We start from the raw sequence: 189,487 nt of genomic DNA on the forward strand, positions 1-189,487 counted from the left end.
TATTTATACCGATCAATTATGGGTACATCCTGAGCATCGCGGTAAAGGTTTAGGACATAAATTGATGGCACAAGTCCATGATTATGGCCGCGAGAATGAGTGTACCATGGCAACAGTTGCCATAATGAGCTTTCAGGGAGCTAAAGCATTCTATGAAAAATTGGGATATGTTGTGGATTTTGAGAGAGCAGGCTATACGCAAAATTCCATCTGTATCTTTTTAAAGCGGAGCTTATAATGTTTAAAGCCGATTGGGAAAAAACAAGTGTCACCTGCCAACTACCAGAGGGTATGGTTGAGAAAATGGTGCGGTTTGTCTATCCTGATAAAAGACTCATTTCTCATGAATTGATTGCTGGTGGATGCGCTAACCTCAACATTAAAATGCTGCTGGAAGATGAAAAACATCCTTTAATTTTGCGTGTTTATTTGCGCGACAAAGAGTCTGCTTACCGCGAACAAAAACTGGCAGCATTATTAAAACAAACTGTTCCGGTGCCGTTGACGTATTATATCGGCGAACTGGAGGATTATCCTTTTGCTATTACAGAATTTATGCCAGGCATGTCGCTTCGAGATCTGTTACTGAGTGATGCTCCACATGATCTCAGCGCAATTATGCATGAGCTAGGCACGATTCTTTCAAAAATTGCAGCGCATGAATTTTCAAGGTCAGGCTTTTTTGATCAAGAGCTTGATGTAATCCCTTATGAATCTTCTGATGTCATAAAGTTTGCACAAGATTGCTTGGGTCATAAGACGGTATTAGCTGTATTAAGGCATGAGATGATTTCAAAAATCAGCGATGTTTTGGAGCAATATGGACACTTGTTTCCCGATGAAAATGAAAAGCACCTCGTCCATGGCGATTTTGATCCTGCTAATATTTTAATGGAAAAAGTGAATGGTACTTGGAGTGTGACCGGTATTTTAGACTGGGAGTTTGCTTTTTCTGGATCTGTCTTATGGGACGCAGCTAACATGCTTAGATACGCGCATAAAATGCCACCTGAGTTTGAGAGTTCATTCATAGAGGCGCTGAAAAAAAGCGGCATTAAATTACAGGACACCTGGCGTACGACTATACATTTATTGAACTTATCGTCTTTACTTGATTGCCTTAAGAGAGCAGACTTTCAATATCACCCCAATCAATGTGCAGATATTCTTGAATTAATTGAACATATTTTATCAGAGTTAAATTTCATGAAAAAAATAGATCGTATTGAAGTCGTGCCCTATGATCCTAATTGGCCAAATATTTTTGAAACTGAGGCAACCAAAATTAAACAAGCACTGGGTAATAACTGCATTGCTATTCACCATGTTGGTTCAACATCAGTGCCAGGATTGGCCGCAAAACCGATTATAGATATAGTTCCGGTTGTTCAGAATATTATAGCTGTAGATCAAAACACAAATGTGATGGAAGCTCTTGGTTATGAAGCAAAAGGCGAATATGGAATGCTTTTTCGCAGATATTTTCAAAAAAAGGGATTCAATGTCCACATATTTGAACAAAACAGCGCTGAGATTGATGGACACTTACTATTTCGCAATTGGATGCGGAGGCATGCAGATGACAGGGAACACTATGCAAAGCTAAAGCAAGATTTAGCCTCGCGTTATCCAAATGATATTTACCAGTATGTTTTCGGTAAAGATGCATTTGTAAAGAATATCCATTCTAAAACAGGATTTAATGGCTTGCGTGTTGTAAAAGCACTCACACCACGAGAATGGGCTGCCGCCAAGCATTTTCGCGATACTTATTTCTTTGGCCCGTATGGCATAGATGATCCATACACATGGACGTTTGATCACTGCGAACATGTCCATCTAATTTTATATCAAGGTACAGAAATTATTGGTTACGCCCATATTCAATTTTGGTCTGATAGACGAGCTGCGATACGGATTATTGCTATTGATGAAGGTAAGCGTAGCAAGAATGCTGGAAGTACATTTTTGGTCTTAATTGAAAAGTGGCTGAAAAGTTTAGGTGTTAAAAGTATTCATGCTGAATCTAGGCAAAGCAGTTTAAAGTTTTATCTCAAAAATAGTTACGCAGATATGCCATTTGATGATCCTGAGGGCCATGAATCTGATCCAAACGATGTGCCTGTAGGTAAGGTATTATGAATAATAAAATTCAAATACGGCGTTATCAAGAGGGTGATGCAAAATTTTTACATGTACACGGTGTACAGGGTCAGATCTTGCCCTTTGCCTTTATCCATAAAAGACGGCGAGTTTGGGATTAATTCTTGGTAATTATTTCCCGATGTATTAATTTTCTTTCAAAAGGAATTAAGTAAGCCCAGGATTAGCGATGGTAAGACCTTTGCGTATTGAGTTTAATGGTGGGCTTTATCACATCACCAGTCGAGGTAATAGAAAAGAAGCGATCTATTTATCAGATGAGGACAGAGAGAACTTTTTATCTATTTTGGGTGATGCTTGTTTAAAATGCCAGTAGCTATGCCATTCGTATTGTCTGATGACAAATCATTACCATTTACTCATTGAAACACCGCTTGGTAATCTATCAAAAGGTATGCGCTATCTAAACGGGGTATACACTCAGAAATTTAATAAATCTCACAAGCGGATTGGGCACGTCCTGCAAGGTCGTTATAAATCTATATTGGTTGAGAAAGACAGCTATCTATTGGAATTGTCGCGTTACATCGTATTAAATCCTGTTAGGGCAGGCATGGTTAAAAAGGCAGATGAGTGGCCTTGGAGTAGTTATTTAGCAACAAGCGGTAGAGTACTGGTTCCATCATGGCTGACAGTTGACTGGCTTTTGTCATCATTTGGTTCTATAAAATCGGCAGCACTAATAAAATATGAACAATTCGTTGATGCTGGCTTAAGTAAGAAAAGTCCGTGGATTGATCTAAAGCATCAAATATATCTTGGTTCGGATGAGTTTATTTCCAGAGTAGTGAGCTATGTTGACCCTAAAGCTGATTTAACAGATATTTCCAGGGCTCATGTGCCTGATTTGGTTAAAGGCTTTACAATTGAAGAATATGAACGAATGTCAGACAATCGAGATGAGGCAATATATAGTTCATATAAAAGTGGATTGTATTCTATGAAGGAAATTGGAAAATATTTTGGGCTTCATTACTCAAGAATTAGCAGAATTATAAAACAACATTATGTGCAAGAGGCAAAGGGCAAGATTTGACCCTCTCTTCTGGGTGCCTCTGCTATATCACAGCTTAGTAATACACTACCGCATGCGGTGTTAATAATTTCTTGGTAAAATTTTTTGCGTTCATTAGCATCAAGGAAATTTAAATGAATATAATTTAATCTATGCAGTTTAATATTAATTATTCTGTATAGAAGTTAATTTTTGTTCGAGTAATTCAATCCGATCACTAGCAAGACTACCGTATTGAGAAAAATGGCCAGGAATGGCGCCTTTAAATGATGGGGAGGTCATGATCTCTCGTAGAGATTTAATCAAGTATTCTTTCAGGGTTGAATCAGAGCTTTTAATTTCATCTACCATTTCAACGCGTCCATCCAGCACTGATACAATATCTTCAAAATCATGGCTGGCGTAAAAATCCATTTTGCCTCTTGTTTTAAAGGCTTCAAATTTGGTGGCTAAAAAGTAAGGGGCTGTAACAACCCGAATTTCAAGATTGTCATTCAATGGATAGAGGTTTGAGAACTCAATTGCTTGTTTATACCAACGATTTCCAAACCCTAAAATTGTTTCATCAGTAGGCATTACATCAAGAATGACATCATCATAAAACCAGCGACAAATGACATTTTCCGTTATGGATTTCTTGAAGCCTTGTTTGTTAAGTTTCTTTTCTAACTGGTAATATTGATTTCTGGAAATAACATCCACAATACAATCAACATCAAGTGTATAGCGCACGTCTGGCACCAGAGGATCCGATATGAATAAGCCCGTGGTACATCCTCCCAAGAAAACAACATCGTTTCGAATATCACCTAACTTTGTTGCGACAAACTCTAACATTCTTAGATTCGCCAATTTCACATTATTATCTGGCATGATTTAATTTTTCCTTCAAAAGTGCTGCTGCAAGGTTGCGTTCACGTGGGCGTCCTGAGCGCATGACATCAATTAAGACAAGTAATTCATGAAAAGCAGAATCGGGGTTTTCTCGTAAAGCTCTTGATAAATTGGGATGAATAGGTAATAACGCAACACCTCGCTCCTCTCCCATTGCATCAGGCCAAACAGGAATAGGGTCATTACCCAATGCAATTTTATCGCGAAACATGGGGGCGGCAATTGCTGCGGGAGTACCTCGAGTATATTCACCTAGTTTTACTGGAAAGAGGAATTTGATTGAGTGTATTAAAAACTCTTCTGCTGCATGAACATTAGGGAAAAGTTTTCCCTGTTTGTCTTTCCTCAATAACCCTGCTTCTTCTAGTCGCTTTATGCCTGCATTAACTTCAGCCAAGCTAATACCTAATGTTGCAGATAATTGTCGCTGAGATAGGTCACTACCGATATTTGCCAATAGTTTTATTAATACAACGCAATCCTGTGACTTTAACATGGTATTATTCTCTAAATGATATAAATAAAGTATATCATATGCGTTCGCTGTTCGCGAACAGAAGAACAGATGTTGGCGGGATTCGGTTCAGTTCCAAGGGTAACACTTGATAAGAGGGGGCTTTTTCAAAAACTACATTAAAATAATTATTTATTATCAATCAATTAGATAGTCAATATTATGGTCGCCACCAAATTAACAAAATTATAAAACAACATTATATGCAAGAGGCAAAGGGTAAGATTTGACTCTCTTTTCTCTCTTATTCTAAAATTAGACCTTAAAGAAAATAATTCAATAGTCAAAAGACTCGCCTCCTTTATTTTTTCTCTTTGTTTTCCAACTTATGACCATCTAGATGTAGTTCATTATGTTCATTGCCTTGTTTTGAAATTAGAATTATTTAAAAAATAGCCCCGCCTTCACTCTAGCTCTTAGACGAGGGCAAATTTTTATTACATGGTCACACATCCTGATGGTGAGTCTGTTACCTCTACTTCTGGTTTATTCGGAATATTGACTTTGATGTCTGCTACCGCTTCTATACTTCTTCTTTCATCTAACTCTAGTGAGGATTTTTGTAATAAATAATAGTATTCTTTGCGACCACTCGCATTTTTCTTATGGTAGGCTGCGGCTGACAGATCGCCTATCTCCTCTAACATCGAGGCCGCTACAAATTTTCCATTCACTGCAAAACCGGATTTTTCAACAAATGCAATGACATTTTGAGGTGCTAAAGAAAAACGATAAGTTTCTTTTGAGCGCTGTAATGAAGCCTCTGCAGTAAAATTTTTTGAATTTATTAAAAATGGACATTCAATATACCTTTTCAACTTATTTAATTATTTATCTATTTAAATCTCTATTTTTGATGCTAATTAAAATCGGGCGGATTACTATCGCGGGTACAAGCTGTTTTTAATATTAATGGATTAAACAGGAAAAGCAATTTTTGGCAAGCGTGGGTTAGGTTGAAACGCCCCAACCCACTAATTGGAGCACTAATTCCAAGGGCCATTTGTCCAGTGCATAGTAACATTGTTACCATGTTGATCGTAACTCTCCCTTGCTGAGCGTTCTTCCTGTTTACCAAATAAACTATTAGGGTGTTTGGCTGATGTTGTGCTCGTTAATGGGCGACGACCGTCTTCGGTGTAGCTCAATCTGGGATCTTGATCTTCAGGAGCAACATGTTCATTACTGTTTTTTATAGGTTTCATTATTTATCCTCAGGTTAAAAGTTATTTGGGTGTAAGTTAAAGTCAAAAAGCCCTTAAAATATTGCAAATGAATAAAATATGTCTTAATTGTACTTTAAAAAATCAATTTAACTGTGGTTTAAAAAGGACAATTTACGGTTATAAAGGGACAATGTGAGCTTATCCAAAGAAAAGTAGATTGGAGCAAGGTCCCTATTCGAGACGTGAAAGGCTCTTAAATGAACCTAAAGGGGAGCAAGGGAAGTCCTATTATGGTGAAATCTTTATATGTGTTCAACCATATGGAAAGACGCGTTTGGTGCTGTAGTGCCCCTATGGGCGAACCTCAAGAATAGTCGTTGTATAGGGGAAGCAATTCCAATCCCTTTTTACTCCATTGATGATGATACTGATCTCCGAAATTTGCTCTAAACCTCCTTGGATCTCTGTATTCAAGAAACACACCTTGTTAATGCCATCCATTGTAATGAATAAGTTTGTAGTACCAGGGCTAAAAGCGATATTTGGAGGCCAATAACACCATTCGGGTCAGATCTTGCCTTTTGCTTTTATCCATAAAAGAGAGAGAGTCAGGGATTAATTGTTTTGATTAACGGTATTATTTAATGAGAAAAATATTTGTTTGAACTTTATATAACCTGAACTATGCTACAAATGTAGCAATATAATACTATTGTAGGTGACGTAATGGGGATCCCAATAAGAATTGATGAAAATATTTATAATGAGGCTAAAAAAGTTGCTGCTGCCGAATTTCGCTCTATTCCAAATCAAATAGAATATTGGGCTAAGTTAGGAAAGTGTGCATTGGATAATCCTGATTTACCAATTGAGTTTATAAAAGATGTTTTGCTTTCCAAGCTTCAAGATAAGTCTTTAGCGGAGCCATTTCAATTCGAGAGTGAAGGTGAGTGATATCGAAATACGGCAAATGCCAGCCTTCAAAAAGGTCTATAAGAAATTACCTGCAGCATATAAATCCATAGTGAACGAGGCTGTACGAACAATTATTAATAATCCTAAAATTGGAGAAGAGAAAAAAGAGGATTTAATTGGTGTATATGTTTATAAATTTAAAATTAATCATCAACAATTTCTCTTAGCTTACGAATGGGATCCAGCATTAAGGATTCTATTAGCACTTGATGTACATGAAAACTTCTACCGGGATCTCCGGGATCTAAAGAGAAAGTAGTTTACTATATTTGTTATTGGGCTTATAGAAAGGGATTTAAATGAAGAATAGCTGAAGATTAAGTTAGAATATCAAAGGGTTTATTGCGGGTTTATTTGCTGACAAATCATTATCATTTACTCATTGAAACATCGTTTGGAAAGCTATCAATATGAAGGGAATTGGAAAATATTTTGGGCTTCTCTACCCAAGAATTAGCAGAATTATAAAACAACATTATATACAAGGGCAAAGGGCAGGATTTGACCCTCACTTCTGCTCTTTTCTTTAGGATTGAGTCATGTTACAGAGAGATTAATTAATTGGTGAACTATCCCTTTTACCATAAAAATGGTACAACAAATTAAATTATTCGAGACCAAAAGTTAAATAAATGGGGCATCAATTCATGTTTAATGTTTCTATTAGAAAGGCTACTCCTTTGGATGCTGAGGCGATTGCATCAGTACATGTTCATTCTTGGAAAAAAGCCTACCAACAATTTATTCCAGAAACAGTACTCAATAGTTTATCAATTCCTGAACGCAGCCAACTATGGAATGAACTACTAAATAATGGCGTAACAGTGCTTGTATTGGAAATTGACAATCAAATAATTGGGTTTGCGAGTATTTGTACATTTCGTGATAACATCGAGGATAACTCTAAAGGGGAAATTAGTGCTATTTATATACACCCCAATTTTTGGCATCAAGGATTTGGTAGGCAATTGTCTCTCGCTGCATTAAAAACCCTGAAAGAACTCGGCTATACTGAAGCCTTGCTTTGGGTTTTATCAGATAATAATCAAGCGCGTAGCTTTTATGAAGGTATAGGCTTTGAATTAAATGATAAATCAAAACTTGAGGAGTTTTACGATGGTGGAGCGTTATTAAAGGAAGTGCTGTATAAAATGAAATTATAATCTCAACCGGCCTCTTTTCGCTTTTCGATTTTAATGACTAGACTTTGATCATTTGTTGAGATGCGAGCATAACCGAATTTATTATACCATCCTTAGAGTATGATTTTGTCCGAAAATCCTAAAAGATAGGTCGTTTAGAGACAAAAGGTTTTGAGAGCAGTTTTGAAACACTATTTTTAGGGGCAAAATTAAAAATTACAATAGAGTAGGGAGTGTCCCAAAAACACATATTTTTGGTGTATTTTTTGATTATTTGCGATTATGAACCAAGCATTACATCCAGAATATTCTTACGCAAACATATAAAATAGTCATGCCTATAACTGGAATTATAACAAAGCCAAGGAACAGGTGAATCTGTGTCCTGTTTTCGGATGAGGATCTGTAAAATTTTTTGAATTTATTAAAAATTGACATTCAATATACCCTTTCAACTTATTTGATTATATATCTATTTAAATCTCTACCGGTATGGTTTTCATCATACATGATGCTTCAATTTTTCTTCCTCGCTTTTATCATATCAAATTACAGAATGGAGTCCCGAGTATAAATTCTGAATGGTTTGTAAGATATTTCCATTGTTATAATTATTTGAAAAATAAAAGATATTTATTTTTTGAATATGATATATCAAAATAATTAGTTGGTCAAATATTGTTCATTATGCTCAAATGATACTAGGTTATTGTACTTACAATATCAGGAGATCATCATGCAACAATCTACTTATAGTCAATCAACAAAGTCACCTACGGGAAAAAAAGTTATAATCTGTTTTAACAGAGAGGAAGAGAACGAAATTCAAGCATTTATCAGAAGATTTAGAGTAATTCATGAAGAAAAAGGGTTTGATCCTGATGATCTTGATATTCAGGTAATCTACCCTTGTGATATTGCTTCGGACCAATACATGACTTGGTTAGGAACAGACCCTACTGAAGAACAAAAAGAAATCCTAAGCAAGCTTAAACCACAAGATAAAATTTATATCTGGGGACATGGTGCTCCTAATTATGCTTATATTCCTGGGGTTTTTTATACTGAATTAGCTGAATATCTTGAAAAGAGTATCAATAAAGAAAATTTTGGACCAGGTAAAGGGCCACTTAATATTACCGTAGAAATATGTAATGGAGCACGAGGAGGAAACCAAGGTAAAGATAGTTTTGCAGCTAAACTACATTCACTTTTAGGAAAAAAAGGAATTGATAGCACTGTAACAGGGAGATTAAGGAATGTATTTATAGATCTTCAATTTTTACCCCTGCATGGAATTAAGACTATTGAACGTGCTAATGATGGATTAGTTAAAGCAGGTATTTATGAATCTGAGAGCATGTACCAACGAATGGCAGAGCGGAGTAAAGTTACCTATAAATGGGATGAACGAGACTCTAATGTTCAAGTAAGAGTTGATAGTTATCGGGAGTCTACATTAATTGGATTTATAAAATTAAAGCAAAGCATTTTAGAAAGAATGAATGATTCTGATTCCGGTTTATTAAATAACCGTGATTTGCATAAAATTTTATTAACTATTGAATTCAATTTAATGCAAAATGATAAAAATCTTGATATCAGCCTACTTCAAAAATCCACTGCGCAATTAGGTCAATATTGTTTGAGCTTTGGTATATCAAAAAATGAATTGAAACAATTCGGCTTTGACTATTTTCTTGATTCTCTTGGAAAAAAGGCAACTGAAAATGGCTTTTTAAAAGCAGAGACTGGGATTAGAAAAGATCAACCGCTTCTAGAAATAGAAAAAAAATCATTTTATGAATCGATTAATGCCCACCCATCTTTTATGGAACTAAATAGACTCGTGTGTATTTTAAAAGAAAAAAATATGAGTAGTGCAACAGAATTAGCTGAAATAATTGGTTCATCTTGTGATGGGTACGATTTATATTCTACTTTCTTTTTATTGACCAGGAATTATAACATGGTTAAAAACGATGGTCTTATGGTTGTTCCAGATCATATTGAAAAATCAATGAATCTTTTGAACAGAATGATTCACTTAGCCTATGAAAGTAAATTAGATAACTTGCAAAAACAAAAGGAAATTCAAGAAATTAAAAGTCAAATGGTTTTTTATAAAAACGCTCAATATGAATTTGAAAATATGTCAATTTTAAATAACCAGGATCCAGAAAAGGAAGGGGTAGTATATTTTGAAAAAATATCGAGTGGTTTATTTAGATATAAAGTAAAAATGAATGATGAAATCTTTACTGATGAGATAAATTTATCAAATTTAATTAAAAACTCAGAGGGAAAATTCATCCACATGAAAGATGATTTTTCTTTACTCAATTCACTGAAACAACAAATATTAGATATTACATCACAAAGAGGACACACCAAGAAAGAATTAACTTTCTGGGGTAAAATACAAATTATCTTTAAAGCTATAGCCACTGGCATCGAAAATGTACTTGGAGAACGTCATGAAGCAAGCAAATTAGAGTTTCTCGGTAATTTATTCCATTATCCCTATGAGACTGTTAAAGCTGAACTTTCTGGTCAGGCTGAACATGCTAATGTATTACACAAAATAATCTCAAGATGCGAACAACAAATAACAACTGCTTGCTTAATTGAAAAGCAATCAAGTATGAAGGGTCGGCTGAGGGAAATAATATTACCCAAACATGAAGAATCTCTAGAAAATAGTAATTCACAGTTCTCACACGTAACTGTGTCAATCTAAAAATTTATGCTCTACCTCATTTATTCTCGTTGAAATAGGTAGAGCTAATTTATACGCATAGCTTTGTTCTAAATGAATTTATGATAAATAAAATCAATAGGTTAATTAATTAAAAATTTGATTCACGCTCTGGGTGACCCTCAATCTGGGATCTTGATCTTAAGGAGCAACATGTTCATTACTGTTTTTTATAGGTTTCATTGTCTATCCTCCGGTTAAAAGTTGTTTGGGTGTAAGTTAAAATCAAAAAGCCCGTAAAATATGGCAATGAATAAAATACACCATAATTGTACTTTAAATGGACAATTTAACTGTAGTTTAAATAGAACAAATTACGGTTATAAAGGGACAATGTGAGCTTATCCAAAGAAGAGTAGATTGGAGCAAGGCCCCTGTTCGAGACGTGAAAGGCTCTTAAATGAACCTAAAGGGGAGCAAGGAAAGTCCTATTATGGTGAAATCTTTATATGTGTTCAACCATCTGGAAAGACGCGTTTGGTGCTGTAGTGCCCCTATGGGCGAGCCTCAAGAATAGTCGTTGTATAGGGGAAACAATTCCAATCTTTTTTTACTCCATTGATGATGATACTGATCTCGGAAATTTGCTCTAACCCTCCTTGGATTCCTGTATTCAAGAAACACACCTTGTTAACGCCATCCATTGTGATGAATAAGTTTGTAGTACCAGGGCTAAAAGCGATATTTGGAGGCCAATAATAGAGATCATTGCTGTGTTCTAAAGGAGATGGCAGGCCTCTGATCATGATAGTTGCCCCAAAAGACACAGTGCAGATCCACATTAATAGTAAAAAGAGGGTGGGTTTCATAAATACTTATCCTTTTAAATCAATAATATGTTAAATAGATTGCCTAAAGACATTCTCTTACATACTCCAATACTATATAGGATAGACTATATATAACGTGGTGTACTTGATTGGAACTCCTGAGATGGGATGAGTAAGCACATAATAGCAGGCAGACCCCTATGCGACCTTTTCAATGTAGTAAATCCCTGTTTGTTTTTAAACTCTCTGTTATGTAAAAACACTTAATGGGAATATGGCTCTTTGCATCAAATGCACAAACTGTTCATAACAGCATTGTTGGGGAAAGTCATCTTATAATAAAGGCATAGTAGACTGGTATTTTTTTCTGTCTTATCATTTTCTATGGCATATAAATACCCTAAGTGTGCACAATTTTGATAAATTTGGTTCTTCGGTTATCATATCTCATACATTTAGCAACTTGTATATTTGCAACCAATGACGCCATTATTTCCGCAAAAAGGTCATTACATAACCATAAAACAAGGTAGGAGTGGAGTTTGCTTTCTCCTGGCTTGCCTGGATTGTTTGCTCAATGGTGAAACAGAAGGGGCAGATATTATTCGCGAAAAATTCAAACAAACAAAGTCCGGCGTCATTGTCCGAATTAAACGTACTGACAATACCATGAAGGTGCATTGGGAAAAAATGACAGGAAAGTATATTTATTCTTATGATCCAAGAACTGATGAGGACGTTATTTTTATCGATAATGAAAAATTAAAAGAAATTGATAACAGTAAAAAAGGGACTAGCTCCAATTCGCTCGCAGTAAAAATTTTAGAGCGCATTAGTGCTTATTATTACCAAGTAGCGTGGGATGGGGACAGTCTTTTGGCCCATAAACTACGCCCAAAATTTCATAATAATCCTATCGCCAAGCAAAGTGATACTGCGTTTCTAGCCAAACTTTTGGGAGTTCAAGTCACTGTTTTCCATGATCCGGACAGGCTAATTAAACTTAAAACAATAAATTCCAAGATTCCTGTCTATGTAGGGATGAATTTTGGTAAGCCGGATAGATTGGGCAAATATAGGCGTCATGCGTTGCGAGTTGGTAATATTAAGCATTTGGAACATGGAGAGTTTGAGGTTACTTTAATCAATCCCTGGAATAATCAGGAACAAACCACGTATTTGCTCTCCGATCTGAGGCAAAGAAAGTGTCAGTTTGCAGTATTTGACAGTTCCCCACAAAAAAAATTGTTAACAGAAATTTTTTTGGAATATAAGACAGAAATAGGAAATTATATATTTCATAACAAAGAATTAGCTTTTTTATTATGCGAAATGAAGCAATGTGGTTTATTGGATAGCGATTTTGCAAAACATTCTCTAAGTTCTTGTTTAGTTTTGTATAAAAAGCTCCCGAACCTGGTTGCACATTACAAGTGTCTTCCCTATAGCGAACGATATAACATGCTAATGTGTGTTGTTAATTCCAATGGCAATGTGAGTTTATTTAAAAAATTAATGCAAGAATCGTCTGCAGTTGACACCCTCTCTTTGGATAGACTGCCACAACGTCCATATCTCAGTATAAAATCATTTTTTACGGACATACTCTCATCCTTGGAAGCGTCCCTTGAGCGATTGCACTACAGTGACATGCTAAAAACACTAAAAGACAACTACGGTCAATTCCGTTGTGTTAATACTGCGTTAGATCAAGTTGAAAAAAGAAAAGGGATCTATGCTAAAATGGATTTAAAAAATATTAATCAGCGTCTCGAACGGCTGGGTTTCTTTATGAAGTGTCATACGGACCCAAGAGGTCATCGTAACCATAATTTTGGGCAACAGCCAACATTTTAGGAACAAGCTGCTGAAAGGGTGAATGCTAAAAATCATCAAGATAAAAGCGTTTCACTTTGCTATCCGGTAACTTGGAAATGTTTATAAAGAGTTGAAGCAATGCGCTGGGGATGATGCTGCCAGCTCCAATTTTGGGACGCCACATAATACATAAGGAATTGATGTATATCATTATTTATCATTGGGTTTTTCGATAAATCCTCATTATGGTACGGGTAATGGACGATTCCATCCCGATTATTTGCCTCTTGATCACATCTCTGCCGAAGCCCCATCGCTAAGTCACAGGACATCGAAGCTTAGTGCAGTAGAGGGTTTTCAGGGATGTGCTGAAGATTTGGCTCAATTACAGGGGATCATTAAAAAATAAAAGGCAGAATTTTCCTTTATGACTCGCCTTAATTCCCTAATCATTTCCCCTAACCTAGCCACTCCATTTTTTATTCAAAATGAAAATAAATATTGTATTTTGCATTTACAAAAAACAAATAAATTTGTATTGTTTGAGATCACCTTGGTTAATAAAAGAAATTGTATTTATGAAGCGATACATCTGGTTTCACCCATCCTATGTTTCAGAGTCTGCTGAAGCAATCTTGCTTGGGCAACAAACCAATGCCAAGGATCATAGTTATATTTTATTAAAAGACAAAGAATTAGGATCCGTCACAAGGGCAGATCATCTGACAATTATAGGACATTCCTCATTAGCAGCAACACCATCAGAGGATACCGGATTGTATATGCAGGGGGATACAGCAATTGATCTAGTTGATCGATTAACTACTAATGGATTAAAGGAAGCGCCAAAAATGTTGAGCCTTGAGTCTTGCCAAGCAGGAATCCCTGGTGGCCTTGCCCAGCAACTTTCACGATCTCCTTTTTTTAAATACACATTGATTGAAGCGAACCTAAGCGGTGTCGGAAGAAAACCAAGGGAAACGCTGTGGAATTTTCCAACTGATTCTTTAGGCCGCGCCGTATTAAAATTGGATAACAGTCCCTGGATGTTCTATCTGGGGGGCTTTCTGGTTGGGAGACTCATTCATGATACCTATAGAACCAAGGATTTATTTCATATTTTATCCCCTCCAGCTTTCCATGAGCATTTCTTTGTCTATTATAAGCCAGGCCTTTTCGGAGGTAGAGCCGGACGCTATTGTTTTTTTAACAAGAGCACAATAACGTTGGAAAAGGCATCGAACCTGGCCCATGAAAGCCCAGATTCAGCCAGTGCCAAAGCCCTTGAGGTGGTCTTGGAAAAGCTTTATTCCCAACCCGTTTAATTTCAATATACAAGTCCTGATCAATAGACTTTTACACAGACTCACCCTCAATAATAATTAAGGAGCAATATGAATTGATATGGGATCATGTAAAATGACTTTTGAGCGAAACCCAGTTAAAATAGGTTACTTATGGTATGGTTGAGAGTGCCAATTAGCGCTCCGCCATTTTATTAACCAGCTTTCTGGGATGAATTAACAAGGAACGTTCAACGATCACAACAAGAGTACATCAAAACGGTGCCGCTTTTCTCTTTTGAGAATGATATGGCGGGATAATGCGTTGCAGTACTGAAGCGTATTGTAAATATATGGAGAATAACAATCTGAATCTTAATCTTAATAAAGGATTTTATAATGTCACAGATTCCAGCATTTGTTATTCGAAATTTGACTAAAACCTATTTAATGGGTGAAGTAGTTATTCATGCTTTACGACGCATAAATCTTGATCTATACCAGGGCGAGCTGGTCGTATTTTTAGGGCCATCAGGAAGTGGCAAATCAACATTATTGAACATTATAGGGGGATTAGATGTCCCTTCATCGGGTGAAGTAATTTACAAGGATCACCTCATTACCTCGGCCAGTCAATATGATTTAACTCGTTATCGTCGTGAGCATATAGGATTTGTATTTCAATTTTATAACCTGATTTCGAATCTTACGGCTTTGGAAAATGTTTCTATTGTTACTGAAATTGCAGACAACTCCATGCGCCCGGAAGATGCAATTAAATTACTTGGTTTAGAGCAACGCATGAATCATTTCCCCGCCCAACTATCCGGAGGAGAACAGCAGCGGGTCGCGATAGCTCGGGCAATAGCCAAGAACCCGGATGTCCTCTTATGCGATGAGCCTACAGGCGCGCTCGATTGTGAGACGGGTAAAATCGTTTTAGCGACACTTGCTTTGGCGAATCAAAAATTAAAAACAACTGTTGTCATTATTACCCATAATATGGTCATCAGCGAGATGGCTGATCGCGTGATCCATATTGCCGATGGTGTCATAAGCAAAATATCCAAAAATAAATTCAAGCGCAAACCAGAAGAATTAGAATGGTAACAGCATTAAACAAAAAATTGTGGCGTGATGTTCTCAAATTAAGAAGTCAAATCATCACAATCGCATTAGTTGTTTGCAGTGGAGTCAGCGTTTTAATTGCATCAGTCAATACCTATGTTTCTTTAAGGAATGCACAACAAGAGTTTTATTCAGAATATCATTTTGCAGATGTCTTTGCTTCATTGAAAAGAGCGCCTGACTATTTAGAAAAGCGTATAACAGAAATTTCAGGAGTATCTCGGGTAGAGACTCGAATTGTAAAAGATGTTGTGCTTGATTTGCCTTGGATGCTAGAGCCAGCTGTTGGTCGCTTTATATCTATATCGAATAAAAATAAATCGGGTTTGAATCAATTGTTTTTACGCCAAGGAAGATGGCTTAACAGCAATCGATATGATGAGATACTGGTGAATGAAAGTTTTGCAAACAACCATAATCTAAAACCAGGTGATCGCATCATTGCTTTATTAAACGGGCACAGAGAACAGTTAAAAATTGTTGGGGTTGTATTATCACCTGAGTATGTGTATGCCATTCGCGGGGAAGATTTGCTTCCAGACAACAGGCATTTCGGTATTTTTTGGATAGATAGAAAGGCATTAAGCACTGCTTTTGGAATGCAGGGTGCTTTTAATGACATCAGTATTAAACTTGCGCCCAATGCGTCAGAGCAATTGGTGATGGCTCAATTGGAAAGAATGTTTCATTCTTATGGTTTGACCATCGCGTATTCACGAAAAGATCAGGTGTCTGATCGATTCGTAACCAACGAAATAAAACAGCAAAAAATTATTGCCACTTATATTCCGCCTGTTTTCCTCTTGGTGGCAGCATTTTTATTAAATTTGGTGACAGGACGTTTGGTAAGTAAAGAGCGTGAGCAAATAGCTACTTTAAAGGCATTGGGTTATGGTGACTTGGCAATTGCCTACCACTATATCAAAATAATTTTAATTATTATTGTTATTGGGTCGCTTGCCGGGGTGTCACTAGGTGCCTGGTTTGGTAATTTGATGACAGAACTCTATACCGAGTATTTCAGGTTTCCCAAGTTCTCTTATCTGTTTTCCAATTGGGCCGCCGTCATTGGGATCCTGGTTTGCCTTTTGGCGGCTCTTTTGGGAACATTGCGTGCGATTTACCAGGTCATAAATCTCATGCCCGCAGTAGCGATGAAACCGCCTGCCCCTATCGTGTATCGAGCCACTTCGATTGAAAAAATTAAATTTTTTTCAAGACTTCCCAGTAGTGTCAAAATGGTTTATCGATATATTTTCCGTCATTTTTTACGCACGATGTTGACCTGCGTAGGTATTGCCTTGGCAATGGCTATCGTAATACTGGGATTGTTTTGGCAAGATGCAATACGCTATCTCATCAATACCCAATTTATAATGGCACAACGTGAACATGCCATGGTGAGCTTTAATAATCCCGTTAACAAAGTAGCGGTAACGGAGTTGAATAAAATTATCGGGGTTACGAGCAGTGAAGGTTATCGTATTGTTCCTGCTCGATTAACTTACCAACATCGAAGTGAGTTATCCTCGCTGTTTGGTATCGCTGAAAATGCAAAATTAAAAATTTTATTAGACAAGCATCTTAATCGAATGGCTATCCCTGAACAGGGTTTATTGATCAGTGAGGGATTGGCAGAACGATTGCGTTTGGTTGTTGGTGATAGTCTTGATATCGAACTTCTGGAAGGGAATAAAGCAAAAGCCCAATTGACAGTGCAAGGGATTATAAATGACTATATAGGAATGTTTGCCTACATAGAAATTAAAACGCTTAATCGTTTATTAAATGAGGATCGGTTAATCAATGCAGCGGCTATTACAGTAGACACCAAACATGTCAAACATTTATATAAAAAGGTAAAGGAAATACCTAAGATAGGTACTATTACTTTTAAAACATCCATTATTAGAACATTTGAGGAAACTTTCGCGAGGCACATCCTTGTGTTTACTACCATCCTTGCAAGTTTTGCCATCATTATAGCTGTGAGTGTTGTTTATAATAATGCGAACATTACCCTAGCAGAAAGAGCGAGAGAATTAACGACATTACAAGTTTTAGGATTTACTGAGGGAGAAGTATCCACATTACTGTTTTTAAATCACATGTTTGAGATAATGATCTCCACCCCTTTAGGATTAATTGCCGGGTATTTCCTGTCCTGGTCTATACTGCAATTAATGCAAACCGATTGGTTTAAGATTCCTTTTGTTATAGAAGCTAAAACCTATGTTATTTCGATTATGGTTATATTTTTTTCTAGTTTAATTAGTTTTTCTATTATTCAGCGTAAAGCAAGTCATCTGAATTTGACAGCTGTATTAAAGGTAGCAGACTGATGAAGATAATGAACCTGAATTTGAAAAAACTAGTAGCGTACTTTGTGGCAATAGTCGTAATTTTTAGTGTTGTTCTTTGGATCCTTTCTCACCAGGGCATTCCAGTTGAAAGGGCAAAAGTAAAATATGATCATTTCATTCAGTATATTGAAGACGATGCGAAAACACGTGCTATAAAAATATATAGTATTGTGTCTCCCGTGTCAGGAGAATTGTTACGCATTAATTTGACAGAAGGTGATAAAGTAAAAAAAGATGATGTAATTGCCACTATTAAGTCCAAAATCCCGGCTTTGCTAGACATTAGAGCAAAGCAAGAGTTAGAGCAGGAATTGGGTACGGCTGAGGCGTTGTATGAACAGGCGAAGGCGGAGTCAATTCATGCTGAAGCAGCACTTGAGACGGCCCAGTCGGATTTAAAAAGAAAGGAACCGCTCGCAAAAAAAGGGTTCGTTTCGGAAACAGAATTGGAACATGCCCAGTTGGAATATCAATTAAGACAGAAAGAGCATAATGCCGCCTTGCGTAAGTTACATGCTGCAGAGCATTACATTTTAAAAGTTAAAGCATCGCTTTCAGCAACACAGGGCAGTGAAACGAATCAGCAAGACCAGATTGAGGTTCGTTCACCTGTCACTGGTTCGATTTTGAGAGTGATTGAAAAAAGCTCAACTACTGTAGAGCCTGGCACAAAAATTATGGATATTGCCGATGTGGTTGGTCTTGAAGTCGTGGCTGACATATTAAGTGATGATGCAGCAAAAATTCCTCCACATGCGAGAGTTATCATTAAACGATGGGGCGGATCTTATCCTTTGGAGGGGCGTGTGCGAATTGTTGAGCCAAGCGGTTATACTAAAATATCAGCGCTTGGAGTTGAGGAACAACGCGTCAATGTCATCATTGATATCATTACCCCATATGAACTATGGAAAAATCTTGGCGATGGGTATCGGGTGGATGTGGAAATCATTCTTTTTGAATCGAATCATGCTCTTGTAGTGCCCATGAGTTCTCTATTTCGCGATGGAGAAGATTGGGCCGTTTTTGTTGTGAAAGGGCGCAGAGCATATAAGAAAAAATTAACTATAAAATACCATAATCCGGATTACGCGGTAATAGAGGGTGGTTTAGAGCATGGCGATGAGGTCATCCTTTATCCCAGCTCTTTGATTCATGATGGAGCCTTAATTAAATAACAAGGTTATTTTTAAAACTGAAAATAATTGTTTTTCATGGCATAAAGAAACGGTTTAAAGGTGATTATTCCGCGATAAAAAATACCTCTTTTTTATTGGCTTTGACGTAATAAGGTGCTTCATCTGCTCTTAATGTGAGTATCTCATGTCCATTATCAGTCACTAAAATGGTATGCTCCCATTGAGCGGATAAAGAGACATTCTTGGGTAACTTCTACTAACTTTTTAGCAAATGGCTTTACGTTGCCAACGAGAGACATTTTGCTGGTATCCCCAATATAACCGTCTTTTTGTACAGTGACATCAATATTAATAATGTCGCTATTTTTAAGTTTTTTCTCGGAGGGGATACCATGGCAGACCACGTGATTTATCGATGTGCAAATGCATGCGGGAAACCCATAGTGGTTTAACGTCGAAGGAATGGCTTTCAAATCCTCGACAATATACTGACGACAAATTTGTTCAAGCTCATTGGTGTTTGCACCTGCAATGGCATAAGGTTCTATCATTTCAAGTACTGATGCGGCCAAATGACCCGCAACCCGCATTTTTTCTATTTCTTCAGGCGTCTTCACTAACATCGTATATTTCACCTGGTGAAGCTTGATGGACTAAAATTTTAAGAATGTCAGTATAGGTAATCGATGGATTTTCTTCCGCCAATTTTCCTATTCTCATCCAATATTCTGCCTGTGAATTAATTGAGCGACTCATGGCTTTTGCCATCAGTTTGGTCGCTTCATGCAGCTCGTCCGAAATTTTTACTATGCCCATATTTTTTGTGGAAAACAAATAAACCAAGCAATAGATTAGGGTCAATTTTTTCCTCTTTCCTTATCAAGCTGACTGGCAAGGAAAAAAGAAAGACGTCCCGCACCTTGCTTTGCTCCTTTCTGCTGTATTACAGGGCACTCAAATATAGTGATTGTTCTACAATCTAAACAATCAATTAGTTTTTTATGTGATTATTTTGTATTATAATAATCCAAATATGACTGGGATTTTCCAATGAATTTAAAAAAAGAAGTATTCTTAAACCAAAATTGTGCAGAAATGATGATAAAGAAAGCTGCTCAGTTGATTTTAGGCAGTGATCTTGATTTTGAATACACTCAAGGTGTGCAAGATGTCCAGGTTGATTTGGGCCCGGCTTTTATGTTTAGCCCAGACGAAGAAAAAATACTATGGGTAAGTGGGAAAAATCAGGAATCGTTGGAAAAGGATCTGGCTACTCTTAATAAAAGCAGAGTTTACTTTTTCCGTACCGGTACTCAAGGTGGGGCTGGCCATTGGCAAATCCTCTATTATGAGACTGTGAAATCAGGTTGGGTTAGTTATTCCTCTCAATCAAATCACTTTCAAGTGACCGATAGCAATGGAAAGTTAACAGTCAGTGGTAAGGGACTACTTGCCCCCCATACCAATTGGGGAAAGGGAAATGGAAATTATGCATTTTTACTTGTTAATGCAAGTGTACAAAACATCATTCATGCAGCGAATTTCGTATATACTTATAGAACTCAAAATGAGGATGCTGCAATACAATATTGTGCGCTCAATCAGGCGCTTCATCCAGAAATAAAGAGCACAACCAGAGTCAGGGCTGAACCAGAAACTAGAACAATGGGAGAGATTGATAATCCCCCTAAAGATCTATCTTGCAAGATACTTAAAACTATTTACAGTAAGCATCTAGCCTTGTTACATGTCATCAATCGCCTGGAGGCAGGAAGTAAAAGCTACAATCCTTACTGGATGGGTAGTCAAGAGAAGCTCAATAAAATTTTTGAGGCACTTGGGCATTGTTATCAAAAAGGCCTTGATGTCGATAATGAATTAAACAATAGCAACAGCAAATTATCCAAAGCAATCAATATGCGCCGCCTCCCATCGCTTTTTAGTTTTTGGGGTGGAAAGAATGAATCCCCAGTAGAATCAAGAAAGATAATTGATGCAAACAGGATTGGCAGGCTAAATAATTTGTGAAAGCTGCAAATAGTTCATGACATGGCCACTAATGTTGTTGATAGTGCAAAAGGACAGACCAGTTTACGGTCATTTAATCATAAAGGTGAACGGATGAATAACTCAGATGGACAATCAATGACAAGAATTGATGAAATGGTACCTGACATCTATCGAATCAGCACTTCAATATCGCAAGAGGTAATTCCTGGTGGATTTTCATTTAATCAATATTTAATCGTTGATAAGATGCCTTTGCTATTTCATACAGGCCCTTTACAGCTTTTTCCTGCCATCAGCCAGGCTGTAGCGAAGGTAATTCCAGTAAAGTCTTTATCTTTTATAGCTTTTTCACATTTTGAGGCAGATGAATGTGGTTCGCTAAATGAATGGTTGAAAGTAGCTTCTGATGCTGTTCCTCTGTGTGGACAAATCGCTGCGATGCTTTCAATTAATGATATAGCGATGCGTAGCCCTAAAATCATGAGCGATCTGGAACAAGTTTCTTTGGGCAAACATAACGTACAGTGGTTGGATGCACCGCATTTACCGCATGGATGGGATTGTGGATTTTTGTTTGAAACCACTAGCAAAACACTATTTTGCGGCGATTTATTTACCCAGCCTGGGGCAGATCATAAGCCTGTAACAGAAGAGGATATCCTGGAAAGCAGTGAAATAATGCGGCAAACAATGGATTACTACGCCCACGGAAACAACCAGCGTCAGTTATTTGAAAAATTAGCAAACACACACCCCAAGGTATTAGCCTGTATGCATGGGAGCGCCTGGAAAGGAAATGGGTTTCAGTTGATTAATGCCCTGGCTGATAGAGTCTGTGGTGATGTGTAATGGTTCCGCACTCTCCAGTAAAGCAGATCAGAGTCAGGTTTTCCCCTTTCCCTGGCGAAAATAAGGGGCATGCACTATAAAGTCCTGATCTTTTATGCTTCAATGACTCATGATGCATTCAAGTCATGGTTTATTGGCCGATAATTTTTACCAGGACTCTTTTATCACGGCAGCCGTCAAACTCACCATAGAATATTTGCTCCCATGGACCAAAATCCAGTCTTCCTTCTGTAATAGCGACAACCACTTCTCGCCCCATGATTTGGCGTTTGATATGAGCATCAGCATTATCCTCACCAGTGTCATTATGGCGGTATTGCCTGATGGGTTCGTGGGGTGCTATTTGTTCAAGCCATTTTTTATAATCTTGATGCAAGCCGCTTTCATCATCATTGATGAATACGGAAGCGGTGATATGCATGGCATTAACTAATACTAAACCCTCTTGAATACTACTTTCCTTTAAGCATTCAATGACTTTATCTGTGATATTGATAAATCCCATACGCTCCGGGATATTAAACCATAGTTCTTTTCGGTATGTTTTCATGTTTTGGCGATAAATCAATATCTGGCAAACATATAGCATTCCTGGCTCTATTTCAAATGGATGACAATTTAAATTTAATCTTTATTTAGAGAAACTACCCGGGAAGTCATGGGGATATGGAGAGAACATCCTATTAAGGTATTTTGAGCTTATGGTAAAAATGTAAATGCTTATAAAATTAACGTATTCAGTCAATTATAGATATTGGTGATTTGCAAAACCCAGATAGCACCAGATTGGGTAGAGTTCTCACACAGACAGCGGATGACTTATAAATCAGGGATAGATCTTTCCGCTCTGAATCAAAACTTTGATTGTTCTTTGACAGCTTTTCAAATATATTCAATTTAAGAATCGCTTGGCAAATTCAAGTGTATTTATCGAAACGAGTCATCTCTGCGATTCAGGTATCCAGTGGACTAGTTTTGTATCATTCCAGCATGGATTCCCATCAGCAAGGGAATGGCATAACTTTGTAAAAAATCGCGCAAATTGATTTTGTTGTTTCAAGAAAGGGAAGAAGAATGACTGGTAAAATAAAAATTGCTGTTTTAGGTTTGGGAATAAGCCTGGGGTGCTTCGCAGGGGAGATGGGTACTATTCAAAAAAGTGGTTTTTACCTGCAAGCGATGCTGGACTACAATTGGTTTCATTATAACAATGTGTATACTGCTTCCTTTTTTGGGCCACAAAATATTACGGCACTTGAAGCGTCTATCGATGATCAATGGGGTTATGGCCTTGGTTTGGGATATCGGTTTAATGATTATTTGCGGACAGCCATAACAGTGCAGGCACGGCCGGATGTTAACTTTGCTGTAACTGATGATGCTCCTGAAACAGCAACAGGACATTTTGATAACTACACTTATATGCTCAATGCCTATTTATCTAACCCTGATTTTTCCATTATGAATTTCAACCCTTATATTATGGCTGGTGCCGGGGTTGCTTATAACAAAACAACGAACATTTACTGGCCAGCGGCTGCTCAGACGGAGTTTGCTGACAAAGCAACAAAATTTGCCTGGCAGCTTGGTATTGGAAGTCTTTACGCCCTCAGTGACTCTTTGTTAATAGATATCAATTATAATTTTATTTCAATTGGAGAAGTGAGGAATTCAGGTCAGTATAATGCTATTGCAGCCAATAATACGCCAGCCTCAGGTGCGCCAACAAAATTCACCAACGTATACAGCAATCAAGCTGAAATTGGTATTCATTATCAATTTAATACTTAGCATCAATTCAAGATAAGTTTAGGTAAAAAGGTGATATCAATGGAGCCGCTTTTTAACCTGTCCATTGGTATCTACTCGACTAAAATGACAAGCACTTTCGTGGTCAGGTTTTTTTCCGGTTTTTATCTGCCTTGTACATTCATTAATAGTTTCCCTGCCAAATTTTCCTGTAATTTTATAGATTTTACCTATTGATGGAAAAATAGCCTGGTCAATTTCCCATGATTTTAATCGTGCTGTGTTTAAGTGGATTGTAATGTATATAAACCGTTGCCCTTGATCACGTTTCGCGACATCATAGCTATAAGGTTAATAAATATTCGAAATAAATTGGGAAGTTGGGTTAAATATGGCTATATTTGTTAGTATGTGAACACTGCCAGAATATCCAAACTCTGGATAAGTAGTTAATCAAATTAATTTCAGGGCAAGGAAAAGGATTTATAAACAGATTTGAATGTTTTGGTTAGCATCTCAATCAAGATAAACAAGGAAAGCATAATGTCTAAGACCATCTATTTTTTCAGTAACAATTTGAAATTGGAAGGAAAACTGGAAGAACCAACAGGTCAATGCCTTGGTTATGTTTTATTTGCCCATTGTTTTACCTGCGGTAAAGATATAGCAGCTGCGAGCAGAATTGCCAGTGCTTTGGTCTCTAATGGATTTGCGGTATTACGGTTTGATTTTACAGGCCTAGGCCGTAGCGAAGGTTCTTTTTCGGAAACGAATTTTTCTTCAAATGTTGAAGATTTGGTTGCCGCGGCTGACTATTTAAGAACTCATTATCAGGCTCCTGTTCTGCTGATAGGGCATAGTCTTGGTGGTGCGGCTGTACTTCTTGCCGCCAAGAAAATTACTGAAGTAAAGGCAATAGCCACTATTGGTGCGCCTGCCAGCGCTCATCATGTGAAACACCATTTTTCTGCTGATTTAAGTAAAATAGAATCTGATGGCGAAGCTCATGTTACCCTGGGCCCACGCTCATTCACTATTAAAAAACAATTTCTACAAGATATTGACAGATACCAGGAAACGATTAAAAGCGACGCTGGTAAAGCTTTACTCATTATGCACTCTCCTATAGATAAAGTGGTATCCATTAAAGAGGCGGAAAAAATCTATAAAGCCGCTCAACATCCCAAAAGCTTTATCAGTCTTGATAAGGCTGATCATTTGTTAAGTAACAAAAGGGACTCACAATATGCTGCAGAAGTTATTGCTGCTTGGGCCAGCCGTTATTTAGCTCCTCCATCAGAGGATAAAATGGCTGAGTAGGCTCAGAGTTCTCCCTTTTTCTTAAGGGAGAATAATTGGGTATACTAAGGAAAAAGAAAGATTTGCCCCTTGATATGGAATTAATGATTTGTTTTGGCTTCCCCGGTATTGGGATCAATATACAATTTCCTTTTTTCATGGTTGGCTGTTTCACCTTTTATTTTATAAATACCCTCATCAAACTCAATTTCAATGATTTTGAATTTACCCTCATTTTCAATTTTTTTGGTAATGTCTATGATGGAATATTTCGGCTGTGGGTGTTCTTGTTTTTTTAAAATCTTGCCAGTAGCTGGATCAAGATGAATTTCAAACTTAACACCTTGCTCATTGTTGCCTTCGACAGTCAATATGCCATCGTCAATTTCAGCGTCATGGATGTTTTTATATCCTTGGTCAGACAACTGCTGAAGAATAGTACTTAATTTTACAGTAGAAGTTTCTTCAGATTTTGTTGCTTCAGCCATGGCAATAGGGGCGACCAATAATCCTGAAAATAAAATCATGGCTTTAAGGTAATGTTTAATATTTGGCATCCTGCTTATCTCCTATTGATAGTGTGTTATTATAAGGTCAAATAAATCGCTAAAAACGAAATTTTTTGAAGAGATTTCATGTTAAAAAATCATTGTTTAACTATAGTCATTTGAGCAATGGAATGCAAAGTTACTTTAATTTTACAAGGAATTTCACTGCCTATAGCACTTGTTGTGTATTAATTATTTAAAATATTGCTTTAATTTTTTTGCATGCAAAATATGCAGCAGCCGAAATGGCACCTGCAATAATCCCTATAAAGAAATCAACTCCTATAGACATAATTGACGACAGGTTTTCTGTGTAATGATGAATGGCGGGTATTTGATGAGTAATAATACCCCCTCCTACTAAAAACATGGCAATTGTTCCTGCCACGCTTAACATTTTCATAAGTACTGGCGCTGCGCCAATCAAAAGAATCCCAATTTGTTTAAGTAGGTGCTTTTTTTTACGTAAAATGAAGCCCAGATCATCTAATTTCACAATGCATGCAACCAAACCATAAACACCAATGGTCATAATTAATGAAATTAAAGTTAATATCGCTATTTGGTTAACCAAGGATGTAGCAGCAACCGTACCTAGTGTAATGACAATAATTTCAGCTGATAATACAAAATCTGTCCGTACCGCCCCACGAATTTTTTCTTTTTCAAATTGACGCATATCGATGGTTTGTATATCTATTTTCTTTTTTGCAGCCTCATTTTTTTTATGGAAAATTTTTCTTATAATTTTTTCAAAACCTTCAAAACACAAATACAATCCACCCAAAATCAATAGGATACTTACCAGTACGGAAGCGAAAAAATTTATTAAAATCGCTAATGGGATTAATATCAATTTATTAACAGCAGAGCCTTTAGCCACTGCACCTATGACAGGTAATTCTCTGCTCGCATGTAAGCCTATGATTTGCTCAGCATTGAGTGCCAAGTCATCACCCAACACACCGGCTGTTTTTTTAGTTGCCACTTTAGTCATGGCAGCTATGTCATCCAGTGCTGTTGCAATATCATCAATCAGTGTTAATAAATTTGCACCTGCCATATTGAAGCCGACCTTAATTTCATGATTCCTTTAAATACTAAAGCAAATTCAAAGCATTGCAAAAAGATTGTTTGTCTCTCTTTTGAAGATTCGAACCTGATAATATAAAAAATAAGATCATTTCAATGATCGTATCCTGATTTCCAGAATTCTAATTTTGGATACATTGCTCACAAGTTAATGTTTTATCTCTTATCCCAAATGGGGTAGAAGCCTGAAAAAATGCTAACTGTTTTAAAATCATCGATTATCTGCTCAAAGGAGCTAGTATTTTGATTGAATTAAAATGGTAAGTGGTTAATGCGCTTATGATTCAATATCAAGGGATTGGGGGCTTTTTCTTAATGTCTTAAGTTGACTCTGCCTGGATTTTTCATCCAACATTTTTTGTTTGGATCTTCTCGAACGTCGCCTCTTTTGGCGTTTTATCTTTTCGATTCTTTGCTGTGTTTTTGTTTTTTCATCGCTTAATACGACTTGTAATTTCTCACAAAGCCGTTGTCTTGCAAAATAGCGGTTATCTTCACGACTCCTGGATTCCTGGCATTTTATTTCCATGCCGGTAGGCACATGTTTCAAATAGACTGTCGAAGCCGTTTTATGCAGTTTTTGTCCACCTTTACCACTGCCTAGTATAAATTTTTCAGTAAGATCTGTTTCATAGATATGAAGACTGCTCATTTTTTCTGTCAATATTTCCCATTTCTCTTTGCTAATCATGAAGTTTCTTTGGTCCAATAAAAAATGCCTTTAAACCATTATAATAGCTGAATTCAAGCCAAATAAGTTGCAAAGAAAGAATGAGGGAGTTTGAATGGCAGAAAATTTATAATCAACATATCAAGCACAAACAGTGGATTCAGGCAGGTAACAACTGAGCTCACCTCAAATTTGAAGACACTATGAGTATATTACTTAGTCGTGTTTTTTATAAAAAACCGCGCAATTTCTTCAGTTAAATGAGTAAGGTTCGTATTCATACTCTGCACAAGCGCCTCAATACTGATTAAGGGGACTTTAATATGGTAATAAGCATTTCCTTTGTGGATTAACTCTTCTTTTCGATAAATAAGGTATTCGGCTCTTAAAATACTGTTACCATGAATATCAATTTCAAATTGTGAAATCATGACTTGAAGATGATAATCCGGGTGGAATTTATTGTCCCAAGGTGAGGCCTGAACGACTACTCCTGGCATTAGAGTTGAAAGATTAGTAGTTAATACAAGAGTAATATTCTTATCCAAGGCTCCAGCCCATTGGTTAAACTCTTCAAGAGTTAGGTGATGGGGAGTCTGGTGAATCATTAATTGAGGTTTTTTCATATAATCAGGGGTACTCACTTCATCAACACCAATCTGTAAATGATTATAGAAATTACGGCTGTTTTTTTGAGGGGGGATAGGTGTTAATAAATAAAATTGAGTTTCCTTGCTTCGACCGCAATCGCAGAGGGTTAAGGCAATGAGCAATATTAAGACAAACTTCACAGGTTTCTTTCGAAGTTCAACATAGCTAGCAAAAGGCGAAGATGTGATGCTCTCAAAGGAGGAATATATAAAAGAGTCTCGAACATTACCTGGCCAACTTAGATCTCTGATGCAATAGAATTTTAAAAAGCGTTTATTATTTTTCATCGCTTGCCTCGGAGTAAAGACTCAGGATATCGAGACAAATAATCCGTCAAATTTTGAGTGGAGTAAGCTGCACTGGTAATTTGTTTTAAGCTTTGATTTAAATACGCAACAACACTGGGCACATCTTGGTTTAAGCTAGAGGCTAGTTGCCCTAAATTTTCAGAAACTTTTTGTATGGCTTCTAAAGTATCTTGGATTTCTTTGGAACGAACTAATTCACTGACGTCTTCAAAAGCCTTTCTCGCGGCCTCAAACGCTTCTTCCATAGATGTAAATTTTTCAACCGCATTGTGAGTCGGGAAAATAGGATAAGAATGGTAGTATGTTTGTGTAAATATTACAGTGGGTGTTGGCTTAATCAATTCAATTTCAGCAATGCCCGTTAACAAGTTAGGTTTGGTGATATTTGCTACATACCCATTATTAATAAGCAGGTGAATAGGGTCGTGGCTAAAACCATAGGTTCTCTCGACAAAAAACTGGACGTACACCGGAATAAGCACTTTATTGTGCCCTTTATTTTCAGTGATTTCTATGGTTTTGACTTCACCAATCTTCACGCCTCGATAGGTTACTGGAGCAGTGGTTACTAGCCCTTTTAAAGAGCCTTTGAAAAACATGACAAAAGTTTGTTTTTGTGCGCGTTTGTATTCTATATAAAAAAAAGTACCACCTAGAATCATTAAACATAGGGCGCCTGCTATAAAAATACCCACTAATGTATAGAATCGTTCGTTATGCACGTCGTCCCTAAAGCGTAAGAGTAATATACATACTAGCAATGATCAGCCAGAATGAGCCACGCGTTAAAATTCGAGAAACTGCTTTTCTCAAATAAATATGTCTAATAGATGCTTCATAATAATAATAACCAGAAGCCAACCCGACTATTATACATAAAATGAATGTCTTAAAGACCGAGTATATCAGATCAAATAAGGTTGTCGAGTTGATGACATAGGATAAAAATTCATTGTTTGTAAACCCTAACATAAAATGAAAAGTAAGATAAAAACTAAAAAAAATAGAGGATACAAGATAAACATATAGCAGTAAGGAAGTAATGATCATACCTATAATGATTGGTAATACTTGAGCAAGGATGATTGCTTCTGGGTTCTCTTGGTAATGCTCCAAACGGGTGTTAATCAAATGCAAGGCGGCTTGGATACATAAAATGAAACCAATAAGTACAGGTAATATTTCATGGGTTAAAATATTTTGCACAATGGGAAGGACTCTTTGATGCAGGTGAAAGGGATTTAAGAGAACATAAACCGTTTGTGAAACAGTAATGCCTAATAATATACCAATAAAACTCAATAGAATAAAAAGACGTGCTCCACAATAGTAAATAATTTCTAGTGTGTTAGGCCAGACTATAGACAGTTTGCCAAAAATAACCTTGATAGTACTATGAACCAAATGACCTAAAAATCGAAAAGCAAGCTCAAGCGAATGGATAAAAGTAATAATATGCTTCGAAAAACGGCGAAAAACATACATGGCTAAATCCATTAGTCCTCTTTCAAAATGCCGCTAAAAGAATAATAGCTTCTTTAGCAAGATGCTTGTATCAGGCAAAAAAGTTTAATAGCAGTGAGATTTATTGCTCTTTTACTATAGCGGAGAATAACACGCTGTTTGGTTAGTTGCTAGTGATCTTCGGGTGAGTGGAGGATTAAAATAAGATTGTAAATATAATAAACACCGAAGAATAATACAGAGTCATTCGACAAATGTCGGGCCAAAGCCCAAACTATGATTGCTCAAATAGGGCAGGTCATTGAATCAGTCCTTAAATTATCTTCCTCTTCCTCCGATGTTTTTTGCGCAGTGCTTTGACTGGGTTGGGCAAAGAATTGAAAAGCATGGCGATGTGTATATTGTTTCTCGGCTTTTGTATCACTTTCAATAAAATAATCCACCAGATCATGGGCGAGGGAGGTTAGTGCAGCAAACATAAGGATTACAGCTAAAATTTCAATAAGTGCTGCATATCTTTTGGTTGTGAAGATTAAAAATACATACGCCGTAGGTATACTGATAGATAGTAATTCTTCAAATAGCTTAGCTAGAGAACTTGCTGCAATTCTTGCCGACATAACCTGGACTATCTCTTGACGATGTTTTTTTTTATCAAGACGAAATAATGTACTCGTTATTTCTTTGGTATATTCTGGCAGATCTAGAATTAAATCACGCCAACCATAATTGGTTTGTGAAAGAGCAAGTTTTGATTTGGCATCAAGAAACTCAAGAATCATTACCTTAATTTCGGGAGGTAACTTTTGGAGTCCAGGCACAGTGGAGTCGTATTTTGCTTTCATGGTTTATAGCCTAAATAATTTATTTCTGAAAAAATTAAAATTTATTTTAGGTCGTTTTGGGTTTTGTCAAAAATTATTTATTTGTATATGAGCTATATAAAATATTGATATGCAGGTGTCATTAAGTCAGGAATGAGAAGACATTAAAATGATCAAATTTTTCAATATTATTCATGTTATTAGCTTCAACAGTAATTTAATTTGGCATTTCTATTTTAGCAATTTTATCTATCAGAGATTGATTTATCTCATTGATAAATTCAGTATTTTTGCCATATGACGCAATAACAAAGCAATATAATTTATCTTTGTTAATTGTAGTAAAAATTTCTATAATTCCATTTCTTATACTATAAGTGTAATTTTTGAATTTCTTATTGTTTAGGTGTACTTCCCTTGTTTTATTAAAAACCATGAATTTGTCCATTGTTTCAGAGTTATGCCTTCTCTGCAGACCATTGACCATTCCCGCGATAAATTGTCGCTGAGCTTTCTCTCGATTATTAGCCGGGATGGGTACAACCTGAATTGTTAGGCTAGTTTCAATATTTTTATAAATAGAACCATAAGTATAAGAAACCAAGGGTATATTCTCTCGTCCACCATTGTAGTTTTGAAGCAGTTGCATCGAGCGGTCTAGTTCTATTTTATAATAGGGTGTTGAAACAACACGCGTAGCAGCAAAAGCTGATAAGTTTAATAAGAAGAATAGAACAATAAGCAATAAACTATACGACTTTTTATTATACACTTTCTTCAACCTGCAATTGGGAGTTTTTAGAACCACTGATTAGCCATTTAATACCAAATATAATCATGATCACTCCAATTAATACAGCAACTAGATTGCCTGCCATATAGGGAGTGAATCCATAAAATTTTATTTGAGTAAAAATCGTTGGATGAATGAAGAAACTCTTAATTAAAAGGCCGCCACCCCAAAATAATAATAAGGTAGCCATTAGTTTTTTAATCATTTCTTTGTCTCTCAAAATTTTTATATCTGTGCTTATAAAGGCTTATGATTTATTTTAGTTAATTTTGCTTTTTGTCAAAAATTATTTATTTGTATATGAACTATATCAAATAGTTATATGCGGGCGTCATTAATGCGCTGTTTAGCAAATTTTAGAGAGATTCCTATCTATTGTAATAACATCCTTTTCTGAACCCAATACAAGATAAATGCACTGCCAAGTGCTGGAATTATTGCCAGGAATGCAAAACCAAAAAACAAGTAGGAGAGCAATAGCTCAACGAATGGTGATATAAAAATAAGAAAAAATTCAGGAAATTTCCATATAATAAGTTGGCGAATAAAGGCATCTAAAATAAATAGTACTAATAAAGAAAGGTTACCAACATAAAACCCGAAAATAAAATAAGGATAGAGTCGCTCAGCAAAAGCTTTGCGTTTGAAAACGAATAATAAAGCAGTGGCAATAAAGGTAGACAAAAATATTAAAGTTCCGCTGAGCGTGGATTTTGGGGAGGCAAATAATGTCGATATGGAATCATCATAACCAAAAATAATGGACCAAAAAATGCTACCCAATAACCAACAAGATAACAGATAAATAATTGCAATTGTTTCATGATGTTTTCGTTCATACAAAACTCAATCAAGCCCTATTATACTTGAGTCTTTCCATATGTAATATTTCAATACAATTCTTATGAGTAAAGGTGTTCATGTGGGTTCATTAAATCCAATTGGTAAAAACGTTTTTATTTTGAACAAAAAGAGATAAAATGCCTGCTTTACAATAAATTGGGTTATCTAATGACAACGCTTTACATAAAAAATTTAAGACATAATGAAGTAGCAGTCTGTCGTGCCTTATTTGAAGCTGCCGAAAAGACTGAGGAAGGAGTAAAAACCAAGAGATATGGCATTCAAATGACGGCTAATATGCCTGGTTTATGGTCTCCTCTTTCTAATTATGACATTGAGAATGATCTCAGAATGGCAAGAATTCATCGCAATGGAATAATGAGGGAAATTGGATATTTGACCGTTAATCTTGTATTTCAATTTGATAGTCTGGATGTTACAGAGTATGAAGCAAAATATGGTATTTCAGCAAAAGACGTTTTAGAAAAAGCCGGATTTACATGCAGTAAAGATGCGGCAGGTTATTCTGAACCTGTTTCAACTTCAACAGGGTTATTAGGCCGGGAAACCAAACCAGAAAAGCCAACCCAAAGAAGTATTGTTAATACCTCATTTTTTTCTCTAAAGAGCGTGGATACAGATAAAAGATTTACCAAGTCGACAAAACCAGGAATATTATACGAAGCAAGATCCTACGGTAAAATAGAAGATGATACTTTGAAAAGCTATGGTTTTACTGAAGGACAATGGGAAAGGCAGAAAGAGGGTATCGAGAATATCGTTATTATTAAAAAACTCACCGAGAGTATTTCTCCAAGTCCAGCCGTTTTGGATGAAGCTGTTGACAATATTCCAACCCTATCCTAAGGGGCATCAATTTTAAAATACCGAAATTGAAAAATAATGGCTCACTATCAATCAATTTCGGTATTTTATATTTTCGTAATAAATTCTGTTAATTTAAAAAATAAGCAAAAATCATTGTAATAGCTGAATTAATCAAAATAATTTTCCTTGTCATTATCGTTGCTTATGGATGATCTGATAATTTGAATGATTTTTTTACTGACGGGATTGTTGTGTTTTTCAGGCCGGTAGACAAGACAAATCTCATCTTTAAACACAGGTGCATTGCTTAATTTTTTAAGATGTTTGTAGGGATAGGTGACCCTGGTAGGTAGAATGCCATACCCAAGACCTAAGGCCGTTAGTTTGGCTACCACTTCAAGACTGGTAGAATTAATCACGCCATTGAAAGTGACCTTTTTGCACATTTTTTTAAGGATATATTGCGATTGGGCAAGTTTTCTATCATAAATCAGTTTATTTTGTGCGTCATTGGCATAAAAGACGGTCACTTCATCCGTAGATAGCTTTATTATAACGAGATCAGGGTGTTGTATAGGGTTAACAACAATACCAAAATCTGCTTCCCAACTGATCACTTTTTCAGTCATCTCTCTTGAGTGGCCATGAATAAAATTAACGCCAAGCCCAGGATAGTTCACTTGCAGTTTTGGCATAAAGTACTGGAGAGTGTAAAGCGCGACGGAAGGGTGAAGAGCGATGGTATAGTTTCCCTGAACAAAACCTGATTCAGGATTCGCTATGTTTTGCACTTGCTCCCATTCATATAATAGGCGATGAGAGCGCCGCTTAAACTCCTCTCCAAGTTTCGTTAGCTGGATTCCATTTTTAAGCCTGATAAATAGGAGGCCGCCAAGTTTGTTTTCCAATCTTTTTATGGAATAACTTAGCGCGGGTTGAGATATCCCAATAATTTCAGAAGCTCTTGTCATATTGAGCGTATCACTGGCCGCTATGAAGTACTTTATATCATCTAACAATAAAGACATAACTTATTAACTCAATTTTATGTATAAATAAAATTTATCACAATAATTAAAATAAATCATTTTAATTATCTGTTGAAGATCTGTACTCTCTTTTTCAGGAGGGAAGGACAATGAAAAATACAGCGTTTTTAATTACAGAGAATCATTACCCTAAAGATTATGTACTTAAAGAGTCATCCGATAGTGACTCTGCTATGGGAATAGCCAAAAGAATATTAGCGGAAGTAATGATTTTTCGCCGTGTCCCGGAAGCCATTAGCTTATGCGGCGCCGGATGTCAAAACTGCGCTTCACCTCATTTGCCAAAAATTATCTCGGCGGTTAAAAAGAATGAACCGGTTACTTTTATATTGCCGGCCTTTCCGGGCAAGTCCCCCAACCCTGAAAAAGTTCTGGGTCCCCTGCCAGATCATGCGGAGCGCCTCTCTCTTAATTTTTTAGGAACACTTTGTCGGCGAATAAAAACATTTTATACCCCAGGAATTAAAATAATTCTGTGTTCCGATGGACGGGTTTTTAGTGATGTGGTTGGAATGAATGAAAGTGATGTCACAGCTTACCAGGTTGAGCTGGATAGGCTTATAAAAGAAATGTCCCTTGCAGACCTGTCCATTTTTAATCTTGATTATTTTTATAAAGATCTTCATTTTGTCCAAATGCGTGACGAACTCATGAAAAGCTATGGACAGTCCCTGGATTTTCTTAAACACAAGATTCGTAATGGTGCGAAACCATCTGCAAGCCTCGATGAACAAGAAACCAATCGTATGTATAGCGGAATCACGCGTTTTTTATTTGAAGATGCCATGCATGCCGGTCAAACCAAAAGTCGTACTGCTATTCAAAAGGAATCTCGTTCTAAAGCCTATGAGGTTATCAGAAGAAGTAATGCCTGGAGCGCGCTCATTTCTGAACGTTTTCCCAATGCGGTTCGACTGTCTATTCATCCACAAACCTGTGGCTCAAAAAAATTAGGAATCCGTTTAATAGGTAATGAAAGCTGGATGACCCCTTGGCATGGTGTTGCCGTTGAAAGCAAGAAGGGTTATGCCTTACTGAAACGCTCGGAAGCTGAAGCTTTAGGTGCAAAATTAATTTGCTCCTCTGATGGTCGGTACAGTCATTATCAATTGATGGCAGAGGTATGATATGAATTATAAAGTGACTCCTATAAAACCATTTGGTGTACTCCTGAAGCCTATGAACGAACAGATGAAAGTGACTGATGTCGATATAGAGAACTTACGTCATTTATTTGCCAAGAATCAACTTGTTGTATTAAGGGGTTTTGACGCATTTCAGAATGCCGAGGATTTTTCTAACTATTGCGAGTTATGGGGGGAAGTTAGCCTTTGGCCATTTGGCAAGGTGCTTGAGTTAATCGAGCAAGAAGACCCGGAAGACCACATTTTTGATCATAGTTACATGCCCCTGCATTGGGATGGTATGTATCGACCCCACGTGCCTGAATATCAGATTTTTCATTGTGTCAAAGCGCCTTTGTCTGGACAAGGAGGAAGGACCACTTTTTCAAACACCATTTTAGCGTTAGAGTTTGCCTCCTCTGAAGTCAAAGAATTTTGGAATAAGGTGACCGGTACCTATCAAAGAAAAATGGAATTTTATAACAGCAAGACGGTATCCCCAATTATCACTAAGCATCCTCAAAAGGATTTTTCAGTTATTCGTTACAATGAACCACCCTCAGTAGATAAAGGTCATTTTGTAAATCCACCCGATATTGAATTTACCGGGATTGGCCAGGATGAGTTGGATTTCTTCCACCGAAGCTTAGAAAAAGCTCTTTATTCACAAGATAATTTCTATGCCCATGAGTGGCAAACCGGGGATATCGTCATCGCAGATAATTTCTCGCTATTACATGGTAGAGAAGGATTCGTATCCAAGTCGCCTCGTCATATCCAACGCGTTCATGTTTTGAGTAATCCGCCTTTTGATAACCCTGGTCTGGAGTCTTATGAATGAGAGGGCAAGTTGCAGACGTTGTGATTGCTGGCGCGGGTCCAGTAGGCCTTATGTGTGCCTATCTGGGACAACTTTGTGGTATCCATACTGTTATTGTCGATAAGTCTGATGGTCCTTTAGAGGTCGGTAGAGCGGATGCCCTTAACGCGCGCACTTTACAACTTCTTGAATTAGTCGATCTATTTGATGAACTTTATCCTTTAGGAAAAACCTGCAATACCAGTTCTGTATGGGCAAACGGACAATTCATTTCCCGACAATCGTCATGGTGGGAGGAATTAGAAGGTTGTTTGCATAAACATTTCCTTATGCTTGGTCAATCCTATGTAGAAAAATTGTTGGATGAGAAACTGAAAGAGACTGCAACAGCAGTAAAACGCTCAACAGCGATTGTCAACATCGAGACTAATGAAGAGGGATGTCTCACCACCCTTGTCAATGGAGAGCGAATTCAGTCACGCTACGTCATCGGAGCAGATGGCTCCCGTTCCTTTGTTCGCGATCATTTTGCAATACCTTTTGAGATCATACGGCCACCAATTATATGGGCGGTCATCGATGGTATTATTGACAGCGATTTTCCAAAAGTCCAGGAAATCATTGTATTTCAGGCAGAAACGTCAGATGTGGCCTGGATTCCAAGAGAAGGGAAAATCGACAGGTTTTACGTAAGAATGGATACTAAAAACTTTACCTTGCAGGAAGCAATGGACAAAATTAACCATGCCATGCGGCCTCATTCCTTAAATTTTAAGGACATTGTCTGGTTTTCACAGTTTTCGGTTAAAGAATCTGTAGCAGAGCATTTTTTCATTCAAGATCGCATTTTTCTTGCTGGTGACGCATGCCATATTCATTCAGTAAACGGTGGGCAGGGCCTCAACACAGGTCTTGGAGATGCTTTTAATCTCATGTGGAAGTTGCACATGGTCATGCATTTTGGTGCCCCCAAAGAGCTTTTGCACAGTTATGAAAACGAGCGTAAACCAGTAGCTCACGATGTGATAGAGACTTCAGGGGAGCTTGTGCGTTCGACCAAATATTCCCTTAATGGAACCCACGCCCAAGACTACGTAAGGATTGTGCAAAAACGCGCAGGGTATATCACCGGGATGGGGATTCGTTATGGAGAATCAGGTTTGCGTGGCTCTCGGCTTTTTGATTTTGAAATTTTTAACGGCATCGCCAAAACACGACTTTACTCTCTTCTGGATTATATGAAATTCACCTTGCTTATCTTTGGTGATCGTGAAGTCGGGCTGCAGCCTCCAGAGTTTATAAAAGTCATTCAAATATATCCACATCAATGCCAGCAAAGTTTTTGGACCAATAACACCCACTATGCAAACGAGGCCATTTTAGTAAGACCTGACTCCTACATTCAAGACGCGGTGCCACTAGATAAAATGGAGTCCATATTTGAGATGGCGTGGTTATGCTGAAAAAGCTGATTTTCTTGGCAATAGGAATGTTTACAGTAGGCTGCAACACATTTCTGATTGCTGGCCTTCTTCCTCAAATAGGCCAAACGATTGAGCAACCTGTTGCAGTAGTTGGGCAAGGCGTGAGTTTATTCAGTTTGACTTATCTGCTTTCAGCACCACTTTTTTCAATTCTCTTTGCTGATAAGCCGGTAAAACGCATTATTCAGCTTGCACTGGCTCTGTTCCTATTTGGCAATTTAATAACACTATTTTCTGGAAATATCGTGCTGTTTTTAATTGGAAGGTCTGTTGCAGGAGCAGGTACCGGGATCTTTACTCCCTTATGTATCAGCATTGCAGTTTATTTTGTCAGCCCATCTGCCAAGGGGCGTGTTTTAAGTTGTGTCTGGGGTGCTAACAGTGCAGGTGTAGTATTTGGTGTCCCTGCTGGACTCTACCTGTCTTCAATGTTTAATTGGCAACTATCGATTACCTGTCTTGTTGCTTTAAGCTTGGTTGCATTAATTGGTTTTTCATTGCAAAACACTGATATAAGATTACCCAAGTCTCCGTCATTTGGACTCAGACTGCGCCTTATACTCGATCCAAAAACGCTCTCGGTGATTGGAGTCACTTGTTTTACCGCTGTAGGCAGTTTGGGACTATATTCGTATGTCACCTTGATTCAATCAGGATCCCCTAATTCACTCAGCATGACCTTATTGAGTTGGGGAGTGGGAGGATTCTTGGGAAGCTCACTGATTGGGGTTATTATCGATAGAACAGGTAAACCACGGGTTATTATGGCCTTAATTTTAGCAGGTCTTATGCTTGCTCTAATTGCAATACCATTCACCAAGAGCTTGCCTTACCTGGGATTAATCCCTTTTTTTATGTGGGGTGCTTTCGGCTGGGCTATAGCGACTCCCCAGCAACACATTTTATATGAATTACATGAAAATCAGGGAACCATCCTGGCTGCTATCAATTCATCGGCCTTGGGGTTGGGATCGGCTTTGGGCACGCTGCTTGGTGGCCTAATCATTTCTTACGGATTCAGGGACATCTACCTCCCTTTTCCTGCCGCAATGTTACTACTCTGCGTATTGATAGGTCAGCTAATAATTAACAATTCAAATAAGGTAAATAATACATGAACAGACCCGTTGTCCTCGTTGACCCATTATCATCAGGAATAGAATTGGCCCCTGCCTTTAAGGCTCGGGGGATACCTGCTATTGCAATCACGCTTAAACATCCGGATTGGATTGGGTTTGGAGCAACAATGCAAACCTCCGACTTTGTCGAGATTATTCCAGACCAACCAAATCTTGTGGAGGTGCTTCGAAAATACGACCCTCTTGCTATTATTCCCGGCACCGAGGAAGGCGTTCCTCTCGCAGAAGCTTTGGCCATCGCTCTAACGCCACAGTTTGCCAATGATCCTGAAAAATCACAGAATAGATTACACAAGGCTCTGATGCAGGAAGCGTTGCAGAAAGCAGGAGTTCCTGCTCTCAAGACGCTCAATACGGCATCCGAAAATGAAGTTGAATCCTGGATTAGAGCAAACGGATTAATTGATTCTCCACTTATAATCAAACCCCCGGTATCAGCCGGCAGTGATAAGGTTTTTCACATTCCGGCCAAAGGGGAGTGGAAAAAAGCGTTCAACCAGGTTTTATCCGAGCCATCTAAAATTACCGGGAAAAATAATGAAACCGTTGTTGTACAAGAGCAAGCAATAGGAACAGAATTTGCTGTAGGTACGGTGAGTGCCAATGGAAAACACTATTTAGCGCATTTAATCCAATACAATAAAACGTTCTTTAATAATCGCAAAACGGTTTACGACTATGTTGAATTCGTACCTTATCGTGAAGAAATGTATGGTGAATTATTTAAGTATACGCAAAAAGCATTAGATGCCTTGGGAATTCGCTGGGGAGCCGCTCACAATGAAATCATGCTCACTAAGGACGGGCCTCGCCTCATAGAAACAGGCGCCAGAATGTGCGGTGGTCCAGTGGTTGGCTTTGCTCGAGAAGCGACCGGTAGTAGTCAAGCCGATAAATTAGTGGAGATTTATGTTGATGGGGATGTTTTAACCAAAGAATACGTATTTAAAAAAACGGTTGTGCCAGTTTTTTTGAAATCACCCGCAAAAGGCAAAATATCAAATGCGGAAGCCTTCGCCGACATTTCTAAATTACCGACATTTCTTAACAAGCACCTTTGGTTTAAAAATGGTGACCCTGTTCCACAAACAGTGGATTATCTAACGAGTATTGGAATTATTGGGTTGGCTGGGGACCGCACGTCCATTTTATTGGATTACGAAAAAATTCGAAGCATGGAGTCGAAATTAGTTATCCAGACACTTTAGAGTTTCTATTGCTGGACTACTACCATTGAAATATTTTTTCAATGGTTTGAATTATTATAGTCACTTGAATTTTAAATGACTGACCTATTGCCTAATAAACAAGGAGTCCATTGATTACAAATTTGCCTATACTTATATTATTTATTTTAAAAATAAAAAATGGATAACAACTCCAAAAGCTTTGGTGAAGTGAATGAGCGAATAGGTCATGCAATACACCATGTCTGTTTAAATGCATCCGATGCAAAACTCATTAAATCCAATATTCAAGAAAGCTACCAGAGCTGGGGGAATAGGCTTTATGACAGAGTTTTTTTGAACTGGGGATTATGTGATAAAAAAATATATCAGGAATTATCGGCATTAAATTTTGATTTTTCTAAAGTAGGTTTTTTTCCACATGTTTATGGACAATCACTACTTTTTTATTTGATAAGGCCATTAATAAAAATTCATTTCTTTAATAAACGCTTGCTTGATGTGGGTTGTGGTAATGGCGTAGGTTTGAAAATAAGTTCTGAATTATTAAAAACGAGCTATGCATTAGGCATCGATTTGGTCAACAAGCTGGTAACTAATTCCAATAATAGCTTCTACACAGAAGATAAAATTAATTATATGCAGGCCGATGCAGAAAATATGGCTATAGCAAACGAAAGTTTTGATATTGTAACCAACCTTGAAAGTTCACATCTTTACCCACAAATCGAGCATTTTTTTGCTGAAGTAGAGAGGGTTTTAGCACCTAACGGATTTTTTTGTTATGCGGATGTTCATTTTGATGTGAAGCAGCAAGCGCAACGATTAGAAGCTTTTGTGAAGAAAAGGAAAAATTTACGCATTATTGAAAAGCATAATATTACTAAAATGGTTCAAGCCTCAATTTATCAGCGTTTAATTGTCAATGAAAAAGGATTTTACCAATTGGCTCAATACCTTTTGGGACCTGATAAAATCGACTTTACTTCAGAGCTTGCTAATGTGGCGAGTTCAATGGGACTTATGTTTCTTCCCTGGTGGAAGATTCGTTTTAAAAATCCGGCATTGCAAGGGCTTGGGAAATTTGCTCGCCGGTGCAAGCACTGGAATAAAAAAAATTATTTTTATTATTTAATTCAAAAGATAGATTCATGAAAATCAGTCTATTATTCCAGGATATTATTTTATTTTGAGTCTGATAAATCCTAAAATAACCGCTTTATTGAGATAAAGCTGGGTATAACGAGGATAACGTACTATGTTTGTCAAATCTCCACGTATAGATCTAAACAGGCACTCAAAAATATGGATTAATCCTGAGGGAGAAATACCCAAGAAAATTATAGCGCGATTAAAGTGGCAAAAAGAAACTCGGCCCGGGGATACGATCACCTTATTTGTAAATAGGGCTTGTGAAGATAAATCAAGTTCTGCAGTGGGGTCATTAAGAGCGTCCGGAATTAGAATAAAAATAATTGAATTATGTTTAGAGAAAAATGAAAAACAGGATGATCCATTTATAATTTCCTGTTTTAATAAAGCCTTCGATATAGCCAAAAGAGAGAAAAATCTCGCGGATCGAGTCAGGGCATCTGTTCGGGCAACAAACGTTCTAAGGATTATGAAGTTAGTGCAATATGAAGGATTGTACTCAGATAATGATATTTTATTTTTAAAATTTGAGACTATCAGCTTACCCACTCCGTATCTTTTTGGTCAATATGATGGAGAGGTAAATGATGTTCATCTCTTTGGAGTGGCTATAAATGACCCTCTCACTACGGATTACTTTTATACCCGGTTAGTTGAAAAAATGAAAAGGCCTTGGGAGGAAGAAATTACCCCTGATGAGTTTGAACCACCATGTGGTCTTTATCTTATTCCAGATGAAATAATATCAAAAATCCAGTTTGGACACCTAAAATTTGCAGAGATAAGAGATTGTATTATTACAGGAAGTGATCAATCCCACCATGATATTACGCGTGCAAAAAAATTATTAAATTCCGAAGAGGATAGCTTGCTGGATGAAGCTAAAAGCGCAGTAGCCTCGCAAGAAAAGCAATATCGCGTGTGATGATACGGATGCCCATTATCTCGGAGAAAAGTAAAGATCCTGTCAATTAATACATGGCTCTTAGTCTTGCTACCCGCTCTGCTGTCGATGGATGGGTTGAAAATAAGTTAGCCAGTTTTTCTCCATTTAAGGGGTTAATGATAAACAGATGCGCAGTGGAAGGGTGCGTTTCTGCTTTATCAAAGTATTGCTCATGGTTGGCTTGATCAAGTTTTAACAAGGCACTGGCAAGCCAGTGTGGATTCCCGCAAATACGCGATCCACCGGCATCTGCTTCAAACTCTCTGGAGCGTGATATAGCCATTTGAATCAATCCTGCCGCCAGAGGGGCCACTATCATCATGATCATGCCAACGACAGGATGGACACCCTCTTCATTATTTGAATTGTGGCCAAACATGGAAAGCCACATGAACATATTGGCAATCCCGCTAATCGCCCCTGCTATTGTTGCACTTACAACATTAATTAAAGTGTCGCGGTGGATTACATGAGCCAGTTCATGAGCTAAAACCCCTGTGATTTCTTCTTTATTAAGCCTATCCAGTAATCCTGTTGTAACAGCGATACTGGCATTCTCCGGATTTCTCCCCGTTGCAAACGCATTTGGAGTTGAGTTATTAATTAAATAAACTTTGGGTACTGGGGTTCCTGCCCTATACGCAAGTTCTGAAATAATGCTGTTAACAAAGTGATTATTGGGCAGAGGTTCAGCATTATACATTTTCAAAACAAGAACATCTGAGTACCAGTAAGCTGAAAAATTCATAACTCCCGCAAATAGTAATGCAATCAGCATTCCTGTAGAGCCTCCAAGCAATCCTCCAATAACAACTAGCAATGCTGTTAGAGAGGCTAGCAAGATAAAAGTTTTCAGGTTATTGATCATTTTTCATTACCTCATTTACTCTTCCTATGTCTTATATGTCATAAATAAGGTCAGATGCTAAAAATTCAACTTGGAATGTTGTCTCTGTTTATTTATGTCCATGCTTTGGAGCTGGAAATCAAGAAAAACCCATTGAGAGTAATACGGCGTTGTTTTTATTTTGAGATCAATGTGATATATTGTTGATCAATTTCGTATGTCATTAAACATTTTATGTATAGTAAATATCCAGCATTTTTCCCAAATAAGAATATAAAATCTTCCTCAGGTGTGCAGTTTTCAAATGTTGTAAAAATTCCCTCTGCAATTGAATCATTATATCGAGGTGATAATAATCTTACAGGTATCATTTTTCTTTTGCCTACTCTAATTACAGGAGTTTTTTGTCAAAATTTTCCTGAAGTTGTGGATATGGAGCAAATAAGATTGCACAAACTAACCAACCTATCGAATGATTTTCATATGGTGAGTATGTCAGAGGATCCTCAAATTGCCTTAGATTGGGGGAAAGGATGTTTTATTACAATTGCCCCTGTTTTATTTTCCGATTATATAGTAGATGCTCATGCCACCTTTCGTAAAAATCAGCTCAATTTTCCTGATCGAATGGAGCGAGAAAGAGAGCATATCGCTTTAGCTGTACCTTTTTGCAGCATAAAAAAAATAACAATTCACAATAAAGAATTAGCTAACCCTTTTTATCTCAGCATCACTCAAGATAATCATGAAGCAAGAATGGAGTTTAATACGCTCTATGGCGAATTAATTTCGCTTTTAAGAAAAAAATACACTCAGGAAGTCGATGAGAAAGAAGAGCAAACCGCATTACGTGCTTACGCCATACGTTATTTAGATTTTTATGCTAAATTCGGTGGTTGCGATAATCCTTTTGATAAAACCATTGCACAACTGTCTGAACTCTATCCGGAGTTTATGAGCAATCTTTTGCAATCAAGTCATCTTTCATCAAAAACAGGTTTGATGAAAGATATTGTCCTGAACTCATCGGATAATTTATTTAAAGAACATCCTTATACTCAAACGATTGATGCTTCTTATATCTCTAGGGTTAAAGAGAGCACTACTTGTTATGAAGATGACTGGGCAAAGCCAGTTTATGATTAGTAATAAGAAAGATGCTGGTTTTCCTTGAATTCGTTGAAGATGACCACTAACGAGGTGAGGGCATTTGATCTACGTTACCTTCTGCATTATCCATAGTATCTGAAAACACGGAATCTGTTTCATCTGTATCACCCAAAAAATCAAAATCTACGGGCGTACCGATGCGTTCTGGTTCCAGTTGTTTAATGATGTTAGCTAAATAAATTGTGGTTTTGTGATTAACGAACGATGATACAGCAATGACTTCTTTATTAAGTAACAGGTGATAATATTCATGAACCCCATCGTTACCTTTTTGAATAGCAATAGATGGATCAGCGGACGTGATAAAATAAGTATTGCCGGCTTTTTTAGATGTAATGCGTGAACCCAGTTTTGCACATAAACAATCCATGCCTTCTTCAGGAAAAAGAGGAAACTCTTCTTTGGTATCTGAAGTGGTAAAAAAGGAATAATCAAAAAAAGATGATTTTTTCATATAGGAGCTACCATTAAGCATAAATATGCCCAAAATTATATCATGATAAACAATTTAAAGGGATTTGAATTGCTAACTACCGACGTTACCATAACAAGTGGAAGAGTATACTTGAGTGGTAAATAGGATAATAACGTTGAGGCAAATTTTGTAGTAATTTACGATGAGCATGCGTTATAAAGTTATTTGAAATGAGGCGGTAGTCGTAAATGGAATACAAACAAGTACCTGAACATTATTTTTAATAATCTCCCTTTATCTTTTCCCGATTAATCACAGAAAGCGTATTTACTTTTTTGTTCTAACCATTTAGTTTACGAGCCTGGTATTTGGAAATGGACTTTTAAAATGACTAAAAAAGTAACGAATATTGCGATAATTGGTGGTGGAACAGGATTAGCTTCTGCCTGGGCTTTGGAAAATCAACAAAAATTTCATGTTACTGTATTTGAGGAAAATGATCGCTTAGGCGGGCATATTCACAGCATCAAGGTTAATAATGTAATCCTGGAAGGGGGGGCCGAATTCATAGGACCACCCACATTGTATCCCAATGTGCATCGATTGTTTCAATATCTGGGAGTGGCTTTAGATCAGTTTGAATTAAATATGGATTTTGACGATCTGAAACAAAAGGATCATATTGTTTTACCCCCTTTGTATCATACATCAAGTGGCAAATCTGAGGACACTTCATCAATTCTATATACATTATCCTGCGGTTTATTTGGCAAGAGAAGGAAACAAAATGAAATTCGCGTTTCAGCGGATACCCTCCTCACTGAAATGTACAATTTGCTTGAAATGAATCACTTAATTATGGATGCCAGGAACAAATTACTGCATCCAGACAATTTAATTACATTAGAGCAATTTATAAAAGAGTTTAAAGAGAAATGTGTACACGCACTTTCACCTATAGACAAGTTTGCTGAGGAGTTCTTGTATCCTTTGATTGCATCAGGATGGGGAGTATCAATTGAAACAATCAAAACATTTGGTGCCCATTATGCCATGAACTATCTGGCTGCAGGAATGAATTGGTTTGATGCGCCAGAAGGTTTGAGCAGCTATATTGATAGAATGGTGGCGCAATGCACCAACACTCAATTTAACGCTAATACGGCTATAAAAAAATTAATACCAATAACAGTTGATGGACAAATAAAATATCAATTATTGAAAAGGGATGACACATTCGTTTGTGATGCCACTGGAAGTCCAATTGTTTATGATGATGTGGTCATCTCCACACCGGCTTATGTAACGAGTGAACTGCTGTCTGGTATTGAAAGTAACACGATAAAAGTTTTGCGTGAAAAACTTGCCAATGTCACTTATTATGACACGACAGTAGTATTTCATCAGGATCCCGAATACCTGTCTCCTTATAGGACTGTTGTTCACAGCCGATTTGATGGAACTCAATCAGCAAATACTATGTGCAAATCCTGGAAATTTAATAAAGAAGAAACCCCTATAATGAAAACCTGGGTTTTGCCAGGACAAGCAATGCCCAAAAACGTACTGAGAGAAGTTCATTACAAACACCCGGTAATGGATAAAAATTACTATGAAGCACAGCAGGCCTTACATGCCGCTCAAGGTGAGGCTGGGTTATGGCATGGTGGTATTCTTGCTGGATTTAATGATTCGCATGAGAGTGGTATTACGGCAGCACTCCAAGTTGCTGCGCAGTTGAATCACCGCGAACATTGTTTAAATAAAAATGAACGTCTCGCACTATTCCCCAACCTGGTTGATTCGGTTCTGTCTCCTAAATTGTCTACGGGTAGAGTCGCGGAGGTTGAAGGAGTGGCTTCTTCTTCCATGTCATATACTTAAAGAGCTTTCACCATATCTATTAAATTAATATCGCTCTCAAAGATAAATTGAGGGCGATATTGGTGCCAAATGAGTTTGCACTCTTAAACTAATCGCTCATATGTGATTCCAATATAGAATGGTTTGTACTTAATTTTTCTTGCGATTTTGATTGCAAGTGATTTCCTGGAAGCGTTCGAAATTACCCATGACACTATCAAAATGCAACAAGTCATTGGCTGGAATATAAAACATATACTGCAATTTACATTGCAGTATTGATATTTACTGGATTCAATTGATATCGGTTCATCAATACCAGTTGGGTGATACTTAAATAACCCATCAGAAATGGTTGTTGATCCATTACATAATTCACCAGTTTTTTATGAATTAAAGAAACAGTATTGGGTGTTTTATCAAAGGAATAGACTTGAGGTTGATAATTAAAATCATACCTGTCGGGGTGTAATAACATTTGTCCAAGTGGATCTAGTGCTTGTGAGGTTAGGCAAAAAATAATATTCGTTTCTGGATGTATCTTAAAGTAAGATTTGACTCTGGATTGTACTTGATTCGGATCAGTACCTACATCAAGTTCCTCAAAAAAGATTCCTTTATCTTGAAGAATGGTCTTAATTCCATAGGCACGCTTTTCGAGCCCTATATGGCCGGGTTGTGGGTTAAGAACTAGCGCTCTTTTAGCGCTTGGAGTTAATTCCAGAGCTTTTTCACCAAGTTTCTTGCCTGCGAGTAGGTTATCAGAACCTAAAAAGACCAGGTAAGGATTTTTTGTTTTGTCTTTTGGTTTGGTATCAACGGCAATAACAGGAATATTAAGTTTATTTGCCCTTTGCAGGCTTTTGCTAAAAGCTGTGTCTGAAGGAATGGTAGTAGCAATTCCAGAAGGATGAGTAGCCAGTGCGCTCTCTATGAATTGAACCTGTTTGGGTACATCATTGGCTCCTGGAGGAGCTAAAATTTGTAAATCGACTTTCAGTTCTTCAGCAGCTTTTTTTGCTCCTTGGAATAAAGATGTCCAATAAGGATCTTGTGAACCATGGGTTATCAAATAATATTTATCTCTCGCAAAGACAGAGGCGCTTATCAGTAGCGAGAAACACAAGAGAGTTGATGCCAATTTTTTCATAGTTTAACCCTTAATGAGTGTGTTAGTTAATTCCATTATTTCTATTGTTCCGCAACTGAGCTTGATCACTTTGTGTGCGGTATTTTGTACATGAGCTGGATTATGAGTTATAAAAACAATTGCAATTCCGGCTTGAGCTATATTTTTTATGATCTGAAGGACTTTAACTGCTTGCGCAGGTGAGAGGGCACTGGTTGGTTCGTCAAGAATAAGTAGCTTTGCATTAAAATATTTTGCGCGACAAACGACTAGCATTTGGCGTTCACCACCAGATAGTTTTTTGACCGGCAGATCAATATTTGGAGGGCGTACAAGCCCAAAGCTTTGCAGGGACTGACTTGCTATATGTTGCATAAGTCCGATGTTTAAGAATTTGAAAGGACCTATTTTTTTATTTATTTCATTACCTAAAAAGAAATTACGCCATATAGATAATTCATCAATAAGCGCTAATTGTTGATGGACAACCTGTATACCCATGCGTCTCATTTCAAATGGAGCATTATATTTGTTGCTATAACATAAGGGCTGCTCCTGCCAATAAATGTTTCCTTTATCTGCTTGAATATAACCTGAAATTATTTGTACCAGGGTTGACTTACCTGCTCCATTATCACCGATTAAAGCAGTAATTTCCCCGGGATATAAACAAAAGGATACTTTATTGAGAATACGATGGGAGCCGTAACTTTTTTCAATATTTTCTAACCTGAGTAAAGGTTGAGTTTGATGGCTATTTATCATGAGTCAGATTTCCTCAGATAAACATTAATAGTCATCGCAAAGATTAAAATAAGTCCAATAAAAGATCGATACCAATAAGTTGAAACACCAATTTGTACTATGCCGGTATCTACAGTGCTTAATAATAAAGTAGCCAATAGCGTACTTATTATGGATCCTTGACCTCCTTTTAGTGAGGTACCACCGATTACGGTAGCTGCTATGGCATATAATTCATATTGTTCACCCGCAATGGGGGATAAACTATTAAGGTGGCTAAATTGAGTTACTCCGGAAAATGCGGCTATTATTCCACAACACACAAAACAAAAGAATTTAACTCGAATTGTATTTATGCCAGATAGATAAGCGGAATCACAATTGTTACCAGTGGCAATTATATGATTCCCCAGTTTTGTCCAATTAAGAAGATAGATTAGATAAAAACCAATAGCAAACCACCAAATAAAAGAAGACAATAAATTTTGTGATAATTCACCTGCTAATACTTGCATAACACCATTTGTGTCTTCAACAGATACAGGCAAACCTTGGGTGCATAAAAGGATAAGACTACGTAAAATTAACATGCTTCCCAAAGTTACAATAAATGAGGGGATTTTAAAAAAGACGGTGCATGCAGCATTAATTAATCCTATACAGGCTCCTATTGCCAAAGCAATTGTTAAAGCTAAAAAACTATTGATTCCTAATAACGTAAGTGAACCGAATAGCAAGCCAGATAAAGCAAAATTCGCTCCAACAGAGAGGTCAAACTCTCCTCCTATAAGCAGAAGAGTAACTCCAAGGACAATGATACCAATATCAGAGGCGGACGCCAAAATACTTGCCCAAGTAGTAAGGGTTAAAAAGTCAGAAGAGAAAATAGTGAATAGACTAACAAGGCTAATAAATGGAACGAGAACACCAAATAAAAAATAATGGTGTATTTTATACATGAGACTATCCCTGGAAATTTATTGTGGAAAGTGTACACAAAATATTATCGATCTTTAAGCACAATTTTCAGAGAACATTGAAGGCAAGTTCAACCCGGGTACCATTGATTTTTATTCAGATTACTTTATAGTGGATTTCTCTTTAAACGCGTCATTTTTTGAATGGATTTCATTTTATGATTTCGAAAAAAATAACTCAAATTTCATTTTCCCTTGCTTTGGCACTGATCGTTGGGGTGGCAGAAGCAAAGACTACTCGCCCTGCGGATGAACAACAACGAGCTCGCTCTATTTACCAACAATTTATTGAAGTGCAATCAGGGTTTACTACAGGCTCAACAACGCCGCTAGTTGAGGTGGCAGTGAAGTACTTGAAAAACGCTGGTTTTTCCAATGAGGACATTTTCGTTGGTGGCGCCAGTTTGCAAAAAGCCAATTTGGTTGTACGTTATCGTGGTACCGGGGAGAGGAAGCCCTTGTTATTACTTGCGCATACGGACGTTGTTGAAGCCAAAGCTTCCGATTGGAGCATGAATCCTTTCCAACTGACTGAAAAAGATGGGTATTTTTATGGCAGAGGCACTTTGGATGATAAAGCACAAGCGGCTATTTGGATAGCTAACTTAATCCAATATAAGCAGGAAGGATTTAAACCCAAACGCGATATCATTGTTGCTTTGACGGCTGATGAAGAAGGAAGCAGCCCATACAACGGGATTAGCTGGCTGATTAAGAATCACAAGGATTTAATTGAGGCGGATTTCGCCCTTAATGAGGGTGGATGGGGTGATTTGGCCAATGGGAAAAAAATATCACAAAATATCCAGGTGAGCGAAAAATACATTGTCAATTACAATCTTGAGGTCCGTAATAAAGGGGGGCATAGTTCGCTGCCAACCAAAGATAATGCCATTTATCGTCTTGCCGGAGCTTTAGAGAGACTGTCGAAATTTAGTTTTCCTTTAAAAACCAATGAAGTCACTGCCACCTATTTTAGACAAATGGCTGCTATTGAGACGGGACCGCTGAAAACAGAAATGATTGAAGCGAGCAAGGGCTCGAAGCAAGCTATGCAACGTTTGGCTGATAGTGCACCTCAATGGAACGCCATTTTACGAACAACCTGTACCCCTACCTTACTTGAAGGAGGGCATGCAATGAATGCTTTACCCCAATTGGCAGCGGTTACCATAAACTGTCGTGTGCTTCCAGAAGATTCTCCTGAAATGGTTGAGCAATCTTTAAAGACAGTAATCAATGACTCAGAGGTTACACTAAAGCACATTGGCAAATTGTCCAGAGGTCCGAGCTCTCCACTTAGCCCTGAGATATTAAAAACAATTACTCAGCTCACTCAAAGGTATTGGCCTGAAGTTCCTACCATTCCAATTATGGTTACCGGTGCAACGGATGGGCGCTATCTGCGATCCGTTGGAATTCCTACCTATGGAGTCATGGGGCTATTTTTAGATCGAGATGATTTCCGAGCCCATGGTCGTGATGAAAGGATCAGTGTCGAATCATTTTATGAAGCTCAAGCGTTTCTTTATGATTTAGTGAAACAACTGTCAAGCAATGTAACTTAAGAATGGTTTTTCCAGTTGGGACTTCGCTAAATCGGGTAGGATATTGATTTGAGGTCCCTTTGGTCAGTTTTGCATAATTTCCCAATGTGCAAACTCGTAAAAACAACGAATGTTTATTGAGATTTGGAAAACAGGTATATGTTAAAGGGCTTAAAGGTCATTGATCTGAGTTCGGTTCTTGCAGGCCCCTCTGTAGGTACTTTTTTTGCTGAGTTAGGCGCATCAGTTGTTAAAATCGAACATCCCGTACATAAGGATGTGACAAGAACATGGAAACTCCCTGGAGAAGATCCTGATTCTGAGATTTCAGCTTATTTTGCCAGTGTTAATTTTAGAAAAGAATATTTGTTTTTAGATCTCATGAAGCAAGAGGATTATCTTTGTTTCCTTAATCTCATCGCAGAAGCTGATATTTTAATCATGAATTTTAAGAAGGGAGATGATGTAAAGCTGCGTGTACAAGATGATCATCTACACAGTATCAATCCGCGCCTTATCATTGGAAAAATCAATGGCTACGGTGAAGAAAGCGATCGCGTTGCCTATGATCTTGTTCTTCAGGGTGAAAGCGGTTTTATGTCAATCAATGGGACACAGGACAGCGGCCCGGTAAAAATGCCCGTCGCCCTAATTGATGTCCTCGCAGCCCATCACCTGAAAGAAGCCATCCTTCTGGCTCTCTATCATCGGGAAAAAAACGGGAAAGGCAGGGTTGTCTCTGTTTCACTTTATGATGCTGCTGTTAGCAGTCTTGTCAATCAGGCATCGAATTACCTGATGACTGGGCTGGTGCCGCAGCGCATCGGATCACTGCATCCCAATATTGCCCCCTATGGCGAATTGTTCCAGACATCTGATGGGGCGCTTATCGTTCTTGCAATAGGGTCGGATCGGCATTTTGTAAAACTATGCAATATCCTTGGGCTAAAAGATTTACCAGGAAAAGATGAATTCCGGCACAATCAAAACAGGGTAAGGAATCGGGAGCAACTCGCTTCATTGATTTCTGAACAAACTGAGAAATTTCAGAGCAATGAGCTTCTCGAAATGTTGCACAGGGAAAATATTCCTGCTGGCAAAATTATGGATCTCAAGGACGTTTTCGATAATGAGCGTGCGAAATCCCTCATTCGAAAGGAAGTCATTGATGATGTTCCCACAGCGCGCGTTACATCCGTTGTTTTTAAACAGACTTTATAAGCAAAGGGGAACCATTGAATTAGGCAGATGAAGAATATTAGTCCTCATGCATATGCTGTTTCTTCATTGCTGCGCTGCAAACGTTTCTGCAGCGCGCATTAGAAAGCATACGCGCTAAACGGTTTCTGCTGATTTCATTAGTTACAAGCAATGTTTATTAGGATTTCTCTTCATGCAAAGATTGGCGAAGTAATACCGTAAATCGGATACGAAGATATCCCCTTCATTTTCCATTACGAAAATTCTTTCAGGCTGCAATTCAAGGTAATTGGATGCCATAAGGATGGAGTAATAAACTGATCCGGCATAGGAGAAAATCCATTTGTCGAAAAAGGGTAGAATCATATCAGGATCGTTAGAATAAAATCGTTGATAAATATCGCTAATTAACTCCTTTCTCACGTCAAAATTGCTTTTAAAATAAAAATTGTTCCTATCCTGACGATAAAGCGTGAATGGTGTTTTATCGGGGTTACTTTTTAAACCGGCATTAAGATTCATCGATACAATGATGCCTTTGGCATTTTCAATTTGTAATGTTGTCGTATTGAATAAATTGTATCCATTATATTCTTTCAGATAGGATTTTAAATAATCAACAGCGTTATCTGTCAATGGATCGAAATAACTTTGAATAGAGAAGTTTGTCGCGTGCTGTTCCGGATCATTTACATCATAGCCACAGCTGACGTAAGTGTTGTAAGTAAACAGATTAGGGGAGATTTTTTTTGAAAAAACTTGATCTATTTCATTTTCTACATCATCACAGCTCAGTTCCAATCCTGTAAGATTACCGCTGACTCGAACAATTTGAGTTGGAAAATCAATAGTTCTTTGAGCCATTTGACTAAGATTAGGTATTTCCTGTTCATTGCTATAGTGCCGGACTACTGTATTTTTATTCTTCGGCAATGGAGAAAAAATAAGACCATCTGCATTGCCATCCGAATTGGCAAAAGCGAGAATGGGAGATAAAAGCAAAGCGCCTAATAAATAACCTGGTTTCATAACAAACTCCTTTTTAAATTGATTCAGAACTCCTTCCCAATGATCATCAGATTAGAAAATTGTTAATTTATTGCGCTAATCCGATGTGACAGACAGTATATCTTATCTGGTTTGCAGAGCAGATCCTATAAAAATATAAATAAAACAGATGCCATGACCTCATATAAGTGACAGGAAATAACAATATTTTTTATTTTAAAAAACTATCGAGAACTATTAAGAAGTAGATAGCTTATAAGAAGAAAAACAATGGTTGGAGCAAAATTAATTTAATATTGATTTAATAATTTACTGCTAGAATTTCGAACCATGCGAAAACCTGAGGAGAAAATATGATATCCCAAAAAGAAGCGCTTGCTTTACTTAAGAAATATGAAAAACACTTAAATGAGCTGCAAAATATTATTACAACAAGTTATCAAAATCTTTTGCGTTGTGATGCGCAAATTATACCCAATGTTCTGGCTGCTTTAAAAGCTATAGCAAACAACAGTCAATTTGTACCAGTTGTAGCTACTTCAGGCATGAGCAGTATAAAAGCATTGAATTCTGATCCACAAATAGCTCTTAAGGAATTGTTAGGGAATGATTTTTTTAAAGATCATTTCCAAAAAATGTGTATTCACTATGCTAAGGATAACCCGGAATTATTAACAAACTTACAAAATTTTCATGCATGCATAAGCCAAGAAAAAATTATTATTTATAAAGCAAAAAATGGAGAACTTGCATTAAAGTTTCCTACCCAAGAATGGAGAGACAGATTTATTGAAAAAATGGGCGGCGTATCCCATTTTGCATCTTCTGATAAATTCAATGCCAATAAACCATGTCCACAAACTTATCCTGAAAATCCCACTACGCTGTATCTCAGTACCTATACAGCAAAAAATGGGGAGTTAGCGGTAGTCTTTCCTAACAAGGAAGTACGTCAAAATTTTTTAACCTTGCTGAGACACGCCTCTTCAGCAACATGGTCAATTTATGAAGGACAAGATGCGATATATTTTAATGATAAAAAGTTGCATACCCCGGGATATAACTTTGGCATTAATGCACCAGCGTGTATTTCACAATCATCTAATGCTGCCCATGCGGATGTTCGTTATGCTGCAAGGATTTTGGGCCAAGCCCTTAGAAATCCAAATAGTACTTGTTTCTTCAACAAGCTTCCTGTCGAATTAGTTAATAAAATCATAAGCTTAAGCACAGACAATGAAGTGCTCGCAGAAGAAGAGGCCATCAATAAGGTTCAACCTTACATAGGTAAGCCGCAGTTAAAATAATCAGCTATTTTTATAGCTGGAACCAATGGAGTCGGGGATTGAATTTTATGTGCAAAGACAGGGAATCATTGAAATAAAAAATTCAAGTACTGATTCTTGATTTCCTTGCTCTAACGAATGTGTGAGGAAATCAAGGTTTACACCTGGTATCAAACCAGGTAATAATCCTATCACATAATTTTTTAGCCGTTTATTTAATTAAGTTGATCATGCGGTTAAATATGTTTTTTAAAGATAACAATTAAATTTGAATCTTTCATTTTTGTGATCATGGACTTCGGATCATAACCATGGGGCAATTGGAATGATTGCATGTAATTGCTTTGAGAATAGCTGACACTTTTGTTGTTAGCTTCTTCATGAGTGATTTTCTGTGTTACATTTGCGCTAACAACTAACTGTCCATTTTTAACGGCAACATCCACTTTACTGTCAGCATCTTGTGGTAGTTTTATCTTATAAATAAGCTCATCTTTATTCTCTGTAATTTGAATGTTTTTTGCGCTGCCAAAGAGATTGTGATGAGGTTTGTTTGCAAGGTTATTTTGCATTTGTGAAAATTGACTTTTGATAAATTGATCCATAGCTTGTTGCATTTTGTGCATTTGCTGCAGAACATCATCATGTGATTGAAAAAAAGGATCGGTATCAAATGGATCCTGGATTAATTGTTCGTTACTATTTTGTATTTTATCATTTTGTTTCGCCTGAACAGTCATGGAGTTCGCAGATATCGTAGCGGCAAGAGCGATGATGATTAAATTAGGAAGTAGTTTATTTTTCATGAAAAATCTCCTCACAAGATTTGTTTATAAAAAATTCTATCTCCATTAATATGGATATTCTTACTTCAATCCACTCATTAGACCTCTTGCATAACCTGCCTCTTTCATTTTATTGCTGCGTTGCAAACGTTTCTGCGGTGCTCATTTACTGCATGTAAACTTCGCTCCTCAAAACGTTAGAGTCTTGCCCTAAAACAAAATAACCAGGTTATGCAAGAGGCCTATTTTAAAGCGGTTGTCTCCCATTGGTGACTATGAAAGTCACATGCAAGATATTGGGTTAAACCAGATTTTTTCAAGTACAAATTGATGAATATTTGGAGTGGAACAAAGCCATGTAACGTATAGTTCAAGAGAGGGCATAGATCAGTATGAAAATCATAGAAGTTTAGCTAAATTAGCCGGGTTTTGTTAAACCGGTGATTTGGGACTTGGGGTAACAAACGATGATTTAGTCACAGTTTGTCACCCTAAATCTGAAGGAATGAGGATTAACTGTTAATGTTGGTTTTTGCCGCTTTGATGTCGAAGCGATCGGCTGTGATTACCTTAACCCAGGCATTAACAAAATCTTGTATAAATTTTTCTTTTGCATCATCGGTTGCATAAGCTTCTGCGACCGCCCTTAACTCAGAATTCGCACCGAAGATGAGATCAACCGAAGTTGCTTTCCATTTCAACTTTCCAGTTTTGCGATCATAACCTTCATAAATTCCCTCTGTCTCACTTGATTTCCTCCACTCTGTTGACATGTTAAGCAGATTGATGAAAAAGTCATTATTTAAAGTTCCAGGTTTGTCAGTGAATACACCATATTGATTTTGTCCAGTGTTCGCGTTAAGTACACGCATCCCACCAACTAAAACCGTCATTTCCGGGACACTTAATTTCAACAGACTCGCCTTTTCCACCAACATTTCTGGTGGCGACATGTTGTTGCTTTTATCAAAGTAATTTCTAAACCCGTCTGCTGTGGGTTCAAGAACCTCAAAAGACTTCACATCAGTCATCTCTTGTGTCGCATCCGTACGTCCTGGTGTGAAGGGAACAATGATGTCGTAGCCAGATTGCTTAGCCGCGTGTTCAATTGCGGCATTACCACCTAAAACTATCAAATCCGCAAGAGATATTTTTTTCCCATCGGTTTGAGCATTATTGAAGTTATTCTGAATGCTCTCCAATGTTTTTAACACTTTTGCCAACTCCTGAGGATCATTTGCCGGCCAGTCTTTCTGGGGAGCCAGGCGAATTCGCGCACCATTTGCCCCTCCACGCATGTCAGTACCACGGAAGGTGGATGCAGAGGCCCAAGCAGTTTTGACCAGCTCGGGTGTGGTTAATCCCGAGTTGAGGATTTTATCCTTGAGATTGGCAATATCATTGGCATCGACTAATTTGTAGTCAACCGGCGGAACAGGATCTTGCCAAATCATGATTTCTTTAGGCACCAAAGAGCCAAGGTAACGCGAGCGTGGCCCCATGTCTCGGTGAATCAGCTTAAACCAGGCACGAGCAAATGCTTCATCAAATTCTTTAGGGTTATCAAGAAAACGCTTGGCAATTTTACTGTAAACGGGATCAAATTTTAGTGCCAGGTCTGTGGTCAGCATGACCGGTGCATGCCTTTTACTGGGGTCAAATGCGTCGGGAACCATTGACGAGGCATTCGAATTCTCAGGTACCCATTGGGTTGCTCCCCCAGGGCTCTTGGTTTTAACCCAATTGAAACTAAACAGGTTCTGCAAGTAGTTATGGCTCCATTGGGTAGGTGTTACAGTCCAGGCACCTTCTAAACCACTGGTAATTGTGTCTTTCCCTTTACCGCTGCCGTAACTGTTTTTCCAACCAAAGCCTTGTTCTTCTATGCTCGCTGCTTCTGGTGCTGGCCCCAGATATTTGGTGGGTGCGGCTCCATGCGTTTTCCCGAATGCATGCCCGCCCGCAATTAGGGCAACCGTTTCTTCGTCATTCATGGCCATACGCCCAAAAGTTTCTCGAATTTTTTCGGCCGCAGCAAGAGGATCTGGAACGCCGTTTGGTCCTTCCGGATTCACGTAGATTAAGCCCATTACCGTGGCAGCAAGCGGTTTTTCAAGTTTTCCATCTTTATCCTGGCGCTTACTTTCCAGCCATTTTCCTTCAGGACCCCAATTGATATTGATGGCCTCCCACGCGTCTTCACGCCCTCCAGCAAATCCAATGGTTTTGAAGCCCATAGATTCCATCGCAACATTTCCAGCAAGTACCAACAAATCAGCCCAAGAAATTTTGCGCCCATATTTCTGCTTGATTGGCCACAGTAAACGTCTGGCCTTGTCCAAATTGGCATTGTCAGGCCAGCTGTTTTGCGGGGCAAAACGCTGGAAGCCACCATTTGCCCCACCACGGCCATCATAGATGCGGTAAGTTCCTGCCGCATGCCATGACATGCGTATGAATAATGGACCATAGTTACCATAATCAGCAGGCCACCAGTCTTGCGAGGTAGTCATTAATTTTTTGAGATCCTCTATCACGGCATTCAAGTCTAAGCTATTGAATTCTTCAGCATAGTTGAATTTTTCACCCATAGGATTTGACGTGGCGTTAGGTTGGCGAAGTGGACTAAGATCGAGCATTTTAGGCCACCAATATTGATTGGTTTTCGGCTTGTCCTCTTGCGCATAGGCATAATTTGTAAAAACGGAGGGCGAGATGGCTAGAGTGAGTGCAGCAAACAGAGGTATTGTTTGTTTGAACATAGAAATGACTCCCTTTTCTATACAGAAAAAACAAAGTATACCCCATGAGACTTTTAAGCAGCAACAACACTTTAATCAGTTTATTTAATTAAGGTAATCTGAAAATATATTTTAATTTCAAAATATTAGGTTTACATTTTTTTTGATAGCTTGCTGATCTGTTCTGCTACCTCCGGTTCATTAATGCCACGGATAATTACCTGATCTTTTGTCTTGATTTTGGCTACTTCAAAGTGAATGTCACCTAAGGTTTTGCTTAAACTTCTCAAGAAATCTGAAGATTTTACCTGATGTGTTTTTTCAACTGTTTCAAGAGATATCAGTGCGTCCACACGATGCTGCCCATCTGTGCGCAAGTGTGCTGTCACTTCGGAGCCGAGTAAGGATTTCAAAATCGAAGTAGTCGATGTTTCAAGCGCTTTTGGATCATAATTATAGCAATTGGCGCTTATCTTATTCCAAAAATCAGTATCCAATTCTTTATCTGAGTTTTTAAAAATATTAACTCCCAGTGGGAAATAAGCAGAGAGTCCTTTTTTTGTATAAGCTTTGACTAATTCTTTGTAGCTCTGTGTTTCATTATCCGTGTTATGGACATGGTACCAGAGGTATTGATCGGCATTTTCATCCTGTTCTTTAATCATTTGCTGGAATATGCAATGGCCAAATCCCAGTACAACGACTACTCCTCCATCGTTTGCTTTCACATGCGTTAAGGTATTATCGGTAATTGTTTGTTCTCTTCTTATGGAATTGAGACTCTTCTCTTTAAGTTGTTCTGAAACGGGTAAGTCAATTCCACCAAGTTTGAATCCTTGTTCCTGCATCGCCTCAAAAAGCTCCAATTTGGCAACAACGCTTCTCAGTTTTTCAATTCCTTGCTCATATTCAGGATGTTCAAGAGGTAGCTCAGATAATTTCTTGATTTGTATCTTGATGAGTATTTTCATCATAGAAATATTTTCCTCCAGGGATGCGCCTGGTTCCATTCCATCAACGCAAATGGTTGTATACCCAGCTTTCTTCAAGTCAGATAGTTGTTTGATAAGAAAATCGCTCGTAGCTCTATCCGCATGACTGTCGTATAACACAACTGGAGGAAGAGCATATTTGGTTTTAGGCATACAGTGCTCCATGTGAAGTATATCTTTAAGTATAGTAGATTAAATTTCAATGCTCATATAATAGACAACATGTTGGGGTGTGGTTATCTGGAGAATAACTTTTCTGATTGAATTGCGATTTGGAGAATTAAGACAGTAAGAAAGTGAATTTCTTATTTGTTTTCTGAAGAAAACTTGCTGAAATTTTGATTCTGGCTATTTTACTTGCCAAGATGTGTTGTAGTTATCATTTGGGTTTATCCTGTTCACTAGATGGAAAAACCTAATCTGGTACTAGGGAAAATTTCTAAGTAAAAATAAAAAGGATAAACTATTCTTGCCAATGGTTATCTGTAATCCGGCAAATGAATTGTATTTATAAACAAAGAGGTCTTATTTAGAATGCCCTCGTAGTTTTAAGAATTTTTTTCAATAAGCTTCTATTTTCAAGATTTTAAACTAATATGAAATGATATAAGGGGCATTTAGTGAGCGGATTATGACAATGATGATTACTACAGGAAATTCGTTTGAAGGGAAAGTGATTAAACAATATTTGGGTATTGTGAGAGGTATAGTAGTGCGCTCTCCCACCATCAGCCAGGGATTGATGGGGGGCTTGAAATCGATCGTCGGAGGAAAAATTGGTGCGTACTCGCAAATGTGTGAGCATGCCAGAGAAGAAGCATTTCAACTCATGATAGAACATGCCCAGGCACTCAATGCCAATGGCATAATTGCCATGCGTTACGATACAGGTGAAATTGGGCAGGCCGGCACAGAAGTTTTATGTTACGGAACGGCCGTGATTATTTGATAGATTATTTTTATTCCGGCGAATGATTGATTACAAAATTTAAGCTCTGCCCTACCGTCCTGTAAATACCTATCTACTTCTAAGCACTAGTACTCTTTTTTGCTTTCTTGGCCAATAGATATTTTGAGAGAATTCAGAATGATGCAGAGATTTGGGCAATCCATTTTGTGCTATATTTAACCTACTAGTGTATTGTTTGCTATTTTAATCATTCTAAAACAACTGTTCAGCATGCCAGAAAAACTGACTATAAGAGGTGGTTTATGACTTTTAACGCCTATAATATTCTAAATTTAATTAGCAATATGCCTATTTCTTCTAAAGGTGGTGTAGCTTTAAAAATTGCCTTTACAGATAAAACTGCAAAAAAATGGGGTGTGGGTTTTTTGCAAAGGATTAAAACTCCCAAAGGATTAGGGACTGTAATAGGAGAAAGAGCTGATAATTTATGGATATGGCTTGATGATGATAACGGCCCTACCAATTGGGACCATGTGAAAGATAATCTATTCAGTATAAATGGTTTTGAAAGAGTCGATACTCTATCAGAAAAATCATATCCTGATGAAGTTAAAAAATTTTTTGAAAATTTATTTGAATGCCCTCTCGATAAAATTTTAATGTTTTGCAATAGTACCCCTCTGCAAATGCTTTATACCGAAGAAAATGCAATTGCAATCCAATTCATAGAAGACGATTGGAATTTTTGGATAGAGGATCTAAGCATGAATTTGGATACATGGTCGAAGCTTTTGAGCGACTATCTTCAAGAGCACTCACAGAACCCATTGGGGAAAATGCAGCAATTCGGTGAGCTTACTACTCGAGTGACGGATATTCCGCAAATAAGAATTAAAGAACTTAATCTCTCTTATGTCAAAGAGATTAAAGCAGTCGAAGAGCAGATTAGTGAGTTACAGCAACAAAAGTCGTTACTTCTTAAACAAACCACTGCCAAAGACGATCAAGAGCAGATTGAAGAGATATTCAAAAATTTAGAACAATCACTACACGACAAACTAGGACAACTTAAAAAATTAGAAGAGCAAAACCGTCAACAAAGAATCTTAACCTCTCAATTAAACAAAGTCCTGGCTAACCAACAATTTGCTGAATTTAACCAGCACGCCAAAAGGATTGAATTGACTGTAAACTCTTTATTGGCAATCAAGCCGCAATTACAAGACAAGCGCTTTATGAAAACCTATCAAGCCATGTTAACTCTGATGGCACAATACTTATACGAACAAGACCTCATTGAAAAACAGAGTGAAGCAACCGATAAGACTAGCAAAGAAGAAGTAGAATCTAATCCCTCGACTGATTTATTTACAGGCTTAGTACTTGCCATGGTAGCTGGTGATTCCACTATCAAAAAAGCCTATTATTTGCGGTTAATAAATCGTTTGGATAACAATAATAACGCAACCAAAGAAATGCCTGTAACTTTTGATTTAGAGATTTGGGCAGTCAGTAATCCTCAACAAATGATTGATTTGTACTATTTTTTATTTAATAATTCTAAATTTAATCAATTTGAGGAGGGTTTATCTTATAAGGAGCATCCCTTATTTATTTTTGAAATTGTAAAATTAAAGATGAGCTTTATGCTTGCCCTTAATGAGGTGCAGAAAGACAATAGTAAGTTCTCTATCCCTCAGGAAATTAAGTTTTATGCTCAAAAAACTATCGACTTATTGGTTGATTTAGTCCTTGATGGGAATGAAGAAATAGCAATCTGGACAGAGAAACAAATTAAAGGCAATAAAAATCCATTTATAAAAAATTACAGAGTTTATGCGGCATTGGCTGAGTTTTATGCTACCCCACCCCATGTTGATAAAGAAAAAGGATTGTTTTTTTACAATGAGGGTAAAACAAGCACGAAAGATCATGAAGAAAATAAACAAGCAAAATTAGTTTCCATTCTGTATGAAGCCATTCATGGCAGCACAGGAGAAATCCAGCGAGCAGCCGTGGAATTGTTAAACCAAATGCGTGAATACCATTACTTAAAATTAGCAGGCCATAAAAATCCTGATGCGGCATTGCTTTGTTTGGACTATTGCTTGGCAAATAATCAACTAGATGAGGCAAAACAATATATTGCTCTTGCTCGTAAGGCTGATCGCGCTAAAGCGGCTTATTTTGAAGCCTTGTTAGTAGATAAACAAAAAGGGGATTTTATGCCCCTTTTCCTGGAGGCGGTTGAGCTTGGTTTTGCTCATGCGGGTTATGCTATGAGAAAAATGTTGTCGGTCTTGCTGGAAAAAAAACAAATTGAAGAAATTAAGGAACGATACCTTGATTTATTACATAAGCCATTTGTTTTGAATAAACTTACTGTTCCAGTGATTAAGGATGTTATCATGGCTGTTTACAACAGCACTGGAGATGCTCAACAGCAGGAAGAATTTAGAGAAAAATGGATGTATCATTTACTGGTTATGGTGAAAAACAACGAAATAGGGCAGAAAGAAGACCTGGTAGTTACTCTCATAACAGAGTGCCGCGAGCTTTTGTCTGATGAGGGATTGCTAGTGGCATTAAGTATTTTATCAAAACAACGATATTTTGATGAACCAAGTGATCCATTCTTGTTAGATGCTGTTGCTCAAATTATTACAGAACAGGATGAAAAGAGTCCAAAGCATTTTTTCAACTTAGGCATATACGATTTTCTTAAAAATAACACAAAATTAGTTGTCCTTATGATGAATAACCCTTCAAGCAAAGAGAGGCTTACTCAATGTGAACGGTTTGTTAGGTTTATCGAGAAAGAACAAATCGGTATTGAAGAGACGAATAAAGTGAAAAATGAATCATCTCTATCTAACCTAGGCCTATTTGCTGGTAATAACAATTTACCGGAGGAAAATAATCCTTCGCCATCAACCGTGGGAAACAAAAAAAGTTAGGTTGCCTTTATTTCAATCCTTTCATCAAATTGATGATGGTACTATAGAGTGAGTAATCAGTTTGGAACAGCTTTAATATTGTCGTTAGGAGAGCTGTTTCCCCCCTAGACCTTAAATGACTTATCCCTTTCATTTTTTGCCGCGTTGCAAACGTTTCTTTGGTGCTCATTGAATTCATGTAATCCACCCTTCAAAAAATCTGTGTCTTGATTTAAAGCAAAATAATCAGGTGATGCAAAAAATCTATTGAGGCTATAAGCGGAGACTTTAATGGGGGATTATAATCTAATTCATTGTTAAATAAATATAATTTGTGTTAGATTAAAAAATCTATTGAACATGACTGGTGTATATAAACCTTTCTTAAATGTCATAATAGGGGGATTAATGAAAAGAATATTGGGAGGCATTGGTCTTGCAGTAGTCAGCATTTCACTATTTGCGCATGGGTCTATGGAAGTTCCTATTTCCCGAACCTATCAATGTTATAAGGAAGGCCCGGAAAGCCCTAAATCAGCAGCTTGTAAAGCCGCTGTACAGGTAGGCGGAACCCAACCTCTGTACAATTGGCACGAGGTTAACCAGGCAGCAGCTAATGACCGACACCGTGAACTGATTGCAGACGGGCAATTATGCGCTGGGGGTAGAGATTTTTTTAAAGGTTTCAATCTGGCTCGCACCGATTGGACAACCACGGTAGTGCGTCCTGATTCTAATGGCCGCTTTCAGTTTGTTTATGTTGCTACTGCTCCTCATAAAACCAAGTATTTTAAATTTTATGTCACTAAGGACGGATATGATTTCAATACCCCCTTAAAATGGTCCGATTTGGAGACTAGCCCGTTTTGTACAATCACCAGCGTCACTTTAGCGAATGGTCGTTATCAGATGGACTGCCCATTGCCAGCGAATAGGACAGGCAAACGAATTTTTTACGTTATTTGGCAACGTGAGGACAGTCCTGAGGCATTCTATTCCTGTAGTGATGTATTTATAGACGGTACAGCACAGGCTCCAACTTGGTTTGAATTACAGAATTTTTACGGATCGGGCGATATTGCTGCCAACACTAAGATCACTCTACGAGTTTTTAAGAATCAAGGAGAAGTTGAAAGCACTAGTATCACCGTCAATGAGAGCAATCGTACAGCAGGACAATGGCCTCTGGCTTTGGGCACGGCAGTCAATAGCAGCTCCTCACTGGTACGTATTGGTCAACTTGATCCGCAAAGTGGTCAGATCGTTTTGGTAGCCAATCAGGCCAATAAGATATACCTTAGCGACAACGATACCAGCAGCTACCGTGTTCTCGTTGATTTTGCAGAGCCTTCAGGTAATTCTGATCCGATTTACCCAGATGGTATTAGCACCTATAAAGCAGGAACCATAGTTCTGGGTCGTCTTGATCGCAAGTATTATCAGTGTAAGCCCTGGCCTTATTCTGGTTGGTGTTCACAAGCGCCAGCCTATTATGAACCTGGCGTAGGTTTGGCATGGCGAGAGGCTTGGATTTTACTGGGTTAATGCGTAAATCAGGGAACCCTTGAGGTTCCCTTTCTTTATTAGTCCAACGTTTGTTCAAGCAATTGTTATGCGCTTCACTTATGGCAAATTTTTATCATGCTTTAAAAATTCAAAAGTGACAATTTTTACTGCAGATTGAAAAAAAATGACCAATTAACCCTATTCGATTACATGGAAATGTTTTACAATCCTTAGAATATTCATTCAATTTTTAGATTCCATACTTTGAGCTCTTTTACCATGTTTGCAGCATGTTGGTGCCCATTTTTTCAAGGTAACATCATGGGCTTTTGTTTTAAAGCAGAGTATTTTTATACAGAGTGAAAATTGGTAAGGAATTAGTTACTGATCGTGCTATGAAATAAGCAGGAACCAAAATGACAATCATGAGAATATTTCTTTCATTTCTTTTTTTATTTTTTAATTGCCTTGGTTTCGCACAATCGCGGTTACCACAATTGTTTCTGTTTTTGGGGGGAGACAAGGCAAGCTCTTTTGAGAAGACTCTGCAAAATCCATGCATCCGCGGGGTACAAATCATTTATTCCTGGAGGCAATTGGAGCCGCAAAAAGGGGTTTACGATTTTTCGAAAATCGAGAAAGATTTGAGCTTCTTAAGTGGAATCGATAAAAAGCTGTTTATCCAAATACAAGACCGTTCATTTAGTCCGGATGTATTTCATGTGCCTGACTACATTCGCCTGGAAAAAGCATATCACGGCGGTGTGGTACAGCAGTATGATTTCCCAGGAGAAGGAAAACCCATTACCGCAGGGTGGGTAGCTCGTACCTGGGATCCTGCTGTAAGAAAACGATTTCAGTTATTATTAAAAAAACTGGCATCAAGATTTGATGGAAAAATTTATGGTATTAATCTTCCTGAAACCTCAATAGATCTTGACCCTGGCAATCTCCCTGAAGATTTTAGTTCAGACAAATATTTCTATGCAGTCCTTGATAATATTGGTTATTTAAAAAAGGTCTTTCAAAAAACCAGGGTGATTCAGTATGTTAATTTTTTCCCGGACGAATGGAATAATGACCATCACTATATGAGTAGATTATTTGCGTTTGCCAGAAATCATCACATCGGTTTAGGCGGACCTGATGTGGTGCCCTACAAAGAATCACAAATGAAAAACAGTTATCCTTTCTTTCACAAACTCAAAGGAAAGATAGAAACAGCCATCGCTATTCAAGAACCGGATTATACTTATACTAATCCCAAAACAGGTGCTTTTTATCACTTCGATGATTTCTACTCTTTTTCGAAAGGGTACTTAGGGGCTTTCATTTTATTTTGGAATACCGAAGAGCCCTTTTTCTCAGAACAGCTTTTACCTAGATTGAACAGTACTTATTTTAATTGCAAGAAAGGCAATAATGAATTACAGGCTGCTGATACGGCTTAAAAGGGTAGAAACCGTATTGTTTTTATTTGAAGCGAATTCCTATTTACCAAGATATGTATAGGCTTATATGCTAAAATAAATCTACTGAACCCATCTAGCTTGAGGTGACCAATGCTTGTAGAGTTACTATCACGGATTCAATTTGGTTTTAGCATTGGCTTTCATATCTTATTTCCCACTTTAAACCTTGGACTGGCGGTTTTCCTTGTCATCATGGAAGCCATGTGGTTAAAAACAAAAAATCCCGCTTATCTCGAAATATGCAAGTTTTGGACTAAGATTTTTGCTTTGACCTTTGGCATGGGGGTTGTCTCTGGCATTGTTTTGGCTTATCAAATTGGTACCAATTTTGGACCATTCATCACTCAATTTGGAAACGTCCTGGGAGCCTTGTTTGCTTATGAAACGTTGACTGCTTTTTTCCTGGAAGCTGGTTTTTTAGGAGTAATGCTCTTTGGTTGGAAAAGAGTTCCTCCGGCACTTCATTTTATCGCTACTCTTTTGGTTACCATAGGAACGACCATATCCGCTTTTTGGATCATGTCGGCTAATTCATGGATGCAGGCTCCCAGTGGCTATGAACTCATTGATGGGAAGTATGTTGTCGATAGCTGGTGGTCCGTTGTTTTTAATCCTACCTTCATTCCCAGATTTATTCATATGCTGCTAGCTTCTTATGTGACCACTTGTTTTGTCATCATGGCGGTATCCGGATTTTATTTATTAAGGAATAAATTTCCTGTAATTGCTAAAAAAAGTTTATCCTTTAGTTTATGGGCCTCTTTGATTTTGGTGCCTTTGCAAATAGGAGTGGGTGATGTTGTAGGAATTAATGTGCATCATTACCAACCATTAAAAACAGCTGCTATGGAAGGCATATGGCAGACTCAAAAAGGGGCTCCACTTCTTTTATTCGCTATCCCATCACAAGATCAACAAAAAAATTTCTATGAAATTGGAATACCAAAACTGGCAAGCTTGATCAATACACATGAGTGGAATGGCGAAATGATAGGTTTAAGCAGCGTTGGAAATGAAGAGCAGCCGCGTATGGCGCCTATATTTTTTTCTTTTCGCATTATGGTGGGTATAGGACTCATCATGTTGTGTACCGCAATCACTGGCGTTTGCTTGCGTTTAAAAGGCACTCTTTTTGACAGTACCTGGTTTCATCGATGGTGTATTATCATGGCGCCCCTCGGTTTTATTGCCAGTATCGCTGGATGGCTGACTGCCGAACTTGGGCGGCAACCCTGGGTGGTCAATGGCCTTTTGAAGACAAGAGATGCTGTTTCCTCAATAGGTGCTGAAGAAGTTCTCATTTCTTTTATTTTGCTGGTTGTGGCCTATGGTATTGTTTTTGGTTTTTATCTTTATTATCTATTCAAACTAATATCCCATGGACCTGGGTCACTGGAAGAAGACGAAGTCGAACATCATGCTTTCCAATACATGACCGATTTCCCCAAGGAGGAAAAATAATGTTACCGTTTATTTTCGCCACACTTCTTGGGTTTATCATTTTGATGTATGTCATTTTAGATGGTTTTGATTTGGGAATTGGTATTTTATTTCCTTTCACGTCAAATGAGAACGAACGCGATAAAATGATGAATTCTATTGCACCAGTTTGGGATGGCAATGAAACCTGGCTGGTTTTTGGAGGAGCCATGCTTTATGGTGCATTTCCGCAGGTTTACGGCTTGCTTTTGCCTATCCTGTACATGCCCATCATGCTTATGCTGATTGCTTTGATATTTCGTGGCGTGAGTTTTGAATTTCGCTTTAAGGCTAAAAAATCAAAAACTTTATGGAATTGGTCATTTTCAATTAGTTCAGTTGCGGCCACTTTTTTTCAAGGGGTTATTCTTGGCGCTTTTGTGCAGGGGTTTTCTATCAATGAATCCTCTATGACCATCAATGATCCGGATTGGCTTACCCCCTTTAGCCTTTGCACTGGTATTGCTTTGGTATGTGGCTATGCACTTTTGGGGGCTACCTGGATGATTATCAAAAGTACTGGAAGACTGCAACGTAAAATGGTTCATTATGCCAGAGGATTATTAGTATTGGTCAGCTTTTTCCTGCTTTTTGTTAGTATTTGGACACCTTTGCATAGTGAGGAAGTTTTTCATCGTTGGTATAGTTTTCCGAATGTGTTATTGCTTAGTCCCTTGCCCTTAATAGCCTTGATTGCTATTTACCTGGTATGGCAAAACTTAAATTCCGGGAGTGAATACAAACCTTTTATTTATAGTATCGTCATATTCTTATGTTCGTATATAGGAATTGCAATCAGTGTATACCCCTATTTAATTCCCCATCAAGTGACTCTATGGCAAGCTGCAGCACCAGATTCGACACTTGTATTTATCTTGATAGGTGTAGCTATTATGCTTCCAATACTTCTTGCCTATACCCTTTACGCCTATCATCTTTTTCGGGGCAAATCAGCGGAAAATTATCACTAGTTCATTTTCGGATATTGATTGATTTTAAGCCATTTGGGAAAAAACATGGGAGTCATTTTTTGATATTCAATATAAAGGTTACCTCTGGACTCAATCGAACCTTGTTCAGTCATGGGCGCTGTAATTCTTGTCATGATTAAATAGAGAACCAATGGGGAAATGATGGCTATCCATCCATAAGGAGCGGAAAGAGCAAATAAGGTAAAAGAGCACCAAACCAGCCATTCATAAAAATAATTTGGATGCCTGCAATAACGCCATAGTTTTTGATTACAGACTTTTCCTGGATTATTTTTTTTAAAATGTTGTAATTGAGAATCAGCAGCAGTTTCTAAAATTATAGCCGTCAAAAATATAATCAATGCAAGAAGATCCAGTAGACTGAGAGTTGTTTGAGCTCCAGAAGAAGAAAAATACCAGGGGATGGAAATAAGGCAAATCAATACGCCTTGTAACTGAAAATTTAAAAAAAATCCCAAAGGTTTAGCAAGTTTCCAATCATTACTCAGCGCAAGATAACGTTTATCAACTTTTTGAAGGCGTATTCGTGTCCACCATAAATATCCCCCAAGTCTAATTCCCCACGTAAGCAGTGCCAGGCAAAGAACTACAGAGCGTAATGAAAGCTCTTGGTTATTTAAATAGACAAGGCCAGCCAGTGTTAAGCCTGAAGCCCAGCCTACATCAACGACTGAAGGGTTGTTGGTGTAACGGTACCATAGCCAAATCAGGCACATGTGTAAAAAGATGATGGCGATCACAAGTAAAATTATCATCTTATTGATCTCCTATACTGGTAATTAAATAGGTATAAACTCAAAGGCAAGAATAATGACCAGGTTAACCCCAGAGTAAGGTAAAACACCATTTCACTGCCGATCAGAATTGCTGCTTCAAATTGAACGCCTAGCCAATACGCAAAGATAATGGATGGAAACATGACTAGCCCCCATAGAAAATAGTGGGTTAACCAGGAACTATATAAAAGAACGAGATTAAATCCAAAACTTAGCCACAGAGCAATCATCCAAAGCGGAGGAAAATAAGAGCCAAAGAAATTCGCTTTAAAATAGATCATACCGCTATAAAGCCAGATGGCATCAGTGATTGCACCTAATATGGCTAATCCAATCGAAAAATACAGTGCATCGCGCCAGGACAGTTGATTAAGTATCTGTACAATGATCTGCACAGTCATGATTAATACAGTAATGATTAATCCCGATAAAGGGTAGCCATAAGAGGCAAAGTAGACACAAAACACCCAGCACAGATAGTACGAGAGATAATGAACCAGGTGCAAAGGATTAATGGTCATTGCTATCACTCAGACGACCTGCAAGAGCAATACATCCTTGACCGGCATGTAAACCAATGGCAAGTGATACAGATTCAATGTACTCGGGTGGTTTATTGAATTCTCGGGTTGCCATGTCAGCGAGATGCAAAGCCTGGTTTTTCTCATCCGCATGGACAATGCAGTAATCCTCTAAAATGAGTTGAGACTCGTTTCTCTTTTGCTGCAGGAAGGTAATTAATTTATTGTATGCTCTTGAGGCTGAAAAACATTTGCCAACTACAATACCTTGGCCTTTTGCATCAATGGAGACGACAGGTTTTATATTAATCCATTGAGCAATGCGCCCGGATATTTTATTAACCCGACCAGAGCGAATCATCGATTCGAATTGATTGACCATGACAAAGATATAGGTGTTTTTTATGGCTTTTCTGAGCAAGTTGATTATGGTTTCAATGTCCTTTCCTGAGGCGATTAGCCGTCCTGCATAAAGCAAAAGTAATCCATGCGCCCCAGAATTTGTTTTGGTATCCAATACGATGATATTTGTATATTCTTTGGTTGCGGTCAGGAATGAATTGTAAATGCCACTCATTTGGCTGGATATCGATAGTACAAGAACATGATCATAGTGTGATGCGATTTTTGCCAGCTTTTCCTCTAAAAGCATCGGATTCAGACAAGAGGTTTTCGGGTGAGTTTTAAACGAGTTCAATTGCTTATAAAAATAATTGGCTTCAAAACAATATTTATCCAATAGATGATGTTCATCAACATGAATGTTTAAAGGAATTTGATAAATCTGATATTCATCAATCAAACTCTGGGGCAAATCGGCACTTGAGTCTGTGACCAATGCTATCTTATATTTTTTCCCAAACTGTAGTTCATACTGTCGTAGTATGTCATCTACTTTAGGATATTGAATAGTGTAATCCTGGTATAAACCGGTGAAGACTTCGCGAGGAGTGTTGGTATGAACATGAAATCTGGTGATGCGTTCATTCCCCGTAACTGAAGCACAATCTCCTTGTTCTTTTAAAAAATTTAATAATTTATTTTTATCAATTGATAGAGATTTGAGAACCGCTTCAGTGCAGTAGCGATATTCTGTTGTAGCACATGACAGAGGAAGGCGCTCTATGGTTGATAAAGGCAAGTCGATATTCACTGTATCTGCAGTACGTGATTGCTGTAGAAATTGTGTAAATCCTTCAATGAAATAATAAAATCCTAGTGCGCCAGCATCAACAACATTGGCTTTTTGCAAAATATTTAATAACTGTTTGGTTTGTTCAACTTCACGGGAAAGTAAAGGCAACAAATCCACCATAGTTTGAGCAAACAAGGAACTGGATTGGTTTATCTCACAAAGAGAGGCCCATTTTTGAATGAGGGTTATCATGGTTCCCGGTACTGGATTGGTTACGACCCTTACAATCTCTTGACCAACTTGAACCATGATTTTGGAAAAATCATTAAAATGCAGTTCTTCTTTGGGTGGTAAATGCTTGGCTAATAAGTTAAAAAACTGAGAAAAAATAATTCCGGAGTTTCCGCGTGCACCGATAATGCTCGCGTCAGCAATAGACTCTAGAGTGCCTCTTAAGTCAGCTTTTACTGATGAAAAATAGATGATTGCCATGCATGTGGAAGATAAATTATCCCCTGTGTCTCCATCGGCTACCGGAAAGACATTGATTTTATTAAGTGCTTGTTTATGGCGAATGAGCTTATGACAGCCTGTTATTATTGCGGTATGAATGGTTGTACCAGTTAATTTATCCCAAGGCATCATATGTCCGTATAATGAATATTGAAGTTTCCGAGCTAATCCATCATAGTAGGTATTTTTACCCTAATGCAAGAAGAATTATATGGCTCGCTACCTGGTAATTGCTGCAAACAGCGCTATTGGACAATCAGTGACAACTCTTTTAAAAAATCAAGGTGATACCGTTTTTACCACAGCACGAAGCAATCATAAAATAAGCCCTGATTTTCAATTGGACGCCACTGATTTTGATGCTGTTTTAGATGTTTTTCACCAAGTAGACTCTCTTGATGGCGTAGTGAACTGTGCAGGCTCACTCCTGCTTAAGAATGCCCACAGTACCAGTCTTGATGAATTTCAAGCTGTGATCAATGCCTCACTCACTACTTCATTTGCTACCGTTCGTGCAGCTGGCTTGGTGATGAATCAGGGAGGTTCTGTTGTATTGATATCATCATCATCAGCTTTGGTTGGTCTAGCCAATCATGAAGCCATTGCGGCAGCCAAAGCGGGGATCATTGGTTTGGCTCGGTCTGCTGCAGCCACTTATGCCACAAATAATTTACGAGTGAATGTCGTGGCTCCTGGAATGGTCGAGAGCCCTCTTACTTCATCATTATTAAGCAATCAATTCGTTTTGAATGCATCAAAGGCAATGCACGCTTTAGGGCGTATTGGTGCCCCAGAAGATATTGCCCACGCAATTTTGTTTTTACTTAATCCGGATAATAGCTGGATCACTGGGCAAGTGCTTGCTGTTGATGGGGGATTGAGCCGAGTTCGGCCCAAGATGAAAATGTAATTAAACCATAGTATCTAATTCTTATGACTAAGCTCTGTTTTATATTAGGTGATCAACTCAATGAAACAATCGCCTCACTTGCAGCAATCAATAAACAGGAGGATATTGTGTTTTTATGTGAGGTGGCGGAAGAAACGGGCTATGTCTCGCATCATCCGAAAAAAATCGCTTTCTTATTTTCAGCAATGCGCCATTTTGCGCAACAACTGAAAAACAAAGGTTATCGAGTCCGCTATACAGCATTCGATGATCCCCATAATCAAGGCAGTTTTGCCAAGGAGTTGCTTCGTGCCATTGAAGAGGAACAGGCATCAGCAATTTGTCTTACTGAACCTGGAGAGTGGCGTGTTCTGAAAATGTTCCATGATTTAAAAAACCAATTGGTTATCCCTCTCACCATACATGAAGACAATCGGTTTTTATGCAAAATCAATGAATTCAGAAATTGGGCTAAGGGAAAAAAACAATTACGTATGGAATTTTTTTACCGGATGATGCGCCAAAAATATCGCCTTCTGGTCGATAGTAATGGGAAACCGATTGGTGGCTCATGGAATTATGATACGCAAAATCGCAAAAATGCCAATCGCATTCGTTCATTCCCCAGGCGTTTAGAGCATGCAACGGATGGGATTACTGATGAGGTTTTGGGTTTGGTTTCAAGGCATTTTGCCAAGCATTTTGGTCAGTGCTATCCTTTTAATTTAGCGGTGACTCGTGAGCAAGCATTAGGTGAAGCCAATTATTTTATGGAGCATTGTCTTTATAATTTTGGTGAATATCAGGATGCCATGCTTAAAAACGAAATCAGCTTATACCATTCAAAACTGTCGTTTTATCTCAATGCCGGTCTCTTACTCCCCTTGGAGTTGTGTCACATGGCAGAGCAAGCCTATCACTCAAAGTATATCCCTCTTAATTCCGTAGAAGGATTCGTACGCCAAATTTTAGGGTGGCGAGAATACGTCAGGGGCATCTATTGGCTTTATATGCCGGATTACAGTGAGATGAACTATTTCAATGCCACCAGGCCTTTGCCTTCCTTTTTTTGGGGAAAAGAAACGGGAATGTTTTGTATCAAGGAAGTGGTACGCCATACCTCGATTGAAGCCTATTCTCACCATATTCAGCGATTAATGATAACAGGCAATTTTGCTTTGCTGGCAGGTTTGGATCCCAAACAAGTCTGTGAGTGGTATCTTGCTGTATATGCCGATGCCTACGAATGGGTGGAGTTGCCCAACACCTTGGGTATGGCTCTTTATGCAGATGGGGGGCTGATGGCCAGTAAACCGTATGCTGCCAGTGGTAAATACATCCAACGTATGAGTAACTTTTGCCAATCCTGCTATTATAATCCCAATGATCTTTTGGGTGAAAAAGCTTGTCCATTCAATGCGCTCTATTGGAATTTTCTTCAGAAAAATGAGGAAAAGCTGAGAGGGAATCCCCGTCTTCACTATGCCTATATGAATTGGCAAAAAATGGATCCTGATAAACAAAAAGAGATTATCCATAAAGCACAACAACTATTGGCCGACTTGGATTCCTCCACTCTCTGATGTGTTATTTGATATAACCTGCCACATAGATAGTCGCTATCGAACTCCAGGAACACAGTACTATACCCCATAGCCAATCAATGAATGCCATACCGATGGGAAAATCCTTAAAAATAGCAAGGCAGGTAAAATCATAAATTCCATAAATAATAGCGCCAAGAAGCGCACCATATAATGCAGCATAAGGTAAGGATGTTTTAGCCAGTGGTATAACAAAGACAACAACACTCAAGGCAAAAAGCAGATAGACTAATAGAGCGGACCACCAGATTGGCTTTAATTGCCCTTCTGAAAGACGCAGCCACTGCTGGTATTGGTCAAAATAGAGATTTCTGGCGATGAATCCAAGCCATATCATATCTGTCACAATAAAGATAAAAAAGGCAATCGCAAAAACCTTAAGCGTCCATCCATTCATTTTATTCCCTTAATTATGATTTTTATCCTTCTGGTTTTGTATTTTACATTCAATTGGATTCAGGTAATAGAGCTTCATTAATAGAGCTTCATTTCTAAAACCTATCATTTAACCAAAAGTTAATTTTATGGCTAATCGAGGTAAATGCTTCTTACTATAAAAGGGTATCGGTCATTACGATATTTGAATATGGTGTTTGATATTTATGCAACCATTCTCTTAATTAGCTCCATCTTGAGAGCAGCTATTTGGCGTCCGAGAGCATGTTTTGGGACTATTATTTCGCTTTGTGCGTTGCTCTCAATATTTACTTAATTTTCTCTTAATGATGATTTTTTATAATATCAAGTCATTTTTATTCAAGTTTGTAAATATATGAGGTTCCTTATGAAATTGCTTCGGTTTCATGAATTAAAATCATTGCAAAGCATGGACGAGAAAGCATTAGATTTGTTGATAAAGGTTTTAGGCAACAAAGGCATTAGAAAACTAATAAAATCTGCCGATGGCAAGCCTATATCACGTGAAATAATGATTCATGAGTTTGGAATAGATTGTCAAATTCTATTTATTACCACCGAGGCATCTCTTAAGCCAATCATCGTTCCCACTGAAAACAAGATTTCAGGAGGTGGTAAATCTTATTGCGAGCAATATAAAGTTTATGCTTTGGATGATGGAAAAACTTATTTCCTAAAATCCGTGAAGATCGATGCTGGAAGCTTGACAGAATTTACTAATGAGAAAGACACCTTAAAAAAACTGGGTCGCTTGGAAGGTACTTTTTTTAATGAACAAACCCAAGTCCATTATATTCTGACTACTTTTATAAAAGGAATTGATTTATCTCGATATAAAAACTCACTTCCTCTTGGTATTAATCTAAAACATTTTTGGGAAGTGCTCGGTATCATGACTTCTGTATGTCATCAAGTGAAACAATTCCATGAGTTAGGCTTAATTCACCGCGATCTTAAGCCCGGAAATATTATGCTGGATGTGGATATGCAGTGTCATTTAGTTGATTTCGGCAGTAGTTCTTCTGATGAAGAGCCTAAACCGTCATCATGGGGAACCGCATGCTATTTAGCCCCAGAACTTGAAGCAAATGAGGATTTCATTGCGTTCTCTCAGGCTAGCGATCTTTTTGCTTTGGCCTATTCCCTCAATGAACTTTTTAATCCATTTAGGCAGGTTAAATTTGCTAAAGTGGATATAGGAATTAAAAACAAGCATCTTGTGCTTTTATACTCTGAAATTGAAGCATGCATTACTGGGCTCATGTCAAATGAAATACCACTACGAGCACTTTATTTTTCCCGCATCCTGCAATTACAGAGAGTCCCAGAGAATTTCAAATCGAGACCAGAAGCATATACCTACATGATTATGCTGCTTACTCAATGGAAAAGCTGTTATGAAATACCAGAAATGCACAAGGAGTTAGATGAAATCATTGCAGAAATAAAAGTAGCTTATGAAAACCATGAACAGGATGTAGTCAAGATTACAAGATTGCTTGAGCAGTTATCTAAAGCGGACTGGGTGCTTAATTCTCATAAAGCCTTACTGTCTGTTCTGATCAAGTCTTTTGCTGAGATCAAGCAACCCGATGCAGGGTATGATGATATTTTGCCACGTCGCTTTGAATCAGATTTCGTGAGTCACCTTATTAAGACCCCAACGGCTAAAATGATGTCCGCAATTAAACAAGTTTCAGACGCCATTGTAAAAATTTTGGAACAATATGAACACTCCCCTACCGAATCTTTTGAGTATGAGGTTTTGCAAGATTTTCTCGAACAAATGGTTCAATCCGATATTCTTTTTGGTGCTCCTAAAGAGAAAATTCAGATTTCCGATGTTATAAACATTCTTAAGGCAAACAGACCGGAAGATTTCGTACAAATTCAGCATATTTCTTTTAAATTTGCCCAAGTTGCTTTACGCGATCTTGCTTTGCATGACCTGCCAAAAAACGATCTAACCAGATCTTTTTTGGAGATATTGCGAAAATATCAAGCAAAATACATGCCTGAAGAAACATCACTTTTCGATCTCTATCATCACATGGCAGCTCTTAGAGATAACAACGCATCGAAAGTAAAAAAAGGGGAGGGATACCGCTTTAGAGCATTCATTTGTGATGAGCTTTTTTATGGAGATGAAATTTTTAGTACCGGGGATAATCGTGGCCGCGAAGGCAAGCCTAACCAAAGATTACAAACTAATCAAGTTGGTTTAATGAAGTTCGAACATTCAGCCCACACCAAAGGACTACTGACGTTAAATGGTCAATCCTGGTATGCTGATTGTAAGACCCAGCTTCCAAACTACGATTCAATTCATTATCTCTCAGCCCTGAAAACGGACTGCCCTTATATTACGGGGCCTTCCGGTATGACTTCATTATTTATGAATATGATGTTTCTTCTGCTTAACCCTAAGGATCAAGAGGTGATTCTCTCTTACAGCCTTGGGGTAATGGCTTATGTAGTTGGTGCTGGCTACCATAGCATTAAGGAAATACTTATTCCAATGGTCAAGTGCGTCGGTATTATGCCTGATTATCCGCAACACAATGGAATAGAGTATCTTACTGCTCCGCCTTTATATAACCACTACTTTAAGGCAATAGAGGAATTTGATAAAGAGTTTGCTGGGCTTCATGAAAAAATTTGGCAAGAGCACCTTGCTTATTTTCGTATGACCTATATGCCTGTTTGTATGCGAAATGATTGTCTACCTCATCAATTTGTCTCAATGGAAGAGGTAAGCCTGGAAGTAAAAGAAATGATTGATATTGTATCTACGGCAGTAAAAAATTGCATAGGAGAGCATAAAGTTAAGCGTACTGGCGATATGGGTTTGTTCCTTTCAATACCAAGTGAGCAAACGAAGGCTCTTGATATTTTAAGCAAGGTTTGCCAGCAACAGGTAAGTTTAACTGCAATTTTTAGGCAGATTCAGGCGTATTTTAAAGGAACTTTTGAGACAGAAGAAGGAATAATAATAAATAGAGAAATGCAACTTAAATTTATTGCTTATTTCTTTGATGTATTGAAGGAAAGCCCAACACTGCTTTCACAATTCAATTTGACCTTAAGGATAGAAAATACGATTGGTGTGCATCAGTGCGAACTGCGAAGCTCTAAGCGAAAAGAGCTCTTCTTGGAGATTAAGAAGACGTCCATCGCAGCAAATGAAGAGCGGATGGTTGCAAATCATGAACCCAGGAAAGAAAACCGCAACGTCATCATTTTGCCATATTAACCTCAAGGAAGGCGCTCTATGTTAAGTAAAGAAAAAATTAACCTTTCTCTAAAAAATACAAAACGCCAAGGCAGCGATAACCTTGTTGCCATGGCTGATCCGACATCATTAAAAAACACGGGTGACTACCGATGTTTTAATTCAAAACCAGAAGCTTACACTTATTTTATTTTTTTATTAAATCAATGGCAGACTAATTACATGGGCGACAAAAGACAAGCGATAGCTAAAGCCATTGATTCAATAAAAATGGCTTATGAAAATCATGAGCAAGATACTTTGGTCGTTTACAAAACGTTACATGCCTTGAGTCACTTGCTTGAGCAGGAGCATGCCAATGAGCTAAATGCGTTATGCTTGGTGCCTATCAAAGACAGTCAATCTAATGCAAACAATATTCTGCCCCGGAGATTTGAATCAGATCTGGCTTGCCGCTTGATAGAATCGCCAACAAAAGGCATGATGCAAGCAATTGATCTGGTATCTCAAGCTATAATCAATTTAATCGAAGAGTATAGCAAATTAGACTCGAAATCTTCCGAACGAGCTGCGCTGAATTTTTTTCTGCAAGAGTTAGAGGGTTCTGATATAGAGTTTGGGGCTTTTAAAAAAAGGCCATCTCTGGAAGAGGTTATTGCTATTTTAAAGGAAAATAATCCGAAGAATTTTATTCAAATTCAATTCATATCCTTTATGTTTGCTCGCAGTGTAATCGGACCATTTCCATTACGAAATTTGCCACCATTTAAGCCAACTGGCCTTTTTGCCCAAGTTCTGGATAAATATTTACAGGCTCACCCCGATTTGAAAGAAGAAGAGGAAGGCTTTTCCTATCAGCTTATGGCAGCTAAAAATGAGGCAGAAGAATTTAGAACTTTCATCACTAAAAAATTATTTTACCAGGATGAACTTTATACCCAAGGAGAAAACAGAGGGCGTCAAGGGCCTCGTAAAACCTACTTAAAAACCAACCAGTTAGGATTGATGAAGCTGGATCATTCAGCGCATAGCGTGGGGTTAACCGTTATTCCTGAACAAATTTGGTGTGCGGATGCTCAAGCACAAGAAGCCAATCAGAATTCGATATATTACAAGACTGCACTTACAAATGATTGTCCTTATGTCACTGGCCCTTCTGGCATGACTTCTATCTATATGAACATGATGCTGCTGCTTTTAAATCCTCAAAATATCGAATTAATACAAGCTTACAGCCTTGGAATTATAGCATATATCGTCGGTGCCGGTTTTCACAGTGTCAACGAAATTCTTATTCCTCTGGTGAAATGCATTAATCTCCTGCCTAATTATCCAAGCTACGAGGGACTTGAATATTTAACTCATCCTCCTCTTTATCATGAATACTTTAAGCAAATTGCACAATTTGATTCTGATTTTATTCAGTTAAGAGATCAAGTATGGGCATACTATCTAAATTATTTTAAATCGTGCTATATGCCCTTATGTATGAGGGATTTCTGCGAGGCTGAACAGCTTGCAAATTGTCCTAACCCCGCTCCTGAAGTAAAAATATTATGCGGTATTGTGCTTAAATCAATTGAGGACTGCATTAATTTTCATAATCTTAATAAGCATCTGGACAGCAGGTTTTTAGGTACGTCTACGGCGGATATCGATGCTCTTAATCAATTGAAGGCGGTTTGCGCGAGTCAATCTTCAATTAGCGGTATTATGCGATTATTGCAAAAATATTTTTCAGGGGAAAATATTGCTCGGCCAACAGCGATGCATAAATTTGAAACTCGTTCTTATATCCGTTTTTTCCTTGATGTTTTAAAAGATAACCCGCAAATCATATCTCATATCAATGAGAAAATGAAATTGGATCCTCCATTAATAATCAGTACAAAGGCTGAAATTTTTTCAGATGATTTTCGAATAGAGTGCTTTAATGTGCATCGAATTCTAAAAAGAGAACACCAAGTGAGTGAAGATTGTAACAGAACTAGCCAGTTTTTAAAGTTGTAAAGGAAAAAGGGAAATAGTTTAAATATCCCTTAAATTTCATTATAATGAAAATTATATATCCAGGTAGAGTAATTTGTGATATGAAAAATGCAGCAATTATCAAAAATCGAATTTTCTTAAACCTAGATAAACCTATTAAGCGCTTTCTGGCGAGTGATAAAGCAGATACTCCCATGACAGCCGAATTTTATGCCGAAAAAGATTACGAACAGCTCTTTTTAGATTTTTTATCTCAAGCTAGTGGTAGTTATGATGAGCAAATCAGCATGCTAATTGCTGAATTGGATTCAGGAGCAGATCGTGTTGCGCAAAAATTAATGTCAGCCTTGTACTCACCATGGCAAAAGAACCTCTTTCCCAAGGCAATCAAGACTATTGCGAACAAATCTGAGGAATATCCCTTGATGAGTGATTTGCTAATTAAATTTTGCCAGCAACATGTCGGCTCTGTAGATACTGTTGATGATTTTGGCGAGACAGCCCTAGCCAAAATCTTAAAAAAAGATCAGCAAAGGAAGTCCCCTCTTTTATTTTTAGTCAAACACGGCGCAAAACATTGTCAACTCACTTCCGCGTTACAAGATTCCCTTATTCTTAATAATCCGGATATTTACAATGTCGCGGTAGATAACACTATGGATTGGATTTCCAACTGCCCTCAACCCTAATTCTTCAGAGGGCAATACACTGCTGGCCCCAGTATGATTGCTTATCTCGCAAAGTAAGATTTAGGACGATTTTGCTATAGACAAGTTTGTCTTTGGCTTAAGGGAAAACTTGGGAACAGTTAATTGAGAAGCCATATCATGCCATTGAGATAGGCTGCAAAAAGAAGCCAAACGAGATAGGGGAGTAACAATATAGCGATGCTTTTTTTCTTATTTGTTAGGCTAAAAATCAGAAGCCCAGTGAGGCTCGTCATCACAAGAATCCATAAAAAGCTAAGCCCAGTCCAATGCAGTACAAAAAAAAGTGGGGTCCATGCCCAATTCATCAGCATTTGTAATGAATATAAATAAAATACGGATCGCATCTCAGACTCATTTCGAGAGCGCCATAAAACCCAACCAGTTATTGCAAGAAGAGCATATAAAATTGACCATACTATTGAAAATACTGGTCCAGGGGGAGTTAAATTGGATTTATTGAGCCCTAAATACCAAGAGGGAATATTCGCTTGCGTCAGCATTCCTAAAAAAAATCCAATTGCTTCAAAGGTAATTATCCAAGCGATCAGTTCCATCCAACTTTTTTTGTTCAATAGGATCTCCTCAAATTTTAGTTAATCTCTTGTAAATCCATTCCCTTTTTTAATTGCTGATAATAACTCAATGCTTTCGCTCTCGCTTCCTGGTGATCAATGATGGGTTTGGGATATTTTTTTCTTAAAATAATGGAATTGGTGTCAGCATCTGCCCAGGGTTGATGAATTAACTGACTACTTAAGTGGGCAAGTTCAGGGACCCATTGACGTATGTAAACGCCATCTGGGTCAAATTTTTGGCTTTGTAATACAGGATTGAAAATACGGAAATAAGGCGCTGCATCTGCACCACATCCGGCTACCCATTGCCAGCTCGCGCTGTTATTCGCTAGATCCGCATCGACTAGGGTGTCTAAAAACCACTGTGCGCCTGAACGCCAATCAATCAGTAAATCTTTGGTAAGAAATGATGCGACAATCATGCGAACGCGGTTGTGCATGTATCCGGTGGCCCATAATTCTCTCATTCCAGCATCAATGATAGGATACCCGGTTATTCCCTTTTGCCAACGGGTTAATAATTGCGCATCATTTTGCCAGGGGAATGCATCAAATTCCTTTCTGAAATTCTCACAATCCAGCTTGGGGAAGTGATAGAGCAGATAGACCGAAAATTCTCTCCACCCCAGCTCTGATAAAAAATGCTCTACGGACGCCAGATCACAGGTATGTTCCAGTTTAGCCAACTCCAGCGCTCTTAAAATAGCCCAGGGGCTTATTTCACCAAAGTGCAAATGAGGAGACAAACGTGAGGTCGCATTTTTTGCTGGAAAATCGCGATTCCTTTTATATCCGTTAAGGTGATGAACAATAAACTCATCCAATTTTCTTTGTGCGCCCTCTTCTCCAGGAGTCCAAAATTCGGAAAATCGTGCTGCCCAATTTATGTTTGGCAATAACTTCCATTCTTGAATGTCATCGTTTGCAATTTCGACTCCCCTGGGGCGTTTAATAAGCATAACGGGTGAGGGGATATCAAGAATTTGTCGACATTGTTTCCAGTAAGGAGTAAAAACCTTAAAAAAATCCCCATTTTTATTTTTAATTGTCCATGGTTCATGAAGCAAACTCCCATTGAAACTCTGAACCTTAACTCCTTTGTCAACTAAAGCCGCCTTAATTATTTTATCGCGCGCAATGATTTGTGGGTCGTAGCAGCGATTCCAATAGACTGATTTCACACCATACTGGGTGACTAATTCTAGAATAATGTCTAGGGGATTTCCTTTGCGAAGAACAAGGCTTAAACCCTGTTGGTTTAACAATTTGCCTAAAGCAATTAGGCTATGGTGGAGCCACCAGGCTTGGGCTTGTCCTAAAACACTGCATTTCTCATCATAAACATAAAGAGGGATTACAATCTCATGATGAGAACATGCTTCGATAAAGGCGGGATTATCAGTCAACCTTAAATCTTGACGAAACCACACAAGAGCAACAGTCATACTTTTCTTCTATTAATAAAAAAACATAAAATAACATGTTTATGGATTTTTCTTAACTAAAGCAAGTTCCCTTGCATTTCCTTCCGAAAGTGCTTCTAGGCAAATTTAGACGAGTATTTTTCTTTGTTAATTATTTATATCAAAAGATAACTGACCAAAGGGAGAAGAAATATATTGAAGAGACCCACTAAGATCATAGCCAAACTGGCAATTGCGCCTTCTGTATTTCCTATTTTATGAGCCTGAGCGGTTCCTGCCGCATGGGCTCCAACCCCTAAAAGTGCGCCTCTGGCAAGAGCCGAATGAAAAGGCAGGCGTGACAGCATGAACTCGCCGAGAATAGCTCCCAATATTCCTGTAACAACAACAAAAATCGCAGTCAAATCAGGTGTCGCACCAATTCCGCGTGAGATTTCTATCGCAAACGGTGTGCTGATAGAGCGAGGGAGCAGACTTAAACGTAAATTATCATCAAGACCAAGAAGGATTGCCAATCCCCAACTGGATACTATGGCAGTGAAACTTCCTACAATCACGCCAATTAAAAGTACTGGCCAATGCTGGCGAATGAGGGCACGTTTTTCATAAATGGGAATGGCAAAGGCTACAGTTGCAGGACCAATTAACAATACTAGCCATTTTGTTCCGCGGAAATAGTCCTGGTAGTTTACATGCAGTAAAAGAATTATGCTGGCAACCAGTATTGGTGTTAAAGCAAGTGGCATTAACCACCAAAAGGGCCACCTTCTATATAGTTTCTGGGTAATAAAATACATGCCTATTGTGATGAGCGACCAGAAAAATGTCTGTATTATGGATTCAGAGAGAATGCTGTTTGGCATGATGCGTTCTCCAACGATAGCAATAATCAACAACAAGAGCAGTGACTAGCATCACCATGATTGTACTGAGCAGAATAATGAAGAGAATTTTAAGACCTAAAAGGCCGATAAATTCTTGATGTTCTAGTATTGCAAGTACACCTGGGATAAAAAAAAGTAACATATTGGCAAGGAGTAATTCAGCCCCCCGTCTTATACGATTTAATTTTAAGCAATTCGTTGCTAAAAGCAGTAAAACAATTCCCAATCCAAGGATTCCTCCGGACAAAGGAAGCTTGACCAGTTTGAGCAGTAGCTCGCTAGCCAACCAAAATAAGCCGACCAAGATTATTTGAAAAAATGAATTTTGCTGAATTTTTTTTGCCATATATGTAGTCATGATGAGTATTATTTTTTCAATTAAGTTTACACTTTTAATTAAGATGAATAAAATGAATTTATAGACTAATAACCTTTCCAATATGGAATAATTATGGAATTTAAACTGCTTCAGACTTTTATAGAGGTTGTACGGCAGGGTAGTTTTTCCAAAGCGGCTGAAAATCTCTTTGCGACCCAGTCTACCGTGAGTAAAGCCATAAAACAGCTTGAAGAGGAGTTAGGTATCACGCTGATTGAGCGGCTTAAAAAGCGTAATGTACCAACCACAGCGGGCGAAATTGTTTATCAACGAGGAACCAAACTGCTGGCTGATCGAGATGATCTTCTTAAAGAATTAGATGAAATCCGAGGTTTGAAACAAGGTCGACTACGTTTGGGTATTTCTCCCGTGGGTAGCAGTACTTTATTTGCTCCTCTTTTTGTTCTATACAGACAACGTTATCCAGGCATTGAAGTAGAGCTTGTTGAACATGGCAGCGATAAGCTGGCAGAGTGTTTGCGTGCAGGAGAGATAGATTTTGCTGGAACCTTATTACCCATTTCCGAAGAATTTGATTGCCAATTAGTACGCTCTGAACCATTGGTTGCGCTCCTGGCCTCTGAACATCCATTAGCAACCAAACATTGCATTTCTCTACCAGAACTTAAGGAAATACCTTTCATCCTTTTTGGCAGTGGCTTCGCGTTACATCGGATTATATTGGATGCGTGCCGTCACGCTGGTTTCGAACCCAAGGTAGTGGCTCAAAGTAGTCAGATTGATTTTATGTTGGAGCTTGTTGCAGCAGGTCTTGGGGTTACTTTTTTGCCACGGATGATTGCCACTCAAAGGCATACTCCACAAATACGCTCTCTTCTACTTAATGGAAGTGAGTTCCAATGGAATATTGCCATGACCTGGCGTAGAAACTCTTATCTCTCTGAGGCGGCGAAAGCTTGGTTGGCTTTGGTCCGCGAAGTGCATGTTGATAATTAGTTTTAGATTAGGAACTGCAAGAGCTCTATTTTCTTATTGATCATAAGGCAGATATATTGAAAATCATTGGTGGTGTAGCCATACTTGATATCTTAACAATATAAATTAGCAAAACCGTAATGAACAACCAGCAAAAAATTAAATGCCCCATATGTGACAAAAAAAATACCTGGCGTCCTGATAACCAGTTCAGACCTTTTTGTTCTGAACGATGCAAGCTAATCGATTTAGGCGAATGGGCTAGCGAAAGCCGAAAAATTCCTGGAAGCTCTATTGATCCTGAGTCTATGGTGACAACCGATAATAAGCAGGATAATTTGGATGAGCAGTAGGCAACAGAATACAAAGCTCAGATTTTCAAATTTCGAACAATATCCAGCAATTATCGACTGTCGTCGCTTGGTTTTTCACTCTCCGCTGCTGATGAAATTTGAAGGAGCGTGTCTTTACTTTTTGCGTAACGGTTCCAGTGAGTATCCACAAGGGTAACATGACCTACCTTGCGATCTGGTCGGGGTGTTTTTCCATAAGTGTGATAATGAACTCCCGGAATGGATAAACAGGGTTCCAATGGCAGCAGATTACCAATGCAATTTAATAAAAAACAAGAGCCTGGCACTTCAGTACTTCCCAAGGGCAAATCAAAAAGAGAGCGCAGATGATTTTCAAATTGGCTGGTATGCGCTCCCTCGATAGTCCAGTGGCCAGAATTATGAACGCGTGGTGCTATCTCATTAGCTATCAATTGATTGCCTCGATAAAAAAACTCAATGGTAAGCACACCGACATAATTCAGGGCTTCTAAAATTTTGATAGCATGACCTTGTGCTTCCTGTTGTAAAGTATCGTGATGAACAGGGGCTTCTGAGAAATGTAAAATGCCCTTTCTGTGGTGATTTTTAATCAATGGGTAGAAGCTTGTTTCACCACTCTTATTGCGAACAGCAATTAGCGAAAATTCACTTTCAAAGGAAATTAACTCTTCAAGAATGAGAGGCTGACTGCCTAACATGTTCCAGCTTTTTGATATATCTGATTGGGCTCGTAAAACATACTGTCCTTTGCCATCATAGCCAAACCTTCTTGTTTTTAACACGGCAGGCATTCCTATGTCCGTAATAGCCTGCATCAACTCACCTTCAGATTCAACTGGTAAAAATTCTGGAGTAGGAATATTCAGAGACCTGAAAAAATTTTTTTCATATAATCTGTCTTGAGTAATTTTCAAAGCTTGGGTTGATGGATAAAAAGGCTTTATTTGGGCAATGAATTCGGCACAAGAAAATGGTATATTTTCGGTTTCTATTGTGACGCAATCCACTTCTGACAAAAATTGTTTTAAAGCCAATTCATCATTAAAATCAGAGACTATCAGCTTGGTGAGTTGACCAGCACAAGCATCAGGGCTGGGATCCAGGCAGACAGCCTTAATCCCTAAAGGATATGCTGCTAATGCCAACATTCTTGCAAGTTGGCCGCCACCTAGAATACCAAGCTTCATGATTTTTCCTCTTTAGGGTTTGGATTATTGAGCACTTTTTGTGTTTGTTGTTCTCGATAGCGTTTTAAGGCAGCTCGAATATCGGGGTATTTATTAGCAAGAATTGCAGCAGCAAACAGCGCGGAGTTGATAGCCCCTGCTTTGCCTATCGATAAAGTGCCTACAGGTATACCTGCTGGCATTTGTACAATAGATAACAAGGAATCGATTCCATTCAAAGTCTGTGACATGACGGGAACACCTAAAACAGGCAATGATGTTTTGGCGGCTACCATGCCAGGGAGATGAGCCGCTCCTCCTGCACCAGCAATAATCACTTCCAAACCTCTTGCCTCAGCCTGTTCCGCATACTGGAAAAGTTTGTCGGGTGTTCTATGAGCAGAGACAATTTCCGTCTCATAACCAATTTCTAAAATATCCAGTGTTTGAGCCGCATGCATCAATGTTTGCCAATCACTTTGAGAACCCATAATAAGACCTATTAACATGGGTTTCATAGCCTGCCTCCCTTGTTGAAAGTTTATAACATACCATGGAATTGATTCTCGCAAACAGTTAAGGATTACAATAAGGACAATACCTTTGGTCAGCAAATTCTAGTCCATCGTCTCGCGCTTGATAAGTCTTAAATTCACATTTTAGACAATTTAAAACTTTTTTGTGGTAAAGTTCTGTTGGTGTTCCACAAGAAATGCAAGCTAAATGACCTTCTGCCGAGATTTTTCCAAACCCCGGAGTATGGCATTGAGGGCAATGTTGCTGAATGCGACGAACCAGTTTTACAGCAAGTTTATTAATTGTATTCATCCGAAGTGGATTCATCATGGCTCGCATATCGGTTTCAAGGCGGATAGTCGTACTGCATGTAAACGCTTTTTTAATGGCTGTTTTAAGTTGCCTAAGCTCACATATTCCTTTTTGAATATAATTTTCTTCACTATTTAAGGCCCGAACAATAATACCGTGACTTGGAAATTTTGCTTTGTTGAGAAATGCTTCATAGTCATCTTGGGTACTAATATCAATATGACTATAATTTGTTTCTGTAGATAATTCGTGCTCTGCAATAATTAAATCATTCTCCAAATCAACAAAGGCCATCAATTCAGTATCCGCAGGACAAAAATAAAGCTGGGGATGTGGTCCAAAACTCCCTTCACTGGATATAACATAACGGTACCCAAATTGTTGGGCTGCGGCTTTGGCTTTTTGAATTAATGTATCATAGGCTGAGGCTTTTCTTGGTATTTCTCCGGTGAAGGTGCCGAACTGATCAGTATCATAATCGGCAGGAACATGGATACGGCAACCTAATTTCTCCTCAAAAGGCGGCTGAATCGCTTTTTCTTTTTTATGTTTTGAGGCCAATAAAACATGCTGATTTTGATAGCGCATAAAGTGTTACCTCCAAACCTTAATACTAAGAAAAATAATCGACTCTAGCAACAGAAACATCAGAAACAAACATGACGCCAGAGTTTTTTTGGAATAGAGTTTTCATACCAAGTGCAATATTAGCAATGGCTTCCTCAGGCGCTACGGCAATAAACATGACGAATGAAGCTTTGTCGTTAAACAATATTTTACCTTCATGAAACCCATGATGTCCTTTTCCAGAGACATTTCTCAATAAAGTAAAACCTGAAATATTTGCCTTCTCCATCATGGTAGCGACCATATTTTCATTTTCGCCCGAAACGATTACTTCGATCTTTTTCATCGGATGTAAGGTGATATTCATGTCTTTTTTCTCGGACACTTGAATTATATTCATTAGGGAGCTCCTGTTATTGAATTAAAGTCCATGTATTGGTTTTCTCTAACTGGTAAAACAAGTGATTTCGTGGATCAATCGCTACCAAATGAACCCATTCATTAAAAAACAAGGTTTTTAAGATATCGTGTTTTTCAACTAATCCACTGATGATTTCGCGAGGAGCATACACTATAGTTAATAGGCGTTGTGGCTCATGAAAGGATTTGTCATCATGGCTCATGACAGATTGTAGTGGCAATCCATGCATTAAATCACTGGCATTGCCTTGCATCACTCCAATTTTTCCAGCGACATTATGAGTGATTTTACTGCCACTTCCATATGCGACGTTGTCGATTGTTGAAAACAGGTATTGAGTATTAATCCATTGGGCAACCACCATAGGCGCAGTCAAAATTGTTTCAAGCAAAGCACCGTCCTTGTCCTGGGACCAGTCATAAGAGTGTAAGAAACAACGCCCTTCCAGATTAATGTTTTTTGTCAGTTGGCGAGGTGCTACAATAAAAGCCGCATTGCGAGCAAGTCCCCATTCAGGTCTTGTTTCCGACCAATCTGTGCTTCTTCGCGCAATGTCTTTCTCTGCGTAGCCTATAGAATTTAAATAGTTAATTCGTTCTAAGTTGTTATTGTGTTTAGCTATTTTTAGGTCAGTTTTAAGCTGGTCCAGGATATCTTGGTGAATAAATTGACTGACATTTGAATGATAAATTTCAACTTCATCCGTCGTCGTGTCATGTTGTGCGCCATAAAACACAGTATCTTGAGGAATATTGATTCCATTTTCTGCTAGAGCCCTTCTCACTGTTATTTTATTGAGGATAGACGCTAGTAATTGCGCATTTTTTCCACCTTGATTGCCTCCACAAGCGCCACAATCCAGAGCTGAAGCATAAGGATTATTTTGAGTAGAGCTGCCATGACCACAGAAAATAACAAATTTAGCAAAATTTTCAGTCAGTCCCATGAGTCTCAATGCCATTTCAGCATAGGCAATTTGTTCTTGAAGTGAGATCCCTGCCTCTTTGTCTAATAAATCCAATTCAAAAACGGGCTGTGTTTGAATGGATGGACATATCATTTCGTTTAAGTCTTTGTTAATGCGCCTGGCGAAAAGTGGAATACATGATTTTAGGAGCATGGTAATCCCACACCAAATTCCTAATGATTCTACCAAGGCAAATGGGGTTGAAAAATTATACTTTAATTGCTGATAGACCCTGTTCAAAATATTTTTAAATTCTTTACCTTTCTCATGATGCTCTATGCAATGTTCATTTGCAGCAATTGCTTTTTCATAGATATTAAACCGTGGGTTTAATAGTACGGGGCAGGAGTCTTTTATTGTTTCACCGTCATAATCCCTGATGCTTACAGGTAAACCGAAGAATCCTGCAAATCCCAACGTCTCGTAGTGCCCCAGTTTTTCTATACAACGCCGAAACGGTTCTGAACGTACATCAATACAAAAAACCATCTGGGCATTAGCTCTATTTTCTTTTATATGAACTTTGTTTAACTCAGGCAAAAGCTTTTTTAAAAGCAATTGCCTGTAATCATCTTCTTTATTCTTTATATTTTGAATAAGTTGTTTAGTATCTGCACTATCTTTTTTCTTTTTTTTTTCTTCCTGGCTTGCTTCTGGCCATAATACGCAGGTGATGACTAGCCTCACCGCAAGAAAATCGACAAGGCTTACAGGGTTTTCATTCTTGCTATTTCGGTTTTTCCATTCGCTTATCCATTTAATATATCCAGCCCATCCAGGTAAGTGAGACAATGTTGTTTGGAGAAACTCCTCTTGTTTTTGGTTTAATACACCAAGTTTGTCAAGGCAAAGGCGGATAGATTGCTCAGGTTTTTCTGGCAGGTTAGATAACCAGTTCTTTGTTGATTTATTGTTTTGATGCAGTGCACTGTCAAAAGGGGCTAGCTTTAAAAAACCAAAATATAAACCTTTATCACGATGAGGCATTTCAATCGTACCTTGTCCAATGTCCAGAAAGCTTCCACACCATTTGATCATGTGCCAATTGACTCTTTCCAGGTTTTCATTAAATGGAGTATCCTTTTTCGCTGTTTGGTTTAGCAGGACGGCTTCTTCAAAGGTCATGGATTCAAAACCATGCAAGGAATTGCAGGCAATAAATTTTTCCAGAGGCCATACAGGTGTAATTTGTTTTGCAACATTATTTACCATGGCCCGGATAATCATGACATCATTATCGACTTTGTGGTTAAATTGGGCCGCTTGATTTTCATTGTTAATCTCGGTTTTTACTAGCGTGATGTGGTTCATGTTGGCTCCTTTTCTTAATAGTAATAAGTATGTCGATTTGCGGTAATGGTTTTGGGATGAGGGGTACTCGCATTAAACATTTGTATGTAAAACCAATCCCAAAGTCTGGTCTCCCTGATTTTTTTGAATAATCCTAGGCTGAATACAATCCAAAGGGAAAAGAAGACAATCAGAGTTAAGCCTTGTAAGCTAGTTAATTGGTATTGAGGTAATCCCATTAGATTAGGCAAGAGTGACTCGATAAGATGGACACTTCCCCCATAAAAAATTCCAATTGAGAAAACCAGAGCTAAGGTTAACATTACCTTTTTGAAACGCTTTTCACCTGCAATCAAGCCAAGAGTTAGTTGTGTACCAGTGATGAATGCGAAACTTAAAAGAAAGGTAGAGGCTTGCAGCGATAAAATCGGTTTTCCAGTGATGAAGGCAAAGCCATACATTCCTGCAAGCCCCCCTACAAATGAAATCAATAAGGTTGTCAACTTTTCAGGATGTGATTTATTTTGATATTTTTTCTGTTGAAGGGCTGAGCCTGAATTGAGGAAAAGATAGGATTTAAACAAGCCATGCCAGCATAGATGGGCGATAGCAGCAGGGAAAAGTCCAAGTCCGCATTGCATCATCATGAAGCCCATTTGTGCCATAGTTGAACTGGCAAGCATGCTTTTGATATTCCACTGCAATAGTTTCCAGAGGGTGCCTAACAGAGCAGTCAGTGCACCGAAGATGAATAAAATAGCTAATAGATTTGTTTGCACAACAAACAAAGGAGCAAATTTAACAATCAGAAAGCCCCCTCCGTTTACTAATCCTGCATGCATGAGGGCAGATACTGGTGTAGGAGAGTTTAATGAACTCATCAGCCAGCGATGAAAAGGCCAGATGGCAGATTGTGCCATCGCTGTTAAGATAATAAATCCTAGCGCAACGGTAATAGATGGCGATGATTTGTTGCTCACTTCGCTGGTTATTGTTTCAATCGACAGTGTATTGTTTGAGGCAAAAAGTATCCCAAATGCTGTGAGAAGAAACAGGCTTCCTGGTAGTAGCGTTTTTAAAGTCAGTATTCCTGAATTGTAGGCTGCTTTCCATTGTGATTTATGAATCATGAGGTTTATTAAGAGTAGGTTGCTTACTGACCAAGCAAGCCAGAACAATAAAAAATTGTCTGCCAAAGCCATTACCACAGTAGTTGATGTTATGGCTGAAAGATTGAAAAAATAACGTCGGTAGGATTTATCTCCATGCATGTATCGTATGGAAAAACGGTGAATAATGAAACTGATGAATAATATCAATGTGGTCAGTAAGAGGCTCAACGTGCTAACATGAAATAAAAAATAGCCCTTTTGGTTGACAGTACCTGAAGAGACGATTAATGCTAAAAGACTGAAAAGAAAGCCAATACCTATAGCAGAGGTACCGTAGTATGTTGCGAGGGTATTCCTTTTCTTTCCTAATAAAAGGTAGAGGAATATTGCCAACAAGGGTGATAGGATGAGGGAAATCGATAGCCCATTTAAAAGTTGTTCCACATTGGTTCTCCATTAGAAATTCTGTTCTTATTGTGGAAATATATTAGATATGTTAATATAAGTAAAATTAAAAATATTGATTCGAATTATTAGAAAAACTTATGTCAATTGATACAATAACCTTACAATGCTTTCTCGCAGTGGCTGAAACACAAAGTTTTACCAAGGCAGCACAGCGGGTTGGACGCACCCAGTCGGCTATCAGTCAGCAAATTGCCAAATTGGAAAATCTGATTGAGAAACCTTTGATTAATCGTGGACGGGAACTTTCTCTGACTACGGATGGTGAAATATTCTTAGGCTACGCCAAACGAATTTATGAGTTGCATCGAGAGTCTCTGGATCGTTTTAAAGCGCCTGAGTTACAAGGTGAAATCCGTTTTGGATTACCAGAGGATTTTGCCAGTATTATTTTATCAGATGTACTTGTTGAATTTTCAAGATTGCATCCCCGTGTGCTATTGAATGTGGAATGTGATTTAACTCTAAATCTCATTGAGCGTTTTAATGAAGGTAAATTTGACTTAATTCTCATTAAAACCACTCAACAACAGATAGGTACCGAGTGTATCCACGTTTGCACAGAACCTGTTGAGTGGATAGGAAAAAAGGAATTATTACCTCTTTTAGACAAACCAGGGCCAATCCCATTAGTGCTTTCACCAACACCTTGTGTTTACCGAGGTAATGTGATTGATGCTCTGGATAAAAAACATATTGATTGGCGACTGGTTTATAGTAGTGCGAGTTATGCGGGCAAAATGGCTGCTGTCCGCGCTGGTTTAGGGATTACTGCTATTCAACGTAGCATGATTCCCAACTATCTGGAACGGCTTGATTACGATATTCTCCCTGTATTGAATGATGTCCATGTGTCTTTGTTAAAAAGGAGCGAAAGCAATAAAGCGATTGAATCGCTGAAATTTTTTATCTTGCAAAAACTAAAACATTAATAATGCAAACAACGAGCAAGGGTAAAAGGGATATTTAGGGAATGAGTACAAAACCAATTAATTCAATTCTTGATGTATTAGATCGTCAAACAATCTTATCTATCATGATGATTAGTGTTTTTATTAGCTTATTGTCATTGAGCATCCCTATTGCTGCGCAAACGCTTGTGAATTTAATCGCGTTTGGCAAGTTAATGCAGCCGGTCATTACTTTAAGTTTCATGGTATTGATTTTGATGATGGCTTTAGGAGCCCTCCATATATGGCAAATTGTCATTATTGAGGTGATTCAGCAAAAACTGATGGTTAAAATCAGCCTACATCTGACACGACATTTCACTCATTTATCGCTAGACAATTTTTCAACACACCATGGACCGGAATTGGTCAATCGCTTTTTTGAAATCGTCACTATCAAAAAATCACTGGCGAGTTTATTGTTATACGGCATTAATTTGGGCTTACAACTTTTTTTTGGATTATTGCTGATTCTAATTTATCACCCTCTTTTTCTTTTGTTTGATGTTTTTATCATTCTTGGCATTCTACTGATCATTTTCATCCCTTACAAAAAAGCATTAGGCAGCGCCAAAAAAGAATGCTCTGAAAAACACGTCGTAGGTGCCTGGTTAGAGGAAATTTTGATTAACCGGTATCTGTTCCGTTTTAATTTATATCACCGCTATGTGGCCCAACAAACGGATAAAAAACTGGTTGCTTTCTTAAAAGCAAGAAATACCCATTTTAAACAGCTTATCAAACATCAAATTGGTTTTTACACGTTGTCTGCTTTGGCCAGCAGCCTTTTGTTGGGTTTGGGGGGCTATCTTGTTATTAATAATCAGCTAAGCCTGGGGCAGTTGGTTGCGGCAGAAATCGTTTTAGGCGCTCTTATTTACTCATTTAAACGCTTTGGTGTACTTTTAGAAAATTATTATGACTTGGTCGCCTCTGAAAATAAAATCGATGCAGTGCTTAATTTGTCGCTTGAACAGGTGAAAGAGGATGAGCATAGTGAGTTATTGACTCCAATTAATAGCATCCAGTTAGAGATGGATAGCAAGAATAAGGCATTGATAACTGTTGATAATCCATTATTAGTATTTTCGGAAAAATCAGATTTATGCCAATTTTTTGTTGAGCAAATATTTGGATTTCAAGATCCTGTTTCACTTCATGTACTTATTAATGGGATTCCTTGCGCGAAGAGAAACCTCATTTCTCTTCGCCGTTTCAGTTTATTGATTGCAGAGCCTCAGTGGTTTACGGGAAGCATTTATGACAATTTAGTACTCAATCATCGCAATATGTCTAACAAAGTCATTATTGAACAATTAAAAAATGTTGGGCTTGCTGATAAAGTGATACAATTACCGGAAGGCCTAAACACCATTCTTTATGAATGGCAGGATGTATTTACTTCAGTTGAAATTACCAAATTGATGTTGGTCAGGGCTATTCTATCTCAGCCAGAATTAATCGTTATTGATCGTGCTTTTGATCTCTTTAACCGTCAAGAAATCAATGAGATGATGGGGCTGTTATTGACGTTAAAAAATACACTGCTCGTGGTCGTGAGCCAGCATTCGGATTTTACTCATTTAAACAACCGTCTGGTGATTCCCTCATGAAACTGCACGCTTATACAATGATAAGTAAACTGCCTAAGCCTCAAAAAATAGGGAAAATAATTTTCATTGTTTTTGTTGCCATTATTCTTTTCTTGAGTTTTACTCCGTGGCAACAGTTTGCATTAGGTAACGGAAAAGTCATCGCATTTTCACCAACTGAGAGACAACACACAGTTAATTCACCAATTAGCGGAAGAATAAAAAAGTGGTATGTCGACGAAGGCATGCGTGTCAATCCAGGGGATCCAATCGTCGATATTACCGATAATGATCCGGAACTTTTGTCTCGTCTTGAAGTCGAGAAAAAAGCAATTTTGCTTCGTATAGAAGCAGCCAAACAAGCTATTGTTGCTGGGAAAGCCAATGTTGACAGACAAAAGAAATTGTATGAACAGGGAATTAATTCGAGAAGGCAATATGAGTTGGCACAAATTGAATATGCAAAATACCAAAATGAACTTGCGCAGGCGAATATTGACAAAGTGAATGTCGATGTTCGAATCGCTCGTCAAAAAACACAAATCATTAAAGCCCATGTCGCCGGTATTATTTTTAGGCGTTTGACTGGACAAGAAAGTGTCGTTGTGAACGCCGGTGATGTATTGGCTCAAATCCTGCCTGAAACGGAGTCCCGTGCTGTCGAGCTATGGATTGATGGGAACGATATTCCTTTCGTGCGTCTTAATCAAAAAGCTCGTTTGCAATTTGAAGGATGGCCTGCTATTCAATTTCGCGGATGGCCAGAAATTGCAGTGGGAACATTTGGGGGGACAGTATCCTTTATTGATCCTACAGATAATGGGTTTGGCTTATTTCGGGTCGTTATCGTTCCTAATGAACCCTGGCCTGGTACGCGTTTTTTAAGGCAGGGAGTGCGGGTTCATGGGTGGGTTCAGTTAGGTCAGGTGCCTTTATGGTATGAGCTTTGGCGTCAGTATAATGGTTTTCCCCCGGAAAGTGATCGCGAGAATAAAGCATCATGATTTTTTTTTCTACAGGCAAAAACAGATTGATTGTCTTATGTTTGTTCTTGATGCTGTCATTCAGCTGTTTTCCAAAACCAAGCAAACCTTTGCTGCTTGATGCTGTACTCAAAAGTGTTGATCGAAGTTACCCTCAGATAGTAATAGCGCGTCTTGAAATTAGAAAGGCTGAAGGCGATTATGTCAATGCATTAGGAAAATTTGACCCCTCTTTCGATGTGAATCCCCGCTTCCAGCCGGTCGGGGGGTACATTAATAATTATGCGGATAATGTTTTTAATGTGCCAACCCTCTATAATGGGCTTAAATTGTTTGGAGGCTATCGTATTGGCAGAGGCGATTGGCCAATTTACTACCAAAACTATTTGACCAACTCTGGTGGTGAGTATCGTGCGGGCCTTTCTTTACCGTTGCTGAGAGACAGGCGAATTGATAAAGAGCGTACTGAGCTTTTTACGAGAGAAGAAACGATTCGCATGAAACAGCAAGATGCTGCCGCCACAAAAATTAAAATTTATCAGGAAACCATTAAAGCCTATTGGCAATGGGTTGAGGCGGGTTTCCAGTTAAGAACTTTCAGGCACCTGTTAAATTTAGCTAAAGAGCGACAAAATGCGATTATTCAACAAGCTCAACAAGGTGATCTGCCTAAACTTGCCATTGCAGAAAACTTACAACTTATCGTTCAACGTGAACAACTGGTCAATCAAGGAGAAATGTTATTGGCACAAGCTGGCATCAATCTTTCACTTTACTATCGTGACGCAAATGGCAAACCGCAAAAACCGGAAGAAAGTCAATTACCGGCATCATTTCCTAAGCAATCAATTCAAGTATCCAATAGTATTTCACAGTTACAACGGCATCCTGTTTTGCGTAAATTGGAGAATTATTCAAAAATTATTAAATTAAAACAAAATTTAGCAAGAAATGAACTTCTTCCTAATCTTGATGCAACAGCCTATACCTTCAAGCAATATGGAACAGGTGGTTATCCTTTATTGATCCCACAGGCTGCTATGATCGGTGTGAATTTTAAATTTCCTATTTTTCAACGCGAAGCGAGAGGTAAGCTTATCAGCACCACGAGCGAACTACAGCAAGTAAGAACAGAAATGAAATTTACCTATGAACAGTTAAATAATGAGCTGTCTAATCTCCTCGTTGCAATAAAAATATATCAGCAGCAAGTGGTTTTGCTTAATAAAGAGTTAAACCTTGCGCGGCAAGTAGAAAGAGGTGAAACCAAAAGATTTTATGAAGGCGATAGTACGCTTTTTTTAGTGAATCAACGTGAACAAACAACAGCGCAAGTCAAGTTAAATTGGATTAACGCGGAAGTCAATTTACAAGAGGCTAAGGCTTTAGCGAGATTTTTTTCTTCCACGCAATAATAATGGATATCAATTTGAGACGTAGGTGATAAATATCTTGTTTACCCACAGACGGGGCAAAATATAATTGATAACAACTTGCACTCCCCCTTGGCATATGTTACATAATGTTTACTTAATGTTCATATTTTATAATGCTTGACTGAAACATTAAATCATTAATCCTAAAAGGGAGTATACAGATGTCATATTCAATAGATAATCCTGGTGGCGGGGATTGTGGATTTTATGCTCTTGCTGTTGGTTTAATAAACATCATACAAAATGAATACAAACTTCACGGGAAAAGTAAAACTTATGATCGATGGAAACAAGTGGAAGGTATTTATGGCATACGAATGCAAGATATCCTTAATGTCGATTTAAAAAAACTGCATGATTCACCTTACACTTATAAAAGTGAATTATTATTTCTATTGCAGATGTCTCTACGAAATATTGCCGTGATTGTGAATAAAGAAGATTTGGTCAAGAGAATAATCGAAGAAGGGCGAAGTAAAGATCAAACCAAAATCGAAGGATCAAATGCTTATTGCAAATTCATGGAATTGGTACAACTTTATTTGTATCGAAGGGGTTCTCTGGAAATGATAAGCCAATTCAATGAACTAGCCCTCTCCCCGGAAATTGTTCAAACAGCTCAGGATATCGCCAGAATGCTGAGACCAATCCTCAGGAATCAACCTTTTCATCAGGCACAGAAAATAGAAAATGCGTTTGTTAAGGAAGTCTTGCTAAACGATGTTCTATCAGGCAATGCAATCAATTCAAATTCAATTATTTTAAAGAGCCTTGAAAAAATTAAAGAGCGGGGAAGATGGGCAACACATGATGATTTGAAAGAAATTGCCGAACTACTTAAAATAAACCTCAACGTTGTTGGCCAACCGAATGGCAAGCCTATTCCTGGCCATCCTACAGTAAACCTAATTAATCATTACAATACACACTGGACAACCCAAATAGAATCTCTCCATGGACCCAGACAATACAGTGTACCCCGTAAGGGAGCTTTTGGTTATGAAACCGTATCTGGTAGAGCTGTTTCTTTAAAAGAAGAGCAAATTGTTGATAGGACTTTCAGAACCCAAACTGAATCAGATAGAGCAAAACGTTACAACCAACACTTTGAAACACTGTTTGATACTTTATCACCTTACGGTTTCTTTCCGCATGCTCAGAATAAAAGGAATGTTCATGTTTTTGGTAAAGCGCAAACTGGTTTAGAGTCTGATGAGGCTTTGGCAGTTCAATTACAGGAAGCAGAACTTAGACGGCTCGTATTCTGATAAATCGCTTTATCGTAAAAAATTTCGAAACTCAATATGAAACTAAGGGTATCTTGGCAGGAAGCAGGCAAGTTACCCTTGATTTATTTTGTCCATAAGAGATCATTACATCAGCACTTACGATAAACCCCCAATCTCTTTGTTAAAAAATGTTTTTAATTCGGTCATTTAGTTTATCAAATCTCCCTCATTAAAAACATTTTTTGCCTCGACCTTGGGGTTTATCGTAAGTCCTGTACATTTCACAACAAAATAGATAAGAGCAATGAGTAAGTGCTTTTATTTTATCGCTTTACTGCCCCAAGAGTTTTATACTGGCAATTCTGTAACATTGCCCATCATTTCATTTTCATGATGGGACATCACTAAAATTTGAGACATGTAAAGCATTAAAATGCTATAAGGCAAGAAGCAGATTAAATCGAAGGGGAATTTCAATAAACCAATGCCACCAAAAGATCCTAAATAAGAAATAATAGAAAATGATCCCATGTACATGATAAACCATGCCAGAGATGAGCCATTTCTCAAAGAAATATGGCGATGGTAAAAAAAGTAAATACCAAGTCCCAAAAGCAATGCTGCGTTTAGCTTCCAAATAATAGAAAAACCACACCAGTACAGCATGAGATTACATATATAAAAGGCGATATGTGACAAGAAAACACTATTTGCGAGCTTGAAAGGTCTATCCATATGGGGGTGCATTTTACGCATGGCCAAGAGACAAATCGGGCCAATTCCGTACGATAAAATGCTTGCTGATGAGAGGAATGCTACTAGTTTTTGCCATCCTGGAAAGGGTAAGAATGCAAAAGAACCAACCAAAAGATTTGCATAAAGCGTTACGTAAGGTATGTTGTGGCGGTTGACCTTTAAAAAAAACTTAGGCAAGTGTTGGTTTAATGCCATGCCATACAAAATACGAGATGTAGCTGCGGTATAAACTAAAGTCGTGCCAAAAGGAGAAAAAGCGGCGTCAAACAATAACAGGGTAGCAATAATGCCAAGTCCTAACAAAAGAGTTAACCCAACCAATGGACCTTCATCACCGGGATAACTCAATGCATGCCAACCTTGGGCCAAATATTTTTCTGGTACAGCCACTATAAAACTGAACTGCAACATAAAATAAAGAATAAAGCCAACCAATACTGCTCCAAGTATAGCAATAGGAATATTTCGTTGTGGATTTTTCACTTCTCCTGCCAGGATTAAACCATTTTGAAACCCTGTAAAAGCAAAAGCTACACCGCCTGCAGAAAGAGCGGTAAATATCTCTACCCAATGCTCTTTGCTTGACAGATTAATATTAACATTAGCAAGAGATGGTGATTGTTTTAACAGCGAAATAATAGCGATACTCGGTAAAACAAATTTAATAATGCTGGCATACTTGTTGCATTCAGCTAAAAACTTAATCCCATAAGAATTCAAAATAACTACAAAGAGCATAATCCCGATTGCGGCAAGGTAACCATAATTGGAAAGCTTGAGTGATTCGGTATGATTATCGATTAATATTGGAAAAAAATGGCTTGAATATTGCAAAATTGCCTGTATTTCAATAGGTGTCATAACGACATAAGATAACCAGGATGTCCATGCGAACAAAAAACCCACTTCTCGACCATGTGTGTAAGTAGGATAATTAGACATACCTCCTGAAACTGGAAACATCGTTCCCAGCTCACAAAGCGGCAAGGCAATAAACAACATAAATATTGCAGCAATAACCCAGCTTATCAGAGAATTACTACCTGCCATTTGGGCGCTGATAAATGGACTGAATAACCAACCTGAACCAATCATTCCACCAGCTGACGCAACTAATATATTCAGGGTTGAAATATCCCGTTTTAACATCTGTTATTGTTCCATTTGTTTACCAAAACAACGTTATCTGTCCGATGGACCTTAACGAGGAGCGTTTGACATAGGATTCGTCATTGGATTTAAGCAATCCATCAGTAGTTTTAAAATTAATCCAAGTGCAACCAGACTGACGCTGATAGCCGCAAGCGAGTATGTGGGGAGTTTCAGGTGATGAGTGTGCATATCACATAAGTCATCGTAGATATTGGTCATAGTTTCATAAATGTCTTTGCATTGCTCAAGAATCTCTTGGTACTCATCACCAGTTAGAACAATGCTATCGATTTGTTTCATCATATCCTGATAAAGAGCGAGGGGTGAATGCTTTCCTGATGATGAAAAGGAGATGGCGGAAGAAAAATCATATTGATCTGACGCTATTTGGTAAGTGGTCAAACGATTGCTCGGTTCAATATATTTCGAGCGAATAATATTCCCGCCATGCATAAACCCGGCAACATGTAATAAAAAATGAGCGAGAAGGATTTTTGGTGTAAATTTGCCTATTTTTTCAAGGTAATTTTCGGTTGTTTTTGTTATCTCATCCTTACTAATTTCATCAGGATTAACGCTTAGTTGCCGTAAATCACTTTCTATACCAGGGGTGCGCCATAAATGCTCAAGATAGGATAAAGCAAAAAATGCGCTGATTTCAGACTGTTCTATTTTTGATAAATTTTGTAATTTTGTTTCTATGGCTTTAATAATCAAAAAATGCTGAATCAAGCGTGAGGCGTATAAATCTTTAGGGATCTTTGCATTTTTAAACAGATATTCTGTTTTAAAGCGGTGATACTCCGCTTTTTCATGTTCTTCTGTAAGTTGGCCGGGTTTTCCATTTTTATAAGTTGCAGTGATTAGGGCTTTGCTAAACATTCGAGATAATTCCTTGATAGAGCATGAATAGAAATATTTATGTTTGTTGGGCGCATTATATATGATTGCCGGTTGGTGTGCTATTAAAAATCATTGGGCGTGGAGTTTGATGTCTAGTGTTTTTTCCTAAAAAACCCCATCAAATAATCATTTTGTGCAATCAGAAAAATAGAAAATCGATGGGCTGTTGATAATTTAAATCAATAGCTTGCTTCGGAGAATAAAAGCACCTTATTCCTGCCTTTGTTTTTGGCATGGTATAAAGCCTTATCAGCCGCTTCAATAAGTTCAGCAGGTGATTTGGCATCGTCGGGATAGATGGATATTCCGATTGAAACCGTTATCTGACCAACAGGTTGTGCTCCGTATTTAACTTGTAAATTGGAAATGGCTGAACGCAAATTTTCGGCTTTCATTTTAGCAGCCTGAGCATCAAGGTCGTAGAGTAGCAGGACAAATTCTTCTCCACCATATCGAGCTGCAATATCACCCAGGCGAATATCACTATTTAAAATTTGCCCTATCTCTTTTAATACAAGATCTCCTGCGTCATGACCAAAAGTGTCGTTGATCTTTTTAAAATGATCCAAATCCAGCATTAAAATGGCAAATGAGGCTTTTGTCCGTTCAGCTTGGTGTAATTGTTTGAATAGAAAATCTTCCAGATAACGGCGGTTGTATAATCCAGTGAGTGGATCACGGATGGATTGATATCGTAAATTCTCTCTCAGGCGAACATTTGCTAAAGCCAAGGCAGTAAGCTCAGCGAATGCTGTTATTAGTAAGCGTTGGTTTTTATCAAACTTTGGGTCAACTTCAAGGTATAACAAACCGTAAATGTCATTTTGAGCCATTAATGGTACACAAAGCAGTGACAATTCTGGTTGCTCGACAAACGTCATATGACTGCACATCAACTCGGTGCGGGATGAACCTATATAATGAATTCTACCAAGCCGGATAGCCCAACATTGCTCTGGGGTAAAGGTCAGATCGTGCGGGTGAGGATTACCCCAACTGGCTGCTTTTTCCAAATAGTTTTTGGAAGGATGCATGATAAACAGATACCCGCTTGAAAATTGCAGCAGTCGTTGGGAGTATTTAGTCATCACCTCGCTTAGTTCTTCCTGGGAACCGCAGGCCAACATAATGTCACTCATTTCAACCAGTAGGGTAATTTGTTCATTTTTCTCTTGCAGTTCTTTCATTCCATTAGCCAGTTTTTCATATGATTCCTGTAATTCGGTATGTTCTTGTACCCGTTTGGTAATATTGCGAACGCTGTGCACTACTCCTTTAATTTCATTGTCACCATTTTGAATGAGTCTGGAGGTCATTTCATAAATAGTTTTTTCGTGTTCCGTATTCAATTCGATATTTTTAGTTTCTTCATCCTTTTGCAGAGACTCTTTCCAGGATTGCACCAATTCTTTTTTATTTTCAGGGATATCAGCGAACGCTTCTTCCAGAGACATCTTGATGCTGATGGATTTATCAAAAAGACGTTTAAACTCGCGCTGATAAGCTTCATTAAAAGTGATAAATCGCTTATCTTTATCAAAAGCGGCTATCATATCACTGGCACTTTCTATAATTTTCTTTAAACGAATCTGCGTGTTCTGATTCTGCAGTTCAGTTTTTCTGCGCGTCGATAATTCTATATTTGCCAGAATAAAAGCTATCGTTAAAAATAATATACTTGCAATACCTCCAGATATTAAAATGAAGCTGCTGGTATCAGCCCAGCGAAGGGCACGAGTATTTCTTTCTGATAAAAGTACCAATTCAACAGATTTGATTTCTTGTCCGAGACTTTTAACCTGATGAGACAAGTCTTGACTTTGATTAAGTAAATCATAGCCTTCTTGTGTATTCAGTTTGTCACTCATCTTTAACTGGATGAGTTGATTTAACAAGCCTAATCGCTGTTCAACCAAATCAATAAAACGACGGGTTCGCTTGTTTTGTTCGGGGTTATTTCTGGTTAACTGCTCAAGTTTGTCTAAATTCAGTTTTAAAACAGATTTCATATTATCCACATCGACCATAAATTGAGAGTCAGACCCGCGGATCAGGTAAAACCGTTGGCGAGATTCGATATCGACTACATCATAAAGACAAGTATCTATAGTTTGGATAACTTTATGAGTATGAGAAACCCAGTTATTGGCTGAGATTAAATTTTTAACCTGGTTATAAGAAATAATATTGATGATTAAAAGCAGAGAAAGGGCAATAATAAATATGACGTTAAGTACAGTTCTGCTCAATCGCAAGTTACTTAAAATGGAGCGTTGTCCAGTGGCGGTTTGATGCCAAGCGTTATTCATGGCATTGGATCATCCTAATTTTGTTGCTTGATACTTTGCATTGTCTTGATATGAGTATAGTCCAAAAAACGGTTATTAACGAAAAGATGACCACTATAACAACTGCCTTGAATTAGAAAATCAAGGCAATTGCGGCACTACCTGATCAACAGATGCCGCATCCCAATTTTTGTTGAGTGACATCAGGCTTATAAGAAGAAGGATGTTCCTTAGGTGCAAACAAATTAATTACTTTCGAACTTACAGGTTTAGGCTCTATTGTAACAGTTAAATTTTCTTGAGGTTGGGAGCGATGCCCTAAAGCATACAAGACCTTTGATGTTGTATTTGCAGTGGTCTCCACCTCCACTACATGGTTGGCACTGGATGATGCTGCAGACACAATTTCTTGTTGCTTGAAAAGATATAAATTCGTTAAAACAATAGTGGATTCAAGCACCATCAATGCAACACCAAGAACAGGATTGAGCGCAAAACCTAATGCGACAAATAACCCCGCTGCTACCAGAGTAATTGTTGAGTTATAGCTTAGGCTCACGAACAGGTTTTGGAAAATATTTTGTTTTGTTTTTTTGGCTACATCAAATGCGGTCGCAATAGGGAATAATAACCCTTGTTGTACCACAATGCCTGCATGTTGTTCAGTGATGGAATCGCCGATACTTGATTTAACAGCAATGCCTATATCGGAATAGGCAATTGCCGTAGCGTCATTAGCGGCATCACCAACCATAGCCACTTTAAAGCCTTTTTGCTTTAATTGTTGAATATAACTGGTTTTGGATACTTCACCCTTTTTCGTGACAGCCCCTACGGTGTTCGCACAGATATTATCTTTGGGAATGCCTAATAGTGCCGCATATTTTTCTGCGGTAGCCTGATCTGCTCCTGTGCAAATATGTACGGTTTTACCAAGACGTTTCAATTGCTTCACTGTGGCAATGGCATCTTCTCGCAATGGATCAGTTAAGGCAATTTGTCCTATCACTGTTGTCCCACGCACAATATAAACGGAACCGTTTTCAGGATTATCATAGGGTTTGTCGATAGAAGTAATTCCATTGGCTGCAAGCATGTCTTTATTCCCTATCATAAAAGTCTCACCGTTAATAATACCTTTCATGCCAGAATGATGACTCTTGTCAATGGAAGTGATTTCTAATGGCTCGGTTGCGACAGTGTTTTGCTGTTCTATGTAAGATTTAATAATTTTCGCTACCGGATGATCAGATTGACTTTCCAGTAATGCAATAGGGCGCAAATATTTTTTATCGGTAATATGCAATGATTGCACCACCATTTTGCCTTGAGTTAGAGTACCATTTAGATCAAAAACAATGGTGTCAATATCGGCTGCGGCTTGTAACGCTTTACCGTTGTTAAAGTGGATGCCGTTTTCAGATGCTTTTTTCATACCGATTTTAACTGCCATGGGGGTAATTAAACTCAAAGCGCACGGGCAGGCACTTACTAGAACAGACACAACACATTGAATAGCCAGTGCCGGGTTAAACAATGAGCCGATGACAATCCCTGACAGGAGCGCTACCGCAATCAAACCAGGAATGAAGTATTTCAATACCTTGTCTGCAAACATTTCAATAGGCGCTTTCTCATCATTCGCTTTATTAATATTTTTGGCAATCAATGATAGATAAGAGTTTTGATAAGTTTTGGTAACCTGCATTTCTACTGAAGGGATATGATCAGCCAATTGCATGCCGGCTTTTACAACATCGCCTGGATTAAATTCTTTGAGTTTGGGCGAACCATCAATTCTTGTGGTATAAAGGAGCGCTTTTTTCGTTAAGACACCATCAACAGGAATAACATGTCCTTTTTTAACAATAATCATGTCGTTAGGAATTAATGTCTTGACTGAAATTTCCTTCTCCGGATTACCCTTTAACAGGACTAATGGCTGTACACAATCCCGGACATCCAATTTTTTGTTGATTTTACCGACTAGAGTATGTTCAATTCCTTCACCTAAATGCCAAAAGCCTAAAACAAAAGGTGCTGCCTCAAACATCATAGGTAGACCGGGGATAAAAACGCTCGCAATAGAAACAGCAAGAATGGTTAGAGTGCTAATTGAGTATAGAGTGGTGGTGTCCCATTTTTTTTCTTTCAATGCTTGCCAAGCGGATTGATAAACTGTATGGCCCAAATACAACGTTATCAAAGAGGTAAGTCCTGTGATGACATAGTAGGCAACCAGGGGAATATTAAAGGTCCCAATTGAAAGAACAAGTAATCCAACTCCCCAAATCAAACCTAAGACTGCTTTGATCCAATGATTTTCATGATGATGCTCATGATGGTGCCCATGCCCATGAGAATGGGCATGTTTTGTTTTTTTTGGGTGCTTTTTAATGGGATGAAGATGTGTATTCTTAGACTCATGTGTATGAGGGCGAGGCTCCATTTTTTCAATATCCTGGAGTACTTCCATTTCCATCATGTCTATTACAGAAAGGCCTTGCTCCTTTAAAATCTGAGTCACTTTGGTTTTTATGACATGATTCTCCTTAGATGCGCTCAATAGGCTGATGCTTTTATTTGAACCAGTCAAATCGACTGCTACTCGTATTAATTCCAACTCTTTGGTTTTAGCCAGAATCTGCTCAATTGTTTCTCTGGATTCTTCCGGGTTGAGAAGTTGGGTATCTTTTGCAAGGTAGAATCGATAATTACTATACAGCATGGCTTTCCTCTATCAAAAGGGTTATCTGGTTGCTATAGAGAAAGGTTAATTTTCTGCAAATGCCTATTTTGAAAATGGATCTGCAAGATAGATCCAGCTGTTTGTCCCTAATAAGATTTCTTCCTAAGCCAGGCGTTACAATCACATACTGCCTCTCTCAAAAAATGTTATATTGTAACATTTAATTGTTAGATAACAAGGAAAATTAAATAATTTTTAGACAGTAAATGATTTCTATGAAATAATGATTGATTGTTGTTTGATCATTTTTCCTTGAAACAGGGATTATGATAAAATAGTGCGCACTGACTATTAGTTTAAAAGAAGATTAATGAAACATAATTTGTTGGATAAGGCTTATAAACATTGTGTAAACCATGGCTATCGATTTACAGAGCCAAGGGAGCGTGTCCTCAAAATATTAGTCGATGAGAGAAAGCCTCTCGGTGCTTATGATATATTGCAAAGATTATCTATGGAAGTTGATAATCCCAAGCCGCCAACGGTCTACAGGGCTATTCAGTTTTGGCACCAAGAGGGATTTATTCATTGCATTGACAGCCTGAAATCCTATGTTGCCTGTCTGCATGGGCATCATGTGGGACAGGCCCAATTCCTTATATGCAATCAGTGTGATTTTGTCAAAGAATTGGAATGTCTTGTTGATTTCACTTCGGTAACAGAAGCGGCGAACTCTATTCAATTTTCAGTTATTAATTGTACTGTAGAAATCAAAGGCTTGTGTGCTGATTGTAATCTGGCTAACCTGGGAAATTAATTCCTGGTAATAATTTCCCTATGCTCTGTAAAAAATGACATTTATTTACCCCATATATAGCAAAATAATGCTGTTATAGTCATTTGAATTTTAAATGACCGATTTCCTACTTACTGTTGTTGTCAGCGGTGTCCACAAAGCGGTGCTGGATGCCTCGGACAAGCCGAGGCACGTAGATTGTTTAACAAGTCATTTAAAAATCAAATAACCATATAATTTTTAGCAATAAGATAACAAGTTTTTAAATAATAAAGGCTGATTTTATTCGTTACATTTTTAGATAATGCAAAAGACAACATCTGATTCTCGAAATGCTTTATTGATGATATAGGGTAATAAATGTAGGGCCTTGGAATGCAAAGCTATTCCTAAGAGCGGCCTCTACTTCTTCTTTTGAATTAATTGTCATCACCTGTGCTCCGAAAGAGAAGGCAATTTGTTGGACATCAATTGGTGGATGATTCAAATCCAGGCGAAAAAAATCTTCTTCTGTGAAGGATTTATTTTGAGACATATCTGTTTTTAATACTCTGTATTCTTGATTAACAAAACAAATAAAAATGACAGGGATCTTATATTTGGCAGCTGACCATATTGAATGAATCGCATACATGCTACCCCCATCACCTACAAAACAAATTGAATGGTGTTTGGTGGCTAGAGAAATACCTATTGCTAATGGCATAGCCCAGCCAAGCCCACCCCCTCTTGGGGAAAAATTTACCTTTAAAAAACCAAGGGTTGTTGCAATGTCCTGCACAACAGCATCCTCCGATGAGCCTTCTGTTATCAAATGGACAGAGCGATCTACTTGATTCAGTAGGGTAACAATCAAAGAATGCAGAGGATGTTGTTTATATTTTTTTTCCAAATTTTTAAGGTTGGCGGCAGGGTTAAGCGGTACATTTAAGCTATTAATTTTTAAATGTTTGCTAATAGCAGTCAAGGTCACCTCAAGATTGCCAAGAATTGCCAGATCGCATGGATAGTCGAAGGCCAGATGTTCCGATGTGGCGCTGATTTGTATGAAACGGATACTCTGTGGAATGGAAGATTGGCCAGTATATAAATATCCTTTCACTTTTTCGCCTAAAAGCACCACAGTTTCATATTGCAGCAGCAGGTTATGCACTTCTCCAGATTTATCAGATAATCTACCTTTGTAATTTAAACTTAAGGGATTAATGACTTCACGTACATGATAAGGGGCAGAATAAACATCAGCATTGAGTTGATCTGCTATGGCATGTAACAGGTAAATACTATTCGATGCCCCCACTTCATAATCCGCTATAAATGCCAATTTTCCTTTGGGTGTATTTGTTAAAACTTCACAAATTTGGTTGATTTCAGTATTGACGCAGGTATGTAAAAACTTTGTCTTCTTTATGGTGGTTTCTTGGGTTTCCTCTTTCCAAATATCCATAGGAATTGATAGAAAAACCGGGCCTGGCCCAGGCAAAAGGGCTTGAGCATAACCACGTTGCAAAGCAACAGCCAGATCGCTGGCGGAATTAACCTCATAGGCATATTTTACTGCGGTTTGAGCTAAAGAGCTTAGATCTCCGGACATTACCGGATTGTGAATTAAATAGGGACGCTCATGTTGGCCAGCAATGATTAGCAGTGGAATTCCTGAGGTGAACGCATTGTATATGTTACAAATGGCATTCGCTAATCCAACATAATTATGTAAATTAACAATAGCTGGTTTCTTCGTGATCATGGCATAGCCCGCGGCTATACCTACAGTACTGGATTCCTGTAGAGTGAGAAAATAAGTCGCATTATCACATTGCTGAATTGTTTCCAGAAATTTTAATTCTGTAGTGCCAGGATTGCCAAAAATATAATTAATTTCAAAGGTAGTTATAAACTCCTTTAGAACATCACTTCCTGTTTGCTTCACAGAGAAATATCCTTACAAATAGAAATGCTTTCCGTATTTACATTCCTAGCACAAAATAGATATCGGTTCAATTTTTCCAATTCATAAAAGGGTTTTCAGGAGTGAAAACTTGTGGCTGTTTTGTGATGGGGGCTTGCAATCAAAGATAAATTAGATATCAGCGAGAGCTTATAGTTATAATCTTATTTTCCGTGATCATCTAAAATATTCCACGGGCTAGTCCTAAATGGACTAGCCCGTGGAAGATAAAGAATTACAATCTCAAGAGAGTTTCTTGTTTTTCCTCAACAGTTGTTATCATTTCAGTTCGGAGCGATTGCTTACCAAACTCATTTAATAGCTCATCAATAGACTGTAATCGTTGTTCGATTTTACTCATAAAGGTTGTACTGTGGTTTAGCTGAGTTAACAGTTTATGCAATTTCTGAGCGCTCTCTTTAGAGATCCCTATTGCTTCTTCCAATTCTGATGGGTTTTTCTCGGCCAGGTTACTGATCAGTTCCTGCAAATCATACTCGTCATTGTTTAAATCTTCCTTGAATTTAGCCAATTCTTTTCCTTTATCTGCAAGAGTTACTCGCTCATCTCTAGTTAAACCCACCCAATCAGTCAACCATTGCACTTTCCATCGTCCATTGGTAATTTCTTGTGCCCTTGTTTTTCTTGTTTTAGCCAAATGGTCTTGATGAGTTTCACATAATTCACGTAAATGGATAATTAATGCTTCGCTCCTGAATTGCAATTGCACCATTGCTGGGTAGGCTTTTCGCTTCTCAACAAGCAATTGATTTAATTTTTCGAGCTCTTCCTTTTGTTTCTGTACAGTATTAGAATTCTCCAATTTATTGATCAATTCATTTAATTGCTGCAAATTGTGTTGTGCTTCTTTTTCTTGTGCGTCAAAAGTTTTTACTTCCATTTGATTCAGTGAAACCCTGATATTAGTTGCCATCGCTTTCACTAAAAATTGATTAATTTTTTGTAGTTCTTCCTTTAATTTATCAATATCAGACGTATCAATGGGATCTTTTGACTCGCCATGTTCTTTTAGCTTTTCCTGACGCAATTGCTCTAAATCAGCTAACCTGGCATAGAAATTTGAAACCATGCTTTTTACGTCAGCCAGGTTTTTCGGTTTTTCTTTAGCCAGTGCTGAAATTTGTTTGCTTAATTCAGCCAAATAAGCATCATACAATTTGGTATGAATTTTTTGTAATGGCGTCTCTAATTGTGTGATATCTGAAAAATCAACTTTTTCAGAGCCAGTATGCATGCGAATTTTTTCATTACGCAGTAATTTTAATTCTTCCTGCAGGTTATTAAAACGAGAGACAGCTTTTTTAACACTGGCAAGATCAGAGAGTTCTGCTTTTTCAAGATAGGCGATCTGTTGAGGTATGCTTGCTATCAGCTTTTCATAACGCACTTTCACTTTTTCTTGATCGCTTACCAATTTAGCAGTTATGGCGCGTTGAAGTGGTTCCAGAGTTTCAGTCAAATCTTGCTTGGTACGCTGGATTTGTCCTCTCAAACCACCACTAATTGACAGCATGGTTTGCATCTCTTTTTCAGAAGGGATGTTTCTAAGTGCTTGTAATGCACCTGCAATATTTTGTTTCTCCAAAGCATTTTGGCATTGAGCCAAGGCAGGGAGAATTTGACCTTCGAGGACTGCCTTTTTTTCAACCATTTGCTTAATGGCATCCATCTGTATTTTCATTTGCCTTGCTTCAACAGAATTAAAGGCAGACCATTGGCCGTCTGAAGGGAATGCTGATAATACTTTGCCTAGAATGGTTACATTATTGTCCAAGAGGCCATTGAGGCTTTGTTCCAATACCGGTGCCACTCTTTCATTCAGAAAGGTTTTATATCCTGATTCAGTGGAGAATTTGGCTTGTCTTGCTACTCTCGATTGTAAATTGAATACCCTTTCCAGGTCAGGCTCTTCTCTTGCTTGTTCAACTATCTTTTGAATTTCTGCTAATTTTGGCGTTTGCATTTTCAAAAGAGGTTCAACCGCATAGCCACTTTCATGCTTTGGCGTGAAATCGGGGCTTTTTACCGCGACTAAAGTAAAAATATGCCGGTCTTTGCCTTTACCTGTTTTTCCATCGGAGCTCACCTTGACTGGAACCAGGGCAACATCATCTGGCAAATAAATGGAATATTCACTTTCTGACCCTGACACATGGGTTCCAACTTGTTTGGGGTGTAATAAACCATCAGGATCAAGTATTTCAAAGATAGTATTGGAGCCAAATATTGTCCTGGGGACTTCAATGTTAGTAGATGTACTGGCACAAGTTCTCGCAGAAACCTGGCTGAAGTCATTTAATTTGATTTGTTTAAAGGCTTCTGTCGACAGATCAGTAAAGAGATGTTCTGTTGTGTTGGCAATGATAGTCTCAGCCTGGTTAATCAATTTATTTTTAAACTCTTCTGACAGATCCAAGCCACGGAATAGCGTTCTTGGGGCCGGTGAACGTGATGTATCTATCAATGATTTGTTAGTCAAAGGGGTCATTAAAGCGGTAATCAACACTTCTTTGAATGTTGAATCTTTATCCCGGTTTTGTGCAATCGCATTGACTCGAGTATGGTACCAGGCATCATTTTGCATGAGGAAAATTAAATCATGTTTTATCTGGGTAACACCACCACCCGATCTGATTGTTTTTTCCCATGTTTCTCCCAGTTTCACCGGTTTTGCTTTGGCATCGGTTGAGTGAAACTCCGTATTTCTCTCATGCTGCATTAAGGTATCGATATTTCTAATGTCCGTGTCGTTTAGCAGCGACCCTACAACAGCCATGTCACATTTCGCCAACAAATTACGGAAAAATTTTTCTTCCAGTTTTTGACCATTGAGCAGCACATGATCGTCATGGATGCAATCAGGATTGGCCATGATTTGCTGAATAATACGGGCAGCAGCAATTTCATCCATATTGGGTTGTCTTCTCACTTTATCAGAGCTGGATTGAAAGGCTCTTTTTATTGGAGTAATTTGGGTTTGATGATGTGCCGTTTGTAATTGCCCCAAACAAAAGTCGACGTCGTTTTCACACCGTGCTCTGTTTATTGAGTTCAAGCGCTGTAAATATTGATATTCTTTCAGTCCAGGCAGTCCCCCATCGAGTTTTTTACCAGCGCCGGGGAATCGCTTTTGGACCTCATCAAGTTTTAAATATTCATCAACGCGCATGTAACGTTGGTTTTCCTCGAGTTTCTTTTTTTGTGAGAAAAATTTTAATTCACCTGATTCTTCCTCGTCTTCGTCGTCAGATTCTTCTCGGATTGGATTGCCATCTTGTCCAATCACATAGCGTCCTAAACCATCAACCACCAGATGAGGTTCTTTGTTTTCGCTATCAAAGCCGGCAACTGCTTCATAGGTGGCATGGAAAAATTGTCTCTGTGTCGCAAAAACAGCTTCGGCAGCTGTTGAACCTATCCAGGGTTGAAGTTGTGAAAAATAGTATTCCAGATAAGATTCAGGAGGTTGTTTTACTCTGACCAAATCAACCATATGGCCCTGATTGACCAGAACATGCGCCGGTGAATCTGCCCATTTATGATCTTTGTCTTCAATCACATCAGCATAAAATTTGACATCTTTTTCATCTTTGAAGACATCGGGAATTAAAGTGGATTTATTCTCTTCGACATACTTCAAAAAAGCATCTCGGCTTTGTTCGTGGTATTTTTCATAATTCTTGGAGGATTCTTCATCATCTCTTCCGGTGACAAAGAAGGCCTGGGCGATCATGATTTTTCTCAATTCTTCCGGCGTGACATCAGCCAGAGTACGTCCATCATTAAATTTTTTTAATGATTCACCTCTTAATTTTGCTTTTCGCGCTTCTTCAACAATCACTTCCGCATAGGCCATGGTACGCAAAGTATGGGCAAGACCATGGTGTTGCCTGTATACCATTTGCCCACCAAAATTGACAGGTGTCGCTTCTACTGTACCGGTATAAGGTTTTCCCAAGTAATTATCATACGCGTATCTGGCTGCGTTTCTCACGGTTTCATCAGTATATAAGGAAAAACCATTCCAGGTGGGAACGGATACTTCTTGAGGAGCAGTAGGATTTATCGAAATTTCTTTAGGTGATGTTCCAGTTAAAACAGGCTGAAATTCATCAATACGTACATTCTTTTCGGTAGCGCGTCTTAAGGCTGTGGCATCAGATTGTACGTCACCAGCCGGAAACTCATTACCAACGGCACGTAACCATTGTGTAATTTTTGTGCTTCCATCTTGTGTTAGTTCATCTCGCATTTCCTGGGTAATGGTTTGACCCAGATTTCTTAAAGAAGGGGGAATAGGTTGTGTTAATGCCGCATGAGCTCTTAAACCAACTGAGGCAACCCAATAACCGCATAATCCCATATTCAATCCAGCGTTATTAGGAATAACTGAAAGCGTGGCGCCAGGCAGTTTTTTGGCTAAAATATTTTGATAGTATTTTCCTGAGCTTTCTCCTAAAGGGTCAAAGAGATAATATTGATTGCCTTGACCTTTAATTAACATAATCCAATGTCCAGAGTCTTGCCTTGGGCTGACCCCGGTCAATACTGGCATAAAGCCTTGCCTGTCAAGAGCACCTTTATCAATTGTAGGCTCTCCGTTGTAGATAGTACCGCTGGTAATATTTGGATGTCCCATGCGCTCAAAAATAGCATGCATCCCTTCTTGGGTTAATTCTATCCCTTCAACGTACTTAGGCATTACACAACTCCTGGATAAATACTTTAAAATTAATATTCGTGACTTAAAAATTAGCACAGTGGGTAAATATTATAGCTGCCAAACTTTAAGAGAATATTAAGAGATAAAAAAACATCCTGCTTAAGTCCTGTTTGAATTAGTTTTGGCAAAATGGTGTTTTGTCGGATTGAAAAAATATGAGAGCCAGATCGATCAAGTGTGCTGAATATTTTGGAAAGAGAAAGGCATAGGGTACGGTTTATCACCTGGCATGTAACGATTCAAATAATTCTCCTGAACCAAACTGTTCTTTAGGAGCATCCTTAAATTTTGGCAGGTCATCATCGAAATCAATAATACGACAGGCATACCATATGTGCCTTATCGGTTTAAATGAATCTGGGATGCTGGTATCAAAGCGAAAGTTATTTACATTAATCCCAATACCATCCTGTTGCGCGGGATCAAGTGCAATACCATAAACAAGGCTGTTACAATCTGAACAAAGAAATAATTTTGCCTTTTCTTTAATAATTTCCTTAAAATGATTCTCCCCAGATACGATTCTGAAGTCTTTCGTTAAATAAGCGGCAGTGCAGGAGTAACCTGATTTATCCTGTTCCTTTTGAGATAAAGAAGCAATTTCCCGGCATTTATTGCAATGGCAGTATTGGGTAAAGACAGGTTCGCCCGTACATATGAATTGAATTTTTCCACAAGCGCATTGCCCATAATAAGTTGCCATTATTCTATATGCCTCCTTCAATTGGCAGTAATGGAAAAGTATATTTTAAAGAAAGCCCACAAACCGAGGTTATTTTATACTTTGTAGCTATTAATTAAAACGTAAAATTCCATGATGAGTTATTAATTGGTTCTGAGGGCGGCACGTGGATATCTTTGACATTATGAATAATATCGTCTCGTTTACACCAGCGCTCTTCAGACCAATGAAGAAAATCGAAGACCTGGTACCCCATATTTTTCAGCTGAGTTATGCCGATTTTTTGCAGTTTGTTTTTTTCCTCTTCAAATAGCTCTGCTACGCGTAGCACATAAAAGGGGTTTCCTGGTACGGCTTTCATCGCCATTTTATAATGCTGGTTAATGTTTGGGGCATTGATATCAAAGAAGCATTGAACATCGGCCAGGAGATAATGTGCTTTACCCAGTTGCAAGCGCAAGGCTTTGTCTTGAGTTCCTTGCAATAGTGCGATTAACTCTTCCAATGTTTTAATTAAAATTGCGATGTCTTGCTGATGCTGTATTTTATGTTTTCTGATGGAGTTAAAATCAGAAGAGTAATAATTAAAAGCAATTTTTTCACGCAAGGTATCTACGCGACGCATAAGCCCAGTTGCCAGAGCACGCTTATGATGTTCTTGTTCTTCTTTATTGTTTGAATGACATTCCCTGAGCAGAGTTATTGCTTTTTGGATACTGGCAATATCACTGTCCTCTGCTTTGTTCAGGTCTATATCCGCATCGATTAACAGCAAGGCATATAAGCGTTTGTGAGCGTATAAATCTTCCAAGTATTCGTCAGATGGATCCAAATGATACGCTGCTTTTTTTTGCTCCAGGCTTTGCAGATAATATTGTTTTGCTTTTTCCCAATTTTTATTTCCTCGGTAAGTTTTCCCAGCGACATAGGTTGTTTCCGCTTCACTAAAAAATACCTTGGCAAGCGATTTACGTTCAGGAGTTGAAAATAGGTCAGAGGATTTGTATTTCTTAAAGATATCATAGGCCTTTTCATAATTTTGTTCCTGAATTTCAATAGCAAAAGCGGCATTAGGGTTAATTTCTTCAATATTGGAGTAAAATTGTGTTGCCAGGAGATATTGCTTTTTTTCAGTATAGTATTTCGCCATGATGGCGGCGATTGCCGTGTCTTTTTGAATTAAAGCATGACGTTCTTTTTCTGGAATCGCTAACAAAAATTTTAAAACCAGATTAGAGTCGTTCAATATGCCCAACAGATTAAACGCATTGTCATATTCTTTTTGCCCAAGATGATATTCAATGAATTTCTGAGTATCCCGTTTGGCTATTTCAGGATCGTAAGCTAATGCCAACGCAAGATAGCGAGGACGCGGATCAACCCAAAGCAACCGGAAAAAAAATGAAGGGACAATCGTATTTTTAGCTTTATCACAATAGTACTGAGCAGCAGCTTTGGTGTATTTACTATGTTGTAAAAAGAACAAATCTTTTGCTGAAATCCCATTCTTATCCAGTGTGCTAATAACCTCTGCAATTAAGCTGTCGTCTTGAGGATCTAATTGCGGAATCAGTCCCCATTCGCGTGCGTGCAACCAGCTTTCACCAAAGCGATGATTAGGGTTTAGTTTCTGGTAGGAATAGTTAATTCCAAGATAGGGCTCCACTTTGAAATAATTATTCACCAATTTATTTTGTAGTTGGGCTGTCGTTAAATCGTCTCGGCTGTTAACAACCAGAGCAGAAATTTCAGGAGACATCGAGTAATTTCTCATGGATGAAAAATCAGGCTGAAGAAATTGTTTTGTGTATCCATAATATGAGAGTTTGTTTAAAACATATGACACTTTCTCTGGTTGGCAATGGTTATCAAAGCCAAACCAGCCTTTAACCGTTTGGAAGGCATACATCAACCAGTGAGTAGGTTTTATCTCATATCCATTAGTATATAGATATTTTGCAGAAGCTAACTCATGCCATAAATGGGTATACTGTATTTGATTCAATTGAAACAGAAGCACATCGGGGTAGTATTCCATAACCCCTTTAAGATGCTGTGGGATTCTCTTTAATAATTCAATATTAGTATAACGCATTTATTTTTATCTAAACTAATAGAGCAAGATGAGATGAAGCGGAGTATAGTAAACCTTAATTAAGAAATTATGAAGCGAGCTGATTTTCTTGCAATTATCTTGCTAGTTATCAGGCAGTGTGTTTTTTATGAGAATCAACAATTATGGTACCAGAAACTTATCAACCCTGTTTGTTGACAAATAATTTAATTCATCGAAACAATAGAGAATTGAGGTGAATAGTCATTGAATGAAGCGTTGTGTTTGCCCGTTAAAAAATCAATTAAGGAGTTTTGCGACATGGCCACACTCAAGATTAATGGTGTTGATATTTATTATGAGCTTCATGGACAAGGTAAACCTCTGGTTTTAATTGCAGGTTATTGCTGTGATCACACCTTTTGGAGCACCATGCTCCATGAGTTGGCTGAAGAATTCCAGGTATTGATATTTGACAATCGCGGGATAGGGCAAACAAGCGACAATGGAGGTTCTTTTACATTAGAAGCCCAGGCTGATGACATCATGGTTTTCCTGGAGCAATTAGGTTTTAGAAACCCTTCTATTCTAGGACAATCAATGGGTGGGGCTATTGCTCAACTGATTGCAAAAAAACATGGTGAAAAAATTGCTAAACTCATTATTTTAAATTCGGTGGCAAAATTTAATACGAGAGCAAACCAGGCTATGGAAACCCTTTTGAATCTGCGTAAGGAGAATATTTCATTCGATTTATTAATAGAGGCTGGAATACCATGGTTTTTTTCAAGCGAATATTTGGCTGAGCCTAAAAATATCTCCATTTTTAAAGAGAGTTTGAAAAATAATCCTTATCCGCAATCCATACAAGATCAAGAGCGACAATTTATAACCATTCCATCATTTGATTCTCGTGGGTGGCTACATGAGATTAAAGTGCCAACACTGGTTATTGCAGCCGAGGAGGATATCCTTACCTTACCAGCAGAAAGTCAACAGCTTGCAGAAGGGATCCATGACGCTCAATTCATTACCATTCCAGGAGGGCATTCCAGTCCTTTAGAACAACCCACAATAGTCAATGAAGTCATACTAAAATTTTTAACCTCTTCCTAAAAAAAGGTGCTGAATAAATGGAAATTTACGAAATGTACATTGATGGAAAATTTACTTTAGCCAAAAGCGGGGCTACTCGGGACATTATTGATCCGGCTAATGGAGAGTTGATTGCAAAAGTGCCAGAAAGTGCCAAAGAAGATGCCATACTTGCTATCAAAGCAGCAAGAAGAGCATTTGATGAAGGAGAGTGGAGAAAATCACTAGCGCTTGACCGAGGAAAACTGTTATTCAAGCTTGCTGATTTGATTCGAACCAATGCTAAAATGTTGGCAGAACTGGAAACCCGAAATTGTGGGAAGCCGTTACCCGAAGCGGAGTTTGATGTCACTGATGCTGCCAACTGCTTTGAGTTTTACGGTGGGCTTGCGACTAAAATTCATGGTGAAACGATGTCAGTTCCAGCAAATTCTTTTAGTTACGTAGTACGTGAACCTATAGGCGTGTGTGGGCAAATCATTCCATGGAATTTTCCACTGCTTATGGCGGCCTGGAAACTTGCCCCCGCTCTTGCAGCAGGCAATACCGTGGTATTAAAACCATCAGAATTGACACCGATAACGGCACTTGAGTTATTCAAGTTGATTGATCAATGCGGATTTCCAGAGGGTGTAGTTAACCTCATTACTGGGCCGGGTATAGGTGTTGGAGAGGAGTTGGCAAGTAGTGCTATGGTGGATAAGGTTGCTTTCACCGGAGGATCAGTAACTGGCAGAAAAATCATGCAGGCTGCTACTGGCAATTTGAAAAAAATCTCTTTAGAGCTTGGCGGAAAAAATCCAAATATTGTCTTTGCAGACTGTGATCTTGAAATGGCAATTGATGGTGCCCTTTTTGGTGCTTTTGCAAATCAAGGAGAAGTCTGTTCTGCAGGTTCCCGCCTGATAGTGGAGCGCTCTATTCATAAAAGAATAGTAGAGGGGATGTTGAAAAAAATTCCAAATATCAAGCTCGGTCATGGTTTGGATGCTGGAGTAAAAATGGGGCCTTTGGTTTCAAGTGCACATCGTGAAAAAGTGGAAAGTTATATCAAGATTGGAATGGAAGAAGGGGCGAAATTACTTTGTGGTGGTAAACGCCCGACGGGTCGTGAATTTGCAAAGGGAAATTTTTTTGAGCCAACTATTTTTGATGAAGTGACAACTACAATGCGTATTGCTCGTGAAGAAATTTTTGGTCCTGTACTTGTAGTTATCCCTTTCGATACCGAAGAAGAAGCCATTCGCATTGCAAACGATACTGATTATGGTTTATCCGGGGCTGTATGGACAAAGAACGTTACTCGTGCCCATCGAGTCACGTCTCAAATCCGTGCCGGAATTCTTTGGGTGAATCATTATCATCCAACCTATAATGAAATGCCTTGGGGGGGATACAAACAAAGTGGAGCAGGTCGTGAGTTAGGTTTGTATGGCATTGAGAGTTACCTTGAAGTCAAGCAAGTGAATATTAACCTGGATGAAACACCAATTGGTTGGTACTAAACTAATGAAAAAAATACATATCAAAACGTCAATCCCCGGGCAGAAATCGCAACAGTTGATGGAACTGCGACGTCAACATGTTGCAAGAGGACCATTTCATGCTACTCCTGTCTTTGTGAAGCGAGCCAAGGGTTCTTTTGTGGAAGATGTTGATGGAAACGTATTTTTGGATTTTTCTTCCGGGTTTGGAGTGGTTAATACAGGGCACTGTCCTGATGCAGTAGTCAATGCTATCAAGGACCAGGCTGAAAAATTCATACACACCGGGTTTAACATCATTCCTTATGAAGCCTATATCAAGGTTTGTGAAAAATTAAATTATCACACTCCGGGAAACTTCGAAAAAAAATCGCTCCTTTTAAATTCTGGTGCGGAAGCAGTTGAAAATGCCATTAAAATTGCTCGTGCCTATACAGGCAAACAAGCAGTGATTTGTTTTGATCATGCTTTTCATGGACGCACGTACATGGCAATGACACTGACTTCGAAAAATAAGCCCTATAAGCATGGATTCGGCCCGTTTCCTTCCGAAATCCATCGTGCTCCTTTTCCATACGAGTATCGTTGGAGGGGAACGCATTGTGTAGAAGAATGTTTCAATGAGTTTTCCGAGCTTGTCAATTTTCGTGTTGGCATTGAAAATATTGCCGCAGTCATTATAGAGCCGGTATTGGGTGAAGGTGGATTCATTCAATCCCCCGCCTTATTTTTGCAAAAACTTCGCGATTTTTGTACAAAAAACCATATTGTTTTTATTGCCGATGAAATCCAATCCGGTTTTGGCCGCACAGGAAATCTGTTTGCGATGAAAACATTAGGAGTGCCCCCCGACCTCACTATATCAGCAAAAGGCCTTGGTGGTGGGGTAGTGCTTGCTGGTGTAACAGGTAAAGCTGAAATCATGGATGCGGCTATGGAAGGTGGCTTGGGTGGTACGTTTTGTGGAAATCCTTTAAGTTGCGCTGCTGCTCTTGAAGTATTCAAAATTTTTGAAGAAGGAAGCCTGTTGCAAAATGTTACCCATCTTGCAAAGGCACTGCAGTCCAGACTTTCTGGATTTAAGGAAAAATACAAAATAGTGGGAGATGTCCGTGGTTTGGGTGTCATGCAGGCGATCGAATTGGTAAAAGATAAAAACACGAAGGAACCTAATAAAGAAGCCGCAGTACAATTGGCTCAATTTTGTTTAGAACACGGATTGGTCATTTTGACCTGTGGAACATATGGGAACATAATTCGTCTCCATATGCCGCTGTCTACTGACGTAAAAGATTTGGAAATCGGCCTTTCGATTATTGAGGAAGGGCTCAAGCGACTATCAATATAGATAAACAGTCTGAAATGAGATAGGTGTCTTAATGTTCACTTAATTAGTTTTTGATATCATTTGTTCCAATTAATTACAGGTGAATGACATGTGGTATCAAAATATAATGCGCAACTTGCTTGAAAAACTTCCGGAAGCAAACAGGAAAGATGGGGAAAATTTTTTAAGTAAACTGTTTTTGGCTATTAGAAAGGTGGATAATAAGCTTGAGATGGAATTCTTTTTAGGTCTCATTGAAAAATCTTTTTTAAAATTTGAGAATGAAAAACCCGGCTCAGTTACCTTAGCCAAATTTTCCAGGCATATTTTAGGACTAAGCTTGCTCTATGTTAAGTCAGGCAATGATGCAGCTATATGGAACTCAGATTTTATTCCATACCTTACAGAAATTAAGAAGTTCCTCGATACAGATAAAGAGGGTAAATTGCTTAATAAGTTTCTCAATCAACTTGAAGTGGAGACGTTTGTCAGTTTAAATCATCAACTTGACATTGATTTCAAACACTTAATCTCTATTCTAAAAGGAAATTGCACTTTGGAAACCATTCAATCTTTTACCGAAGCTTGTAAAGGATTAGATAACGATTGTTCGAAAGGGTTTAGCCAAATGATGAAAGAGATAGAAGCGCAAATGATCAATTTGCAATTTGCTGTTGATTTCGATTCTGAAGCTAGTCTTAATATTACTGATGAAAATCTGGAAAATACTCCATTGCAAAAGAATGTTCACGTCAATTCCATGCCCAAGAGTGTAAGCATATTGCATCGATTTGGTATATTTAAATTATTTACATTGTCTGGTGTTGAGTTGAGTGACCAAACCAATGTGCTTGTAAATAAAAAATAATGTATTAACACAGTTGTTCTCATTATTTTGTCCCTGAATTCTTTCAGGGGCAAAATTGATGCAGGTCTAGATATTATCATCTACTATAAAAATAGTAGATTGAGTGCTTGGGTATGACCTCCAATTGATGTAAAAATAATTAATTCCCAAAGAGGTCTTATTTCCAACATAGCCTATTTATCAAAAATATTCTTTAGAAATAAAATATTTGTCTTAATGTGCTAAATTTACCATAATAGCCCCTTTTTTAATCCAATAGTACTATGTCATCAAAATTGCTTACCATCCAACTGTTAGACGAACTCGTGCACACTGCCGAATTAAATCAAGAAGGCAAAACCGCGGATTATATCCCTGAACTGGCGAATGTTAATCAGGAATTGACGGCAATTGCGGTGCAAGCTTTGGGTGAGAAACCCCTGGCTTATAGCAATAACCCGCTTCATCCAGTGACTTTGCAAAGCACAGGGAAGATGATTCCTTTGATTGGATTACTTGAAGAGTTTGGCGCTGATCAATTATTTGAATGGGTCAAGGTGGAGCCCTCAGGTGATGATTTCGCTTCCATAACTCGTCTGGAACAATTCGGCCCTAAACCGTCAAATCCCATGTTGAATGCAGGCGCCATTGCTTTATGCTCACGCATTCCTGGCATAGGTGAGCAGCAATTTAGATGGTTAGAGCATTGGGTACAAAAATTATTTAATCAACGCCTCAGCATTAATCCCCTGGTTTTTGCCTCTGAAAAACGAACTGGTAATCGCAATCGTGCTCTCGCTTATTTGCTGAAAAGCAGAAATAATCTTGGAGCAGATGTTCATGAAACACTCGATTTGTATTTCGCGCTATGTTCCTATGAGGCGATGTTGGAGCAAATGCTGTACTTACCTGCTTTGTTGGCGAACAGAGGGCAAGATCCGGACACAGGTGAACAAATACTGTCTACGGAAACCTGTAAAATTACTTTGGCTATTATGGCAACCTGTGGATTATATGATGAAACAGGCACTCACATGGTTAAAACAGGGATGCCAGCTAAAAGTGGTGTGTCTGGTTATACCATCGCGGTTGTCCCTGGTAAAGCGGGCATTGTGGTATTGAGTCCAAGAGTGAATGCGAAAGGCAATAGCATCCGGGGTGAAATCATGCTGGAAGGTTTGTCCAAAGCAATGAATTGGCATTTTGCATTGCCTTAATTTTTAAGAAAAGAGCGCTACAGAATGAGATGTTATCGTTTTGATTAAAGTGAAATAACGATGACAAGCTGGGAGTGGGAAAACTTAATTAAATTTGGATTAAAGGATTTTACATGAAAATTGCCGTTATTGAGCCGATAGGGATTGCGATTCAGGAAATTCGTTCTGAATTACCAGACCACACGATTATCGAATGCGACAGCCGTCAGTGGACTGATGAGCAATTAATGGATTTTGTGAAGGATGTAGATGTCATTGCACTGACGAATCGACGTTTATCGGCTGCAGTCATTAACTCGGCGATGCGATTACAATTGATTGCTGTTGCATTTGCTGGAGTTGACCATATTGATAGGAATGCTGCGAATAAAAGAAATATTCCGGTAAAAAATGCCGCGGGTTATGCCAATACGGCGGTATCTGAACTAGTATTTGGACTCATGATTTCTCTTGCACGTCATATTCCTGATAATAATCAGAAAATAAGAGAGCAAGGTATAACCAATACCGGTGTTGAACTAAAAAATAAAGTGCTGGGCATTGTCGGTTATGGAGCAATTGGAGCAGAAGTTGCGCGACTTGCTAACTCATTTCAAATGACAACTCTAATTTATGACAGGAAATCCCAAGTAACATTAGACGATTTGTTTTCCCAATCTGATTTCGTCACTTTGCATGTACCACTTACAAATGAAACCAAAGGCATGGTTAACTTAAGATTTTTATCTCAAATGAAAAAATCAGCTTATTTGATTAATTGTGCAAGAGGGCCGATTGTGGTTAGCAGTGATTTAAAAAAAGCCTTGGAACAGGGCATGATAGCAGGTGCCGCATTGGATGTATTTGATGTTGAACCACCATTACCTGCAAATTATAGCCTTTGGGAGGCACCTAATCTTATCGCAACACCACACATAGGATTTAATACAAGGGAGGCACTTGTGGCCAAGGGGCAATTGACCATCAAAAATATCAAAGAGTTTCTTTCGTCCCGTCTATAAAACCGTGTAAAAACATAAAGAAACATAAAACGTTGATTGCAAAATAGCTTGTAGTACTTCAGAGGTAGTTTAACCCAGGGCAAAATCATGCTTTAACCTGAGTTATGGATAAGGATTATATAAAAACCAGTCAATATCCAGGAACCGTTTGGGCTGAGGAGGCATTGATGCCGTCTCGAAGCCTTGAACGGTTCGAAATAACAACCGATCTTATCCATAACTCACTTTACTTTACCTGCAATAATATACAAAACCACGCTTGCTGTTTTTTAAAATAATTTTAATGTTATCCTACGCAATACACTTGACCAGTTTGAGCGCCCTCAATACTCTTGCTGTAGGCGAGTGCCGCACGAGCAGCAGATACAGGTTCATAGCCTCGGAAATAAGGGCCGTAGTTTTCCATGGCTTCGGTGATTACTGTGGGGCTTACACCATTGATTCGGATACCTCTAGGCATTTCCAGAGCAGCACTTTTAATAAAACCATCCAATGCGCCATTAACCATGGCGGCGGAACTTCCATAGAGAATAGGATCGCGATTTAATATTCCGCTTGTTAATGTAAATGAGCCATTATCATTGATATATTCTAATCCAGCCAGGACTACGTTAACTTGCCCCATTAATTTATTGGTCAAACCAATTTTATAATCCTCTTCTCCCATGTCTTTTAGGGCACCAAAGTGCACTTTACCGGTAGCCAACACCACCGCATCAATATTATTTAATTTCTTATACATCGCATCGATTGATTGTTTGCTGGTTATATCCACTTGAATATCACTATTTTTATAGCTTGCTGAAATAATTTCATGTCTTGGGCTTAATTCAGCAATTATTGCTTTTCCAATTATCCCGCTAGCACCAATCACCACTATTTTCATAATTCATTCCCTCTTTATCCAATAAAAAGCAAGCGCGCCACGTAGAATATTACAGTATCAACAATAAATTACGCAAAAAGGAGTGTATCGGCTGTATGTGATTACTGCCTATATTAATAACTTGTCTTGTAGCATGTGATATGGCGAATGCAGTTGATATCAACTCAAATTGTTTGTGCAAACCACAGATTGATGCCCTCCACCAGAGTAGGGTGAGCGAACATCATATCGCGCAATTTTTGATAAGGTGCTCCCAACTCCATTGCTAATTGGATGACCCCTAATATTTCACCTGCCTCTGCGCAGAAAATAGAAACGCCCAAAATTAAATCGGTTTCGGTGTCAATGACGGCTTTTAAAACACCAGTCGTTTCCCCTTGGGTTTTGGCGCGAGGAATCGCGGCTGCCGGAATTTTGGCTATTTTAATTGGACGACCCTGGGATCTCGCTTGCGCTTCAGTAAGCCCAATGCGTGCTAGTTCCGGGTCAAGAAACACTGTATAAGGAATAAGCCTGTTTCGGGAAGAAAGTTTATTCTGAGGGTTTTGTAAATTGTGTTTCACCAGGCGATAATCATCAAGAGACAGATGGGTAAATTGTGCCCCTCCCTTGACATCACCCAATGCCCAAATCCCTGCCGCGGTCGTTTCGAGATACTCATTGACTTTGATGAACCCACGCTCATCAAGTTCAACACCTGTTTTATCCAAATGCAATCCTTCAGTATTGGCCGTGCGCCCTACTGCAACCAGGAGAGCTGTGCCACGGATAATTTCTGATTGGCCATGTCGATTAGCCTCGATAATTATTTCTGTTTGTTCTTGACGAATGGCATTAATCTTTGTATCGATAGCAAATTGAATGCCTTCATTGGATAAGGTCTGCAAAACCTGTTCAGCAATGTCTTTGTCTTCCCTGCCAAGGAAATCATGGCTTGCTTCGATGACTGTAACTGCAGCGCCAAAACGGCGAAACATTTGCGCAAACTCCAAACCAATATAACCACCGCCAATGATCAATAAATGTTGGGGTACCGAGTCGGCGTTCATTAAACTGTCATTGGTAAAATAATTGACTTTATCGAGCCCCATAATGGGGGGAATGAATGGCAGAGCGCCTGTATTAATAATAATTTTATCAGCCGTGATGTGAAGTGTTTTTTGATTGTCACGTGGTGAGGATAGAATAACTTCAATCATTTTTGGTCCAATAAAATGACCATGGCCTAACATGAGATCCATCCCTGAATCTAAAAACTGTTTTAAATTCGCTTCACGCATCCCTTTCACCACAGCTTCTTTACGTGCTCGAATCGCTTTAAAATCAATGGTCTCCAATTTGGTATTGAAACCATAGTCTTTTGCTTTACGGCAGAAATGTGCCACTTTAGCTGCTTGCACAAGCGTTTTTGTAGGTATGCATGCCACATTAATACAGGTTCCACCAATCTGATTGTTTTCAACCATCGCAACTTTCTGCCCACTTTTGGCCAAATCCATTGCAAGAGTCTTTCCTCCTTTTCCTCCACCTAAAATGATGGTATCAAACTCTAAAATCATTCTTTTCTCCTATTTACAATACTTGAATTAATGAGGAAAGCTCACGCAAGGCGATAAAAAATATGGTGTAATCAATGTTTTCGCTACCCAATAACATTTCTAACAATTTTTCCCAGCGTTTTTGAATAGGATAGTTTTCTTGCAGCCAGTTGTTAATCAAATTTTCGGAAGCACGCTCTTTGGTGTTGGTTGTTAAAATGGCAATCGTCAAACGTCTTTGCAGATTATCCAATTCATCACGCAAAGACAGCCGTGCCATAGTATTCCAATGCCCCTCACGTGAATCACTGGCTATTTGGTCGCGAAACCAAACAAGATTAAATTGACTGCCAACTTTAAAGTAAGTTTCTGCCGTGAGTGATAACTCGAATTGATTTTGAGAGGCTACTTCAATGATATTTAATGAAGTATAAAGAGCCCGAGTTATAGCAATTTTTTGAGCCATATCTTTTTCAATGCCAATACTGACAAATTGACTAATGAGTTTCTCAAGGTATTCTTTAGTGACACCACCCATGAGCTTGGGAATCAACTGTTCGAGTTTGCTGACTGACTTGCCATAATTTTTAATATTTTCTTCAATACCACCAGCCAGTCGATTATTATGCAAAAACCAGCGTGTCGCCAAGTTGAGCAATTGACGAATATGATGTAATAATTCATATTGTGTTGATAAAGATATTTTGTCTTGAAATGAATCAATCAGATTTTGTAAGACATCCGTTTGGAAAATACAGGCTGAAATAGTGTAAGCACAAGCAATATCAGCAATCGACATACCGGTTTCCATCAGCATTCGGTACATGAAGGTAATTCCCATGTTGTTAACCAGCTTATTGCTCAATTGCGTTGCTATGATTTCACGAGATAAAGGGTGTTTTGGCAAGGCTTTTGCGTAAGGTTTTCTCAGTGAGGGGGGAAAACCTGTTTCCAAAAAAGTTGTAAAGTATGGGTCATCTGGTAAATTCGATTTTAATAATTCGTTAGCAATATGAATTTTGGTATGCGCCATTAGAACAGCAAGCTCTGGTCTTGTCAGTCCTGAGCCAGTGGTTTTGCGTTCCAGGAGTTTTTTGTCGTCGGGAAGGAATTCAACGCTTCTGTCAAGGTTAACCCACTTTTCCAATTCTTTCATGTAATCTTGATATAAACCACTATAATGGGAAGAATGGGCTGCCGATATACTTAAAATCAAGGCTTGATTGTAGTTGTCTTGCAAAACAAGATCGGCGACTTCGTCTGTCATTCTGCTTAGCAATTGATTGCGTTTTTTTTCTGTGAGTTTCTTTTCTCTAATCTCTTTATCTAAAAGAATTTTGATATTGACTTCATGGTCAGAGCAGTTAACGCCGGCGGAATTATCAATCGCATCCGTATTAATAAGACCGCCCTTTAATGCAAACTCGACGCGTCCAAGTTGAGTAAAACCCAGATTTCCTCCTTCTCCCACTACCTTGCAGTGTAGTTCTGCGCCATTAATACGGCAGAATTCATTAGTCTTGTCGCCAACATCGGCATGTGACTCCGTGGTTGCTTTGACATAGGTTCCAATACCGCCGTTAAATAGTAAATCCACTGGTGCTTTTAACAGCGCTCGAATAAGCTCGTTGGGCGTAAGGGCATTTGCTTCTATAGCGAGAGCTTTTTTTACTTGCGGGCTAATGGGGATAGATTTGCTTGAGCGTTTGTAAACGCCTCCGCCTTTAGAAATAAGTTGTAAGTTGTAATCTTCCCAGGATGAAGTAGGTAAATTAAACAGGCGAAGTCTTTCTTCATAGGATTTTAAAGGGTCGGGATTCGGGTCGAGAAAAATATGACGATGATCAAAAGCAGCTAACAGCTGGATATGTTTTGAATAAAGCATGCCATTACCAAATACATCGCCACTCATATCACCAATACCTACTACCGTAAAGTCCTGTTGCTGAATATTGATATCAAGTTCACGAAAATGTCTTTTGACAGATTCCCACGCACCACGTGCCGTAATCCCCATTTTTTTATGATCGTACCCGGCGGAACCTCCAGACGCAAAAGCATCACCCAGCCAAAATCCATGTTCCTTGGCAATACTATTGGCAATATCGGAAAAAGTAGCTGTTCCCTTGTCAGCAGCAACAACCAGATAAGGGTCAGGGTCGTCGTAACATATAACATTCTCTGGAGGGATTGTTTTATCATTGATTAAATTATCGGTGAGATCCAGTAAACCATTGATGAACGATTTATAACAAGAGATGACTTCTTGTTGGATTTGTTCGCGGCTGGCTGCATGAAGCGGTTTTTTCAAGACAAAACCTCCCTTGGCGCCAGAGGGAACAATGACTGCGTTTTTTACCTTCTGTGCTTTCATAAGTCCTAAAATCTCGGTTCGAAAATCTTCTGGCCGATCGGACCAGCGAATACCGCCGCGGGCTACTTTGGTACTACGCAAGTGAATTCCTTCAAAACGTGTTGAGTACACAAAAATTTCATAAAGCGGTTGACCTGGAGGTAGGTCAGGAATTTCCGAGGATTTTAATTTGAAGGAAAGGTAATCTTTAGATAATCCCGCGTGATTTTTTTGAAAGTAATTAGTACGAAGAGTTGCTTTCATCAAAGACCAAAAATAACGCATAATTCTATCTTCATCGAGGCTGCTAATCGCATCAATGCTTGTTTGAATTTTCTGTTCAAATGCAGACATTTCTTTTTGAAAAGAAGATTTCTTTTTAAGGCCAAATTTCAAATAAAAAAAGTGAATCAGATCACGCGCAATGGCCGCATGCGTTTCGATGGTTTTTTCAATATAGGATTGGCTGTAACGAATGCCAATCTGATGCAGGTATTTTGCATAGGCGCGCAAAATAGTAATTTCTCGCCAGGAGAGTCCCGCACATAAGACCAATTTATTAAAACCATCGTTTTCACAAAGACCAAGATTGATAGTAATGAGTGCCTCTGCAAAAATGTCCTTAACCTGGCTAATATTGAGTGACTCGGTTTGAGAATAGGTGACGTTAAAATCACTAATCCAGAATAATTGTCCATGTTGTGTTTTGATTTTATAAGGACGTTCGGTATAAGTGCGCAGCCCCATGTTTTCAAGCATTGGCAAGATGTCAGATAGGGGGATTGGGGTTTCATACCGATAGAGTTTAATGTGCAAAGGATATTGTGAGAGAGTGTTTTCATAAAAGTCGATAACCAGCGGATTGTCTTTGGACAGTTTTTCTATTTGTAAAATGTCCAGTATTGCCTCTTCAGGAGAATGCTGTTCGCAATAACTCATGGACAGTGTTTCGGTGTACTTATCAATAAGTTGTTTCCCTTTTTGAGCACCATAATGTTGTATTAATTGCTTTTGCAATTTATCTTTCCATGAGTTTGTCATCATTCTTAAAATTCCATGCAAGATATGTTGTTATCGTTACTCAAAAGTATAGGCCATTTCAAAGAATAAAATGAAAATTTGCTAACTTGTTTTATACAAAGTGCCTTATCTGTTTCAGGAAGTTTTTAAGTAAGCTTTAATAAAATGTTAAGGACATAAAAATATAATAAAGCCTCTTTTACAAGACAGAGCATCTGGTATGTATAAAAATATATTGTTTTTTTCAAATTTTAGTCGTATGCGTTGGAATGAACATGACGGTAATCGATATCAAAGTCTTTGGGAGCACAATAAGCAAGACATCAAACACACATTTTTTGGCACGATTGCAAACACCAAGGATTTGCGAGAAGTATTATTCCAGCCCGTCACTGCTTCTTTTTCGATGCTAGTTGCTGGGGCATTCGCCCAATTACTGGTACCCTATTCCATTTTCATGCTCTGTATGGGCGAGGCGGGGTTTGCGGGTAGAACATTAATTAATTATTTGGAAATAACTACGGTTACTTTGGCAATGCCGTTTATTGCTTTATTAAGCACTGTAGGCCGATGTATTGCAACGGTTAAATGCCTGGTTGAAGACCAATACAACCTGGCCGAGATGGTTGCAGACAAAGAGGTTAAGCCAAATAAAATCTATCTTGGTTGTTCTGAAGTTAACTACACGGTTAGAGATGAGAACAACAATCAGCTCACTCGAAAATATTATAAATTCCAATATAAAATGAGAGGTCTCAACAATGAGCTTTGTCAGGGAATGTTTTCTTTCAGAGATTTAGAGCGTGCTCCTGATAATGACGATTTCAACGGAAAACTTTCCAGCCTCACACTGTATAAATATGACATCCTGGATTTGATTAAAAGAGTTCATAAGGATAAATTTGAAGAAAGGGAAGATGAAAATCTAAGTCGTTTATCCATTTAATTTAAATTAATTAAAAAAATCAGGGTATTTTTGTTGAAAGCTATAATGGATAGTGATTATTTTTCTCAACTGCTTGCCACTTAACAGGCCGCGTTATATCGTTTATGAAGGATGTCATTGGTTCCCGCCTATATTTTTGATGTGCTGACTTAATAATGAGTTATTGAGTTGGCATTTAAAGCAAGACAAAACATAGTGATGGACTAAATAAAATTATTAAGGGAATGAGAGCGTGCGTGTATTTTATGGCTTATTAGGTTTCATGGTATTTAATTTGGTGGCTTGTGAAAAAATAGCATTAATGACTACGCCACCTAAAAAACAGCAATTATCTAATAGTCCGCTGGCTACTCGGGCAGAGCGATATTTTTGGCAGACCCTTCATCAGGGGCGATACCAGGACATTCCCAAAGCAGACTATTTGCTGATGGCGGCCTACCTTGAGAATCCTTATGATTCGAAATTAGCTGCCCATCTTGGTTTTATTCATATTTGGAAACTTACGGAGCGAGAAAGAGTAAAAAATAACTCTCCCTTGCTTCCCAATGAAATTATTTTGTCTAAAAAATACTTTGCTGATGCTCTGCAACTGGATCCGGAAAACCCAATTTATCAAGGATTTTATGGCGATACCCAATTAGTAGAAGGGCAGATTTTTAAAGACAAACAAGAAGAAGTCAGAGGATATTTTACTTTACAGAAAGCGATAAGCAATTGGCCTGAGTTTAATTATTTTACTGCAGGGTACCCCATGAGTAGTTTAAGTGCTGATTCGGATCATTTTAAAAAGGGTTTGGATTGGCAATGGAAAACGTTGGATATCTGTGCTGGTGAGAAGATTAGCAGACAGAATCCTGATTTTACGCCTTATATGAAGAGAGAAACGACAATAGGCGCGCAAAGAGCCTGTTGGAATTCAGAAATTGCGCCTCATAATTTTGAAGGCTTTTTTATGAATATGGGGGATATGTTAGTTAAATCCGGAGATCCTGAAACGGGAATAAAAATCTACAATAATGCCAAATTGACTAAAAATTACAATAAATGGCCGTATAAAGACATGTTGGAGAAACGTATTCTGAATGCGAAAGCCAATGTACAACATTTTAATCAAAAATCAAATGACCCCAATCAGTCGATTATGTTTAATTCCGGATATGGATGCGTGGTTTGTCATCAACGGTAAGTACCATCTGATTATTCTCTATCAGGTGGCTTATTAGATTAGTAAGAATGTGAGGTTTCAGTTTAAAACCCCTGCTTGTATTTTTTCAAAGCGGGCAGGATAAAAGCGAAGGAAAGTGTTATAGTTTTAATTTACTTCGGCAAAGAATTTAAAAAGAATATGGAAAAAATTACTATTTATCATAATCCGCGATGCTCAAAATCTAGACAAGCATTGGAAATACTGCAAAACAAAGGTTTTGAACCCATTATCATTGAATATCTTAAAACTCCTCTTGATCTGGAACAATTGAAAAGATTACGGATTCACCTGGCTCTTGAAGACTTGGTGCGCACGAATGAAAATGTTTTTAAAGAATTGGGTCTGTCTCTGGCTAATGAGGCGCAAATTTTAGAAGCTATGGTAAATGAACCTATATTAATGCAACGCCAAATTGTCACATTTAAAGGTAAGGCTGTTATCGGGCGTCCGCCTGAGAAAGTCCTGGAGCTGTTTGATTAGTCTTTATTGTACGATAATATAAATTTAATCCTGATACCATGACTAATCTCACTGTCATGGTAAGGAATAAAAGCATTTGCAAAACTTCAGAGAGAATAGCTTTTTAATTGTGATGCAAATTGCCTTAACACATGCAGACCGGATTCTTCGGCCTGGCTACACCATTTTTGTATTAAATTAAGAAGATCCTTATTGGATAGGGACGTTTTTAACCATATCTGCTGTAATAATTCGCGGTAATTATGAACCGCTTGCAAGTTGTCATGTTGCTTAAGTAATGTTTTCAATCGCAACTGATCCGCATGGGATAGCTGTTCGTTCGGTTTCTTGAGTAAATGGCGAGCATTCTTTAATTCCCGATTTTTTATGCGGTATTGCATATCGCGCAGAGTAGGAAATATAACCAGCTTGTAATAATCAGATATCACTTGAAAGCGATTGCCAAGTATCGCTTTTACCGAATCTACATCTATATGAGATTTATTCTTGTCAACGATCAGTTTTGGGGATAATTTTTTTACTTTGGCAAGCTTTAAAAAAGACAAACAACGTATGTAAAACCAACCCAAATCAAATTCCCACCATTTAATGGAAAATTTGGCTGAGGAGGCGAAAGTATGATGATTATTATGCAATTCTTCACCAGCAATCAATAAACCCCAGGGAAAAACATTGGTTGAAGAATCTGACGATTCATGATTGCGATAACCCCAATAATGCCCTATTCCATTGACCACGCCAGCAACAAGAGGTATCCACATCATTTGGATTGCCCAAAGGGTAAGTCCAGGAATTCCAAACAAGAAAAGATTAAGTGCGAGCATTAAAAATATGCCTTTGTTCGCATGGGGAGAGTATAATTTGCGCTCTATCCAGTCGTTGGGGGTACCATAGGAGTACTTTTTAATCATGTCTTTATCTTTAGAGGCTTCTCGATATAACTCTGGAACCTGCCAAAATACTTTTCTTATATTAAATACCTGAGGGCTATGCGGATCCCCTTCCATGTCAGTATTGGCATGATGCTTCCGATGAATGGCTACCCATTCTGCGGTGCTCATCCCGGTCGTTAACCAAAGCCAGAACCGGAAAAAATGACTGACAACAGGATGTAGAGTTAATGCCCGATGTGTTTGATAACGATGCAGGTAAATGGTAACAGCTGTAGTGGTGATGTGAGTCAGGACAAGACCAGTCAAAAGATATCCCCATAAGGTCATATTTAAAAAACCAAACATCATTTCTCCTCTTATGCGCCAATAATTGTATAATTGGTAAAGCGATATGCAAGAATATCTTTTATACGTTAATATACGCCAAGTATAAACTATTTATTTTTATCTTAGTGGCATTTAAAAATTAAAAACTCATTATTTAAGCACTTTTATTAAAAGCCGCCTCGGATTTTTTTCTTGTATTATTCTGATACCCTGATTTTGGCGGTACATACTTTTGCATTTTGGCTGAGATTAAATCTGAAAAGCCTTGCAAGAATTCAAAATCCTTAATTTTAATGCGCTCCAGTTTTTGATTGATTAATTTTTCTATAGACAGCAAGAGCTTGGTTTCTTCTGTGCTGACCAAAGATACAGCCAAGCCAAAGGCGCCTGCCCGTCCTGTTCGCCCAATCCGATGTACGTAATCTTCGGGCACATTAGGCAGGTCAAAATTCACTACACAGGCAAGTTTCTCGATGTCTATGCCACGTGCTGCGATGTCTGTTGCAATTAATGTTTGCACTTTGCCTGACTTGAAATCAGCCAAGGCTTTTGTGCGTTGAGCTTGTGATTTGTTCCCATGAATAGCGACTGAATATATTTGGGATTCTGCCAGTTGCTTAACCAGTTTATTAGCTCCATGTTTGGTTCGTGAAAAAACCAAAGTTTGCCCCCAATTATTCTTATGAATTAAATGGCTGAGAAGGGCTAATTTATGATTTCTATCTACTGGATAAACAGTTTGTTTTATGGTTTTTACTGCGGTATTTCTCGGTGCAATATCAATTTCAACCGCTTTATTCAGTATGCCTCTGGCTAAAGTACGTACTTCAGGGGTGAAGGTTGCCGAAAAGAGCAAATTTTGCCTTTTTAAAGGTAATAATTTGATAATTTTTTTAATATCATGAATAAAACCCATGTCTAGCATTCTATCCGCTTCATCCAGTACTAAGGTATCAATCTCATCAAACTTAACAGCATTTTGCTGATACAAATCTAGCAATCTTCCTGGTGTCGCAACTAATATTTCAAGGCCTGAGCCTAATTGTTTAATTTGGCTGTGGCTTTTGACTCCTCCATAAATCACAGCTGAGCCCAAGGTTAAATATTTGCCATATTGGATTATGCTCTCGTGGACCTGGATGGCTAATTCTCTTGTGGGGGTTAAAATGAGTACTTTAACCTTATTACGGCTAGTTGGGTTTTGTTGACTGGCTTTTTGCAAGAGAGGCAAAACAAAACTTGCTGTTTTTCCTGTTCCTGTTTGAGCGGAAGCAAGTAAATCATGTCCATTTAAAATGAGCGGTATAGCTTTTAATTGAATGCTGGTAGGGTTCGTGTAGCCTAATTCACTAACCGCCCTGTGTAGGGGCTCAATCAGTGCTAATTTTTTAAAACTCATTGTTTTCCTTATTGATATCTATTTGGGTTGTGGGCTCTGAGGTTAATCACTCATTAATGTTGTGAGGAAAATGAGGCATTAATTTAGAGGAGAAAAGTCGTAACCTTGAAGTATTTTTTTGAAAAAATACTAGGAATATAAAACATTATTATAACAGCTATTCCTCAATGTGTCTTGTTTATTTTACTCCAGTTCAGAAGTGAGCCATTTATTTTCTTGTGTTTTATCTACTCCATATGCAAAAATAAAGACCGAAACATTAGGTGATAATAGTCAGCATGAAAGCAAAAGGTTTTTTCAGTGAGCAAGCTTCCCTGAAGCGAAGTAAAATCACACAGAGCTCAGTGTGGATGTTATCGCTTGGTCATATCTTTCTAATAACGCTGAGCAATGTTCTGGTTCAATATCCATTTGATATGATGGGTTTTCACACAACCTGGGGAGCGTTCACTTATCCGGCAATTTTTATTTTAACTGATCTGACAACGCGGATAGCAACAGCGAATAAAGCACGGAAAATTATTATGCTGAGCATGGTTCCTGGATTGATATTCTCCTATCTCGTTGCGAGCTATATTGAGACAGGCCATAATTTGAATGGGGACAGTCTATCGGTGTTGCACCTCATGCCATTACGTATCGCTCTGGCTTGTTTTATAGCGTACATTATTGGGCAATTGCTGGACGTGGCAGTTTTCCAACATTATAGAAATCGGCATGCCTGGTGGCTGGCTCCAACTCTATCGGCTGTTGCAGGCAATTTCATAGATACTGTATTATTTTTTACTATCGCGTTTTATCACTGTTCCAATCGATTTTTAAGTCAGAATTGGCCTGAAATTGCGATGGTTGATGTCTTTTTTAAAATCATGATTAGTTTAATTGCTTTTGTTCCGGTGTATGGTCTGGTTTTATGTATTCTTGGTATAAAATCTACCAACAAATTAATGGTATAAAGGTATCTTGAGACCATTTCAAAATAAGGATTGATGATGCTGACAGATTTAAGGTTTCTTACAAAAGGCCTCAAGATTTTAAATGGCAAATATATTCAGTTAGAACCCATTACCAGCCAGCATCGGGAGGAGTTGCGAAAAGCAGCAAATCATGAACAAATTTGGAAATACATGCCGCAAAAAGCAACGGACAATTTATTTAACCCCTGGTTTGATGATTGTCTTGAGAAAATGTCCGTGAGAAACCAAATTACTTATGCTGTGCGTTGTAAAAAAGAAGGAAATCTTAAAGGGGCTACTGCATTTTACGATATTCAACCGGAAAACAAACGACTGGCTTTAGGTTATAGTTGGTATATTCCTACAGTATGGGGAACAGCGATAAACCCGGAATCAAAATTACTCATGTTGCATCAGGCTTTTGATGTTTGGGGGGGGTAATCGAGTAGAAATAGGTACTGATTCTCGCAATATTCATTTCTATCGTGCTATCAAAAAGCTGGGCGCAACGGAGGAAGGGGTGTTACGTCAACATATGATTCTTCATAATCAGGTGATAACGGATACTATTGTATTTAGTATTCTTTTCTCAGAGTGGCCGGTGATAAAAGAGCGATTAATGCAGAGATTGAATTATACCGTAACCGATATAGATCATTTGATTGTTTCTGCTTAGGTATCCTTATAAGCGAAGCGATTTATCATAAAATGATTGTATTTTTCTTTAATTGAGTGAATATTTGTTTCTACCTGCGAGAATGGAGTGCTCAATGTACAACAAAATGTTTAAACCTCTGGATACTGATCCGATTTTATATTTCAAAATGTACAGTAATTATACCGAGGGGAGATTTGATAATTGTTGTGCATTTATTTTAATGCCAAGTGGGCTGCAAAGACATTGGGTCTCTTTGCAATCGATTCAATTTGCTTTTAATAAGTGTGGTGACATCCTTGGGATTAGCATTATTTTTTCCGGGAATGAGTGGAATATCCACAAAAAGGTTCGAGATACAATGGAAGGGATACTGAAGCTGAAGCTTCATCATGGAAGAGGGGAAGAGCTTTTCGTTTTTGATGAAGAAAAGAAAACACTTCATCTTGGGATAGTGCCTTGTAAGGATTCACGGACGTATATAGAGGATATTATCGCTTTTATTAAGGATAGCTATCGTTTGAAATCCGATTTTGCTGAAGACATCAAATCACAGCTTCTGAACAAGGACTATCTGGCACAGGAGTTTACTCGTTTGCGCTGGAGGCCTCCAGAGAAAGAGTCCTTTTGTCTGGTAATGTAGTTTTAGATTCATTCACTTTTTAAAAATAGAAAAATTAAAATTTCCAGTGGGCAATTTCCTCTAATTTTCTATATTAATCAATTTCTCCTATATACATGGTTTTGTACGATTGTCTCTTGACAATTCCAAGGCGGAAAGCTCAATATTCTTTATTTAAAACAAAGATCAGGAATTTTATTGTTCAGGAAGAGATGGCTCATTTTGTTATGTGTTCTGTTGAATAATGGCTGTTTCCTGCTCGGGCCAGAATACAGGAAACCATCTGTCAACGTACCGCAAAAATGGCCGCATAACTATTCAATTCAAACTAAGCAAACCGCTTATTTACCAGACCTGTATTGGTGGGAACAATTCAATAGCCAGGAACTCAATGCCTTTATCCAAAAGGCATTACAAAATAATCACCAGATTCACCTCGCTATGGCCAATATTGAATCCACACAAAGTCAATTACAGCAAGTCCAATTAAATTGGTTGCCTAATCTCACAGGGCTTGCAGGTTACACTCAGTTTCCCGTTTTGGGTAATCCGGGGACTACGGCAATTGCCTATCCAGCCTATATCATTAATATTTTTCAGCAATATAAGCAACAAAAAAGCGCCCAAGCCATGCTTGAAGCCAGTATTTATGCACAATATTCTGCCAGACTGGTCGTGATAGCCCAGACTTCAGCCAGCTTTTTTACCTTGGTTGCTCAGAATGAGGCTTTACATTTATACAATAAACTGCTTGAGGACTATCGAACCTATCTCAAACTAACTCAAAGCCAATACCGCTCAGGTTTAATTTCGCTTGACAACATCACTCAAATCAAAAGCCATATCCAACGAATTAAGGCACAAATTAAGGTGGTTCAACATAACATTGTGGTGAGTAAAAATGCCTTGCATTTTTTATTTAATGAAAATCCTGGAGATGTTGAGATTAAAGCTCTCTTTGAAAATATTGATAGTAATCAATTGGTACCAGGAAATTTACCGGCCAGTGTACTCAGTATGAGACCTGATATTCATGAGGCAGAAGCCTTGTTAAAAGCAGCGCATGCTGATGTTGGCGCGATAACAGCGAATCTTTTGCCAGGGATTAATTTAGGAGCCTTCCTGGGAGAGGGGTCTAATGTCGATGGCGCCATTAAATTAGGGCAAGCCTATTTAAATGGTCCAATAATTGATTTGCCGCTATTTGCCCAGATTGATGTAAGGAAAGCTCGATATAAGGCAATCTATATCAAATACATTACCACTATCCGTGAAGCTTTGCGCGATGTTGCTAATGACTTGTCTGCCTATTCGGCTTATAGCCAACAGTTAAATAATAATAAATTGGCTTTAAGTGATGAAAAACAGCGATGCCATTTGACAGAAGTTCGTTATCGTCATGGAATTGATGACTATTTACATTTAATAAAATGCCAAATCCTGTTAGACGAATTTAAGCTGATGATAAACCAGAACAAGCTGGAAAAACTGCTATCCCTGGTCACTTTATACCAGGATTTAGGAGGAGGCTACCATGGGCATTGATCAGCAAAAAACAATCCGCACCTTGCGATTATCCCTGACGTGTATTTTTCTTTTTCTAATGACCTGGTATTACCAGGTACCAGAAAGCGCATGGACTTTAGTGACCATATGGTTTGTCATGTATGAATATTCCACTGTTGGTGGCGTGCTGACAAAAAGCTTTTTGCGCTTTGCAGGTACGGTTTTAAGTGCTATCTATGGAATGATAGTTGTTTATTTTTGTGCTAATAACCCGTTGATCAACATCATGGCTTTAGTCCCTGGTTTGTTTCTTTACGCCTATTTTTTCATGGGGGGAGATAAGACATACATTGGTACCATTGGGGCTGTCACGCTTACTATTGTATTGTTGAATTACAATGACATAGATACGGCTGTATTGCGGGTGTTCAATGTCATTATCGGCGTCATTGGCTCCATGTTCATGATCCGGTTTTTTTATCCCCAATATGCAAGAGATAAAGTTTTAGAGATTCAATTGAACTTTATTACTCAACTGGCGAATCTTTTAGAAAGCTACCTGAATCCAACCCAGTCTTTGCTTGCTATCCAGACAGAGTATTTAGATTATGAACGCAAGATGCTCGATGGGTTTACTTTATATAACCGTTATATTGGCGAAGCCAAAATAGAAACAAAGAAAGCTCCGTTTTTCATTTCCCATTCCATTGCAGCCATGCAACATTACAGGCGTCTGTTTCGTTTGTTCAGTGTGTTTATTTATTATTTATCCACCGAGGAAATTCGATCAGATCCATGGGTATGTGATCAGTTAGGTAAGCTTCTGAGTAATTTACAGGCTCTGCAACAACAATTGCTGAAACAGGATGAGGAGCCTGAAAGGACAGAAGCTTCTGTTGGAGAGCCAGAAGAAGAAATCGTTATAGAAACACCCAATATTGAAAATAAAATAGCAACAGAAGCCATTGTCAATAATATGCAGAAAGAAATTGCTTTGCTTGATGCTGAAATTAAGAAAATAATATTAATTTATGATGTTTATGATATCAGGTTGAATGAGAGATAATGATTAATCCCAATATCATGGAAAGGGTTAAATGGAAATGAGGATGAAAGAGACACATGAGTGACAAACCCAGAGCTGGATTTCCTGTAATTATTTTATTGTGTGTGTTTTTATTCATTCTGATTTATCATTACTCGTATTTATTTCCCTTTACAAACAATGCATTTGTTGTTGCGAATGTCCGCCCAGTTGCCGCTAATGTAAAAGGTTATATCACCAACATCTATGTCAAGAATGAGCAAGAGGTAAAAAAAGGACAACCATTATTTACTGTATTCAAAGATCCCTACGAACTGGCCTACCAGAAGGCTGTCAGCGATGTTCAAGAGGCGAAAGCCCAATTATTGGTATTCAATAAACAAGTTGAGAAAACGAAATATCTGCTGCAAGCACAAAAAGAACTTTATGAAAAATTTCGCTTTGATTATGAACATAATCATTCAGCCTTGCGCGATCACGCGGTTTCCAAGCTAACTGTCAATACGATGTTAAAAGAAAAAAATGCGGCACTAAGCAAATTACATGCATTGGAAAAAGAGTTAGAGGTCAACCAGCAACAAATCATTGTGCAAAAAAAGAAAATTGATTCTTTAATTGCGGTGATGAAAAATGCCAAAATCGATTTAGATGAAACCACAGTGTACGCCAAACAAAATGGGGCAGTTCAGGATATGTTTGTCGCATTGGGAACCCCCATCAAGATCAGAAAGCCAGTCTTTGCCATAGCAGATACCGATACCTTGTTTATCCAGGCCAATTTCAACGAAACGGACTTACGAAGAGTTCAGCCAGGGGATAAAGTCTCTATCTTCCCAAGAATGTATTTTGGGTCTAAAATTTATCACGGAGTGATTCTTTCCAGAAACTGGGCTGCCAGCCGTCTGGAAACCCATCGGGCGACGCAAATACAAATTGTACGTAATAGCGAAAGCAACTGGTTTTTATTGCCTCAACGCCTGCCAGTACAAATTCAAATAACAGATTATGACCCGGTTCATTACCCGTTAAGTATAGGCGCTAGCGCCTATGTTTATATTCATACTCATTGAAATCATGGAAGGAGTCAGAAAATCTGACAGGCATATTCCTGTTCCCAAAAATTCTAAAGTGGCTTGGATATAACCTGCGGCTCATTAAACTGTGAGGACAGTGAGTTTGATATCAAATTGATAGAGAGTGTATTGCAATGCGGATTCATATTGGCTAATCGCCAAGGAATGATCTTAGCTGCATTGATAAGCGATGCCTTAAAATCAAATTATTTTCATAATCTATAAAATAGTGCTAAGCTTTTGCGGCTAAAGTGATGCAAAGGTCACTAAATCACTTTAGATAAGATTTATTTTTTAAGGAATAAGCAATGTTTGGTTTTTTTAGCGATTATAAGCAATACATCACTTTAAGAAATTTCGCTGTCATTTATAACGGGCTTACAGGCTTGGCGGTATTGTATAGCTTGTGGAGTAATCCTGAGGCTGAGCCATCCGAATACGTCATTGATATCTCGATTCATGCGCTGACTGCGATCACTTTAATGTGTAAACAAGCCCCAGAATCTGTTAAAGCTGTTGCTATGGCATTAAATACTTATAGGGGATTTGATGCCCTATTCAAGGCTATCACCTCACTTCCTTCTACAATCCCAGGTATCGCCAATGCAGTTGATGTCCTTAATCATCGTTTTAATTTTAAGGAGCTTGAAAAACTTGGTAATGAGGAAGAAGTAGAGTCCAGGTCAGCAGTTCAGCATACCATGTAAAGTGCGGCTCGTATTTTCTGGTAGAAAATAGCTATTAGTCAGCCATTTTCTACCAGGTTTTCTTATGTCAATCTCATGCTAAATAGTATTTCTGCATCTCAGCAACTTGAGTAGGCAGTTATTACTTGTAATCCAACAGAAAATTTTTCACAGCTAACCAATCAATATAAGCTTTCTTTTTATCCGAGGGATTGCGCAAAAGATAGGCAGGGTGATAGCTTACGATAAAAGGAGTATTGTCATAGTAGTGAATATGATTACGCAGCTGCTTCAGAGGCAGTGGTTTATCAAGTAAGAATTGTCCGGCGAAACGTCCTAACGCAAGGATTAAGTGTGGTTTAATGAGTTGAATTTGACGAGTCAGGAATGAACTGCATTGAGAAATTTCCTCAAGGGCTGGATCACGATTATTAGGGGGGCGACATTTCAAAACATTGGCAATGTAGATATCATTCTCTGTCATTTCAATACTACGTATCATCTTGTTTAATAAAAGCCCAGCCTTTCCCACAAAAGGTTGTCCTTTCTGATCCTCGTAAAAACCAGGTGCTTCACCAATAATCATCAGTTTTGCTTTTGGATTCCCGCGAGAAAAAACAGTTTGGGTGCGTGTTTTATGCAGAGAACAACGTACACAGGATGCCACTTCATCCGCTAAAGCTGCTAAATGCTTTTCACAAGAAGGAGTGGACTCACGCATCACCCAGACTTCAATTCCCATAGTCTGTAGATAGTAATTGTTCAATACATCTGACATAAAAAACTCATAATATTAATAGAATCCGGATTATAGATTAGACTTACCTTTTGTAGCTTGGTACTTACGCACCTCCAATCTCTTTGTTAAAGACATTATTTGCCTTGGCCTTGGAGTTTTGCTTAAGTCCTATAGTTAATCTATTGTATCAGTCCTATTTTAAAGAAAGAAACTTAAAAAAACATCATATACTCACTGCCTGTAAGAAATAGAGAGTTGAGGGGGTGAAGAATATTAAACAGAGACTGGAAAGAATATGAATAGCCAAAAGGATTTGAAACAATTAGATATTAAGCAAGTGATTGCCTGGGCATTCTACGATTTTGCCAATTCTTCCTATTTTGTAGTGATATTTACATTTGTCTTTGCAACCTATTTCACAAGTTACATTGCCCCTAATTCTATACTGGGAGCCGAATTGTGGAGTTATACAATTTCGCTTTCTGCTTTGCTCATTGCCCTGGTAAGCCCTATCGTTGGCGCAATAGCTGATTTTAGTGGGCATCATAAATCCTGGCTATTCGTTTTTACTTATTTGGGGGTTATTTCAACGGCTTGTTTGTGGTTTGCCTATCCTGATAGTCATTCTATTCCGTTGGTTTTAACTTGTATTCTGATTGGCAATTTTGCCCTGGAAGTAGGGTCTGTGTTTTATAATTCCTTTTTGGCTAATTTGGCTCCATCAAACTATCTGGGCCGGATTTCTGGTTGGGCTTGGGGTTGTGGTTATCTGGGAGGATTGCTGTGTCTGATTATATCCTTATTTGTTTTTGTGAAAGGTGATCTTGGTGGATTGTTGTTTGGAACAGAGAGTTTTGCCAATATTCGAGCTGTCACTGTATTTGTGGCTTTATGGATTAGTCTGTTTAGCCTGCCTTTGTTTTTAATGGTGCAACAAAAAACAGGGGAGCATTTGACAGTGGGTACTGCGATTAGGAAAGGTCTGCAAGAATTGTGGTTAACAATAAAAACTCTGCCTAAACAACGTGATCTGTTCTTATTTTTAATAGCCAGAATTTTTTATATCGATGGATTGAACTCCATATTGGCACTAGGTGGTATTTATGCGGCTGGCAATTTTCATTTGAGTGTTAGCGATATTATGGTGTTTGGGATCATTTTAAATATTACTGCAGGCCTTGGTGCGGGATTATTCGCCTGGTTTGATGATTGGATTGGATCTAAAAAAACTATTCTGATTACCTTGGCGTGCCTGACAATAACTTTTTGTTTTCTGTTAACCATCCGCTCAAATACCTTATTTTGGGTTTGTGCACCTGTGTTTGGTATTTTTGTTGGTCCTGTCCAGGCTGCCAGTCGTACTTTTTTGGCACGTTTGGCAAAACCCGAAGAGATGACAAGAATGTATGGTTTTTACTCTTTTTCTGGCAAGGCAACCAGTTTTCTGGGGCCTTTACTGGTTAGTATAATCACTGCGCTAACCGAGAGTCAGCGTTTGGGTATGGCTGTTCTTATTCCTTTTTTTATCATCGGAGGCGGACTATTATTATTGGTTCATGAAAATGAATAAGAAAAATCCTGGGAAGATTGATTTTTCCTGTCTTAAAGTGACGTATGGGCTTGATAGCTAAGGGAGAGCAAAATTTACCTCTTTGTTTTTACAAGTTATTTCTTATGATATACTTTGCTCTAATATGAAAATTATTATACCTCTATTATTTGTGGTCATTAGCGCCTGCGGGCATGCTTTTTCTTGCCATGATCCACAAACAATCATTCAAAAACCCATACAGTTTGACAAAAAACGGATTGCCTTAACCCGGGAATATCAGTTTACTCATTATGGCATTGATTCCGAGTCGATAGAAATTGAGCCTAAAATGATAGTATTGCATTGGACTTGCATACCAAGCTTCGATACCACTTTCCGCATATTTGATACCCCCGCTTTACCCACCAGTTCGCCAAGACGAAATGAATTGCCCGGGGATTTAAATGTATCAAGCCATTTTTTAGTCGACAGGGATGGAACTATTTATCAACTGATGCCAGAAACATGGATGGCAAGACATGTGATTGGCTTGAATCATTACGCGATTGGTATTGAAAATATTGGCGGTGTTGATAGTAAAGACGATTTGACTGAGGAACAAGCCAAGGCAAATGCCTTTCTTGTGTGCTATCTCAAGGAAAAATACCCGCAAATAAAATATGTTATCGGCCATAATGAATATTTACAGTATAAGAGAACGGCTTTGTGGTTAGAGAAGGATCCAAATTATCAAACCGATAAAACGGATCCTGGGCCAACTTTCGTTAAAAAAGTAAAACAATTAATTGCTGCGTCATAAACTGATAAACTCATTAAAATTTATTTCCCTTATCTCAAGTATTTAATTCAATTTACACTACTTATAATAAGGGTGATGCATCTATACGATATGCCTATGAAATTTGATTTTTAGGAGTTATCAAATGACGTTATTAAGTCAATTAACTCGTTCCTTTTAACTCCAATTTAACCCCCACATAGTTATCTCTGAAACTATTACCACGGACTGAGTGTGCATAAACCGGGGTAATCCGTACTAATTTATACAGATAATCAAAACCAATACCATAACTGTAACCATTTTTTGCTAATAGCAATTGAGGAAGTGGGGCTATGGTAACAAAGTCAGGACCAAGCACAGGCCTGCTAAAAGATCGACTAGTCAATTGAATTAAACCGCCATTTAAAAAGGGTGAAAAATGTTCATTGATTTGATAATAAAGCCGCACATGCTCTACCAACGTCCCAATTTTGGTTGTCAGTGCAGGCACACCAACAGGTTGATCTGGGAATGTCAGGATGTAGTCCGGTTGATTGAAATTACTGTATAAAAAGGTCAAGTCTCCTTGCAAATAAAACAATTTATAAGTTTGCCCAAAAAAGGTGCGTATTCCAACTGTATTATCATTTCCGTAATATTTTGCATAACCGGTTAAAGGTGTATTGCCGTCAATTGTGACCGTATTGATTAACCTAAAGCGATCTCGTCCAAAATTGGCGAATACATCAAGAAAAACTAACGAGGTTATTTGTTTCAATACATGAAAATAAACCCCATTATCCTCTATAGAACCATGATTTTGGCTCAGTGCATTGGTTATTCTTGAGTTTGAATCAGTATTAGTTGTAATGTTATAAAGATTCAGTCCCCAATAGAAATTGCCCAAGCGTAGATTCTCTGCTCCAACACCGTTAAAATTGGTATGTCCGGAGTATAGATTAAACAGTGCTCCTTGATATGATGAGAATTTAAATTCATCGTAAGAACTATTCAATACGGCTTTTGGTTTTAAATAATGACGTAATAGTTGCTCTATTTCTTGCGTATTTTTTAAAACGCTTTTAGTTTCCAGTGGCTCGGTTTTGGAAAAACAGGTTGATGCAAAGAATAGAAGAAATGATAAAAAAATACAGGGTTTCATTATATTCCTTTAAAAAATGGTTAATTATTTAGTTATAAAATGGTTTCTAAGTATTTCCACAACCTACTATTAAAAAAGAAAGCTCGCCTGTAGAAATATTAAACTCACTGCTGGCGTTCCATTGATTAACTTGATCTGCCGTTGAATTATAGCTTGCCAGTTGCTCGGGGGTTAAGTGGTTAACGGCATTTTGAACAGCCTGTTGAACTGTGGTTGGGCTACTGGCACAACTTGAAAGTCCTAAGGATAGAAATAATATGAACCAACAAGTCCACCCCGGCTGCAATAAATGTAACACTGTATACCTCCTGTAATTGAAAAATAAATATTTAGGCGTGTTTGAAATAAAATAAGAATTTATAAGGGAGAAAGTGTATTATAAAAGGGGCTAGGATATATATGTTTTTGTGAATTTTTAAATACAATTATCGGATTAACAAAGAGCAAAGGAACGATTTATGCGTAAGAACTTATTGAAAATAATGATTGTTCTCAGTATTGGATTATTAACATATGAAAACACTTATTCACTAACTCAAATAACTTCGGACAAGGCTGGTGATTTTTCAATTGAGTCTGGCGCTGTATCTAAATCCACTTTTAGCTCTTGTGGAAATTCCATAGCAAACTGTCTGGTGACCCTAAAGCTCATGATTCCTAATGAGGGTTTTGTCATTATTCATAATAATTCGAGTAGAACGCTGACGAATGTCAGGGCTTATTTTCCAGAGGAATTGCAAAATCAGGTTAATCAAAATGCCTCTGCATGTATTTCATTGGCTCCGGGCTTATCCTGTCGGTTAACTTTTAGACCAACTGAGATGAGTCAGTTTTTAGAGCGAACAGCTATCCCAATTCATGGGGACAGGACAAGTACGGCATTTTTTGATTTAGAAATAACAGAATAAAGATATATCTGATAATGTTTTATTCAATCAGCTGCCAGTCTGGATGAGCGCAGAAATGCTTGCACATGTGCCTTCTGAAACTGTCTGGGCTGTTAGAGATAAATGATTTATCAGTGCTTTTTTTGCCCTATTGCTTTTAAATAAAAATCAGGCTTTGGATAATGTTGATATTCAAATGTTGTAAACATTCCTGCATTTAAATGATATAAATTATGGCAATGGTTAGCCCAGATGCCGGGGTTTAGTGCATCGAACTGTACTTTCACTGTCGAATGCGGTTGCACTAACAGGGTATCACGCATAGCTCCATCCAATGGTTGACCATCAATTTCAGTGACTTGAAAGACATGTCCATGGAAATGCATGGGATGAGACATAGAGGATTTATTTTCATAGATCATTTCAACACGATCACCGAAATGGATTACTTTTGGCGTGACATCTGGCCAGCTTTGCTTGTTCATGGTCCAAATATAACCATTCATTTGACCATCAAGCACATAGTGCAAACGAACATTTATTTTTTTACTGATTAAGGTGTTTTTTCCTTTTAATTTTTTTTCCAAGTCATAGTAATTGACACGACCCATTTTATTATTGGTATTGGGCAATAGTGTCGGATTAGGTGTGTTTGCCGTTTTTAGAATTAAACCGGTTTGTTTGTTTGTTCCTTCTGCCAGGGCTTTAATAGGGAATGCCCCACCTTCAGAGGGAATCTCAACAATCAAATCCATACGATTACCAACGCCAATAGGAAAAGAATTATCCACAATAGGCTCAATGTTTTCACCATCGACAGCAATCAAAGTGGCTGATAGTTTCCCGGTATCAATTTTAAAATTGGTGGAGGAAGACGCATTGATGATTCGTAATCTTACTTTTTTTAAGGGTTGAACTGAAACAACATTGGGTGCGGCTAATGTCTTTTTGTTGGCGAGAAATGCATCGTAGGTCACGTCATTCAAATCGTTACCAGCATCCATTTTCTTCATGTCCATTTTGGCATTTCTTAACTGGTCAAATATTAACTGGGGATCTTTATAAGTAAAATCCTCTAAAAACAGGACGGTTTCTTGTAAGCCTTTATACGGGTCATCATTATCATAAATAATTAAAGGGGCAGAAAGTTGCTTTTGCTCTTGAAATTTTTGATGGGAGTGCATCCAATAAGTCCCGGCTTGCAATAACCTGTAGTTAAATGATTTATTTTGCCCTGGTTGAATCAGGATTTGACTCACCTCAGGTACTCCATCCTGATCACTTGGGACAATCAATCCATGCCAATGAAGCGTTATTGGTGATGCACTTTTATTTTCAACTACAACATGAAACATCTCTCCTTTATTGGCAAAGTAACCCTTGTTGTCCTTTGTGCCATCTGGGTGGGTAAAAGTGAGTTTAAATTCCTTGGTTTTTTTTCCTGTACCATCGACCTGGAATTCTTCCTCACTGACGGTTATGACCGTCGGTTTAAGTTTGTTATCGGTTGCATAAGAGGAGTTAAACGGGGTTATCATGATAGTCAATGCCATGATAAAAAAGGATATTCTACTCAAAGTTTGCACTGTCATTTTATTGATTAGAGTTCTTTGCCAACGGGCTTTGGCTGGAGGAGTAATTGTATAAAAATCTATAGTATTGGTCATTATGCTGGTCTTTCCATGTCCATGATAGTTTTATTATTTTTATCAGTTAATAACGCAGTAAGCAAATCCCCGATTTTAGGGATTATCAGGGATTAATTTTGAGAATCAGCCGCGTGATTGCAAATAATTCTCGTTTGTATTATTGTTCTCATTTACTGGAGTTACACCATGCTTTCAAGTTGCAATAATTCATGAAGGACGAGTGATTCGGCGTTTTTTTACAAGGAAAATGATGAAAAAGATTTTTTTAACATCGATGATTGGGATGGTTTTAAATTCTGCATACGCTTTTGAGCAAATGGGAGGATGTGGGGCTCATACCTGGCATGAAGTGACATCGAAATCGGGTTCCTGGAAAATCACTTTAAAAATGATCAGTCAGAATGGCCAATTTGTTGATCCTTCGTGTGCGGAAATTACTGAAACAGGATTGACTCAGAATAATCCTTTAAACTATGGTCTTAAATTCAGCAAAGACGCAGATTTTAACCTGGCGTATACTTTAACGGCTGTGAGTGAAGAGCAGGGTTTTCAATCAAAAGCCTGTGTGTTTGTTATCACGGCTAATGGTCCTGCGCAACCGGATATTCAGGCGCTTAGCTATCATGGGGCTGAATGCGCATGGCGCGTAGTCAAAGGAGTAGGGGAAAATTTTAGTGTCGGATAGTTTATGAAGCGGCCTAAAACCACTTCTTTTTTCTGAAAATTAAAAACAGTATCAGAGCACACAGCACGATTAATCCAAGTGCCCCAAAATAGCCATATTTCCAACCTAATTCCGGCATCCAATAGAAATTCATCCCATAAATTCCGGTAATTAAACTTAAAGGTAAGAATATGGCCGCAAAGGCAGTTAGTACTCTCATAGTCTCATTCATGTTTTGCATCAACTGATTGTCGATTTGTCCTAATAAGCCATTTAATATATCGCGAAGAGAGTCTATTTCATTGACAATGAGATGGCAGTGATTCGATAAATTATATAAGGAGGTTCGACACTGTTCTGAGATGACTAAAATATTTCGGCTGGTGAGACGCATTAATATTTCTCTTATTGCTATGGTATAACGCTTAATTTTCATGACGCCATGCTTTAATTCCAAAACTTGCGAATAGGTGTTTTTATTGGTGGTACGAACTTGCGCGTCCAATTGATCGGCCAATTCTTCATAAGCTAAATGAATCTTGGCATAATCATTAATTACTCCTTCCAGAAGCAAAAATAACAAAAAACAAGATGTTTTAGCATAGGGTAAGGATTTTGGGCAGCTTTTTAACAGGTCAAACAAAACTGAAGAAAGTGTTTTAGAAGCGGTAAAGCAATAATTGGGTGTGAGATGAATAATCAAATTGCCAAAATCAGCATCATAATTGTCATTCAACTTCATTGAACACAAGCCTTGAATTTGCAATGTGAGTGCTTCATCGATCTCTATGGTTGTGGATCTGTTGTCTTTTTCTCCACACAATTGAATCACTTCTTCAGGTAATCGTAATTTCTCTTGCAATTTTTTAAAGATGTTTTTTTGGTTTAAATTGCTATGTACCCAATAAATTTTATCTTTATCCTGGTAATCGATGTTTAAATCCTCAATCGCAATTTTTTGCATACTATGATTTTTTAAATCAAATTCAACGGCGATTGAATCAAACGAATGCATTTCAATGCCCATCCTTATTCGATTAATTTCCTCATATAGTTTAAGAATAGGAGACTTAGATGATATTGACAAACTATTTTTAAATAGTCCGGGTTTTCCAATAGACTGTGAGTGTCTCGTGGAGAGCTAATCTCCTGTTTGGCTTTCGTCTTGTTTTGATTCTATCCCTATATATAATTCAGATTCTGCTTTGGGCACGAAAAAGTGAATTTAAGCCTAAATGAGTATAAAATCAAAATCCATTAATGTAGTTTATTTTTGAGCGCTTAATGAATGAAGCTATGGAAAAAATTGAAAAGATGTATCAACTGATTATGGAAATAAATAAGTTGAAGCCGGTGTTTCGCAATACCGTAACTACTCCACAACGGAATGAAAGCACAGCGGAGCATTCCTGGTCGGCCTCTATGATAACCCTTATTCTCATGAATGAATTAAAAAGAGAATTTACAGAGGTCGATGAATTAAAAACTATTAAATTGGTTCTTATCCATGATGTCGTTGAAATTTATGCTGGAGATGTTCTGGCTTTTGATTTGGAAGCAAGGAAGGATAAGGAAAAAGTTGAATTGGAAGCGCTTGAAAAACTAAGAGCTGTCTATCCTTCATTTGGGATAGAATTGGATAGTTTATGGCATGAGTTTGAAGAAAGAAAAAGTCTTGAGGCAAAAATTGCTAAAGCAGCCGATGCGATTTGTCCAATTTTCCAACGTCTCCAGGCAAAACAATCTTATATCCCTTTTAATATTTCAATGGCGCAACTTGAGAAAACAAAATACCCTTATTTTCAATTTAGTGAAACGTTTAGTAATTTGTTTGAAAAATTAAAAGTGGATTTACGCAAAGAGCAACTCATTCTTTCCTAGTGTCATTTATGCTTGCTTTCAACACATCCTGCCAGACTCAATGTTAAAGAGCTCTCAAGACAGATTAAAAGTTGGTGAATCAAAAATGAATCCTCTATACTTTTAAAAACTCTTATTATCAAGAAGATAAGCATTATGTATGATGATCTATGGAAGCCCTATGTGTCTACCGGCCTACCCTCTTTAAAATTGGGTGGCATTGTCTTAAATGGTCAATTACTCTCTGAAACGCCTATTCACTTAGTGTTAAAGGCTTTTAATCGGCATGGTTTAATTGCAGGTGCTACCGGAACAGGTAAAACGAAAACCATGCAGGTATTGGCTGAGCAATTATCCCTAAATGGTGTACCCAGTTTAGTGATGGACATTAAGGGGGATATTTCTGGCTTGGCTATTCCAGGTGAAACCTCTACTAAATTAATGGATAGAGGTCAGCAGTTAGGTATCGATTTTACTCCCCGAGGTTTTCCAGTAGAGTTATTGACACTGACTCCACAAGACCCCGGGGTTCCATTACGTGCGAGAATTGATGATTTTGGCCCCCTGCTTTTTTCGCTGATGCTGGATCTGAATGACACTCAAGCAGGTGTTGTCACTGTATTATTTGAGTATGCCAAGGCGAATCAACTGAATTTGGTTAATTTGGATGATTTTAAATCTTTGCTCCAATTTGCCCAAACGGATAGAGGCAACCAGCTGATTGCTGCCCAATATGGAGGAATAGCTTCCACATCGATTGGGACTATTGTTCGTAAAATCATCGAGATCGAGTCTCAGGGAGGCAAACAATTTTTTGGTGAACCTTCCTTTGTCATTCAGGATTTGCTGAGAACCGACGCAAATGGCCATGGTGTTATCTCGATACTAAGATTATTAAATATGCAGGAAAAACCTAAATTATTTTCCAGTTTTATGCTGAAATTGCTGTCTGATGTTTACCGCCAAATGCCGGAATTAGGTGATCCTGACAAACCACGGCTGGTTCTCTTTATCGACGAGGCGCATTTAATTTTTAATTATTCCAGTAAAGCATTGCTTAATTTAATAGAAACAATAGTTAAGTTAATCCGATCTAAAGGAATTGGTTTGATATTTTGTACTCAAACGCCTAACGACATTCCTGAGGTTGTTTTAAGCCAATTGGGGTTAAAAATCCAACACTCATTACGTGCTTTTACTGCAAAAGATCGAAAAGCTTTAAAATTGGTATCGCAGAATTTTCCAGTATCTAATTACTATAATACTGAGCAACTACTTACGACTTTAAGTATAGGGGAAGCTTTAGTGAGTGCTTTGGATACCAAGGGTCAACCGACGCCTTTAGTTCATGCGATGATTAGAGCACCTGAATCGCGTATGGGGACTTTAAGCAATGAGGAATTAAAAGTTTTAGTGAATGAATCACTCCTTTTCGCTAAATATTATCAAATGATCGATGTGCCCTCTGCGAAAGAGAAATTGTCTGAACTAACCTCTGGCCAACAAGTTGCAAAACAACAGACCAGTCAGAAAGAAAACAATTCCTCCGTGTTGAATAATTTAAGTAAAAACACCTTATTCCGACAAGTGGTACGTCAAGTTTTTAGAGAACTCACCAGAGCGATTTTGTCTTTGTTTAAGAATAAAAGGAACTAGACCGGTTATCTTCCATATTAATTTTTTAACTTATACCACGCATAGTCAAAATAAATGCAATTCAATCGACAAGGATATACATGATAAACATCACAGGAACCTACACTGATCAATATCAATTGGCTATGGCTCAAGTTTATTTTTTAAAAGGATATCATGAGCATATAGCGACATTTGATTATTTTTTTCGTGCTCTTCCTTTTAAAGGAGGCTATGCGATTTTTGCGGGTCTGGAGGATTTACTGGATGTTTTGGAGCAACTTCGTTTTGAACAACAAGATATAGAGTTTTTACAACATCAGAATATGCATCCTGATTTTATTAACTATTTGAAGCAGTTCAAGTTCAATGGCGCGTTGTATGCGTCGCTCGAGGGAGATGTTGTATTTCCCACTCGGCCCGTGGTTAGTATCGAAGCCAATTTGATTGAAGCACAAATCATAGAAACTTTATTATTAAATATACTTAATTTTCAGACACTTATTGCGACAAAAGCCAGGCGCATCAGGCAGGTTGCCGGAGAGCGTATTTTAATTGATTTTGGATTAAGGAGAGCACAGGGTGCTGGAGGGTATTTTGCAAGCCGTGCAGCTATAGTTGGTGGTTTTGATTCGACAAGCAATGTCAGAGCAGGACGTGATTATTCAATTCCTGTATCGGGTACTATGGCTCATTCTTTTATCCAAAGTTACGATAACGAGATACACGCTTTTTTTGATTATGCTGAAGCTTGGCCGGAGAATTGCATCTTGTTAGTAGATACTTATAATACCTTGCAAAGTGGTGTTCCTAATGCAATCAAAATAGCTAAGGAAATGGAGAGGAAAGGACATAGACTCAAAGGTATTCGCTTGGATAGTGGTGATTTGGCATGGTTAGCCAAGAGGGCTCGCCACATGTTGGATGAGGCTGGTTTAAATTATGTGGCTATTACAGCTTCCAATCAACTCGATGAGTATGTTATCAAAAATTTGTTAGAGCAGGATGCGCCTATTGATGCTTTTGGTGTGGGAACCAATCTTGCGATTGGCGCTCCCGATGCGGCTCTTGACGGGGTTTATAAATTGGCATTTGTAAATGGTCAACCCAGGATTAAATTATCGGATACCCCTGCAAAGATCACCATTCCTTATCAAAAACAAGTATACAGGGTATTCGAAAGAGATGGGATGTATCGAGGTGCGGATGTTGTCGGTCTCAAAACGGAAAAAAAAATTGATATGATGCATCATCCTTTTGAAATTTTAAAATCGCTTTCGATAAAGCACTATAAAAAAGAGGCATTACTGCATAAAGTGATGGAAAACGGCAAACGGTTACTACCTAAAAAATCACTTGGAGAAATAGCCAGGTTTAGCCAGCAATGTTTTGATCGATTGCCTTTGGAATATAAGCGTTTTATTAATCCTCATACCTATAAGGTGGGTTTAAGTACCGAGCTTAAGATGAAGAGAGATCAACTGATAGCTGAACACTCAAGGTAGTTTTATGAAAACTTTAATCATCCTCGACGTTCAAAATGATTTCATGCCTGGCGGACCATTGGGAGTACCGAATGGTGATGCTATTGTTCCCGTTATTAACAGCATTTTGCACTATTTTGATCTGATTGTTGCATCACAAGATTGGCATCCCTCTAATCACATCAGTTTTGCTTCCAGTCATAGTGGCAAGAAACCTTTTGAAAAAATCAAACTGGGAAATATTGAACAAACTTTATGGCCCGACCATTGTGTTCAGGGCAGCATTGGAGCTCAATTTCATCCGCAATTGAATACTAATCCTATTGAAGCCATTTTTAGAAAAGGAACAGACCCCAATATAGATAGCTACAGTGGTTTTTATGACAATTTGCATCAGAAAACTACAGGACTTGCTGGTTATCTGCGCGAAAAAGGCGCTAAAAAGCTTTATTTTTGTGGTTTGTGCGCTGATATTTGTGTCTATCTTACCATCAAAGATGCTTTTAGTGAGGGATTTAATTGCTGTTTGATTGAGGATGCAACTCAAGCGCTTGTGAAGTATGATTTCATAAAAATAAAAAAAGAATTTATAAAACAAGGAATTAGCATAATTGACAGTTCAAATTTGCTTAATAATTTACAATAAAATGGTTTGATTTTTAAACTTGTATATTTTAGCTCACTAATTGATAAAGGAATTTGATATCAAAGGAAATCCCGGCGTATTTTTAAGACCCGCTACCATAAGGTTTCGTAATGATTTCAAGAAGGTGCCCATTAGGATCATTAAAATATAATCCTCGCCCCCCATCATTATAATTCATTTGACCTAATCGGGTTTGTCCTGGATCAGCCCAATAATCTATTTTAAGTTCACAAATTCTCTTAAAAATGTCATCAAATTCAGTTTCTGTTACTAAAAAGGCATAATGTTGGGGAGTAATTTCTTTATTTGTTTTACAGAAATCAAGGCTCAGATGGTTACTCATCTCAACTACCATAAATGGGCCATATGGAATTGCTTCAGGTAAGCCCAAAATCTCTGTAAGGAAGCGAGCCGATTTATCACGATCTTTTACCCACACGATAGTATGATTCAATTGTATACTCATCATGATTCCTTGTTTTTGTCGGTATAAGAAATTATTTCATTACTTTTTATGAAAGAAAAGAATAATCCCATCATTAAAATGCATAGAAGAATGTAAATTGCTGGCAATAAATATTGTGACATTGGTAGTAAGCTTAATCCCAAGATAACCACTGTAACCAATCCCATATTGATGAAGTTCATTACAGCGGAGCCATGGGCTTTATCGGAGGTATGATTCATGGCAAATGTCGAAGCATTTGCAAAAATAAAAGATAGTCCCAGATATATGAATATCATAGGAAGAAAGAGCTTGATGAGCGCTGAATGATGGGTTAATGCCGCCATCATCATCGCCAGTGCGGCAAACCCTGAGATTGAAATACCTAATTGGATTCCTGCACGTTGCGAGTATTTTTTTGCAAATTGAGCAGACAGGACTGAGCCCAGGGTCAGACCTAAGGAGGGTAAAATATTGGCAAAGCCATACTCTGTTGTACTCATTCCTAGCAAATTGATGGCAATAAATGGTGCTGTTGCTGCAAAAATGTAGACAAAACAGGATGCACCACCCATTAGTGCTCCACCAGAGATTAATGGTTTGTTTTTAAATTGACTTACATATCCATAAAACAGATGCTTCATTTGAAAAGCGTCAAGTTGAAGACTTTTTTGTGTTTCGGGAAGCTGTCTGACCATAGCAAGCAGAATGACTCCATAAGCAGTTCCTGCATAAAAGCAACTTTCCCAGCCATAATGGGAGTTTAAAATGCCGCCAATTGCAACACTCAAACCGGGTGCTATCGCAAAAGCCAGCATCAGATAGGCGGTTTTTTGTGTGGCTAATTTGGGTTCATAGGATTCATTAACCAAAGTGAAAGCCATTTTCAGTCCTACGCCGGATCCTAGAGCCAATAAAAACCGCCCTAAAACAAGTAATGAATACATGGAAAAAAAACCGGCCAATACACATAAAAGACTGCTTATAATTTGTAAGCTAATACCGATATAAAGTGTTCTTTTTCTTCCATAGCGATTCGCTATAGGGCCATAAATAAGTTGCCCCAAGGCATAACCAATCAAAAAACTGGTGATAGTCTGTTGTGCAGTATGTTCTGTTATACCAAAAAATAAAGTGATATTGGGCAATGCCGGTGTAAATAAGACTGCATTCACGGAAGCAAAAGAAATTAACAACAGTAAGGTAATGAAAGAGAGTTCATTTTTTGGATACATGATAAGAATATGTTTAACGATTAACAGTTAAGAACAGTATAATTATTGACAAAATAATTAACAATATCATAATAAATTAACAACTATTAACTATATTGCAATAATTAAATTGAAATCATGAGTAAATTTGATCAAATTACTTACTTTATTGCTGTTGTCGAAGAGCATGGTTTTGCAGCAGCTGCAAGAAAATTTGGTGTATCTACAGCTGCTGTTAGTAGGCAGATTGCTCGTCTTGAAGCCGAACTAAAAGCAGAGCTGTTGGTCAGAACAACTAGAAAATTATCATTAACTGAGATTGGAGCTCGCTATTATCAGCAATGCAAAAAGGCTCTTTTGGAGTTGAATGAGGCAGACATCGCGATTGCTAATAGCCATAATGAAGCGGTGGGCATATTAAATGTCACGAGTAGTCGTTATTTTGCTATGAGATTTATTCTCCCTTATTTACCAGAATTCATGGATTTAAATCGAAAATTGCAGATTAAAATTGAATTGGCAGAAAGATTTCCTGATTTAGCCCAGGAAAGCGTTGATGTGCTTTTTGGTGTTTCCATGGAGGGCCCACCAGAGCTGGTGCGTAAGCGAGTTTCTACAACACGATATGTGCTTTGTGCATCACCAGATTATCTGGCAAAAAATGGTATTCCGAAAATACCCTCCGATCTTGCGAAGCATCGCTATATAACCCATAGCATGCGAAATCCTGATAATTTGATTACATTTAAAGGCGGCGAGCAGATTTATGTTGAACCTGTGTTATGGCTCAATGACAGTCGTGCCTTGTGTGAGTGCGCCATACTTGGGATAGGGATTATCAAATTACATGAATACATAGTGGCTGAAGCATTACAAGATGGGCGCCTCATTGAGATTTTGCCTGAATTCCGGGAGTCCAATTTATCGGTGTATCTCTATTATCAGGCAAGCCGATATTTACAGCCTAAGATACGAAGATTTATTGATTTTTTTACAAAGTAACAATAATGGTTCTTTTCACTGAATCCCAAATGGTACTATCCTAGCATTTTTATATGAAATGCCATTTATGAGAACGCTATCTGTGATAAATTGCAGGAGCCTATGTTTGAAAATAAGCTGGAGTTTAATCTCTTCAGTAAATTGATGATCAATTAACATTTCAATCAAGTTGAAGTTAAGATCTATTTTTCTGATTGTATAAGTGTCATAAAACATGATAAAATGTCCACAATTTTTACTATTTGTTTGCATATCTGTTAACCCTATAGGATTGCAATGTATAGTGCCACTTTAGTTTATTTAATTTTTAGAAGCTAATATGCATAAAAAATACAACTACTACAGTCTTGAAAAAGAAAAAAAAACATTCTGGCAACATATACTGGATATTCTGAAGGCCCCATTTAGACTACCTGGTTGGATCGTTTCTTTTTTCCTCGCACGAAATATTACTCATGTGGCATTAAATCCTAATAATGTGCCACAACAACGTTTAATACATCTTACTAAAACAAGCAATCGTCCAGAGGATGATATTGTTGTCGTTAATTTCAAAAAACGGCCTCCTCACAAATGGTTTAATGACACTCTGATTAAAATAGCCAATACCATTGCGGCTCTTCCTTTTGTAACACCAAGATTACGTACAAGGTTACATTACGATAATGAGAATGATATCAATCATGTGAACAATTTGCTTGCCGAGATTGATGCGCTTGTTCAGGGCAAATCAAAACAAAAGTATTGCAAAGGCAGAGCATTCGATTGGTCAAAAATTCATCTCAAAGGGTTAGAGTTCCTGGACCCTAAAATGAGAGGATATGTATATGAACAACTGCATGAAAAATACGGCCATGTTTCATATATAACAAAACGCAAACCTAATATTGAATTTTTCACCTTAAAAACCCCTGATGGAAGTGAATTAGATTCAGTGCAAGTCACAGGTGAAGAAGAAGAACAAAAACCAATGGGTGAGCGCAAGTTTATTATTACCTGTATTGCGCGGGATCAGAATTTCATTAATTGGATAAAGGATTTAAACTATACGGCAAAAAATCTGGGCGCCACGGCCATCAGTTTCAATTACAGAGGTGTGGATTACAGTCGCGGTCTTGTCTGGACAGAAAATAATCTTGTCGATGATATTCTGGCTCAGGTTCAAAGATTAATTAGTCTTGGTGCCGACCCTAGGAATATCTGTCTTGACGGTATGTGTATAGGTGGAGCGGTAGCAACAATTGCTACAGCAAAACTTCATGAGAAGGGCATGAAAGTCAAGTTGAATAATGAACGCTCTTTTACTTCTCTTTCTTCTCTCGTATTTGGTTTTATTGTACCTGAATTACAAACAGCAAATTGGTGGAGTCCTTTAACTTATGGTCGTTTTGTACTGGCTGGTGTAGTTTATGTTTTACTCACGCCTTTAATTTGGATGGCAGGATGGCCAGTTGATGTTACCAAAGCCTGGAATAGAATACCTACTCAGGATAAAATGTATTCTGTTGTTCGGGATAAAGACAATGGCTTGTACGATGGAGTAATTCACGATCACTTCTGTTCCATTGCAGCATTAGTTGACTCTCAAATTAATTCTATTTTATACAAATTATCCACTGATCAGTCGCTTACTGAGGAAGAAAAACAAATTCTGTGTGATGATCAGTTTTCTCACCATTTTAAACCAAGTCAAAGTGTTTTAAAAAATCCAAAATACAAAGGCCCGCATTTTATTTCCCGACAAGATTTGGTTGCAGAGCTTGGTCATAGCGAGGAATATACCAATCATGATTATTTCCTTGACCGCTTGCGGGAAAAATTTCAATTGGATCGTGCTGCACGGCCAGTTGCTTTGGCTGAAGAGGAGGGAAAGGATATAGAGGAGATTCTACCTCAACCGTCTCAAGATACAGAGCACCCCTTAATTATTGCCAGCAGTGGGGGAACAGGACATATCTCCGCCACTCATGGCATCATTAATGACTTACAGAGTAAAAAAGATAATGTTGTCATTACGCAGCATCATGCCGAGCTCTACAAAAACAAGCCCTTCTCAATTACATCTGCTCTGATTCGTATTGGCGTTTGGTTTACTTCTCTTCCTATCCTGGAGGACATACTGAAAGGAGTTATGAGGTTTATAGGATATCCCGTTTTACCGAGTTCCTCCATCTTCTGGGATCAAATGTCCAAAATACAGCAAAGTGAAACCAAAAATGAAAATGGAATTGAAACAGGCAGAACCCGTCCTTATGTGGATATGCTGTTGGATATATACCCTGAGGGATATGAATACACCGCGTTCAATAATGCGACTCACTTGACTTCCAGTATTGAAGACATTCAAACCATGATAAGCTTCAAGGGACATGTTGAAGAGGATAACAGGAATATAGTCTATCAAAATATATTACAACGCCTTATGCGTGCTGCGAAACAGAATACTCCTTACACAAGATTAATTTCCACACAGGCACTCTCTTTGGGAGCTATTTGCGATGCCGTTAAATACTACAATACGGTATTTTTGCCTGTATACAATGCTGAAAGGAGAACTTCCTATCAGCCTATTACTATTGATCAGTACATGACCGATTTACCTTCACTGGGTTGTATTCATTTTATGAATAATTTGGAGGAACTCACAGCAGAGCAAAGGCAATTGATGGAGGTACATGCAGTGAATATGAGCGAACCATTTAAAGAGGCGCATTTTGGTAAAGAACAAGGCTTTAAAGCGGTTCATAATATTGATCCACGTAATAACCCAATGATTCGCAATGCCTTTAAAGACCCTTCATTGACAAAGTACCTGGATAAGAGCCAGTCATTTGATTTGCACTTTAATGTTTATAAAAAGGAAAAACAAAACGCACTGCCAGTACTGAATGGTAAAGAAAAAATTACAATCAAATCGCATGCTAAAATTGCTTCCATCATGATAGGCTCTCTGGCAGCAAATGCTTCCGCTGATTATGCGAAGTATTTATTGAATCAAGGGTATGATCATATTTTTCTTTTCGGTGGGCTTAATGATTCCATTGCCAAACGCATCGATCAGATCATCAATTCTTACCCTGCCTCCAGGCGTGAAGAGATACGTAGGAAAATTATTCTCCTCGGGAATCAATCTGATGTCGAAATGGCACCGATAATGACCCGAAGTAACTGCGTGGTTATCCGTGGAGGTGGCTTGAGTGTCATGGAACAAATGGCTATGCCCATTATGGATGATAAAATTGTATTATTACATCATGAAGATAATGAAGATGGCCCGTTAACATCCGGTCTCAGTTGGGAGGATGGTAATGCCGATAAATTAATCGAGTATCTGTCTGAAAAAGGGGCTTACGCTAGAAAAACATCCCCTAGTCTGTGTTCCGGTCATCTTCATGAGGCAGAAAAGAGTTTCGAAAAGAAATATAATGCTCAACTGAAATCGACAGAAACCGCGAAAAAAGTAGATTTAACTATTCCTCAACAAGAAAAGCATCCTCTGAAAAAAGAGTGGGATAGAAAAACGGGATATACTGAATCCGGAGATATATTATCCCATCAGCATAGATTTTTTAACACGATACCTGAAGTAAGAGAGCCATTTTGCTCTAAGGAAGATGTACACCATCATGAATTCTCTAGTCAAAGTTTGGTTAGTGTAAGCGCTGGTTGAGGAAATATGCCTCTAATCATCGAATCTCGTTTGACTCAGGTGACTCAGGACAGCATAAATTTATGATTAGCAATACCTACGGATTGATGCAATTCCAAAGAGCATAATGTCATTTTTTGCCCACAGATAGGAGTTTTGTATAATATTTTTGCATTTTGATAAATAAAAGTAATTTATTGTCATTAATTGTTTATTTTAATAGTAGAGAAATCAATATGCCTAAAATTTTAGATAGCAATGCATACCGCGAGATGGAAAATGATCTCAATAATCTTTTCGAGCAAATTTATAAACATGATAAAAAAGACAGAACTGCGATTACATTACAAGTTCAGCAATTTTTAGATAATTTAAGTGAATCCATAAGGGATCATTCTCGCTTATTACTTACCAAAATTACCAGAGAAGAACTCATTTATTTTAAGGAAAAGAAACCTGGAGATTTGCGAGAGAAATTTCAAAATATCGATGGGATGAGTGATTACTTTAACAATTTATCTGCATTGATTAATTTCTCGGTGATGCAGCAAGAAGATCCTACTCTGCGGGTTTTTTATTATGATATGTATATTCAACTAATGAATTTTTGCTATCTTAAAGGGGATTTGTTTGGTGCGGGAGCAATTTATACTGGACTAATATCCAATAACCTCCCTAGCTCCATTGATTGGAAGAAATTGAGTTCCGAGAGCCGATTGATTTTTAAAGATTGTGAAGAAAAATTTAAGCGATTATTCAATCTCTCAACGACATACAACGCACACACTGATTTAAAAAGAAAATTCAAAACTACTTTGATACCCGCATTACCATCACTGCTCACGGTTCAGATATACACTAAAGACTCTTACGATAACTCTGTCAGCGATTTTGAAAGAATTCAGGATAAGTTACATCAATTGGATTTGGAACATAATAAATTGCTCAATCGTATGCAACATGAATGGACTTCCTGGTCAAAACCCTACTATGAGTATATGAAGAATGTTTATCTTCCACAAAGCATATTCGAATACACAACTCTCCTGAGAGAGTATGAAGAACTTATCACAACTCATGGTGGCCCTATTGCCAAGCAGTTTCATAAGGATAAGAATTCAGAACGTTTGGTAAGTTTTGTTGAATCGACGCTATCAGAAAATCAATCGGTTCTCAAATTATCTCCTTTTCAAAATGAGAGAATTGTTGAAATGCTTTCCGAGATTGAAGTGGTAAAAAGCGAATGCTCAAATCCAGCTATGTTTGATGATCTCTCCTGGAAGTTGAGAGAAATGAATTGTACTTTGGTAAAAGCCAAATCAATTGGTGGTTATACTTCGAAAATTTTTGCAAATCTTGATACTCCATACATGGAAGAAAATACGGATGAAAATCCGAAACCAGTGCTTATAGATGAACCGCAAACGGACGATGTGTACCAACTTCAGCATGGCGGTATGAAATTGATGCGTGAGCTTGAACAGGCTATAGAGGATCGTAAACCGAAAGCCATTTATCATTGTTCAGATGAGGCAAACTATGGTTTCTTTAGGGAAGCCAGAAGAAAAGGGAGAAATTTGAATTTAAAACCAATGGATGTCGAGGTCATGGATGTGGATGTCATCGATTATGATGAGAAAGATTTACGCGATCAAACCGTTATGATTACGGCGTAATTTATCTGGTATCAATATTTTGAATCCATCGGATATCTCTTATAGATGCCAAAGACATTTTTACCTTATTTTATTCTATTCCCTTGGAGAAGTTTTTCTATCTCTTCCGAGGGTATAGGCTTGCTCATTAAAAAGCCTTGAATGTCATTACATCGCCTTTTCTTGAGAAATTTGAGTTGGTTTTGCGTTTCTACTCCTTCCGCGATGATATTAAAATTCATGCTTTGCGCTATAGCAATAATCGCATCAATGATCGCTTCATCTCCAGGTGATTTTGAAATATTCTGAATGAATGATTGATCTATTTTTAGGCTATCGACAGCAACCTGTTTTAATAAATTCAAGCTGGAATTTCCTGTGCCGAAATCATCCAAAATAATTAACACACCTAGTGATTTCAATTTTTTGATCGTTCTTTGTATTTCTTTATCAATAATGACATTTTCAGTAATTTCCAGCTCCAAACAATGGGGTTCAATTGAATATTCCTTTAAAAGATTCTCTACCATTGTCGGAAAATCGCGTTGTCTTAACTGTTTACCTGCTACATTGCATGCGACACGAACTTCAGGCAGTCCCATTTTGCGCCACTCACCAATTTGTTTACAGGTTTCCCGCAAAACCCACTCTCCTATCGGTACGATAAGCCCTGAACTTTCGGCAGTAGGAATAAAATCCAAGGGTAAAATAATACCTTTTTGCGGGTGATTCCACCTGATTAATGCTTCCATGGAACGGATCTCATGCGTATTCACTTCAAATTGAGGTTGATAAAGGAGAAAAAACTCATGATGGACAATCGCTTTTTGCAAGTCCAATTCCAGCTGAAATTGCTGGTTTGTCTTTTTGTTAAGTTTCTCTGTATAAAAAGAGAATTGGTTACCGCCGCGAAATTTTGCCTGATACATCGCCATATCCGCATTACTGAGTAAAGTGTTTACTGTTTTACCATCTGTTGGATAAACACTAATACCGATGCTGACATGAATATTGATGTCTCTTTCAGCAATACGAAATGTTTTTTGAAAGGATTTGAGGATTTTTTGAGCCACTCCGGCAATTTGCTCTTCAGAACTAAACGACTGAAAAAGCATTACAAACTCATCTCCACCAAGTCTGGCTAGAGTATCTTCTTTTCGCACCAAAGATCGTAATCGTGCAGCGACTGCGCACAGTAATTGATCGCCTGCCTCATGGCTCAAGCTGTCATTGATCATTTTAAAGCGATCCAAGTCAAAAAATAATATGGCAAATTTCATTTTGTGGCGGGCATAACCACTTATAGCATGTTCAATACGGTCAATTAATAACAAGCGATTGGGTAAATCGGTTAATGCGTCATGAGTGGCCTGGTACTCCAGTTTTTCCTTTAATCGCGTTTGCTCAGTGATGTCTCTGAAGCTCCATACACGGCCTACCGTTTGCAGACCAACGCGATGTGGTTTGGAACAGCACTCAACTACTTTGCCATTTCTAAAATGATAAATTTGTATACTCGAATCATCGATGTGGATAGAGAATTCTTTGACATGTAGGGCATGCTGTTCTGAATTGAGCAATTGTGTTGACATATACTGAATGAGTTTGGATTCACTTGTTTTTTTCATGATGGATTCGGGGATATTCCACAATTTGACGAATTGAGAGTTGTAATCAACGATTTTTCCTTGTAAATCGACAACCAGAATGCCATCCGAAGAGGACTCAATCGTTGCCCGTAATAATGAGAAGGATTGTTGTAAAGACTCGGTTCGTTCTTCTACCAATTGATTTAAAAACTCAGTATGCTTTTGAGTTTCTCTGGCAAGTACCCATTTTTGTGTCAAAGCGCTTGCCAGCTGCCTTACGGCAATCACATCGAAAGGTTTTTTTAACACTAATAAATTATCGCTTAATCCCAGGGTATTCACTGTGCTTTCCCATGAATAATCAGAGTAAGCGCTGCATATAACGATCTGTATTTGTGGATCAATGGCCCAAATGCGTTTGATGGTTTCTATCCCATCTATCCCTGGGGGCATTCTTATATCAACAAAGGCGAGGGGGTATGGCCTGCCTTCTTCAAGTGAACGCTTGACTTTTTCTATCCCCTCAATACCTTGAGTCGCTACATCGATTTCAAATTCGGGTAAAGAGATCCCCAGTTGTTCTGTCTCATCATCAAAAAGCTCAGCATCAAATTTATTTAATAATGTAGAGTTTTTGCTGACATTTAATATTTTCATAAAATCCTGATGGATTGCCGGATTGTCATCAATGACCAGAATGCGAAAAGATTCAGTACTCATTTCTACCTCGTACCCAAGGTTTTTGGATTGATGGGTAAATCTAATACAAATTGAGCCCCTTTGCCGCTGCCATTACTTTCAGCATAAAGTCTACCACCCAGATCTCGCGCATAAATTGCGGAACAGTGCAGTCCAAAACCATGACCATTTTTCTTGGTTGTGAATCCAAAAGAGAAAATTCTATCCAGGTTATCCTTTTGAATGCCAATTCCATTGTCATTGATTTTAACCATAATATGATTCTTTTCTGTTCTTCTGATGTCAATAACAATTTTCCTGGAATCATTCGATTCGTGTAATAAAACAGAATCTTTTGCATTAGCGAGTAAATTGGTTAGAATTTGAAATAACTTAGATTTATCCGTTATAAACTCATTGATTTCCGGTTCAATCTCAATGCGGACATCAATTTGATGTTTGTCGAAGATGACCGATTTCACCGCATTAAGAATCACATCATGGATTGAAACTTTCTCTGTTAAATTGGATAAACCGCTCAATGATTGCTGCATGGATATAATTTCTTTGATGTGATTGATGTTGTTTTCCAGGCTATTGGCTTCTTTCATATTTTCTTCATACTCTTCCTGCAGGGCTTTTGATAATGCGTCCAAATAGGGAAGAACTAATTTACCTTTTGGATTATTTGACAAGTATTCGCTTAATTGATTGATGTTTTCATCAAGCATGGTTTTTATAGCGAACAGCTTTTTATAATGAATTTTGGAGATGTTTTTTTTCAGAATAATGGCGGAAACGTTGACACTGTTTAATATATTGCCCACATTATGAAGTATCGAGGTGGCCACTTCCGACATCCCGGCAAGACGTGCTGTTGAAACCAGTTTGTTATTCAGCTCATGAATTTGTTCTTCAATGATTTTCCTTTTGGAGATATCCATCAAAACCCCGGAAATTTCATTTTTCTCAGGATTGGCTCTTGCTATCGTTCGGTACCATTTGTAATTATTGTCTGCATTTCTTACTCTAAGTTCATAATCATAATCTTCTTTTTCTTTCAGAGCTCTTGCAACCACATTTTTTAGTCCTGCTTGATCATTAGGATGTACAAGCGTTAAAAATGAAGCATAGTTGAGTGCCGAATTACTGGGTGTCAAACCGAGAATTTTGAATAGTCCCTTGGACCATGTTGCGGTATCTGTGTCCGCGTCATAATGCCAATACCCCATTTGTGCTATATCCTGGGCGTATTCAAGTTTCGAATTAATATCCCTCATTTCTTTAGAAGAAATATCAATAGAGCGTTCTAATAGATAGCGGTCTTGATCGTTTTCGTAGTAGGTTTTATTGATATGTGCAATAAATTGAGCCCAATTCTCCATATTTTGTGGTAATTCATCAGCGGCAATACCAAATTTTTTTAACTGTCGCTGTAACAACCGATGCATTTCCGTCATTATTACTGAATTCCTTTTTGCTTTATGGACTCTCTAACAGAGTCGTAATGGTCATGGTTTGATTATGCAACTCGCAGCGACCTGTTGCCAGAGGTGATAATTCACCATAAGAGTAGAAGCCAATTTGTATCGATTTGGGAGGCAAGGACTGTAGTGTTGTTTCTGTCTCTTCCTCGGTGAGTTCACCTAATACCAGTCTTCTACCGACACAACTGATATCAACTGCCAAAACGGGCTGAGTATTCAAGTTGCCATTTTTAAAAAGCCTATCATTAGCGCTTTCTCCCGCTTCATTGGCACTGACAATGAGACGGTCAAAATTGGCGCGCATTAATTGGGCATAGTATCCTTGAGGCAAATCGCCAGCAAAAAAGAGGGATTGCTCTTCTTCATTAACTCCCAGAATAGTACGCACAATGTGCTGAGAGTCTGGTGCAGACGGATTACGGATAGCAAGTGGGTAAAGCAATCCAGAAGCTGGTAATTCAGACGCTCTGTCACCAAGATAAGTTTTATAGAGTTTTAGTGCGGGCTGGTTGTCCAGTTCATAGAGAATATTTGCTTTAGACCGTGTAATGACTCTTTCTGGTCCAAAAATATCCCAGCCCCCTCTTGATCCGTGCCCTATATGGATTTGATTGCCATAAAATCCTACTGCCCCAATACAATGATCTACAATTTTTCCTTCATAAATAATCCAGGTGTTTTTAAAATCAGCACCATCTCCTGCCAAACCGCCTGTAATAATAACCCCTTCGCCAGCATGCTGATTTAATCCTTTGATTAATTCAGAACCGTTAACATTTAATCCATCGGACAAAACAAATATACTTTTGGGATTTTGCTTTTGATGTAATGATTTTGTTAAATGAACTCCTGCCTCATAAGATTCCTCAGTACCTTTAACGTCTGTTTTTGCCAATTGCAGTTTTGTTGACTCAAATTGAGCCACAGCCACGGAAATACTGTTATCAAAAATATTAGGCCCAAAAATTTCTCCTGCCGTGGAGCATCCTATGATTTTTGATTTTTTGTAGGCCTGAGCCAATTCTTCAATTGGTTTGCTGTTTGCTCTAAATGCTGGGTTGGCAAAAACTAAAATTAAGGTGTTTTCGGAGTCAAGTTCAGGAAATGTTGGAATACTCCATCCTTGGTTTTGAATGTATTGAAATGATTCAATTTTCATCATATTGGTGTGACTCGGATTTATCTTATGATTAATTATAGTCTATGTTCAAAAGGATCAAGGAAGAGGGGTTATCTATTGCAATGTTAATATCGTAACAGCGCAAACTCATTCCTGTTTATTATCATGACTTTGCCATTTTTTGAAGTTGCTTAGTAAGTCATTAATTAAGCGGTCATTGATTCTTTTTTTGAGATAATAAGCATGAAATGGGATTGCTAATTCAAGGTTTTTTATTGTTAAGATTTTTAATTTTTCTGATAGTAAACTATCAGGCAGATAACTCCAGCCTAAACCGTACTCTACTATAGATTTTATTGCATCAATAGTACTCATTTCAAAACCCAGGTTTAACACCAGTTGATTTTCTTCAAATAGCCTATCAATCTTGTCACGCAGTGCAGCCCCTTTCTCAGTTAAGATGGCCGGGTACTCTGAAAGTTCTGAGAGTGAAAGAGCGCATGTTCTATGGGCTAGCTCATGATTTGCTGCCACAACCAAATTCATTTTTTCTTCCCAGAGCAAAGAATCGCCCAATAATTTTTCAGACACTTCCCGTGCTGGGCAGATAACCAAATCAACCGTGCCATGGTTCAGAATATACTCCATTTCTTTTTCACTAATGGTTTTCAGATGCGCCTGGATGGCAGGATTGGTTTCTTTTAAGTATTTAAAAAAACTTGGCAAAACATAGTGAGAAACATACACCGAAGCCCCTATGATGATGCTTTGCGTGAATTGTTGTGAGTTTTTCAGGGTGTGGATCATATTTTGATGTGCGGAAAACATTTGCCTGGCATAGGGGATAAGCTGTTTTGCCGCCTCGGTAAAAATTAATTTGGAACCCTCGCTAATTATCAAACGTACATTTAACTCGTCCTCTATTTTTCGAATGCGTTTGCTCATGGCTGATTGAGTGACATGCAATTTTTTAGCTGCCAGGGTGAGGGAATGGTATTCAATGACAGCGAGAAAGGATTTGATGTCTCTCATGTCCATAGGATTCTTGCCTTTTTACAAGAAGTATAGCATAGAGGCACTAAGCGCTTTCTAAATAAGGATGGCAAGATCATCATAGCGTTTAGGCGAAAATCGAGGCATCAGGCAGAGAGGGGCGGTGAATTTAAAACAGGCAATGACTCTGTCGATTCCCAAAACTTATACGACACCGGTTTAGGTTTAAAGATTTAGAAGAAATAAGTTACTTTAGAAAAAACTGTATGGCTAAAAATGTCAGGGTTAATAAAATGGAAATCATTGGGAAAACAATAGGGAATGAAATGGCGTCCGATGGTTTTTTTTCTGTCAGTTTGATTTTAACCAATGAGGCATGAATTATGATAAAAATGCATAATATGATACTGCTGGTTAATTTCGCTAAGGTAGTAATAGGGAGAGCATAGGCAAATAGTAAAATAATAAGAGACACCAGTAAGGTCGAGTTGATTGGTGTTTGAGTTTTGGAGTAAACACAAGAGAATATCTGGGGGGCATTTTGTTGATTGGCCATACCATAAATAAGTCGTGAAGCCATAATAATTTGTACCAGAATTCCATTGGTAATAGAAATTAATGCAATGATTGAAAACAACAAGGGAGATTGTCCTTGAAGCTTGATAATTTCAATAAGAGGCATGTCCGTTTTGACTAAAGCATTGGCTGGTATGGTTGAAACAATAACCCAGGCAACTACAACATATAAAAGGGTTGCAGATATTAAAGCAAGAAAAATAGCTTTTGGAAGAGTTTTTTCAGGATTTATTGTCTCCTCGGCAGTATTAACCATATCTTCAAAACCAATAAAAGCATAAAACGCAATAAAAGCCCCGATAAGCACCCCATCAAAGGAATGAGGAAAAGAGAAGGATTTGATGTCGATGGAAGTTAATGAATAACGACCGTAATAAATAATCATCAATAATCCACCCACTTCCATGAGTGTCATGAGCAGGATAAGAGTCGCTGATTCACGAATACCCCAAATGGCAACCCCAGCTAAAATGACAACTAAAATAGTGATGATGAGGGAAGGCGGTAAGGGAAAAAACAATTGAAAATATTTGACAAAACCATGGGATAGGGTTGCTGCTGAGATGATGCCCGTTAAAACCACTATCCAACCGATTAATCCAGATAGCCACGTTTTCTGGAATGCTTTACGCACGTAAAGAGCAGAACCTGCACTAAGCGGTAATCTTGAGCTTAGTTCCGCATAAGAAATGGCAGTAAAAAGAGCGATAATGGATGCGATTAAGAAGGATAGAGGCGTAAATTGTGCTGCCTCCTTTGCTACCTCACCAACAAGGGCGTAAATTCCAGCACCCAATATGGTTCCAAGTCCATAAAAGGCCAGTAGTGTTAATGATAAAGTTCGTTTTAAGTGCATCGCTCTTCCATTTTATCTGGAGATCTGTAGTTGTAGAACGAGTTTTTATTTGTTACCTCTTTTATTTTTCACCGGTTACCAGATAGATAGTGAAATTAAATTGATATTCACCATGATATTTTGTTTGGCATTCGCTATCGTAATAATGAACCATAGCTTCGTTGATTTGCTGTATCTCTTCATTGGGCAATTGTCCTTGATAAAACGCAATGCCATTGACAAATTTCCTGAAAACATCCAGGGATGGCAGGGCAATGGATTGCCGGCATAGTTTCACGTTAAGATCACGGCAGGTGAGTGACTCCAGTTTTTTTTCGAGATTGTTTAAGTGAGAATAATCCACGGGAGGGATAAAATCATGCAAGGATGCAAATTGTCCTGATTTTCTTAAAGCATAATAACTCATGATAAACGGATCATCTCCTGCTGGAAAAAGAGTGAGAAATTTTCCCCCGGGTTTCAATGCATTAATGATATTTAAAAATGCCTTTTGAATATTGGCGCATGCCCATTGCAAGCACCAAAAAGAGACGGCATAATCAAACTGGGAGTTGAATGTCATAGTGAGTACATCCGCTTTTTGGACTGAAAAATTGGTATATTCCTTACTTAAGCCTTGGGCTAAATGTAACATATTCTCTGAAGCGTCTATGCCTAATACAGAGCCTTGAGGTACTTTCATAAGAATTTTTTTTGTAAAAGCGCCATTACCGCAGCCAATATCCAATACTCTATCAGTAGGATTTACTTTCAGGTACGATAAATATTCTTCAGCCACGGTCGCTTGAATATAAGATCCAATGGCATAGTCATTGGCGGGCCACTCTCGTTCTGACATATTTATTCCTTTCTTTTGAGATGGTTATTAATTCCATAATTGTTCAGAGTCATCATTGTTCATGATACATGATGACCAGTCCCTAAAATAGATCATGAATTCTTTTATGAATAGTTTTTTTATTGAGATGAATGACTTAAATCAAGTATAGTGAGTGCTGTAAAAAATCAGGATGTTTTTACTTCAACTTATGAAAAGGAGTCAGGTATGTTCAATCAGAGTCAGCAAAAAATTGTTTGTGTGCTTTATGATGATCCTAAGGGGGGCTTTCCTCCAAACTATGCAAGGAAATCCATTCCAGAATTAGAGCAATATCCTGATGGTCAAAATTTACCTACTCCTGATTCGATTGATTTTATTCCTGGTGAAATGCTAGGTTCTGTTAGTGGTGAATTAGGACTGAGAAAATTTCTTGAAAGCAACGGGCATCAATTGGTAGTAACCTCTGATAAGGATGGTCCTGATTCAGTATTTGCCAGGGAGCTGAAAGATGCTACTGTCGTCATTTCCCAACCTTTTTGGCCAGCTTATTTAACACGTGAACGTATTGAAAGTGCGCCCAAGCTTAAGCTCGCTATCACGGCAGGCATCGGTTCAGATCATGTCGATTTGCAAGCGGCTATGAAACATAATATCAGCGTTTGTGAGGTCACTTATTGTAATAGCATCAGTGTTGCTGAGCATACAGTGATGATGATTTTAGCCTTGGTGCGGGATTTTATTCCTCAATACAATACAGTAATTCATGGCGGGTGGAATATTGCGGATTGCGTCAGTCGTTCTTATGATTTGGAAGGCATGCAGGTGGGATGTGTTGCTGCAGGCCGAATTGGATTAGCTGTTTTAAGACGTTTAAGGCCGTTTGCTGTAAAACTGCATTATACAGACAGACATAGACTACCATTCCAGTTGGAACAGGAACTGAATTTGACTTATCACCCCACGGTTGAATCCATGGTGAAAGTTTGTGATGTCGTATCGATTCATTGTCCATTGCATCCGGAAACAGAATATCTTTTTGATGATCAATTAATAAAACAAATGAAACCTGGTTCCTATTTAATTAATACCGCCCGTGGCAAAATATGCGATCAGTACGCTGTGGCCAATGCCCTGGAATCCGGACATTTGGCTGGTTATGCCGGAGATGTCTGGTTTCCACAACCCCCTGCCAAAAACCATCCTTGGCGATCGATGCCACATCACGCCATGACACCGCATACCTCAGGAACTACCTTGTCCGCACAAGCTAGATATGCAGCAGGAGTCAGAGAAATATTAGAGTGCTGGTTAGGGAACAAACCAATTAGGGATGAATATCTGATCGTGTCTCAAGGCCGTTTAGCTGGCGTTGGCGCTCATTCCTATAGTGCGGGCAATAGTACAACAGGGGCTGAGCAAGAAGTAGAATTGGTTTGATTCACCGTCGCTTAAGCCGTCTTATGTCTTTCTGTTTTCATTCAAAGTAGCCGCTGCCTTTAAAGACAGCGGCCAGTTCAGAGAAAAGGCACAAACAGTGATGATTTAAAATTTAAATAAATTCTTTTGGAGGTCTGGTTTTAAACCAATATCCTCTTGACCAAATGAAAAGAAAGTTGGATTGTAGACAGGGTGTGTTTGCTCAAATCGCTCTAGAAAATCGTCTGCTGTCTGTTTGTTATCCCAAGTGTTATGGTTTGAGTCTATATTTACTGTTTCTGTGGATTGATTGGATGTTTCTGGTTTATGTTGAGGCACTTCTTGTTCCTGATGCTCATATTTTCTTCTTTTTGTCTTAGTATCAATTTCTCTCTCCGAAACGATTGATAGATCAAAATAATCCCTGTGATTAAGCAGCGAATGAATACAGTTTGCCATGTCTTTTTCAGATGATGGGTCACGCTCTGTGGTGCCCCCTTCCCGAACTGCGTGGGTAAAACATTGACCTTCCTGATCGATTGAAAAATAATTGATAAGTCGGCCGAATCCCTTAAAAACGTAACCTATTTCCAGTTGTTGATTACCCTTTGATAAGGGGAAGGCTAAATTTAACCAGGGATCCATTAAAAACTGTTCATTGACTATTAGTATAAAATGATTATTAAAGGTCGCTAATCGCAGGGAGTGAATTAAGCTTTCTGGTTTTTGTGCCTGGTGTAACATAAGTGCAAAAGCAAAAAAAGCCTTTTCCTGGCAATTACCAAAGCCTGATCCTCTGCTGTATAGTGCAATTTTCAGAATTTTATTTAGCCAGGTCAAATCGGATGTTTCCAAGGTCTCGTCAGCAAAAATTTGAGTTAGCTTAACCAGTGAAGCATCGTTTTCATTATCAGTGGGTAAATCACAAGAGCTGATGTTTTGTGCTAATTGATTACCAAGCAGAATCAGCTCCCAGAGTTTTTTTTCTTCAATATTGAGATGAAATTTATCATTAACTGTGCGGGCTTTTGCTTTAACTTCCTTAACTTGAGAATGAGTAAGAGCGGCATGCTGATTTGGTTTTTTTGTTTTTTCAAAAGATTTGCTGTCAAGCACTCTTTTTTTGGAGCGTTTTTCTTGTTGCTGATTAAGTGCTTTTTCCTTCATTTTTTGAAAATCACCTAAAAGGCTATCCATAAATAATTCCTGTCTATTGTTATCAGCCGCTTTGGCACAGGATTTTGTGAACATATTAAACTCTCTTTTAATGGTCAGTTAGGATATTAGTCGTTGAACCTCTGATAATAATTAGCTGGACTGTTGTAAAAACAGAGCCTGGTTCAGTGAGTTTGCTATTTTATAAGTTAATTATTAAGATAACATTAATTTTTGCCTTTAAATTAACCTAATGGATTGGGTTTGTCTCACTTTGTAAGGGATTTTTGATTTTAAAAAGGTATAATGGATAACAAAATAAGAACCAATTACGGTAATCATTGGAAAATTGATGAACAAAGAACGAATTAAGAAAATAGCACTGGAGATTAGCAATTACATTCATGACAACATAAAAGCTTGTAATATCCCCAATCAAAAAAAAGAAAATAAGTTTTTTGCGCCTCTCGTCTATCTGTGTCAAAAAAAATGCGATGAGATTTTGAGAAATACCGAAATCAGTTTGCTGGAGCGTCTGCTAGGGTGTGCCAAAATTATCGATGATCTGCGATCAGGAAATTGTATGTTGCAAACTTTTTTGGCATTTCAACGTTTATTGACGCGATTGATTGAGAATAAGTTATCAAATTTTACCACGTGCATTCCAATTTCGATTATGACCACTTCCAACCATGCTTTTTTAATCGTTGATAAGGATATAGTATGTGATCCCTGGTTAAATTTTGTGGGAGATCTGAAGGATTATTGTTTTGCAAAAATGAAAAGGAAGGAGTATTTTGGAATACGTTCTGACTGGGCTTGCTTTACCAATACAGAAGTCTATGATTTTGATTCTACTAAATTTACAATTCAATTTGTAAACAGTTTGGTGGTAGGGCTGACTGATTCCAGTGAAGTTAAAGTGACAAATCAATTGGTGCAATCATCGAGTATGGCTTGTGATCTTGAAGAAGATCCTGTGATTACTGCCCAAAATGGGTTTCATAGAATGTGATGATCACTCATCCTGGTTGTTATAAGCTCTATTGCTGTTGTATTTGTCCAGGCTTCGGTTCGATTTAACGATAAATATATTGTACTGGCTAACTAGGGGGAGCGGATGAATTTTTTAAACAATAAAACGGTAATGATAACCGGTGCGTCCAGTGGTATTGGACAGGCTTGTGCCCGACTTTTTGCTGCGCAAGGGGCGCGACTCATCCTGGCGGCACGACGGGTTGAACGTTTAAATGAATTATCCAGTAAGTTAAATCATCATAATAATCAAGAACATTATATTCTTCCTTTGGATGTCAGCAAAAAAGATTTGGTGAAGCAGCAAATCCAATCTTTGCCTGGTCAGTGGAGTACTATTGATGTGCTAATCAATAATGCAGGTTTGGCTCTGGATACCTTGCCTTTGCATCAAGGAATATTAGAGCATTGGGATACCATGATAGATACCAATATAAAGGGATTGCTTTATATTAGCCGGCTAATTCTTCCTGGGATGTTAGAACGAAATAATGGACACGTCATTAATATCGGCTCCATAGCAGGCCATGAGTGTTATCCTAATGGAAATGTTTATTCGGCCACGAAGCATGCTGTTCATGCCATATCAAAATCCATGCGATTGGATATGTTAGGAAGTGCCGTTCGAGTCACGGAAATTGCACCAGGTGCTGTTGAGACTGAGTTTAGCGAGGTTCGCTGGAAAGACAAACAGCGAGCCAAAGATTTCTATAAAGATTTTCAACCGCTTATGGCCGAAGATATTGCTGATGCTGCTTTGTATTGCGCCACAAGACCTCAGCATGTCGATATTGAGCAAATGATTATCATGCCAACAGTACAGGCTTCTGCCAATCATTTGTCAAGGACAGGCAGATAATCAAGTGAATAATTGTATAAAAATTTGCCAACAATGGGCCTGTTAGTCTATTATTTTAAATATAGGTGATGACTGATCCTGGCTGAACCAGTAAGTAGTGCCAGATTAGGAGGTCGTTTTGGAGGGTGGTGTGTAAGCCTACAAAGGGTAGGAAACCTGAAGCTCTACATAAATCTCCACAGTGTCTTTCAGTTGCGGCTCAGAAACCGGGAAGTCGTTGCCTGTACTTAAACTCTCTTCTATTCTCTGTTTAAACTCATTTCATTAAAACATTTTTTGCCATTCCGTTGGGGTTTTGTGTAAATCCAAAATTAAAGCCCGCCACCATTTATTGTAAAATAGCTCAATTTGAGCAATTAATAATATTATCTTATAATTAAAGAACAACTATTTTGCCAGGAAGCAATTATGAATAAGTTAATTATTGCAGTCACTGCTGGTGCATCATTATTGCTGCTAACTGGATGTGCGGTTGATGGTGTGGCTGTTGATGATGTTTCTTACGATTCAGGTTATAGCAATGACTACGTTTATTCGGTTGGATATTATAGCAATCGTCCTTATTGGGGTAACAACTACTATTCGTCACCTTCTTTTGTAGGTCCTTATGGATATTGGGGGGGAGATTACGATTTCTAACTTCCAGGGAGAAGGCAAGCCTTCAAAGCAAATGAAGGCTATTCTGTTAATAATTACTCTTTTGCACGAGACACATATTCGCCTTTGCGGGTGTCTACCTTAATGAGTTCGCCAGTTTGAACAAACAGTGGCACACGAACCACGGCACCTGTTTCCAATGTGGCTGGCTTTCCACCCCCGCCCGAAGTGTCTCCTTTTAATCCCGGATCTGTTTCCGTGATTGCCAAAATGACAAAATTGGGGGGTGTTACCTGTATAGGTTCATTATTCCATAGAGTAACGACACAAATATCTTGCTCTTTTAACCATTGTGCTGCATCAGCTAATACGTTTTCAGTCAGAGCGTATTGTTCAAACGTATCAGGAACCATAAAATGCCAATATTCGCCATCATTATATAGATATTGCATTTCTACGTCAGCCACATCAGCAGATGGTAAGGTGTCGCCAGATTTGAATGTACGTTCTACAACGCGCCCGGTTTTTAGATTACGAATTTTTATGCGGGTGAATGCTTGACCTTTTCCGGGTTTTACAAATTCACAGTCAAGAATGCTGCACGGAGCATCATCAACCATTACTTTTAAGCCGTTTTTAAATTCATTTGTGCTATAGACTGCCATTTCTGCTCCATAGTTGAGATTTTGCTGTATTTTCGCTAAAGTTCGCACAGTTTATCAAGTCTGTAACTTTAATGCGAGATACCTCTTTGAGTTGGCAAAAAATTTTGGCGCAAGGATTTACTTCAACAACTGATTTATTAGATTTCCTGGAGTTGCCGAGATCTGAAGGAAATTTATTCGCGGAAAAACAATTTCCAAGCCGTATTCCTTTAGGTTTTGCTAACCGAATGCAAAAAGGAAATCTCCAAGATCCCTTGCTTTTACAGGTTCTCGCAAAAGGAGATGAACTTGCTGAAGCAGAAGATTATGTTATCGATCCCCTAAGTGAAAGTAATACCCTTATTAAAGGTTTGTTGCATAAATATCACGGGCGTGTTTTGTTAACTTTAACGGGCGTTTGCGCTGTGAATTGCCGTTATTGTTTTAGAAGGCATTTTCCCTATCAAGCGAATAATCCTGGTCGCCGGGGGTGGAAAGAGGTTTGTGCCTATATTGCAAATGATCCCAGTATTACTGAAGTTATTTTAAGTGGTGGAGATCCATTGCTCGCTGCGAATTTGGTTTTGGAAGAGTTACTCCAATCTTTGGAAGAAATTTCTCATGTACATACCTTAAGAATTCATACAAGAATTCCTATTGTTTTACCAGAACGTATCGATAAAGGATTACTTAATTTATTGACAAATACACGGTTTAAAAAAGTGGTTGTTGTTCATTGTAATCATCCGCAGGAGTTAGATGAGAGCGTATTACAGGCTTGCTCTGATTTGAAAAAAACTGGTTGTTATTTATTGAATCAATCTGTCTTGTTAGCCGGAATTAATGATGATGCACTGATTTTATCCAGGCTAAGCCATGCTCTTTTTGATTATGGGATCATGCCTTATTACTTGCATTTACTCGATAAAGTAAAAGGTTCAGCGCATTTCGATATGCCTTTTCTCAGGGCTCGGTCAATTTACCATCAATTACAATCTCTTGTGCCAGGATATTTATTACCTCGTCTGGTACGAGAAGAGCCGGGAAGATCCAGTAAAACCTTGTTGATTTAAAGGCTTGGTATGTCTTGGTTATTTACTATTTTATTCAATAGTCTTGTTTCTGCTGTGGTTTTTTGAGACTAAATCGATTTGTCCTCTTCCTCATAAAGGGCAATTAACTTTTCCTGAGCGCAGCTGCCGCTTTGCAAGATGTGTTTATAAGTCCCGTCACTTTGCATTTCCCAAACATTGTTGTTATCTTTAAGATAGTTTTTAATGATTTCGTTTTTTATTCTTTTTTTACATTCCTCATCATAAATGGGGAACATGATTTCAATGCGATTGTATAAATTTCTTTCCATCAGATCCGCACTGGAACAAAAATAATGTTCCTCTTCCTTGATGCGAAAATAAAATACTCTGTGATGTTCAAGGAATCTGCCGATAAAAGACAAGACTCTGATGTTCTCAGACACGCCAGTTAATCCTGGTTTTAAACAACATACCCCACGTACAAGAAGATTAATTTTAACGCCTGCCTGTGATGCTTTATATAATGCTTGAATCATCACTTTATCAGTTAATCCATTTACTTTCAGGATGATTTCAGTATCAATCCCTTCCGTAGCGGCAGTAATGCATTGCTCAATGAATTGTAAGAGAGTTTTTTGTAAGGTAAATGGTGAATGGCTCAAGGCTTTTAATTTAACCACTTTTCCAAGACCGGTTAATTGTTGAAAGATGAGCTGGGCATCAGACGTTATGGTGGGCTCACTGGTTAATAATCCCAAGTCCGTGTATCTTTTGGCTGTTTGTTCGTGATAGTTTCCCGTGCTTAAGTGCACATATCGTTTTAATTTACCATGTGTTCTTCGAACTACCAACGTCATTTTTGCGTGAGTTTTATAGCCTACTACTCCGTAGAGTACCAGAATCCCCGCAGCATGAAGTTTGTTAGCCAATTTTAAGTTGGATTCCTCGTCAAAACGGGCTCTTAGCTCAATGACAGCGGTTACTTCTTTTCCTGAGTGGGCGGCGTTAACCAGCGCGTCAACCATCACTGATTCCGAGTGGGTTCTGTAAAGCGTTTGATTAATTGCCAGTACATTAGGGTCTGAAGCAGCTTGCCTGACAAAATCAATGACTAAATCAAATGCTTGATAGGGATGATGTAATAGTATGTCTTGTTCATCAAGAACATTAAATAAATTACGTTGTGATTTGGAGAACTTGGGGTATTGTGGGGTAAAGGCAGGATAATTCAGATCAGGTCTGTCGATGCTGTTAATAGCACTCATATATCGCTGTAAATTAACAGGCCCATCACAATAATAGGTGTCTTCATGTCGCAAATGATATTTCTGCAGGAGAAAGTCAACAATTTTTTCAGGGCATTTGTTTTCAATTTCCAATCTCACGACATGACCATAATGACGGGAAAATATCTCTCTTTGCACCGCTTTAGCTAAATCATCAATTTCTTCTTCTCTTAAAAATAAATCACTATTTCGAGTCAGCCGAAATGAATAACATCCGCTTATTTCCATACCTGGAAATAAGCTATTAATATGCGTTTTAATGATGGAAGATAAATAAACAAAGTAATGGGAATCTCCACACAGCTCGGAAGGCAAATGGATCATGCGAGGAATAGAGCGGGGAGCGTGAACAACTGCGTAATTGATATTACGATCAAAAGCGTCTTTTCCACTTAGCGAAATAATAAAATTTAAACTTTTATTAATAAGCCTTGGGAGAGGATGAGCCAAATCCAGGGCAATCGGGCTTATAACCGGTAAGATTTCATGTTTAAAATAATGCTTTGCCCATAAATGGATGTCATCGGTCCATTGATCTGTCTCAAGAAAATGAATATTTTCTTTGCGCAATGCTGGAAGTAATTGTTTGTTAAAAATGTTGTAAAGTTGATCGATTAAAGCATGAGCCTTTTGACTTATTTGGCTGAATGCTTCATCGGCCCGTAACCCGTCTATAGTTAATTTGCCTGAAGACATGGCTATTTTTTCTTTAAGTCCAGCCACCCGGATTTCAAAAAATTCATCGAGATTACTACTGCAGATGCTGAGAAATCTCATTCTTTCCAATAAGGGGACGCGTTCATCATTAGCAAGCATTAATACTCGCTGATTAAACGCGATAGCAGAAAATTCTCGATTAATATAGTAATCTGGGTTATCCAGAGTAATATCCATGAGGAACTCCAGGTTTTTTCATTTCATGTCCACAGGTGATTTAGTTACCATGCAAAGCCCTTACATCTGGAGGAATTTTTTGCCAGGGGTAACCTTTTACCGCTTTGGAATAACCAATTTGATATAATTGATTCATTCTTTGAGTGTCAAACAATTCCTCCGAGTTCGAATCAAACTCATTCGGAACATTAGCCAAATTAAAATCAACTCCCTCTATAAGCGCACAAAGATAGACAAAAATAACATCTGCAGCCCCCTGGGATGCCGTGACGCTTTCTATAGCTCGCTTGCCAATTACTAATAATTTGGGCTTGATTACTTTGTAATGGAATTGATTCTGGTTATTGCGAATCACGTAGATTTTAACGTTTGGTTTTTGTTTCAGTTTGAAATGTTTTTTCGCAGTTTTGATATCGGAACCAAGACGGCTTAAAAAGACAGCAAATGTTGTTCCGCCATCGACGTGCATTTCTGTGTATGGTTTTCCGTTTGCGATGACATCAAAATAAACAGGTGGCATGACAACCGGAATGCTGGCGGAAGCAAGCATAATTTTTCGGAATAACTGAACTCTCTCAGGGTTTTTGCTTGCCGCGATTCGGGTCATATCCCATACCACCAGTTTTCGTGAGTAAAGATTGGATGTCCCTACATAAAGCCGTCGCCCTTGATAATAGCCTTTGGCAATGTCATCAAGTAATTTTTCATCGACATGACGGGCAATCAGGTCCTGGAGTGGTTTGGTTCCTTTAAGAGCACTACCTCCTGTCAGTAATGTCCATAGTAAAGGTTTGTTACTGAGTACATCTTTCGAGGTAATGGTTGTATACACTTTCTTTAATGTAGCGTCATACTTGGGGCCAGCAAAAGCTAATGGTGCTATCAATGCGCCAGTGCTTATCCCTGTCACTGTTGTAAAGGTTGGCCGAGAACCTGATTTTGTCCACCCATTTAGTAATCCAGCACCAAAAGCACCATAATCACCACCACCCGAAATAATCAGTAAGCTGAAAGAGCCTTTTTGATGGAACATGGTATCAGGATAAGCTTTAGCCAGTTGTTTTACCCTTTCAAGAGATTGCTTTTTAATTGTTGGGTTATCACTGTTGGTGAATTCAGTGCGTACTTCATTAAAACCAGGCACTACCGCTTTATCTGCCAATTCAGCAGGAAGAGGATTATTTTTTGCTGTATTGCAAGCAGTTTCTAAAAAAAGCAAAAATACAACAATAAAAATCCTTTTCATAATTTTCCTCTAACGTAATGTTTTTCTGAATTTTATTCAAAAAATGAATTAAAAGCGATAGTGTTTACTTTCATCTTAACGTACCAGGAAAAAACATACGGCGATAAATGCCAAAAAACCATAAAAAGGTGATAAATTCCAAAAGGCCAAGGCAAGAAAAAACAAAATACAGCAAACAGCCATAGGAACAGAATAATAGACGTCAATAACGCCTTGAACTACTGAAAATGTGGCGGCTGCTAACAATGCCAAGGCTCCGTATTGGACTGAGATCATAATTTTGCGTGTTATTGGACCGTTATGTGAACTAAGCCACTGATATCCCACAAGAGCCATGATTAATCCCGGTAAATTCAGGCAGAGAATAGCAAGAATTAAACCTGTGATTCCTGCTGCTTTATAGCCTATTAATGCGGCCAGTTTTATTCCCGTTAATCCCGGGAATAAAAAACTTGACCCTAGCATACCAACAAACTCTTCTTTCCCTATCCAGTGCCTGTAAGTGACTGCCTCATATTCCAATAATTTTAACATGGAATTGCCGCCGCCTAAGGATATCAGGCCAATTTTCCCAAAACTGTAGATGATTTCAATGAAAGTTCTTATCATATCTTTAAAGTCTTTTTTAAGAAGGTAACGTATTCAAAAGAAGGTTGATTTCCGAACAAAAGGACACTGATGGTTTCTACCAGGGTTAATGATCTCCCCTCAACACAGGCACTGAAATACGCTTCATTCTTGACTTCAAGACGAGCAAGCTCAAGCTTTACAGTGGGCGTTGTGGGGAATTTGAAGACAAAAGCTTCTTTTTTAACAAAAACAACAATTCCTTTTTCTTTTATTTTTTTCAATAGTTCTTGTCGATTCATGTGCTCGGCATCGCCATGACAAGAGAGAGTTTGTGGGGTTTCAAGATGTACTTTAGGCCCAAAACCCAGTGCAGAGCCTGATTGTTTAATGACAGGTTTATACAATAATTCGTTACGTCTTTGTTTTATATTATAGTCAGAGTCAGGCAGTAAATAATAATAGTCTTCTTTATGTTTTTTCTGGTAGTTGGCCAGGTCAAGCAACGAACTGTCAATAGCATGTATACGGATGATTTGATCTGGAGGCCAAAAATAGCGTTTTTCCCATTTCAGGTTGTCTTGCACATCATGACCTAAAGTCGTGAGTGGTGGTGTTTGTATAGAGGAAAATTCAAAATTCCAAACCAGTCGTTGCATCATTAGTATTTTATCTTTTTTTTGCTTACGCTAGATGATTTGATTTGTTTTGGCAAGGTTAACTTAAATATTTAGTATAATTTTTAAAGGATTATTGCTCGCTAAATAAAGTGTAAAAAGTATATACTGGTTATTCTATAAATCTCTTAATAAAATAGCAAAGGAAGGTATTTTATGGCTATTGTATTCTTTTTAATTTATTTGGCTTTTACTCTGGTAGTACTGTCCAGAAGAATTAATCCAGTGATTTGGGAAATTGGAAGCATAATCTACCTTATTCCCGCAACATTTTATTTTGGGTTCCCCTGGATTATCGGTTTATTCATTTGGTTCTTTATTATCGCTGCCGTGCTGGTAGTTCAAGTGGAGCCATTACGCCTATTCATCGCAGATTATTTGTACAAAACCGCAGGAAAATCGATACCCAAGCTCTCTAAAACGGAAGAGGAAGCTTTAAACGCGGGGGATACCTGGCTGGAACAAGATATTTTTACAGGGAAACCTGATTGGCAAAGATTATCAGCAGTTTCGACAGAGCTAACAGCAGAAGAACAAGCTTTTTTGGATCATGAAACTCATACTTTATGCAGTATGCTGGAAGAGTGGGAAATTAGCCAGGAATATGATTTATCCCCCAAGGTTTGGAATTACATTAAAGAGAAAGGATTTTTGGGATTAGTGATACCAAAGGAATTCGGTGGCAAAGGATTCTCAGCTCGAGCCCATTCCGATATTGTAATGAAAATTGCAACTCGCTCGGGAGTGGCGGCAGTGACCGTAATGGTTCCTAATTCCCTGGGCCCGGGTGAATTAATAAATTATTATGGAACAGATGAGCAAAAGGCATATTATCTCCCACGTCTTGCCAAAGGTGTTGAGATTCCCTGTTTTGCATTGACAGAGCCAGGGGCTGGAAGTGATGCGACTTCCATCCAGTCAGAAGCTATCGTAGTTAAAAAGAAGATAGATGGAAAATCAGTACTTGGCTTAAATATCACCTTGGATAAACGGTGGATTACTTTAGCCCCTGTTGCGACTTTAATTGGATTGGCTGTGAACTTGAAAGATCCAGATGGGCTTTTGAAGGGTGAAGGAGAGGAAGGCATCACTTGCTTGCTGATTCCAAGGGATACAGAAAATCTGGAAATTGGTAATAGACATTTACCAGCTAATCAGCCTTTTATGAATGGAACTTTACGCGGCAAAGATATTTTTGTACCTATTGATACCATCATTGGTGGCCAAAAGAAAGCGGGAGCCGGGTGGCAAATGTTGGTTGAATGTTTATCTATCGGGCGTTCAATATCGCTACCAGCACTTGGGGCAGGTTCTTCTTCAATTTCTTATTTAACAACAGGTGCTTTTGCCAGAATTCGTCGTCAATTTAATGTAGAAATCGCTCAGTTTGAAGGAGTAGAGGAAAAACTTGCAGAAATAGCCGGTTTGAATTATTTAATCAACTCTACCCGACTGTTGACCGTCGCTGCTGTGAATGAACATAAAAAGCCCTCTGTAGCTTCAGCGATTACTAAATATTTTAATACGGAATTGGCACGAATAACTGTGAATGCTTCTATGGATGTTCATGCTGGACGAGCTGTTGTTGTTGGGCCACGCAATTACTTAAATAGTTTATATCAAGGTGTTCCTATTTCTATTACGGTAGAAGGGGCTAATATTATGTCTCGAAATTTATTGATTTTTGGCCAGGGATCCATGGCATGCCATCCGTTTATTCGTGATGAATTCTACGCCATCTCCAGTGAAAATAAAGAGGCATTTAGAGAGATAATTTGGAAGCATATTCATTATTTTATGCAGAATTTTGCTAAAACAGTTTGTTCAGCATGGACAAGCGGTTTGTTTATTGCAGTTCCCGAAAATTCAATGAAAAGAGAGTATAAGAAATTAGCGCGTTTGAGTTATGCTTATTCCTGGCTTGCTGATCTGTCTTTAATTTATTTGGGAGGAGATTTAAAGCGCAAAGAGCGATTGTCTGCAAGATTGGCTGATGGCATGTCTTATCTCTATATGGCAATGGCGGCACTACGAAATGCACAATTGAATCAAGATCACCCCGATGAGCAATTGCATGCCAGATGGGCGGTAACCTATTGCTTTTATCACGCGCAGAAATCCATGATTGCGCTTTGCCACAATTTCCCTTCCAGATTTTTAGGTTTTATTGCCCGAGTAGTCGCTTTTCCATTTGGCCAAACCATGCGTTATCCTTCAGACAAATTAGATCATAAGTTGGCTCGTTTGATGACGGGTAACAATCATTATCGTGACCGCTTGAAAAAATTGGTCTTTCTCAGCGGCGATCCTAAGCAGCCTGTGGATCGGATGGAGCATGCTTTGCAGCTTATTATTGAAACGGATGGATTAAGCAAAAAAGTGAATGATTTGAAGCGTTATAAATGGAGTAAGTTGAAAGAGAAGTTAAAAGAAAAAGTAGAGTCTGGCCAGTTGTCACAACAGGAAATGGATGAGTTGCTTGCTGTTGAAGACGCACGTTGGGATGCTATTTTAGTGGATGAATTTACCTTCGATTCAATGAAGAAGAAGACATTTCATTCTGTGATAGAAAAAATGAAATCTCCCTTGGCGTGATTTTACAGACTTTTAACATCGATTTACCAACCAGCTATCAATCCAAATGGGGCTGGTTTGCTATAATTAAACTATATTTCCTGGACCAAACATATATTGTTGAGAGTAAGTTATGCCAAAATACACACTGCCCACAAGAGATGCCTTATTAAAAGCGATGCAAGTAGGTGAAACATCCATTGAAGCCGCTGAATATATGGCAACAAGGTTTGAGCAGATTTTAACGCAAGCGAAATTATTACCAGAATGTAATGATATGCTGGAAAAAATAAAGGAATATGCTCAATTCGTTAAATTCAAATTATTATCATCTGCTCAAGTTTGGTCTGGCCAAGAAAGGCCAATTTCAGATTACCAAAACACACAGGAAAATAAAGCTGAATTTTTGGCAAGCCATTTGGAAGGGTTGCCAAGTGGATTAAAACTCGAAGTTGCTATTGGGGGCGATGCCAAAATATTGCGAGGGTTTTCTTCCAATGGAAAAATGATAGAAGGAGATCAATTAAAAACAATGGATGGATTATTAGAAGGATGGCTTGCCAAGAATAGTCTTGCTATTTCAGGAGGTTCTGTTGTTAAAATAGACAACACGGGTAACCAAACCAAAGTAAATCCAGAGGAAATCAAAGCATTAATGAACAATAGCGAAAAAGGGATTGCCAGATATTTTGCTGATAAAGGAGTAAGCATGGAGGTGGTACAACGAGCTTACCCAGAAGCAAAAGCAGTGGAAACCAAGCGAGAAGAAATCAAGCAAGAAATTGAATCCGGTGCCGAAGCCCCGACCACTCAGTCAATCAGATAGGAATAAACGGTGGTTCACCTGACAACCAAGTTTGGTTGTCAGGTGAAGTTATTTGCTGCCTGAAGTCTTGCGAGGGAACCTATGTCATACCAAATTCCTGAATGAATACTTCCGGTGGCTTTATTTTGTTCTACGCATTTTCTGAGTAAAGGAGTAATGGAATACCTTCCTTGTTTGCAGTTGGCAAATACTCCCGGATTATAACAGGCAATACCTGAAAAAGTGTAAGCCTGATTTGTATTGGTTAAGCGGGATTCATTGATTAAGCCAAAATCACCATGATGAAGCAGTGAAGGATTTTTGGGGATTAAAATAAGATGAAATGTATCAATATTTTTGAGTTGGATCTTGGCAAAATCAAAATCAGTATAAATGTCGGCATTGACTGTTAAAAATGGCTCATCACCCAGTAAAGGCAAGGCTTTAACAATCCCCCCTCCGGTTTCCAGGCCTCCAGGTGGTTCTGGAGAATAGATAATATTCAAACCCCATTTTTTTCCATTTCCTATGTATTGGCGAATTTGTCCGCCCAGGTAGGCATGATTGATTACCAATCGTTTAAAGCCAGCATTGGCCAGGTTAATGATATGATGTTCAATTAAAGGTTTGTTTTTTACTGTGCAAAGTGCTTTAGGAATTTTGTCGGTTAAAGGGCGTAATCGCTCTCCACGCCCTGCCGCAAGGATCATAGCCGTTTTCATGGTAAATAAACTCGTTTTTGCAGAAAATTAAAAAATGGGTGTAATTCTTCATATATTTCGGTGCATTCCAGCGCATATTTTAACGTTAAGGGCAAGTCTCCAAGATACCCTGCTTTATTATCACGCAAATATAAACGGCAAAAAACACCTAACACTTTTAAATGTCTTTGTAACCCACACAGATCAAAGGCACGAATAAAATCGGTTAGAGAGTACATATTGGCGAGGGGACATTTTTCATGAAAATAGGTTACCCATTCTAAAACCTTTTCTCTTGGCCATGAAATATAACAATCTTTGAGTAAAGAAACCAAATCATAGGTAACAGGGCCTAGCATAGCATCCTGAAAATCAATAGTTGCTAAACAGCTATCCTTATTTTTGACTAACATCAGATTTCGTGAATGATAGTCTCTGTGAATGAAAACTCTTGGTTGAGTAGCTACTTCGCTTGCGATCCACTCGATGGTATGCTCAAAAAGTTGTAATTCGTCTTGTTTTAAATCAAGAGAAAGATAGGCTTTCAAAAACCATTCCAAACATAAATTCATTTCTTTGAGCATGAAACCCTTATCAAATAAGGGAAGTTCAGGATTGTCAGTGGAACAGTTTTGAATTTGTAATAGCAAATTCATTGCTTGGCTATAATAATTATCGACTGTTTCATGATTCAGCTTATTTAATAATAATTGATCCCCTAAATCGCTTAGTAATAGAAAACCGTCTCTTTTATTTATTGCCAGAATATTGGGGACTGGTATTTTAGTTTTATCGAGAACGTTAGCGATATGGATAAAAGGTTCAATATTTTCCTTTTCAGGAGGAGCGTCCATAACTACCTGAGTCAATCCATTATATTGAAGGCGAAAATACCTTCTAAAACTTGCATCTCCTGCTAAAGGAGTGAGGATAAAGTCTTTTTGTTGAATCGTTTGAGCTAACCACTCTTTCAGTGCGTTTTCTCTTTCATGCATGGTATACTTCCCGTTTTTATTTCCCGAGTGCGGTTGATATACTCCCGTATTTAAAAGAGTAATTTCATTCGTGCACAAATAATAAGGTATTTTGTTAGCTGTGAACATGAGGTTTTATAAAAAGCTAATTATATACGGTTTTATATCATTTATCGCCTTATTGCGAGGTTTACTCTATTGTCATTTAAAGAAGTTATTTAAAAAATGTTCTGAATCTTTATTTTACGTGAAATGGGTATTCATGGTCGCAGGGATAAGTGCTGTCGTTTTGTCTTTGATGAATTATCAAGGCTTAGCTTATTCTGCCGCTTTGATAAATGAACCCATTCAAGCGTGCGTGATTGCGCGTGAGGTCGATTTAACAGACGATATAAGAACTAAATTTGCTCAATGCCTGGGTTGGCAATCGGATCCAAGCTCCCCGGTTTGTCTCGGTTCTTATAAACCCACTACGGTAACACCACTAGCTAACCCAGATGAAGTGCGTATTCTGGCAGATACGGCTTCCTTCTATCGTACGCAAAGATCAACTTTATCTGGGCATGTAGAAATGCAGCAGGGGCAAAGAATAGTTAATGCCCAAACAGCCTATGTGTATAGAGATCCTAAAACAAATGAAGTAACAAAAATTGAATTTTTGAATCATGTGCGTTATTTGGAACCTGATAGAATGATGATCGCGAGAAAAGCAATTGTGTATCCGCAAGATAAATCAGGTGAAGTAGAAGATGTTCTGTATCGATTTAATACGAATAGAAGCAATGCATTGCTGCCTGCCTGGGGTAGGGCGAGTTTAATCAAGCGTTTTGCAAATCAAGATTACTTTTTGAAAGAGGCAACTTACACTACCTGCGCGCCTCAAGATAAGGCTTGGGCCATTGAGGCCGAGTCCATCAGTATAGACAACGCGAAAGGGAAGGGTGTGGCTCGAAATGCCAAATTGCGTATCCACGAATGGCCAGTGCTTTATACCCCCTATTTAAGTTTTCCTACCAATAGAGATAGAAAATCAGGGTTTCTGATGCCTATAGTGGGTTATTCCAATGTGGGGGGGGCTGATTTAGGTATCCCCTATTATTGGAATATGGCGCCAAATTATGACATGACCCTTGTTCCTCATCTTTATACAGAACGTGGCTTGATGATGGGAGGGCAATTTAGGTATTTGACTTCAAAGGGCACTGGAACATTTAATGGAAATTTTTTACCAAAAGACAAAGCCTTTGGCCGATTTTTACAAAATAATGAGATAGAGTTCCCTCAAATTAGAGGACTTTCCACGAATCGTTGGGAAGTAAATCTGGTCGATTCAACCCAATTTCTCCCTGATCTTCAATTAAATGTTAATTTTCAACAGGTTTCTGATGATTATTACTTGCAAGATTTCAGTACAAATTTGGCATCGGTAACTCAAAGACAATTATTACGACAAGCGGATTTAACCTATGAAACTGAAAACTGGACTTTCAGGGGTATGGGGCAAAGTTATCAAACATTGCACCCGATTAATGAAATCCCGGTTTCCCCTGTATATGAACGTTTACCGCAGCTTATGGCACGAGGTTATTATGATGATTTACCTTTTAATGCCAATATAAATATCCTGGGTCAATATGATCAGTTTCACTGGCCTAATGATTCATGGAATATAGCACTTAACAATATGCCTCAGGGGCCTCGATTTCATCTGAACCCCATTTTATCAGTGCCAATGATGAAGCCATGGGGATATGTTACTCCTTCCATACAATTTGTAGAAAATTATTATGATGTTTCAAGAAATTACACTTGGGTTACATCCCGTGCTAATTATAACCTGACAATACCTCGCTACAGTCTTGATAGCGGGTTATATTTCGAACGTGATTTGCGTTTTAAGGGTACGTATTACATACAAACATTAGAACCGAGATTATTCTATTTAAGAGTACCTTATTATAACCAAACACTTATTCCAGTTTATGATTCCGGGTTTATGATTTTTAATGTTGATCAATTGTTTAGAACCAATCGCTTTTCAGGGTTTGATAGAATTGGAGATGCCAATCAGCTAAGTTATGCCCTCACCACAAGGTGGTTAGAAGATGAAACAGGTGCCGAGAAAGCGAATTTTTCTATTGGTCAAATTAAATATTTTAGTCAGAGAAGAGTACAACTTTGTCAAAGCCCTACCGGATTTTGTACCGATAATCCAGATACCTTTGGAAACCTATCTTCTACTTTTGGAACATCACCTATTGCGTCAAGGGCTGTATATAAATTTAATCCAGCCTGGGGAATAACAGGTGATTATATTTGGGATCCGGCAACAAAGGCTACCAATAACGCAGATTTAAATTTGCACTATCAGCCAGCACGTAATGCCATCATCAATGGCGGGTATAGTTATTTGGTTAATGGTGACGTCACTCAAGTAAGAAATAATGGCACTGAAAATAATGCCTTACATCAAGCCATTCTATCTGCTGCCTGGCCGCTTAGTGAAAAATGGAGTGGCATTGGAGCCTATAGTTATAATATCAGTAAAAATTACAGTATGATGTCATTTCTTGGCGTTCAATATGATAGTTGTTGCTGGGCTATGCGTATTTTGGGAGGGCGAACTTTTAGAAGTTTAAATGATGAATTTGAGCCTCAGTACAATAACAACATTTATTTGCAAATATTATTAAAAGGCTTAGGATCAGTAGCGAGCAGTGATCCAAGTGGGGTATTGAATACCTATATCCCAGGATACTATGACCCTTTCCGACGTCGTTAAAATCCAATGATGAATGGCATAATAAAAGCGAGACAGGTTTGGGTATTCAGGTTAGTACAGGTTGAAGATATTTTAATCTATTTTTTATGAATTATGGTGCAAATTAAGCAAACTTGCTTGTATTTTGACAAAGAATAACATAAATTGCCCGAAAAATGTAAATGAGGATTATGGCATGTTTAAAAGAATAGCATTGGTATGCGCTTTGTTTTCAGGAATATGTTTCGCTGAAGGAAAGCAGTTATTAGATAAAGTGGTTGCTATAGTAAATGATAATGTCATTACTTCCAGCGAATTGAATGCTCAAGTCGAGTTATCTAAAAAGCAGATTATTGCTCAAAATATGCAAATGCCCGATGAGTCCGTATTACGTAAGCAAGTATTACAACATTTAATAGATGTAGATCTGGAAATGCAAATGGCAAAACAAAATGGTATTACTATTGATAATGCTGAACTTGATGAAGCGATAGAAAAAATTGCTGCTTCAAATCATCTAAATTTATCACAGATGCGTGATGAAATTACAAAGCAAGGGATTAGCTGGCAAGAATACAGACAAAATGTTCGCAAGGAAATGCTAATTTCCAGGGTTCAACAAAAAGCAGTAGGCAAAGATATTATTGTTACTAACGAGCAGGTGGAACAATACTTAAAAACTTCAGGCCGCATAGAAAATTCTAACTTAACTTATCATTTAAAAAATATTGTTATCCCTTTAAGTGAAGAGCCAACGACCAAACAACTCCAAAGAGCTAAAATCGAGGCAGAAAACTTATTAAATAAAATTAAAAAAGGCGAAGACTTTAGCCGTTTGGCAATAGAAGAATCAAGTGGAGAGTTTGCATTGGAAGGTGGTGATTTAGGTGAGCGTCATTTGGCTGAACTGCCTGAGGTGTTTGCCAAGGAAGTAGTGCACATGAAGGTAGGTCAGGTGGTCGGCCCGATAAGAGCAGGGAATGGCTTTCATTTGATCAAATTAATAGCTGTTGGCGGCGAGAGTCAGCGTCATGTGATCACTCAAACCCATGTCAGACATATATTGCTTAAACCTGATGCCAGTATGGTGCCATCTGAAGCGATTAAACAAGTCAATAATATTTACCTGCAAATAAAGTCAGGCAAGGATTTTGCTCTCATGGCTAAACAATATTCGCTTGATGCCGCCAGTGCAGTGAAAGGCGGTGATTTAGGATGGGTTAATCCAGGGGAGTTAGTTCCAGAGTTTGAAAAAACCATGAACAGTTTACCATTACATAAAGTC

160 protein-coding genes and 2 pseudogenes (2 of these 162 running past the window's edge) are annotated in these 189,487 nt (G+C 38.2%); 85 read left to right on the forward strand and 77 right to left on the reverse strand.

From position 1 onward, the window contains the following. The 4 genes from OQJ02_RS15435 to OQJ02_RS00745 form a co-directional block, all read left to right on the forward strand. Window positions 1-238, forward strand: the 3' portion of a protein-coding gene (locus OQJ02_RS15435; protein WP_416209894.1) for a GNAT family N-acetyltransferase. The gene continues 11 nt to the left of window position 1, outside the view; only the last 238 of its 249 coding nucleotides appear in the window; its start codon lies beyond the left edge, outside the window; it ends in the stop codon at window positions 236-238. Then, window positions 238-2,142 (forward strand): GNAT family N-acetyltransferase, encoded by a 1,905-nt coding sequence (locus tag OQJ02_RS00735; protein WP_265717440.1) that lies wholly within the window; start codon window positions 238-240, stop codon window positions 2,140-2,142. Before OQJ02_RS15435 ends, OQJ02_RS00735 begins: the two co-directional genes overlap by 1 nt. 190 nt (window positions 2,143-2,332) lie before the next feature. Next, complete coding sequence (locus tag OQJ02_RS00740; RefSeq protein ID WP_265717441.1) at window positions 2,333-2,479, forward strand: hypothetical protein; 147 nt, start codon at window positions 2,333-2,335, stop codon at window positions 2,477-2,479. A 21-nt stretch (window positions 2,480-2,500) separates the two neighbouring features. Beyond that, window positions 2,501-3,199, forward strand: coding sequence for a transposase (locus OQJ02_RS00745; RefSeq protein ID WP_416209880.1), 699 nt, complete (start codon window positions 2,501-2,503; stop codon window positions 3,197-3,199). Between the two features lie 144 nt (window positions 3,200-3,343). Here OQJ02_RS00745 and OQJ02_RS00750 read toward each other — a convergent pair whose 3' ends face one another. The 4 genes from OQJ02_RS00750 to OQJ02_RS00765 all read right to left on the reverse strand — a co-directional run bounded on the left by OQJ02_RS00750 (window position 3,344) and on the right by OQJ02_RS00765 (window position 5,791). After that, window positions 3,344-4,051, reverse strand: a complete 708-nt coding sequence (locus tag OQJ02_RS00750; protein ID WP_265717442.1) for a hypothetical protein — start codon at window positions 4,049-4,051, stop codon at window positions 3,344-3,346. Further along, window positions 4,041-4,568: a winged helix-turn-helix transcriptional regulator gene (locus OQJ02_RS00755; protein ID WP_265717443.1), complete on the reverse strand. Its 528-nt coding sequence runs from the start codon at window positions 4,566-4,568 to the stop codon at window positions 4,041-4,043. Before OQJ02_RS00755 ends, OQJ02_RS00750 begins: the two co-directional genes overlap by 11 nt. A gap of 455 nt (window positions 4,569-5,023) precedes the next feature. Continuing rightward, window positions 5,024-5,404, reverse strand: a complete 381-nt coding sequence (locus tag OQJ02_RS00760) for a hypothetical protein (protein ID WP_265717444.1) — start codon at window positions 5,402-5,404, stop codon at window positions 5,024-5,026. A 168-nt stretch (window positions 5,405-5,572) separates the two neighbouring features. After that, entirely contained in the window at window positions 5,573-5,791 is a 219-nt protein-coding gene (locus OQJ02_RS00765) for a hypothetical protein (protein ID WP_265717445.1), read from the reverse strand. Window positions 5,792-6,478: 687 nt separating this feature from the next. Here OQJ02_RS00765 and OQJ02_RS00770 point away from each other — a divergent pair. From OQJ02_RS00770 to OQJ02_RS00785, 4 genes are all read left to right on the forward strand, one after another. After that, window positions 6,479-6,706: a TA system antitoxin ParD family protein gene (locus OQJ02_RS00770; protein WP_265717446.1), complete on the forward strand. Its 228-nt coding sequence runs from the start codon at window positions 6,479-6,481 to the stop codon at window positions 6,704-6,706. Further along, window positions 6,699-6,986, forward strand: a complete 288-nt coding sequence (locus OQJ02_RS00775; protein WP_265717447.1) for a type II toxin-antitoxin system RelE/ParE family toxin — start codon at window positions 6,699-6,701, stop codon at window positions 6,984-6,986. Before OQJ02_RS00770 ends, OQJ02_RS00775 begins: the two co-directional genes overlap by 8 nt. 388 nt (window positions 6,987-7,374) lie before the next feature. After that, window positions 7,375-7,890, forward strand: a complete 516-nt coding sequence (locus OQJ02_RS00780) for a GNAT family N-acetyltransferase (protein ID WP_265717448.1) — start codon at window positions 7,375-7,377, stop codon at window positions 7,888-7,890. A 715-nt stretch (window positions 7,891-8,605) separates the two neighbouring features. Beyond that, window positions 8,606-10,609 carry a hypothetical protein gene (locus OQJ02_RS00785; protein WP_265717449.1) on the forward strand — a complete coding sequence of 668 codons (2,004 nt, stop codon included), beginning with the start codon at window positions 8,606-8,608 and terminating at the stop codon, window positions 10,607-10,609. A 512-nt stretch (window positions 10,610-11,121) separates the two neighbouring features. Here OQJ02_RS00785 and OQJ02_RS00790 read toward each other — a convergent pair. Next, a complete protein-coding gene (locus OQJ02_RS00790; protein ID WP_265717450.1) occupies window positions 11,122-11,373 on the reverse strand; it encodes a hypothetical protein in 252 nt (83 codons plus the stop codon). Window positions 11,374-11,877: 504 nt separating this feature from the next. On the opposite strand from OQJ02_RS00790, the gene OQJ02_RS00795 reads away from it, so the two are divergent. Further along, a complete protein-coding gene (locus OQJ02_RS00795; RefSeq protein ID WP_265717451.1) occupies window positions 11,878-13,254 on the forward strand; it encodes a hypothetical protein in 1,377 nt (458 codons plus the stop codon). Between the two features lie 25 nt (window positions 13,255-13,279). Here OQJ02_RS00795 and OQJ02_RS00800 read toward each other — a convergent pair whose 3' ends face one another. Further along, entirely contained in the window at window positions 13,280-13,426 is a 147-nt protein-coding gene (locus OQJ02_RS00800; protein WP_265717452.1) for a hypothetical protein, read from the reverse strand. A 367-nt stretch (window positions 13,427-13,793) separates the two neighbouring features. On the opposite strand from OQJ02_RS00800, the gene OQJ02_RS00805 reads away from it, so the two are divergent. From OQJ02_RS00805 to OQJ02_RS00820, 4 genes are all read left to right on the forward strand, one after another. Further along, the gene (locus tag OQJ02_RS00805; protein ID WP_265717453.1) at window positions 13,794-14,540 is read left to right on the forward strand and encodes a hypothetical protein; all 747 of its coding nucleotides are present in this window, start codon (window positions 13,794-13,796) and stop codon (window positions 14,538-14,540) included. Between the two features lie 357 nt (window positions 14,541-14,897). Next, window positions 14,898-15,608 (forward strand): ABC transporter ATP-binding protein, encoded by a 711-nt coding sequence (locus OQJ02_RS00810; protein ID WP_265717454.1) that lies wholly within the window; start codon window positions 14,898-14,900, stop codon window positions 15,606-15,608. Next, window positions 15,602-17,968, forward strand: coding sequence for an ABC transporter permease (locus tag OQJ02_RS00815; protein ID WP_265717455.1), 2,367 nt, complete (start codon window positions 15,602-15,604; stop codon window positions 17,966-17,968). Before OQJ02_RS00810 ends, OQJ02_RS00815 begins: the two co-directional genes overlap by 7 nt. A 20-nt stretch (window positions 17,969-17,988) precedes the next feature. Continuing rightward, window positions 17,989-19,167 carry an efflux RND transporter periplasmic adaptor subunit gene (locus OQJ02_RS00820; RefSeq protein ID WP_265717456.1) on the forward strand — a complete coding sequence of 393 codons (1,179 nt, stop codon included), beginning with the start codon at window positions 17,989-17,991 and terminating at the stop codon, window positions 19,165-19,167. A gap of 191 nt (window positions 19,168-19,358) precedes the next feature. Here OQJ02_RS00820 and OQJ02_RS00825 read toward each other — a convergent pair. Together OQJ02_RS00825 and OQJ02_RS00830 are read right to left on the reverse strand one after the other, a co-directional pair. Next, window positions 19,359-19,751: pseudogene (locus OQJ02_RS00825) on the reverse strand (M24 family metallopeptidase); the annotation flags it as partial. Next, window positions 19,732-19,944 (reverse strand): ParD-like family protein, encoded by a 213-nt coding sequence (locus OQJ02_RS00830; protein ID WP_322783398.1) that lies wholly within the window; start codon window positions 19,942-19,944, stop codon window positions 19,732-19,734. The gene OQJ02_RS00830 and the pseudogene OQJ02_RS00825, both read right to left, overlap by 20 nt. A 234-nt stretch (window positions 19,945-20,178) precedes the next feature. Between OQJ02_RS00830 and ravD the strand changes: the two genes are divergently transcribed. Together ravD and OQJ02_RS00840 are read left to right on the forward strand one after the other, a co-directional pair. Beyond that, a complete protein-coding gene (gene ravD, locus OQJ02_RS00835) occupies window positions 20,179-21,156 on the forward strand; it encodes a Dot/Icm T4SS effector deubiquitinase RavD (protein WP_265717458.1) in 978 nt (325 codons plus the stop codon). Window positions 21,157-21,249: 93 nt separating this feature from the next. Continuing rightward, complete coding sequence (locus OQJ02_RS00840) at window positions 21,250-21,987, forward strand: MBL fold metallo-hydrolase (RefSeq protein WP_265717459.1); 738 nt, start codon at window positions 21,250-21,252, stop codon at window positions 21,985-21,987. A gap of 130 nt (window positions 21,988-22,117) precedes the next feature. Here the strand turns inward: OQJ02_RS00840 and OQJ02_RS00845 are convergent, their stop codons facing one another. Next, a complete protein-coding gene (locus OQJ02_RS00845) occupies window positions 22,118-22,537 on the reverse strand; it encodes a secondary thiamine-phosphate synthase enzyme YjbQ (RefSeq protein WP_028378801.1) in 420 nt (139 codons plus the stop codon). A gap of 524 nt (window positions 22,538-23,061) precedes the next feature. Here OQJ02_RS00845 and OQJ02_RS00850 point away from each other — a divergent pair. Next, on the forward strand, window positions 23,062-23,778 hold the full coding sequence (locus tag OQJ02_RS00850) for an outer membrane protein (RefSeq protein WP_265717460.1): 717 nt from the start codon (window positions 23,062-23,064) through the stop codon (window positions 23,776-23,778). 501 nt (window positions 23,779-24,279) lie between these two features. Beyond that, a complete protein-coding gene (locus OQJ02_RS00855; protein ID WP_265717461.1) occupies window positions 24,280-25,056 on the forward strand; it encodes an alpha/beta hydrolase family protein in 777 nt (258 codons plus the stop codon). An 80-nt stretch (window positions 25,057-25,136) separates the two neighbouring features. Here OQJ02_RS00855 and OQJ02_RS00860 read toward each other — a convergent pair whose 3' ends face one another. The 10 genes from OQJ02_RS00860 to OQJ02_RS00905 form a co-directional block, all read right to left on the reverse strand. After that, complete coding sequence (locus tag OQJ02_RS00860) at window positions 25,137-25,592, reverse strand: PepSY domain-containing protein (protein WP_265717462.1); 456 nt, start codon at window positions 25,590-25,592, stop codon at window positions 25,137-25,139. Between the two features lie 187 nt (window positions 25,593-25,779). Further along, on the reverse strand, window positions 25,780-26,646 hold the full coding sequence (locus OQJ02_RS00865; RefSeq protein WP_265717463.1) for a DUF808 domain-containing protein: 867 nt from the start codon (window positions 26,644-26,646) through the stop codon (window positions 25,780-25,782). Window positions 26,647-26,952: 306 nt separating this feature from the next. Then, on the reverse strand, window positions 26,953-27,366 hold the full coding sequence (locus OQJ02_RS00870; RefSeq protein WP_265717464.1) for a peptide chain release factor family protein: 414 nt from the start codon (window positions 27,364-27,366) through the stop codon (window positions 26,953-26,955). Window positions 27,367-27,557: 191 nt separating this feature from the next. Beyond that, a complete protein-coding gene (locus tag OQJ02_RS00875) occupies window positions 27,558-28,136 on the reverse strand; it encodes a PqiC family protein (protein WP_265717465.1) in 579 nt (192 codons plus the stop codon). A gap of 143 nt (window positions 28,137-28,279) precedes the next feature. Beyond that, window positions 28,280-28,966 carry an MlaD family protein gene (locus tag OQJ02_RS00880; RefSeq protein WP_322783399.1) on the reverse strand — a complete coding sequence of 229 codons (687 nt, stop codon included), beginning with the start codon at window positions 28,964-28,966 and terminating at the stop codon, window positions 28,280-28,282. 67 nt (window positions 28,967-29,033) lie between these two features. After that, on the reverse strand, window positions 29,034-29,801 hold the full coding sequence (locus tag OQJ02_RS00885; protein ID WP_265717467.1) for an ABC transporter permease: 768 nt from the start codon (window positions 29,799-29,801) through the stop codon (window positions 29,034-29,036). Between the two features lie 251 nt (window positions 29,802-30,052). Then, window positions 30,053-30,613 (reverse strand): F-box protein, encoded by a 561-nt coding sequence (locus tag OQJ02_RS00890; RefSeq protein ID WP_265717468.1) that lies wholly within the window; start codon window positions 30,611-30,613, stop codon window positions 30,053-30,055. Window positions 30,614-30,809: 196 nt separating this feature from the next. Next, window positions 30,810-31,364 (reverse strand): hypothetical protein, encoded by a 555-nt coding sequence (locus OQJ02_RS00895; RefSeq protein ID WP_265717469.1) that lies wholly within the window; start codon window positions 31,362-31,364, stop codon window positions 30,810-30,812. Beyond that, entirely contained in the window at window positions 31,357-31,590 is a 234-nt protein-coding gene (locus tag OQJ02_RS00900) for a hypothetical protein (RefSeq protein WP_265717470.1), read from the reverse strand. Before OQJ02_RS00900 ends, OQJ02_RS00895 begins: the two co-directional genes overlap by 8 nt. Before the next feature lie 167 nt (window positions 31,591-31,757). Next, the gene (locus OQJ02_RS00905) at window positions 31,758-32,228 is read right to left on the reverse strand and encodes a hypothetical protein (RefSeq protein WP_265717471.1); all 471 of its coding nucleotides are present in this window, start codon (window positions 32,226-32,228) and stop codon (window positions 31,758-31,760) included. Window positions 32,229-32,369: 141 nt separating this feature from the next. Between OQJ02_RS00905 and OQJ02_RS00910 the strand changes: the two genes are divergently transcribed. Continuing rightward, a complete protein-coding gene (locus tag OQJ02_RS00910; RefSeq protein WP_265719776.1) occupies window positions 32,370-33,095 on the forward strand; it encodes a hypothetical protein in 726 nt (241 codons plus the stop codon). Between the two features lie 128 nt (window positions 33,096-33,223). Here OQJ02_RS00910 and OQJ02_RS00915 read toward each other — a convergent pair whose 3' ends face one another. Further along, window positions 33,224-34,084: a LysR family transcriptional regulator gene (locus tag OQJ02_RS00915; protein WP_265717472.1), complete on the reverse strand. Its 861-nt coding sequence runs from the start codon at window positions 34,082-34,084 to the stop codon at window positions 33,224-33,226. A 110-nt stretch (window positions 34,085-34,194) separates the two neighbouring features. On the opposite strand from OQJ02_RS00915, the gene OQJ02_RS00920 reads away from it, so the two are divergent. The 7 genes from OQJ02_RS00920 (at window position 34,195) to OQJ02_RS00950 (ending at window position 41,936) form a co-directional block, all read left to right on the forward strand. Continuing rightward, a complete protein-coding gene (locus tag OQJ02_RS00920) occupies window positions 34,195-35,232 on the forward strand; it encodes an isocyanide synthase family protein (RefSeq protein ID WP_265717473.1) in 1,038 nt (345 codons plus the stop codon). 1 nt (window position 35,233) lies between these two features. Further along, window positions 35,234-36,070, forward strand: a complete 837-nt coding sequence (locus tag OQJ02_RS00925) for a TauD/TfdA dioxygenase family protein (protein WP_265717474.1) — start codon at window positions 35,234-35,236, stop codon at window positions 36,068-36,070. Next, window positions 36,067-37,512 carry an FAD-binding protein gene (locus OQJ02_RS00930; RefSeq protein WP_265717475.1) on the forward strand — a complete coding sequence of 482 codons (1,446 nt, stop codon included), beginning with the start codon at window positions 36,067-36,069 and terminating at the stop codon, window positions 37,510-37,512. Before OQJ02_RS00925 ends, OQJ02_RS00930 begins: the two co-directional genes overlap by 4 nt. Then, window positions 37,506-38,651, forward strand: a complete 1,146-nt coding sequence (locus tag OQJ02_RS00935) for an MFS transporter (protein WP_265717476.1) — start codon at window positions 37,506-37,508, stop codon at window positions 38,649-38,651. The genes OQJ02_RS00930 and OQJ02_RS00935 overlap by 7 nt, the downstream gene beginning before the upstream one ends. Further along, complete coding sequence (locus tag OQJ02_RS00940) at window positions 38,648-39,880, forward strand: ATP-grasp domain-containing protein (protein ID WP_265717477.1); 1,233 nt, start codon at window positions 38,648-38,650, stop codon at window positions 39,878-39,880. Before OQJ02_RS00935 ends, OQJ02_RS00940 begins: the two co-directional genes overlap by 4 nt. A gap of 159 nt (window positions 39,881-40,039) precedes the next feature. Next, window positions 40,040-41,014, forward strand: a complete 975-nt coding sequence (locus OQJ02_RS00945) for a class I SAM-dependent methyltransferase (protein ID WP_265717478.1) — start codon at window positions 40,040-40,042, stop codon at window positions 41,012-41,014. A 103-nt stretch (window positions 41,015-41,117) separates the two neighbouring features. Further along, window positions 41,118-41,936 carry a hypothetical protein gene (locus OQJ02_RS00950; RefSeq protein ID WP_265717479.1) on the forward strand — a complete coding sequence of 273 codons (819 nt, stop codon included), beginning with the start codon at window positions 41,118-41,120 and terminating at the stop codon, window positions 41,934-41,936. A 46-nt stretch (window positions 41,937-41,982) separates the two neighbouring features. Here the strand turns inward: OQJ02_RS00950 and htpX are convergent, their stop codons facing one another. Then, window positions 41,983-42,825 (reverse strand): zinc metalloprotease HtpX, encoded by an 843-nt coding sequence (htpX, locus tag OQJ02_RS00955; protein WP_265717480.1) that lies wholly within the window; start codon window positions 42,823-42,825, stop codon window positions 41,983-41,985. A gap of 213 nt (window positions 42,826-43,038) precedes the next feature. Between htpX and OQJ02_RS00960 the strand changes: the two genes are divergently transcribed. Continuing rightward, on the forward strand, window positions 43,039-43,950 hold the full coding sequence (locus OQJ02_RS00960; RefSeq protein WP_265717481.1) for a hypothetical protein: 912 nt from the start codon (window positions 43,039-43,041) through the stop codon (window positions 43,948-43,950). Window positions 43,951-43,996: 46 nt separating this feature from the next. Here OQJ02_RS00960 and OQJ02_RS00965 read toward each other — a convergent pair whose 3' ends face one another. Continuing rightward, window positions 43,997-44,428: a hypothetical protein gene (locus OQJ02_RS00965; RefSeq protein ID WP_265717482.1), complete on the reverse strand. Its 432-nt coding sequence runs from the start codon at window positions 44,426-44,428 to the stop codon at window positions 43,997-43,999. A gap of 348 nt (window positions 44,429-44,776) precedes the next feature. Between OQJ02_RS00965 and OQJ02_RS00970 the strand changes: the two genes are divergently transcribed. Then, the gene (locus OQJ02_RS00970; RefSeq protein ID WP_265717483.1) at window positions 44,777-46,273 is read left to right on the forward strand and encodes an FAD-dependent oxidoreductase; all 1,497 of its coding nucleotides are present in this window, start codon (window positions 44,777-44,779) and stop codon (window positions 46,271-46,273) included. A 244-nt stretch (window positions 46,274-46,517) separates the two neighbouring features. Here OQJ02_RS00970 and OQJ02_RS00975 read toward each other — a convergent pair whose 3' ends face one another. Genes OQJ02_RS00975 through OQJ02_RS00985 form a run of 3 tightly spaced genes read right to left on the reverse strand, consistent with a single transcriptional unit; the run spans window position 46,518 to window position 49,084 of the window. Continuing rightward, entirely contained in the window at window positions 46,518-47,402 is an 885-nt protein-coding gene (locus tag OQJ02_RS00975; RefSeq protein WP_265717484.1) for a sugar ABC transporter substrate-binding protein, read from the reverse strand. 3 nt (window positions 47,403-47,405) lie between these two features. After that, complete coding sequence (locus OQJ02_RS00980; RefSeq protein WP_265717485.1) at window positions 47,406-48,146, reverse strand: ATP-binding cassette domain-containing protein; 741 nt, start codon at window positions 48,144-48,146, stop codon at window positions 47,406-47,408. Further along, window positions 48,143-49,084: an ABC transporter permease gene (locus tag OQJ02_RS00985; RefSeq protein ID WP_265717486.1), complete on the reverse strand. Its 942-nt coding sequence runs from the start codon at window positions 49,082-49,084 to the stop codon at window positions 48,143-48,145. The genes OQJ02_RS00980 and OQJ02_RS00985 overlap by 4 nt, the downstream gene beginning before the upstream one ends. A gap of 176 nt (window positions 49,085-49,260) precedes the next feature. Here OQJ02_RS00985 and OQJ02_RS00990 point away from each other — a divergent pair, with 176 nt between their 5' ends. Together OQJ02_RS00990 and OQJ02_RS00995 are read left to right on the forward strand one after the other, a co-directional pair. Next, window positions 49,261-50,670: a M20/M25/M40 family metallo-hydrolase gene (locus OQJ02_RS00990; RefSeq protein WP_265717487.1), complete on the forward strand. Its 1,410-nt coding sequence runs from the start codon at window positions 49,261-49,263 to the stop codon at window positions 50,668-50,670. 138 nt (window positions 50,671-50,808) lie between these two features. Further along, window positions 50,809-51,870, forward strand: coding sequence for a CaiB/BaiF CoA transferase family protein (locus tag OQJ02_RS00995; RefSeq protein WP_265717488.1), 1,062 nt, complete (start codon window positions 50,809-50,811; stop codon window positions 51,868-51,870). A 141-nt stretch (window positions 51,871-52,011) separates the two neighbouring features. Here the strand turns inward: OQJ02_RS00995 and OQJ02_RS01000 are convergent, their stop codons facing one another. Beyond that, on the reverse strand, window positions 52,012-52,878 hold the full coding sequence (locus OQJ02_RS01000) for an Lpg0189 family type II secretion system effector (protein ID WP_265717489.1): 867 nt from the start codon (window positions 52,876-52,878) through the stop codon (window positions 52,012-52,014). 332 nt (window positions 52,879-53,210) lie between these two features. Here OQJ02_RS01000 and OQJ02_RS01005 point away from each other — a divergent pair, with 332 nt between their 5' ends. Then, window positions 53,211-54,164 (forward strand): hypothetical protein, encoded by a 954-nt coding sequence (locus OQJ02_RS01005; RefSeq protein ID WP_265717490.1) that lies wholly within the window; start codon window positions 53,211-53,213, stop codon window positions 54,162-54,164. Window positions 54,165-54,379: 215 nt separating this feature from the next. On the opposite strand, the gene OQJ02_RS01010 is transcribed toward OQJ02_RS01005, so the two are convergent. The 3 genes from OQJ02_RS01010 to OQJ02_RS01020 form a co-directional block, all read right to left on the reverse strand. Further along, complete coding sequence (locus tag OQJ02_RS01010) at window positions 54,380-54,949, reverse strand: Hsp20/alpha crystallin family protein (protein ID WP_265717491.1); 570 nt, start codon at window positions 54,947-54,949, stop codon at window positions 54,380-54,382. Window positions 54,950-55,440: 491 nt separating this feature from the next. Then, window positions 55,441-57,690, reverse strand: a complete 2,250-nt coding sequence (katG, locus tag OQJ02_RS01015) for a catalase/peroxidase HPI (RefSeq protein ID WP_265717492.1) — start codon at window positions 57,688-57,690, stop codon at window positions 55,441-55,443. Window positions 57,691-57,821: 131 nt separating this feature from the next. Continuing rightward, window positions 57,822-58,826, reverse strand: coding sequence for a hypothetical protein (locus OQJ02_RS01020; RefSeq protein ID WP_265717493.1), 1,005 nt, complete (start codon window positions 58,824-58,826; stop codon window positions 57,822-57,824). Window positions 58,827-59,292: 466 nt separating this feature from the next. Between OQJ02_RS01020 and OQJ02_RS01025 the strand changes: the two genes are divergently transcribed. From OQJ02_RS01025 to cydB, 6 genes are all read left to right on the forward strand, one after another. Continuing rightward, a complete protein-coding gene (locus OQJ02_RS01025) occupies window positions 59,293-59,610 on the forward strand; it encodes a YbjQ family protein (RefSeq protein ID WP_011945443.1) in 318 nt (105 codons plus the stop codon). A gap of 263 nt (window positions 59,611-59,873) precedes the next feature. Next, window positions 59,874-62,528: a hypothetical protein gene (locus tag OQJ02_RS01030; protein WP_265717494.1), complete on the forward strand. Its 2,655-nt coding sequence runs from the start codon at window positions 59,874-59,876 to the stop codon at window positions 62,526-62,528. A gap of 387 nt (window positions 62,529-62,915) precedes the next feature. Next, window positions 62,916-64,052 carry a lytic polysaccharide monooxygenase gene (locus OQJ02_RS01035; protein ID WP_265717495.1) on the forward strand — a complete coding sequence of 379 codons (1,137 nt, stop codon included), beginning with the start codon at window positions 62,916-62,918 and terminating at the stop codon, window positions 64,050-64,052. A 377-nt stretch (window positions 64,053-64,429) separates the two neighbouring features. Next, window positions 64,430-65,464: a hypothetical protein gene (locus OQJ02_RS01040; RefSeq protein WP_265717496.1), complete on the forward strand. Its 1,035-nt coding sequence runs from the start codon at window positions 64,430-64,432 to the stop codon at window positions 65,462-65,464. A 111-nt stretch (window positions 65,465-65,575) separates the two neighbouring features. After that, window positions 65,576-66,946 (forward strand): cytochrome ubiquinol oxidase subunit I, encoded by a 1,371-nt coding sequence (locus OQJ02_RS01045; protein ID WP_265717497.1) that lies wholly within the window; start codon window positions 65,576-65,578, stop codon window positions 66,944-66,946. Continuing rightward, complete coding sequence (gene cydB, locus OQJ02_RS01050) at window positions 66,946-67,935, forward strand: cytochrome d ubiquinol oxidase subunit II (protein WP_265717498.1); 990 nt, start codon at window positions 66,946-66,948, stop codon at window positions 67,933-67,935. Before OQJ02_RS01045 ends, cydB begins: the two co-directional genes overlap by 1 nt. Here cydB and OQJ02_RS01055 read toward each other — a convergent pair. From OQJ02_RS01055 to OQJ02_RS01065, 3 genes are read right to left on the reverse strand one after another with little or no spacing between them, the layout of a single operon-like run. Next, window positions 67,932-68,711, reverse strand: a complete 780-nt coding sequence (locus OQJ02_RS01055) for a DUF1295 domain-containing protein (RefSeq protein WP_265717499.1) — start codon at window positions 68,709-68,711, stop codon at window positions 67,932-67,934. The two genes, cydB and OQJ02_RS01055, sit on opposite strands and share 4 nt — an antisense overlap. Then, window positions 68,708-69,253, reverse strand: coding sequence for a DUF2878 domain-containing protein (locus OQJ02_RS01060; protein ID WP_265717500.1), 546 nt, complete (start codon window positions 69,251-69,253; stop codon window positions 68,708-68,710). Before OQJ02_RS01060 ends, OQJ02_RS01055 begins: the two co-directional genes overlap by 4 nt. Beyond that, window positions 69,243-71,030, reverse strand: a complete 1,788-nt coding sequence (locus OQJ02_RS01065) for a DegV family protein (protein WP_265717501.1) — start codon at window positions 71,028-71,030, stop codon at window positions 69,243-69,245. Before OQJ02_RS01065 ends, OQJ02_RS01060 begins: the two co-directional genes overlap by 11 nt. Window positions 71,031-71,112: 82 nt before the next feature. On the opposite strand from OQJ02_RS01065, the gene OQJ02_RS01070 reads away from it, so the two are divergent. Both OQJ02_RS01070 and OQJ02_RS01075 read left to right on the forward strand, forming a co-directional pair. After that, on the forward strand, window positions 71,113-71,811 hold the full coding sequence (locus OQJ02_RS01070; protein WP_265717502.1) for an SDR family NAD(P)-dependent oxidoreductase: 699 nt from the start codon (window positions 71,113-71,115) through the stop codon (window positions 71,809-71,811). Between the two features lie 23 nt (window positions 71,812-71,834). Continuing rightward, on the forward strand, window positions 71,835-73,373 hold the full coding sequence (locus OQJ02_RS01075) for a cryptochrome/photolyase family protein (RefSeq protein WP_265717503.1): 1,539 nt from the start codon (window positions 71,835-71,837) through the stop codon (window positions 73,371-73,373). Window positions 73,374-73,377: 4 nt separating this feature from the next. On the opposite strand, the gene OQJ02_RS01080 is transcribed toward OQJ02_RS01075, so the two are convergent. Further along, a complete protein-coding gene (locus OQJ02_RS01080) occupies window positions 73,378-73,791 on the reverse strand; it encodes a DUF2177 family protein (RefSeq protein ID WP_265717504.1) in 414 nt (137 codons plus the stop codon). Between the two features lie 387 nt (window positions 73,792-74,178). Here OQJ02_RS01080 and legK4 point away from each other — a divergent pair, with 387 nt between their 5' ends. Genes legK4 through ravG form a run of 3 tightly spaced genes read left to right on the forward strand, consistent with a single transcriptional unit; the run spans window position 74,179 to window position 79,721 of the window. Continuing rightward, entirely contained in the window at window positions 74,179-77,064 is a 2,886-nt protein-coding gene (gene legK4, locus OQJ02_RS01085) for a Dot/Icm T4SS effector kinase LegK4 (RefSeq protein ID WP_265717505.1), read from the forward strand. 18 nt (window positions 77,065-77,082) lie between these two features. After that, a complete protein-coding gene (locus OQJ02_RS01090; protein WP_265717506.1) occupies window positions 77,083-79,053 on the forward strand; it encodes a hypothetical protein in 1,971 nt (656 codons plus the stop codon). Window positions 79,054-79,097: 44 nt separating this feature from the next. Continuing rightward, entirely contained in the window at window positions 79,098-79,721 is a 624-nt protein-coding gene (gene ravG, locus OQJ02_RS01095; protein ID WP_265717507.1) for a Dot/Icm T4SS effector RavG, read from the forward strand. Window positions 79,722-79,840: 119 nt separating this feature from the next. Here the strand turns inward: ravG and OQJ02_RS01100 are convergent, their stop codons facing one another. The 4 genes from OQJ02_RS01100 to OQJ02_RS01115 form a co-directional block, all read right to left on the reverse strand. Beyond that, window positions 79,841-80,314: a TspO/MBR family protein gene (locus OQJ02_RS01100; protein ID WP_265717508.1), complete on the reverse strand. Its 474-nt coding sequence runs from the start codon at window positions 80,312-80,314 to the stop codon at window positions 79,841-79,843. Between the two features lie 17 nt (window positions 80,315-80,331). After that, window positions 80,332-81,762, reverse strand: a complete 1,431-nt coding sequence (locus tag OQJ02_RS01105) for a cryptochrome/photolyase family protein (protein ID WP_265717509.1) — start codon at window positions 81,760-81,762, stop codon at window positions 80,332-80,334. Window positions 81,763-81,896: 134 nt separating this feature from the next. Then, on the reverse strand, window positions 81,897-82,604 hold the full coding sequence (locus OQJ02_RS01110) for an LrgB family protein (protein WP_265717510.1): 708 nt from the start codon (window positions 82,602-82,604) through the stop codon (window positions 81,897-81,899). Next, window positions 82,582-82,971, reverse strand: a complete 390-nt coding sequence (locus OQJ02_RS01115; RefSeq protein WP_265717511.1) for a CidA/LrgA family protein — start codon at window positions 82,969-82,971, stop codon at window positions 82,582-82,584. The genes OQJ02_RS01110 and OQJ02_RS01115 overlap by 23 nt, the downstream gene beginning before the upstream one ends. Window positions 82,972-83,076: 105 nt before the next feature. Between OQJ02_RS01115 and OQJ02_RS01120 the strand changes: the two genes are divergently transcribed. Together OQJ02_RS01120 and yacG are read left to right on the forward strand one after the other, a co-directional pair. Further along, a complete protein-coding gene (locus OQJ02_RS01120) occupies window positions 83,077-83,961 on the forward strand; it encodes a LysR family transcriptional regulator (RefSeq protein WP_265717512.1) in 885 nt (294 codons plus the stop codon). Window positions 83,962-84,080: 119 nt separating this feature from the next. Beyond that, window positions 84,081-84,293: a DNA gyrase inhibitor YacG gene (gene yacG, locus OQJ02_RS01125; protein ID WP_265717513.1), complete on the forward strand. Its 213-nt coding sequence runs from the start codon at window positions 84,081-84,083 to the stop codon at window positions 84,291-84,293. Between the two features lie 50 nt (window positions 84,294-84,343). Here the strand turns inward: yacG and OQJ02_RS01130 are convergent, their stop codons facing one another. From OQJ02_RS01130 to OQJ02_RS01155, 6 genes are read right to left on the reverse strand one after another with little or no spacing between them, the layout of a single operon-like run. Continuing rightward, window positions 84,344-85,462, reverse strand: a complete 1,119-nt coding sequence (locus OQJ02_RS01130) for a 5-(carboxyamino)imidazole ribonucleotide synthase (protein ID WP_265717514.1) — start codon at window positions 85,460-85,462, stop codon at window positions 84,344-84,346. After that, on the reverse strand, window positions 85,459-85,959 hold the full coding sequence (gene purE / locus OQJ02_RS01135; protein WP_265717515.1) for a 5-(carboxyamino)imidazole ribonucleotide mutase: 501 nt from the start codon (window positions 85,957-85,959) through the stop codon (window positions 85,459-85,461). The genes OQJ02_RS01130 and purE overlap by 4 nt, the downstream gene beginning before the upstream one ends. A 58-nt stretch (window positions 85,960-86,017) precedes the next feature. Continuing rightward, window positions 86,018-86,857, reverse strand: coding sequence for a DUF6671 family protein (locus OQJ02_RS01140; RefSeq protein WP_265717516.1), 840 nt, complete (start codon window positions 86,855-86,857; stop codon window positions 86,018-86,020). A gap of 25 nt (window positions 86,858-86,882) precedes the next feature. Further along, a complete protein-coding gene (locus OQJ02_RS01145) occupies window positions 86,883-87,236 on the reverse strand; it encodes a DUF190 domain-containing protein (protein ID WP_027227945.1) in 354 nt (117 codons plus the stop codon). Between the two features lie 13 nt (window positions 87,237-87,249). After that, a complete protein-coding gene (locus OQJ02_RS01150; RefSeq protein WP_265717517.1) occupies window positions 87,250-89,535 on the reverse strand; it encodes a DUF2309 domain-containing protein in 2,286 nt (761 codons plus the stop codon). Window positions 89,536-89,549: 14 nt separating this feature from the next. After that, on the reverse strand, window positions 89,550-91,070 hold the full coding sequence (locus OQJ02_RS01155) for a proton-conducting transporter membrane subunit (protein WP_265717518.1): 1,521 nt from the start codon (window positions 91,068-91,070) through the stop codon (window positions 89,550-89,552). A gap of 101 nt (window positions 91,071-91,171) precedes the next feature. On the opposite strand from OQJ02_RS01155, the gene OQJ02_RS01160 reads away from it, so the two are divergent. The 5 genes from OQJ02_RS01160 (at window position 91,172) to OQJ02_RS01180 (ending at window position 97,320) form a co-directional block, all read left to right on the forward strand. After that, window positions 91,172-92,023, forward strand: a complete 852-nt coding sequence (locus OQJ02_RS01160; RefSeq protein ID WP_265717519.1) for a LysR substrate-binding domain-containing protein — start codon at window positions 91,172-91,174, stop codon at window positions 92,021-92,023. A gap of 41 nt (window positions 92,024-92,064) precedes the next feature. Continuing rightward, entirely contained in the window at window positions 92,065-93,654 is a 1,590-nt protein-coding gene (locus OQJ02_RS01165) for an ABC transporter transmembrane domain-containing protein (RefSeq protein ID WP_265717520.1), read from the forward strand. Beyond that, window positions 93,651-94,637, forward strand: coding sequence for an efflux RND transporter periplasmic adaptor subunit (locus tag OQJ02_RS01170; protein WP_265717521.1), 987 nt, complete (start codon window positions 93,651-93,653; stop codon window positions 94,635-94,637). Before OQJ02_RS01165 ends, OQJ02_RS01170 begins: the two co-directional genes overlap by 4 nt. Then, window positions 94,634-96,031, forward strand: coding sequence for a TolC family protein (locus OQJ02_RS01175; protein ID WP_265717522.1), 1,398 nt, complete (start codon window positions 94,634-94,636; stop codon window positions 96,029-96,031). Before OQJ02_RS01170 ends, OQJ02_RS01175 begins: the two co-directional genes overlap by 4 nt. A 182-nt stretch (window positions 96,032-96,213) precedes the next feature. Further along, window positions 96,214-97,320: a type IV secretion protein Dot gene (locus tag OQJ02_RS01180; protein ID WP_265717523.1), complete on the forward strand. Its 1,107-nt coding sequence runs from the start codon at window positions 96,214-96,216 to the stop codon at window positions 97,318-97,320. Window positions 97,321-97,629: 309 nt separating this feature from the next. Here the strand turns inward: OQJ02_RS01180 and OQJ02_RS01185 are convergent, their stop codons facing one another. The 4 genes from OQJ02_RS01185 to OQJ02_RS01200 form a co-directional block, all read right to left on the reverse strand. Then, window positions 97,630-99,186: an APC family permease gene (locus OQJ02_RS01185; protein WP_265717524.1), complete on the reverse strand. Its 1,557-nt coding sequence runs from the start codon at window positions 99,184-99,186 to the stop codon at window positions 97,630-97,632. Between the two features lie 51 nt (window positions 99,187-99,237). Continuing rightward, the gene (locus tag OQJ02_RS01190; protein ID WP_265717525.1) at window positions 99,238-100,071 is read right to left on the reverse strand and encodes a biliverdin-producing heme oxygenase; all 834 of its coding nucleotides are present in this window, start codon (window positions 100,069-100,071) and stop codon (window positions 99,238-99,240) included. 200 nt (window positions 100,072-100,271) lie between these two features. Beyond that, the gene (locus OQJ02_RS01195; protein WP_265717526.1) at window positions 100,272-102,401 is read right to left on the reverse strand and encodes a diguanylate cyclase; all 2,130 of its coding nucleotides are present in this window, start codon (window positions 102,399-102,401) and stop codon (window positions 100,272-100,274) included. A 145-nt stretch (window positions 102,402-102,546) separates the two neighbouring features. After that, the gene (locus OQJ02_RS01200; RefSeq protein WP_265717527.1) at window positions 102,547-105,108 is read right to left on the reverse strand and encodes a heavy metal translocating P-type ATPase; all 2,562 of its coding nucleotides are present in this window, start codon (window positions 105,106-105,108) and stop codon (window positions 102,547-102,549) included. A 331-nt stretch (window positions 105,109-105,439) separates the two neighbouring features. Here OQJ02_RS01200 and OQJ02_RS01205 point away from each other — a divergent pair, with 331 nt between their 5' ends. Then, window positions 105,440-105,886 carry a Fur family transcriptional regulator gene (locus OQJ02_RS01205; RefSeq protein WP_265717528.1) on the forward strand — a complete coding sequence of 149 codons (447 nt, stop codon included), beginning with the start codon at window positions 105,440-105,442 and terminating at the stop codon, window positions 105,884-105,886. Window positions 105,887-106,202: 316 nt separating this feature from the next. Here the strand turns inward: OQJ02_RS01205 and OQJ02_RS01210 are convergent, their stop codons facing one another. The 4 genes from OQJ02_RS01210 to OQJ02_RS01225 all read right to left on the reverse strand — a co-directional run bounded on the left by OQJ02_RS01210 (window position 106,203) and on the right by OQJ02_RS01225 (window position 115,334). Next, entirely contained in the window at window positions 106,203-107,795 is a 1,593-nt protein-coding gene (locus OQJ02_RS01210; protein ID WP_265717529.1) for a thiamine pyrophosphate-binding protein, read from the reverse strand. Between the two features lie 253 nt (window positions 107,796-108,048). Beyond that, on the reverse strand, window positions 108,049-112,536 hold the full coding sequence (gene sidE / locus OQJ02_RS01215; protein WP_265717530.1) for a T4SS effector NAD-dependent ubiquitin ligase SidE: 4,488 nt from the start codon (window positions 112,534-112,536) through the stop codon (window positions 108,049-108,051). 241 nt (window positions 112,537-112,777) lie between these two features. Next, window positions 112,778-113,260: a GFA family protein gene (locus OQJ02_RS01220; RefSeq protein WP_265717531.1), complete on the reverse strand. Its 483-nt coding sequence runs from the start codon at window positions 113,258-113,260 to the stop codon at window positions 112,778-112,780. A gap of 94 nt (window positions 113,261-113,354) precedes the next feature. Further along, entirely contained in the window at window positions 113,355-115,334 is a 1,980-nt protein-coding gene (locus tag OQJ02_RS01225; RefSeq protein ID WP_265717532.1) for a hypothetical protein, read from the reverse strand. A gap of 279 nt (window positions 115,335-115,613) precedes the next feature. Here OQJ02_RS01225 and OQJ02_RS01230 point away from each other — a divergent pair, with 279 nt between their 5' ends. The 6 genes from OQJ02_RS01230 (at window position 115,614) to OQJ02_RS01255 (ending at window position 122,263) form a co-directional block, all read left to right on the forward strand. Then, window positions 115,614-116,408, forward strand: a complete 795-nt coding sequence (locus tag OQJ02_RS01230) for an alpha/beta fold hydrolase (protein ID WP_265717533.1) — start codon at window positions 115,614-115,616, stop codon at window positions 116,406-116,408. 17 nt (window positions 116,409-116,425) lie between these two features. Continuing rightward, on the forward strand, window positions 116,426-117,892 hold the full coding sequence (locus OQJ02_RS01235; protein WP_265717534.1) for an aldehyde dehydrogenase family protein: 1,467 nt from the start codon (window positions 116,426-116,428) through the stop codon (window positions 117,890-117,892). 4 nt (window positions 117,893-117,896) lie between these two features. Further along, window positions 117,897-119,219, forward strand: coding sequence for a 4-aminobutyrate--2-oxoglutarate transaminase (gene gabT / locus OQJ02_RS01240; RefSeq protein ID WP_265717535.1), 1,323 nt, complete (start codon window positions 117,897-117,899; stop codon window positions 119,217-119,219). Window positions 119,220-119,307: 88 nt separating this feature from the next. Further along, window positions 119,308-120,066 carry a DNA repair protein gene (locus OQJ02_RS01245; protein WP_322783364.1) on the forward strand — a complete coding sequence of 253 codons (759 nt, stop codon included), beginning with the start codon at window positions 119,308-119,310 and terminating at the stop codon, window positions 120,064-120,066. Between the two features lie 263 nt (window positions 120,067-120,329). Further along, window positions 120,330-121,262: a glutaminase A gene (gene glsA / locus OQJ02_RS01250; protein WP_265717537.1), complete on the forward strand. Its 933-nt coding sequence runs from the start codon at window positions 120,330-120,332 to the stop codon at window positions 121,260-121,262. A gap of 113 nt (window positions 121,263-121,375) precedes the next feature. After that, complete coding sequence (locus OQJ02_RS01255; RefSeq protein WP_265717538.1) at window positions 121,376-122,263, forward strand: NAD(P)-dependent oxidoreductase; 888 nt, start codon at window positions 121,376-121,378, stop codon at window positions 122,261-122,263. 286 nt (window positions 122,264-122,549) lie between these two features. Here the strand turns inward: OQJ02_RS01255 and OQJ02_RS01260 are convergent, their stop codons facing one another. The 3 genes from OQJ02_RS01260 to OQJ02_RS01270 form a co-directional block, all read right to left on the reverse strand. Next, entirely contained in the window at window positions 122,550-123,149 is a 600-nt protein-coding gene (locus OQJ02_RS01260; protein WP_265717539.1) for a short chain dehydrogenase, read from the reverse strand. Between the two features lie 164 nt (window positions 123,150-123,313). Then, window positions 123,314-124,708 (reverse strand): mercuric reductase, encoded by a 1,395-nt coding sequence (locus OQJ02_RS01265; protein ID WP_265717540.1) that lies wholly within the window; start codon window positions 124,706-124,708, stop codon window positions 123,314-123,316. A 13-nt stretch (window positions 124,709-124,721) separates the two neighbouring features. Next, entirely contained in the window at window positions 124,722-128,084 is a 3,363-nt protein-coding gene (locus OQJ02_RS01270) for an NAD-glutamate dehydrogenase (RefSeq protein WP_265717541.1), read from the reverse strand. Window positions 128,085-128,280: 196 nt separating this feature from the next. Between OQJ02_RS01270 and ceg9 the strand changes: the two genes are divergently transcribed. The 3 genes from ceg9 to arsC all read left to right on the forward strand — a co-directional run bounded on the left by ceg9 (window position 128,281) and on the right by arsC (window position 130,693). Continuing rightward, the gene (ceg9, locus tag OQJ02_RS01275) at window positions 128,281-129,006 is read left to right on the forward strand and encodes a Dot/Icm T4SS effector Ceg9 (protein ID WP_265717542.1); all 726 of its coding nucleotides are present in this window, start codon (window positions 128,281-128,283) and stop codon (window positions 129,004-129,006) included. A gap of 232 nt (window positions 129,007-129,238) precedes the next feature. After that, on the forward strand, window positions 129,239-130,192 hold the full coding sequence (locus tag OQJ02_RS01280; RefSeq protein ID WP_265717543.1) for a hypothetical protein: 954 nt from the start codon (window positions 129,239-129,241) through the stop codon (window positions 130,190-130,192). Between the two features lie 159 nt (window positions 130,193-130,351). Further along, the gene (arsC, locus tag OQJ02_RS01285; protein WP_265717544.1) at window positions 130,352-130,693 is read left to right on the forward strand and encodes an arsenate reductase (glutaredoxin); all 342 of its coding nucleotides are present in this window, start codon (window positions 130,352-130,354) and stop codon (window positions 130,691-130,693) included. An 86-nt stretch (window positions 130,694-130,779) separates the two neighbouring features. On the opposite strand, the gene OQJ02_RS01290 is transcribed toward arsC, so the two are convergent. Continuing rightward, a complete protein-coding gene (locus tag OQJ02_RS01290) occupies window positions 130,780-131,934 on the reverse strand; it encodes a fatty acid desaturase (protein WP_265717545.1) in 1,155 nt (384 codons plus the stop codon). 133 nt (window positions 131,935-132,067) lie between these two features. Further along, the gene (locus OQJ02_RS01295) at window positions 132,068-133,312 is read right to left on the reverse strand and encodes a DEAD/DEAH box helicase (protein ID WP_265717546.1); all 1,245 of its coding nucleotides are present in this window, start codon (window positions 133,310-133,312) and stop codon (window positions 132,068-132,070) included. Between the two features lie 278 nt (window positions 133,313-133,590). On the opposite strand from OQJ02_RS01295, the gene OQJ02_RS01300 reads away from it, so the two are divergent. The 7 genes and pseudogenes from OQJ02_RS01300 (at window position 133,591) to OQJ02_RS01335 (ending at window position 139,876) form a co-directional block, all read left to right on the forward strand. Continuing rightward, a complete protein-coding gene (locus OQJ02_RS01300; RefSeq protein WP_265717547.1) occupies window positions 133,591-134,268 on the forward strand; it encodes a 7-cyano-7-deazaguanine/7-aminomethyl-7-deazaguanine transporter in 678 nt (225 codons plus the stop codon). 36 nt (window positions 134,269-134,304) lie between these two features. After that, window positions 134,305-134,944, forward strand: a pseudogene (locus OQJ02_RS15440) (GNAT family N-acetyltransferase). A gap of 94 nt (window positions 134,945-135,038) precedes the next feature. Then, window positions 135,039-135,566, forward strand: coding sequence for a hypothetical protein (locus OQJ02_RS01315; RefSeq protein ID WP_265717550.1), 528 nt, complete (start codon window positions 135,039-135,041; stop codon window positions 135,564-135,566). A 177-nt stretch (window positions 135,567-135,743) separates the two neighbouring features. Continuing rightward, a complete protein-coding gene (locus OQJ02_RS01320) occupies window positions 135,744-137,090 on the forward strand; it encodes an efflux transporter outer membrane subunit (protein ID WP_265717551.1) in 1,347 nt (448 codons plus the stop codon). After that, window positions 137,080-138,117: an FUSC family protein gene (locus OQJ02_RS01325; RefSeq protein ID WP_265717552.1), complete on the forward strand. Its 1,038-nt coding sequence runs from the start codon at window positions 137,080-137,082 to the stop codon at window positions 138,115-138,117. Before OQJ02_RS01320 ends, OQJ02_RS01325 begins: the two co-directional genes overlap by 11 nt. Window positions 138,118-138,173: 56 nt before the next feature. Then, window positions 138,174-139,166, forward strand: a complete 993-nt coding sequence (locus OQJ02_RS01330) for an Lpg0257 family Dot/Icm type IV secretion system effector (RefSeq protein WP_265717553.1) — start codon at window positions 138,174-138,176, stop codon at window positions 139,164-139,166. A 311-nt stretch (window positions 139,167-139,477) separates the two neighbouring features. Further along, window positions 139,478-139,876 (forward strand): lpg0260 family Dot/Icm T4SS effector, encoded by a 399-nt coding sequence (locus OQJ02_RS01335; protein ID WP_265717554.1) that lies wholly within the window; start codon window positions 139,478-139,480, stop codon window positions 139,874-139,876. Between the two features lie 121 nt (window positions 139,877-139,997). On the opposite strand, the gene OQJ02_RS01340 is transcribed toward OQJ02_RS01335, so the two are convergent. After that, on the reverse strand, window positions 139,998-140,633 hold the full coding sequence (locus OQJ02_RS01340; RefSeq protein ID WP_265717555.1) for a uracil-DNA glycosylase: 636 nt from the start codon (window positions 140,631-140,633) through the stop codon (window positions 139,998-140,000). A 256-nt stretch (window positions 140,634-140,889) separates the two neighbouring features. Between OQJ02_RS01340 and OQJ02_RS01345 the strand changes: the two genes are divergently transcribed. Beyond that, window positions 140,890-142,164 carry an MFS transporter gene (locus OQJ02_RS01345; RefSeq protein WP_265717556.1) on the forward strand — a complete coding sequence of 425 codons (1,275 nt, stop codon included), beginning with the start codon at window positions 140,890-140,892 and terminating at the stop codon, window positions 142,162-142,164. Between the two features lie 124 nt (window positions 142,165-142,288). Further along, a complete protein-coding gene (locus OQJ02_RS01350) occupies window positions 142,289-142,945 on the forward strand; it encodes an N-acetylmuramoyl-L-alanine amidase (protein WP_265717557.1) in 657 nt (218 codons plus the stop codon). 142 nt (window positions 142,946-143,087) lie between these two features. Here the strand turns inward: OQJ02_RS01350 and OQJ02_RS01355 are convergent, their stop codons facing one another. Next, window positions 143,088-144,068, reverse strand: a complete 981-nt coding sequence (locus OQJ02_RS01355) for a hypothetical protein (protein ID WP_265717558.1) — start codon at window positions 144,066-144,068, stop codon at window positions 143,088-143,090. A 46-nt stretch (window positions 144,069-144,114) separates the two neighbouring features. After that, window positions 144,115-144,366 carry a hypothetical protein gene (locus tag OQJ02_RS01360; protein WP_265717559.1) on the reverse strand — a complete coding sequence of 84 codons (252 nt, stop codon included), beginning with the start codon at window positions 144,364-144,366 and terminating at the stop codon, window positions 144,115-144,117. A gap of 160 nt (window positions 144,367-144,526) precedes the next feature. Between OQJ02_RS01360 and OQJ02_RS01365 the strand changes: the two genes are divergently transcribed. Then, window positions 144,527-144,976, forward strand: coding sequence for a hypothetical protein (locus tag OQJ02_RS01365; protein WP_265717560.1), 450 nt, complete (start codon window positions 144,527-144,529; stop codon window positions 144,974-144,976). A 110-nt stretch (window positions 144,977-145,086) separates the two neighbouring features. Here OQJ02_RS01365 and OQJ02_RS01370 read toward each other — a convergent pair whose 3' ends face one another. Further along, the gene (locus tag OQJ02_RS01370) at window positions 145,087-146,622 is read right to left on the reverse strand and encodes a multicopper oxidase family protein (protein ID WP_265717561.1); all 1,536 of its coding nucleotides are present in this window, start codon (window positions 146,620-146,622) and stop codon (window positions 145,087-145,089) included. Between the two features lie 232 nt (window positions 146,623-146,854). On the opposite strand from OQJ02_RS01370, the gene OQJ02_RS01375 reads away from it, so the two are divergent. Then, window positions 146,855-147,289, forward strand: coding sequence for a hypothetical protein (locus tag OQJ02_RS01375; protein WP_265717562.1), 435 nt, complete (start codon window positions 146,855-146,857; stop codon window positions 147,287-147,289). Window positions 147,290-147,302: 13 nt separating this feature from the next. Here OQJ02_RS01375 and OQJ02_RS01380 read toward each other — a convergent pair whose 3' ends face one another. Continuing rightward, window positions 147,303-148,283 carry a magnesium transporter CorA family protein gene (locus tag OQJ02_RS01380; protein ID WP_265717563.1) on the reverse strand — a complete coding sequence of 327 codons (981 nt, stop codon included), beginning with the start codon at window positions 148,281-148,283 and terminating at the stop codon, window positions 147,303-147,305. 269 nt (window positions 148,284-148,552) lie between these two features. On the opposite strand from OQJ02_RS01380, the gene OQJ02_RS01385 reads away from it, so the two are divergent. From OQJ02_RS01385 to pncA, 4 genes are all read left to right on the forward strand, one after another. After that, window positions 148,553-149,149 carry an HD domain-containing protein gene (locus OQJ02_RS01385; RefSeq protein ID WP_265717564.1) on the forward strand — a complete coding sequence of 199 codons (597 nt, stop codon included), beginning with the start codon at window positions 148,553-148,555 and terminating at the stop codon, window positions 149,147-149,149. 135 nt (window positions 149,150-149,284) lie between these two features. After that, on the forward strand, window positions 149,285-150,784 hold the full coding sequence (locus OQJ02_RS01390; RefSeq protein ID WP_265717565.1) for a helicase HerA-like domain-containing protein: 1,500 nt from the start codon (window positions 149,285-149,287) through the stop codon (window positions 150,782-150,784). An 80-nt stretch (window positions 150,785-150,864) separates the two neighbouring features. Next, window positions 150,865-152,268, forward strand: a complete 1,404-nt coding sequence (locus OQJ02_RS01395) for a nicotinate phosphoribosyltransferase (RefSeq protein WP_265717566.1) — start codon at window positions 150,865-150,867, stop codon at window positions 152,266-152,268. Between the two features lie 4 nt (window positions 152,269-152,272). Next, a complete protein-coding gene (pncA, locus tag OQJ02_RS01400) occupies window positions 152,273-152,893 on the forward strand; it encodes a bifunctional nicotinamidase/pyrazinamidase (protein ID WP_265717567.1) in 621 nt (206 codons plus the stop codon). Between the two features lie 82 nt (window positions 152,894-152,975). Here the strand turns inward: pncA and OQJ02_RS01405 are convergent, their stop codons facing one another. Both OQJ02_RS01405 and OQJ02_RS01410 read right to left on the reverse strand, forming a co-directional pair. Further along, window positions 152,976-153,359 (reverse strand): VOC family protein, encoded by a 384-nt coding sequence (locus tag OQJ02_RS01405; RefSeq protein WP_265717568.1) that lies wholly within the window; start codon window positions 153,357-153,359, stop codon window positions 152,976-152,978. Beyond that, window positions 153,359-154,573, reverse strand: coding sequence for an MFS transporter (locus OQJ02_RS01410; protein WP_265717569.1), 1,215 nt, complete (start codon window positions 154,571-154,573; stop codon window positions 153,359-153,361). Before OQJ02_RS01410 ends, OQJ02_RS01405 begins: the two co-directional genes overlap by 1 nt. A gap of 117 nt (window positions 154,574-154,690) precedes the next feature. Between OQJ02_RS01410 and OQJ02_RS01415 the strand changes: the two genes are divergently transcribed. The 3 genes from OQJ02_RS01415 (at window position 154,691) to OQJ02_RS01425 (ending at window position 160,879) form a co-directional block, all read left to right on the forward strand. Continuing rightward, entirely contained in the window at window positions 154,691-155,554 is an 864-nt protein-coding gene (locus OQJ02_RS01415; RefSeq protein ID WP_265717570.1) for a LysR family transcriptional regulator, read from the forward strand. A gap of 319 nt (window positions 155,555-155,873) precedes the next feature. Beyond that, window positions 155,874-159,224: a Dot/Icm T4SS effector SdbA gene (gene sdbA / locus OQJ02_RS01420; protein WP_265717571.1), complete on the forward strand. Its 3,351-nt coding sequence runs from the start codon at window positions 155,874-155,876 to the stop codon at window positions 159,222-159,224. 155 nt (window positions 159,225-159,379) lie between these two features. After that, a complete protein-coding gene (locus OQJ02_RS01425; protein ID WP_265717572.1) occupies window positions 159,380-160,879 on the forward strand; it encodes a RasGEF domain-containing protein in 1,500 nt (499 codons plus the stop codon). Between the two features lie 65 nt (window positions 160,880-160,944). Here OQJ02_RS01425 and narR read toward each other — a convergent pair whose 3' ends face one another. The 6 genes from narR to OQJ02_RS01455 all read right to left on the reverse strand — a co-directional run bounded on the left by narR (window position 160,945) and on the right by OQJ02_RS01455 (window position 168,995). Then, entirely contained in the window at window positions 160,945-163,167 is a 2,223-nt protein-coding gene (gene narR / locus OQJ02_RS01430) for a NosP-associated response regulator NarR (protein WP_265717573.1), read from the reverse strand. Between the two features lie 2 nt (window positions 163,168-163,169). Beyond that, window positions 163,170-164,585, reverse strand: a complete 1,416-nt coding sequence (locus OQJ02_RS01435; RefSeq protein ID WP_265717574.1) for an ATP-binding protein — start codon at window positions 164,583-164,585, stop codon at window positions 163,170-163,172. Between the two features lie 22 nt (window positions 164,586-164,607). Continuing rightward, entirely contained in the window at window positions 164,608-165,771 is a 1,164-nt protein-coding gene (gene nosP / locus OQJ02_RS01440) for a nitric oxide-sensing protein NosP (protein ID WP_265719777.1), read from the reverse strand. A gap of 108 nt (window positions 165,772-165,879) precedes the next feature. After that, a complete protein-coding gene (locus OQJ02_RS01445) occupies window positions 165,880-166,770 on the reverse strand; it encodes a LysR family transcriptional regulator (RefSeq protein ID WP_322783365.1) in 891 nt (296 codons plus the stop codon). A gap of 202 nt (window positions 166,771-166,972) precedes the next feature. Continuing rightward, entirely contained in the window at window positions 166,973-168,157 is a 1,185-nt protein-coding gene (locus OQJ02_RS01450) for an APC family permease (RefSeq protein WP_265717576.1), read from the reverse strand. Between the two features lie 61 nt (window positions 168,158-168,218). Continuing rightward, complete coding sequence (locus OQJ02_RS01455; protein ID WP_265717577.1) at window positions 168,219-168,995, reverse strand: class I SAM-dependent methyltransferase; 777 nt, start codon at window positions 168,993-168,995, stop codon at window positions 168,219-168,221. A gap of 207 nt (window positions 168,996-169,202) precedes the next feature. Here OQJ02_RS01455 and OQJ02_RS01460 point away from each other — a divergent pair, with 207 nt between their 5' ends. Next, a complete protein-coding gene (locus tag OQJ02_RS01460) occupies window positions 169,203-170,414 on the forward strand; it encodes an NAD-dependent formate dehydrogenase (RefSeq protein WP_265717578.1) in 1,212 nt (403 codons plus the stop codon). Between the two features lie 105 nt (window positions 170,415-170,519). Here OQJ02_RS01460 and ceg10 read toward each other — a convergent pair whose 3' ends face one another. Next, the gene (gene ceg10 / locus OQJ02_RS01465; RefSeq protein ID WP_265717579.1) at window positions 170,520-171,644 is read right to left on the reverse strand and encodes a Ceg14 family Dot/Icm T4SS effector; all 1,125 of its coding nucleotides are present in this window, start codon (window positions 171,642-171,644) and stop codon (window positions 170,520-170,522) included. Between the two features lie 256 nt (window positions 171,645-171,900). On the opposite strand from ceg10, the gene OQJ02_RS01470 reads away from it, so the two are divergent. The 3 genes from OQJ02_RS01470 to OQJ02_RS01480 all read left to right on the forward strand — a co-directional run bounded on the left by OQJ02_RS01470 (window position 171,901) and on the right by OQJ02_RS01480 (window position 174,081). Next, entirely contained in the window at window positions 171,901-172,563 is a 663-nt protein-coding gene (locus OQJ02_RS01470; RefSeq protein WP_265717580.1) for a hypothetical protein, read from the forward strand. Between the two features lie 105 nt (window positions 172,564-172,668). Beyond that, window positions 172,669-173,442, forward strand: coding sequence for an SDR family NAD(P)-dependent oxidoreductase (locus OQJ02_RS01475; protein ID WP_265717581.1), 774 nt, complete (start codon window positions 172,669-172,671; stop codon window positions 173,440-173,442). A gap of 408 nt (window positions 173,443-173,850) precedes the next feature. Next, window positions 173,851-174,081, forward strand: a complete 231-nt coding sequence (locus OQJ02_RS01480; protein ID WP_265717582.1) for a hypothetical protein — start codon at window positions 173,851-173,853, stop codon at window positions 174,079-174,081. A 53-nt stretch (window positions 174,082-174,134) separates the two neighbouring features. On the opposite strand, the gene efp is transcribed toward OQJ02_RS01480, so the two are convergent. Further along, entirely contained in the window at window positions 174,135-174,704 is a 570-nt protein-coding gene (gene efp, locus OQJ02_RS01485) for an elongation factor P (RefSeq protein ID WP_265717583.1), read from the reverse strand. A 71-nt stretch (window positions 174,705-174,775) separates the two neighbouring features. Between efp and epmB the strand changes: the two genes are divergently transcribed. Next, window positions 174,776-175,756: an EF-P beta-lysylation protein EpmB gene (gene epmB, locus OQJ02_RS01490; protein WP_265717584.1), complete on the forward strand. Its 981-nt coding sequence runs from the start codon at window positions 174,776-174,778 to the stop codon at window positions 175,754-175,756. 68 nt (window positions 175,757-175,824) lie between these two features. Here the strand turns inward: epmB and ppk1 are convergent, their stop codons facing one another. The 4 genes from ppk1 to OQJ02_RS01510 form a co-directional block, all read right to left on the reverse strand. Next, window positions 175,825-177,897 carry a polyphosphate kinase 1 gene (gene ppk1, locus OQJ02_RS01495; RefSeq protein ID WP_265717585.1) on the reverse strand — a complete coding sequence of 691 codons (2,073 nt, stop codon included), beginning with the start codon at window positions 177,895-177,897 and terminating at the stop codon, window positions 175,825-175,827. Window positions 177,898-177,937: 40 nt separating this feature from the next. Next, complete coding sequence (locus tag OQJ02_RS01500) at window positions 177,938-179,143, reverse strand: patatin-like phospholipase family protein (RefSeq protein WP_265717586.1); 1,206 nt, start codon at window positions 179,141-179,143, stop codon at window positions 177,938-177,940. Window positions 179,144-179,218: 75 nt separating this feature from the next. Further along, a complete protein-coding gene (locus OQJ02_RS01505; RefSeq protein WP_265717587.1) occupies window positions 179,219-179,752 on the reverse strand; it encodes a chromate transporter in 534 nt (177 codons plus the stop codon). Continuing rightward, a complete protein-coding gene (locus tag OQJ02_RS01510; RefSeq protein WP_322783400.1) occupies window positions 179,749-180,369 on the reverse strand; it encodes a hypothetical protein in 621 nt (206 codons plus the stop codon). Before OQJ02_RS01510 ends, OQJ02_RS01505 begins: the two co-directional genes overlap by 4 nt. Before the next feature lie 174 nt (window positions 180,370-180,543). On the opposite strand from OQJ02_RS01510, the gene OQJ02_RS01515 reads away from it, so the two are divergent. Next, window positions 180,544-182,982 carry an acyl-CoA dehydrogenase gene (locus OQJ02_RS01515; RefSeq protein ID WP_265717589.1) on the forward strand — a complete coding sequence of 813 codons (2,439 nt, stop codon included), beginning with the start codon at window positions 180,544-180,546 and terminating at the stop codon, window positions 182,980-182,982. Between the two features lie 112 nt (window positions 182,983-183,094). Further along, on the forward strand, window positions 183,095-183,787 hold the full coding sequence (locus tag OQJ02_RS01520) for a type IV secretion protein Dot (RefSeq protein WP_265717590.1): 693 nt from the start codon (window positions 183,095-183,097) through the stop codon (window positions 183,785-183,787). 38 nt (window positions 183,788-183,825) lie between these two features. On the opposite strand, the gene murU is transcribed toward OQJ02_RS01520, so the two are convergent. Next, window positions 183,826-184,488: an N-acetylmuramate alpha-1-phosphate uridylyltransferase MurU gene (murU, locus tag OQJ02_RS01525; RefSeq protein ID WP_265717591.1), complete on the reverse strand. Its 663-nt coding sequence runs from the start codon at window positions 184,486-184,488 to the stop codon at window positions 183,826-183,828. Further along, window positions 184,485-185,462, reverse strand: coding sequence for an aminoglycoside phosphotransferase family protein (locus OQJ02_RS01530; RefSeq protein ID WP_265717592.1), 978 nt, complete (start codon window positions 185,460-185,462; stop codon window positions 184,485-184,487). The genes murU and OQJ02_RS01530 overlap by 4 nt, the downstream gene beginning before the upstream one ends. Before the next feature lie 241 nt (window positions 185,463-185,703). Here OQJ02_RS01530 and OQJ02_RS01535 point away from each other — a divergent pair, with 241 nt between their 5' ends. After that, complete coding sequence (locus tag OQJ02_RS01535; RefSeq protein WP_265717593.1) at window positions 185,704-188,223, forward strand: LPS-assembly protein LptD; 2,520 nt, start codon at window positions 185,704-185,706, stop codon at window positions 188,221-188,223. Between the two features lie 175 nt (window positions 188,224-188,398). Beyond that, window positions 188,399-189,487 carry the 5' portion of a peptidylprolyl isomerase gene (locus OQJ02_RS01540; protein WP_265717594.1) on the forward strand. It continues 201 nt past the right edge of the window, so 1,089 of the gene's 1,290 nt are visible here — the first part of the coding sequence; the start codon lies at window positions 188,399-188,401; the stop codon falls past the right edge of the window.

Origin of the sequence: Legionella sp. PATHC032 (genome assembly GCF_026191185.1) — a bacterium.
Lineage (GTDB): Bacteria > Pseudomonadota > Gammaproteobacteria > Legionellales > Legionellaceae > Legionella.

What these genes read in the sequence shown, in the direction of transcription:
- OQJ02_RS00735 (WP_265717440.1), top strand. Translation starts at nt 238, where the DNA reads ATGTTTAAAGCCGATTGGGAAAAAACAAGTGTCACCTGCCAACTACCA.
- OQJ02_RS00740 (WP_265717441.1), top strand. Translation starts at nt 2,333, where the DNA reads ATGGTAAGACCTTTGCGTATTGAGTTTAATGGTGGGCTTTATCACATC.
- OQJ02_RS00745 (WP_416209880.1), top strand. Translation starts at nt 2,501, where the DNA reads ATGACAAATCATTACCATTTACTCATTGAAACACCGCTTGGTAATCTA.
- OQJ02_RS00750 (WP_265717442.1), bottom strand. Translation starts at nt 4,051, where the DNA reads ATGCCAGATAATAATGTGAAATTGGCGAATCTAAGAATGTTAGAGTTT.
- OQJ02_RS00755 (WP_265717443.1), bottom strand. Translation starts at nt 4,568, where the DNA reads ATGTTAAAGTCACAGGATTGCGTTGTATTAATAAAACTATTGGCAAAT.
- OQJ02_RS00765 (WP_265717445.1), bottom strand. Translation starts at nt 5,791, where the DNA reads ATGAAACCTATAAAAAACAGTAATGAACATGTTGCTCCTGAAGATCAA.
- OQJ02_RS00770 (WP_265717446.1), top strand. Translation starts at nt 6,479, where the DNA reads ATGGGGATCCCAATAAGAATTGATGAAAATATTTATAATGAGGCTAAA.
- OQJ02_RS00780 (WP_265717448.1), top strand. Translation starts at nt 7,375, where the DNA reads ATGTTTAATGTTTCTATTAGAAAGGCTACTCCTTTGGATGCTGAGGCG.
- OQJ02_RS00785 (WP_265717449.1), top strand. Translation starts at nt 8,606, where the DNA reads ATGCAACAATCTACTTATAGTCAATCAACAAAGTCACCTACGGGAAAA.
- OQJ02_RS00790 (WP_265717450.1), bottom strand. Translation starts at nt 11,373, where the DNA reads ATGATCAGAGGCCTGCCATCTCCTTTAGAACACAGCAATGATCTCTAT.
- OQJ02_RS00795 (WP_265717451.1), top strand. Translation starts at nt 11,878, where the DNA reads ATGACGCCATTATTTCCGCAAAAAGGTCATTACATAACCATAAAACAA.
- OQJ02_RS00800 (WP_265717452.1), bottom strand. Translation starts at nt 13,426, where the DNA reads ATGATATACATCAATTCCTTATGTATTATGTGGCGTCCCAAAATTGGA.
- OQJ02_RS00805 (WP_265717453.1), top strand. Translation starts at nt 13,794, where the DNA reads ATGAAGCGATACATCTGGTTTCACCCATCCTATGTTTCAGAGTCTGCT.
- OQJ02_RS00810 (WP_265717454.1), top strand. Translation starts at nt 14,898, where the DNA reads ATGTCACAGATTCCAGCATTTGTTATTCGAAATTTGACTAAAACCTAT.
- OQJ02_RS00815 (WP_265717455.1), top strand. Translation starts at nt 15,602, where the DNA reads ATGGTAACAGCATTAAACAAAAAATTGTGGCGTGATGTTCTCAAATTA.
- OQJ02_RS00830 (WP_322783398.1), bottom strand. Translation starts at nt 19,944, where the DNA reads ATGGGCATAGTAAAAATTTCGGACGAGCTGCATGAAGCGACCAAACTG.
- ravD (WP_265717458.1), top strand. Translation starts at nt 20,179, where the DNA reads ATGAATTTAAAAAAAGAAGTATTCTTAAACCAAAATTGTGCAGAAATG.
- OQJ02_RS00840 (WP_265717459.1), top strand. Translation starts at nt 21,250, where the DNA reads ATGAATAACTCAGATGGACAATCAATGACAAGAATTGATGAAATGGTA.
- OQJ02_RS00845 (WP_028378801.1), bottom strand. Translation starts at nt 22,537, where the DNA reads ATGAAAACATACCGAAAAGAACTATGGTTTAATATCCCGGAGCGTATG.
- OQJ02_RS00850 (WP_265717460.1), top strand. Translation starts at nt 23,062, where the DNA reads ATGACTGGTAAAATAAAAATTGCTGTTTTAGGTTTGGGAATAAGCCTG.
- OQJ02_RS00855 (WP_265717461.1), top strand. Translation starts at nt 24,280, where the DNA reads ATGTCTAAGACCATCTATTTTTTCAGTAACAATTTGAAATTGGAAGGA.
- OQJ02_RS00860 (WP_265717462.1), bottom strand. Translation starts at nt 25,592, where the DNA reads ATGCCAAATATTAAACATTACCTTAAAGCCATGATTTTATTTTCAGGA.
- OQJ02_RS00865 (WP_265717463.1), bottom strand. Translation starts at nt 26,646, where the DNA reads ATGGCAGGTGCAAATTTATTAACACTGATTGATGATATTGCAACAGCA.
- OQJ02_RS00870 (WP_265717464.1), bottom strand. Translation starts at nt 27,366, where the DNA reads ATGATTAGCAAAGAGAAATGGGAAATATTGACAGAAAAAATGAGCAGT.
- OQJ02_RS00880 (WP_322783399.1), bottom strand. Translation starts at nt 28,966, where the DNA reads ATGATTCTAGGTGGTACTTTTTTTTATATAGAATACAAACGCGCACAA.
- OQJ02_RS00885 (WP_265717467.1), bottom strand. Translation starts at nt 29,801, where the DNA reads ATGGATTTAGCCATGTATGTTTTTCGCCGTTTTTCGAAGCATATTATT.
- OQJ02_RS00890 (WP_265717468.1), bottom strand. Translation starts at nt 30,613, where the DNA reads ATGAAAGCAAAATACGACTCCACTGTGCCTGGACTCCAAAAGTTACCT.
- OQJ02_RS00900 (WP_265717470.1), bottom strand. Translation starts at nt 31,590, where the DNA reads ATGATTAAAAAACTAATGGCTACCTTATTATTATTTTGGGGTGGCGGC.
- OQJ02_RS00915 (WP_265717472.1), bottom strand. Translation starts at nt 34,084, where the DNA reads ATGTCTTTATTGTTAGATGATATAAAGTACTTCATAGCGGCCAGTGAT.
- OQJ02_RS00920 (WP_265717473.1), top strand. Translation starts at nt 34,195, where the DNA reads ATGAAAAATACAGCGTTTTTAATTACAGAGAATCATTACCCTAAAGAT.
- OQJ02_RS00925 (WP_265717474.1), top strand. Translation starts at nt 35,234, where the DNA reads ATGAATTATAAAGTGACTCCTATAAAACCATTTGGTGTACTCCTGAAG.
- OQJ02_RS00930 (WP_265717475.1), top strand. Translation starts at nt 36,067, where the DNA reads ATGAGAGGGCAAGTTGCAGACGTTGTGATTGCTGGCGCGGGTCCAGTA.
- OQJ02_RS00935 (WP_265717476.1), top strand. Translation starts at nt 37,506, where the DNA reads ATGCTGAAAAAGCTGATTTTCTTGGCAATAGGAATGTTTACAGTAGGC.
- OQJ02_RS00940 (WP_265717477.1), top strand. Translation starts at nt 38,648, where the DNA reads ATGAACAGACCCGTTGTCCTCGTTGACCCATTATCATCAGGAATAGAA.
- OQJ02_RS00945 (WP_265717478.1), top strand. Translation starts at nt 40,040, where the DNA reads ATGGATAACAACTCCAAAAGCTTTGGTGAAGTGAATGAGCGAATAGGT.
- OQJ02_RS00950 (WP_265717479.1), top strand. Translation starts at nt 41,118, where the DNA reads ATGTTTGTCAAATCTCCACGTATAGATCTAAACAGGCACTCAAAAATA.
- htpX (WP_265717480.1), bottom strand. Translation starts at nt 42,825, where the DNA reads ATGATCAATAACCTGAAAACTTTTATCTTGCTAGCCTCTCTAACAGCA.
- OQJ02_RS00960 (WP_265717481.1), top strand. Translation starts at nt 43,039, where the DNA reads ATGTATAGTAAATATCCAGCATTTTTCCCAAATAAGAATATAAAATCT.
- OQJ02_RS00965 (WP_265717482.1), bottom strand. Translation starts at nt 44,428, where the DNA reads ATGAAAAAATCATCTTTTTTTGATTATTCCTTTTTTACCACTTCAGAT.
- OQJ02_RS00970 (WP_265717483.1), top strand. Translation starts at nt 44,777, where the DNA reads ATGACTAAAAAAGTAACGAATATTGCGATAATTGGTGGTGGAACAGGA.
- OQJ02_RS00975 (WP_265717484.1), bottom strand. Translation starts at nt 47,402, where the DNA reads ATGAAAAAATTGGCATCAACTCTCTTGTGTTTCTCGCTACTGATAAGC.
- OQJ02_RS00980 (WP_265717485.1), bottom strand. Translation starts at nt 48,146, where the DNA reads ATGATAAATAGCCATCAAACTCAACCTTTACTCAGGTTAGAAAATATT.
- OQJ02_RS00985 (WP_265717486.1), bottom strand. Translation starts at nt 49,084, where the DNA reads ATGTATAAAATACACCATTATTTTTTATTTGGTGTTCTCGTTCCATTT.
- OQJ02_RS00990 (WP_265717487.1), top strand. Translation starts at nt 49,261, where the DNA reads ATGATTTCGAAAAAAATAACTCAAATTTCATTTTCCCTTGCTTTGGCA.
- OQJ02_RS00995 (WP_265717488.1), top strand. Translation starts at nt 50,809, where the DNA reads ATGTTAAAGGGCTTAAAGGTCATTGATCTGAGTTCGGTTCTTGCAGGC.
- OQJ02_RS01000 (WP_265717489.1), bottom strand. Translation starts at nt 52,878, where the DNA reads ATGAAACCAGGTTATTTATTAGGCGCTTTGCTTTTATCTCCCATTCTC.
- OQJ02_RS01005 (WP_265717490.1), top strand. Translation starts at nt 53,211, where the DNA reads ATGATATCCCAAAAAGAAGCGCTTGCTTTACTTAAGAAATATGAAAAA.
- OQJ02_RS01010 (WP_265717491.1), bottom strand. Translation starts at nt 54,949, where the DNA reads ATGAAAAATAAACTACTTCCTAATTTAATCATCATCGCTCTTGCCGCT.
- katG (WP_265717492.1), bottom strand. Translation starts at nt 57,690, where the DNA reads ATGTTCAAACAAACAATACCTCTGTTTGCTGCACTCACTCTAGCCATC.
- OQJ02_RS01020 (WP_265717493.1), bottom strand. Translation starts at nt 58,826, where the DNA reads ATGGAGCACTGTATGCCTAAAACCAAATATGCTCTTCCTCCAGTTGTG.
- OQJ02_RS01025 (WP_011945443.1), top strand. Translation starts at nt 59,293, where the DNA reads ATGACAATGATGATTACTACAGGAAATTCGTTTGAAGGGAAAGTGATT.
- OQJ02_RS01030 (WP_265717494.1), top strand. Translation starts at nt 59,874, where the DNA reads ATGACTTTTAACGCCTATAATATTCTAAATTTAATTAGCAATATGCCT.
- OQJ02_RS01035 (WP_265717495.1), top strand. Translation starts at nt 62,916, where the DNA reads ATGAAAAGAATATTGGGAGGCATTGGTCTTGCAGTAGTCAGCATTTCA.
- OQJ02_RS01040 (WP_265717496.1), top strand. Translation starts at nt 64,430, where the DNA reads ATGACAATCATGAGAATATTTCTTTCATTTCTTTTTTTATTTTTTAAT.
- OQJ02_RS01045 (WP_265717497.1), top strand. Translation starts at nt 65,576, where the DNA reads ATGCTTGTAGAGTTACTATCACGGATTCAATTTGGTTTTAGCATTGGC.
- cydB (WP_265717498.1), top strand. Translation starts at nt 66,946, where the DNA reads ATGTTACCGTTTATTTTCGCCACACTTCTTGGGTTTATCATTTTGATG.
- OQJ02_RS01055 (WP_265717499.1), bottom strand. Translation starts at nt 68,711, where the DNA reads ATGATAATTTTACTTGTGATCGCCATCATCTTTTTACACATGTGCCTG.
- OQJ02_RS01060 (WP_265717500.1), bottom strand. Translation starts at nt 69,253, where the DNA reads ATGACCATTAATCCTTTGCACCTGGTTCATTATCTCTCGTACTATCTG.
- OQJ02_RS01065 (WP_265717501.1), bottom strand. Translation starts at nt 71,030, where the DNA reads ATGCCTTGGGATAAATTAACTGGTACAACCATTCATACCGCAATAATA.
- OQJ02_RS01070 (WP_265717502.1), top strand. Translation starts at nt 71,113, where the DNA reads ATGGCTCGCTACCTGGTAATTGCTGCAAACAGCGCTATTGGACAATCA.
- OQJ02_RS01075 (WP_265717503.1), top strand. Translation starts at nt 71,835, where the DNA reads ATGACTAAGCTCTGTTTTATATTAGGTGATCAACTCAATGAAACAATC.
- OQJ02_RS01080 (WP_265717504.1), bottom strand. Translation starts at nt 73,791, where the DNA reads ATGAATGGATGGACGCTTAAGGTTTTTGCGATTGCCTTTTTTATCTTT.
- legK4 (WP_265717505.1), top strand. Translation starts at nt 74,179, where the DNA reads ATGAAATTGCTTCGGTTTCATGAATTAAAATCATTGCAAAGCATGGAC.
- OQJ02_RS01090 (WP_265717506.1), top strand. Translation starts at nt 77,083, where the DNA reads ATGTTAAGTAAAGAAAAAATTAACCTTTCTCTAAAAAATACAAAACGC.
- ravG (WP_265717507.1), top strand. Translation starts at nt 79,098, where the DNA reads ATGAAAATTATATATCCAGGTAGAGTAATTTGTGATATGAAAAATGCA.
- OQJ02_RS01105 (WP_265717509.1), bottom strand. Translation starts at nt 81,762, where the DNA reads ATGACTGTTGCTCTTGTGTGGTTTCGTCAAGATTTAAGGTTGACTGAT.
- OQJ02_RS01110 (WP_265717510.1), bottom strand. Translation starts at nt 82,604, where the DNA reads ATGCCAAACAGCATTCTCTCTGAATCCATAATACAGACATTTTTCTGG.
- OQJ02_RS01115 (WP_265717511.1), bottom strand. Translation starts at nt 82,971, where the DNA reads ATGGCAAAAAAAATTCAGCAAAATTCATTTTTTCAAATAATCTTGGTC.
- OQJ02_RS01120 (WP_265717512.1), top strand. Translation starts at nt 83,077, where the DNA reads ATGGAATTTAAACTGCTTCAGACTTTTATAGAGGTTGTACGGCAGGGT.
- yacG (WP_265717513.1), top strand. Translation starts at nt 84,081, where the DNA reads ATGAACAACCAGCAAAAAATTAAATGCCCCATATGTGACAAAAAAAAT.
- OQJ02_RS01130 (WP_265717514.1), bottom strand. Translation starts at nt 85,462, where the DNA reads ATGAAGCTTGGTATTCTAGGTGGCGGCCAACTTGCAAGAATGTTGGCA.
- purE (WP_265717515.1), bottom strand. Translation starts at nt 85,959, where the DNA reads ATGAAACCCATGTTAATAGGTCTTATTATGGGTTCTCAAAGTGATTGG.
- OQJ02_RS01140 (WP_265717516.1), bottom strand. Translation starts at nt 86,857, where the DNA reads ATGCGCTATCAAAATCAGCATGTTTTATTGGCCTCAAAACATAAAAAA.
- OQJ02_RS01145 (WP_027227945.1), bottom strand. Translation starts at nt 87,236, where the DNA reads ATGAATATAATTCAAGTGTCCGAGAAAAAAGACATGAATATCACCTTA.
- OQJ02_RS01150 (WP_265717517.1), bottom strand. Translation starts at nt 89,535, where the DNA reads ATGAACCACATCACGCTAGTAAAAACCGAGATTAACAATGAAAATCAA.
- OQJ02_RS01160 (WP_265717519.1), top strand. Translation starts at nt 91,172, where the DNA reads ATGTCAATTGATACAATAACCTTACAATGCTTTCTCGCAGTGGCTGAA.
- OQJ02_RS01165 (WP_265717520.1), top strand. Translation starts at nt 92,065, where the DNA reads ATGAGTACAAAACCAATTAATTCAATTCTTGATGTATTAGATCGTCAA.
- OQJ02_RS01170 (WP_265717521.1), top strand. Translation starts at nt 93,651, where the DNA reads ATGAAACTGCACGCTTATACAATGATAAGTAAACTGCCTAAGCCTCAA.
- OQJ02_RS01175 (WP_265717522.1), top strand. Translation starts at nt 94,634, where the DNA reads ATGATTTTTTTTTCTACAGGCAAAAACAGATTGATTGTCTTATGTTTG.
- OQJ02_RS01180 (WP_265717523.1), top strand. Translation starts at nt 96,214, where the DNA reads ATGTCATATTCAATAGATAATCCTGGTGGCGGGGATTGTGGATTTTAT.
- OQJ02_RS01185 (WP_265717524.1), bottom strand. Translation starts at nt 99,186, where the DNA reads ATGTTAAAACGGGATATTTCAACCCTGAATATATTAGTTGCGTCAGCT.
- OQJ02_RS01190 (WP_265717525.1), bottom strand. Translation starts at nt 100,071, where the DNA reads ATGTTTAGCAAAGCCCTAATCACTGCAACTTATAAAAATGGAAAACCC.
- OQJ02_RS01195 (WP_265717526.1), bottom strand. Translation starts at nt 102,401, where the DNA reads ATGAATAACGCTTGGCATCAAACCGCCACTGGACAACGCTCCATTTTA.
- OQJ02_RS01200 (WP_265717527.1), bottom strand. Translation starts at nt 105,108, where the DNA reads ATGCTGTATAGTAATTATCGATTCTACCTTGCAAAAGATACCCAACTT.
- OQJ02_RS01205 (WP_265717528.1), top strand. Translation starts at nt 105,440, where the DNA reads ATGAAACATAATTTGTTGGATAAGGCTTATAAACATTGTGTAAACCAT.
- sidE (WP_265717530.1), bottom strand. Translation starts at nt 112,536, where the DNA reads ATGCCTAAGTACGTTGAAGGGATAGAATTAACCCAAGAAGGGATGCAT.
- OQJ02_RS01220 (WP_265717531.1), bottom strand. Translation starts at nt 113,260, where the DNA reads ATGGCAACTTATTATGGGCAATGCGCTTGTGGAAAAATTCAATTCATA.
- OQJ02_RS01225 (WP_265717532.1), bottom strand. Translation starts at nt 115,334, where the DNA reads ATGCGTTATACTAATATTGAATTATTAAAGAGAATCCCACAGCATCTT.
- OQJ02_RS01230 (WP_265717533.1), top strand. Translation starts at nt 115,614, where the DNA reads ATGGCCACACTCAAGATTAATGGTGTTGATATTTATTATGAGCTTCAT.
- OQJ02_RS01235 (WP_265717534.1), top strand. Translation starts at nt 116,426, where the DNA reads ATGGAAATTTACGAAATGTACATTGATGGAAAATTTACTTTAGCCAAA.
- gabT (WP_265717535.1), top strand. Translation starts at nt 117,897, where the DNA reads ATGAAAAAAATACATATCAAAACGTCAATCCCCGGGCAGAAATCGCAA.
- OQJ02_RS01245 (WP_322783364.1), top strand. Translation starts at nt 119,308, where the DNA reads ATGTGGTATCAAAATATAATGCGCAACTTGCTTGAAAAACTTCCGGAA.
- glsA (WP_265717537.1), top strand. Translation starts at nt 120,330, where the DNA reads ATGTCATCAAAATTGCTTACCATCCAACTGTTAGACGAACTCGTGCAC.
- OQJ02_RS01255 (WP_265717538.1), top strand. Translation starts at nt 121,376, where the DNA reads ATGAAAATTGCCGTTATTGAGCCGATAGGGATTGCGATTCAGGAAATT.
- OQJ02_RS01260 (WP_265717539.1), bottom strand. Translation starts at nt 123,149, where the DNA reads ATGAAAATAGTGGTGATTGGTGCTAGCGGGATAATTGGAAAAGCAATA.
- OQJ02_RS01265 (WP_265717540.1), bottom strand. Translation starts at nt 124,708, where the DNA reads ATGATTTTAGAGTTTGATACCATCATTTTAGGTGGAGGAAAAGGAGGA.
- OQJ02_RS01270 (WP_265717541.1), bottom strand. Translation starts at nt 128,084, where the DNA reads ATGATGACAAACTCATGGAAAGATAAATTGCAAAAGCAATTAATACAA.
- ceg9 (WP_265717542.1), top strand. Translation starts at nt 128,281, where the DNA reads ATGTATAAAAATATATTGTTTTTTTCAAATTTTAGTCGTATGCGTTGG.
- arsC (WP_265717544.1), top strand. Translation starts at nt 130,352, where the DNA reads ATGGAAAAAATTACTATTTATCATAATCCGCGATGCTCAAAATCTAGA.
- OQJ02_RS01290 (WP_265717545.1), bottom strand. Translation starts at nt 131,934, where the DNA reads ATGATGTTTGGTTTTTTAAATATGACCTTATGGGGATATCTTTTGACT.
- OQJ02_RS01295 (WP_265717546.1), bottom strand. Translation starts at nt 133,312, where the DNA reads ATGAGTTTTAAAAAATTAGCACTGATTGAGCCCCTACACAGGGCGGTT.
- OQJ02_RS01300 (WP_265717547.1), top strand. Translation starts at nt 133,591, where the DNA reads ATGAAAGCAAAAGGTTTTTTCAGTGAGCAAGCTTCCCTGAAGCGAAGT.
- OQJ02_RS01315 (WP_265717550.1), top strand. Translation starts at nt 135,039, where the DNA reads ATGTACAACAAAATGTTTAAACCTCTGGATACTGATCCGATTTTATAT.
- OQJ02_RS01325 (WP_265717552.1), top strand. Translation starts at nt 137,080, where the DNA reads ATGGGCATTGATCAGCAAAAAACAATCCGCACCTTGCGATTATCCCTG.
- OQJ02_RS01330 (WP_265717553.1), top strand. Translation starts at nt 138,174, where the DNA reads ATGAGTGACAAACCCAGAGCTGGATTTCCTGTAATTATTTTATTGTGT.
- OQJ02_RS01335 (WP_265717554.1), top strand. Translation starts at nt 139,478, where the DNA reads ATGTTTGGTTTTTTTAGCGATTATAAGCAATACATCACTTTAAGAAAT.
- OQJ02_RS01340 (WP_265717555.1), bottom strand. Translation starts at nt 140,633, where the DNA reads ATGTCAGATGTATTGAACAATTACTATCTACAGACTATGGGAATTGAA.
- OQJ02_RS01345 (WP_265717556.1), top strand. Translation starts at nt 140,890, where the DNA reads ATGAATAGCCAAAAGGATTTGAAACAATTAGATATTAAGCAAGTGATT.
- OQJ02_RS01350 (WP_265717557.1), top strand. Translation starts at nt 142,289, where the DNA reads ATGAAAATTATTATACCTCTATTATTTGTGGTCATTAGCGCCTGCGGG.
- OQJ02_RS01355 (WP_265717558.1), bottom strand. Translation starts at nt 144,068, where the DNA reads ATGAAACCCTGTATTTTTTTATCATTTCTTCTATTCTTTGCATCAACC.
- OQJ02_RS01365 (WP_265717560.1), top strand. Translation starts at nt 144,527, where the DNA reads ATGCGTAAGAACTTATTGAAAATAATGATTGTTCTCAGTATTGGATTA.
- OQJ02_RS01370 (WP_265717561.1), bottom strand. Translation starts at nt 146,622, where the DNA reads ATGACCAATACTATAGATTTTTATACAATTACTCCTCCAGCCAAAGCC.
- OQJ02_RS01375 (WP_265717562.1), top strand. Translation starts at nt 146,855, where the DNA reads ATGAAAAAGATTTTTTTAACATCGATGATTGGGATGGTTTTAAATTCT.
- OQJ02_RS01380 (WP_265717563.1), bottom strand. Translation starts at nt 148,283, where the DNA reads ATGCATTCGTTTGATTCAATCGCCGTTGAATTTGATTTAAAAAATCAT.
- OQJ02_RS01385 (WP_265717564.1), top strand. Translation starts at nt 148,553, where the DNA reads ATGAATGAAGCTATGGAAAAAATTGAAAAGATGTATCAACTGATTATG.
- OQJ02_RS01390 (WP_265717565.1), top strand. Translation starts at nt 149,285, where the DNA reads ATGTATGATGATCTATGGAAGCCCTATGTGTCTACCGGCCTACCCTCT.
- OQJ02_RS01395 (WP_265717566.1), top strand. Translation starts at nt 150,865, where the DNA reads ATGATAAACATCACAGGAACCTACACTGATCAATATCAATTGGCTATG.
- pncA (WP_265717567.1), top strand. Translation starts at nt 152,273, where the DNA reads ATGAAAACTTTAATCATCCTCGACGTTCAAAATGATTTCATGCCTGGC.
- OQJ02_RS01405 (WP_265717568.1), bottom strand. Translation starts at nt 153,359, where the DNA reads ATGAGTATACAATTGAATCATACTATCGTGTGGGTAAAAGATCGTGAT.
- OQJ02_RS01410 (WP_265717569.1), bottom strand. Translation starts at nt 154,573, where the DNA reads ATGTATCCAAAAAATGAACTCTCTTTCATTACCTTACTGTTGTTAATT.
- OQJ02_RS01415 (WP_265717570.1), top strand. Translation starts at nt 154,691, where the DNA reads ATGAGTAAATTTGATCAAATTACTTACTTTATTGCTGTTGTCGAAGAG.
- sdbA (WP_265717571.1), top strand. Translation starts at nt 155,874, where the DNA reads ATGCATAAAAAATACAACTACTACAGTCTTGAAAAAGAAAAAAAAACA.
- narR (WP_265717573.1), bottom strand. Translation starts at nt 163,167, where the DNA reads ATGAGTACTGAATCTTTTCGCATTCTGGTCATTGATGACAATCCGGCA.
- OQJ02_RS01435 (WP_265717574.1), bottom strand. Translation starts at nt 164,585, where the DNA reads ATGACGGAAATGCATCGGTTGTTACAGCGACAGTTAAAAAAATTTGGT.
- nosP (WP_265719777.1), bottom strand. Translation starts at nt 165,771, where the DNA reads ATGAAAATTGAATCATTTCAATACATTCAAAACCAAGGATGGAGTATT.
- OQJ02_RS01445 (WP_322783365.1), bottom strand. Translation starts at nt 166,770, where the DNA reads ATGGACATGAGAGACATCAAATCCTTTCTCGCTGTCATTGAATACCAT.
- OQJ02_RS01450 (WP_265717576.1), bottom strand. Translation starts at nt 168,157, where the DNA reads ATGCACTTAAAACGAACTTTATCATTAACACTACTGGCCTTTTATGGA.
- OQJ02_RS01455 (WP_265717577.1), bottom strand. Translation starts at nt 168,995, where the DNA reads ATGTCAGAACGAGAGTGGCCCGCCAATGACTATGCCATTGGATCTTAT.
- OQJ02_RS01460 (WP_265717578.1), top strand. Translation starts at nt 169,203, where the DNA reads ATGTTCAATCAGAGTCAGCAAAAAATTGTTTGTGTGCTTTATGATGAT.
- ceg10 (WP_265717579.1), bottom strand. Translation starts at nt 171,644, where the DNA reads ATGTTCACAAAATCCTGTGCCAAAGCGGCTGATAACAATAGACAGGAA.
- OQJ02_RS01470 (WP_265717580.1), top strand. Translation starts at nt 171,901, where the DNA reads ATGAACAAAGAACGAATTAAGAAAATAGCACTGGAGATTAGCAATTAC.
- OQJ02_RS01475 (WP_265717581.1), top strand. Translation starts at nt 172,669, where the DNA reads ATGAATTTTTTAAACAATAAAACGGTAATGATAACCGGTGCGTCCAGT.
- OQJ02_RS01480 (WP_265717582.1), top strand. Translation starts at nt 173,851, where the DNA reads ATGAATAAGTTAATTATTGCAGTCACTGCTGGTGCATCATTATTGCTG.
- efp (WP_265717583.1), bottom strand. Translation starts at nt 174,704, where the DNA reads ATGGCAGTCTATAGCACAAATGAATTTAAAAACGGCTTAAAAGTAATG.
- epmB (WP_265717584.1), top strand. Translation starts at nt 174,776, where the DNA reads ATGCGAGATACCTCTTTGAGTTGGCAAAAAATTTTGGCGCAAGGATTT.
- ppk1 (WP_265717585.1), bottom strand. Translation starts at nt 177,897, where the DNA reads ATGGATATTACTCTGGATAACCCAGATTACTATATTAATCGAGAATTT.
- OQJ02_RS01500 (WP_265717586.1), bottom strand. Translation starts at nt 179,143, where the DNA reads ATGAAAAGGATTTTTATTGTTGTATTTTTGCTTTTTTTAGAAACTGCT.
- OQJ02_RS01505 (WP_265717587.1), bottom strand. Translation starts at nt 179,752, where the DNA reads ATGATAAGAACTTTCATTGAAATCATCTACAGTTTTGGGAAAATTGGC.
- OQJ02_RS01510 (WP_322783400.1), bottom strand. Translation starts at nt 180,369, where the DNA reads ATGCAACGACTGGTTTGGAATTTTGAATTTTCCTCTATACAAACACCA.
- OQJ02_RS01515 (WP_265717589.1), top strand. Translation starts at nt 180,544, where the DNA reads ATGGCTATTGTATTCTTTTTAATTTATTTGGCTTTTACTCTGGTAGTA.
- OQJ02_RS01520 (WP_265717590.1), top strand. Translation starts at nt 183,095, where the DNA reads ATGCCAAAATACACACTGCCCACAAGAGATGCCTTATTAAAAGCGATG.
- murU (WP_265717591.1), bottom strand. Translation starts at nt 184,488, where the DNA reads ATGAAAACGGCTATGATCCTTGCGGCAGGGCGTGGAGAGCGATTACGC.
- OQJ02_RS01530 (WP_265717592.1), bottom strand. Translation starts at nt 185,462, where the DNA reads ATGCATGAAAGAGAAAACGCACTGAAAGAGTGGTTAGCTCAAACGATT.
- OQJ02_RS01535 (WP_265717593.1), top strand. Translation starts at nt 185,704, where the DNA reads ATGGTCGCAGGGATAAGTGCTGTCGTTTTGTCTTTGATGAATTATCAA.